Genomic DNA, 230686 nt, shown 5'->3' with positions numbered 1-230686 from the left:
GAGGAAGCGAAGCGAACTGGTGAAAATAGCCGCAGATCTGTTACGAAAAGCGGGGGCAAAAAAAATTATATGGTCAAATTGGCCGGCAGGAATGATGATTCACTTGGAAAGTACGATGCGAATCGGCTTCGTTGTGGATCAACATTGCGAGTCATTTCAAGTAAAACGGTTATATATCGCTGACAACAGCGTCCATTATAATAGTTTAGGCGGAGTCAATCCTACCCTTACGACACAGGCATTAGCTACCCGAACAGCAGAAAAACTATTCAACAAGTATTTTAATTAGTATGATTGGAAATCCTACCATCATACAAATCAAAGTTTGGTGGGATCTTCAAAACATGAAATTATTTGAATTAATTCAAGATGTATTTGAACCATTTATGGACGGCGAGAAAAGACCATTAAATGTAATGGAGGTTTCCAACCTATGGTTTTTTCTTTTAGGCACTGAAACGACAATGCGTAATGAGGAAATCGGTTACAATATTGCCCAAGATCCGGAATTAAAACAAATTTTAAAGGATGTAAGAGAAACCGTACATATTCCAATTAGAGACGAACTGAAAGAGTTTCTCATGAAAGAAGGGGTTCCCTTTCCTCAATCGACACCGGAAAAACCTATGGGAGATTTTAAGAGTATACCCGAGGGTGCTAAATTAGATGATGAAGAAATGGCTAATTTAATGTCCTATAATCTTGCTATGGGGGTTAATTATGCTGCCAAAGGACTTACTGAATCTATTCGGGCAGATGTTGGGTTAATTTTTTCAAAAATTATTTTGAAGAAGACTACTGCTGGCTTAACGGTAAAACAGTATTTGGATCGGCATGAGTGGCTACGAATTCCGCCTTATTATAAAGCATAGTTTACTGCTTACAACAATCAGTTAGTTTTTTAGGAACTAACCAAACGTTTAATTAAAAGATTAAGCATAATAATTTGTTATTTTAAGGGAATCCAGATTTCTGAGTAGTAATCGGTGCCCCAAGGATCACCGGCGAAATAGACTTCTAAATTAGGTGTGCCTGCATGCTTGTAATGACTTGACGGAAACCATTCAGAGTATATTTGTTTCCATACTTTCTGGATTGCCTCGGGCATTGGGCCTTGAACTTCAAATACGCCCCACTTTGAAGGTGGAATCTCGAGATTCAATAAACCTTTCGGAGTGTCACCGTTATGTTCCGATGCAATCCAGTAATCCATTAATTGCTGTTGCGTGTCTCGTTTATCAACACATACCCCAAGCACCCCATTAATTTCCCCATTATTCAATTGGAGTAATAAATCGTTGGTTCCATCTGCATGAACATCCGCCCACATTTTTGGTATCTCCGTTAAGTTCTCCCCATTTGCACATGAGAACTCTCGCTTGATTCCGATAACTTGGAAACTGTCTCTTTCAATAATTTTGTAATTCATATAATTCATCCTCCTTACATCTATTTGTAATTATAAGTCTTTTTAACAACTAATTTGTTACAAGCAAAATTAATTCATTTTTCTATTTCTCTATTTTTTACATACTATCCTGTCAGTCGCGAAAAATAATATAAAAAATAGCAGGGAAGGTAAGAAGATATGTTTTCATTTCGAGGCGATGCGCATAAAGTTTACCTTCGGCTTAACAAAGCCATAAACAACGGTGAATCCACCAAACATATGAGGGAATACATAGAAATTGAAGAGGTTCAAAGACTGTATCAATCACTTGATAGCAGCATGTTGCAATTAATTAATTATCGAATGATCAAGGAAAAGAATGGATCTGGGATTATACCGATTTTTGTTTCTTCTGTCCCATGGCTTTTGTTTCTATTTTCCAAACCATTGATGGACTTCCTTTTCAAGGATGGAAGCAAACTTTGGGCAATATTTGGGGTTACATATTTGATGATTTTAACTTTAAGTGTCATCCTTCATTTTCGAGAAAAGGCATGGGCTGCTTTTCATATGGAAATCATTCAGGATATTTTAAAAGAAAGAAATCAATGAATTCAATAATTTATATTAAGAAATGAGGCCTGTCTTTTTTAGTGAAATAGCTAAATCGATTACGATTTTATTTTTAGTTTGGGGATTCGCAAGTGAATTAATAAAGAAAAAAGAACCATTTTTGGAAAAGTTGAAACAGGGTCATTAAGACCCATCGAAGCTTAAACATCAAAAAACCTTCAAGCTTACACCAGTCTTTGGCGGTTTTTCTCATTTGCAATACCAAGTTAAATGGAAGAAGGAAAGTTCCTCTTCAAAGGCGAAATAAAATGATAGAATTCTATAAAGTTGAGTGGATGGATAAGGAGTCAGGAATAGATTAAATGATAAAAGTTAAGTCCAAATGACAAAGGTGATGGGGATGTTTTTTCTATTATTAACGGCGATGATTATTTGTTTTGTCGTGGGTACCACTTTATTGGTAAAAGGTACAGTAACAGTCGGGGCCATTGCTATTGGTGCCGGAATACTACTGTTGCTGTTTATTTTGATTTATTATGGAAAAAAGAAACATCGAAAAAAGAAATACGATTGGACTCCAGACTGTGATTGTATTCCGGACTTTGATGGGGATTGTGGGCCGGATTGTGATTGTGGACCGGATTGTAATTAATAAAATGAGATTGCTAGATATCATTCCTTGTCATCGGATGAAGTCTCGGAGTATTACGATTAAGGGGTATACTCTCCCCTTATGTGCAAGATGTACGGGTATCTTGCTAGGCTATTTATTTTTCCCGTTTTTGCTGATTGCGGGTATACATTTGTCATTATGGCTCGGACTACTTTTAAATGTCCCGATGGTTCTTGATGGTTGGACACAGAAAAGGAAATATCGGATGAGTAATAATGTCTTGAGGGTTATCACTGGTATAATGAGTGGATTGGGGCAAAGCGTTCTTATCGTAAGCGGCAGTGATTATATAATTTCCATGCTTTTAGGTTGATAGAGTAGGTGCAAAATTTGGCTGTCATGGCAACAGCCAAATTTAACCTAGAACACACTCCAAAACGACTAGTTAAACGGATAGAACTGATAGGTCAGCACACCAACAATGATTCCTGTGATCAATCCAAAAAATACTTCTGCCGGTTGATGCCCTAATAATTCTTTCAGCTTTTCTCTAGACTCTGTTTTCTTTAACTTCGGGTTTTTTAAGGTGTCAATTAAAAGATTAAAATCAGCTAACAATGTATTTAATACCTCTGCATGATAGCCTGCATGTCTTCGAACTCCAGTCGCATCATGCATGACAATTAGTGAAACGATCACAGAAATCGCAAATTCATTAGAATGGAGTCCTGAAGTTAAACCGATAGCAGTAGTTAATGAAATAATTGTAGCTGTATGAGAACTAGGCATTCCGCCAGTGCTAAACATCAAGTTCCATCTTAATTCTCCTGAAGCAAAATAGTGTATCGGAATTTTTACAAATTGGGCAATAAACATACCTAAAAGGGCGGCTAAAATGGGATAGGATAAAAACATGTGAACCTCCTTTTTTTAAATACGGATAGGTAATCATGATGATCCCTTCAAACGTTGTTACATGATTTTACCAAAATGAACGACACGCTGCTACATTTTAATAAAGCAATTCCTTAGAATGGAATTTTTTCAATAATTATGTGATTATTATAACAACAATCAAATTAAAGGAGGAATAAACGATGCCGACAAATTTGAAAGACACGACTACATTAAGCAATGGAGTAAAGATGCCATGGGTGGGATTAGGCGTTTTTAAAGTAACCGAAGGGGAAGAGGTTATTCAGTCTGTAAAAGCTGCTATCAAAAACGGATACATAAGCATTGATACAGCCGCTATTTATGGGAATGAAGAAGGTGTAGGCCAAGCGATTAAGGATTCTGGCGTTCCCCGTGAGGATCTGTTTATTACAACAAAGCTTTGGAATTCCGAACAGGGATATGAATCAACGTTAAAGGCGTTTGAAACAAGTCTTACTAAACTTGGACTTGATTACTTAGATCTTTATTTAATTCACTGGCCAGGAAAAGATAAATATAAAGAAACATGGAAGGCGTTTGAAAAACTTTACAAAGAGGGGCGTGTGCGCGCGATTGGCGTAAGTAACTTCCAAGTTCACCATTTAGAAGATTTAATCAGTTCTGCAGAGATTAAACCGATGGTAAATCAGGTGGAGTTCCATCCGCACTTAACCCAAAAAGAGCTTCTTGCCTATTGTAAAAATGAAGGAATTCAACTGGAAGCATGGTCGCCTTTAAAACAAGGGCAGCTTCTAAGTGAACCGGTTCTAGAAGATCTTGCGCATAAATATAATAAATCTGTTGCTCAAGTGATCTTGCGCTGGGATTTACAGCATGGAGTGGTTACAATTCCAAAATCAATCAAAGAACATCGCATTATTGAAAATGCGGATATTTTTGATTTTGAATTATCCACTGAGGATATGGACAAAATTGATGGATTGAATCAAGATAGCCGTGCTGGGTCCCATCCGGATACGATGAGCGTAGGCTTTTAATATTTCAAGCGTCTGCCATTCAGAAATGAATGGCAGACGCTTTTTTTACTCCTACTATCTTATCATTCCTTCCTATTACTATGTTGAAGTAAATTATAAAAAATAGTACGTATGCTATAATGTTCTATATCTTAATTGGTGCAGAAACTCAGGAAGGAGCAGGACACGTGAACATCCCATTAAATCAAAAACTCATCAAAGAAATGTGTGGCACTGTCTCCTTCAAACGAGGAGATTATTTTTATCAAACGAATAAAGTCACATTTGAACAATATCGACCTGACCGTTGTCAAGCTACGGTAACAGGTGAGGAAGACTTCCATGTGACAATCGAAGCGAGTGGCAACGATGATATTTTAACGGAATGCAGCTGCCCAAAGCTTGCCTCGTTTACAAAGGATTGTCAGCATATTGCAGCCGTTTTATTGGCGGTTTACGAGCATCAACAGAAAGGAACCATCCCGATGGTTTCCAATTCCACTAATCAGGCTCTGACGGAAGGGTTACTGACACTTTTTACGGATCAGCCTGTTCGCTCAAGCGGTCATCAACTCCATTTTGAAAAAAGAAATGTACTTGATATCGAGTTTACCTGTAAACCCATGGAGGTTGGCAAGGGAAGATACCTATTCGCTATCGAATTGGCCGTCGCATCAACTGAGGTGGAAAATATCCGAATGTTTTTGGGGCGGGTAAGTACGGGAAAGACTTACTCACTTTCGAGCTCATTCCAATACGATCCAAATCTCCATTGCTTTCAAAAAGAAACCAATGCCGTTCTGGAGCAGCTCATCCAAGTACTACGGGATGAAAAGGTGTATGTGGATGTGGTGCCTGACACCAATCAACATCAGATGCTGTTCATTCCATCATCCTCTTGGGAACGGCTGCTTCCGTTGCTCATAAAAATTCCCTATGTGAAGGTGAAATCTGAGGGGCATACCTTTCAAGGTCTGCACTTATCAGCCGAATCGCTCCCATTAGAGTTTGATTTTACAAAAGCGGAAGGAAACGGTTATCAACTGAAGGTTAAAAACTTACCTCGGATGATTTTCTTAAGTGCCTATCATTCCGTTTTATACGAAGGGAAAGTAAAACAACTAGAAGATCAGGACTATAAACGCCTATCGGATCTGAAAGAGATGTTGGATGCCTCTGGGACCAATCAAATTCCCATTCCGCAAGAGCAAATCCGTTTTTTTCTGGAAAAAGTGGCGCCAGGGTTAAAAAAACTAGGACAGGTTACGATTGCAGAAACGATCACGAAGCAATTGATGAACACACCACTTATGGCCAAACTCTACTTGGATCGTGTCAAAAACCGCTTGCTGGCGGGACTCGAATTTCATTACGAAAATTGGATCATTAATCCATTGGAAAGTAGAGATCTCCCATCTGGCTCTTTAGTAATCCGTGATGTAGAAAAGGAAGATGAAATCCTCCAGCTCTTTGAGGATAGCTCGTTTGCCAAGACAGATGGTGGATATTTTCTTCATAATGAAGAACTGGAGTATGACTTTCTGACCTATGTCGTTCCAAAGCTCCAAAAGCTCGTCCGAATTTATGCGACGACGGCTGTAAGAAATCGGATTTCCAGAGGGGAATTTCGCCCGCAGGTTAGGGTGAGGGTCAAAAAGGAACGAACCAATTGGCTTGAATTTAAATTTGAAATGGACGGCATTCCTGAAAGACAAATACGTGAGGTTTTGTCGGCTTTAGAGGAAAAACGGAAATATTATCGTATGCCTAATGGGTCGCTGCTCTCGCTTCAGACGAGAGAATTCGATGAAATTCAGCGTTTTCTTTACTCACCACTAGCCAAGAATAAGGATCTCGCCAGTGGTTTGGATTTACCAATTGAGCAGAGTCTTCAACTTCTTGATACGGTTGAGGTTAGTGATGCGTTTAAGTTAGAGGAATCCTTTCGGCAGTTCCTTGATCACCTTCACAATCCAGGCCGGTTGGAGTTTGAGGTGCCAACGAGTTTAGAGCCCCTCCTTAAAGATTATCAAAAGCATGGGTTTAAATGGATGAAGACTCTGGCATACTACGGCTTCGGCGGGATACTGGCTGATGATATGGGACTTGGAAAAACGATTCAAAGCATCGCTTTTATTATGTCCGTTCAGTCCGATATCCGTAAAAGTAACCAGCCAGCCCTCGTTGTTTGTCCGTCATCCTTGACGTATAACTGGCTAAGTGAAATCAGGAAATTTGCTCCCCAGGTAAAGGCCGCTGTCATTGATGGAACAAAAGCAGAGCGAACCAAGCTTCTGAAGGAAGGGAAGGATGTCGATGTAATGATCATCTCCTACCCGTTACTGCGCCGCGAGATCAGTTGGTTTGAGAAGAAATCCTTTCATACGGTGTTTTTTGATGAGGCGCAAGCCTTTAAAAATCCGTTGACGCAAACAGCCCATGCAGCAAAGATGTTACAAGCCCATCATCGCTTTGCACTTACGGGGACACCCGTAGAAAATTCCGAGGAAGAGCTGTGGTCAATTTTTCATGTTGTCTTTCCTGAACTGTTCCTTGGGCTAAAGGAATATAGCAAGCTATCTAGGAAAAACATTGCACGGAGAATCCGTCCTTTTTTACTGCGCAGGTTGAAGGAGGATGTCCTTGCTGAGCTTCCTGAAAAAATGGAGTCGCTGGAGTCTGTGGAACTGTTTCCAGAACAAAAAAAGCTGTATGCAGCCTATTTGGCGAAACTAAGGCATGACACATTAAAGCATCTGGACAAGGACACGATACGAAAAAATAGAATCAAAATCCTAGCGGGTTTGACTCGTTTGCGGCAGATTTGCTGTCATCCAGGTTTGTTTGTCGATGGGTATCAAGGGAATTCAGCGAAATTCGAACAACTCTTGCAGATTGTTGACGAATCAAAGCTTTCTGGAAGAAGAGTATTAATTTTTTCACAGTTTACGAAAATGCTTGATCTTATCGGCAGAGCTTTAACTGCGAAAGGATTGCCTTATTTTTACCTGGATGGACAGACTCCATCTGAAGAACGAGTCGAAATCTGCGAGCGCTTTAATCGCGGTGAACGGGATTTGTTCCTCATTTCTTTAAAAGCAGGAGGAACAGGTCTTAATTTGATGAGTGCGGATACCGTTATTTTATATGACACGTGGTGGAACCCGGCTGTCGAGGAACAAGCAGCCGATCGTGCCCACAGGATGGGTCAGAAAAACATCGTCCAGGTCATCAAACTGGTTGCCCGAGGGACAATCGAGGAAAAAATGAATGAACTGCAAGATAAAAAGCGACATCTCATCGAAGAAATCATCGATTCTGATGAGAAAGTCATGACAACTCTTACTGAAGAGGATATCAGGGAGATATTGATGATATAGAAAAAAGGAGCTGCAGCGCAACTCCTTTTTTTAATAGCTTTTATGCCCCGATGACATTCAATGATTGACGGAGACCTTCTAAAGCAAATTGCCTGATAAATCTAAAGGCAAATAATGCGATGATCGGTGAAAAGTCAATTGGACCAAGAGGGGGGATAAACCTTCTGAACAATCCTAAATATGGTTCGACAAGCTTGGCAATCCAGATACCAATCTTTGTTGCTTGAAACTGAGGAAACCAGGAACTGAAAATAGATATTAAAATTAACCAATAATAAATCTCAAAAGCATACTGTCCAATCAGTAAAATATTCGAGCCCAATATAGATCTTCCATTCTATAATAATTTTTTAATCGTACAAACCTAACTTATGTATACATATACGATTGAGGTCCAATAAAGTTTCAAAATATTAATAAGGAACTTCCAACCTATTTCTGTTGAAGAGGGTTAAGAACTTCTGCGACAAAATCGGCATAGCTGTCGATATGAAAATCAGCTTCAATGTTTCGATTTTGAAAGGCACACGTTTTAATATTTAATTCTCGAGCGGGAATTAAATCTAAGTCACGGTCACCGACGACCAAATCAATATGGTGACTTTTTAGAACATATTCGTAGGAGGAGCTGTGGGGTTTTCTTGTAAAACCTTGTTCCTCAACAGAAACAATCTCTTTAAAGTATTTGTCTAAATGATATTTTTTAAGCAGAAAGATGGTCGATTCCTTATCGCGGTGCGTAACAATAATATTGTGATCAACAGAAGATAAAGCTTCCGCTAAGTATTCAAATGGCCTGCTTTCCGTCTTTGAATAATAGTTATGTAAGGTTTGATACTCAAGTCTCTGCTTTTCATCTATTCCATAATGTTTAAAGGCTGTTTTGGAATCAATTTTTAGCCATTTTAGAACCTCATCGCGATCAAGGTCTTGCTTGCTTAAGTTGATGAAACCTGAGACAAGTGCTGGATAGGTATCAAAAAGAGTGCCGTCGAAATCCCATAATACGTTAATAATAATCCCTCTTTTCAGAAACGTTTGATTTTGTCTTTAATGAGATTACCATAAGATTATATAAAAAAGAAACGATCAGGTCACATTGATGTCTGAAATTTGTTATACTTTTCATGAGTAATGTACATGTTAAAAGATAGAAATGGGGGATAACCATGTCATTTGATAACTCAAAACTGGGGTTACCATACTTTAGCTTAGAAGCAGCAGCAGTGGACAAGAGTCCGAGTGAAATGGTCATTACAGACCAGAATAAAGAAAATTATTACATAGTCTCTCGCGAAGTATACGAGGAAGGCCCGCAACAACATGGTTACCTTGTTGTTGTAGAAGAAGGAGAGTAGCGATACTCTCTTTTTTTATTACTTTTTGAAAAAGTCCAACTGTTTAATTAGTACTTCTCATTAATTGTTACCGTCGACAGCAAAATTCAATGGTGAAGGGCACGATTAATAAATCCTTCAATTCGCGCTTTATGTATATCTATAGGAGTCTGTAATTAGTTCTTTTTACCAATAATGTATTTGATATGAAGAATGGAGTGGAAAAATGAGCTATCAGCAAAAAACAAAAGAAACCGATCATAGTGTGATCGAGTTTATTGAAAATGTCGAAAACCCGAAAAAACGTGAGGATGCGTATAAACTAATAGATATATTTACTGAAACAACAGGTTATGAGGCAAAGATGTGGGGGCCGAGTATTATTGGATTCGGTTCCTATCATTATAAATATGAATCAGGCCATGAAGGAGATGCCCCATTAGTTGGCTTTTCGCCACGAAAGGCAAAAATTAGTTTGTATTTTGCACCGGGAGAAACAAAGCGTGAGGAATTGCTAAAGGACTTTGGGAAACACACAACAGGAAAAGGGTGTGTATACATCAATAAGGTCGCTGATATTGATATCGATGTATTAAAAGAGCTAATTACCCAATCGGTCGGATTTTTGCAGAAAAAATATCCATATTCGAAAAGCAGTGAGTAAGTTTGACTTGAAGATGGTCAAGCGGTATATGAAGAAAGAGGCTTTCTATGCTACCGCGAGCCTTCCAATTTCCATAGTAGGGTAAGAAAGAGCCTCTCTATGTTTCCGCAGAAATTCCGTTTTCCAATTGTTAAGAAGTAAGATTTTACCCAATAAAATTAGCCAATTCCTGTGTAAACTTTTTCTGCTCTTCCCAGAACAAACCATGACCACTGTGTTCAAACCAAACAAGCCTAGAGTTGATAATTCCCTGATGAAGGATGGAAGCCAGCGGTGGCAAACAAATTTGATCATGTTGACCATGAAGAATCAATGTAGGCACCTGAATTCTCTTGATATCTGTAAATAAGGTTTCATCTCTTAAGGAGTTTAGTAAGCCTGCAGTGGAATGCCCTGCTGCTTCAATTCCTAATTGAAAGAACCAGTCTGAGAAAGGTTTAGTGAGCGCCTGATGGAAGAACATGTTCGTGAAATCAGAGAGCATTTTCGGCCGATCGTTATAAATCTGCCCCAGTAGTAAATTGACATCCTTCGCCTCTAATCCAAAAGGAAAGCCTGGCCGCTTAATAAAACTAGGGGCAGCTGCACCAAAAAGGGCTAACTTCGATACCCCAAAGCCCTTATGGCGTTCCATATACCTGATAACAATCGCTCCACCGACAGAATGACCTGCAAGCGTGAAACTCTGTAAGCGAAGTGCTTTAACAATTTCCCGAATATCATCAGCAAGTCTATTGTACGAGTACCCTTCCCAAGGTTTATCTGACTTGCCAAATCCCCTTAGATCGATCCCAATACACCGATATCCCATCGCAGGAAGGACATTAAACTGATATTCAAATAATTTATGATTGGCTGGCCAGCCATGGACAAAGAGGATGGTTTTACTACTTTTACGATTTACATCTTCAACATATATATTCACTTCAGGCGCCACTTTAACATAATATCCCATTTTTTATCCCTCCTTTGAAAAAGGTATGGGAAAAGTCCTTTTATCAATAAGCTATTCATGGATAGCTAGGCTAATACATTCGTGAACATTTTGCTACAAGTTGTAAATTTCTACTTTTTATTTTATTTAATAGTTTAAAATGATAAATGTAGGAGAATGGATCGCACTCTCCTTTATAAAAATATATATATGTGAAAATGTGAGCAAACTAACTTTCATACAACATAGAATTTTTTATAAAAATAATTATCTGGAGCTGGTTTTTGATATGGAGAAAAAGAAGGTCGTCATAATAGGTGGAGGAATCACAGGTTTAGCAACAGCATACTACCTGCAAAAGGAGATCAAGGAGAGAGCACTGCCGCTTGAAGTCAAGCTATATGAAGCTAGTGACCGATTTGGCGGTGTGATTCACACGGTGAAGAGGGATGGCTTTATGATTGAAAAAGGTCCCGATTCCATTCTGGCTCGAAAAGCCAGTGCGCTTAAATTAATTAAAGAAGTCGGCTTAGAAGACAAAGTGGTCGCGAATACAGCCGGGAAATCTTATATATACGCTAGAGGAAGGATCCGTTCGATGCCTGAGGGAGCATTTATGGGGATCCCAACCCAGGTTACACCATTTGCGCTCTCAGGACTCTTTTCACCACTAGGAAAACTACGGGCAGCAGGTGATTTTATTTTACCAAAAGGAAAGGAAAAGGCAGATCAATCCCTCGGTGAGTTTTTCAGAAGAAGGCTTGGGGATGAAATAGTGGATAACTTAATCGCCCCTCTACTGTCAGGAATTTATGCAGGCGATATCGACCGCTTAAGCTTAATGTCATTGTTTCCGATGTTCTATCATATGGAGCAAAAACATCGAAGCCTTGTGCTTGGCTTGAAAAAAACGATGCCGTCTCCACCTGAAACAGAGAAAAAAGAACCTTCAAAAAAAGGAATGTTTATCTCCCTATCAACCGGTCTGGAATCGTTGATTGAAGAAGTGGTCAGGCGGATGGATGAAGGAACTGTTAGGAAAGGAGTCCCTGTTGAAAAAATTGTGAGAGATCAAAACCACTATTCGATTACCTTCGCTAATGGAACGGTTGAACAGGCGGACAGCGTGGTCATTGCGACAGAACATTTCCATGCACAAAAAATGCTTTCTGATTATCCGTTCATGCACACGTTTGATGATATGCCATCCTATTCTGTGGCCAACGTTGCCATGGCATTTCCAAAGTCGGCAATTAAACAGGACATAGAGGGGACAGGCTTTTTAGTGTCGAGAAACAGTGACTTTAGAATAACTGCCTGTACATGGACGCATAAAAAGTGGCCTGGTACGACACCAAAGGATATGGCTTTATTACGCTGTTATGTTGGAAAACCAAATGATCAAGCGGCTGTTGATTTATCAGATGAAGAGATTATAAATGTTGCATTACGGGATTTAAATAAAACCATGAACATAACCGATAAACCATTGTTCCATATCATCACAAGATGGAAAAAAGCGATGCCGCAATACAATGTTGGTCATATTGAACGGATGAAGAGTGTGAAGGAATCACTGACTAAGGAATTACCCGGAGTATTTCTAGCTGGAGGTTCCTATGAAGGTGTTGGTATTCCAGACTGTATTGATCAGGGAGAGGCTGCAGTTAAAAAGGTACTTGAGTTTTTAAGGTAGTCATTAAGACGGAGTAGGGATTTGAAATTCCTGCTCTATTTTTTTTGACTGGAATCAATATCTTTTAATAGGAATTTTCCAATAAAATGCCAAAATCGAGAGGGAGCATACCTCTCTCTTTTTTATTTTTAGAATAACTTCTAATGACTTTTTGTGTAAGCTTTGTTACCAACTTTTTAACTGATTTGAATGTAAAAATGGTATGTATGTCAATTTGATGGCGGGTTTTCTGAAAGCAATAACTAATCAATTAATAGGCGCGAAGCCTTGGTATCTATGGTTTTTACTATATCAATATCATAAATGAGAGTAATTCCCACTTAAATATATGTTGTTTAATAGAAGAATTATTATTAAAATAAATAAAGATAGATTGTTTAGTAGATAGAAATTTTCATTTTATAAAAAAATTTGAAAGATTGTACTTCTTAGTTGATACCTCTATGTAATCAATTTTTTAATATTATAAAAAAGGGGAAATGCATATGAAGAAGATTAGTTTAGCATGGCAGATTTTCATTGGTCTGACACTTGGTATTATTGTCGGTGCGGTTTTTTACGGAAATCCACATGTGGCAAGCTACCTTCAGCCAATTGGAGATATATTTATTCGCTTAATTAAGATGATTGTTGTCCCAATTGTTATCTCCAGCCTTATTGTAGGTGTTGCTGGTGTTGGTGATATGAAGTCTTTAGGAAAACTGGGCGGGAAAACCCTGCTTTATTTTGAAATCATTACCACGATTGCGATCATTGTTGGACTTCTTGCTGCGAACGTGTTTCAGCCAGGAGATGGCGTTGATAAATCGAAACTTACTAAAACGGATATTAACAGCTATGTAAGTACAGCCGAAAAAACTGAGTCCCATTCTATGATTGACACTGTTGTGAATATTGTTCCGACGAACATCATTCAATCATTAGCTAACGGAGAAATGTTACCGATTATTTTCTTCTCTGTTATGTTTGGACTTGGTGTGGCAGCGATTGGAGAGAAAGGGATACCAATTATCAATTTCTTCCGAGGAACGGCCGATGCGATGTTCTATGTCACAAACCAAATCATGAAGCTCGCGCCATTCGGTGTGTTTGCATTAATTGGTGTTACTGTTTCGAAATTTGGAATTACCTCATTAATTCCACTGGGAAAACTAGTCTTAGTTGTATACGGATCCATGTTTTTCTTCATCCTTGTCGTCCTTGGATTAGTAGCAAAAATTGCCGGATTCAATATTATCCACCTCATTAAATATTTAAAAGACGAATTAATTTTAGGTTACACGACAGCAAGTTCAGAAACCGTTCTTCCAAAAATCATGGAAAAAATGGAGAAATTGGGCTGTCCTAAATCGATTACATCTTTCGTAATTCCAACAGGATATTCCTTTAATCTAGATGGCTCTACGCTTTACCAAGCGATTGCCGCACTGTTTATTGCGCAAATGTATGGAATCCATTTGAGTATTGGACATCAAATTACATTAGTTCTTGTATTGATGTTAACATCTAAAGGAATTGCTGGGGTACCAGGTGTATCGTTTGTTGTTCTACTAGCCACTTTGGGCAGCGTAGGTATTCCTGTAGAAGGGCTAGCATTTATTGCCGGAATTGATCGTATTCTTGATATGGCTCGTACTTGTGTAAACATTGTCGGAAACTCTTTGGCTGCAATTGTTATTACCAAATGGGAAGGCCATGAGCTTAAAAATTATCAGGAACGTAAGGTAGCTTAAAATAGGGAAAACAGGACATCTTCTGAAATGGGAGATGTCCTTTTTCATTGGGTTAATGATTCTGAATCTTAAATAAAGTCAGGTAATATTAGTGACTCATAAAAGTTTTACATACTAAAATGGATAAAACCGATAGAAATACTCATAATTTAATTTGTATATAAACGAGAAAATTGATTTTCCAAATCTATGGGGCTATTTACGAGATTTATTTCAAACCCCCGGTTTTGGAGATACGACAGAATTCGATGCAATTAAACGGCATTATCATCTGTCGAACCATATCGCTAGTGATGATCAGAAGGGATATAATATCTTGCCGAAGGGTCCCGACCTCTCTGGGCTTACTTCTCAACATGGTCGACAAGGTTTAAGTAATAAGGTTGAAAAGTTTTTAATACACTGAGAAAAACTGACTAGAAGCAGGTGGTAAAATGATTATTCGCAATGCTGCAGCGGATGAATTATCATTCATTCGAGAACAAAGAGTAAACTCATATGAAGAACATGCCCAAAACATTCTTGAAGATCATTGGAAGGCGCTTAAACACGCAATCTCGTCCGATGCTGATGCGCAGGAGGATGTGGAACGAATTGTTGCTGAAATTGATGGGAAAATAGTAGGCAGTATTGCCTTGTTTCCTGCAAAAACCGATGCCTACGAAGGATTGGTAGATAAGTTGGATTATCCTGAAATACGAATGCTCGCAGTGACACCGCAAGCTCGAGGCAATGGGGTGGCAAAAGCACTGATTTCAGAATGTATTCGACGAGCGAAAGTGCAAGGCTGTCATTCAATCGGCCTGCATACCGCAGATTTTATGAAAAGTGCGATGGGACTATACGGGCGCCTTGGTTTTGAAAGGTTACCGCAATTCGATTTTGAACCTGCGGATGACGGCATCATTGTGAAAGCGTATCGACTTACTTTTGAATAGTACTTTATTGTTTTAGAAAGCTGGTACTAGAAATTATTTTATAAAACCCACTTGACAGGTAGGAAAAGTCAGAATAAAATGTAAATAATTCAAATAGATTCAAAGGAGAATTAATTTAATATTAAGCTGATTGGAAAACCAAAGGCTTATACTCTTATTTAGGGGTATAAGTCTTTTTTTATTCGAAGGGGGACTAATTATGATCTATCCGATTAGTAAGTGGAGTCCACATTGTTGTCAGTCATTTTGTATTTTTTCAGGTTTATGTAGATGAATAGAATCATAGGTTCTTTTTTTAGATCATAAAACCAAGTATTCTTATGTGATATTAGGAGTTTAAGGGAGGATGAAAATATGGCAATTGTGGATCAAGCAAAAGCAAACTATATTTTATCGACACTAAAGGGGATGGAGTATGGTTCTGTGGTCATAACCGTTCATGACGGTACGATCACTCAAATTGATAAGACAGAGAAAACACGATTTGCACAAAATAAGAAAACATCTAAATAACAAAGATGATTTGCAAAAAGTGACCACACTTATTATTGGATTTATTTTTAAAAAATTTAGCCGATCAGTCTACTGAAGGCTACTTATTTTCTAGACTATGCGAGAGATGATTGTTGCTCACCGGACTTATCTTAACTCCGAAAAGCAGACAACCGACCTTTAAGCGATAGTCCTAAGAATAGGTAGCCTTTTTTGTTTAAAAAAGGAGGAAATCACAAATGAAACTAGCTTACAAATTCACAACCGTACTTATTCTTATCGCCCTTATTCTAGCAGGGTGCAGCAGTCAGTCTAGTAATCAAAGCACTGAGAAAAAAGATGGGGGAACCAAACAAGAGGCTGCGAAACCAAAAGAACCTGTCCAATTATTAAATGTTTCATATGACCCAACCCGAGAACTATATGAAGAGTTTAACGGAGAATTCGCTAAGTATTGGGAAAAGGAAAAAGGTCAGAAGGTAACCATTCAACAGTCACATGGTGGTTCAGGAAAACAAGGACGTGCTGTCATCGATGGTCTTGATGCAGATGTTGTTACGCTGGCATTGGCATATGATATCGATGAGATTGCAAACTTAGGCGGCTTACTTTCGAAGGATTGGCAAAAGAAGCTGAAGGATAACTCGACTCCGTATACGTCAACGATTGTGTTTCTAGTTAAAAAGGGGAACCCAAAAGGGATTAAAGATTGGGACGATTTAACGAAAAAGGGAACTTCGGTCATAACTCCAAATCCAAAGACATCCGGTGGTGCCCGTTGGAATTACTTAGCAGCTTGGGCATACGCAAAAGATAAATATAATGGGGATGAAACAAAAATTAAGAAATTTATGAGCCAACTGTACAAAAATGTTGAAGTATTAGATTCTGGTGCCCGCGGAGCAACCACCACTTTCGTTGAACGAGGCATTGGTGATGTCTTGATTGCCTGGGAGAACGAGGCTTTCTTAACACTTAATGAATTAGGAAAAGACAAATTTGAGATTGTTGTCCCATCCATTAGTATTCTTGCTGAACCACCGGTTGCCGTGGTCGATAAGAACGTCGAGAAAAAGGGAACTAAAGAGGTAGCTGAGGCCTATTTGAATTATTTATACAGTGATGTAGGACAGGAAATTATCGCTAAGAATTATTATCGCCCGCGTAATCAAGAGATCCTTGACAAGTATGCAGATGTCTTTCCAAAAATTAATTTAGTCACAATTGACAAAGATTTTGGAGGATGGAAAAAAGCACAAGAGACGCACTTTAATGATGGCGGGACGTTTGATCAGATTTACCAGCCATAGTAAGTAGTTCAGTTAGATGGGTGTCCTAAATCGTTACGATTTGGGATGCCCTACATGTATCTTATCCGGAAGGGGTCAACCTCATGGCTCGTTTAGCAAGTTTAAAAATGAAAAGAAATAGTGTGCTGCCAGGTTTCGGTCTTTCGTTAGGGTTTACGATGTTTTATATTAGCATCCTTGTCATTCTGCCATTATCAATGATATTTATTAATTCTGTGACAGTCGAATGGTCGAAAATCTGGGAGACTATTTCGGATTCGAGGGTGGTGGCCTCCTATAAACTGAGCTTTGGTGCAGCCTTTTTAGCAGCCTTTATAAATGTTATTTTTGGCGTTCTAATTGCATGGGTCCTGGTACGTTATCAGTTTGCTGGTAAACGAATTATCGATGGGCTAGTTGATTTGCCTTTTGCCTTACCAACAGCGATTGCCGGGATTGCCTTAACGACCTTGTATACGGAAAATGGCTGGGTTGGGCAGTTTTTGAGTTTTAAAGTGGCATTTACTCCGCTCGGGATTACATTAGCATTAACATTTATCGGGCTGCCCTTTGTGGTGCGCACCGTTCAGCCCGTCCTGCAAAGCTTGGAAAAAGAAATCGAAGAAGCATCAGCTAGTTTAGGTGCAAATCGTTCGCAAACGTTTGTAAAAGTAATTTTTCCAGAAATTCTGCCAGCTGCTTTAACAGGTTTCGCGCTTGCGTTTGCCCGGGCGCTTGGGGAATATGGCTCGGTGGTCTTTATTGCAGGGAATATGCCGATGAAGACAGAAATTACTCCGCTGCTAATCATGACCAAGTTAGAACAATATGATTACGCCGGTGCTACAGCGATAGCAGCCGTTATGTTGATTTTTTCCTTTACGATTCTACTTATTATTAATGTATTGCAGTGGTGGACGAATCGGAAATTTATTTAGAGATAACTAGTTTTAGAGGAGGTTTTATCTGTTTCGCAAACAAACTTAGTATTTCCGCAAACAAATATCTGTAACAAAGCGAAATATTTGAAAAATTGGCTGTTTCCATCAAGATTGTTTTTTTGCTAGTGTAAAATTACACCTTATCAGGTAACTTATAAAATTTATCAGCGGAATATGACCTTTTATCAGCGAAACTAAGTCATATATCAGCGAAAATGAGATTTTATCAGCGAAACCAAGTCATATATCAGCGAATCAATTTTAGCAAACAAAAAAGGATCGATTTTTTGACCCAGAAGGAGGTAACTATGGCTGGAAATGTACCAATGCAATATTCAAGTACACTGATTCAACCGACAACACGCGACTCTGAACCCCGGTTCGTTCGTTGGGTTCTAATTACACTAGCATTAGGGTTTTTAGGGCTGGTATTGGTGTTGCCGCTGGTGGCAATTTTTATAAAAGCCTTTGATAAGGGTATAGCCGTTTTCCTAGAGGCCGTTAGCAATCCAGATGCATTATCTGCAATCAAGCTAACTTTGATCATTACCTTGATTACCGTGCCACTTAATGCCATCTTTGGTGTGGCTGCCGCCTGGGCCGTAACCAAGTTCAATTTTAAAGGAAAAAGTCTTTTGATTACGATTATTGATCTGCCATTTGCCATCTCCCCAGTCATCGCCGGATTGGTGTTTGTTCTATTATTTAGTGCGCATGGTTTATTTGGACAATGGTTAATCGACCATAATATCAAAATTATTTTCGCAGTGCCCGGAATCGCCCTGGCCACACTTTTAGTGACGCTGCCCTTTGTCGCTCGGGAACTCATTCCATTAATGCAAACGCAGGGGACGGCCGATGAGGAAGCATCCTTGACTTTGGGTGCGAGCGGATGGAAGACATTCCTTTTGGTAACTCTGCCGAATATTAAATGGGGATTATTATATGGGATTATTCTCTGTAGTGCTCGAGCAATTGGGGAGTTTGGAGCTGTTTCGGTCGTTTCAGGACATATTCGCGGAATGACCAATACGATGCCGCTCCATATTGAAATTTTATACAATGAATATCAATTTTCCGCGGCATTTGCGGTTGCTTCCTTAATGTCATTTTTCGCCATCATCACCTTGGTTGTAAAAAATGTCATTGAATGGAAAACAAAAAAATCATTTGAACCTGAAGAAGGAGTTCACTAAGATGAGCATTCAAATTCAAAATATCTCAAAATCATTTGGAAACTTTCAAGCCCTTGATCAAATTAATCTTGATATTCAAACAGGGGAGCTCGTTGCCCTGCTTGGTCCGTCTGGTTCTGGGAAAACATCGCTTCTAAGAATCATCGCAGGCTTAGAAGGTGCGAATCAGGGAGCCATTTTGTTCGGGGAAGAAGATATGACTCATATCAGTACAAAGGAGCGGAAAGTAGGATTTGTCTTCCAGCATTATGCCTTGTTTCGTCATATGACTGTTTTTGAAAATGTGGCCTATGGATTAAAAGTCCGGCCAAGGAAAACGCGTCCTTCCAAAACCGAAATAAAAGAAAAGGTCATGGAATTACTAAAGCTAGTAAAATTAGAAGCATTTGCCGAACGGTATCCTTCCCATTTGTCTGGCGGCCAGCGGCAGCGGGTGGCATTAGCCAGAGCATTAGCGGTTGAGCCTAAGGTACTCTTGTTAGATGAACCATTTGGTGCGTTAGATGCGAAAGTCCGGAAAGATCTTCGCAGATGGCTAAGAAAGCTCCATGATGATTACCAGATTACGAGCATTTTTGTGACGCATGACCAAGAGGAAGCGCTGGATGTTGCCGACCGAGTTGTCGTGATGAATGAAGGGAAGATTGAGCAAATCGGCACACCAGAGGAAGTATATGAAAATCCAAACAGTCCTTTTATTTATCACTTTTTAGGAAATGTTAATTTATTTAAAGGGCGCCTCCATAAAGGGAAATTACGACACGGTAATTTTGAAGTCGATGCACCCGAATTCTCCGCAACAGAGAATACCGAGGCAGTCGGTTACGTTCGACCGCATGATATAAGTATCGAAAGAGAGGCTAGCCTGGATTCAGTTGCTGCAAAAATTAATTATATTCATTTAGTCGGAGCCTCCGTCCAACTTGAACTGATTCGAAAAGATAATGGCGAGTTCCTGGAAGTGGATTTAAGGAAAGAACAATTTCGAAGCCTTAATCTAAAAACAGGTGAAGAAGTGTATGTAAAACCAAAACAATTAAAGGTTTTTATTCCTGCGGATTATTCCATTTAAAAAAGAAAAACAAAGGCCTATACTCATTTTCGAGTATAGACCTTTGTACGTTCAGATCATCTAAAAAATTTTAGTTCCAGTCCGTATGAAAGACTCCTTCCATATCAGTTCGCTCATACGTATGGGCACCGAAATAATCCCGTTGTGCCTGCAGGAGGCTGGCATTTGAACGGCCGTTTCGGTAACTATCGAAATAAGAAAGGGAGGTACTTAAACAGGGAAAGGCGATACCGGAATTTATACCCTCGCATACCATTTTCCTCAGTCCTGATTGATACTCTTTTGTTTTTTCAGCGAAAAATGGTGCGATTAATAAATTCTTCAGATTTACTTGACTCTGATAGGCTTCACTAATCACGTTTAAAAACTCGGCCCGAATAATACAGCCGCCCCGGAAAATAAGTGCAATCTCTTCTAATGGTAAATTCCAGTCATAGAGATCAGAAGCCATTTTATATTGTGTAAAACCTTGGGCGTAGGCGCAAACTTTCCCCATATATAATGCTTGTCTAACGTACTCAATCCATAAATTCTTATCTAAAGCCTGCTGGTCCATTCCGGCGCCTGCTAATATATTTTCTGCGATGACCCGTTCCTCTTTTAATGAAGATACATACCGGGCGAACAATGACTCGGTAATGATTGATAGGGGGATACCGTTATCTATCGCTTGCATGCTTGTCCATTTACCTGTGCCTTTTTGCCCTACTTTATCAAGGATGACATCGATCAGTGGTAAACCTGTTTTTTCATCTTTTTTCTTTAAAATTTCTGCCGTGATTTCGATTAGGTAACTTTTCAGTTCACCCTGATTCCATTTTCCAAAGATATCAGCAATTTCATTCACAGATAACTGTAACCTATCCCTTAAAAAGGTATAGGCTTCTGCGATCAATTGCATATCTGCATACTCAATTCCGTTATGGACCATTTTCACAAAATGCCCTGCACCTTTTGGACCAATATATGTGCAACATGGGGTCCCATCGACTTGCGCAGCTATTTTTGTAAGAATGGGAGCAACTTTTTCATATGCTTCTTTATCTCCGCCAGGCATGATGGACGGGCCATTTAATGCTCCTACTTCACCTCCGGAAATACCAATCCCTAAATAATCGATTCCTTTAATTTTCAAATCATCATATCTTTGGGCAGTATCTTCGTAATGGGAGTTGCCGCCGTCCATGATCATATCACCTTGCTCAAGAAAAGGAACTAACGAAGAAATCACAGAATCTATCGCTGCACCAGCTGTGACCATAAGAAAGATCTTTCTAGGGGTTTCTAAGGACTGAACAAAACTTTGCACGTCATAGTACGGATTGATCGATTGATTTTCAATTCTATGTAAAAGTTTATCTGTTAAATCTCTGGTGTAATTATAGACCGCTACTTTTTCCCCTTTGTTCGCCATATTTAAGGCGATGTTGCTGCCCATTACACCTAAACCAATAACTCCAATTGTATTGTCCATTTAACTTCCTTCTCCTTTATATAAAAATAAAAGGCAGTAAATCCGCCGCTTTAATACTTAGTGGATTCTAAGTATAAGAGGGGGGATCCTGCCCTTGACCTAACGCCAATAGTGAGGGATAAATAATATCTCCCACTACTGGATATTAAACGAATAAACTTAGTAATAGAATAAACACTAATCCAGATACGGAAATAATTGACTCAAGTAATGTCCATGTTGCGAATGTTTCTTTCATACTTAATCCGAAATATTCCTTAAACATCCAGAAACCAGCATCATTTACGTGTGAGGCAATTAAACTACCAGCACCAGTTGCAAGAACGACTAACGCAAGGTTAACATCGGTTTGACCCAGCATCGGGATCACTAAACCAGCAGTAGTTAAAGCTGCAACAGTAGCAGAACCTAATGAAATACGTAAAATTGCTGCAATAATCCAGGCAAGTAAAATCGGTGAGATAGAAGTTCCTTTAAATAATTCAGCTACATAGTCACCTACATGGCCATTAATTAATACTTGTTTGAAGGCACCGCCGCCGCCGATAATTAAGAGCATCATCCCAATATGAGAGATAGCTGTTGAACAAGAATCCATCACCGATTTAATAGGAATATTTCTTGCTAATCCCATTGTATAAATAGCGAATAATAAAGAGATTACCATGGCAGGGGATGCACCGCCAACAAAACGGATAATGGCTAGTAAAGTATTATCTGCAAATCCCATTGTTTTTTGAAGCAAAGTAATAATTGTAGCGATTGACATTAGGATTACAGGAAGCATTGCAGTAAATACACTGATACCAAATCCAGGTGTGTCTTCAATTTTAAACGTTTTTTGTTCACCTAAAGAGGCAATATTACCAGTCTTTGCAAATGAGTTAGGAACCAATTTTTTTGCAAGTTTTGTAAATAAAGGTCCAGCAATAAAAACAGTTGGAATAGCAATAATGAAACCGTAAAGTAATACTTGACCAAGATCTGCACCATATTCACCAGCAATGGTGGTTGGTCCAGGATGTGGCGGTAAAAAGCCGTGTGTTACAGATAATGCTGCTGCCATTGGAATACCAAGATATAAAATAGAAACCTTTATTTGTTTTGAAATCGCAAATACGATTGGAATCAATAAAACTAATCCTACTTCAAAGAATAAAGCGATTCCGATAATGAATGAAGAAGCCACTACAGCCCACTGAATATTCTTTTCGCCAAATTTATTAACGAGAGTCATCGCAATCCGCTGCGCGCCTCCTGAATCTGCAATTAATTTACCCAGCATTGCACCGAGTCCAAAGATTAGTGCTATATGTCCAAGTGTTCCGCCTAATCCAGCTTCAATTGTTGCGATGATTTCATCTAATTTCATTCCAAGTGCTATAGCCACACCGAATGAGACAATGATTAGTGAAACAAAGGTGTTTAATTTAAGGCCCATGATCAATACAAGTAATGCTACAATCCCTATTGCTACAATAACTAATGGCATGTTATTTCCCCCAATAATTTATATATTTTTATTGATTAAACCTCTTTGATAATTAGCAATCCGTGTATAATCTTCTTCTAACACCCTTGATAGATTAATAAAAATTGGCAATAATTCTCTGTATTCTCTTGCTGCCTCTTCTTTAGGTGTATGTTTGTAGGTACTGCCAATCATTTCAGAAACGACTTCAAAGGATTCGATTTTCCCAGTAGCATATAGGCCTAAGATACAAGCACCGAGACAAGAACTTTCGTAGCTTTCTGGAACGACTACATCCAGGTCAAAAATATCAGACATCATTTGACGCCAAACTTCTGACCTTGCGAAGCCACCAGTTGCTTGGATTCGAGTCACTGGTCCCTCCATACATTCAACTAATGCTAAAAATACGGTGTATAAATTGTAAATAACACCTTCTAGCGCAGATCGAATCATATGTTCCTTCTTATGTGCCATCGTTAAGCCGAAAAAGGATCCACGCACGTCTGGATTCCATAAGGGAGCACGTTCACCAGCAAGATATGGATGGAATAGCAATCCATCGGACCCCGGTTTTACACCTTCTGCAATTTTGGTTAATACTTCATATGGATCAATTCCTAGTCTTTTCGCGGTTTCTACCTCTGAAGCTGCAAACTCATCCTTAATCCAGCGAAAGACCATCCCGCCATTGTTTACTGGTCCGCCAATGACCCAATGTTTTTCCGTTAATGCATAGCAAAAGATTCGTCCTTTTTCATCGGTTTGCGGCTGGTCAATTATAGTGCGAATTGCCCCGCTTGTCCCAATGGTTACGGCAATCTCACCTTTTCGAATCGCATTTACACCAAGATTGGAAAGGACGCCATCACTAGCACCAATTACAAAGGGAGTTAGAGGATCAATGCCCATTTGTTTTGCTAATTTTGGATTACAGTTAGTAAAAATCTCGGTGGTTGGTACGAGCCTAGATAATTGCTCAGGTGATATACCGGCGATTTCTAATGCTTCCTTATCCCAATCCAATTTTTGGAGATTCATCATGCACATGGCAGAAGCAAGAGAATAATCGACAACATACTGGTCAAAGAACTTTTTAAATATATATTCCTTTATTCCGATATATTTTTTCGCTTTTTCGGCTATCTCTGGGCGTTCATTCACAATCCAAGTAATTTTGCTTAATGGTGACATCGGGTGAATAGGCGTTCCTGTTCGTCTGTAGACTTCATGCCCATTTAATTCATTTTTTATTTTATGTGCCCAGGCTTCACTGCGGTTATCTGCCCAAGTAATACAAGGTGTCAGCGGTTGGTCATTTTCATCCATGGCAATGAGGCTATGCATCGCACTGCTAAATGAGATGAACGATATCTCTTTTTGAGGATGATGTTTCATGATCCTCGAAATGGCTTGTACCACAGCCATAAAGATCTCCTCAGGGTCTTGTTCGGCTGTCGAAATATCAGGAGTATAGAGTGGGTAACCGATATTTTCTTGTTGGATGACTTCGCCTTTTTCAGTAAATAAAACAGCTTTTGTGCTTGTTGTACCGATGTCTAACCCTAACATATAGCTTGTCATTATTCTTGCACAACTCCTTTATTAAGTATTAGTTGAGACCTCCAAAGGTCTTCTACTTTTCCTTGCACATCATCAAAATTTTGATGCAAAGAGAGAATCATCAGGTCTCTATTTTTCGCATCGATCGCATCAATATAAAGTTGATGATTATCCACAATGCGTGGAAAGTCATTGTATTTTTCCTCGAAGCGGGCCCTCATCGCTAAAAGGATGAAAGATTCCATTACAGGTTTTGCATTATTCCAGATCATCGTGATGTAAGAATGATTAATCGATCGAATAATTGTTTCATGGAATAAGACATCTTGATATGAAAACTCATCGGCATCATGATATTTGATAGCAATTTTCATCATCTCGAGTATTTTACTCAGTTCTTTCACTAACTCTTTGGTGTCTAATTTTACAACCCGTTCAAATACAAACGTTTCAATAAGTAAACGGACATCATAAATTTCTTCTATTTCCTTATTTGATAATCCAAGGACAATTGCACCCATTCTTTCTAAACGAATTAAATTTTCAGATGCTAGTGTTTTTAATGCTTCGCGAATCGGTGACCGACTCACATCAAAATCTGCGGCTAATTTATTTTCTGATAGGGTGGTACCGCTTTCAATTAAACCAGAAATAATCTGCATCCTAAGCTCACATGTTACACGATCACCTGCGGAAGCTTTTGAAAGCCATTTTGCGGGATACAATAATTCCTTTGAGTCTTTCATCGTTTCACCTTCTTGTTTATACGAGTATACTTGTATACAAGTATTATAGAATAGATATTAAAAAATGCAAGCGCTTTTTTTAATATTACATAGCAGCGCAGGAAGGTGTATTAATTATTCTTAGCGAATTTAATAAAAATTATCTCAAATAAGGCCGATTAAATATAGGAATCATGAAGAAGAGGCAACATTACAGATGCATGAATGAAAACCTATGATGAAAATATTGGCAGTTTTTTTAGGAGGAAATTAAGATGAGTATTTTTCTAAAACAAGTTTTTGTAGGTTTACCAAAAACGGTCGGAAATAAAGAGGCAAAGAATCCTATGGATCGAGAATGGACAAGCGCCATTTTTAAAGAGTTGGTTGAAGGACCTGTCTGGGTCGGGAAAATGGGTTTAGCTGGTGATGGACAATGGGATTTGGAACATCATGGCGGGCCGGAAAAAGCTGTATTTGCTTATGGATTTGAAAATTACACCCACTGGCAAAAGGAAATAGGGATATCTAAGATCACATCCGGCGCAATGGGGGAGAACCTCGTCATGGAACAAATAAACGAGGAGGAGATTTCTATTGGTGATACTTTCCAGATTGGCGGGGCTGTTCTACAGGTATCGCAGCCAAGGCAGCCCTGCTGGAAACCAGCCCGCCGTTTTAAAGTTAAAAACTTGGCGCTGTTATTACAAAATACGGGCAGAACCGGCTGGTACTTTCGAGTGTTAACAGAGGGGTTTGTTGAAGAGGGGCAGACGTTTACTTTGGTTGACCGACCATATCCACAATGGACCATTCAAAAGTGCAATCAAATTATCCATGCTAAGAAACAAAATATCGAGGAAATGCGTGAACTTTCCCAATGTGAATTGCTTGCACCAGGGATGAGAACCACGTTAGAGAAACGAATAGAAATGAGGGAATCACCGGATATCAGAAATAGGGTGTTTGGACCAAATGATTAATTGCTAATTGTCCTTCCTTTTCAAAAAAGCTGTAATATATAAATTTACAGCTTTTTTATGCTTGCTCTTTATAGGGGACCCTAAACAATCTTTTATTAACAATCCCCGTAATAAGGGTAAGTAATAAAGATAGACCCACATAGTACGGCTGGTCCCACCATACCAAACTATGAAGGATTCCAAATCGGATCAGAACTTGGTTCACCGCATACATAAGTAATCCTGCTAAGATATATTTGCCCCACTTCATTTTCCAGTTAAGTTTACTCATTAGACAATAAAACAGACTATCACATAAATAGAAAATAGCTGCTAAGGCAATCGAATCCCGTCCAGAATTTTCAAACCACCCAGGAGTGTATATTCGATTCGAGAAAAAGATGATCGGAAGTATATGGGCACTGCAAGATATGGAGCCAATAATTAAATAAAGCATCCAATTATGCTTGAACCCTTTGGAGGGTCGTAAAATCCATTTATAATAAATCTTAGCTGTAGCAAAATAAAAAGGGAGCCCCAGTCCCGTATACGCTAACCTCCACCAATTATGGGAATAGATATGGAGCTTTAAAAATAACCATTCAATCCCGACAAATAATCCAGAAAATAAAACCATCCAAATCCAACCTAAATGAAACGTTGCTATTAAGGTGGCAACTATGGGTAAAGAAAAGGCGTTTGAGACAAATGCCCCCAAATTGTTGTCATAGAAAGTATTATGCTGGATAAAATTAGGGTTGTATTTATAGCATCCTAAGAAATTAAAGATGATGGTCTCAATAATAAATCCCATACCAATCATGGTTAATAATAGGAATAGAGTTTGCGTATTTCTTTTTTTGAATAGTATAAAACAAAATAAAATAGTGCTGAGAACCAGTAAAGCATAATACCAATATGAATTATGCATATTATTCACTCCGATAGTAACTGGATTAATATAGTTTGTTCCTAAGAATGGAAATTATGCACTAAGGCTTACTATTTATAAACAAAACCACTAAGTAGAAACTTTTCTTAGTGGTTTACTTGGTTTTTAATAATGTTCTTATTTTTTATCAATCAGGTCATAGCCAACAATATCCCAATCCTATAGAATCCTGTCTTACTAGGCGTTTTAGATCCACCTTCAAAAGGAATTACCTTGCTGTCTCCTCAAAAGTTACCTTAAGGACCTTTTCGGTCTGCTTGTTAAATTCAATTGTGATGAAAACGCCGAATTCTCTATTGTTTTCTTTTAACCAAAGCTTGAACCTTTCGGTGGAGGTTTGTGGTCCACTCGTTCTTCCAATGTGGAGATAATCAATTATTTTTGCATGCGGATATTTTTCATGAGTTTTCTTTAGTGCTAATGTACCCCACTTGGCATAGGAGGGAATCGGTTTGTGTTGTGCACTTACTTCATAAATGGGGGTCAGTGGATGTACACTTACCGAGATGAAAAGTAAGCTTATATATAAACTAATCAGTATCTTTTTCACGTAATTACCCTCTTTGTTTTTGCTTATATCATTTCATTTCGAGCAATAACTTATGTAGGTTTTTGTAAATCACTGTAGTTATTAACCTTAAACACAAAATAATTCATAACCCTCGCTCATTTGGCAAATAATACAATTGAGGTGGCGAAAATATGGATAAGGGAAATTTAAGACTCACAGCTTCCGAAATAGGTTCACTTTGGGGACAATATATAAATGGAACTATGACTGACGTGGTAAATAGATATATGGTCTCCATTATTGATGATCAATCAATAAAGGCCATTTTTGAGGATGCCATTCAGACCTTCAGAGGACAAAAGAAACAAGCCGCTGCTTTTTTAGAGAGTGAGGGCTTTCCGGTTCCGATTGGTTTTACTGAATATGATATCAATAAAGGTGCAAAGAGATTATTTACTGATATATTTTGCTTAAATTACTTACATATCATGACCCTGCATGGGCATATAGGTCATTCAACATCCTTATGTGTTTCTATCAGAGCAGATTTACGCCATTTTTTCGATTCATGTTTAAATGATGGAAGTAGGATGTACCACCAAACCGTGGAGCTATTGCTCGAGAAAGGGCATTTCCAGCGCGACCCTTATATTTATCCTTCCGTGAACCCTGAGTTTATCTCCAGCAATGATTTCATCGATGGATTTTTTGGAAAAGGGAGAAGTTTAGCATCCATTGAAATCATCAGTATTTTTTTAAACCTAAAGAAAAGTATGATGAGTAAAGCCCTTTGTATTGGATTTAGTCAGGTTGCTCAATCAACAGAAGTAAGGAAGTTTATGACAAAGTCGCAAAACGTGGCTGAGCAGCATATCGCAACCTTTTCAAAAATCCTGCAGGCAGATCATTTACCAGTTCCTCGTTCCATGGAAACGGAAGTGACCACTTCAACAGTGTCTCCTTTTTCCGATAAGTTAATGATGTATCATATAGGTTTCTTGTCACAAGTTGCGCAAGCCTATCATGGGACAGGTTTGGCATCTTCCATGAGATCAGACCTCGTTGCAGCGTATGAAACCACTATTCTGAAAAATTTGTACGTAACCAAAAAATGGTTTAACATAATGGAACAAAATATGTGGTTGGAGCAACCGCCACTTGCCCCTAATAGAACAGAAATTGCCAAAGAAAAATAATTTAGGACCTAAAAGCCAAGATGTAGATGATATCTCGGCTTTTTACGTTTTCCGAGCAATAAACAGGAATGGAATAATATTCATAGAATTTAATAAGAGTAGCAATTTGTTGTGGGTGAATTTTAGGTAGATAGAGAAACACAAAATGGATTAAAGGGGGGATCATTTTGAAAATTATATTATTAGATACATCTGATGCAGAGAGGTATTGGAAGTTAAGACTAGAAGCACTCAAGCAAAATCCAGAGGCATTTTTAACAAGTTATGAGGATGCCATAAAAAGAGAAAATCCCATTGAGCAAGTTGCCCGTAACCTTACCACAGAAGGAAACTTTACGTTTGGTGCATTTGATGATGATGAACTAATCGGAGTAGTCACCTTACTTCAAGAAAGTGCCGAGAAAATACGGCATCGAGCAAATATTTTTGCGATGTATGTCACGCCCAAGAAACAAGGACAAGGCGTAGGTAAGGCATTAATGGTAGAGGCGATCAATAAAGCTAAAACGATGGAAGAGATTGAAAAAATTAATTTATCAGTGATGGCAAGCAATGAAAAGGCGAAAAATCTTTATACCCAATTGGGTTTTAAAGTGTATGGATTTGAAGAAAATGCCCTTAAACTGAACGGAATTCATTATAATGATGAACATATGGTTCTGCATTTGAAATCGGTGAAGGGAGATTCGACCCTTAAAGGTGAAAACATCTATATTCGACCATTTTCTACAGAAGATGCACATGCACTGCTTACATTACAAACCGAAAACCGAAGTTTTTTCGAAAAGTTTTCGATGGAACGAAATGACGATTTTTATTCGGTTGATACTCAGTTGAACCGGATACGTATGTATGAAGAAGATAGTAAAAGTGATCAGACATATACGTTTGGAATTTTTAAAAATGATGGTCTCTTAATTGGTACTATTAATCTATTTCAAGTACTAAGAGGCTCGCTTCAAAGTGCGTTCATCGGTTATTTTTTAGATGAAAAGCACAATGGGAAGGGCTACACAACTGAAGCGGCTAAACTGCTTGTGAAATATGCATTCAATGAATTGAAATTACACCGGATAGAAGCCGGTGTCATGCCTCATAATATTGGTTCCATTCGAGTGTTGGAGAAATCCGGATTTCATAAAGAAGGAATCGCTATGAAAAATGTAAAGATCAACGGAAAATGGGAAGACCATCAAGTTTTGGCGATTATTAATCCGAATGACTAATATTATTTAACGTGAAAAGGAAGGTCCCAAAAATGAATATAGTTGAAAAAGCGCTGCAGATAGCGAGTAAAAGTCATCGAAACCAATGCAGAAAGAATACCGACATCCCTTATATCACGCACCCGGTTACAGTCGGAATGATGTTAATGAAAGCAGGGTACGAGGATGACATCATCGCAGCGGGAATTTTGCATGATACAGTTGAAGATACAGAACTTACTTTGAAAGATATTGAGCGGGAATTTGGACCAAGAATTGCTAGCATTGTGGAAGGATGTTCTGAACCCGATAAATCGCTTCCCTGGAAGGAGCGAAAGGAACATACGATTGAGTTTTTAAAGACAGCATCAGAGGAAATTCGTGTGGTTGCCTGTGCCGATAAATTACATAACATTCGCTCCATCATAAAGGATTATGAGCAGCAGGGAGATGTTGTGTGGAACATATTTAACGCCGGCAAAGAACAGCAAGCGTGGTACTACACAAATATTGTTGACAGTCTCGGTCACAAGTCAACCTTCCCATTACAAAAGGAATTAGTAGTTGAAGTAAATCTGCTTTTTAAAAAATAATGTCGGTAAGACTCGAATCGGAAGGAGAGGGCCTTGGTAAAGGAACTCTTTTTTTCGATTATGTTATAATAAAGATAAAGTCATAACAGTAAATGTTTTTAATATGTGTATATTATGATAGGGGGCAAAAGTGATATGAATAAGAAAGAAATGTTGCCAACCGAAATTTCCATAAAAGATAAAAAACATATGGTAAAAGGAAATGCTATAAGGACAGTCGTATTTGCACGAAGCAAAGTAATCGAGGTTATGACCGCTGACCAGGAAAGATATTATCTTATTTATTATAAAAATGCCCTTATATATGGGGAGAAGCTTGATCAGATTGAAGAAGGAACATTTATAGATAAGGCATTTCATGAAGGTATCATTATTGAATCCCCACATCCGCTCTTAAGCGCATTAATTCCCCACGTAAACAACACCATTCCGAATAAAAATAACCTTTTTTCTCAATTACAAATCCATTATTCTCTTCAGGAAATGGTCTACATTCTGATAACACTTGACTCGTTTTTTCAAAAAGAACAGCTGATCAAGATCATCGACAAAGTTTTCTTCCACTTTAGAAGAAACGGGAAATTTATGAAATCCTTTCAAATCATTCAAATGTTAGCTGATTTTGCACCGACATTAAAATCTGCACAAGATCGTTTATCCTCTCTCGAATTTAGTTCATACAACCAATTTTACCATTCCTCAAGTTTAGATGAAATCCAAACAAAGGATCCTCTTTTTGTTGAATTACATTGCTTCAAAAATCGATACAATTCAAATGAACGAATATTATTAGAAGAAATCGTAAGAAAACAAGACGGTTTAGATGAGTTATTGCTGTGGTTAGAAAATGCAAAGAGGCTAAAAGCTGCTGAATCCATTGAAAAATATACCAGCATAGCTTTACGTTTTATCTCGATGGAAGAATGGATGCTAATTTTAGCTCAAATCAACCTCAATCCGTTTCAAGTGCTGCCTGATTCAAAATCTATAGTCGAAAAAATGCTTAAAGACGGTAATTATGAGAAAGCTGCCTTATGCATATTAGATTTTATCGATGACATTCCCGCCTCCTATGATGCTATACTCCTTTTAATATGGGAAAATTCTGACCCGAGCTTTGTCATAGAACATTTAGACGAATTTATTAAATTGTTGCAGCACCTGCCACATACTGAAAAGACCAAGCAATTTGAACAAAAGGTGTTTCAATTTGCTGAAATCCTTCTTAAGGAGCATGATCTTAAAACTGTTCATGAAAAACTTATCCCTATTCAAAAGGTAATCCCGGATTTAGAGGTGATTAGAAAAATTAGTGAAATGGTAAATTTATTAGAGGATCCCGATCGGATGATGGAATTGGGTGATTATTATGCGGAGTTTAAACAATTCGATCAAGCGATCGATTGCTTCTTCTGGGAAATGGAGCTGCAGCCGCAAAATCCTTCTCCCGTACGAAAAATCAGCAAAATGTATCAATCTAAAGGGATGGTAAAAGAGGCTTCAGCCTATCAAAAAATTTTCGCTCAATTAAAAAGTAATCAAGAAACTGGATGATCTACCATCATCCGCTTAACTAGTCGCATAAGCTAAGGTCATCAGAGTAGACTTCTGATGACCTTTCGTGGTTACTATACCTTAAATCATAAAAACTAAATTCTGTTTTTAACATCCTCTCTTATCAGTTCGATAATATTCTCGGATAAATTCGCAGGCAGGGATGTCCCATTTTTAAAAACCCAAGCATTTACTAGTTCAAGGTCTCCTTTTTTAAAGGTAATACTGTAATCTTGATCTTCGTATGTAAAATCAGCTGTCACTTCTTCCTGGTCATAAGCTTCCTCATCAATAATCATATTAAATATTTCAAAAGGTTTCACAGTTAAGCTCCTTTGTATCTTTATTGTATGTAAATAGGGTTAACTTTAAAAATTTGTTTATTCAATGGTAGCCACAAAAACTACTATATTTCACTTTAATATATTAAATAAGAATATGATAAAATGGGGATGGGAGCGAATGGAGGTTGGCAGCAATTGATTACTTTCTATAAAATCCTTGTATGTATACATATTTTTTCAGCCATCCTGGGGATGGGGCCAGGTTTCATATTAACGACAGTGGTCAAATCTGGGAAGAACATGACCGAATTAAGACATTCATATAGGATTAGGCATAAGTTACATATATTTGTAATGGTCGGCGGCACGCTTTTATTAATCACAGGGTTGAGCATGGGGGTCATCAATCCGAGCCTATTTCGGATGGGATGGTATGTAACCAGTCTCTTTCTCTTTTTGGCTGCACTAGCAATTGGACCACTCGTTTTATCACCTAGGTCAAAACCAGTTAAAGCCCTATTAGCGTCGCACAAAGGAGAAGAAATTCCCGAAGAATATTGGAGCTTATCAAAAGTTCTTTTTCGATTTGAAAACCTTGAAAATGTGATCTTTCTCATCATCATCGCCCTGATGATTTTCAAGCCATTCTAAAAAGGTGTCAGGCACCACTCGTAGACAAATGTCCACGAACGGTGCCTGACACCATTTAAGTTTACCGCTTAACTTTGAATAGGACTGCTTTTAACGTGGAAGATGAGAATAAGCTAATCGGATGGGCTTTCAGTTGAAGTACATTGATAAGCTTTCCGTATACCTTTTGATTGCTTTCACAGGCTAAAATCACTCGTTTTACATACCACTTCAGTAATGGCAGGCCAAACGGTTTTGCACCGTCGGTATGGGTGAAGCGAAAGTCTTCAGTTAAAGCGATTAACCATGGGACATCTATGATTTTACTGAAGCTTCGATGAGTATTTTTCGAAATTTGTGAAAGCTTATTTTTATTTAACGCTTTTTGAAGTTCCTTTTTCAGAGCAACCGCCTCAAGTGCAGCGATGCTCATCCCCTGTCCAAAAACAGGATCAATACGATAAAAGGCATCCCCAATAACAATTAGTCCATTTGGGAAACGTTGTAGCTTCTCATAATGAAAGCGGCGTAAGGCTGGAAACCGATAAACACTGACATCCGTCTCAGGTGTTCCATTTTTAATTGCTTCATATACATCAGGTTGTTCAAGACTTTTGGCATAGTTTATAAATTCCTCTACCGTGCTAGGTGGTGATTCCACGCCATAGCCAAGTAATGTCACCATCCAGCGCTGATTTTCAATTGGGGAAATACTCCCTCCACGATTCTGTCTTGGTGGATTAGGGTAAACCAATAAATTACCCCAGTCTTTATTTTTGGGGGAAAGCGAGCAGTAGATGCGACTGGCATAGAAAAGGTTTACTTTTACTTCGGTTTTTTGGGGACCATCGAAACCTAATTGTCTGAGCCAATTAGTTGAATTTGACCCAGCCCCTGTAGCATCCACAACCAAATCAGCGTTAAGTGGAATGGCTCCTTCTCCTTCCTTTTGAATTTCTACTCCTATGATACTGGTAGAATCACTATTTATCAGCATCCTTTTCGCTTTGGCACCATATAAAAAGCTTATATTTGGAATCATCTCGAGCCTGCGCTGGATATGCCATTCAAGGAAGGGTCTGCTTTGCTGGATAATTGATATCCCGGCATGAAATTTCACCTTCCAGCTCCCATGATGATTCCAGGCTAGCTCACTGGTGAAATCTGATTTTACCGAGCCATCTGCGATCAGTTCATCGACAATCCCTGGAAAAAGTTCAGTGAGAATCTCCTCACCACTTTTTAAAAGGGCATGTCCATGTGACCCTTGTGGCACTCCGGTTCTGGTCAAATGTTTTTCGCGCTTTTGATCCTTTTCTATAATTAACACTTCTTCAAAAAAGACGGACAGGATGCGTGCAGCGAATAAACCAGCAATACTTCCGCCGATAACAAGTGCTTGTTTTCCTAAAAAACTATTTGTTGTTGACATTCCTAGCAAACCCCCGATAATACTATTTGCACCATATAATTAATGGTTAGTATTATATCATTTTTTTATGGTTTCTATGAGTTTAGAATGTAGAGAATTTACCTAAACTAATAGGGAATTAAAGAGAAAGTCGGATTAAAGGGAGGTTGGTGTGTTTGGTAGATTATAAAATTAGTACATATGAGGAAGCAGTCAAGGTCATTAAGGAAGTTGGTTTACTTCCATTATCACCGCTAATACCTGACTACCCATCACTTGATAGCATCACTCCGAAAGAGAATTGGCATTCAGGTTCGGATGATGATCCATGGATGTGGCGTGCAAGGTTCCCAGTTGATGGAGTAGCAGCCTACGGAAAATTCATTAAGAAAAAGTCTATTTTAATTTCCTCTGAACTCCTCCCTTTAGTGAGTGCGATATTGGGGTCACAGTATTCAGTGGCTAAACGTTACAATGACGGTCTTGTTTCTAGAGAAGCCTTAGAATTATTTACTTTGATTAGTGCGGAAGAAGGCATAGACACAAGAGTATTAAGGGCCAAAGCAGGCATGAAAGACAAAGAAAAGAAAAAGGCTTTTGATAACGCATTGTTGGAATTACAGGGGTCTATGGATATTGTTGTTTCAGGGACAAAGGAGAAAACAAACGTTTCGGGCGAGAAAAACGGCTGGAGCAGTACATCCTTCGAAACACTTGCCTTTTGGTCAAAAAATAACCACGTGGATCAAAGAAAAATAGAAATGGACGAAGCAAAACATGAGCTGAAAAACCATTTTGCGCAGTTATGCGGTCCCGAGTCCATGAAAGCATTCGTAAAGAATTTTAAGCTTTAGGTTTAGGTAAATTTCATTGATTTACATTTTATGACAAACTTCGCTCTTGATTCTTAGCGTAGAATAAAGTAGTATGGAAACTACGATATTCGAAAGGGTGACCATAAAGCCAATGATTCACTAAACCTATTAAAAGAAAAAATTCGGATCATCATACGAACATATTTCTGGATAGGGTTAGTGCGGGCTTTTATAGACAAAAGGGAGTAGAAGGTACTTGGTGTACTGTGCCCTTTTGCTGAAGTACCTCCTGTCCAGATAAATGGATAAGGAGGTTTTTTTATGGAAGAAACAAAATCAAACATTACCATGGGGGATTTATTTAGAAATCGAGTGATACGTACCATCTTGCTCTCGACATTATTTTTACAAATCGGTATTTGGGTACGTAACTACTCCATATTGTTATTTGTTATTGAGCAGACAAATGAAGATCCGGTTGCGGTATCGCTTATTTCTGTAGCAGAATTCGCGCCTATTTTTCTATTTTCCTTTATTGGAGGCACCTTTGCAGACAGATGGCGTCCGAAACGGACAATGATATGGTGTGACTTCCTCAGCGCGCTGTCTATCTTTATTGTATTGTTAACACTAGTATTTGGGGGCTGGAAAGTTATTTTCTTCGCCACACTTGTATCATCGATTCTTTCACAGTTTTCACAGCCTTCTGGAATGAAACTGTTCAAGCTTCATGTAAAGGAAGAACTTATTCAAATGGGTATGTCGATGTACCAAACGGTGTTTGCTTTGTTTATGATTTTAGGGCCGATTATCGGTACGTTTGTTTACCAGCATTACGGCATTAGTGCAGCGATTGCCATTATGGGTATTGCCTTTATGCTATCGGCAACGATTCTATTTATGCTTCCTCCTGACCGGGAAAGCGAAGAAAATGCTGTAAAAACCACACTTATGGAAGAAATGAAGGAAGGCTTCCGTTATGTCTGGAACAGCCGGGCACTGACTTTGCTGGGGGGCTGTTTTGCAGCAGCAGGTTTAGGACTGGGGTTAACGCAGCCACTTTCTGTTTTCCTCATTACGGAACAACTTGGTTTACCTAAAGAGATGCTGCAATGGTTGATGGCAGCGTTTGGGGCAGGGATGATTTTAGGTGGTGGTCTCACGATGGGGTTAGCGAAAAAGACTCCTCCGCAAATCTTGCTTGCAATTGGAATGAGCGCCAGTGCTCTCGGATTTTTTGTAATGGGGCTATCAGAGCAGTTATGGCTGACATTGACCGCGCAATTTATTAGCGGCTTGTTTATGCCTTGTATTCACATTGGAATTAATACGATGATTTTGAAAAATACAGATGAAGCTTTTATTGGCCGAGTCAATGGCATTTTAAACCCGATGTTTATGGGGACCATGGTCATTACCATGAGTGCGAGCGGATGGCTGAAGAAAACAACTTCGCTTGTCGCGATGTACGAAGCGTCAGCCCTACTCTTTATTGTGGGTGTAATTATCCTCATTCCACTCTTTAAGCGTTCGGTTAGTATATTGAAAAAGAGTGAGGAAGTATAAGTTTTAAAGCTGCTCTGTTTTTCGAGCAGCTTTTTTACGCAAAAAAACACCAGTGCCATGTGCTTCTTTCTTCCACAAAAAAAAACGTAGTGGAAGCCTACGATTTTTTAGTCACTATTTTCGTCGATTACTAATGGAAGTGTAATTACTACTTGAGTTCCCTCATTTGGATTACTCTTTATGGAAATTTTCCCGCCATAGGAGTCAATAATTCGTTTGCATACGGTTAAACCTAGTCCAGATCCATCTTTCTTTAATGTGTAGAATGGGTTAAATGCTTGGCTAATTTGATCTTTCTGCATCCCAACTCCATTATCAGTCACTGTAATCAAACAATTATCTAATTGTTTATCAAGCGTAATAGAAAATTTTCCTCCATAAGGCATTGCTTGTAGGGAGTTTTTGGTTAAATTAAGAATGACTTGCTTTAAGGGCTAGGAGACTAAGTTTAAGTTACTATATTCAACTATTTTTTCGAAAACCGTCATTTTTTAAATGTCGGTTTTTTTCTTATTTATTTAATCTGCATATGAATTACCTTTTGATACTATGAAGTTATTAATAAAAAAATGAAACTTTTGGACCAACAGGATTTCACCGTTTATTCCTCCAAAAAATAATCGAATAAATTTTCCCAACGCAAAAATGAACTTAGCTTTGGGATTTTTAATAGAATAGATGATATTTTCGCTGGTGCCTGACACCATGTCCCACACTTTTTCCCAATTATCCTAAAAGATTCATCGTGTTATGATTATTTTGAAAATTCTTACAGAATGATCATTAGGGGGCGGTTGGAGATGAAAAAGAGAACTTCACTTGTACTAGCTTTGGGGTTAACAATGGGGTCTGTGCTACCGATTACAGCTGCGGCTGAGACAATTCCTTACAATGTTACGTTTAAGAAAGACGCGTCGCAGTTTGGTAAGGATGCAAAGGTCAACTGGAAGAAAGGACAAACGGTACCATCTTTTGTCCATGGGAAACTATCGACCAAAGTTTATAAAGACATAGATGGGATTAAGCAATTTTTAAAAGAAAATAAAGCACTTTATCAGTTAGATACAGCTAAAGATTTAACATTACTCGATGTTGAGACGGACGGGCTAGGTAGCACTCACTATAATTTTATTCAATCGATTCAGGGGATTCCGGTGGATGGGGCGAAGTTTAAGGTCCATACCGATAAAAATGGAATCGTTACAGCAGTCAATGGTGATGTGTTCCCAGAAGCATCTTCTTATTTCAAAGGTGCCCTGAAAGCACAACTATCCAAGGAAACTGCCCTTGATCAGTCTTGGAAATCTATAAAAGTAACCAAAGAGGAAACCATCACGAATGCTGAAGCAGGTCCTACTGGCAAAAAAATAGAAGATACCGTTGAAAAGGCGGAACTAGTTGTTTATAAAAATGGTAATGAATTTAATCTGGCTTACAAAACAAATCTGCAATTTATTCAGCCATATCCTGCAAACTGGGTGGTCTATGTGGATGCCGTAAATGGTAACATTTTAAATTCCTATAATGCAGTAGCTGATGGCACTGGAGTAGGTGTTCTAGGAGATACGAAAACGCTTAACACCTATTATTCGAGCGGTACTTACTATCTATATGATATTACTAAGCCAATGACGGGTGTCATAGAAACAAGAACGGCGGTAAATAGATCCCGGTTACCTGGAAATTATTCTGTTGACCCTGACAATAATTTTAACTCAACGTCACAGCGGGCCGATGTAGATGCCCACTACTATGCGGGTGTGGTCTATGATTATTATAAAAATACGTTTAATAGAAACAGTTTTGATAATAATGGAGCGACTCTTCGCTCAACCGTCCACTATGGCAGGAATTACAACAATGCGTTCTGGAATGGTTCGCAAATGGTATATGGAGATGGGGATGGAATTACCTTCCGTTCATTGTCAGGTGCGCTTGATGTCGTAGCCCATGAATTAACACATGCAGTAACAGAAAGAACAGCCGGGTTAGAGTATCAGTATCAGTCAGGTGCATTAAATGAGTCCATTTCTGATACGTTCGGAGTATTCCTAGATAAAGGGGATTACTTAATTGGTGAGGATGTGTACACGCCGAATAAAGCTGGCGATGCTCTTCGCAGTCTTTCAAACCCTGGTCTTTATGGACAACCGGAGAATATGAGCGGCTACGTGAATACTACTTCGGATAATGGAGGAGTTCACACGAACAGCGGGATTCCCAATAAAGCAGCCTATTTAACGATTTCAAGTCTGGGTACAGCTGTTGCTGAAAAAATCTACTATCGAGCACTCACCGTTTATTTAGCTCCACAAAGTGATTTTAGCGACGCACGCGCGGCTCTTCTTGCTGCTGCAGCTGATATGTATGGCTCAAGCAGCACACAGTACAATGCCGTTAAATCTGCTTGGACACAAGTGGGAGTAAACTAGGCCATTAACTATTTCCAATGTCAGCCGTCACATAATGTGTTGGTTGACATTTTTATGGGCAAAAAAAATAGATTGGTGTCAGGCACCAATCCAAAATGGGAAGTTTTAAGAAATGAGCTCTTCGAACCATTTCCTAATTAAGTTACTTTTATCATAAATAAAAAATGTGTAGAACTTATGTGGAAGTTGTGAAGATGGAAATATCCAAAAGTCCCGTTTAATTGAATAGTTTTTATTTTAAAGGAAAAAACTAAGTGAAAATAAGTGGTTAAGGGGATTATTTGTTATGGGAGCATTTAAGGAAAAATTAACATCTGCTGAAATGGGAAAACTCTGGGTCACATATATGGGGAATTCCATGTCCAAACGTTATCTTATGTACTATCTTCAACATGTTGAGGATCAAGATGTCAAAAAAATTGTAGAAAACGCACTGAATATATGTGAATCCATATTACAAGAAATAAAAAAGATCTTTATTGAAGAAAGCTTTCCTGTGCCAATTGGATTTACAGATGAGGACGTAAACATAAATGCTCCAAGGTTATTTTCTGATGAGTTTTATCTGCATTACTTAAAGTATGCAGGTAAAGCAGGACTAAGCATTTATTCAATTGCGGTACCAATAATGACAAGAGAAGATATTAGGGACTTCTTTATCAATACCCTTAATACTACAGTTAAACTAATAAATGAGGTCAATAATGCTCTAATGGCTAAGGGTTATTTAATTAAGCCACCACTTATTCCTACCCCAGAAAAAGTCGATTTTATAAAAAAACAAAATTATCTAAATGGTTTTATAGGGAATGTGAGACCGCTCCATGCTCTAGAAATTACACATCTTTACTTAAATAATGAAAATAACGTAACAAGCAAAGCTTTATTAATTGGCTTTAGCCAGGTCGCCAAGAATGAGCAAATTAAGGAATTTTTTATTAGAGGAAAAGAAATGACAAACAAACATATAGTAAATTGTTCACAACATCTAAATAAAGAAAATTTGCCTGCTCTACCTCTTTTAGATCATTTAGTAAGCACTTCTACTATTTCACCATTTTCAGATAAATTAATGTTAGCCCATAAAATCGACATGTTTTCCATGAAAATAAGAGCATATGGGAACGGAATGTCTCTTAACGGTAGACACGATATAGGTGGAATGTATGCACGATTTGTAAAGGATGTCGGGCTTTATGTCGAGGATGCAGCTAATATAATGATTGATCATGGTTGGATGGAACAGCCACCAAAAGCGGCTGACCGTGATCACTTAGCCTCAAACTAGCAGTAGCTGCTGGCTTTCAGGTGATACTGGAGAGAGTTTTGGGCAAAAAAAATAGATTGGTGTCAGCACCAATCAAAATTATGGGAAGTTTTAAGAAATGAGCTCTTTGAACCATTTCCGTATTAACTTGACTTAATCATAAGAAAAACTTGTGTAGAATTTAGGTGGAACTTGTGTGGAAGTTGTGAAGATTTAAAATGTCCCTAATTATATAAGATGGTCTGCGCCCATTTAATACAACTTCCGCCATAAAAGGTGAGTACTTCTTCAATATTTTTGTTGATTCGTCCCTCAACACGCCGCACATATAGTTATGTAGTCGCTTCTGAATATAGGCATTTGATTCAATGAAATGGTGCCATTGTGGACAATAACTGTACCAATGGGTCGTTCTCCGCGCTTTCCAGCCTCCTCTGCTTCTTTTAATGCTTCTTCCATAAAATATTGATGATTGTATTCATGAAAATTTGTTATCAACTTACTCCCCGCTTTTTTTCTATACTTTTAAAATATCAGATATTTTAAAAAATGCTCTGTAAGATTAAGTTATAGCAATTAGTGTTATGATTACAATATTGCTTTCGGAGTTGATTCGTAAGTCAAGATATTGTCTACAATATTTTAATAGGATAAAAAACAGATGGGATGACACGATGAATAAAGAAGTTAGTCTAAAGGTAAAAGCAAAGTTTGTAAATAAATTTAAAAGCGGCTATCCACTTATATCTAAGGAAGCCGTCATTAATGTGGACAACCTCGTAAAAGAGGGGTCCATTGTTAAATTGGTCGACGAAAGAAATATATTTATTGCCAAAGGCTATTATGGTAAGCAAAATAAGGGAATTGGCTGGGTGTTGAGCAGAAAAGAAAATGATTCTTTTGATCAACGTTTTTTTGAGAAAATGCTTAAAGAAGCGATTAAGGAAAGAGAATCATTTTATCAAAGATCAGAAACTACCGCGTTTCGAGTGTTTAATGGTGAAGGTGATGGAATCGGTGGTTTGACGATTGATTACTTTGCTGGTTATTATCTGTTAACTTGGTACAGCAAGGGTATCTATCATTTCCGAGACTATATCATTCAAGCTTTAAAGGAACTGGTTGAATTCCAGGGCATTTACCAGAAAAAGCGTTTTGATGAAAAAGGGCAATACATCGAGGAAGATGACTTTGTCGCAGGTGAAAGAGGACAGTTCCCGCTTATTGTCAAAGAAAATGGCGTCAACTTTGCGATATATTTAAATGAAAGTGCCATGGTCGGGGTGTTTTTAGACCAGCGGGATGTAAGGCGCACAATCCGAGATGTGTATGCAAACGGTAAGACAGTTTTAAATACTTTCTCTTATACGGGGGCTTTTTCCGTGTTTGCAGCTCTAGGGGGAGCAACGAAAACTACAAGTGTAGACCTGGCCAATCGGAGTAAGAGTAAAACGATTGAGCAGTTTAGTGTAAATGGTGTGGACCATGAAACACAAGCAATTATTGTTGAGGATGTATTCAAGTACTTTAAATATGCTGTCAAGAAACAGCTGAAGTTTGATATGGTCATCCTTGATCCGCCGAGCTTTGCCCGGTCAAAGAAATTTGTCTTTAGTGCGGAAAAGGACTACAAGAATCTTCTAATCGAAGCGATTGCCATAACTGCGGACAACGGAACCATTGTTGCATCCACAAACAGCAGCGCTTTTGGGATGGATAAATTCAAGAGTTTTATTGATGCTGCCTTTAAAGAATCTGGCAGCCGGTATAAACAATTGGAAGAATTTTCACTTCCCATCGATTTCAAAACCATCAAAGAATTTCCAGAAGGGGACTACTTGAAGGTAGTATTTATTAAAAAAATAAGATAAGAATGGTGCCTGACACCCACATGGAATTAGATGTGGGGGAGGGCCTTTTTTTATTTTCAGGGTGTTGTAAATCCCATTTTTGCAATATAATAGAGGGAAGATGTTCACAAAATTGTCAAAAATGCTACTTCCTTAACTTACATAAATAAAAAAAATCATTTCTGGGGGAAACGATATGATTAGAGCGGCTATTGCTGGTGTTGTTGGTTTTGTGCTTATTTTTATCGAGTCGATGATTGTGATGAAGCTAAAAGGTCTTGAAACGATTGAATTTGGCGGGTTGGCTCCGTTTATTAATGTCTGGGCTATGAATTTCTTTTTCATGTTTGCCATCCTTACACAGGTAACCAATTGGTATATGAACAAAGAAAGTTTAAAAGAAGATAAAAGCTTTTAGTATTAAAAAAAGCGACGCAATCTGGTAGGATGACCAAGACTGCGTCGCTTTTTTTTGATTGGCTCTGTTTAACTTGCCTGTTGATTTCCGCTCCAGGCGCTTCGCTTTCCGCGGGCGGTCCGGGGAGCCTCCTCGTCGCTGCGCTCCTGCGGGGTCTCCCCTGCCCCGTCCTCCCGCAGGAGTCTTCGCGCCTTCCACTCCAATCAAAAGGGTGCCAAAATTAACAATAAGCTTTAACATAGCCTTTTGATTAAACGTTATGTTTTACAGTTGTATTCCCTTTAAATGCTGTGTTGCGAATGAATGGGATAACCCAACGGTCAAGACCGATGCGGCCCGCATTGTAGCCAGAGAATAGGATAATCGCTCCTAGGAAAAGATCTGTTGGAATATGTGATACGGTTCCTGCTAAGAAAAATGAAAAGTTCATTACAAGTCCAAAGAACATAGCAGCAGTTGTTAAGCATCCAAGAATAAGTCCAAGTCCGATTAAGAATTCACCTAGTGGGACGATGGTGTTAAAAATATCAACGTTTGGTAACGCGAAATGCTTTAAGAAATCAACATACCAGCCATAAACCATCGCACCGTCTGGACCTTTCACTGGATTAGCGATTGCCCCTTTTAGAAAGCCAGAAGCGTCAAAACCGCCTGATAATTTGTGGAACCCAGCTGTTATCCAAGAATACCCCATATATAAGCGAAGAACTGTTAAAATTCCAGCGGCAACTTTGTTTTCTCTTAACCAATTTACTACCATGTGAAACACTCCTTGTTAATTAAATTTTATTTGTTTGTTCGTTAACTACATTTTTACTATACCAAACTTATTTTGAAATTAGGGTAAATTGTTCACTATTTCACATATTCGTAAAAAAGTTGTGAACAAATTTCAAACGAACAAGATCCTTCACCAGACTCTTAGAGAGAGTTTTGTATATAAGGGAGCTTATCAAAGACATTCCCCCTGCTTACTTGCATTAAACGTTATGTTTTACAGTTTTATTCCCTTTAAATGCTGTGTTGCGAATGAATGGGATAACCCAACGGTCAAGACCGATGCGACCAGCGTTATAGCCTGAGAAAAGAATAATTGCTCCTAAGAAAAGATCTGTTGGAATATGTGATACGGTTCCTGCTATGAAAAATGAAAAGTTCATTACAAGTCCAAAGAACATAGCAGCAGTTGTTAAGCATCCAAGAATAAGTCCAAGTCCGATTAAGAATTCTCCTAGAGGGACGATCGTGTTAAAAATATCAACGTTTGGTAAGGCGAAATGCTTTAAGAAATCAACATACCAGCCATAAACCATCGCGCCGTCTGGACCTTTCACTGGATTAGCGATTGCCCCTTTTAGATAGCCAGAAGCATCAAAACCGCCTGATAATTTGTGGAACCCAGCTGTTATCCAAGAATACCCCATATATAAGCGAAGAACTGTTAAAATTCCAGCGGCAACTTTGTTTTCTCTTAACCAATTTACTACCATGTGAAACACTCCTTGTTAATTTATTTTTATTTGTTTGTTCGTTAACTACATTGTAACTATACCAAACTTATTTTTAAATAAGGGTAAATTGTTCACTATTTCACATATTCGTAAAAAAGTTGTGAACATTTTATTAACAGGGCCTTGAACTCCATTACTTACTAATTAATAAGAAAAATGCTTGGAGATGCTCCAAGCATTTTTAACGTCATTCTGGGTGTGAATTAACCTAAATATTTTTCTAAAGGGTTCCAGTAATTCTCTCCCCATCCTGCTGCAAGATGTTCTCCTTCAGCCTCAGGAAAACCAATGTGGTCGAAAACCAAAAGGGTTTTTGAGTCTTGTTCTTTTAGCTCAAACTTAGCAATAGAATAAACACCCTCTGGCCAGTTCGCTACTCGCCAAGCTTGTACTATTCGCACACCTGGAACAAGTTCAATGTTTCTTCCAAGAATCATGCCGCCAAAACAAGAAAAAGTACCACCAGCTTCGGGACTGATTTCTGTGGGTGCACCTCCCGTCATTTCGCTGAATTGTTTCGAATCTGTGAGTGCTTCATATATAAGTCCAGGGCTGGCATTGAAAATTACCTCTTGATGAATTGTTTTAGTCATTTTTTATTCCTCCAATATATTATTCAATAGAAAAGGTTATTTATTTTTTATAAAAATTAATGCATGGCCATTTCGGACCATGGGTCTACACCCGGATCATTGCCTTCTGCAAAATCTTTAATGCGCGGCATGTAATGGGACCATCCTTGTTTGTGCGATGGGACTTCTTCAACTGGCAAGTCATAATGGGTTAAAACTAAATTTGTGCCATTTTCTTTCGGAGTCAGTTTGAATTCAACCTTACTTGAACCAGGTGGCACGAGCTTTGATTTTTCCCAACCCCAAGACATGACGATTTTTTCATAAGGAACAATTTCTACATATTCGCCCATGGCAATATCGCTGCCATTCACATCAATTCGATATTTACCACCGATTTTTGGTTCGAGCAGGATATGTCTCCCCATCCAGCGAACCATTTTGTCCGCATCAGTAAAGAACGAAAATAATGTTTCCGGACGGGCTTCAATAAATATTTCTTTTGTGATGATTTCATTATTGGTCTGATTCATTTTTTCTCCTTTCTTCCTCTTCGGCAGCTTCTTTCAAACGAAGTAAACTATCATCCCAAAAACGGTCAATATACTGCTTTAATTCAGAAAAACCGTCCCTTCTAATACCGTAGTACCGTTTCGTTCCGTCTCTCCGAACTATAACTAGGCCGGATTGTTCGAGAACTTTGAGATGCTGAGAAACTGCTGGAGCTGAAATGTCAAAATGTGAGGCAATCGCGCTGGAGGTCATTTCTCCATCACGAACGAGATAGAGTATATCTCGACGTCTAGGTTCTGCTAATGCATGAAGGACTTTTTCAATCATATCGTTATTTTAGCGTACACTTAATTAAGTGTCAACTTAATTAAATGCTAGTCATGTTAGTATCTTTTGGCAAAAAAGATGAATATATGAATTCAAAAGAGTATTGAAATTTTTTCCAAAAATGGACTTGATTAAACTAATGGTATTAGTTAATATAAAACTAATGATATTAGTTAAAGGGGATGTGTCACTATGAGGATGATCAAAAATGGGTACTTGTATCAAGTTACATTCATGGCGAATGTTTTTCCGGTCAACTGCTATTTGGTGGAGGAAGAGGACGGGTTAACGTTAATTGATGCAGCGCTTGGCTTTTGTGCCAAAGGCATTATGAAGGCGGCTGAATCGATTGGAAAGCCGATTACCAAAATTGTGTTGACGCATGCTCATGAGGATCATGTCGGGGCGTTGGATTCTATAAAAGACTTGCTGCCAGATGTACCGGTTTATATTTCGAAGCGAGACAACAGACTAATGAATGGCGATCGATCGCTGGATCCTCAGGAGGCACAAACCCCGATTAAAGGCGGTGTACCGAAAAAATTAAAAACGAAGGCCAATCTATTATTGAAGGAAGGCGACCTGATTGGTTCGTTAACAGCGATCGAAACGCCAGGACATACACCAGGTTCCATGTCATTTTTAGATTTGCGGACCAAGGCGTTGATAGCAGGTGATTCCTTTCAAACACGAGGTGGAATGGCTGTTGCAGGGGATATTAGAGCTTGGTTTCCATTCCCGGCTTATGGTACGTGGAGTAAGGAAACCGCCTTGTCCAGTGCCCGGAAATTAGTGAGTTATCGGCCTGAATTGCTTGCAGTCGGCCACGGAGACCTCGTGATAAATCCTGTAAACTCAATGGAGCATGCAATCAAAAATCTGGAACGAAAATTAGGATAGGGAGTAATTATTATGTCACCAAGACCAAAAATCGGTCTCGAAATATCTTATATTATCGAAGCAGCAGGAGAGATTGCCGACCAACATGGGGTGCAGGAAGTTACCTTGGCCAACTTAGCAAAGAAGCTGGGGATACGTTCTCCTTCTTTATATAATCATTTTGATGGACTCACTGGATTAAGAAAGAAATTGGCGATTTACGGAATCGATAAGCTTTATGAAGTGATGGCTGATGCAGCAATTGGGGTGTCAGGCACCGAAGCTGTGCTGGCGGTTAGCCAGGCCTATGTGGATTTTTCCCGAAAGCACCCAGGGATTTATGAGGCAACATTACTTGCCCCTGACCCGGAAGATGTGGATGTGCAGCAAGCAGGGGCGAAAATCGTTGACCTTTCCCTCCGCGTTTTGCAGGCATATCATTTAGAAGGGGAGCGTGCTTTACATGCTGTCCGGGGCTTACGTAGTATTTTACATGGATTTTCTGCTCTAGAGCAAAAAGGCGGATTCAAGATGTCGTTGGATTTGAATGAAAGTCTTATGATAATTATTAAGGCATTTCTTGTGGGGATTGGGCTGGAGGACTAATAGATGAGAGGGTCAGTAGTGCCCATGCTGGAGGAAAAAAGCCGAGGACAGTAACTAAGAGTGGACCACAGTGCCCGTACTCATCGAAAAATATCGGTCATGGTCACTCTCTAACGTTCCTCCCCTGTAATATTCTCATTAAGGTACATTTTGGAGATAGAGTCCTATGGCAAGCTTTGGTATAATGGGATAAAGTTTAGTATTAAGGGATGATCATTTAGATGAGGTCAGAAAAATTGGGTTTAGTATTAGATGTGGAGACAACCGGTTTAGGTCCTACCAAGGATGAAGTAATCGAGCTCGCATTAAAGTTATTTTCCTATCGAGCAGATACCGGCGAGGTTATCGATATTATTGATGAAGACTCCTTTTTGCGTGAGCCGCTTTCCCGTTCGGCAAGAAATAATTATGACACAGCCTATCGAGTTCACGGAATCCCTTATGAGTTAGTTCAAGGGAAAAGCTTTTATGATGTAAAAATAAAAACCTATTTCCATCGTGCCGATTCGGTTTTTGCCCATAATGCTTCCTTTGATCGAAGCTTTCTCTATCACATGTATCCGGAAGTCAACGACCTGAAGTGGTATTGCACAATGAGAAACATCCCTTGGAAAAATTACGGCTTTCCAAATGGGAAACTATTAACCCTATTACAAGCGCATAACATCACAAATTACCAAACACATAGAGCTCTAGATGATATTACATACTTGTTAGAGTTGCTCAAGAAAACAAGTCCGAATGGAAACCTCTATCTGCAAGAGGTGCTAGAAAAGGCCCCGATGAGAAAATATCAGCCTGCTGTTTCCCGTACTAAAATGGGTTGAAAAAACTAATCAAGGAAACTAATGTGGAAAAGCCCGGTCGCATATGGACCGGGCTTTTTTGCGTGCATCTCGTATGTAAAAGTCCTATTGTCGACCCTCAGTGAAGATTTGAAAGTTCACACCGAACTTATCTGTTAGACTACCATAAGCTGGGCTGAAAAACGTCTCCTGAAGAGGCATATTCACTTGACCACCTTGCTGTAAGGCTTCGAAAAATTTATGCGCCTGGTCTGCGTCGTTCGTTGAAATACAGATAGTCACTTGATTTCCGCTTTGATGTGGCTGCCCTGGGAACGTATCAGAAAACATTACTTCCGTTTCTCCCACTTTGATCGTCGCGTGACTTACACGATCTTTGGCTTCGGCAGGTAAAGGAAATTCAGGGTTTTCTGGCATTTCACCGAAAGATTGAGAAAAAAGAACCTGTGCATCCAGAGCCTTTTCGTAAAATTGAATCGCTTCCTTCGCATTTCCATCCATCACTAAATAGGGAATCAAACGTAATGTCATAATAAATCTCTCCTCGGTTTAAAAGTATTTTTTTTGCTATCCTCGATAGGAAATAAGCCAGCCAATCTCCTAAGAGATGCTCACTTCTTATTATTACCGATATTTTGATTATAAAACAAAGAACAAATGTTCGCAAGTTAATTTTTACCAAAATCAATAAAAACCCATGAGCTAAAACTAAACTCACGGGCTTTTAATCGTGGTGCCTGACACCATTTTCACTTCTATGCCAAGGCTTATTTCAATTCAATAAAGAAACGTATCTTTCATTAATGATTTGATAATGATGGAGGGCGTGACCTGCGATAATGCAGCCTATGGCACGGGCAGTGACTTCAGTGTTATTGGCAAAGCCAATATTTGCCCAAGCCTCTTCCGGCATGTTTTGAATTAAGGAAAGGGTAGCTTTTCTAATGGCAATAAAGTCTTCGAGAATATTTTTTATTGGTAATTTATTAATTTGCGAACCTTGGACATAATCATTCTCGTTAAAACCAGCTAAAGCAGTCTGGTCTCCCCGTCCAACACGGAGAAGCCGGTAGCTCATAATTCTTTCAGTGTCTGCCATATGGCCAAGTACTTCTTTGATGCTCCATTTATTTTCGGCATAGCGAAAGTGGCCATCTTCTTCCGAAAGCGACTCAAAAAGCTCAATCGTTTTGACCAAATTCTCTTTCAAAAGTGTTAATAGATTACCCTCAGGAACTAGATTCACATAAGGTTTATAGTATTCTGGGTACTCACTTGCTAAAGGACGTTGCAGCATTTCATTATCTCCCTTCTAATCTCATGACATCAGTCTCTCCTCATCCTAATGGTATGAGGGACAGCAAAGATATTATTCGTTTTTTTAAAAGAAAACCCATAAGGTGGACTGGCATAGAATAATCCTATCATAATATTCATAACTACATGACCGGCATTTTAAAAAATAAGCCGAGTAAAGCACATTTCCTATAGTAAAAGGACCATTTGGTGAATAAGACATATTATAAATGGATAAAAAATATTTTTACAGGGGGATATTTAATGGATTTTTTCTTGGTAGGAATCGTCTATTGGCTTTTAATTGGAGCATCCGTGCTGCTATTTGTTAGGGGTCTTTGGAAAAAATCATGGAAAGCCTTTTTGTGGAGTGGGATTGCCCTTGCGATACCAACCATCTCGCTCTATGTTGGCGGTGCGGAGGGATGGTTTAGATTCGCTGGTCTGCTGCCTCTGCTATTGTTTGGACTTGCTTATTATACAAAAAAATAGTCACTCATTTTTAATTATCCATTTTTAAAATTAAAATTTGGTGGGAGAAGCTTAATAAAAATCATATTTTGTGTAAAATTAAACTAAGATATTTGGACATTTATAATTTATTTAAATGCATTCCTCATCCATGGGCGAATTTTTGCTTCCAATTTTCGGCAGCTCTTAATTTAACATGATACAATTAATATATATAATCAACACGGGGTGAAAAGCATGAATCCATCTAATCCAAACAATAACTCACGATCAAGTGAAATCGATTTAAAAACTATCCTTACCAATCAAAATAAAGAAGAATTAATGAGGATTATTCTTGACCTGTCAGATGATTTCCCCGAAATTGAAAAACAACTTCTTTTTAAATACACTCCTCATAAAGACGAAATTTCATCAGCGAAAAAGCTTATTTCTGAATCTATTAATCGTGCAAAAAGGAAAGGTTTCATCGATTGGCGTCACGTGGCCCCAGCATTACAAGGTGCAGATCTGACTCTCCAAAAAGCACAAGAAAAAGTAGATAAAGGTGAATGGGAGAGTGCAGTTTTACTATCACTGGTCGTATTGTCACCTGTTGTAAAAATGCTCAATTTTTCTGATGACTCAAATGGCTCAATCGGTGACATTATGAATTGGGCAATAAGAACGATTGACGATGCAGTTATTTCCGGTCTGACACATTTGAATGAGAAAGAGAAGAAGGGTCTTTTTGACGCGATTATGAAAGAAGCATTAAAAGCACATTATGATGGTTGGAGTGATTGGCGCTATGCTCTTTTAAAAATTTGTGCCTATTATTCTCCTAATAAAGTGTTTAGAAAAAAGTTAGAAAAACAGCTGGAATCCCTCTATTTGAAGACAGAATCATCTTGGAGTGATCGATTTGAAAAAAAGGAAATTAAATTGCTTCAGCACGAAATCATTGAACGATGTGATGGGGCTGAGGCAGCTGAAAGATTTATTTCTGAGAATATCGACCATAGCGAGTTTCGTGAAAAGGCAATTGTCAATGAACTTGGAAAAGGCGACTACAAGAAAGTAATTCAACTTTGTTTGGATGGAGAAAAAGCAGACGCAGAATATCGAGGCCTTGTCCATAAGTGGCGGGAATACCGATATCAAGCCTATGAATTTCTTGGCGATATCGAACAACAAAAGAAGTTAGCAAGAGAACTGTTATTCAAAAATGAATTTACATATTATTTAAAACTAAAAGAATTATATGGAGCAAATGAATGGGATGCTACTTTGAAAAAGCTTGTTGATGATTTTAAAAAGATGGAGTACCAGCCCTCTGTGTACCTCTCAATATTAAAAGAGGAAAATTTGTCTGATGAGCTTTTAAACTATTGTCAAAATCATATTTCATCTATAACGGACCTTTATCCATATGTAATTAAGGAATATTTAGAAGAAGTAAACAACCTTTTTATTAAGTATATTGAATACTCGGCGGAGGAGGCTACGGATCGAAAAAAATATCGTACGGTTTGTTCAATCATAAAAACCTATAAAAATGCATGTGGAACGATTCATTCACATAAGCTGATCGGAGAATTAAGACAAAAGTATATGAGACGGCCTGCATTTTTAGAGGAACTGGGGAAAATCAGGTAAGCCATAAAGGAGATAGAAGCCCAATGTTGCACCATTTAGAAATCTATGTTTCTAGCCTAAGCAAAACTATCGAGTTTTGGGGGTGGTTTTTAACTGAAATAGGATATGAGCCTTTCCAAAAGTGGGAGTCTGGTTTCAGCTGGAAACATGGAGAGACTTATATTGTTTTTGTTCAGGCGGATGACCGTTTTCTAGATATTCCGTATCATCGTTCTAGAGTCGGCCTGAACCATTTAGCTTTTCAGGCAGTATCAAGAGAGCAGGTTAATCAAATGACATTACAATTGAAGGAAAAAGGCGTTAATATTCTATATCCAGATAAACATCCATTTGCTGGCGGGGGATCTCATTACGCTGTTTTTTTCGAAGATCCTGATCGAATCAAAGTGGAATTAGTAGCACCGTAAAAGCAGTGGTCAGTCCCTGATAAGTTACGCGTTAACTTACCTGAGAGCTGACCCTTTTAAGTATTATGATAGTGCCTTTAAGCCGACAACACCTATAATAATTAAAATGACGCTAATGATGCGCCCAAGGTTTTTTGATTCACCAAAAAGAAACATATTAATAAAAACAGCACCGGCTGTCCCAATTCCGACCCAAACGGCATAGGCAATGCTTAGTTGAAGAAACTGAAAGGACACATATAAAAAAGCCAGTGATGCGCCGAACCCGCCAATATATAGAACACCATTTCGGAGCGTTTTTTGCTGGCTGTATAATTTAAGTCCAGCCGCACCGGCGACCTCACTTGCAGCTGCTAAAAAGACAAAAACCCAGCCCATATTAGGCAACTCCCTTTACGGCTGTTTTTTCATCTTCCTTGTCCGAGAGATTTAATCCGATCACGCCAATGACAATGGTCAAGATAAAAAAAGCCTTCCCAGGACTAAAGCTTTCTCCAAAAAGATATATATCCATTAACACCGTACCAATTGTCCCTATTCCGGCAAATATTGCATAAACAGTACCGGTAGGGAGAGTCTCACATGCTTTAGGTAGAATATGATAGTCTAAAAAAATAACTCCAACGACGATTGCCCACTGCCACCACGTTTGTGCCTCATTAAATCCGTATACCCAAATCAATTCAAACAAACAGGTTAAGCCTACGTAAATCCAGGCCTTATTCATTCTTTACACCTCTTGAAAGACCGCTTGTACTATAAACCAAAATGGTCCGATTAAATACTAATATGAAACCAGCATATTATATTAGGATACCACAATTTTTTAGAAAGTTGTTTTAAACACCTTTCCAACGCGTGGAAATTTATGTATTTTTAAATTTACTGTGATATCAATCACAAAAATCTTTCCGCTTTAACTTTATAATAATCAAAAATAGGGAAAAAAATAAAAGTGGATGGTGACGAAATTGGAATACAAACTTAAATCACTTTATGAGGAAATAGGCGGGCAGGAAACAATTGATAAATTGGTCAATGCCTTTTATCCACGAGTATATGCTGACCCAGAGTTAAGACCCTTGTTTGAAGGGGAAATGGAAGAAATTAAGCGCAAACAGAGGATGTTTCTTCCACAGTTTTTAGGGGGCCCAGCCCTTTATTCTCAGGAATTTGGTCCCCCAGCAATGAGAGGGCGGCACCTGCCATTTGAAGTAACACCGAGAAGAGCTGCATGCTGGCTTCGCTGTATGAAGGAAGCATTTGAAGAAATTGGGCTTGATCAGCAACCAGCAGGACAGGCCTTTTATGACCGGTTAACACAAGTGGCTGGAATTATGGTTAATAGCCCGGACCGTGAATAAGAACTAGTTAAATGATAATAGGCTCTTCTCAGATTGAGAAGAGCCTTAGATTTTTAATACTACTTCTTTAGTTTAGCCCAAGTTGCATCTAAAGCTTTTTCTGTTTCTGCTTTAGATTTTTGGCCGCCAACATAGGCTTGAAGGGAAGCACCAAATTCTTGTCCAGCACCATCAGGATATTTCATGAACTGCCAAGAGTAGGTTTTGCCTTCTTGAGAGTATTTCTGAAGTTCTGCACCTAGTGGTCCAATATCTTCTGCTTTTGCTTCAATTGTTTTAAAAGCAGGGATGTATTTGAATTCCTTAACTAATGCTGTTTTACCTTCTTCAGATGAAACCATCCAGTTTAAGAAATCTTTTGCCGCTTTTTTATCTGCTTCAGGAGCTTTGTTATGAACTACCCAGTTTGTTGGTACGTCAACCATTAATTTATCTGCTTGTGCTGCATCATCAGTCAGTGCCAATGGAATGAAACCAACTTCCATGCCAGGACTTAATTTATCCAGCATCGGCTGGATCCAGTTACCTTGCTGAATCATTGCTGTTTCGCCGTTTGCAAATTGTGTTACTTCTGTATTGTAGTCAGTTGTTAATGGATTTTTGTTACCATATTTAATCGTTAGGTCTACAAGCTTAAAGTAGTCATTGAAGTATTTGTTGCCTTCAATTTTTGCTGTACCTTCGTTTAAACCTTTAATGAAGTTTTCGTCATCCGCTTGTTGGTAAGCGAACGGAACGTTAAGACCATGGTTTGCTAAAACCCACCATTCAGCATAGCCAACAGAGAAAGGAGTAATCCCGGCAGCTTTCAGTTTTTTCGACGCAGCTTCTAACTCCGTGAAGGTTTTTGGCAGTTCTGTAATACCAGCTTTTGCAAATAATTTTTTATTGTAAGCAAAACCATAGCCTTCCATATTAACAGGCTGGCCATAAACTTTCCCATCAATTGTCATAGGTAGTAACGCGCTCTCATAGGCATCTTTTACCCAAGGCTGATCGGATAAATCTTCAAATTTATCTTTCCATGTTTGCGCCTCTTGATAACCGCCATTACCAAAGATATCAGGTGCTTTATTAGAAGCAAACTTTGCTTTTAGGGCTGCAGAACCATCCGCGCCGCCGCCAACTGTTTCAATATTAAAAGTAACTTCTGGATGTTCTTTTGTATATTGGTCTGTTAAGGCCTTTAATTGGTCAGCGATTTCAACTTTCCCATTAAAAAGATCAACAACTACTTTCCCGTCTTTGCCACCGCTGCTTTTTTTATCACTCGATGCACTGTCGCTAGAACAAGCTGTTGCTAATAGAAGTGAAGCGGATAGTACACCTGCTAGTAAAGAATACTTTTTGAACCCCATTAAAATTCCCTCCTGTTTGTAAAATCTATTTTTATATTAGTCTCTGCTAACTGTCAATTAGATAGAAGAGGTTGTTCCCCACGTATATTTCACTTTATTGAACCGCTGGTAATCCCTTTAATAATGTGTTTTTGCATCGCAAAGAAGAAGATTAACAACGGAATGATGCCCATGACCAATGCTGCTAGTGCTAAATCCCATTGCTTTGTATATTGTCCAAAGAAGGAGAACGTTGCTAATGGAATCGTTTTTAATTCCGGATCCTGTAGAACAAGTGATGGTAATAAGAAGTCATTCCAAATCCATAAGCTGTTTAAAATGACGATCGTAACCGTTATCGGTTTTAATAGTGGAAAAACGATTCTCCAAAATACGCCAAACCTTGAACAGCCATCGATAATTGCTGCCTCTTCAAGTTCGACCGGAATTCCTTTGATAAAACCGTGATACAAGAAAATAGTCATCCCTGATCCAAAGCCTAAGTACATAATGACAAGACCCCAGACGCTATTTAAAAGTCCAAAGGTACCTGCTGTTTTGATAAGCGGGATCATGATCGATTGAAACGGAATAATCATCGCTGCAACGAAAATCATGAAAATTACGTTACTGATCTTCTTTTTTGTTCGGACCAGCATGTACGCCGCCATTGAACAAAAGATAACCAGAACGACATTACTTACAACTGTAACAATTAAAGAGTTTGAAAATACCTTCAGATAGTTCAGTTTTTCGAAGGCGCTCACATAGTTCTCAAACTGCAGCACGGACGGCAGGGCCGAAGTGTTAGTTAAAATCTCAGCAAACGGCTTTAAGGAGTTTGCTATAACATAATAGAAAGGGACTAAAAAGGCTAGGCCAAGCAGGATGGCAAGGATTTCAACAATAAATGTTTTTCCTGTGTACCTGTTTCCCATTAGGACTCAACCTCCTTTTTCTTCGAATATGTCACTTGAATAACAGAAATAGCTGCGACAACAAGGAAGAAAATAAGTGCTTTTGCTTCACCAATTCCGTAGCGGTTATTAACAAATGCTTCTGTGTAAATATTAAGCGCTAACATTTCCGTTGACTTAAATGGACCGCCATTCGTCAAGGAAAGGTTTGCATCAAAGACCTTAAAGGATGATGCCGTTGTTAAAAATAAACAAATGGTAACAGCTGGTGCGACGAGGGGCATGGTGATGTGACGAAGAATCTGCCACCTATTTGCACCGTCAATTTTCGCTGCTTCAATTAATTCTTGTGGAACATTCTGTAATGCTGCGATATAGATAATCATAATGTAGCCGGCACCTTGCCATACACTGACAATCACAATTCCCCAGAAGGCGGTATTGGCATCGCCTAACCACGCTAACTCGAAAAGAGGGATACCTGTAAGCGCGCCGATGGAGGCAAAGCCTTTGACAAAAATAAACTGCCAGATAAATCCTAATAAAAGGCCGCCAATCAAGTTAGGCATAAAGAACACTGTCCGTAAAATATTTCTCGTTTTCAACATTTGGGTGACAAGTAACGCTAATCCAAACCCAATTGCATTTGTTAAGATAATGGCAACGACCGTATATTTCGTTGTAAGTTTAAAGGAAGCTTGGAATTGCTTGTCCTCGGTGAAGATGTACTTGAAATTGTCCAAGCCAACCCATTTGACCGCTCCTGTGATCCCGTTCCAGTCTGTAAAGGCATAATAAATACCTGTGAAGAAAGGAATCAGAACAATGAGTGTAAAAGCTAACAAAACGGGCCCTACAAATAGAGCAAATAATCCTGCATCTTTCAGTTTCTTATTTTTATTTAAGGAAACTGACTTTGAAACTGCTGCGTTTTTTGGATTTACTAATACTGATGATTCTACTTTTTCCAACTTACTATGACTATTCATTACCTGCACCTCCATAATTTCATTTTAGAGAATAATGAAAATTATGAAACGGCTTACATTGACCAGTAGGGTGGAATATATTGAACAGTCATTCCTATGGACAAGTCAATATATGCCATAGGAATGGATATAGATAGTTGTTACAATGGAGAAAATTCATTAATTGGAGGAAGGTTAGTTCTGTTTTTTTCATATAACTAACCAAGATGATATGCAGTGGGGAATTCGTAAAAAGCTTATTATATTTTTAATACTAGTAACGGTTCTGCCTTTTGGAAGTTCGATTGCGATTACTTATTACCAAACAACAAAGTCTCTTAATAATCGCTTTGTTTCAACCAATCATGACCTGATTGTCAAAGGTGAAGACGAGCTAACTGTATATTTGGAAGATGTGGCCCAGATGTCGTCCGTACTTTACCGTTATACGCCCTTTATGAATGTGATGAGGGATGGGCTATCACAGAATTTAAACACTAATCAGGAAGAAGTTCGCCGAGCTCTTGCCTATTTATTTAATACACGTCCTGAGATTGAACAAATGCACATTTACATTGATAAAGGAAAGGATTCCTATACCAATTATCATTCTAGAATTAGCGGCAGAGCAAAGTATGAGAGTATCTTTTCGCATCCTTATTATGCACGATTAAATCGATATAAAAGCCTTTTTTCCGTTATTGAACCGCCCCATGAAATGTATAGTTATAACAATATATCGGTTATCCCAAACTCGGAAAAGAAAAATGTCCTAAGCTTTCATAACATCCTTCGTGACGTACCGTCAGACAAGCTATTAGGCTTTTTGTCTATTGATATTAATCTTTCCAAAATAGGTGCCATTGCCGGCCGCTTATATACAAAGGACATGGAAGACTTGTACATTATGGATGAAAAAGGAGTTATTATATACTCCTCCAACGAATCAATGATCGGCAAGGAAAATAAAGAAAAGTGGTTTGGGAAAGTAAAAAAGGAGTCCGCCTCCAGTAAAAGTACGGAATGGAAGGATAAACAATTCTCGGGTGTGATTGTTCACGATAAGTTTTCCGCCCCCTACAAGAATTGGTATATTGTGAAACGAATTCCTTACAATGTACTCTATCAAGGTGCAAGAGAAACGGCCTTAATCAACATTTTGATTGGTATCGTGACGCTCGTTATTGTGTTAATTGCGACCATGTTTGTTTCATTTAAGATAACCGCACCGATCAAGGTATTAATTGATAACATGAAAAAAGTAGAAAAAGGTGAATTTGAGGCGGATTTTGATTCATTAGGAAACGATGAAATTGGGATGTTAGGAAGGCATTTCAAAGTAATGATTGCGAAAATCAATGATTTAATTGAGCGAGAATATAAATTAGATATAGAAAATAAAGAATCACAGCTGCGTGTATTGCGGTCACAAATTAACCCGCATTTTTTATATAACGCCCTTCAATCGATTGGTACCTTGGCGTTAAAATCCAAAGCCGTTCCTGTCTATTCCTTGCTCACTTCATTATCGAAAATCATGAGATACAGTATGAATATGAAGGAAGACATTGTCCCTTTTATTTCAGAGTTGATGCATGTTAAATCCTATTTATTGTTACAAAAACAACGCTTTGACGAGCAGTTCGAATTTGAATTAAATGTCTCAAAAGAAGTACAAGAAATCATGATACCGAAAATGATTTTGCAGCCAATTGTGGAAAATTGTTTTAAGCATGGCTTTGATCAGCAGGTAGGAAAAGCATTTATACAAATTGAGGCGAGTGTTCAGGATGACGCGTTGGTTTGTCTTACTGTAAAAGATAATGGAATAGGCGCAAATGAAGAACAGTTGAAAAGTATCAGGCAGGAATTATATCATGGAGTGTCAAAAGAAGAGAAGCATAGAGAAACGATTGGCTTAAAAAATATATATGACCGCTTACAGATTTACTACGCTAATCAAGCACACATGACTATTAACAGTAATGAAGAAACTGGATTTTCTGTGACCGTTCAGTTTCCAAAGGTTATGCAAAAAGAGGTGGAGCATTCATGAGAGCATTAATCGTCGATGATGAAAAGCACGTTCGCGAAGGAATTAAGATACTGGGTGATTGGGAAAAAAACGGAATTGATGAAATTTATGAAGCCGGAAATGGAGAAGAAGCGATACATTTAATTCAAAAGTATAAGCCAGAGATTATTTTTTCAGATATGAAAATGCCAAAAATGGATGGCGTCAACCTGTTAGAATGGATTAAAGAAAATCAGCCAACAAGCAAAACTATTGTTGTAACAGGTTATGATGATTACCACTACATGCGCAAAGCCATTCATTTCGGGAGTTCTGACTATCTCCTAAAGCCGATTGATCCCGAAATCTTAAATCATACGTTGGAAACAGCTGTAGATGAATGGAAAAAAGAAGCTTTAGACAGGGAGAGAAAAGAAAGCAGCTCTCAATTAATCAATGAAATGAAGCCGGTTTATCGAGACCGCAAGCTTACCCAGTTAGTAAATAGCGACAATCTGAAGGAAGATTTGTATGAGAATTTTGGTATTCATCCGTCTCACAATTATCAAGTAGCCCTTGTTCGGATTAACGGAAAGACAATTGAGGCATTTCAAGGAGATCGAGATTTAGCCTACTTTACGATTTTGAACGTCATTAACGAAATTATGATGAAAAATGAATGTGGAATTGGTTTTCGCTACTTATCCAATAAGGGAGAAGTTGTGATTATCTTCTGGAATAGGTTTGAGCAAATAGAAGAACTTTTAAAACAAATATATAAGACGATAAGAAATACAATGGATATTTCTTGTCCCATCGTTTTAGGTAAGTTAGTTACTAAGAGTTCCAATTTATTTGATTCGTATCTTTATGCTAAACAGCTATTATTCACTAGTAACATCTTGGACAAAACAGAAAATCGAGTCTATGTGCAGGAGAAACTGCCAAGCCAAGCCTTAAGGAACCTTTTGGACTACTCTGCTAATATAGAACTGGCTGTACAAGCTGGTGAAATAGGTGCCTTTGAAGAAGTGATAAATCAAATTTCAACAGATTTTACAGAAAACCACTTTCTATCATTAAAACAGCTGTTCCATTTAGAAAATGAATATTTGGTGATCAGCAATAGATGGTTTAAGCATTATAATCTACCTGTTAAAGCAGCTGAGGACATCGAAAAACGAATTGATTTATTTTTTGATATAAACGGTCACTTTATGCTTGAAGAATACAAACAGAGAAAGAAACGAGAGATTGCTATCTTTTTGAAAAAAGTTAAGAAAAGAACCCTTCAGAAACATAGTAACATCATTTATGATATTGAAAAGTATTTGCAAGCGAACTTCGATCGGGATGTAAAACTGCAAGAGATCTCCGAGCATTTTTATATCAGTCGAGAATATATCTCGAGAAAATTCAAACAAGAATTTAACGTCAATATATCAGATTATATTGTGAAGTTTCGGATGAAGAAGGCCAAATCTTTATTGAAAAACAGCCAGTTAAAAATCTATGAAATTGCGACTATGATAGGGTATCAAGACGACAAATATTTTCGCAAAGTATTTAAAAAGATTGAGGGCATTACCCCGAATGAATATCGTGAAGCCTATATGAATCAGAAATGAGCAGAGCCGGAATCCAGCTTCTGCTTATTTATTTGGAATTAAATATCACGTGGTAAGTTGCTAGGGGATATGTTAAATTGAAAAGATAATAATAGTCAAAACTAATAGATTGAGCTATAGAATGTAAGGGTTTTCTTTTTTGTTCGGGGGGATACCATGTTTTTTTCCATACGCAATCGCTTGTTTATTATTTTTACTTGTTTGTTAACAATTCCATTAATTATTTTATCGATTATAATCCCAAGCTGGTTTACATCCATTATTGAAGATCAGACCCAGGAGCTAACAATTGAAGCCATGGATCAGTACTCGCTCTATATTGACTCGATTACAACGCAGGCGGAGGATTTAGGAAAACAGGTCCTTGTCAATCAAACGACTCAGCAGTGGTTAAAGTTAGAAAAAAAGGATGCAAATATACCGAAAGAACAAAGCTTGTTACAGAAGAATCAACTGAAAATGATGCTATCATCAATGATGGTGAACAACTCAAATGGCATGTCTATTTCAGTCGTTCTAAATAATGGCGAAGGGGCATGGGGTAATAACCCCAACTTACACAACCTAGATTGGTTTAAAGACTTTAGGATCAATGAACAACGATTTGTAAAATCACATATTGATCCTTATTTGCCAGCACAAGGAAATAGTAATAGTTATATTTTGCCCCTCGTTGATTTGAATACGGTCGTTTCATACGGTTTTATAAAGGTTAATTTCCCTACAACTTTGCTGGAAACAGCCTTAGAAAAAATAACGATTGGAAAAAATGGACATGCTTATTTGTTGGATGCTCAGGGAGCAAATGTTTTAGAGGGGAAGATCAATACCCCAACAAAGGTATTAAAAAATAGTTTGACTAAAATAAAAAATAGTCAAAAACAAAAAGGTTTATTAGAAGCTGATTATCATGGAGAAAAATACTTTGTTTTTTTTCAAAAGTTATCAGTTGGTGATTGGATTCTTGTCAGTGAAGTGACCAGGTCTGACTTATTCTCAAAAGTTAATATTCTACAGCGAAACTTACTTATTACTAGTGCGATTGTGTTTTTAATAACAATCTTTGTGTCGTTCATGCTCTCTTCCAATATCGTAAGCCCTTTAGGAAAACTAGCAAAAGCGATGAAATTTATCGAGCATGGTGATTTTTTAGGTGCAAAACGCTTTATGCCAACCATTAAATCGTCTAATGATGAAGTTGGTTATGTGATTAAAGTATTCGACCATACCGTCGATCATTTAAAGAATTTAATTGAAACAGAATATGAAGCCAACATCCGTCGAAAAGATGCAGAATACAAGGCCTTATTACTACAAATCAATCCTCACTTTTTGAACAATACCCTTGAAATCATTGGGGGATTAGCTGTTCAGGGCAAGAATAAAGAGGTGATGAATGTAAGCATCTACTTAGGCCGGATGATGAGGTATTCATTGAATACACAAAATGACGTCGTGAGATTAGGTGAAGAAATCAGCTATATTCGCAGCTACACCGACATTTTAAAGGTGAGATATGAGGACGCCCTCACGATTGATATTGTGGAGGATCCGGAGACAAGGGATCTTCCTATTATTAAATTCATTCTCCAGCCACTCGTGGAAAATGCCGTCAAATATAGTTTTATAGAAAAGACCACGGCTGAAATTTTTATTATAACGAAAAAAGCGAATAATCAAATAAAGATAGTTTTAGAAGATAACGGAATTGGCATGTCTGAAGAAGTGATATCAAACTTAGTGAGTGAAGAAACAAAGAATGAAACCATTAGTGTCCTAGCGAGCAAAGGAAACAGCATTGGTCTAAAGAATGTCCTTGGCAGATTAAAGCTTTACTACGGAGAGCGCTTTTCCTATCAGATTGAATCTGAAAAGAATGTAGGCACGAGGATTACATTATGTATAAATTTTGATAGAGGTGATATACATGATGAAGGTCATAATCACGGATGATGAAATTCAAATTCGTAAAGGCTTACGAATGAAAGTGAACTGGGAAGATGAAGGTTTTGAAATTGTTGGCGAAGCTTCTAATGGGAAAGATACACTTGAATTGCTTGGTTGCATGGATATTGATTTGGTCATTACAGATATGAGGATGCCCATTATGGATGGCCTTGAATTAGCTAAACGATGTCAGCAGGAATTTCCAAGAGTAAAAGTGATCGTATTATCGGGTTATTCCGATTTTGAATTGGTACGTGGTTCCATGAAGGAAGGGGTTAGAGACTATCTGTTAAAACCGGTAGCTCCCGATGAATTAGTAGAAGCATTACGAAAAATTCATAAAGAAATTGAGGAAGAGCGGCGAAAACAAGTTGAAACGGCTCAGATGCGGCAGCTTGTTCTTACCCAGCTTCAAGAAGTACAGGAACAATACTTGCTCTATTTAGTTAAAGAGGAATGGTTACAGCTTAATCTGGTTATTGAAAGACTGCGCCAGCTACAACTCGTGGAACTTGTAAATGAGGACGCCATTGTCCAATTTGTCAGCGTGGAAATTAGAGAGGGCTTTGGCAATCCCAATCGATTAAAGGAGCTCTGGCTTCCTTTCCAAATGTTATGCAAAGAGATCTCAAAAGAGAATACAGGAACTTATTCGTTTTACGACCCAAGCTATGCAAATATGGTTCATTTTCTAATACGAATAGATATAAATAGTCCTTCTAGTTTGGTTGAAAGGGTACAACAGAATGTGAAAAGATTGTTGAGTTTAGAAACGGTGATTGGAATCGGAAATGTTGTCAAGGGTCTAGCTAGCTTTAAGACAGGTTATATTTCCAGTTTGCTTGCTTGGAGTCAAAGTCAACTTGGCTCGCAATCGCAGGTAATTGATGCGGAGAAAACGAAAGAAGAAGAATTTGAGTTTTCACCTGATTTTGAAAGAAAGTTAACTAATACGATTGAAAATGTTAATTTCGAGGCGTTTAAAGAAAATATTCAAACCTTATTGCGAGGGAATGGAAACCAATCGATTTTGTCCTTTTCTTTTGCTGCCAATCGAGTGTTATTTTTGTTAGGGTCGCTGGCAAAAAAATATGATATCGAAACGAAAGATATTCAAAAAACGATTTGGAATTGCCAACAAAGTATCTGGGAACTTAATTCGCAAAGTAAAGTGCTTGAAAACCTCCTTCAATTAGCCCAATTAATTATTGGAAAAGTACGTACGGCGCGCTTTTCGAACGGGAAATTAATCGTTGATAGTGTTCGGCACTATTTGGACCAGCATTACGCTAGTGAAATCTCACTTACCTTATTATCGGAACTCTTTCATATCAATAGTGCTCATTTATCTGAAACCTTTAAAAATTATGTGGGGCAGAATTTTAGTGATTATCTGGTGAATTTACGAATGGACAAAGCCCGGGAGTTTTTAAGAGATAAGCAACTAAAAATCATTGATGTAGCAAACTTAGTTGGATTTTCTAACTCTGGATATTTCAGTACGGTTTTTAAAAAATACTTTGGACAAACACCGGTTGAATTCCGAAACTCTTTAGATACTTAAGTTTTCAAGAAAGAAAGGGAATGTTGATGAAAAAATGGTTCACTATTTTTGCAATTATACTTTTGGGTATTTTAGTGTATGCGTTGTCCTTTTTTGAAACATTCTCTGGTAGCCCCCAAAAAGAGAAAGCGGCAAAACCAAAGAGTTCCGAACGAACTGAGTTGACGTTTTGGCGAAATAGTGGAAATACGGCTGAAAATAAGGCATTTGAAGAATTAGTTTCTGTTTTTGAAAAAGAAAACCCCGATATCTCGGTGAATATGAAGTCGATTCCATACAGTGATTATGAAATAAGACTGCGGACAGAACTTGCTGCAGGAAACCCTCCGGATATTTTGACGATTGACAGTCCTACGCTTGCTCTTTATGCAAATACCGGATCGTTATTATCAATTGATCCATTTATGAGAAAGGAGGGGCAGATTGATGATATTCCTGCCTCTACTTTGCGAGGATTAAGTTATAAGGGTCAAATTTACCTTGCACCGATTGTCGAGTCAAGTATTGCTTTATATTACAATAGACATTTATTTAAAGATGCCGGTATCCCTTATCCATCTGAAGATCCCAAAAACCCATTAACATGGGATGAGGTATTAGAGATTGCTAAAAAAGTAAATAATCCTGCTAAAGATGTGATCGGTATTGACCCGGCACAGGGTTTTAATGATGGAGAATCTCCTGCTTATTTTAAAACACCGCTCCTTTGGCAGTTTGGTGCTAATATTTTAAGCCCCGATGGAACTACGGCAAGTGGATATTTAGATTCAAAAGAAGCGTTAGATGCCCTTCAATTTTATCAAGATCTATATCATAAAAATGCTGTTGCGGCATTTGAATTACCCCCAGCTGTGTTTGAGTCAGGTAAACTTGCGATGACTGTGCTTGGTTCTTGGACACTTGCAGATCTGGAAAAAAATCACCCTGAATTTAAGCTCGGAGAAGATTTTGGAATAACTCCACTGCCAAAGGATAAATATCAGTTTGTTCCAAATGGTGGATGGGCGCTCGGAATCACCTCTAAATCAAGACACCCACAGGAAGCATGGAAGTTTATTAAATATGTGACAAGTTATGAAGGAATGAAAAAGTATGTAACTATAACAGGTGATATTCCTGCAAGATTCTCTGTAGCTAAAGCTTTTCCGGAGTTAAATAAGTATCCTAAAAACATATTTTTACAGCAAACTCAAAAATTTTCAAAGAACCGCCCTGTTACTCCTGCTTATCCCGTAGTCAGTGAAGCAATCAGAACATTGTTTGAGGATGTTGGAATCGGCGGGAAGGATGTTAAGACTTCGGCGAGGGAAGCTGTAGAAAAAATCAATATAGGTCTTAAAGAAATTCAATAAAATGGGGACAAGGGGAAGGGATTAGTATGAATACATCTGAAATAACCATGAAAGGTCTCACATCTATCCTTCGTATTTTTGATGAAGCGAAGGCAAAAGAGTTTTATATGGATTATTTGGGATTTGTGATCGATTGGGAGCATCGGTTTGAGGATAATATGCCACTGTATATGCAAATATCCTATAAAAATTGTATTATTCATCTTTCTGAGCATCACGGGGATTGCTGTCCAGGTGCAGCGGTGAGGATTGAAGTGGGGAACATCGAGTCATTTTATTCACGGCTTCTTTTAAAGGATTATAAGTACGCCCGTCCTGGTATCGAAGAAACTCCATGGAAAACCAAAGAACTATGCAATCATGACCCGTTTGGTAATAGAATAATATTTTTTGAGAGCAGCTCCTCTAGTTAAGATACTAGAGGAGTTTTTTTGTTGTAAGATCTCCTTAGTGATCCTGTTGTTGAATATTTAGGTTCTGAAGGACAAAACCGTACAAGGGAACAGGGAAAATGTCTATCGTGAAGGTTCCGAAGGACAAAAACGCACAAGGGAAAAGGAAAAATGGCTATCGTAAGGGCTCCGAAGGACAAAACTCCACAAGGAAAAGGAAAAATGGCTATCATAAGGGCTCCGAAGGACAAAACTCCACAAGGAAAAGGAAAAATGTCTATCGTGAAGGTTCCGAAGGACAAAACCGCACAAGGGAACAGGAAAAATGTCTATCGTAAGGGCTCCGAAGGACAAAACTCCACAAGGAAAAGGAAAAATGTCTATCATAGAGGCTCCGAAGGACAAAACTCCACAAGGAAAAGGAAAAATGTCTATCATAGAGGCTCCGAAGGACAAAACTCCACAAGGGAAAAGGAAAAATGTCTATCGTAAGGGCTCCGAAGGACAAAACTCCACAAGGGAAAAGGAAAAATGTCTATCGTAAGGGCTCCGAAGGACAAACCGCACAAGGGAACAGGGAAAATGTCTATCGTAAGGGCTCCGAAGGACAAAACTCCACAAGGGAAAAGGAAAAATGTCTATCGTAAGGGCTCCGAAGGACAAACCGCACAAGGGAACAGGGAAAATGTCTATCGTAAGGGCTCCGAAGGACAAACCGCACAAGGGAACAGGGAAAATGTCTATCGTAAGGGTTCCGAAGGACAAAACTCCACAAGGGAAAAGGAAAAATGTCTATTATAGAGATTCTAAAGATCACTCATAAAAAGTCCAATTACGAACACCTACTCTTTTAAAGTTTCTCTCTAGAATCCTGCTTATTCTTTTCTTAGATTCAACCACCACACACCATTCGTGCACAAGATTGGTGGTTATCTTTCGATCCGGAAATAGGAGCTTGATTTCATCCACCATGCGCAAAACAGCAGATTCAACTACCTCTTCGTACCCACAATCACCACACACTATTTTCTTTCCTTGGACAAACATCGAAAACGAGCTGCATTCTTTACACGTTATCCCCTTTTTCACCTGATCAAAGTTATAAGCCGGTACTTGAATAAATGAGGAGTCCATTTGATGCAACGAAACTAGTTTTTCAGCAATCTTTTTATGCTGGGTTGTTAGTTTTGACGGTTGCGCATTTAAATTTTCCATAAGTGCGTCTAGCTGCGTTGGATAAATTATGGGTTCGTTTACGGGGGCCTGATATAAAGTAAACCGGGGGTTTATATAAACAACATATCCCTCAATTGGTAAATTATATCCGTATTTTTGGAGTAATTGGCGAAGCAAAGATTTGCTGCGTCTCAACTGATCCAGTGGATTCTTAATTTCCTTTTCAGTCAGCGTTTCGAACCGGCCGTTTCGAAAACCTTCATAATTTTTTACTTCAAAAAGGCTAATTTTCTTTTGAAAAATGATAGTGGTATCAAGTTGGAATGTTGTGTTGTTAACGTTTAACAGCAAATCATTTAAAATATAACATTCACTCTGAATCTTTTCTGTTAATAAATCAAATTGAACTTCACCCTCAAAGCCTTTTTCTTGGTATAAATAGTACTTTTTTTCGTCAACGGTTTGATCCATTCTCTTGTTTAAAATCCTTAGAATAATTAATTTACCTGGGACAGTTCGTGCTTTAAAAGGCATCTCCCACTTCCTCTCCTATGTTTTAACAATCCACCTTAATCATAAATAAAAAAACAAAAGAAATGCGTGAATACTTTGTTAATTTTCCCAAAAAGAAATGGAACCGTTTTCAACTGCCGAAAATTTTAAACGTCCATTTCCGAAGATATTAAACTCTCTCCTTTTCCAAATTTGCTAAAGTTAAAACCAGATAAAGAAAAAAGCTATTTGATAGGAGGTTAAGAGCTTGCAAGAGTTAGTAAATGTTCAAAAAGAACCAGTTGTACAGATCCAAGCGGAAAAGAAAGCAGCTTCGAAACTGACAGGCAAATTGGAATATATCAAGAAAAACTATCATCTTTATTTGCTTATTGCTCCAGCTGTCATTTTAACAATCATTTTTAAATATATCCCCATGTATGGAGCCATTATTGCCTTTAAAGATTTTAGTACCATCAAAGGTATTTTAGGAAGTGATTGGGTCGGATTTGATAATTTCACCAAATTCTTATCTTCACCTAACTTTACTGACATTTTTATGAATACGCTTAAACTCAGTTTTTTTGGCTTAATCGTTGGCTTCCCTGTCCCTATCATCCTTTCATTAATGCTTAATCAGCTACGAAGGGCGGCCATTAAAAAAAATATTCAACTCGTGCTCTATGCACCAAACTTTATTTCTGTGGTTGTAATTGTTGGTATGGTGTTTATTTTCTTATCACCAACAGGCCCTATCAATCAACTGGTTAGCTTCATAACTGGAAAGCCGCTTATGTTCATGTCAAATCCAGATTATTTCCGATCAATCTATATTATCTCTGGTATTTGGCAAGCGGCAGGCTGGTCATCGATTATCTACGTGGCGGCTTTATCGAATGTTGACCCTGAATTACACAATGCAGCAACGATTGATGGAGCAAATATTCTTCAAAGAATGATTCACATCGATTTACCGACATTGAAACCATTAATGGCAGTTACATTTATTCTGGCTGCTGGAGGGATTATGTCGATTGGATTTGAAAAAGCATATTTAATGCAAACCGCAATGAATTTGCCTTCTTCCGAAATTCTGCCAACGTATGTGTATAAAGTAGGTTTGCAGTCCGGCGACTATGCTTATTCAACAGCTGTTGGCCTGTTTAATTCAGTCATTAACGTAATCTTGTTAATCGTAGTTAATAAAATCGTTAAGAAGTTAAACGAAGGTGAAGGTTTATATTAACGAGAAAGGAGTCTTGAGATGAATATAAAGCACACCCGCATAGACCGAATCATATTAGGCTTTAATAATATCTTTCTATGCTTAGCCGTATTAATCGTGTTAGTTCCCTTGGTATATGTCGTTCTTGCGTCATTTATGGATCCAACAGTGTTATTAAATAAAGGGATTTCGTTCAATTTTTCAGATTGGAGTTTTAAAGGATATCAGTTGATTTTATCCAATGATGCGATGGTCCATGGCTTTATCAATTCTATTCTTTATTCAGTAGGATTTGCCGTTATAACCGTTGTGGTTTGTATTTTTGCTGCCTATCCATTATCGGTAAATGGCTTTGTCGGAAAAAATTTCTTTATGACACTATTTATTATCACCATCTTCTTTGGAGGTGGACTTATCCCAACCTACCTGGTTGTAAAAGACCTCGGAATGTTAAACACCCCATGGGCGATTTTAATACCGGGCGCCGTGAATGTTTGGAATATTATCCTAGCAAGGACTTATTTTAAAAGTATTCCTTATGAATTACATGAAGCAGCAAAGGTGGATGGAGCATCCGATCTACTAATCTTCTTCAAAATCGTTATGCCACTTTCCAAACCTATCATTTTCGTCCTAGCAATGTATGCATTTGTTGGTCAATGGAACTCTTATTTTGATGCGATGATTTATCTCGAGGATCCGAAATTGCACCCATTACAGTTAGTTTTGAGGTCAATATTGATTCAAAATCAAACTGGACCAGGAATGATTAGTGATCAGCAGGCTATGGCTGAACTTAAAAAGCTTTCAGAAATGATCAAATACTCATCGATTGTTATTTCTAGTCTTCCGCTTATTATCATGTATCCGTTTTTCCAAAAGTACTTTGAAAAAGGTGTCATGGTGGGTTCATTGAAATAATGAGCCAATTTAATAGATTTTATTGTAAATGCTTACACACAATATTTAGGAGGGTAATGATATGAAAAATGTAAAAAAAGTTATGGCTGCATCACTTGCTACGATATTACTAGTTTCAGGCTGTAGTAACAGTGGCAAAAGTGAAACTGCATCATCAAAAGAGTATAAATTAAAGGATGTTTCTTTCCCTTTAAAGGAAAAAGTGACATTGAACTTTATGACACAAAGCTCGCCATTAGCTCCAGCTGACCCTAATAAAAAATTAATTTATAAGCGGTTAGAAGAGCAGTCGGGCGTTCATATTAAGTGGAAAAACTATACCTCCGATGCTTTTATTGAAAAAAGAAACCTGGCAATGGCAAGCGGTGATCTGCCAGATGCCATCCTCGATGCAGGTTTTAATGACCATGATCTATTAAAACTTGCAAAAGATGGTGCGATTGTTCCTGTGGAAGATTTAATAGAGAAGTACATGCCTAACCTGCAAAAGGTTTTGGAAGCAGCACCTGAATATAAAGCAATGATGACTGCTCCTGATGGACATATTTACTCTTTCCCATGGATTGAGGAGTTAGGTTCAGGAAAAGAAAGTATTCACTCGGTTGATGATTTCCCATGGATCAATGTGGAATGGTTAAATAAATTAGGGTTAAAAATGCCGACAAACACAGAAGAATTAAAGCAAGTATTGATTGCCTTTAAAACAAAAGATCCCAATGGCAACGGAAAAGCGGATGAAATCCCAATGTCGTTTATTGGTAAGCAAGCAGGCGGGGAAGACTTAGCATTCTTATTTGGATCGTTTGGCCTAGGTGAAAACTGGGATCATACGGTTGTAAGCAATGATGGTAAAGTTACGTTTACAGCATCAGATAAAGGATATAAAGAAGGTATTAAATTTCTCAATGAGTTATATAAAGAAGGCCTAATCGATGTTGAAGCGTTTGAACAAGATTGGAACACGTATTTAGCAAAAGGCAAAGATAATCGCTATGGTTTATATTTCACTTGGGATAAAGCCAATATTACTGGAATGAATGACAAATATGACCTAATGAAGCCGCTTGCTGGTCCAGATGGCCAAGTGAATGTAGCCAGAACCAATGGAATGGGATTTGATAGAGGCAGAATGGTTATCACAAGTTCGGATAAGAACATTGAACTGACTGCAAAATGGATTGATCAATTATATGAACCAAAACAATCAGTTCAAGATAACTGGGGTACGTATGGTGATAAAACTCAACAAAATATCTTTGAATTAGATGAAGCAGCAGGAATGCTAAAACATTTACCTTTATCAGGTACAGCACCAGTGGAATTAAGACAAAAAACAAATATCGGCGGACCATTAGCGATTTTAGATGAGTATTATGGAAAAGTTACCACAAAACCAGATGATGCTGCATGGAGATTAGGATTAATGAAGGATGTTATGACTCCTCATATGACTGCAGAAAATATTTATCCAAGAGTATTCTTCTCATTAGAAGATAGCGATAAACTTACAACAATTGAAACGGATATGTTTGCTTTCGTTATGAGAAAACGGGCCGAATGGATTCAAAATGGAAAAGTGGAAAAAGAATGGGATGGATATTTGAAAGAATTAGACCGCTTAGGATTACAAGAGTGGTTAAAGATTAAACAAGCAGGATACGACAGGAACACAAAATAAACGGTTGGCTGAGGCTGTACAGTACAGGCAGTACGTACAGCCTTGTTTCGAAATAATAGGTATATTCCATTATCTAAATACCAAAAGGAGCGACAAATGATGAAACAACTATATAAAGAAAAATATCGTCAGCAGTTTCATTTTTCACCTGAAGAAAAATGGATGAACGACCCGAATGGAATGGTCTTTTTTAATAATGAGTATCACCTTTTTTATCAATACCACCCATTTGGGACCACATGGGGCCCAATGCACTGGGGGCATGCGGTTAGTAAAAATCTAATTCATTGGGAACAGCTGCCGATTGCGCTATTTCCAGATGAGCATGGTGAAATTTTCTCTGGAAGTGCAGTAGTGGATTGGAATAATACATCAGGATTATTCCAGAATGGACCTGGGTTGGTTGCCATTTATACAAGTGCGGATAACTATCCAGATTCCGACAGGCCGCGTCAGCGTCAAAGTCTTGCTTATAGTACCGACAATGGAAGAACATGGACCAAATTCGAAGGAAATCCCGTACTTTCTGATGTAAACATTACCGATTATCGTGATCCAAAGGTTTTTTGGCATGAAGAAACGAATAAATGGGTAATGGTGTTAGCGACTGGACAATCCATCACCATATACACCTCTCCAAACCTAAAAGATTGGGAGTTTGCTAGTGAATTTGGAAATAATTCTGGGTCACATGATGGCGTTTGGGAATGCCCTGACCTGTTTCAATTGCCTGTCGATGGTGATGAAGGCATCCAAAAATGGGTCCTGCTTGTCAGCATTGGTGATAACCATGATTTCAAAGAAGGGTCAAGGACCCAGTATTTTATTGGTCAGTTTGATGGAACTACCTTTGTAAATGACAATTCAGATGAGACGATTCTTTGGATGGATTATGGCCGAGATAATTATGCAGGCGTAAGTTGGTCTGATATCCCGGCTGAAGATGGAAGAAGAATTTATATTGGCTGGATGAGTAACTGGCGTTATGCCAACCAGGTTCCAACGGAGGACTGGCGTAGTGCGATGACATTGCCAAGAGTATTATCGTTAGCTTCCAACGAGGCTGGAGTTCGCTTGATACAAAAAGTGGCAGCGGAAATCGAGACAATTCGAAAAAGTTCAGAGGTTTATCAAGACCTTACGGTTGAAGCAAACCAACCTGCAATCTTTAACATGTTCAGTCCATTAATGGAAGTGAGCATTCAACTTGAAAACCAAACTTCAAATTCTTTTGGTATTGTTTTTCAAAACTCTGAAGATGTAAATACAGTGATTCGTTATGATGCAGAAAAGGAAATGCTACTAGTCGACCGGACGAAAGCTGGAGATAATAGTTTTTCAGAATCTTTCCCGGCTGTACAAGAAGCCTATGTAAAATTGGAAAATCTGCAAATTATTATTGATACTTCATCAATAGAGGTATTTGCAAATGATGGAAAGGTAGCTTTTACTAGCTTAATCTTTCCAAACCAACCATATGAGAAAATTGTTTTATTTTCAAACGAAGGAAATATCCGAGTGTCTTCATTAAAACTAACAGAACTAGACTCCATTTGGGGGAAGTAACTTTATTTTTAGGCAAAGCTCTAATCGAATTAATTGGGTTAGAGCCTTGTTTTTGGAAGAGAGGGCAAAGGATGAAACCAACTTTGATAAAATGGACTTCTGTATTTTTGTCCATCGTACTTATCTCTGCCTCCGTGGGCACGATTCTTGTTGATCCTACAACAGGCTGGGCAACCGAATCGAATGAAACGGGAAGTAAAGAAACGCGGGAGGGTGCGACAATTATTGAAAGTGTATCCAAAGCAATTACTAATCTGACAGACTGGCAAATTAAAGGGAAAGGCACGTTAGAAGACACAGAACAGGGACTTTTGCTTACTTCAGAACCTAAAGAGAATGTAATGGCTATATCAAGTGTTAATTCTGAAGATTTTATTTATGAATCGGATGTAAAAATAATAGACATGAATGCGGACGCCACCCTAGTATTCCGTTCTAATGAAGATGGCTGGGACTCGTACATGCTGCAAATCGTTCCAAATGCGGGAATCATTCGTCTTCGTGATGCTCGTGACGAGAAGAAATTAAAAGAGGAATTCCAAGTTAACCTGCAAGAGGGAGGAATCTATCATCTGAAGGTGAAGGTGGTTGGAGATCATATCAAAGTTTATTGGGGGAATCAGTATGCTCCTATTATTGATGTCCATAATGCTACATATTATAAGGGTTTTCTTGGCCTTAATGTATGGGATGGAGCAGCGTTGTTTCAAAATGTAAAAGTTAGTGATCTCTCTGCAAATCTAGGCCCTTCCCTATATAAGGAAGGAAGCTGGGAACCAGCAATCAAAGGTCTGAAGGGAATTGCTGTTGATGGTGTGAAAGCCAAGCAAATCTACAATAAGAGTGCAAGCGACTTTGTGCTTGAAGGAAATATTTCTTTTGATCAAGATCCATCGGAAGCAGCAATTTCATTTCGTACCAATGAACAAGGAACAACTGGTTACCAGGCCGTGCTTATGAAAAAAGGAAGTACTGTCAAAGCACATTTGGAGAAGGCGGACGGTACTGTGCTCAAAACATCTGACCGCACCTATATAACCGAAAAAGGTGCCAAACACCATCTTGAAATTATAACAAACGGTAATCAAATCGAACTTTATGTTGATGGATATTCTGAGGCAGCTGTAAAAGTGGCGGATATGAGTTACAGTACTGGATTTGCCGGATTTTCTGTAACATCAGGTTCTGCTTACTTCCAGGATATTTATCTTGTTCCATCATCCAGCTATTACAAAGAAAAATATCGACCAGATTATCATTATACTCCAGCTCGAGGCTCTGTAAGTGATCCGAATGGGCTCGTCTACTTTGAAGGCGAGTATCATTTATTTCATCAAGATGGGGGGACTTGGGCTCATGCAGTAAGTAAGGATATGGTGAATTGGAACCGTCTCCCTATTGCTTTGCCATGGAATGATTACGGGCATGTTTGGTCCGGTTCAGCTGTAGCAGATCTAAAAAATGCTTCCGGTTTATTCACCAATTCTGGTGGTAAAGGGCTTATTGCCTACTACACTGCCTTTAATCCGGATGGAACAAATGGTAATCAGCGGATTGGTCTTGCCTACAGTACTGATCAGGGACGTACTTGGGAATATTCAACGGAGCACCCAATTGTCATTGAGAATCCGGGCAAGAATGAAGAAAATCCAGGCGGCTGGGACTTCCGTGATCCTAAAGTTGTCCGAGATGAGGCAAACAATCGATGGGTCATGGTTGTATCTGGAGGAGATCACATTCGCTTCTTTACTTCTACTAACCTAATTGATTGGAAGCTTACTGATAATTTTGGTTATGGAAATTATGTTCGTGGCGGTGTATGGGAATGCCCTGATCTCTTCGAACTTCAGGTAGACGGTACGGAAGAGAAAAAATGGGTTTTGATGATTAGTACAGGTGCAAATCCAAAGACGCAGGGATCCGATGCGGAGTATTTTGTAGGGCATTTGACAGCTGATGGTAAATTTGTCAATGACTATACAGCAGGTAAAGTACTGAAAACGGATTACGGGAAGGAGTTCTACGCATCTATGTCCTTCGCCAATATGCCGGATAACCGTCGTGTGATAATGGCATGGATGACCAACTGGGATTATCCATTCGCTTTTCCAACTATGGGCTGGAAGGGAGAACTGACTATTCCGAGAGAATTAAGATTGGTGAAAACAGATCAAGGGATAAGACTTGCACAAGCTCCTATTAAGGAACTACAGTCGATTCGCAGTACCATTTTCCAGACACAGAACAAGGTAGTCAATCCGACTAATGCCTCCAACTTGTTGAAGGGAATCTCTTCAGGAGCATTTGAAATAGAAGCGGAGATTGAAATTCCTTCTACCAGCAAATTAACCGAATTTGGTTTTCATGTTCGTGAAGAGGCTGACCAAAAAACAGTCGTGGGCTACAAAACAGCAGATAATCAAATATTTGTAGATCGTGCTGAGTCAGGAGAGAAGGATTTCTCCAGCCTTTTTTCCACTTTACATGAAGCTTCTTTAAAACCGGATAATAAACGTATCAAAATGAATATATTTGTAGACGATTCGTCCATTGAAGTATTTGCTAATGATGGAAAAGTTGTTTTTTCTGATGTTATTTTCCCGGATCCTTCAAGTCGCAGTATGAACTTCTTCACCAAGGGGGGAGATGTAAATGTTGTATCATTAAAGGTACATTCGCTAGCAAATACTTGGAATCAAAATGCAGATGAGGATACAAGAATTATAATGGATACAAATCAAAGAGAGATGAATATTGGCGATGCTCTAACGTTGTTTGCTTCCGCGGAGAACCGAAAAGGAAAGCGAACTCAGCCAATTAAATGGACATCTAGTGATTCGAATGTAGTGGGGGTTGACTCCTTCACTAACTCCAATGCAGTACTTAAAGCAGGAAGCAAAGGAGAAGCAATTATTACAGCTTCTGCAGCAAATGGAAAGGCATCAGCAAGTGTAGTTGTTAGAGTGTATGATGGTGAAATCTATACTAATCTCACTGGATGGAAAGCAGATCTTTCTGCCTCCCAATGGACCATCACAGAAAATGGAATCCGTGGTACGTATACAAGTGATGCAAACTATATGGCCAAGGAAACGGCAGGAGACTTTACTTATGAAGCAGATATGAAACTGGGACAATCGGGAGGAGCAGGTTCCATTCTGTTCCGGGCAAGTGAAGACGGTAGAAGCGGCTATTACTTCAATCTTGATCCGACCATGAAGGCTTTTCGCCTTTTTTACAAGATTGACGGTCTCTTCGTGGACCGTATGGTCATTGCGAAAGTGGATGCCTTTATTCAACCAAGTAAGACATATAAGGTGAAAATCGAAGCAAAGGGTCCTCACATTCAGATTTATGTGGATGGTCAAAAAATCATGGATTTACAGGACGGAACCTTTGCTGAAGGCCATTTTGGTTTAAATGTCTTTGGAGGTCAAGCTTACTATCAGAATGTCAATGTCAGCAATATGTCAGAAGCAAACTTAATCGTAACAAGCTTTACGAATATAGCAACAGGTAAAGCGATTTATACTGCTAATTCTCAAAACGGTGAGCCTGTGACCGTAGCTGACGCAGACAAAGCTACAAACTGGACTTTGATTCCGACAGGTGATGATTATGGTTCTTATTCCATACGTACAGAGGCCGGCAAAGCTATAGATCTGGATACAGGGCAAAATAAAATTCAGCTGTACAACTATCTTGGCTATAATAATCAGCGCTGGATAATTACCAAAAATGATAATGGAACTGTAAGAATCACTTCTGTTCATAATGGCAAGGCACTCGAAATATCGGGAGAGGGAATTTTGACACTTAATGATTTGAATCTGAAACTAGAGCGTCAGCAGTGGACACTTTCGTCTGATATAAAATAAAGAAGTAAAAAAAACGCAAATTATCATTAACTTCCAGTGATAAGTAATTTTATTTTTCGGCAGAGCTCTAATTAAAGGTTAGAGCTTTGTTTTTGCAAGGCCATGAACAAGTTACTATATAGAACAATTTGAAAGGACGGTTGAGCTAAAATGAAAAATAATTCATCAGTCATTTGTATTGGAGAAATATTAATCGATTTTTTCTGTACAGATATAGGTATTGATTTAGTAGAAGGTCAAAATTTTGTAAAACAGGCAGGGGGAGCGCCTGCTAATGTTTGTGCAGCGATTGTGAAATTGGGAGGCCAAGCTTCTTTCAGTGGAAAGGTTGGCAATGATCCATTCGGACTTTTTTTAAAGAAAACATTAGATGAAGTGAATGTCGATACCTCCATGCTTGTGCTCGATGATGAGCATCCAACAACATTAGCATTTGTTTCGTTAAAAGCAAATGGGGAAAGGGATTTTGTTTTTAACCGTGGCGCAGATGCTTTCTTAACGGAGAACGATCTGGATAAAGAAAGAATAATGGAATCTAGTATTCTACATTTTGGCTCAGCGACCGCTTTATTGGATGATCCATTTCAAACCACTTATTTAAATTTAATTCAGGATGCCAAAAATAAAGGAAAATTTATCTCATTTGACCCTAACTTTAGACATGACCTTTGGAAGGGAAGAAGAGAACAATTTGTAGAGTTGGTAAGAAAGGGAATTGCGATCGCTGATTTTGTCAAAGTCAGTGGTGATGAATTAAAGATTATCTCGGGAGCAGATAATTTAACAGAAGGAATCGCTGCCCTTCATCAAATAGGGGCAATAGCAGTAGCCGTTACGTTAGGGAAAGAAGGGACATTGATTTCAAATGACCATCACATCGAAACCATCCCTAGTATTGTAGTTGATGCAATCGATTCCACCGGTGCCGGGGATGCTTTCGTAGGAGCAACGCTTTACCAGCTGGCGAAAGCAGAAGAACCGAAAAGTGTTTTAGAAGACTTCGCACACCTAAAACAAATCATTTCCTTTAGTAATAAAGTGGGAGCGATGGTCTGCACGAAAGTAGGAGCCATTTCTGCCTTGCCGACCGAAGTGGAAATAAACAGTTTTAAAGATACGCTGATTAAAAGTCTTTAAGTTAGTCTATTTTATAAGTTTAAGGGAGAGTGTCTAATGAAACTAGGTTTTATTGGTTGTGGTGTTATTGCGATGGCACATGTTGAAGGGTTGAAAGAGTTAAAAAGAAACGGGATTGAAACATTTGAATTGTCAGCGGTTTGTGATATTCAGCAGGAAAGGGCTGAGCAGTTTGCTTCAGAGGTGGAAAAGCGGTTAGGCAACCGTCCTGCAGTCTATACGGAATATCGTTTGATGTTGGAAAAAGAACAATTAGATGCCGTATCCATCCTGATTAATCATGATTTGCATCATACAGTAGCAGAAGATTGCTTTGCAGCAGGGGTTCATGTACAAATGCAAAAGCCGCTTTCCATTTCCCCGTCTTTTGGCCGGAAAATGATCGCTGATGCTAAGAAGTATAATCGAGTATTAACGCTATCTGAACCAAGTGTACTAGGGGCAGAAAATGTTGCAATCGCGAAGGCAGTAAAAGAAGGTCTGATCGGTCGTGTATCTTTCATTATCGATTATGCAACTGTTACATTGCATCGCGGATTTTTCGCCGGTACACCTTGGCGGCATATGAAAGGTCAAGCAGGGGCGGGCTGGATCAATGATCATGGAGTTCATAGAACTCACTTTTTTACTGAGATTAATGGTTCGATTGATGAAGTTTTTGCCTATACGGAAATTTTTGAAAAAGAATTAAGTAATGGGAATGTTACGGTCAAACCTACGGGAGAAGACACGGCCGTTACGGTCTTCAAGTTTACAAATGGAGGACTCGGTCATTGGATGTGTGCTACATCAGCCCATGGTGAAGGGACCGGAGGTGTGTGGATTTATGGAAGTAAGGGATGCCTTCGCCCTGGGCTTCATGCAACACTTGAAGATGGGAAAAAAATTCTGATCCCGGAATTGATTGAGCGGTTTGCCCCGAATATCGTGGAACATCCATTCGCCCATTCCTATGTAGAATTATGGGAAGCCATTGCTGAAAATAAAACACCTATTTCGAGTGCGATGAGAGGCCTGGAAGCATTAGGAGTTGTATTTGCTGCTCTTGAATCTACAACAATCGGCCAGCCCGTTAAAGTTCAAGACATACTTAATGGGAAAAAGCATGCCTATGAAGATACCGTTCTGGAAGAGATGAAATCAATCTTAACACCGGAACTTAAAGGATTGAGATAAAAGAAATAGGTTAGTAAATTAGGTGAAGCCCTTTCATAATTAAAGGAGGGCTTTTCACTATAGTTTTTATGAACTATAGGAAGGAGAAGTAAATACATGCATAGTATACGTTGGGTATGGGGGTATATGCGGTAGAAATGGCCGTTAAAATGTATAAGAGTAAGGACTATACCATTAAGGAAATTACAGCAGCGACTGGAATCAGTAAAATCTCACTGTATAGGTATTTGGACAAAGTACAGTAGGGCTGCCAAGTTGAGCTTGTTATGATAAATTACATTTTATGTAAATAATCTGACGGACTAGAGCAGTAACCCTGTGACTAGGCCTAAAAGGGCAAATTTTACATTTCTCAATATCAAAGTAATAGGTTACACGTGGATTTTTTTTCTCATTTGATCTTTTATTTTTTGCTTTCCGTATTGCCATATGTCCTGCCTTACAAACATACATACCAGCATCTTTATTAAAATCAAATTCGTCTTCCTTTTGTCGAATTCCTTGAGTGATATTTGGATTTAATTTGGCTACCAATTTAATATTATTCCCTGTCGTGTAAATGATATTATCCTTCTCAGAATAAGCGGCATCACCAATAACTGTCTCAACTTTTACGCCTGCATTCTCACTTTTTTCAATGAGCGTTTGAAGTTGTTTGCCATCATTTTTTTCTCCAGAAGTAATGACAGCTGCAGTAATAATTCTTTCCTCACTCATTGCCAAATGTGTCTAATATCCAAAAAAAGCAGAGTCGGCAGTTTTATGTCCTACCTTGGCATCTGGGTCTTTCAAACTCTGAAGGCGCGCTAAATCGTCTTCAATAGTTTCTCGTAAAAGATTCAGGTGTTCCTTTACCTTCGGGTACTGAAGGAGGATCTCTTCCTTCTCTATAACTTGGATTAACTCTTGAGAATAGGCAATTTCGTCCTCAAGCACATCTGTATTAGTTTTAGTCGGAAACCTTTTTTTAATGGCTTCATTAACCTGATATACAGCCTTCTTCAACTTTTTAGATCGTTCCATCAGCACTTCTTTCGGTGTCATCTGGTTATAGCGGGCTCTTGAATGGGTTGCATCGACAATAATGGATTTACTCTTAATAATCTCTTTTTCAATTGCAATTTCCACTGTCTTATTGATAAGGAGGTCAAGAAGATTAACATCTTTGAGCCTAAGTTTTCGGAATTTGGTTAGGGAGCTGGGATCAATTACTGGCTCTTCAGGTGCCATGTCCCCCGGAACGAAATTTTAGACCTTCTTGTAACAAAGAAGGTCATTTTATCGTTTTGGGGGTGCCCTGTTTTCTTGGCTTGATAGGCATGGGGTGTTTTCTTTTTTTAGGTTGATGGATATGGGGTCTTGACGGCGCTACCCCAATATGTGCAAATGGTTAAGTAGAAAAAAAGTAAGATATGAAATTTTGTAAACAAAACCTTTTAATTATGCAGTATACTTAAAAATGCGTTCATTGAAAACGCCCTCATGCGATGTGGTAGAAAGAAAAAGTATATTATACAGAGGTGTAATGTTTCATGTTATATGCCGAAGAGCGGAAAAGGGAAATCAAGGATTACATTCAAGGAAATTCAAGAGCGTCTGTTCAAGAGCTGAGTCAATTTTTTGAAGTATCAGAATCCACAGTGCGCAGAGATTTAAAGGAGCTAGAGGAAGAAAAGCTATTGAGAAGAACGCATGGGGGAGCTATTGCTCTCCAAAATGTCAACTTTGAACCAACATTTAATGAAAAGGAAGATAAGTTTCAAGAGGAGAAGAAAGCGATTGCCAGAAAAGCACTGGAATTTATTGAAGAAGGCGATACAATTTTGCTTGATGCAGGGACAACAACCTTCCAGCTTGTTAAGGAACTGCGGGCTTTTTCAAAGCTGACAGTAGTGACCAATTCACTTGTTTTTGCTCAAGAGTTGCAGGATGTTCAAGGAATTGATGTTGTGATAGTAGGGGGGGATTTACGAAAAGAGATGTGTGCCCTAGTAGGTCCGCTTACCGAAGCGGGATTATCAATGATGAGAGTAGATAAGGCTTTTATTGCGACGAACGGGATTGAGGCGGAAGAGGGGCTAACAACTCCTAATCTTACTGAGGCGGCAACGAAGAGGAAAATGATTCAAATTGCAAAACAAGTGATCTTGTTGGCAGATCACAGCAAAGCTGGGAAAGCGGCTTTTGCAAAATTTGCTGACATTCATGAGGTGGATAAATGTATTATCGATGCTGGTGTTCCTGATTCCTTTGTGGAGAAACTTAGAGAAATTGGGATTGATGTGTATGTCGTTTGTCCATAGTGTATGATGACTATTTTTAAACCATATAAAGCTGAAATAGCTTTATATGGTTTTTTATTTGTTAAATAAACCATTAATGGTATTATGTGTACTTGATGGAAAAAATTAATAAAAAAGCATTGTAATTTACAAATTCATCAATTATAATCATAAATAATCACATTTGATCATCAAATACCAAGGTATATGATGATCAAATGATTAAAAGTAAGCAAAGAATTGGAAACGTTTCCGCTGAGTGTCCAAAAATGAGCAAGAAGAGGCAAGGGGAACTATTAAAAGAAAAAAAGGGAGAAAGGAAAATGAAAAAAGCTATGTACAAAAAGTAAGCAAAGAATTGGAAACGTTTCCGCTGAGTGTCCAAAAATGAGCAAGAAGAGGCAAGGGGAACTATAAAAGAAAAAAAGGGAGAAAGGAAAATGAAAAAAGCTATGTACAAAAAGTAAGCAAAGAATTGGAAACGTTTCAACTGAGTGTCCAAAAATGAGCAAGAAGAGGCAAGGGGAACTATAAAAGAAAAAAGGGAGAAAGGAAAATGAAAAAAGCTATGTACAAAAAGTAAGCAAAGAATTGGAAACGTTTCAACTGAGTGTCCAAAAATGAGCAAGAAGAGGCAAGGGGAACTATTAAAAGAAAAAAGGGGAGAAAGGAAAATGAAAAAAGCTATGTACAAAAAGTAAGCAAAGAATTGGAAACGTTTCCGCTGAGTGTCCAAAAATGAGCAAGAAGAGGCAAGGGGAACTATTAAAAGAAAAAAGGGGAGAAAGAAAAATGAAAAAAGCTATGTACAAAGTGTTGGCACCTTTCATGGTTTTATTGTTGCTTATGATGGCAGCCTGCAGTAACGGAAGCAGTGACAAAACTAGCTCGTCCGCTTCAGACTCAAAGGACAAAAAGATTAAAATTGGTTTAACGGTAGGTACGTTAAGTAATCCTTTCTTTGTTGCCATGTCAAAAGGAGTTGAAGAAGCAGGGAAAGAATTAGGTGCAGATGTTTTTGTTGAAAGTGCTGAATATGATCTCGCAAAACAAACTTCTCAAATTGAAAACTTCATTACAAAAAAAGTAGATGTTATTTTATTAAATGCTGTTGATACAAAAGGAATTGCAGCAGCTGTTCAACAGGCAAAAGACGCTGGTATTCCTGTAATCGCTGTAGATACGAATGCTGATGGTGGTGTCGATGCTACTGTTACATCGGATAACTATCAAGCTGGTAAACTAGCTGGAGAATATGTCATTGAACAATTAGGTGGAAAAGGAAACATTGCTATTATTGATGGACCTCCTGTTTCAGCAGTAACAGACCGTATTAAAGGGTTTGAGGATGCTATTAAAGATTCTAAAATTAAAATAGTAGCGAAGCAAAACGGCGAAGGAAATCGTGAAAAGGCATTAACCGTTATGGAAAGTATTTTACAAGCGAATCCATCAGGCTCTATTGACGCCGTATTTGCCATCAATGACCCTGAAGCAATCGGTGTTGAAATTGCTCAAGAGCAAGCTGATCGTAAAGATGAATTTTTCATTGTGGGTGTAGATGGTGCTCCTGAAGTGACAGAAGCGATGGCAAAAAAGGGAAGTACTATTAGGGCAACTTCCGCGCAATCACCAAGCGATATGGTGAAAAAGGCTGTTGAAATTGGAATGAAAGTAAAAAATGGTGAAGATGTAGAAGATCTTATTAAAGTTCCGGTTAAACTTGTTACTCAAGATAAATTAGATTCTTACCAAGGGTGGTAAGCCTCCTCTAATCAAAAGGGCTGATAAGGAAAGACCCCTTATTCAGCCTTTTTATAAAATTAAAAAAAGGGGTGAGATAAAAGTATGGCTGTTACAGAAAGGTTATTGAAGGTTCAACATGGTCATAAAAATCCAGTGTTAAATATGGAGGGAATTGGTAAAACGTTCTCAGGTGTAACCGTATTAAACAATGTGAAAATTGAACTTTATCCAGGTGAAGTACATGCCTTAATGGGTGAGAATGGAGCCGGAAAGTCAACTTTTATGAAAATTTTAGCAGGGATCTATACACCTGATAATAATGGTGGAAAGATCTATTTTAAAGGTCAGCCAACTTTGTGGAAGGATCCTGTTGATGCAAGGAACAAAGGTATAAATGTTATTCATCAGGAGTTAAGCCTTTCTCCCAATTTGACGATTAGTGAAAATATCTTAATGGGTTCAACCTTTCCGAGAAATCGGTTAGGGATGGTTAAGTGGGGAGAGGTGCATAAAAGTGCACAAAAGGTGTTGGATTCAATGGGTTCTAATCTTGACCCCCGCCAATTAGTTTCAACCCTAAGCGTGGCTCAACAACAAATGGTGGAGATCGCCCGAGCATTATCCTTTAAGGCAGAGGTTCTTATCATGGATGAACCAACAGCCTCTTTAACAGATAAAGAAATTATGAAACTATTTGATATTATTGAGGATTTAAAAAAACAGGGTGTTGCCATCGTTTATATTTCTCATAGAATGGAAGAAATCTTTACGATTGCTAATAGATTTACTGTCTTACGTGACGGTGAGTGGATTGCAAGTGGCCCCATTGAAGAGACAAACCCCGATCACCTTGTGAAGCTTATGGTAGGTCGTGATTTAAAAGATTTGTTTAATCGAGATAAGTCTTTTGATCCTAAAAAACTTTCAAAAAACAGTTCCCCTGTACTAGAACTGAAAAATGTTTCTGATAACACCATTGTTAAAAACGTTTCGTTAAAAATCTACCCAGGTGAAATTATTGGTTTAGCAGGGCTTGTAGGTGCGGGGAGAACAGAGTTAGTTAGGGCTCTATTTGGTGCATCTGAGTTAGTAAGTGGCGAAATATTTGTAGACGGAAAATCTGTTAAAATACAATCCCCTATAGATGCAATGGCTAATGGGATTGCACATGTACCTGAAAGCAGGAAAGAGCAAGGATTATTTTTATCTATGTCTGTAAAAGAGAATATTTTAATGGCAGAGTTGAAAAAGCATACGAAGGCTGGAATTGTTAGTTGGAAAGAAGTGAATGCTACCGCTGATCGTTATATAAAAGAACTAAACATAAAAATTGCCTCACCGGAACAGCAGGTATCGAACTTAAGTGGTGGTAATCAACAAAAAGTTGTGATCGCTAGATGGCTGTCCATCGGACCTAAAGTATTACTGCTTGATGAACCCACGAGAGGTGTGGATATTGGGGCAAAGACTGAAATACATAAAATTGTTTCGAAGCTTGCCGAAAATGGCTTGGCAGTTTTAATGATTTCATCTGAGCTTCCGGAAGTATTAGGTGTTAGTGATCGAATCCTCGTCATGTGCGAAGGTAGGTTAACAGGAGAACTATCGAGAGAAGAAGCCACACAGGAAAAAATTATGTACTTAGCTACTAGGGGGGAGTAAAGAAAATGAGGGGAAATACTCAAACAATATCACAAAGAGAAAGCCTTCATGTTGGGAAGATCCTTCACGGATTATGGAATCGATTGGGTATGATCATGATTTTAATCTTATTATGCGTTGTCCTTTCTTTTACCGCGCCTAATTTCTTAGAAACGGCCAATATGTTAAATGTATTAAAGCAAGTTTCCATCATTGCTGTGCTAGCTGCTGGAATGACAATTGTGATATTAACTGGTGGAATTGATTTGTCGGTCGGGTCAACAGTTGCTTTATCCGGGGTTATTTCAGTTATGGTCTCTTCAGCAGGAGTTAACCCCGTTATTGCCATGGTATCAGGTGTGGCTGTAGGGTATGCAGTAGGACTAATAAATGGATTTTTCACTGCTAAAACAAAATTACCAGCATTTATTGTTACATTAGGTAGTTTCACCTATGTTCGAGGTCTTGCTTATGTCATTAGTGGTGGTTATCCGATTGTTTTACAAAATGAAACGTTCAAATTCATTGGCGGCGGAGCTATTTTCGGAATACCAACTCCTATCTATATCATGGTTTTTGTTTATATCGTTATGTTTTATGTTTTAAAGTATACCATGTTTGGCCGCCATATTTATGCCATTGGTGGAAATGAAGAAGCAGCACGATTAACAGGGATTAAGGTTGAGAAGTCATTAATTAATGTGTATTCCATCAGTGGATTATTAGCAGGTTTAGGTGGGGTCGTTTTAGCTGGCAGGTTGTATTCTGGTCAACCAACTGCAGGACAAATGTATGAGTTAGATGCAATTGCCGCGGTTATTTTGGGTGGAACTAGTCTAACAGGTGGTAAAGGAAAGATACAAGCAACGATCATTGGGGTATTAATTATGGGCGTTATTAGTAATGGCTTAACACTAATGGACGTTAACTATTATTGGCAGCTTGTAGTCAAAGGTGGAGTAATTGTTGCCGCAGTTTTATTAGATCGATTACGTGGAAATAGTGCAGCTTAATTCTCATCAAAGAACATCACATAAGAATTTCAAATCTATTAATTGGGATGTGTTTAAACTGAAGAGAAGGTTTAGTATTCTATTAATTTGTTTCACGGTCTTATGTTTGCCATTAACAACTAACGCATTTGCAGAAGATCCAGGTTATTATAATGAGCCGTATCGTAACCAATTTCATTTTTCTCCCGAAGCGAACTGGATGAATGATCCAAATGGGATGGTTTATTATAAGGGTGAATATCATTTGTTTTATCAGTATCATCCATATGGAACAACATGGGGACCGATGCATTGGGGGCATGCTGTCAGTACGGATTTAGTACACTGGGAACATCTTCCTATTGCCTTATCTCCTGATGAAAATGGGGATATCTTCTCGGGAAGTGCGGTTATTGATTGGAACAATACGGCGGGATTTGGTAAAGAAGCAATGGTTGCAATCTTTACTCATTCTGGGGAAAAGGGACAAGTTCAAAGTATTGCGTACAGCAATGATAAAGGAAGGACATGGAAAAAGTATGAGGGTAATCCTGTTATGCCGGATGCCCCGATTCCTGACTGGCGCGATCCAAAAGTTTTTTGGTACGATGAGACAAATCAATGGGTGATGTCTCTAGCTGCGAAGGATAGAGTGATGTTCTATACTTCTCCAGATTTGAAAAATTGGAAATATGCAAGCGAGTTTGGTCCTGATGGCGGTATTCAAGCAAATGGACAGCCTGGTGCTTACTCGTATACCTTGTCACCTCAAAAGGGCGGATCTTTTACGCTAGAAGGGGATATCACTCTTGTTGAAAAAAATGGTCGAGAAGGAGCAGGAGGGGTTGTTTTTCGCTCAAATAAAGACGCAACCAGCGCATATATGGCAAAAGTGGATGCTGAAAAAGATCTCGTAACGCTAAGTAAAATCGATCAGGGAAAGGTAACTGATATTGCTTCAAAGTCAATGACTCTCGAAACTTCCCAAACTTATCATGTAAAGGTGGAGGCAGAGGCAAGCCATTTAAAAGTCTCCCTCAATGGTAAACAAGCTGTTGAAGGAACAGACTCATCCTTTGAAAATGGGCAGTTTGGATTAACGGCATGGAATTCTACCGCTGCGTTTCGTAATGTGGAATTTATGAACAAAACCAACTTTGTGACGAACTTGTCTGGATGGAAAACAGTAAATGGTACATGGAATGATACAAATGATGGTAAAAGTGGAAGCGCTGACAGTGATGGATTTATTATGAGTGAAGATCAGGGAGATCAATTTAGTTACGAGACAGAAATCACCATTGTAGGTGATAAGGGTGGTTCAGGTGCTCTTGTATTCCGCGCTGATGCAGATGCTAAGAATGGATATGTTGCTAGCATGGATGCCTCAACTGATACAATCAAGCTAATGAAGCTTGAAAATGGAACTGCCACTGTGATTGCGGAAAAAAATACTAAGATCGATACGGATCAAAAATATCGACTGAAGGTAAAAGCAGCTGGTGATCAAATCAAAGTATATGTAGACGATAATCTTATTCATGATGTAAATGATGCAACCTTTTCAAGCGGTTTGTTCGGTTTACATGTTGGGAACTCTTCTGCATTGTTCCAAAATGTTAATACAGGCAAATATATTGTGACAGACGCAAAGGAAATTGAAAATCACGATTTTGAAACAGGAGATTTGACTGGCTGGAAAGTGGTAAGAGGAGATGCGTTTACAAACGATCATGTGAGCGACACGACAACATATTGGGGCGGTCCCTTTGGACAAAATGGAAAATACCATTTATGGGGGTTTTCCGACAAACATAATGGAGACGATGCGACAGGAGAATTGAATTCTTCTTACTTTAAGCTGAGCGGTTCCGGTGAAATCAATTTATTAATCGGTGGCGGAAATGACATTGCAAACCGCTATGTTGCCTTAGTAAGAGCCTCTGATGACAAAGAATTGATTCGCCAGGCAAATACGAAATTTGCTGATGAAAAGTATCAACGTTATGTGTGGGACGCGTCAAAGTATTTAGGGGAAGTATTATATATCAAAGTGGTCGATAATGCTACAGGGGGCTGGGGCCATATTAATATTGATGATGTTAACGTATATAATACGGGTAACATGCCTGCACAAGTTGACAATGTAGCACAAGAACAAGAATCTCAGGTTGCAGAACAAAGAGATAACGGAAAGTTAACTGACTGGAATACAGTGACAGGTGACTGGATAGCGTCTACTTACGGAAGTAACAATGGTATATGGGAGTGCCCTGCATTATTTCAACTACCGGTGGACGGAAATCCGAACAACAAAAAATGGGTGTTGCAAGTAAGTATTAATGATGGTGCGCCAGCTGGCGGCTCAGGTATGCAATACTTTGTCGGTGATTTCGACGGAAAAACATTTAAAAGTGAAAACCCGCCTCAGCAGACATTGTGGTCTGACTACGGTGCAGATTTTTATGCAGGGGTAGAATGGAGCGGGATTGAAGGTAAAAACGGGGAGAAGTATTGGCTTGGCTGGATGAGCAACTGGCAGTATGCAAACAATACACCAACTACGACATGGAGAAGTTCTACATCGCTGCCTAGGGAATTAGAGTTAACGAAAACGACAGAAGGGCTTCGTTTAAAACAAACACCAATTTCTTTGCAAGGAATTCGCAAGCATCAAGAGAAAACATCGTTTGAGAATAAGACAATTTCCGGAAATAGTAATCTTCTTTCAGGAATTACCGGAGATACTTTTGAAATCATTGCGGAATTTGATGTTTCCAGTACAAAAGCAACGGAGTTTGGACTCCAGGTTCGTAAAGGAAGTACGGAACAAGCTACAATCGGTTATGATGTAAGCAGCCAGAAACTATTTGTTGACCGAACGAATTCCGGAGGCTTTAACTTTGGACAGAATGTAAAAGGAAAGCACACTGCTCCAATGAGTTCAACAGACGGAACGGTAAAAATGCATATTTTCTTAGATCGCTCATCTGCTGAAGTCTTTGGAAACGAAGGGGCAAGCGTTATTACCGATCAACTGTTTCCGCTTCCGTCAAGCAATGGGTTAGAGCTTTATAGTAAGGGCGGAGAAGTCAAATTAAAATCACTTGATGTTTACCCATTAAAGTCCATTTGGGGAAAGAGCCCTGTTCATACAAAAATGTCAGGATGGACAACAGTGAATGGTCTTTGGACCGATACGATTGCCGGAAAGCAAGGTCAAAGTCAAGGAGATGCGTTTATTCTTTCAAACGAAAAAGGCAGTGATTTTACGTATGAAGCGAAAATTAAAGTACTTGATACTGATTCCCACCCAAGCGATCCATCCAAAGATACAGTTGGAAATCCAATCGGTGCCGGTGCGTTAGTATTCCGCTCTGATGCAGATGCGAAAAATGCCTATGTTGCAAATGTTGATGTTCTCAATAACACGGTAAAACTAGTTAAGTTTGCCGATGGAAGAGGCACGGATCTCGCTGTTTACAATGACAATGGAAAACTACAATTAAAAGCAAACACAGATTATCACCTGAGAGTTGTTACAAAAGGTGACAGTATTAAAGTTTATCTGGATGACAAGCTTGTTATTGATACAGTAGACAATGCATTTAAAGACGGCTATGCCGGATTAAATGTATGGCACTCTACAAGTGTATTCAATCAGATTAAATACACTCCTAAAAAACAATAATAGCAATGAGGCACCTGTACAGGCTATCGATTCATTTGATAGCCTGTAAGATGAAAAGGATATTGAGGTCCTATGTTTCTAACAAATCCTATTTGCACCAGAACCAAAATATGGAGCAACTAATGGCATAAAAATAAGTTTTGAAAATTTATAAGCCCCAACGGGAAAATTATTGATTTTTAGCCAATTAATGGGAGGGCAATATGGAAACAAATAAATCTATTAAAAAGTCATATTCAAAAGAACGAAGGAACTTTGTAGTAGGATCATCTGTTTGGTTATTAGTATTTTTAAGCGGTTTTCCTTTTAAGGCAAAAGAAGTAAGCGCTCTCACTCCTCAAACTATGACACTTAACCCAGTAGATTATGGAGCAAAGTTAAATGACCCCACTTTTCGTCGCAACGCAGACATTATTAATGATCTTATTAATACTATGCCTCCATCTGGAGGAGTCATTGAATTACCAGCAGGAGAAATGTGGATTTATGCACCAATTAAAATTAATCGCTCTTATGTGACAATCAGAGGCGTTAATGCAGGTACACGTTCGAATGTCGATGCCGAAGAACCACCAGGTCCAGATCAACCAGCTCTAAATCATCCAGGTGGAGGAAGTAAACTTGTATTAGGTGATGCTACTGTTGATTTTAAAATAGGTATCCTTTCTGAAAAACGCGCTGGAGCACCACGAGTATCTTCGATTCAACTGGAAAACTTTTTGATTCAAGGTCGTGGAACAAACCAAGGTCAAACTGCTATTAGTATCGACCAAGATAATGATGCAGTTCATATTATTGGTGTTTCAACTATCAACGTAGATACAGGTTTAAAATTAAGTGGAGCTGACGCAGGCATGGTAAGAGGCTGTTGGATTTCAGAAGTTCGTAATGGACTTCTTGCGGTCGGTTCTTCTCAGCAATTATTAGTAGCCAATAACCACTTTGGAGCACAACCGTCAGGAAAAAGTGTATTTTTAGAAAATCCTAAATGGGCAAATATTGTAGGTAACAACATCTATCCTGATGGATATGTATGTTTAGAAGCTATAGGAGCCAATGACTGTACGTTTACAGGAAATAATATCCAAAGCTACTACACTGGTGCTGTTATTATTAAAGGAAATGGAAATTTGTTTTCTGGAAAAGTGCAAGCGCTCAGAGATGGTGCAGGTAACTGGAATATTGATGGTGACCCTATTGGGCGTGATGGTCTTTATGGACTGATTCATGTTAATGGAAATGATAATCATATCACTGCGTCAACTATCAATTCTGCTCAACCAGAAAATGACACTCGTATCTTAATTATGGGTGGTAATGGAAACTGGGTGACTAATACCAAGATTTATGGTATTTCTTCGAATCGAAAAGTTGTAGTCAATGGTTCCTGCGTGGATACACGTATTGTTCATTCTGCGTCATCGCTTGATGTAGATAAATCTAGTTCAAATACAATAATCGTTTGGTAATTTATTACTCTGCTATTACTCTATTTCACAATAGCAGAGCATACCTATAAAATACGTCTTTCGTGGAATCACAACCTGGCTCGTGTTTGGATGAGGTTTTTTTAATTCGAATGCATTCATCTTACCAATATCATAAACTATCCAAATAGTACAAAAGATCTATAAATCTTCTCTCCAATTTTGGGCGCTTTATTCTTAGGAATTGGAGCAGAATTAAACCATTCTGAAAATAACAATAAATGTCTAAAAAAGAATTACAAGATTTAACTACTAGGAGGAAAATATGATGCAAAATATCGGAATTCCAGGGTTAATACTTATCTTAACACTCGCGCTTATCATTTTCGGTCCTTCTAAATTACCGGAAATCGGAAGAGCATTTGGCTCAACTTTAAGGGAATTTAAAAAGTCTACTAGAGAGATTGTGACAGATGATCTTAATGAAGAGACATCTAGTAAAAAAGAAAAATGAGATAAATAAATTAAGAGGAGATGTAGATCCGTCTTACATCTCTTTTTTTATGGAGTGATTATGTTGGAAGATCGAGACATGCACATAGTTCAACACTTGGAAGAGCTGCGCAAACGTATTATCATTACTTTCCTCGTCTTTCTGCTGTTTTTAGTGATGGTATTTGTATATGTTCAAGATATTTACCATGTGTTAGTCAAAGATTTGCCATTTAAGCTAGCATTGCTAGGGCCAAGTGATATCTTAATCGTTTATTTTATGATTGCCAGCGTCGTTGCCATTGCAGCTACTATACCAGTTGGTGCGCACCAAGCATGGCTGTTTGTACGTCCGGCATTAACACCAAAAGAACGTAAAGTTACAATCACTTATATTCCAGCACTATTTATCTTATTTGTATTAGGAATTAGTTTTGGTTACTATATTCTATTACCTCTTGTACTAAATTTTTTAATGTCGCTATCAAACGACATGTTTAATACGTTCTTTACAACGGAGAAATATTTTCAATTTTTGCTTCACATGACATTGCCTTTTGGATTTCTGTTTGAACTACCCGTTGTCATGCTGTTTTTAACAAGCTTAGGAATTATCAATCCGTACCGTCTGCAAAAAATCCGAAAATATGCCTACTTCATATTAATCGTCGTTTCAATTTTGATTACGCCACCAGATTTTCTATCAGATATCCTTGTAAGTATACCTTTATTACTCTTATATGAAGGCAGTGTCAGTTTATCAAAATTCGTATATAAACGACAGCATAGGGCTAAAGAAGGTAATAAAGATGTATACGAATCTATTTAAAAACAAGAAAAAGGGTTCTGGTGCAAATATAACGACAGTTTGAAAAAACGAATAGATTCCTTCGGAATCCTATCCTATGCAGTAAGTCCAAACAATAGATGTATAAACTCTGTCTGATTTTGGACAGATCTCTCCCGTAAGAAAATTTGCTATTTTCGAAGCATATGCATTGTTTCTATACCACTTAATATCTTTTTGGCAGTTTGGAACGATTTTAATCCTAGCATAGAACGAACTCGCTTCTTTATAAAGCGATGGTCTTGCTCAATGATATTATTTAGTTACTTCTGTTGTCTTATTTGGGGTAGTACCAGCGAAGCTGTCACCACCCGCAAAAAGGAATTGTCAAGATAACAATAAGTTATTTAAGTTTAATACTTCTAACATGCATACCTTCATCCTGTTTTAGATGGGGGTAAAATAAAGTTGTTAAATTTTTTTATAATGGATGTTTTAGCAATAAAGTCGTTTAAAAATCTAAGTTTTATTCCACAATCGGGCCATTTAATTGAATAAGATTCTCAAAAACACTGGATATATATATTATAAAAGGAATTTTATATAAATTCAGAGAATATAACTATATCTTTTGGAAAATGGGAGATGGAACAGTGAATTATTTTATTTTAACGGGTGCTTCAAAAGGTATAGGAGAATCTCAGAAAAGCTGCAGGAAAAGCACGAATTCGTAAGGCTTACTTCCAGCTATATCAAGGAAAAAGTAGTTTATGAACAAACACACTAAATTGATAGGAGAATTTATTTATGGCTAGTAAAAATTATTACGACGTAACAGAGTGGCCTGTCGGTAATCCGTATGAGGATATTGGTGAGGTAATCAATAGCATTATAGCAGATATTAAAAGTAGGCAAACGGACACTGATGTGAATAAAGGCGGAAAGCCGGGTGCGGTTATCTATATTCCACCGGGAGATTATCATCTTGGCAGTCAAGTAGTTATAGACATCAGTTATCTTAAAATTATGGGTTCTGGACACGGGTTTACATCTTCGAGTATTCGTTTTAATACTTCTGAGAATAAATGGGCGGATTTGCATGAATTGTGGCCGGGAGGAAGTCGCATACTCGTAGATATTCCCCTAGAAGTAAATGACGAGGAATATAAAGGAGCTGCATTTTATGTTGAACGAAGTGGAAATCCCCGAATAAGTTCGGTAGAGTTTTCTGACTTTTGTATTGATGGTTTGCATTTTATTGAAGATGGTTCAGGAGAAACAAATCCGGAAAACACATACACTAACGGGAAAACGGGTATTTATGTTGCAAGTGCTTGTGACTCATTTCGGATTACAGGCATGGGGTTTGTGTATTTAGAGCATGGAATTACTATTTATCATGCAGATGCACTGACTATACATGATAATTTCATAGCTGAATGTGGTAACTGTATAGAACTACGAGGTTGGGGACAGGCTTCAAAAATAACCGATAACTTGATAGGAGCTGGTTTTAAAGGATATTCAATTTACGCTCAAAATTTTGGTGGACTTTTGATTACAGCGAATAATGTTTTTCCACGAGGTGCGAGCAGTATCTATTTTGATGGTGTGACACGTTCCAGTATCACAAATAATAGACTTCATTCATTTTATCCAGGAATGGTGGTATTCAGGGAAAATTGCTCGGAAAACTTGGTTTCTACAAATCACTTTTTACGTGACCATGAACCTTGGACTCCTTTTGTGGGAATAGACAATGGTTTAGATGATTTGTATGGTCTCCTCTATATCAGTGGCAATAATAATTCTGTAATTGCTAATCACTTTTCTGAAGTAATTAATACTCAGAACATCAAGCCGGTAGGTGCAACACCTGTAATCATACGTATTGTTTCGGGTAATGGAAATTATATTTCTAATAATCATGTTGTTGCCACGGAGGTTCATGCCAAGATAAGTGATTCATGTTTCTCTGCGCAAGTAGACGCTTTGTTGACTACCGAAGCATCAGAGCCGCTTACCGTAACAACAGTATTGGTAGAAAAAGAATCGCTTCAAAATACGATTCTTGATTCGGGAAGTGATGCACAGGTTGTTATGGACAAGACTGTAAATGCATTCAGAGCCACTCCAACGCCAGGAGCATAAATAATATATTCAACTATGTTTTTGTGGTAGTTTTTGTTCCAAAGTTTCAATTGCAAGTCGGACACTTGAATTATTTCGTTTGTCATTTAATTTTTGGGGTGCTTCCTAGCGATGGAAGTGCCTCTTTTTATAGTGTTTCCCATATTTGGAAATGCCAATAAAGTAGACAGAAAAAAGGAATGTTTCTTTAGGAAGACTGCCAGAAAATGTCTTCTTTTAAGTTTGGAGAAAGCATGACAATGGTAGAATGAGGTCTTCTAGGATTATAAAACCGGGCATCGCCGATTTCCAATGAATTATTTACGGAACAGGTCCAGCTCCATTGTCTCGATTACTATACAAAGAAGCTCCACATGGCTTCTTTCACGAAGTTACTCTTGTACGCACAACTTCACGAAACAGAAAGTCTGCGCGCCGTCAGCGACAGCGTCTTTTCTGAGGAACTGCAGGAAGCCAAAGGGTTGGATTCCATCAGCTTTTCCCAGCTCGGCAGACGGTTGCGCAAAGTGCCGACGGAGTTCTTCCAGGTCATCTTTCTCGAGCTGGTCGCACAGATCCACGAAGCGACGGATTTCCAGATGCGTCGCAAACGGACCGTTCCGCTGAAGATCATCGATTCCAGCACATTGCCTTTGAACTTGAATAACCACCGATGGGCGGCGTTCCGGCAAACCAAGTCCGGCATAAAGCTTCATCTGCGGCTCGTGTTCATGGAAAATGGCTGTTCCTACCCCGATCAGGCGGTCTTGACGAACGCCAAGGAACACGATCGCGGCCAACTGGAAGTGCTGGTTGATGACAAGGAATGCATGTATGTGTTCGACCGCGGCTACTTTCATTGAAAAAGGTAGAATCATAGAGGAGGGATCCCATGACGAATTAATTAGGCGTAAGGAGTATTACTGGAAGCTATACCATTCAAAGTGCGGTAATGAGATGTGTCAGTTCATAAAGGTAAAAGGACAAAATTAGTTAACTTAAAGAAGAAAACCAATTTTTATTGACAATATATTCATGATCTTCAAATCGACGATATAATTGATATATTAACTTACTAAAAATTTAGACACTTGTTATAAATTCCGACTAAAAACATTTTATTAAGGACTAGGGGGATTCATATGGGTAATTTCAAAATGGTATGTTTGGATATTGATGGAACATTGCTGAATTCCAGGCATGAAATTTCTGACAAAACGAAACAAGTCATTCAGAATGTTGCAAATCAAAAATATATTCCAGTCATCTTAGTTTCTGCAAGAATGCCAAAAGGTATGTTGTCCTTACAGAAAGAGCTAAATATTGTTCAGCCGATTATTTGTTACAGCGGTGCTCTTATTTGGAATCATGGTGATCTGCAATTGAACATTACGATACCAGTTTCAGATGTAAAGAAGGTGTATACTATTGTCAAAAACTTAAGCATCCATATCAGTTTATACAAGGATGATGAATGGTATATAGAAGAAATGGATGAATGGGCAAAACAAGAGAGTGAAATAACCAGTATTACTCCTGCTATTTCCGATTTTAGTAACCTATTTACTATTTGGGAGCAAGAAAGTACTGGACCTAATAAAATTTTATGTATGGCCGAATCCCATAAGATACATCAATTGGATGTAAAAATAAATGATTATCTCTCTAGCTATTTAAATATATACCCTTCAAAACCTACCTACTTAGAAATAATGCCGAAACATACAACCAAAACTTCTGCCATTGAATTTTTATGCAAAGAGTTTGATATCCTAAAAAACGAGATTATCGCAATAGGCGACAACTATAACGATATGAATATGATCGAATTTGCGGGACTTGGAATTGCCATGGGAAATGCACCGGAACAAGTGAAACAAATTGCTAATGATATCACACTTTCCAATGATGAGGACGGTGTAGCAGAGGCATTAAAAAAATACATTCTATCTTAAAAAATCAGAAAAATTAATTTATTTAAAAAAAACGTTGAAACGTTTCCAAGATGGTGATATCATAGGTTCATGGAAACGTTGAAACGTTTCCAAAGTAAAGATATCATAAGTTTATGAAATCGCTTTAATATTGGAGGTAGTTGTAGTGCCAAGTTTAAAAGATGTTGCAGACCTGGCAGGAGTTGGAGTTGGCACTGTTTCACGAGTCATTAACAATCATCCGAATGTAAGGAACGAAACACGGGAGAAAGTGAATGCTGCGATCAAACAATTAAATTATATTCCAAACGAAGTAGCAAGAAATTTTAAAATGCAAAAATCAACAATGGTTGCGCTGTTGATTCCGAGTGTATGGCATCCATTTTTCTCAGAACTCGCCTATTATATCGAAGATGAGCTTGACCGAGAAGGGTATAAATTGATGCTTTGCAATAGTGGGGGCAGACCCGACAAAGAGCTTTATTATTTAGATATGCTCAATCAGAATAAAGTAGCAGGCATTATTGGAATCACTTACAATGACATCGAAGATAGTGTGAGTACTGATATTCCGATTATCAGCATTGACCGCCATTTTGGAAAAAAAATCACATGCGTAACCTCGGATAACTACACTGGCGGCCGCATTGCCGTAAGAGAGCTTGTGAAAGCGGGAACTAAAAAAGCCGCATATCTTGCAACCTATAGTGATGTTTATAGTGAGGTTGAACTTCGGAAAAAAGGATTCATCGATGAAGCAGAGGCTCAAGGTATCGAATATATCATCTACGAGGAGCTTGATGCTGTTTTTAATGATGAAAAATACTTCGAAAATTTCTTTAAAATAAAAGAACATCAGGATGTGGACGGGATATTTGCCAATACCGATCTGCTTGCCGCCAAATATATCGATAAAGCTAAACAATATGGCTTGCGGACTCCAGAGGATGTAAAAGTAATTGGTTATGATGGAATTCAGGATAATAAGCTGTTTCATCCAATTCTATCAACGATCCGGCAGCCGGTTGAAGAAATGGCAAGAATGTCTGTTCAACTTCTATTAAGAAAAATTGAAGGTGAAACATTGGAGCAACAGATTTACAGACTGCCTGTTATGTACAGAGAAGGGGAAACGACTTAGCTGTGTCAAATTTTTTAGCTCATCATTGGAAACGTTTTATTGAATCTCAATGATGTAAGATTGAGAGAAACGGCTCAGTTAAGTACCGTTTTTTAGTCTTTATTGGAAACGTTTCAATAAAAACAATTGAGTAAAAGATTTTACCAAATCCTTTATCAAGTAAAAACTACTTAGCAAAATAATTTTTTTAACTTCAATTGGAAACGTTTCAATTAATATAACTAAATTGAAAGTGAGGCAAGAATATGGAAGTGGCAAGGAAAGCAAATCCGATCATCGATTCACCCATCCAAGTAAGAAAAGCATCAAAACTAAAAAAAGTCTTGAGTAATTATCAGCTCTATTTGTTTCTTTTACCCGCTTTAGTTTATTTTATTGTTTTCCATTATGTCCCGATGTATGGAATATTAATTGCTTTTAAAGATTTTGTGGCAACAAAAGGAATTATGGGAAGTCCGTGGGTTGGATTTAAACACTTTGAGCGATTTTTTGAATCTTATCAATTTTGGACCCTTATCAAAAACACGCTTGGTCTTAGCGTTATACAACTAATCGTTGGTTTTCCGCTTCCAATTTTTCTAGCTCTCATGATGAACCAAATTAGAAGTGATAAGTACAAACGTTTTATTCAAACAGTTGTTTATGCGCCGCATTTTATATCAGTAGTTGTTTTAGCGGGTATGATTTATGTCTTCTTTTCAAACAATGGGCTTATTAATAACTTAATCCTGATTTTTGGCGGCGATCCGATTTCGTTTATGGCAAAACCTGATTGGTTTAAACCATTATATATTGCCTCAGGCGTTTGGCAAGAAACCGGATGGGCTGCGATTATATATCTAGCAGCGCTTGCAGGAGTCAGCCCTGAACTGCATGAGGCTGCGGTAATGGATGGAGCAAATAAGTGGCAGCGGATTTTTCATGTGGATATTCCGGCGATTATGCCAACGGCTGTTATTCTATTAATCCTAAACGTTGGTAACATTATGAATATTGGTTTTGAAAAGGCCTACCTGTTACAAACACCAATGAACCAGCCGGCAGCAGAGATTATCCCAACCTATGTTTATAAGATGGGGTTACAGCAGGCGCAATATAGTTTTGCTGCTGCAGTAGGATTATTTAATTCTGTAATTAACTTAGCTTTACTAATCGCAGTAAATAAGTCCGCTAAAAAATTATCCGGAACAGGACTATGGTAACTAGGAGGTGCATCAATAATGAGTTTATTAGCCTTAAAAAATAAGAAGATTACCAGAAGATCGAAAGAAGATATAGTCTTTGATATTATTAACTTTTTTCTGGTCGCGATCATCTTACTATTGGTAGTCTATCCATTGTACTTTATTGTAATTGCCTCTATCAGTGACCCAAACATGATTTACGAAGGAAAGGTATGGCTATTGCCGAAAGAGCTGACCCTTGAAGGGTATCAGCGAATCTTTGGAGACAGCAAGATTTGGCTGGGCTATAAGAACTCCATCATGTATACGGTGGTTGGTACGATTGTAAACGTTTCTTTTACCTTAATGGCTGCCTATGCATTATCAAGAAAAGATTTATATGGAAGAAATGTGATTATGTTTTTATTCCTCATGACGATGTTTTTCTCAGGCGGACTCATTCCTACATACCTGGTTGTTAAGAATCTGGGTTTGCTAAATACAATGTGGGCGTTGATCCTGCCGAAAGCTGTAGCTGTCTGGAACGTGATAGTAGCTAAAACGTTTTTTGAGTCTTCTATTCCTGGTGAGTTATTAGAAGCGGCCAAAATAGATGGATGTTCCGATGCGAAATTTTTCTGGAAGATTGTTCTGCCGTTATCAAAACCGATTGTCGCTGTCATGGTGTTATTCTATGCCGTTGGACACTGGAACTCCTATTTTGATGCTTTAATCTATTTAAATAATGAAAATTTATATCCGTTGCAATTGATTTTACGAAACATTTTAATTCAAAATCAGGCATCCACAATGATGATCAGTGATTTGGACTCCTTGGCCGCAAAACAAAGAGTGTCTGAGCTAATTAAATACGGTGTGATTATTGTTGCTTCCATCCCGCTTTTAATCGTCTATCCATTTGTTCAAAAATACTTTGTCAAGGGTGTTATGATCGGTGGAATTAAAGGTTAATCGAAATGATTTGTAATAAGGGGTGGTGGTCGACGTCATTTATAGTTTGCCATCCATTTAATCGATCTAATAGGGGGAAAAACAAATGTTGAAATCAATCAAGAAAAATGTTCAGAAAAACAAGAAAAAGAGCATAGCAATGGCATTGGTTTTAGGATTAAGTGCTTCATTCGTATTAACTGGCTGTTCAAACAGTGATTCTGCCAGTTCCGAGAAAAAAGCAGATGCTGCCTTTCATAAAACAGGTTTACCGATTGTCGACAAACAGGTTACGTTGAACATTGTTTCACCAAAAGCAGCTCTGGCACCTGACTATTCGAAAATGGTGATTTTTGACCGACTTCAAAAAGCAACGAACGTTCAAATTAAATGGAATAATATCCCTGGAGATGGATATCAAGAAAAGAAAAATTTAATGCTGGCAAGCGGTGACCTGCCAGATGCGTTCTATTCATCAGGCTTTTCTGATCATGATCTCGCCCAATATGGTCAGAACGGCACCATTATCCCATTAGAGGATTTAATCGACAAATATGCACCAAATTTAAAGAAACTATTTGAAGAGAGACCAGAGTTGAAAAAGGTTGTAACCGCACCAGATGGGCATATTTATTCCCTTCCGCGTGCTGAGGAAATGGATCTAATCGGTATGCCAAATATTATGTTCATCAACAAAGCATGGTTAGATAAGCTTGGCCTAAAAATGCCGACAACATTAGAGGAATACCATGATGTGTTAAAAGCATTTAAAGAGAAGGATCCGAACGGAAACGGTAAGAAAGATGAAATTGGGTTGACTTTCTGGTATAACGGCTGGTGCGGTAATGAAGGAGATTTAATTGGTTTATTCGGAATGCCGGATGCTCCATTTGAAGCTGACCACCGTATTGTAAGAGATGGAAAAGTCCTTTATGCAGCGGTTCAGCCAGAGTTTAAAGAAGCCATTAAGTATTATAACGGCTGGGTAAAAGAAGGTTTAATTGACCCTGAGGTCGTAACCCAAAAGACGGAGCAGCTGTTTGCCAAAGGGAAAACACAGAATCCAACACTAGGCTCGTTCATTTGGTGGGAAAATACGGAAGTAGTTGGACCGGATCGAGTTAAAGATTATGTCGTATTACCGCCATTAAAAGGGAAAGATGGCAAAATTGTGATTGGACGTTCCAACTATTCCGAATATGGAAGAGATGCCTTTGTGATTACCTCAGCTAACAAAAACCCTGAGATTACGATGCGCTGGGTTGACCAATTATATGAGCCAAAAATGTCAGCACAAATTAACTGGGGCCCAATTGGTGAAATTTACGAGGAAGATGCGAATGGCATGTTAGTGAATAAAGAGCTTCCAGCAGGCGTAGCAATGGGTGAATTACGTCAAAAGGTTGCTCCGGGCGGTCCGTTTGTAGTCTTAAAGGAGCACTTTGGCAAAGTTGTAGACATGGAGCCAAGAGCAAAGGAAAGATTACAAATTCTTGACCAGTATTATAAACCACATATGGAACAAGAAAGCTATCCATCCATCTTCTTTAGCCCTGAAGAGCTTGAAGTGATTAATACGATTGAGCCGGAAATTAAAGCCTTTGTGAAGCAAAAAGAAGCTCAATGGTTGATCGAGGGAGGAATTGAGAAGGAATGGGATGCGTATGTGAAGCAATTAAATGATATGGGTCTTGATAAATTAATGAAAGTTTACCAAAAAGGATTAGACCGCTATAACAAACAATAATCCCAATATAAAGCCAGATATTCTTTCTCGTCTGGCTTTTCTTTTCAAAAAATAAGAAATAGGATGATGTACATGTTTGATGTCACGGCTTTAGGAGAAGATTTAATTGATTTCACACCCTCCGGTCATTCGGAAAAGGTGGAATTCCCAGTATTCCAACCATCGATCAGGTTGAAAGGTTTTTAAAAAAAGGCTTTGTTAAAGGCTAGTGTTGATTTTGGGTGAAGGGTAAAAGTCTGTGCTGGTTTTATATAGAAAGATTAGTTTTTATATATTAACAATATTCGATGAACTGTGTGAAAGGAAATAAAATCAATGGTTTTGGGGACTGTATCAGCTTTACGGGAGACTATAGATGAATTTCGCCAGAGTATGTACGAATTAGCAAAGAAGAAGGGCATTTCTGATCCACGTGTAATAAAAATTAGTCAGCAATTAGATGGAAAAATCATGATGTTGCAAAAAATCATATACCATTCTCAATCTATATCAACAGCAAAGACTCTTTATTATGATGAAAACAAGATTGAACCTGTTAATATTACTCATAGTAAATAGTTTAACTGAAATAATCAACAGCAAACCTTAACAAAGCCTAAAAAAAAGAGTTCCTGAGAAAGGAAGAGTGTAAGAAATGAATAACAACGTACTGGAAAAACAACAGTATTTTACAGAAAAATACCGTCCGCAGTACCACTTCTCGCCAGAGAGAAACTGGATGAATGACCCGAATGGTATGGTGTTTTATAACGGGGAATATCACTTATTTTATCAATATCATCCCAATGGAACAACATGGGGTCCGATGCATTGGGGACATGCGGTAAGTAAAGATCTTGTTCACTGGGAACACCTCCCGATTGGTTTGGCACCAGATGAGCATGGAACGATTTTTTCCGGAAGTGCAGTCGTAGATTGGAACGACACTAGCGGTTTCTTTGAAGGGAAATCAGGGTTAGTGGCAATTTTCACCCATGCCGATACATACCCTGATTCTGATCGTCCACGACAAAGGCAGAGTCTAGCCTATAGCAAAGACAATGGGCGTACATGGATAAAATATAAGGGGAACCCTGTTCTGCAAGATGAAAGTATAACAGATTTTCGTGATCCAAAAGTGTTCTGGCATCGTGAAACTAACCAATGGGTCATGGTATTAGCCGCAGGTCAAACGGTTAGAATTTATACTTCCCAAAATTTAACTTCATGGGAGTTTGCCAGTGAATTTGGAGAAGGACATGGCTCACATCAGGGTGTCTGGGAGTGTCCCGACCTTTTTGAATTACCTGTTGATGGGGATTCCAATCAGAAAAAATGGGCGCTATTTGTCAGCATTGGCAATGATCCAAAATATGAAGAAGGATCCAGAACGCAATATTTTATTGGCGATTTTGATGGTAAAACATTTTTCAACGATTACAAACCAGAAACGTCCCTTTGGATTGATCATGGACGCGATAATTATGCGGGCGTTAGCTGGTCCGATGTTCCAGCTGAAGACGGAAGAAGGATTTATATTGGCTGGATGAGCAACTGGCAATATGCAAATGTTACTCCTACAAAAGAATGGCGAAGTGCGATGACGATTCCTAGAGTACTTGAGCTAAAGAAAACCGAAGAAGGGATTCGGCTTGTACAAAAACCGGTTCGTGAGTTACAAGGTATTCGTGATGAAAAAATATTAATTCAAAACGAAGTGGTTGTACCAGGTAAAAATCTTTTGGAAAATGTGAATAGTAACACATTCGAAATCATTGCCGAGTTTGAAATTGGAACCGCAACGGAATTTGGGTTCAAGGTTTGTAAGGGAGCCAATGAAGAAACAATTATTGGATTTGATGTAGAAAACCAAACATTATTTATAGATCGAACTAATTCGGGAGAGGCTGCTTTCCATGAGGCCTTCGCAGGAAAACATGAGTGCTATCTACTTCCAGAAAATAATAAGATCACTCTACATGTTTTTGTTGACCAGTCGTCTGTAGAATTGTTTGGAAATAATGGAAAGTCCGTCATAACGGACTTGATCTTCCCAAATCAAGAAAATAAGCAATTGGAGCTCTATGTAAAACATGGAGAAATTAAGTTACACTCGTTAGAGCTTTATTCGTTAAAATCTACTTGGCGATAATGTAGTGAAAAGGTAATAGGGGGAATGAAATTAATGAACGGTTTAAACAACAGATTATTTAATACCTTGAATACAATGGTAGATTTATTTCTTTTAAATTTACTATGGGTCATTACTTCGCTCCCCTTAATAACCTTTTTTCCTGCAACAGCAGCCATGTTTGGCGTTATCCGCAAACGAATTTTACAAAAAGAAACAGAAAGTATTTTAAAAAGCTTTTTAAAAATTTTTAAAGGAAATTTCAAACAAAGCTTTATTATCTCGATTATTTGGTCGGTACTTGCCTGTTTCTTATATTTTGATTATAGGCTTATAGATCCAAGCAGTTCTGTTGGTCACCTCATTCTGTATATCATCTTAGTCATTGGCATTTTGTTGTTTAGTTCGATCTCCATTTATCTATTTCCGATTATGGTACATTTTGAACTAAGCTTTAAGCACGTTATTCGAAATGCCTTTCTCTTTTCCCTTATGAACCCGGTCTTAACGATTCTTTTATTGATAATTGTTGGGGCGGGTACTTCTCTTTTCTATTTTTATCCAGCTACGATTTTCATCATCGGCAGTCTCGCAGCCTATGCGGTTTACTATTTATGCCAACTATGGTTTAACCAGTTGCTATACATGAAGGGAACGAACTGAAGGGGAATATGTATCACAAATGGGTGCTTTTTACTGCAAACATGCTAGCATCCATTCTTTTAAGTTGTTATGTGAGCGCCTTCTTATTGTTTGAATATAAAAGACAAATAAATGTTGGAGGGGAACAGGGTTGAAGTGAAAATTGGAAAATAAAGGAATATCGATTGTGGTCATTTTTTCTTTAATGATTTCGATGTTTATGCCAACAATCTCCAGTAAAGCCGAAACTGGTGAAACAACGGTTCATCTGTTGGCGGAGAAAATGAACCTTTTCGATCCAAATTCCACTTTTCTCCGGAAAAAAACTGGATGAATGACCCAAACGGTATGGTGTATTACGATGGGGAGTATCATCTGTTTTATCAGCATAATCCTACTGAATCAAAGTGGGGACCGATGTATTGGGGACATGCGGTAAGTAAAGACTTGGTCAATTGGGAATACCTGCCGATCGGTCTTTATCCAGATGAAACAGGTTTTATCTGGTCAGGGAGTGCAGTTGTGGGGTTGGAACAATACGACTGGATTCGGAAAAGACTCTAAACCGCCGATGGTTGCTGTATTTACTCAGGAAAAAGGCGGCCATCAAGTTCAAAGTTTAGCTTACAGTAACGATAAGGGCCGTACTTGGACGAAGTATGATGGCAATCCGATTATCCCGATGCCAGAGGGGATTGACGTATTCCGGGACCCAAAGGTATTCTGGCATGAGGAAACAAACAAGTGGATTATGGCCATTTCAGCCGGTGACCGCGTCTATTTTTATAACTCGCCAGATTTAAAAAGTTGGACGAAAGTAAGTGAATTTGGCAACCATGACGGCTCCCATACGGGAACATGGGAATGCCCGGATTTATTTGCCCTTCCGGTTGATGGGGATCCAACTAAGATAAAGTGGGTATTAGCTGTCAGTATCAGTGAAGGTGCTCCTTCCGGCGGTTCGGGGATGCAATATTTTATCGGTGATTTTGATGGGAAAAATTTTACCAATGCCAATGACCCGAGTAAAGTTCTCTGGGCCGATTATGGTGCTGATTTTTATGCAGCTGTTACATGGAGTGATGTTTCTGATGGACGCCGCTTATTGCTCGGGTGGATGAATAATTGGAAATATGGTCAGGACATTCCTACATCATCATTCAGGGGATCGATGTCGATTCCGCGTGAACTTGGCTTATCAACGGTTGATGGGGAAGGAATTCGTCTTACACAGAAACCTGTAAAAGAGTTAGAAAGTCTGAGGGGAACGCCACAAGTATTTGAAAATAAAGTGCTAACTCCGGGAGAAAATCTGCTTTCGAACGTATCAGGAGATACCTTTGAGATTATGGCTGACTTTGATTTGAATTCGGCGACAGCAACGGAGTTTGGTTTTAAAGTTCGAAAGGGAGATAGCGGGGAAACAAAATTGGTTACGATATTGGCAATAAAAAATTGTTTGTTGACCGTTCCAATGCTGGTGAATCAAGTTTCAATGGCAATTTTGCTGCAAAACATGAAGCACCGTTAAATGCCAGTAATCAAACCGTTAAACTCCATCTGATTGTTGACAAGGCATCTGTTGAAGTATTTGGTCAAGACGGCCGTGTTGTGATGACGGATCAATTCTTCCCTGATCCTAAAAATCAATCTCTCGCACTTTACACAACCGGTGGAGAAGTATCCCTAAAATCATTAAAGGTATATGATTTGGACAGCGCAACCTTTGTTTCAAAAATAGATCAAGTGGCCGTTGATGGAGTCAGTCTGCCAAATGAGATTGAAAATCCAGATTTTGAGACTGGCAATCTATCAGGATGGACAGAGGCAGGCTCAGCATTTGATCGTCCAGTATCAAATGTTACTAGTTTTTGGGGCGGTCCTTTTCAGCAGCAAGGAACGTACCATGTTTGGGGATTTGCCGGGGCAGCGAATGATGCAAACTCTGATTTCCGTACAGGTGTAATGAAATCATCGGTCTTCAAACTTGGCGGGAATGGAAAGATTGATTTCCTTGTTGGCGGGGGCCAGGATATTACGAAACTATATGTTGCCTTGGTTCGTGCTTCGGATGGAAAAGAGCTTTTTAAAGCAACGGGATCCAACACAGAAGCCTACCGAAGAGTCAGTTGGGATGCATCGGAATATATCGGGGAAGCAATGTATATCAAAGTAGTTGACTATCATTCTGGCGGATTCGGGCACATCAATGTCGATGATTTTCATGTTTTTAATAATGACCCGGTGAATACCGATGTTATCCAAAATCCAGATTTTGAGACTGGTGATTTAACAGGATGGACAATTGTGGAAGGCGATGCCTTCAGCAATCAGGATGTTACAGCTGATAAGGATTGGGGTTGGGGCGGACCGTTTAATCACCATAACCAATACCATCTATGGGGAGCTAAAGATGGTGGAGACGGACAAACTGGAATTTTAAAATCATCAAACTTTACCCTGGCAGGTACTGGTGAAATTAATTTCCTAATCGGCGGCGGTAATGACATAGACAAATTATATGTGGCCTTAGTTAGAGCCTCCGATGATAAAGAACTTCTCAAAGCGACGAATACCAATTGGAAGGACAGCGAAGCTTATACTCGGGTCAAGTGGGATGCAGCCAATTACCTGGGGGAAAAAGTCTACATCAAAGTGGTGGACCAGTCAAAAGAAGGATGGGGCCATATTAATGTAGATGACTTTCATGTGAAAAATACTGGCATTATAGCCAACTGGCCGTTGGATGAAGGCAGTGGGACCAAAACAAAAGACATCGTAAGAGGAACGGAAGATCCTATTTCCTATGTGTTTACCAAGGCTTTATACAAGCCATCGACAGATCCTTTATGGAGGGATGGAATCCGCAACAAGGCTTTATTGTTCGACGGATATTCCACTTGGATTACGAGGCCTTCTGACCAGGTGATTAAGCCGACGGATGCTCTCTCGATAGAAGCTTGGGTTGCTCCAAGATCTTACGAATGGGGCGATCTCGGTCAATTATCAGCGATCGTCAACCAACACAATAAAACGGCAAGCGAAGGTTATATCCTTGGCTTGGGACGGCACGGGAAATGGTCGTATATTGTTGCCACCTTTGATAAGGCTGAACAAAAAATGAAGCTTTATTTAAATGGTGAATTGGTCGGGGAAACGGTTACACCAAAAGGTACAATCACCCCATCATCGAATGATTTGTTAATCGGAAAACATAATAGCGCTGCCTTGGTTAATGGAGCTTTCACTGCCAATATGTTTAATGGAATGATAGACGAATTAAAAATGCATAACCGTTCTCTGTCAGGAGAAAAAATTAAAGAGAATTATGATTCTTATTTAAATAGTTTTGAGAATCATAAACTTCCAATACCTGATCTGGCACCTGACCGCAGCAGATATGATGGCGACCGGTACCGGCCGCAATATCATTTTATTGCACCGGAGCATTGGATGAACGAGCCTCATGCACCGTTCTACTATAATGGGAAATATCATCTATTCTATCAAAATAATCCCCAAGGTCCATATTGGCATCAAATTCATTGGGGGCATTCTGTAAGTGAGGATATGGTTCATTGGAAAGATGCACCGATAGCACTTGCACCTGATGGGAATTCCGTTGCTCCGGATGGTGTTTGGTCAGGCGGATCAACTGTGGATGGTAATGGTAATCCGGTATTATTTTTTACAGCCGGGGATGATAAGAAGGTTCCAAATCAAATGACTGGTCTAGCAACGAGTAAGGATCCTGAAGACCCGGATTTGAAGGAATGGTCCATGTATGAGAAGCCAGTTACGATTCAAGAGCCCAACCTCCCGGCAAAAGAAGGGGAGGTATGGTACGGGCAATTCCGTGATCCATATGTTTGGAAAGATGGAGATACATGGTACCAGCTCGTTGGTTCAGGTATTAAAGGTGCAGGGGGAACGGCACTTCTTTATACCTCCAAGAACCTGAAAGATTGGGAATACAAAAAGCCACTGATTGTCGGCAATTATAAGCAGAACCCGAAAACAGGCCAGGTTTGGGAGTTGCCAGTGTTCTTGCCATTAGGTAAAGATGCAAAAGGTGTTGAAAAATATGTCTTCTTTTTCAACCCTTGGTTTGATGGGTACAGTCCACACAATGTCAAATATGTTTGGTATTGGATTGGAACATGGGATAAAGAAAAATTAGAGTTTGTTCCTGACCACGAGGAACCGAAACAATTTGATTATGGTGAACACTATACAGGACCAAGCGGAATGGTTGATGGAAAGGGACGTTCGATTCTCTTTAGTATTACACAGGACCGCCGGACGGAGCAGCAGCATTATGATGCTGGCTGGGCTCATAATGCAGGATTGCCGCTAGAGCTTTCCTTAAACTCAGAAGGCGGGTTGGGAATTAAACCTATTACTGAATTGAGTTCTCTAAGGAAAAAGGAACTTGTTTCAATCAAGAATGAAAATACAGATAAAGCCAATGAATTATTAACAAATGTTAAGGGTGATCAGTTGGAAATTCAACTGGAAATCAATCCAGCCTCTGCAAAACAAGTGGGTCTAAAAGCTAGAAAGTCAACAAATGGCGAGGAAGAAACATTACTATTCTTTGATGTTGAAAAACAATTACTGAACATTGATCGAAACAAATCGAGTCTCGATCCAGATATCCAAAAAGGGATACAGGGCGGAGAACTTAAGATTGGTAAAGAGAATCTCAAGCTTCATATTTATCTGGACCGGTCCATGATAGAAGCCTATGCGAATGGCAAAAAAAGTATCACCTCACGTGTATATCCAACCCTTTCCGATGCTCTGGGCCTTGAGTTATGGAGTAGTGGCGGAAAGGCGAAAGTGGTGTCGATGAAGGTATGGGAAATGGGTTCCGCATACGGGGAAACGGTTCCTGCCAATTGGCCTGAATTGAATGGCGGAGGAGATCCTATTCCAGAAAGTGCAGAATTGCCAAACCATGATTTCCAAACCGGCGATTTAACAGGATGGACTGTTGTAGAAGGGAAAGCTTTTAGTAATGAACACGTTTCCAAGGCAAACGATTGGGGATGGGGCAGACCATTTAACCAAGCCTCAGACCGAATCGACCCGGAACGATACCATTTATGGGGTTTTAATGGAGAAAAAGGCGGGGATTCATTGACAGGAGTGTTAAAATCGGAGAACTTTGTGTTAGGTGGAAACGGAAAAATCGATTTCCTAATTGACGGCGGAGCTAATATCGACAGACTTTATCTAGCACTGGTAAGAGCTTCAGACGGCAAAGAGTTAATGAAGGAAACGGGTGGTAACTGGGAAGCCTATCGAAGAGTTAACTGGGATGCTTCGGAATATATAGGAGAAGAGTTATACATCAAAGTTGTAGACTATGAAACTGGCGGATGGGGACATATTAATATTGATGATGTAAATGTTCCTGTGCTTTGGCAGTTTGCTTCCTGACGATTACAGGAGTTTTAATCAAAAAACAGGTGAACACCAGATTAGAAACAACCAATACCAATCAAAAGAAGGATCAACCTTTAGACCTGGTGCTTAGTAATCGTGCTCTCCATCAGTGGGGATTTGATGAAGGCGATGGTAACGTCACTCGTGATCATGCTCAAGCTGTGTCGTCTGTTATTCATTATGCATTAACATCAGATCCGGAATGGAAAACCGGCATTAGCGGTAAAGCATTATTATTTGATGGATATTCCAATTGGCTGGAAATTCCTTCAGAAAAGGTTCATAACCCAGCTGGGTCTTTTTCGATTGAAGCATGGGTTGCCCCGAGGGCCTATGAATGGGGAGACAATGGACAGCCCTCCGTGATTATCAATCAACAGGATAAAGGAAATAAACAAGGTTTTATGCTCGGAATGGGACGGCATGGATATATCACGTTTCAACTGGCCTTAAACGGGGAATGGCAGGAAATTTGGTCGCCAGAAGGGAAAATTTTAAAGAAGCATTTTCCTGTGCAAAAGAAGTTGGCCAATTTGTTGAAGGGAAATACCGTGTAAAATACCCTGATGCAGAGTTAATGTATATTTCCATGCATATTCAAAGATTCTATAATCGAGCTGTTATGCGGAAACAACCGTTGTGAAAGCTGATGTCAATACCAAGTCGCTTTTCTTAACTTTCAGCAAAAAAGGTCTGCCATGATTCCGGCAGACCTTTTCGATGACCACTTACTTGGTTTCGCTTATCGTTTTTGTTAGGACGTCGATGACATAGTTCTTTGTATTCTTGCTAATAGAACCGCCGTCCTCTTTAAAGATGGCGGACTTTGTGGAGTCAGTTGGTTCGATATGAACAGGTACTTGTGTCTGTCCTGCTTGAAGGGTAAAGGATTGAGTGAAATTCATATCATTTCCGACTGTCACTTTTTCCCCATTGATAGTGAGGTCAGCTCGCTTAATTGCATTCCCCTTTATAGTCATAGTTGATCCATTGACATCAATTTGACTGACTGCCAGCGGCATATCAATCCAGCGCAGAATGGTATCCTGTACAACCATTTTGTTGTTCCCTTGGTTGGTGACCACAATTTTCATATCGGTTCCTGTGGCACCATAGCCGTAGTTACTGATATCGTCATCCGAATGATCAGATGGCGTATGATCTGCTAACCCTTCATGATCCCAAGTATTGTCCCTCGTATATTTATACGTAAGCTCAGTTCCTTCTTCAAGCTCCACTGTGTATTCCCAATCAGGCGTCACAGCGCCATTACGGCTCATAGTCCAGGCACTAGTATTCCAACCATTCAAGCTGCCTGGTATATTGACCTGCGCTGCTAAAGGTGTATAATCCGGTGCATGAACCTTAAAGGTCACTTGTACCATAACAATTTCAGGGGTTACACTTACCTTGTTGGATTCTACATGGTTTCCAGCCTGGTCATAGACACGCACTTGATACTGGTAGGCAGTTCCATTTGCCACCTGATAATCACGGAAGGTGGCGGCACTGCCGTCCAATGTTGAAAGAATTTGGCCGTCACGGTAAATGACCGTTTTAAATGGCTGATCCGGCTGCGTGAGTTTCCAGTTCAAGTTGACCTGACCGGATTCCTTGATCGGAGTGTCCAAAGTAACATCATTAGCAGGCGGGGTAGTATCAGACGTGCTGTGTGAAAAGGTCACTTCACCAGTAATTGAGTAAACCCATGTATTTCCTAAATCCGGCGTAAAGGCCATTCGGTATTCATATGTGCCCGCCTCATACGCTGTAAAGCTTCCCTGAAACTCATTTGCCTGGTCTCCCTGAGCCTGGCCATTATACAAGGCTTGGTAAGATGTCCAAGCGGTTTGGCCTTTCATTCTTACTTGGAGATCGGCCGTGATTCCTTCTGCTGCACCAGATTCTGTCGCACCTGGCAGGTAAATAGCTGCTTTAACATTGGAGGCCTGTGCCAGATTCAATTCCCCGTTGTCTAAAGTAGTCAGGTCCTTAATACTAGCCTTTGCAGCATCGTAATGAGGCACAAGGCCGGATGAGGCAGCTGGTATAGATTCATTCCCACTTTCATTCACGGCCGTCACAGTAAAATAGTAGGTACGACCATTATTTAAATCGGAAATGTTCACAGATGTACCTGTAGTTTCTTTCACTTTTGTCCATAATCCACCTGAAACAGTAGATTGATAGACATTGTATTTTGTACCTGATCCTGTCCAGCTTAAAGTAACTTCTTTAGAACCAGCTGTGCCGGTAACTTCTTTAACAGGCTGTGGTTGTTTAACATCATTAACCGTTATTAACATTCTTCCGGACTCTGCTGGAACTGTTAATGACAGCTTGCCATCCTTCGTTGTAGTCAGATATTTAGGGTCCAATTGGTCCACAAAACGAAGACCATTCGCGAGCAGCACTTTTGTATCGATATCAACCGTTTGTGTGGTTTTCCCTCTGTTAATAATGACAAGGCCAGATTTTGTATCTTTTGTCCGGACATAGGCTAACACATCACCCTTTGCGTATAAATGGTGCAGATCGCCATGAGCGAATAGGTCAGCATTTTCCTTGCGGATTTGACCAATCTTTTGATAGTGTGCAATGAGGTCTTTGTTTTCGTTCCCCCACGGATATGTGCGTCGGTCATCTGGGTCTTTGGATCCTGTTTGACCCGCTTCATCTCCGTAATAAATGGTTGGTGCTCCAGGGTAACCCATTTGCAGGATAGAAGCCAGCTTCAATCGCTTCACACCTTCATCGTATTTGTAGTTCGGATCTTGTTCCGCTCTGAAATACGTATCCGTTCCATTGCCTAACAGGAAGATTGCCCGAGCTGTATCATGGGATCCCATCAGGTTCATGAGGGCATAAAAAGCTTCCTTTGGATAGTCCTCCTGTATAGCGAGAAGGGTGTTTTGAGCATTAGCGGCATTACCGTTCTTTAAGTAATCCAAAATGGCTCCGCGGAAACGATAGTTCATGACTGAGTCATATTGATCCCCTAAGAAGTACTTGGATGCATCATCCCAAATTTCACCTAGAATAAGTGGCTCTTCTTCTTTTTGAAGTGTTTTTCCGGCTCCTATCATAGTCTTGGACTTCATTTGCTTGCGGAATTCCTGCCAGAAGGAACTGTCCACTTCATTAGCTACATCCAGGCGCCAGCCAGATGAACCTCGATTAATCCAAGTTTTTCCTACAGAGTCCTTGTCATAAAAAATATAATTTGCCAATGCTGTGTTGTTAAGTTCACTTGGATGGTCAACCTTTGTGCCGTTAACGGATTCGAATACAGGAAGACTGTCGTATCCCCACCAGCCTTCATACTTATAATGCTCACCCGTCGAAACACCGTTGACTTTTTCATTTGGAACTTTAACATTTTCAATATGGAACCAGTTTTCAAAGCCATATGGGCTAAAGGTTTGTCCTTCAGCCATGAGTTTCTGTTTGGCCTTATCCTTAGCTGCAGTTTCAGACAATTTTTCGTTATTCATTAAATCGTATATACGAGACCAGTATTCATAGGCACCCACTGTTTTATATTTGTGGTAGCGGTCAAAATAGATGGAATCATCAGCCACATGATTAAATACCCCATCCAAAATCAGGTGCATGTTCCGTTTAGACAATTCCTTGGCGAAATCCTCGAATTCTTTTTCCGAGCCAAACATCGGATCCACCTGTTTATAGTCTGTTGCATCATATTTATGGTTGGACGGTGCAAGTGCAATTGGGTTTAAATATAGGGTATTGACGCCAAGCGATTGAAGGTAATCAAGCTTCGCCTTAATACCAGCAATGTCGCCGCCAAAGAAGTCGTTTGTAAATTCTCCGTCCCCTGTGTAGGAGCCAGTGCCTTGTTCATATGGATTATCCGGCAAGGATGACCAGGAGTCGGGATGTTCTATTGGCTGGCTGCCTCGGGCTCCAATCTGATCCTTTACATGGTCATTTGCTTTGTTGCCGTTATAAAAACGGTCCGGATATATTTGATAAACAACAGCTTCTTTCATCCAATCCGGTGTTTGATAGCCCGGGTCGAAAACGGTCAATTGGAAGAGTCCTGCATTTTTATCCTCCGCTTTACCGGTATGCCCTTCCTGTGTGTCTTCTCCGTATTCCACTGTTGTATCCTGATCCCAGGCAATGAATTTATAGCCGTGAACTCCTTTGTCAGACGGTGTAAAGGTGGCTTCCCAGAACTCAATGGCACCTTTGTCTTTTGTGTCTGACCAGCCTGTATTCTTCATTGAAAGAACCTTTGTTGTGCCAGTATTATAGTTTTTCACATACAGGCTGGCTCTGGTCAGGTCACCCTTTTTAGCCGATAATCGGAAGGTGACAGGTTTCCCTGCTGGAACTGCCCCAAACGGCGTCCGGTATACTTGGTCCCATGAATCATGATAAAGAGCATTCTTATCTATCATGCCATCAGATCCAATAGGTTTATAATCTGAATAAACTTCTTTTGTTTGGTTGTTATAGAAAAATGTGATTGTCGTATCAGAGAGTACATTCAGCTTCTTATTTGAACCAGGATAGGATTCCGTCCAGTCCTTGCCCAATACAATCTTGTATTCGTAGCTGCCTCTAGGTACCTTTGCAGTAAAGGAATAGACGTTATCAAAATGGGTGTCCTCCATTAATGCTGTTGAGTCTGTCGGACTCCATGCAGTCCCTGCGTGAATGGCAGGTTGAATGGTTCCTACTAAGCGGGGCTTTTTGTCCTCATTTAAAAGTGTGTAATGGGTACTATCAGCAATGGCATGGGTATTGTCATTGTAGTAGAAGGTGACTTTTTTTTGTTCGGTCAGAGTTAGTTTAATGTTGTTTCCACCAGGCGCGCCGCCGTCTCCGTAATTTTCGGACCAGCCTCCTCCAATGGCGATTTTGTATTCATATGTCCCAGACGGCAGTGTGCCAGTAAGGCTATACAAACCATTTCCTTGGTAATCCATTTGCGTTTTAACAGAAGATGGATCCCAATCTCCTGAATTTCCTAAAACTTCCTGCAGACTGCCAACAAGTACAACCTGCTTTGGTGTTGTTTCTGCCGCTTTGGCTGTTTGACTTGTCACAAGCCCAGAAAATAACTGAAGAATTAGTCCAACTACGGTAACAAGCGACAGCAGTGTTCTCTGATTTCTCTTCATGAAAAATCTCCTTTCCCTAACTCTATTAATCTAGAAAAGCGTTTGCATGTAGTTGCACAAAAAAGCCGTATGTAAGATCCTTAGAGGACTGTATTAGTGTGCAAACGTTTGCGCAATCACTTTCAAAATTTATTATATCTTTTTCTCAGCACAATTCAATAGAAAGCCAGAAAAAATCTAAATTTTCTGATACATCATTACCAAAATCGGGAAGTCATTATTTTTTAGCTGTATAACTGGTTGTAAACACTTTATAATAAAGGGTGGATTGTGCAACCGATTTCGTAAATGTAAGTGCTGTAAAGACGATGGAATATGCAAAAGTGACCGTTTCTATTATATTAAAATTAGTAGTAGAATCAATTAACTTTGAATGAGAGGGGAGAAGAAATGGCTGTTACCATCAAGGATGTGGCAAAGCTTGCAGATGTCGCACCATCAACTGTTTCAAGAGTAATTGCCAATAATTCACGAATTAGTGAAGCGACGAAACGAAAAGTTAAAAAAGCAATGGAACAGCTAGGGTATCATCCTAACCAAAATGCCAGAAGTCTTGCCAGTCAATCAACCCAAACAATAGGGCTTGTCATGCCGAGTTCTGGAGATGTCGTTTTTCAGAATCCGTTTTTCCCTTCTATTTTACAGGGAATAAGTGAGGGGGCCCGTGAAAAAAAATATGCTTTGCAGATGACAACAGGGAAATTAGAAAACGAAACACTTGAAGCAGTTATTAATATGGTACAAGGGAAAAGAGTAGATGGCATGATTCTTCTTAACTCCAAGGTGGAGGATAAAGTCATTTCGTACTTAAGAGAAAGGGATTTTCCTTTTGTTGTTATTGGAAAACCTTCTAAAGATGCAGAAGAAATCACACATGTTGATAATGATAATGTTCGTGCCATGAGAGAAGCTACTGAATACTTAATAGACCATGGCCATCGGAAAATTGCTTTTATTGGAGGGAACCCAGAACTAATGGTTACGGTTGACCGTTTGAATGGGTATAAGCAGGCTTTAAAAAAGGCAAACATTCCTATAAAAAATGAATATATCCTTCATGAGGAATTCCTAAGGGAAGGCGGTCAAGAGGCGGTGAGTGAGTTAATGGCACTTGAGCAACGCCCAACTTCACTCGTAGTGGTTGATGACTTAATGGCACTAGGTGTACTTAGTACATTAGATGAGCTGGGAATCAGGGTTCCGGAAGAAATCTCAGTCGTTAGTTTTAATAACGTCCTCTTAGCAGAAATGTCCAAACCACCGTTAACTTCAGTGGATATTCATATTTTTGAGCTTGGATATCAAGCATCGAGGAGTTTGATTCAACTAATCGAAGATCGGACAGAACCAACCAAACGGATTATCATTCCTCATCAATTGGTTGAACGTCAATCATGCAGTCACCCCCTGGAGAAACAAAAAGCAGATAGTAATGAGAATCTATAAAAGATTCCCTCTATACCGTCTGCTTTTTCATTGTTTTAGTTCTTCAATTGGATTATTGCGAATCCATAAGGTGAAAGTTCAACTTTTGACGTCTCTCTAAGAGGTTTGTTGTTCCATAAATCAACAGGGCTTTTGCCTGTAAAATCATATGGAATCGTCACGCCAAGCTTATCAGCAGAGTTATTAATCGTAATGATAATCGTTTCTCCAGCCGACTGCTTGGAATAAATGATATGGTTTGTATCGGCATTCGTTTCTAAAAACGTAAACTTGCCTTCATTTCTAAATGCAGCATACTCTTTTCGAAGCGAAATTAATTTTTGGACAGTGTGAAAGAGTTCCAGATTTTGTTCCTCTTCATCCCAATTCATGCATTTCCGGCAGCCGGGGTCGTTTTCTCCGGTTAAGCCGATTTCGTCTCCATAATATATACAAGGTGTGCCGATAAATGAGAGTTGGAATAGGAAAAGAAGCTTCAGCTTGTCGATATTTTCGTCACAAACCGTTAAAACTCTTGGGGTATCATGACTCCCTAATAAATTAAACGCCACTTCATTCACATTCTTAGGATAAGACATTAACACGTTTGTGAGCTGATGTGCTAACTCTTCCGCATTAATTTTATCTTTTGCAAAAAAGTCCAAGGACGCATTTGTAAACGGATAGTTCATCACTGCATCAAATTGATCGCCTTGAAGCCAAGGCATAGAATCATGCCAAATTTCTCCCAGAATGTAGGCATCAGGTTTGATCGCTTTTACCGTTTTTCTAAAACCTCTCCAAAACTCGTGATCAACTTCATTGGCAACATCGAGGCGCCATCCATCAATATCAAATTCTTCAATCCAGTATTTTGCGACATTAAGAAGATATTCTTTCACTTCAGGATGTTCCGTATTTAACTTTGGCATCATATGTGTAAAGGCAAATGTATCATAATTTGGTTCCGGAAAAGCTTGCACTGGAAATTCCTTTAAATGAAACCAATCTTTATAGTTGGATTTCTCTTGTTTTTCAAGGACATCCTGAAAAGCATCGAAATAAAAACCACTGTGATTGAAAACGGCATCAAGCATGACACGAATCCCATTTTTGTGGCATACTTCCACAAGCTGTTTAAAGGTTTCTTTGTCTCCAAATTGCGGATCAATTTCCATATAATCAATGGTGTCATATTTATGATTCGTAGCCGCTTTAAATATTGGCGTAAAGTAAATGCCTGTAATCCCAAGTTTTACTAAATGATCAATATTTTCAATAATTCCTTCAAAGTCGCCGCCGAAGAATGTATCAGGTTCAGGATCTTGGCTTCCCCACGGAAGTGTGCCTTCAGGGTTTAACTCTGGATTGCCATTCGCAAACCGTTCCGGGAAGATTTGATACCACACCGTAGTCTTAACCCATTCCGGCGCTTTGAACACATCAATCGGATTTAAAAATGGAAAACAGAAATAAAAGCTGGAATCACGAGGATCTCTGTCCACAAAACCCCTTTCGCCAAATACAGCGGATTCAGTATTTGAATAGAGTTCAAATCCGTAGCGTAATCGACGGAATTCCGGTTTCACCTCCGCAAACCAGTAATCGAATAATTCATCCGATCCTTCCAATGTCATTGGTTTAGTAAAGTTTGTCCACCCATCTTTTGTCCACTGATAAGGATCCCCATATATTAAAAACACCTTTTTTAAATCACCTTTTTTAGCGCGAAGGCGAATATGCAATGTTTTATTATCATAGGCATAGGCAAAATTGTTTTTCGGTCTGTGATAAACGGCTTCTTTTAACATCATAACTCCTCATTTCAGCTAAATTTGACAAATCATTAGAAAGATTTCAATTATTTCTAAGTCTCGTTTTCAAAAAAAATCAAAAATTATAATGATTAAACAAAAAATAAATAATATATTGACTATTCAGAATTAGAGTGATGTAATAGATTACAAGATAAGTTAAACGTTTACGTAATCATTATATATTTTTTTAATAGTAAAGTAAACGTTTACGTAAAACCGATTTTTAGAATTTTTTTGTTACTGGGAACCGCTTATCCAAAATCAAGATTTTGAAAAACTTTCTGCCGAAGCCGAGCTTAAAGATGAAAATTCTCTATTAAATCATTATAAAAAGATGATTCATGTAAGCAGACTCCAATAAGGTGCTGATTGAAGGTGAAATGGAAGCCTCTTTTACCGAAGTAGAAGGAATTCTTTCATATAAACGAGTGAACCCTAGCGAACAAATGCTGGTTATCCACAATTTAACAGGTAAAGCAAAAGAGTTCACTTTATCAGAAAAAGAAAGTGACTTTACCGATCTATACTATAAGACAAATCAAGATTCAGAAGTAGACAATGAGGGAGAAAAGGTGCAAATTAAAATGCCTTCCTATTCTTCCATTATTTTAAAAAAGAATTCGAGGTAAAGTTACACTTTAGCCAATTGTGCAAACGGTTGCAGTAACTTAAATTTTCAACTGTTTATTTTGGTAGAAACTTTACCAAATAAGCATTGAGATAAATATTAATAAATCAAAAGGTGGGAATTAATTTGAAAAAGCTATTAAATCTATCTTTAATCGCACTGTTACTATTTGCATTAGCAGCATGCAGTAAGCCAGGGGCCCAAACAGGAGGAGAAGCTTCTAAAGAAACCGCTAAAAGCAGTTCAGTAAAAGAAACAGCAAAAGAAGAAATCACCCCGGAAGAAGGAGCAAAGCTGGTTTTATGGGATAACAAGGATGAAGAAGGTGAATGGGCAAAATATGTCGCGAAAGAATTCACTAAAAAATATGGAATCCCGGTTAAATATGCAAATGTCAATCATACTGATGCACCTGTAAAGCTTGAAACAGATGGTCCAGCGGGATTAGGAGCGGACGTATTTAATGCGGCCCACGATCATTTAGGAAAGATGAGCAAGGCTGGATTAGTTTATGATAACTATTATGCCGATGAATATAAAGAGCGCTTTATGGACGGTGCCAATACAGCCGTATCTGCAAAAGATGAAGAGGGCAAGCTTAAAACATTTGGTTATCCGTTAAACATTGAAGGAGTTGCCCTTTTCTATAACAAAACTTTATTGGATGAAATGGGCTTTAAACCAGCCGAAACAATGGAAGAATTAATCAAGCAATCGAAAGAGTTTCAGAAAAAACATCCCGGTTCATATGGTTTCATGATCGAACCAGGTAATTTCTACTTAATACATGGATTTGTTGGAGGATATGGCGGTTATATTTTCGGGGACAAAAATACAGATCCAAATGAAATTGGTTTAAACAATGAAGGTTCACTAAAAGCAGCGAAATTAATGCAGCGTATCCGTGATGAAATCTTGCCGCTGAAAAAAGAAGACCTTACTGGAGATGTCATCAATTCATACTTTACTGAAGGTAAACTTTTATATAATATCACTGGTCCTTGGATGGTGAAAAGCTATACAGAGGCTAAAGTGAACTTTGGTATTACAACGCTGCCGAAACTTGACAATGGGGAAGTTCCAACCACTTTTTCAGGATCTAAGGCCTATTATGTAAATGCTTATAGTAAATATCCACAAGCAGCGACATTGTTGGCTAAATTTGCAACAAGTGATGAAATGCTGTTAAAACGTTATGAAATGACAGGTCAGCTGCCGCCTTCTAAAGCATTATTAGAAAATGAAACCATTAAGCAAGACAAAATCAAATATACATTCTTAGAACAAGCACAATATTCTATTTCAATGCCTAATATCCCTGAAATGCAAAATGTATGGGGTGCGGAGGAAGTGGCTTATACAGCGATTTGGAATAAGGCTGCTGAACCTCAAACAGCACTGGATAAAGGGGTTCAACAAATTAAAGATGCCATCAAGTCCCAGACTAAATAATTACATTAAAAATGAGTCTGACTCGTGGGTAAGTCTCCCCGATAACAAAATATATAGAATGCTCTTCCTGAGAGAAAACTATCTATTTTGTTGGTTTAAGGGGGTGACGTCTTACGAGTCCGGCCTCTCATTTCAAAAGGAGGATGAAATATGAGTTCGACAGCTCGAAAATATGTAGAAGATCAACTGCCTAACCCGCAAAAACATGGATCAAAGATTAGAAAATCACCGCAACCAGCTAAAAAACCATTCCTGACAAAGTCTAGAATGTCTGCTATACTTTCCGGATTATTTATGGGACTTGGACAGCTGTATAATCGACAAATAGTAAAAGGATTGAGCTTTTTAGCACTGGAATTGTATCTGCTAATTTTTTGGACGGTCCCTTTCCAATGGGCTATGTGGGGGCTTACAACATTAGGGGAAACACCTCAGCATCGGGACGGGTTTAAAATCGTTCCGGGAGACCATTCCATTTTCTTATTAATTGACGGAATCATATTTTTAATTTCATTCCTGCTTTTCCTATGGTTCTATTATTTAAATATTCGGGATGCCTATAAGGTTGCCGTTAAAAATGAAAAAGGAATTAAACCTAATAACGCAAAAGAGATGTTTAAAAATATATGGGAAAATGGATTTCCTTATATTTTGTTAACACCCTCCGTTCTATTTACAGCTTTTCTAACCATTCTTCCATTGTTATTTGGTATTTTAATAGCTTTTACCAATTATTCTGCACCCAATCACTTGCCGCCAAAGCACTTAGTGGATTGGGTAGGATTTGATACCTTTATTCAGCTGTTTCAAATGAAAACATGGAGTGCTACTTTTTATGGTGTGTTTTCATGGACCGTTGTTTGGGCCATTCTTTCAACTGCTACCACTTTATTCTTAGGACTTATTTTCGCTGTATTACTTAACCAGCAAGGAATTAAATTGAAAAAGTTTTGGCGAAGCATTTTTATCCTGCCATGGGCGATTCCGCAGTTTGTTTCGATTTTAATCATGAGAAACATTTTTAATGGTGAATTTGGTCCTTTAAATCGTTATTTAATGGACTTGGGTGTGATTCAGCATGCAATCCCTTGGTTATCAGATCCATTATGGGCGAAAATGACACTTGTTGTTGTTAATATGTGGTTTGGCTTTCCATTCTGGATGGTATTAATGAGCGGGGTCCTAACAAGTATTGATAAAGAAATATATGAAGCGGCTGATGTGGATGGTGCATCACCCGTACAAAAATTTTGGAAAATTACCATGCCATTGATGATGTTTGCTACTGCACCACTTGCGATCATGTCTTTTGCGGGAAATTTTAATAACTTTAACATTATTTATTTAATGACAGAAGGCGGACCTGTCAATGTGGATTATAGCTATGCAGGATCGACAGACATTTTGATAAGCTGGATTTATAAACTGACACTGGACAATAATCAATTTGCAATGGCTTCTGTCATCTCCATATTGATTTTCGTTGTGATTGCTACATTCTCCATTTGGAACTTTAAAAGAACAAAAGCCTTTAAAGAGGAGGATATGATGTCATGATGGGTTTAAGCTTTAAAAAGAAAATTAGTCATACCATTATTTATACCATTTTAATCATAACAACGGTATTTATTTTATACCCTGTAATTTGGATTCTAACTGGTTCTATGAACCCAGGAAACTCTTTATTCTCTACTCGTTTAATTCCTGAGTCTTTGTCATTTGTACATTATCAATATCTATTTAAAGAAACGGATTATCTATTATGGTATAAAAATACGTTGAAAATTGCATTCGCGAATATGATATTGTCTACGCTTCTAGTCGTAACAGCAGCCTATGCTTTTTCCAGATTTCGTTTTCCCGGAAGAAAACAAGGCTTAATGACCATGCTTGTTTTGCAAATGTTTCCTGGCTTTATGGGCATGATTGCTATCTATATCCTATTACTGCAAATGAATTTACTCGACAACCATTGGGGACTCATTCTCCTTTATTCCGGAGGATCGATTCCATTTGGTGCGTGGCTTGTGAAGGGATACTTTGACGGCTTCCCAAAAAGTCTTGAAGAAGCAGCGAAAATTGACGGTGCCAGCCATATGACGATTTTCTATAAAATTATGATGCCACTCTCAAAACCTATTCTAGTGTTTGTGGCTGTTACAAACTTTATCGGGCCGTGGATGGACTTTATTTTTGCAAAGCTTGTTTTACGTTCTGATGAAAAGAAAACATTGGCTGTTGGGCTATTCGAGATGGTAACAGGCCGGGGTAATACAGAGTTTACTAACTTTGCTGCCGGTGCGGTGTTAGTCGCTGTACCAATTACGATTTTATTCCTTATATTCCAGGGTCATCTTACAGAAGGACTGAAAGCAGGGGCCAATAAAGGTTAATGATGAAGGGACTTCCGTAAAAGTTTTCGATTTTAGTAAAGGAGAAGAAATGAAAAATGGATTGCTTCATTCACTAGCAGGAATGGCGGTAGAGTCTCATTGCTTCTCTTTTCGAATTTTTAGGCAATGCTTTAGAATTTCATCCTACAAAAACATAGAAATGAAAAGGAGTGAAAGGATGTTGAAGTAGTTTTATACATATGGTAATGTTTATTAGTAAAACGTTTACGTGGAAAGTTGGTGATAGATAATGGTTACTATTAAAGATGTAGCAAAACAAGCAGGGGTATCTGTCGCGACTGTTTCTCGTATTTTAAATAACCTGCCAGGCTACTCTGAAGAAACGAAACAGCGGGTAGAACAAGTGATTGAATCGATTGGCTATCAGCCTAACGCTGTTGCCCGGGGTTTGATTAATCGTGAAACAAAAACAATTGGCGTCCTTGTCCCCGATGTATCACATCTATTTGCAAATGAGGTTCTTGCAGGGATTGAGGAACGTGCTCATGAGCTTGGTTATACTGTGATGATCTGTAAAACAAACTATCGTACAAGGGATTATTTACAAACTTTGTATGAAAAACGTGTAGATGGAATTATTATGGTGAGTGGCACGATTACGCCTGATGAATATAAACAGATAGAAATGATGAAGGTACCGGTAGTATTAGTCGCAACCCAAACAAACTATCCTATACGTTTTTTAAAAGTGGATGATTATCAAGCTTCATATGATGCTGCAGCCTATCTAATTAAAAAGGGTCATTCTCGTATTGGGATGATTGCAGGAACAAAAGAAGATGCCGTAGCGACCATTCCACGTGTAAAAGGATTTACAGATGCGTTAAATGACGCTGGTATAAAAGTAACCAATGAAAAGATTACGCACGGCGATTATCATTTTAAAAGTGGAATAGAATGTATGGATCAATTATTAAACAACGATCCCTCCATTACAGGGGTATTTTGTGCAAGTGATGAAATGGCTGCAGGTGCATTATCTTTTTTATATAAACAAGGAATCAGAGTTCCAGAAAAACTATCGCTTATTGGGTTTGATAACACTCCAACGGCTGAAAAGGCGATTCCGCCACTTACGACGGTAGCGCAGCCATTATACGAAATGGGAAGGTCCTCCGTTCAGTTATTATTGGATCCCTCTGTTACCGTGAATCAGATTTTTCCCCATCAAATTGTTGAACGTGACACTGTCCGTTCCTTATAGTAAGATTCAATTTTTTGTAACGTTGAGTGAAAATGATGGATTTATTACTTTCACTCAACGTTGTAAAATCGCTAAAATGTAAACGTTTACGTTTAAAAATGAATATAAGATAATGAAATTAAATTGCGCAAAGAATATGAAATTATTGTGTACGGCAATTATGAAGTAAATGAAAATGAAGATCTTTCTTCCATATCTTTAAAACCTTATGAGGCGAGAGTGTATCTCCTAAAATAAAGAAAAAGGTCCTGTTCTTGAACAGGGCCTTTTTACTCTTATCATATTCATGAATTTATTGACTAGAATTTGAATCTGCTAAGAGTCTGTCTATTTCAGCAGCTGCTTGGTCTAAACCTTCCTTAACGGGTATTGGTAGCACTTATTAAGGAAACTTAACCTATTGCCAGTTTGGAGATAATTCTCCAGCAGTTGTAGATTGGGTTCAACATATTTGTTGTCGCTTTTTTGTAAGTTTGTAAACAAAAGATTTTGTTCCTAAGCATTCGATGTGATTTGCACCGAGTGCTTTTCTTTATTCTTGCGAAAAATGGGCGAAAGGTCATTTAACACGTTAATTGAACTTTGAAGGAAGAATGAAAAATAGCAAAATAATAGATATTTCAATTATATTATCTATGTTTATTTGCATAGCAAAGATATAAGATGTAATCAAATAAGTAATGTTTTGAAAAAGCAGAAGTGAGAATTAAAGAAAACCTATAGAGAAAATGATGGCAAAAAAAGGAGATATAAAAATGACGAATAGAAACTATCATTTAGTTATAGTTGGTTACGGTGGTATGGGAAGCTATCATGGAAAGCTGCTCAAAGAAAACCAAAACATAAATGTCGTTGGAACCTATGATATTCTGGAGGAAAGAAGAGCCGCTTCCTTGGCTGATGGATACAAGGTATATGAAAGTTTAGCTGCTGTTTTAGCCGACGATTCTGTTGATTTTGTTCTTATCGCCACTCCTAACGATGTGCATAAAGAAATCGCAGTAGCAGCCTTAAACGCCAAAAAGCATGTAATTTGTGAAAAGCCTGTCACTATTTACAGTGAAGAGTTAATCGAAATTATGCAGGCTGCAAAAATGAATGACAGAGCGTTTATTGTGCACCAAAACCGCAGATGGGATGAAGACTTTCTAACGATAAAAAAAGTATACGATGAACTGATTATCGGAGATGTCTTTCATATTGAATCACGGGTACAAGGAGCAAACGGGATTCCGGGAGACTGGCGCCATCAGAAGGCTTATGGCGGGGGGATGCTGCTGGACTGGGGTGTCCATTTACTAGATCAACTGCTATTTATGATCGACAGTAAGATTACGAGTGTCTATGCCAATTTAAGTTATATTTTAGGGAACGAAGTAGACGATGGTTTTCAAGTGTTTATCACGTTTGAAAACGGCATCAACTCTTTAGTGGAAGTGGGAACAACAAACTTCATTCAACTGCCGCGGTGGTATGCAAAAGGAACAACAGGAACGGCAGTCATCCATGATTGGGATATTAACGGTAAAATCGTGACGCAAAATCGGGGAGTGGAGGTAGAAGCTCCGAAACCGATTAAAGCCGGGCAAGGGTTGACGAAAACGATGGCACCTCCGTCTGAAAAAGCTGTCAGTACATCGGATTTACCGAAAGTAGATAAGACGATGGAAAGCTTTTATGACAATGTGATTTCTGTAGTTGAAGGAAAAGCAGAACCAATCATCAAAAATGAGGAAGTTTTGCGTGTCTTACAATTGATGGAAACGATTTTTAAATCAGCAGAGACAAACGAAGTCGTCAAAGACTTTGATAGGGTAATGGACGGGAAAATCCTATTTTAGATATATAAATGTGGATTGTATCAAATAAAAGAAAAGCTAGAAATACTGATGTGAAGTGGGAAACTCAGTGATTTCTAGCTTTTCTAATTTTAATAAAACATTACATGTATAGGAAAACATTTAAACTAGTATTCTATCCGCCTGTACACACCAGGAGCAACACCGTATTTCTTTTTAAATACCTTATGAAAGTAAGGATAGGTTCCGAAGCCGCAGTCTTCGGCAATCTGTTCAAGTGTCAGTGTAGTGTATTTCATCCGCTCAATGGCCGAAGATAACCGGATTGCCTGCGCATATTCCATCATCGTTTTCCCAACGCTGCTTTTGAATAGATGAACGGACCTTGAGACGCTGAGCCCAGCATGCTGCGCCACATCCTCCACTTTAAAGGCGATCGTGGCATGCTCCTCAATGTAACGCATCATCCGTGTCACCGTATACGGGTGACTGAAGGATCGGCCGGCTTCGCTGATAGCCCGTTCCAGAGATAAACAGAGCGCTCGCAGCAAATAGCCGGAGAGCTCTTCGTTTTGGCTGGATGATGGACGGCGTTTTTCAATCATGATCTGGCGCCATAAGGTCAACAGCTTTTCATCCAAATCGATTCGGGAAACATCCGGCTTTTCAGAACGGCTCCACCATTCGTCCATCCACGCGCCTTCACAAACTAAGTGATAATCTCCGCTGTTTTGCCCCTCTTTGACAAGCAGTTCATAGTGATCCCCAGGTTTAATGAGCAGTAGGTCTCCTTTCGCGAGTTCCATTTTTCTCCCCTTCACGACTACTTCGCAGAGACCTTCTGTTTGCAGTCTGAAAAGATACGAAGGGTATCCGGATTTATGTTGAGAATGATATCCATTTGTGTGAAAGGAATAGCCGCAAAAAAATATGTTCGTCGTCATAAGCTCCCTCTATTCTAACAAAATAGAAAAATAGCAAAATAGTAGATGTTTTAATTATATCATCTATGTTTATTTGTAGATATACAATATAAGATGTAATCAAATAAGTAATGTTCCAAGAAAGTGGGGGATAAGGATGATCAAAATTCCAGTAGCTGTACAAATGTATACATTGCGGGAAGAAAGCGCGCAAGATTTTGCTGGCACTTTAAAAAAGGTGGCAGAGCTTGGCTTCGATGGTGTTGAATTTGCCGGGTATGGTGGATTGCCTGCAAAAGAAGTAAAAGTGTTATTGGATGAGCTTGGCCTTCAGGCAGCAGCGAGCCATGTGCCACTTGAACAATTGGAAAATAATTTAGCCGGGGTTATAGAAGATCAGAAAATACTAGGAAGTAAGTATGTTGTCTGCCCTTACATAATGCCAGATAGTCGCAGCGAGGATGACTACAAAGCCCTTATCTCTTTATTAGATAAAGTTGGTGAAACATGCCGTCAGGAGGGCATCACCCTTTGTTATCACAATCACGATTTTGAACTTAATCGTATGTCTGATGGCAGAACGGCGCTCGAAGCTATTTTTGATGATACTAAGGCAGACAATGTGCATACAGAGCTGGATGTGTATTGGCTGACAAAAGCAGGCGAAAAGCCGGTGGAGTGGATCAATCGTTATCAAAAGAGAACCCCGCTCATTCATTTAAAAGACATGACGACAGATGGAGAACAATTTTTTGCGGAGCTTGGTACAGGCGGCGTTGACCTTGATGCAATATTGCATATGGGAGAAGAAGCAGGTGTTCAGTGGTGGGTCGTCGAACAGGATTTAAGCCGCCATACACCATTTGAAAGCATTGAAATCAGCATAAATTATTTGAAAGAAAAACACCGAAATCTGTAGAAACAATAGGAATATGGAAAACTCCTAGTGGAGTTAGTGTATTTTTGGGGGACGCTGCAGGAAACAATTTGGAATTTTTTTTATTTATGATAGAAGAATTAAGTCAAATGCTAATTATGTGAAAAAATCAGAAATTTAAAGATGAAAAAGAGTGAATGGATATGGATGCGAAATGGTTAGTTGGTGTGGATTTAGGTGGAACCACGATTAAAATGGCATTTATCAGTCTGAATGGCGATATCATTTATAGCTGGGAAATAGATACTGACAAAAGGGAAAGCGGCCGATATATTCCTACAAGGATTGCAAGCACGATTGACCAAAAGTTAAACGAATTAAATCAAACAAAAAATAGGCTAATCGGTATCGGAATCGGAGCGCCAGGTCCTGTTAATGTGGATGGTTCCATTGAGGTGGCTGTAAACTTGGGATGGAGGAAATTCCCTTTACAAGCTATTCTCGAGCGGGAAACTTCCTTGCCAGTTGCTGTAGAAAATGATGCTAATATTGCGGCAATCGGTGAAATGTGGAAGGGTGCTGGCAAAGGAGCTAAAAACTTAATCTGTGTAACATTAGGAACTGGTGTCGGAGGCGGGATTATCGTCAATGGTGAGATTGTGCATGGTGTAAATGGAGCCGGTGGTGAAATTGGTCATATTACATCTGTTCCTAGAAACGGCTCACCTTGTAATTGTGGGAAATCAGGATGTTTAGAAACTGTAGCATCCGCAACAGGAATTTCCCGATTAGCACTAGAGAAATTAGCTTCTACCAATGATATTAGTAAAATAAGAGACTATTACGAGAAACATCAAACTATATCGGCCAAGCTGGTTTTTGATGCTGCAAACGAAGGGGATGAACTCGCCAAGCGAGTCATTCAACAGGTTGTATACCATTTAGGATTGGCTCTGGCGAATTTAGCTAATGGATTAAATCCCGAAAAAATTGTTATTGGAGGCGGCGTTTCAAAAGCGGGCGACACTTTGTTAGGACCTTTGAAAGAGGAATTTGTTTTATATACTTTTCCAAGAGTGGCACAAGGTGCAGAGATTGTTATTGCTACATTAGGTAATAATGCAGGCGTAATTGGAGGAGCATGGCTGGCAAAAGAGAGACTAATAAATAAATCCGAAGTTAAATGATATGGTCACCTAAATTGTTTTTAATTTAACGTCAAAGGATTATTAGGTTCAATATTTTCCACCCTTTGTGTCAATGTAAGCCGTTTCATAAATTTTTTCTTTCTCTAAAATAATAGTTAAAGTGAACGATAAAGAAGGAGTAGGTAGATTATGGTAAAGGTAACTGTATGGAATGAGAATCGTCATGAACAAAAAAATCCAGTCGTACGAGATATTTATCCAACCGGGATCCATGGTGCGATTGCCCAATTCCTTCAGGCCGAAGGAATCGTAACAAGAACGGCTACTCTTGATGAGCCGGAACATGGCTTAACCGATGAAGTACTAGTTGCTACCGATGTATTAGTTTGGTGGGGACATCTAGCACATGGAGAAGTGAAAGATGAAGTCGTTCAAAAAGTTCAACAGCGTGTTCTCGATGGAATGGGACTGATTGTTCTCCACTCCGGCCATTTTTCAAAAATCTTTAAAACATTAATGGGAACCAGCTGTGATTTAAAATGGCGGGAAGCTGATGAAAAAGAACGACTTTGGGTTGTGAGTCCAAGCCATCCGATAACAGAAGGAATCACTGAATATATTGAATTAGAAAAAGAAGAAATGTATGGGGAGCATTTTGATATCCCACAGCCGGATGAGCTTATTTTTACGAGCTGGTTTGAAGGCGGCGAAGTATTCCGCAGCGGCTGTACATACAAACGTGGAAATGGGAAAGTATTTTATTTCAGACCGGGCCACGAAACCTATCCAACCTACCATAACGAGCAAATTCAACGCGTGATTATCAATGCAGTAAAATGGGCCGCGCCTGTTAAACGTGAACGGCCAATTTATGGAAATGCGAAACCACTAGAACAAATTAAAGGGGGACAAAAATAATGAAAAAGTTAAAAGTTGGAGTAATCGGATGCGGCAGTATTGCCCAGCATCGCCATTTACCTGAATATAAAGCGAACCAAAATGTAGAGCTAGTGGCAGTTTGTGATATCAATGAAAGCCGAGTTAAAGAAATAGCAGAGAAATATGAAGTCACTGCTTACACAAACTATGAAGAGTTATTAAGAAGCGGAACGGTTGATGCAGTCAGCGTTTGTACACCAAACTATCTTCATGCCCCAATTTCGATTGCTGCCTTAAATGCAGGTCTTCATGTTCTTTGTGAAAAACCAATGGCTACTTCTAAAAAAGAAGCCGAAGCAATGATCGCCGCGGCCAAAGAAAGTGGCAAAAAGTTAATGATTGGTCATAATCAGCGTTTTGTACCTTCCCATCAAAGAGCACGTCAGCTGATTGCAAGCGGGGAAATTGGCAAAATTTATAGTTTCCGCACAGCCTTCGGGCATGGCGGTCCAGAGAGATGGAGTGTAGATGGGAAAGAAAGCTGGTTTTTTGAAAAAGAAAAAGCATTCGTAGGTGCAATGGGCGATTTGGGTGTCCATAAGACCGATTTACTACGGTATGTACTAGGTGAAGAAATTACTGAGGTTGGTTCTTTTGTTGAAACAAGCGCCAAAGATTTTGCTGATGTCGATGACAATGCGGTTTGTGTATTAAAAACAGAAAGCGGGATTATCGGAACACTTGCAGCAAGCTGGGCTTATGTCAGTAAGGAAGATAATTCAACCATTATATATGGTGAAAAAGCCATTCTGCGGTTAGAGGATGATCCAACTAATTCACTTGTCGTTCAATATGCCAACGGTGAAGTCGTAAATTATCAGCTTGGAAAAATTCAGTCGAATGATTCGGGCGGCCAACGTACAACACATGTGATCAATCATTTTGTGGATGCTGTTATTCATAATCAAGATACACCTGTTCCTGGTGAGGAAGGAAAAAAATCTCTCGAAGTGATTTTAGCAGCACTTCAATCAAGTGAAACAAAACAAATTGTTAAAGTGAGCGAGCTATCATAATTTTCCGTTAGATATAAAGGGTGGTGGACCATATTGGGCCGCCATCTCTCTATTGATGTCTACAAGTTACCTATCACGGATCAATCGTATAAAGAGCGAGCAGTTATAGAGAGGGGAATTCATTATGAGACTTGGAGTTTTTACCGTATTATTCGCTGAAAAATCATTCGAGGAAATGCTTGATACAGTTAAAGAAGCCGGACTACATGCAGTTGAAATAGGAACGGGATGCTATCCTGGAAACAACCACTGTGATTTAGATGGGTTATTGGAAAGTGAAGAGGCTAGACGTGAGTATATCCAAAAGGTAGAGGAACGCGGACTGGTAATCAGTGCATTCAGCTGTCATGGAAACCCGATTTCTCCTGAAAAGGAATTTGCTAACAACTCGCATGAAACACTCTTAAAAACGATTAAACTTGCTTCGCTTCTCAATGTGCCGGTTGTTAACTGTTTTTCAGGAACAGCAGGAGATCATGAAGGGGCGAAATATCCAAATTGGCCTGTAACACCTTGGCCTAATGAATATGGAGACGTATTAAAGTGGCAATGGGAAGAAAAACTGATTCCTTATTGGAAGGAAGTTGGCCAATTTGCTAAGGAGCACAACGTGAAAATAGGACTTGAACTACACGGAGGTTTTTTAGTCCACACACCATATACACTCTTAAAGCTGCGTGAGGAAACCTGTGATGCCATTGGCGCTAACTTAGACCCAAGTCACCTATGGTGGCAGGGAATTGATCCAGTTGTAGCGATTAAAATTTTAGCAAAAGAAAATGCGATTCATCATTTTCATGCGAAAGACACATACATTGATCAGGAAAACGTGAATATGTATGGATTAACGGATATGCAGCCCTATGGAGAAGTGAAAACGAGGGCTTGGTCATTCCGTTCGGTTGGCTGTGGACATAGCCTCAAAGAATGGTCTGACATGATGAGTGCACTAAGAACCTATGGCTATGATTATGTGGTCAGCATTGAACATGAAGACCCAATTATGTCTATTAACGAAGGGTTCAATCGGGCAGTAACCAATTTAAAATCGATCTTAATTGAGGAGCCAGTTTCCCAAATGTGGTGGGTGTAATGATGAAGAATATACCAGTTGCCGTTAATCTTGAAGCAGTACTTAATACAGGAGAAGAAGCCGGTGTAGAGTGGTGGGTGGTCGTTGATCGAACTGAGGTGCACAAGTGAACAAAAAGTGGTGGAAAGAAAGTGTCGCCTATCAAGTCTATCCTAGAAGTTTCATGGACAGCAATGGGGACGGGATTGGTGATTTAAAAGGTGTAACCGCCAAATTAGATTACCTAAAAGAGCTAGGAATTGATGTAATTTGGCTGTCGCCGATGTATAAATCACCGAATGACGACAATGGTTATGATATTTCAGATTACCAGGATATTATGGATGAATTTGGAACGATGGCAGACTTTGATGAGTTGCTTGACGGAGTTCATCAGCGTGGAATGAAAATAATCCTGGATTTAGTCATCAATCATACGAGCGATGAACACCCTTGGTTTATTGAGTCACGATCCTCTAAGGACAACCCGAAGCGTGACTGGTACATTTGGAGAGATGGCCAAGATGGAAAAGCGCCGAACAATTGGGAGTCGATTTTCAGTGGGCCGGCTTGGAGATATGATAAAGAAACAGAACAGTATTTCATGCACATCTTCTCCGCACGTCAGCCTGATTTGAATTGGGAAAACCCTGAGGTAAGGGATGCATTATACGATATGGTCAACTGGTGGCTTGAAAAAGGAATCGACGGTTTCCGAGTAGATGCAATCTCTCATATAAAAAAAGAACCAGGATTCCCTGATATGCCTAACCCAGATCGTTTAGATTTCGTCCCTTGCTTTCCTAAAATGATGAATGTCGATGGAATTGATGAGTTTCTCACAGAATTCACTCAAAAAACCATTAAAAACTATGACATCATGACCGTTGGGGAGGCAAATGGCGTCGGGCTTAATGAAGCTGATCAATGGGTGGGTGAAGATAACGGCTATTTCAATATGATTTTCCAATTCGAGTTTTTAGACTTATGGGATAAGGATGCAGAAGGATCCATTGACGTTCGTAAATTAAAAAAGGTTTTAACCAAATGGCAGACAGGTTTGGAAGGCAGAGGATGGAATGCCTTATTTATTGAAAACCATGATCAACCGCGACGGGTTTCTAGCTGGGGAAATGACCGGGAGTTTTGGAAAGAGAGTGCTAAAATGCTAGGGGCGCTATATTTCCTAATGAAAGGGACTCCATTTATTTACCAGGGTCAGGAAATTGGGATGACGAACGTCCAATTCCCGTCTATTCATGATTACAACGATGTTGGCATGATTAACTATTATCATGTTGAAACTGCAAAAGGGCGTTCCCATGATGAAATTATGAAGGTCATTTGGGAAAAGGGGCGAGACAATGCTCGGACGCCGATGCAATGGGACTCATCTAACATGGGAGGATTCACTACCAGCGATCAAACATGGCTCGGTGTGAATCCAAACTTCATAGAAATAAATGTAGAATCACAATTAAACGATCCTGACTCGATTTTATCTTTTTATAAAAAATTGATTCGCTTAAGAAAAGAGAATCCCGTGTTTGTTTATGGTACTTACAACTTAATAGCTGCGAATCATCCGAAACTGTTTGTGTATATTCGCAGCTTAGGTAAGCAAAAGGTACTTGTTATTAACAATTTTAGTGAAAAAACAACCAGGTTTCGTGTCCCAGGTAGTTTATCTTATTCCACTTCTGACCTTATCCTTAACAATTATGAAGTTGTGGGTAAGAAATTACGGAGAAATTTCACATTAAAACCTTATGAAACAAGGGTATATATACTGAAGTAAAACTTGGGGGCATTTGCCCCTTTTTTCATTTTTGAGAGACCTATAAATATTGGGATTTAATGAATGATGAATAAATAATTAAACAAAGAACAAATTAATATTATGTATTTTTTAAAGGTAAAATGAACTAGTCATTTTACCTTTTTTTATTTTAGTAAACATGAGGCTATTATTAAGTTACGTTAACTTAAGAAAAAATGATTATTTTTAGAAAAAATTGATTTTTTTAAAATTTAAATTGATTGAAAGCGCATAACATGGTATATTATTAATATAAATTTAGTTAACTTAACTAAACAAAATAAAGTTGTAGGTGAGTATATGGCAACGATTAGAGATATAGCCGAGCATGCCAGTGTTTCAACGGCAACCGTATCTAGAATACTAAACAATGACCCTACTCTTTCTGTATCCGAGGATACGAGGAAAAGGGTCATCGAAATCGTCAATGAGCTAAATTATAAACCATTGAGAAAAAAAAGTGGAAAAGCGGATAAACCAATAGAAACATTTAATATTGGCCTGATCATGTTGAACGATGAAACTATTGACCCGTACTTTCAGTCAATACGGCTGGGAGTGGAAAACACCTGTAATCAATATTCCTTTAATATCGCCTCGACATTTATGGTTGGTAAAAGCAACATAACAGCAGAGAGCTTAAGTGGTTTGGATGGTCTTATTGTTATGGGGGACGTTGATATTAAAGATTTAAAAGAAATTTACTATGAAAATAATAATATCGTTGCAGTAGACTATCTTCCGCAAGATTTGAATGTGGATGTTGTAATTTCAGATTTTGAAGGCGCTACCCATCAAGTTTTGGAGCATTTAATTGGTCTTGGTCATATTGATATTGCCTATTTAGGCGGAAGAGGAATGGTCTATGGTGTGAATAGTAATATAACACTTGAAAAAGAGGATACAAGGAAAAGTGCATTCGAAAAAATAATGAAAGAGAAGGGCTACTATAACCCGGCTAAAGTATTTGAAGCAGATTGGGGCCCATCCAGTGGTCACTTATTAACGAAGCAATTAGTAGAAAGTGGGCAGATGCCAAGTGCAATTGTTGTTGGAAGTGATCCAATGGCATTGGGTGTCCTTCGTGCTTTGCATGAAGCAGGGATCAAAGTTCCCGAAGAAGTTTCGGTTTTTAGCTTTGATGATATCGAAGCTGCTGCCTATATGAATCCGCGCCTTTCTACTGTGAAAGTACATGGCAATGAAATGGGGAAAACCGCTGTGAAGCTTCTATATGATCGTTTAAAAGGGAGAACCCTACCACTGAAGGTTACTCTACCAACAGAATTAGTTTTACGTGATAGTGTCAGCGCAAAAAAACAATAAAACGGGTTCAAGGAGGGAGATGGGAGTGATTATCAGCAAATTCTGTAATCGCTGCCAATCCTTTCATTAAATAAAGTTTTCATAAAATGAAAATCTATCAAAATATGGGGGATTCTCGATGAAAAAATCAATCTCGTTAGTTGCAACTGGTATGATCGCGCTTTCTGTTCTTGCAGGGTGTGGCAGTAAGGAAGCTACAGGTGGTTCAAATGGAAAGGTGAAAATTGAATTTTTAGAGTACAAATCTGAAGCAAAAGGTACATTTAGTGAATTAGCCAAAAAATTTGAAAAAGAAAACCCCAATATTGATATTGTTGTTACTAATCCACCGGATTCTGTAACCGTGTTAAAAACGCGGGTAGCCAAACGTGATCTTCCTGATGTTATTGGGATGGGCGGGGATGTATCCTATGCAGAGATTTCAAAGGCAGGAGCTTTGAAAGATGTTTCGAAAGACAGCGCATTAAATGACATTCAGCCAGCGTATATTGACATGTTAAAGGATATTTCAAAACAGGACAAAGTATATGGAATTCCCTATGCAGCAAATGCCAATGCAGTAATATATAACAAAACTATTTTCAAAGAATTAGGCATTGAAGTACCAACAACATGGGAAGAATTTATCGCGGCAGCGGAAAAAGTTAAAGCTGCAGGAAAAATTCCATTTTACTTTACCTTTAAAGATGCTTGGACAGCCTTACCTGCTTACAATGTTCTCGCAGCAAACACACAGGGAGATGACTTCTTTAAAAAGTTAGATAAGGGAGATACGAAATTTGCAGAAGGGCACAAGGAAGCAGCTGAAAAGCTATTAACCCTGCTCGAATTTGGCCATAAAGATCAGAATGGTAAAGCGTATAATGATGGAAACGTAGCCTTTGCAAAAGGTGAGTCTGCTATGTATCTTCAAGGTATTTGGGCGATTCCAGAAATTAAAAAAGCAAATCCAAACATTGAGGTAGGCGTATTCCCTTACCCAATTGGTGACTCAAAAGTTGTATCAGGTGTAGATTTATTACTTGCTCAATCTGCGACTACTGAGCATCCGAAAGAAGCTAAAAAGTTTATTGAATTTCTTTTGAGTGATGAAAATATGAAAGAATATCTTACACAGCAAAACGCCTTTTCAGCTAAAACAGGTATCGTACAGGAAGCACCTGAGTTAGAAGGACTAAAAGCAAGCTTTGAAAAAGGTGCTGTTGTTGACTTCCCTGACCACTATGTACCTACTGCTGTAGCCCTTGAAAAACAATTGCAAGTACTAACACAGAAAAAAGATGTTAATCAATACTTGAAAACTCTAGATACTGAATGGGAAAAGGTAGCTAACCGTAAATAATAATTTAATCATGGAGAAATTGGGGGAATCCTAATTTCTCCATCTTTATAAAGGAGTGAAAGAAGTGAGTAAGGAAGATTTGGCGTTAAAAAATGGGAGTATTCCTTCTGCTAGGATAAAAGAAAAGAAGAAAACTATGAAACTCAAAAACGTACCGTTTTATTTAATGACAGTGCCTGCGCTTCTTCTTTTCGCTATTTTTCATACATATCCAGCTCTTCAAGGTATTTATTATTCATTTACAAACTGGGACGGCTTAGGTTTCACTTACGACTTTGTCGGAATAAAAAATTACGTAAACTTATTTAAAGACCTAAATATTCTAAACTCTTACTTATTTACCTTTAAATTTGCAATTATTTCAACGATTCTCGTAAATATTTTAAGTCTATTAATCGCGATAGGGTTAAACGCAAAAATTAAAGGAAAGAACTTTTTTCGAGCAACATACTTCTTACCAAATGTACTCGGAGTACTAATTGTAGGATTTATTTTCAATTTTATTTTTTCAAATGTTATCCCAAATTTAGGCGATAAGCTAGATATTGGGTTCCTTTCTATCAATATATTAGGCAGTGACAAGTTTGCCTGGTTAGGAATCGTCATTGTAGCTGTATGGCAGGCATGTGCGTTCAATGTGATTTTATATTTATCAGGTTTACAAACCGTTCCATCTGAACTATATGAAGCATCGAGCCTTGATGGGGCCAATAAATGGCAGGAATTCTGGAAGATTACCTTCCCGATGATCGCGCCATTCTTTACTATCAATATGGTACTTTCAATGAAAAACTTCCTTATGGTCTTTGACCAGATTGTAGCTTTAACAGGCGGCGGACCAGGACGAGCGACGGAATCGATTTCGCTATTAATTTATAAAGGCGGATTTCAGGGGGGAGAGTTCGCCTACCAATCAGCCAACTCCGTTATCTACTTTATTGTGATTGTTGTCATCTCTGTAATTCAAATTAAGGTACTCCAAAAAAGGGAGATGGATATGTAATGTTGAAACAAAAAACGAACTGGCCCGTTACCATTTTAATTGCATTAGGGTCCTTATTCATACTTTTCCCGTTGTATATTGCCGTTTCTATTGCTTTAAAAACACCGGACGAGATGGCGCAATCGGTACTTACTCTTCCAACAGGGCTTCATTTTGAGAATTTTGCCAAGGCTATCGAAGCGACAAACTTTTTTGCCGCTTTCAAAAATAGTGCCTTGATTACGGTAGTTACGGTGGTTTTTACAATCTTAACAAATTCAATGGTCGCTTTTGCGATCGCGAGAAATATGGATAAGAAATTTTTTAAAGGACTGTACTACTATTTTGTCAGCGCCATGTTTATCCCATTTCCGATTATTATGCTTCCGCTGGTAAAACAGACGGCCGCCTTTGGCATGGATAACCAAGGCGGACTAATCTTTTTATATATAGTTTAGGGAGCCGCATTAAATATCTTTATTTACGCTGGTTACATCCGCTCAATACCAAAGGAACTAGAGGAAGTGGCTATCGTAGACGGATGCGGTACATGGGGAGTATTTTGGAAAGTGATTTTCCCGCTGTTAACTCCGATTAATGCAACAGTTGGAATTCTGACATGCTTATGGGCTTGGAACGACTTTATGCTGCCATTGATCATCTTAAATGATCCAGCAGATGCGACTCTTCCTTTGGTTCAATATATTTTCCAGTCTGAGTTTGGTACGGACTTTAATTTAGCATTTGCATCATACCTATTAGCTTTATCACCAATGGTCATTGTCTACATCTTAGCACAGAAATGGATTATCGGCGGTGTGGTAAAGGGAGCTATTAAATAGCAGTTAAGGAGTTGAAGTTTTTCATGGGAATCCAATTTGATTCAAAAAATAAAACGTTTCATTTGCAGGCCAAGGATACAAGTTATGTCATGGAAATTCTCCATGAAGGATATTTGGTGCACCTTTATTGGGGCCGAAAAATCAACACCTATCGTCATTCTAATTTTCTGCAGTTTTTAGATCGCGGTTTCTCAGGAAACCCTTATCAGCATAAAGATGACAGGACTTTCTCCTTGGATACACTTCCGCAAGAGTATCCACAGTATGGGAATACAGATTTTAGGAAGCCTGCTTATCAAATCCAGCTCGAAAACGGTTCAACCATTACTGATCTAAGATACCAAACCCATTCGATTTTTAAGGGGAAAGCTCCTTTGGAGGGGCTGCCTGCAACGTATACAGAGTGTGACAACGAGGCGGAAACGCTCGAAATTACAATGGAAGATTCCTTAATCGGCCTGAAAGTGATCCTAAGTTATACCGTCTTCGAGCAGTTTAATGTCATTACACGTTCCGTACGATTTATAAATGAGGGGAGTCAGTCACTAAAGTTGGTAAGTGCGCACAGTCTCTGTGTTGATTTCAGGGATGCAGATTTTGAGTTTTTACATCTTCATGGTGCCCATGTAAAGGAACGACATATTGAACGATTGCCGCTCATGAATGGAATTCAGTCAGTTGAAAGCACAAGAGGTGCCAGCAGTCATCAGCATAATCCTTTTATTGCATTGTTAAGGAAAGGCACAACAGAAGATTCAGGAGAAGTATATGCCTTTAACTTTGTATACAGTGGTAATTTCCTGGCGCAGGCGGAAGTGGACCAATTTAGGAACACGAGAGTCACTATGGGAATCAATCCCTTTGATTTTAACTGGAAGCTTGAACCTAATGAAGCCTTCCAAACACCAGAAGTTGTTATGGTATACTCATCAGAAGGTGTAGGCAGTATGTCAAGGACGTTTCATGAGTTGTATCGTACGCGCTTAGTGAGAGGCAATTACCGGGATAGAGAACGCCCAATTTTAGTGAACAACTGGGAAGCAACTTATTTTGATTTTAATGCGGACAAGATTTTGGATATTGCCGAAACAGGACGTGAGTTAGGAATCGAATTGTTTGTCTTAGATGATGGGTGGTTTGGTAAGAGAAATGATGATAAATCTTCATTGGGAGATTGGTTTGTTGATCGCCAGAAACTTCCCGAAGGTTTGAATCATCTCGCTCTTCGTGTTAAGGAGTTGGGATTGGATTTTGGACTATGGTTTGAACCGGAAATGGTTTCTGTTGACAGTGATCTATACCGTGAACATCCAGATTGGTGCCTACATGTTCCAGGGCGCAATCGTTCGGAGAGTCGTAATCAATTAATACTCGATTTCTCAAGGGAGGATGTCTGCTATGAAATTACAAAGAGAGTTTGTAATATTTTAGCAAGTGTCCCAATCTCATATGTGAAATGGGATATGAACCGCCATATGACCGAAATAGGTTCGGCTGCTCTTCCTCCTGAAAGACAAAGAGAGACAGCGCACCGTTATATGCTTGGATTATATAAGGTGATGGAATCTATCACATCTTCCTTCCCACATGTTCTATTTGAAAGCTGCTCGGGAGGAGGAGGAAGATTTGATCCGGGAATGCTCTATTACATGCCTCAGACATGGACAAGTGACAATACAGATGCTGTCTCAAGGTTAAAAATTCAATATGGCACAAGTCTTGTTTACCCGATTGTTACCATGGGTTCACACGTATCTGCTGTTCCGAATCATCAGGTTCATCGCAGTCCTTCTATACAGATGCGTGGCGATGTAGCGATGTCTGGGAATTTAGGCTATGAGCTTGATTTATCGAATCTATCAGTGGATGAAAAGGAAATTGTCAAAGAGCAAGTTTCTCACTATAAGGAAATTCGTCAATTAATCCAGTTTGGTGATTTTTATCGATTGCAAAGTCCATTTGAAGGAAATGAGACATCTTGGCTTTTCACTACTAAGGACAAGACAGAAGCAATCGTCTATTATTTCCGGGTTTTGGCAGAACCAGCTGCACCAACTGCAGTTTTAAGGCTAAAGGGAATTGATCATTCAAAACAATATCGAGTTGACGGTACTGATCAAGTATTTGGCGGGGATGAACTCTCTTATGTTGGACTAGCTATTCCGGTGGAAATAAAGGGAGACTTTCAAAGTTTTGTTTGGCATTTGAAAGAACTATAGTTTTTGATAGTTAAAGTCCATAAATAGGTATAAGGGAACGATGAAAACCAATGTGTTAAATGGCTTCATCGTTTTTCTTTTTGGTAGTAAAAAAAGTGAGGGAGGAGTAGCCAATTTAATAAAATTAGATTCAAGGACTTTAAACGATATATGGAGATAAGGAGACAAAAGAATGCAGGAGCTCGTTCCACTTTTTGGCTATGTTGCAGCTATTTTAACCACCCTTTCATTCCTGCCACAGGCAATTAAAACCATCAAAGAGAAAAATACAGAAGGAATATCATTAGTCATGTACAGCTTGTTCACTAGCGGAGTTTTAATGTGGCTGTTGTATGGACTATTTGTAAACGATATTCCAATAATTGTTGCAAACGCTGTAACGTTAATTTTAGCTGTAACAATATTAACTTTAAAAATTAAATATAGTGCAAATGCTAATTAATACAAAAAAGACGATTCGGAGCCGAAGCGTCTTTATTCATGTTTGTTACTCTAAATATAAATCCGTTTAGTCGTTTTCAACTATTAAATTCCCCATTTCATGGACACCTTTAAAGTGCAGCAGCTGGCAGGATTATTTTGGTTTGGTTGTGTGGTAAGTTCGAAGATGACGCCACTTGGCGTAAATGTAGTTATCACAGGGACTTTTAATCCGACGGTACTGATTAAATGATCAACATCCGCTTTTTTTCCTTGCTGGGCAGCACTCATCATTTTTCGAGCGAAACCTAAATCCCCTAAGCGATCTAGCAAAATACTTCCTTGAGCCATTAATAGTCGAAATGACTTGACTGAGTTTTCAAATATTTTAACATCTACTGGCGGATAACTCCTTGGAATTGGTTGGAATTGATACCCCATTTGAGGTGGGTAAACGGGCAATGGAGGATAGATTTGATATTGATATGGGTAATAATACATTGTTACTCTCCTTCCATAGTTAAAACACAAGCCAGAATAGGATATGATATTTTCACGGTTTTTGTTACCTAGAAATGAAAACGCGTTTGAATTAGAAATCCTTGCGCTTTTCGGTATTAATGGATATAAAAACAAAAAAATGTGACCCAGATTTGAGTCACATTAATTGAAGTCTTTTGTCTTATTTAAAAAAATTAATTTCTTTTTAAGTTTTGATTGATAAAGGAATTCCTCTAGAGCACCTGAGCCAAATAAAACACCAAAGAGTATGAAGATAAAACCAAAGATTTGTAATGAAGTAATTTGTTCGTCGAGAAAAATAACGGCACCGATTAGCGAGAAGAAGGGATTTAGGTTGATGAAAATGGCTGATTCTGCTACGCCAACTTTACCTAGTGCAGGGTTATAAATCATATGTCCAAGTGCCGTAGCGATAACTGCTGAGGCAAGGAAAATCATCCAAACTTCAAAAGTCCCGTGAACAAGTCCTTTTAATCCGTTAGGTTCTTTAAATAGACTAATGATAAATAAAATGACGGAACCGATTACTAGCATATAGCCAGTCATCAAGCGTGGGTCCAGCGTCTTGGAAACTTTTTTTATTATTATAAAACGGAATGCTTGCGTGAAAATTGCGAGGAAAACATAAAAATCCCCTATGGAGACGCCACTTACCCCGCCACTTCCTAAAACAACAATTAAGGTAACACCTGTAAAACCCATAATAATTCCTAACAAACGTATGAAAGTAATCTTAATTCCTAATAAGATAAAGGCGACAATAGTTGTTAGTAATGGACCAAGGCCTAAAATAAGACCCCCGTTAGATGCAGATGTTTTTGACAATCCTAGCGATAGAAAGAAATGGTGACAAACCACGTTAAAAAAGCCTGCCAAAAAAATATAACGAATCTCTTTTCTGGTTGGAAGCCTGACTTTCTTTAAAAAACCAAGGATGATAAATACGCTTATACCCGCTGTGAAAACTCTTAGTGCTGTAATCGTCACAGGCAGGAAGGTCGTAACGATAATTTTAGTCGCAATGACATTAAGTCCCCATGCTGCCATTACAAACACTAATAGCATGTATATCTGATATTTTTGAGCTTTAGCCAACAGCTTCACTTCTTTCTGTTTCATATACAAAGTAAATAGATTGCAATTATTATACAACTTCATTGATCTTTTGACATGTATATTTTTCGGTTTTCGAAGGGATTTTTGGGAACATGGATTAAAATGAAAAGAAAGTGTGGTATTCTTTGTAATGGGGGTGCATTCAATGACAATTAATAAAATAACGCCAAAAGAGCTCCATGAAAGGCTTCAAGGTGAAGAAAAATTAGTTCTTCTTGATGTTCGGGATAAAGAAAAATACAATCAATTTCATATAGAAGAAAGTTGTAACGTACCGAAATCAGTAATTTTTGGCCTTGAAGAGTCTGGTGAAATCACACTGCAGTCCTTACCCAAGGGCCAAGAAATGATCGTGACTTGCACTACGGGGAATTCGGCAACGAAATGTGCACAGATTCTGGACGCTCATAATTATCAAGTGACGATTCTAGACGGAGGAATTACTGCTTGGAAGGCATATTTAAGTTCGCTTAGAAACGAATAGGGAGAGACTATATGCTGCAAAAGTTGAATAAACAACTAGAAAGAATCATGCCATTAATTACCCCGGTGGGTGTATTGACTGGAGTATTGTTCAGTGGCCATCTTAAGGACTTTTCATATTTAATTCCTTGGATTTTTGCTTTTATGACCTTCGCTGGGAGTTTAAGTTCCAATTTCCATTCATTAAAAGAGGTAATCGTTCATCCGTTTCCAATTTTTATTGCAATGGCAATCCTTCATGTCCTCATGCCAATTTGGGCCTGGGGTGTAGGTCATGTCGCCTTTTCTGGTGATGTTTACACGATTACCGGACTTGTCTTGGGAATGGTCATTCCAACAGGAGTGACAAGCTTTATGTGGGTAGCCATTTACAAAGGAAACATTCCATTAGTCTTATCGATCATTTTAATTGATACCTTGCTTTCACCAATCATTGTTCCATATTCGCTATCGTTATTTATAGGTGAAAAAATTGAAATGGACTTTATCAGTATAGTGAAAGGTCTATTGGGAATGGTGGTCATTCCTTCCTTGATTGGGATGTACTTAAACCAAGTTACAAAGGGGAAAATTAAAGACCAATTAGGGACACGGCTTGCTCCTTTTTCAAAAATTAGCCTTGGATTTGTGGTCATGCTTAATGGGGCAGTAGTCGCACCCTATTTAAGAGAGCTTAACCTTAAACTAGTGAGTATAACCTTAACGGTCTTCTTGATTGCGCTGACTGGTTACTTGTTTTCATTTTTAATTGGTCGATTTTTTAATGGTGGACGAGACAACGTCATTTCGCTGACATTCACTGGCGGGATGAGAAATATCAGTGCTGGGGCAGTTATAGCTATTACTTACTTCCCAGCTGCAGTTGCGGTACCAGTAGTGGTTGGGATGTTATTTCAGCAAATACTTGCCTCGTTAAATGGGCATTTTCTCAATCGTTACTATAATAAAAATGTGGAAAAGCAAGAATCGGTTGCAATGTAAAACGATGTTTAAAAAAGAAATCCCCTCGGAATTATTTGCGAGGGGATGTTTTTATGAGGGAATTCCCTCAAAAGAGCCGATTACTTTGTTGCATACTTGATAATTCCGGATAAATAAACGGAGCAGTCTCGTTGGACAACTTCTCTCATTTTTATTTTTCCGTCATGTACTAATTCTCTAACCAAGCCTTCAATAAGTTTTTCATCTTCTTTAACAGCCTTTGGAATCTCAATTGAAAATAAATTACTCCGACTGGCGTAGTGTAGATTTTTTAATAATTCAGCTTTATTCATTGGACAACCCCTTTACCTTATCTTCGACATGAAGGGGGCGTTCTCCTTTGAATTAATACAATTATCTCCATTCACAAGGATTTCAGCAGTAAAAATCTTCTTTTTCAATGGAATGGAAATTATTCTTTCGTTAGTTCTTCTTCAAAGAAAAAGGTATTCGGATGTTCATTGACAATATAAGAGTACCTTTTCATGTTTTTCACATATTGAGATTTATTGATTGTTACTGATTCACCCGAAGAACGAATATTTACTTCATCACCCTCATTAAATATACTTTTCTTCATTTTCCCATCCTTTCAAACCAGGGTGTTTTCTTCTTTCCAGCACCTTTGCTGGATATTTTATTATTTCCTAAGCATCGAGATCTATATGCTCAAACTTACTAATCTGGAACAAACCCTTATCAGTTAACTTAAGTTCCGGTATGACAGGAAGTGTTAAAAACGAAATCGTTAAAAATGGGTTGAAGTGGTCGTGTGCACCTAGTTTTTTGAGGGCAAGATTTATCTCATTTAAACTGGAATAAACCTCTTGATACGGGCGATCTGACATTAACCCTGCGATGGAAAGTCTTAATGAGGCAATCACTTCGCCTTGATTGACAACAACTAGACCCCCTTGGATATCTTTGATCGCTTTGGAAGCAACTACCATATCCAAATCGGTTGTTCCGGCAATAATAAGATTATGGGAATCGTGAGCAATGGTGGTTGCAATCGCACCGGATTTTAAACCTAAACCTTTGACAATACCTAATCCAATTTCATTTTTCATATGATGGCGCTCAATCACGGCCAGCTTTAATTGGTCTTTTATGATAGAGGGTTGAAATATCCCTGAATCACTAGCATTAACTTTTTCAATAATATGACGCGTTACAAGACTATTGGGGATAATTTCAATAATATTTGCTTTGTTCGTTTTTAATGGAATTTGGAAATGATTTTCCGTTAATTCATGAAAACGAACTGAATTTTTTAACCGGTCTGTTTCAACCAAGGAATGGTCCTGTGATTCAATAATAAGCCGTCCATTCTCAACAACGGCAATCCCATCTTTATAAACGGTTGTAATAGTAATGTTCTCAAGGTCATCAAACAGGAAGAAATCCGCTTTGTATCCAGGTGCAATCGCACCCTTAGCCTCCAGCCCAAAGCATTCTGCTGCATTAATGGTTGCCATTTGTATCGCTGTTATGGAAGATATACCTGAGGCGATAGCCAGCCTTACGTTGTGATCGATGCTGCCATCGTGGATAAGGTCGTCTAAATGCTTATCATCCGTTACAAATAAACATCTTCTTGCATTTCGCTCATTGACGATGGGAATTAATTGTTGTAAGTCTTTTGCCACCGTACCTTCGCGAATCATTAGGTACATTCCTCTTCTGAGACGTTCTTTTGCTTCTATTGCTGTTGTACTTTCATGATCTGTTCGAATGCCTGCTGCCAGATACACATTCAAATCATTGGCCGATAACCCCGCCGCATGGCCGTCAATTTTTTTGCAAGATTGTTTTGCTGTTAGGATTTTTTCAAGCATGTCGTCCTCAGCCTTTAGAACTGCTGGGAAATTCATGACTTCAGCTAATCCTAAGACTCGTGGCTGCTGATAAAAGGGTTTTAGATCTTTTGCATTAAGAGTAGCGCCGGAATTTTCAAATTCGGTCGCAGGAACACATGAAGGAAGCATGAAGAAAAAGTCAAACGGTAAGTTTTCAGAGGAATCAAGCATGTATTGTATCCCCTCAGCGCCTAATACGTTGGCAATTTCATGTGGGTCTGCAATGATGGTAGTTACCCCGTGCGGAAGAAGAACCTTTGCAAATTCATTTGGAGTGACCATTGAGGACTCAATATGAACATGACCATCGATAAAAGCAGGGGATATATAGCGGCCATTTGCATCAATCACCCTATTCCCCTCATAATCACCTATACCGGCAAAGTATCCATCAACAATCGCAATGTCTCCATCAATAATTTCTCCATTAAAGACATCGATAATTTTTCCATTTTTAATGACCGTATCCGCTGGCTCTCTTTTAGATGCTACAGAGATTCGTCTCTTTAACTGATTTGCCTCCATAGGACAACATCCTTTTCTGTCATATTAATACTCTACTTTATCTTGTGAATTCTCCCATGTTCTAAACGGAATATCTCCATCTGGTGGAAAAATCTTTTTCATAGGTATTTTTCGATATTCGATGGGGAGGGAGAGTTGATCATAAATAAATTGATCATCAAACCCTATTTTCGCTGCATCTTGTTTGGTGCAAGCATAATAAACAGCCTTGGGGCGTGCCCAATAAATGGCGCCGATGCACATTGGACAAGGTTCACAGCTGGTATAGATTTCACAATCGTTAAGCTGAAAGTCGTTTAAATTCCGGCAGGCATCGCGAATGGCTTGGACTTCGGCATGTGCAGTGGGATCGTTTGTCCCGGTTACTTCATTTCGGCCGATTCCAATGACCTTTCCGTCCTTGACGACGACCGCTCCAAATGGTCCCCCTTGCTTCGTCAAAACATTATTTAGCGCTAGTTCAATTGCCTTTTCCATAAAGTGAGAATCTGTCATACAACCTCTCCATTCCAGTTAATTAATTTAAAATACATTATTCTACATGATGATTACAATTGCTCAATTGTTGTAGGTATATCTAACATATTTTTTTATAAAATAGCTCTGGTTACTTTCCTGTTGATTTCGGTTCCAAGCAACAATTTTTCCATGTTAGATAATATGACATTAGTGTAGATACTATTTCCTCTTTTGGATATTATGGTGAAAAAAGATAACATATGCTTTGTTAGTAATGTTCGTCTATCTACTGTAAATCTACCCAGTATCAGAAAATTGAAAAAGAACCTGGGTGTATTTTGGGAGGTCTATCAATATATATAGTGTTAGGTAACTCGGAATGAATAGGGGGTCAAGATGGAAGGGATTCAAAAAAGGCATCAAAAGGTGGTTTCTCTTGAAGGATAACGACGGAGTCATCGCAGTCTATCTTGCGGCGGGTAAGAGCCGCCGGATGGGAGTTAATAAGCTGGTACTCCCTTGGGGGCAGAAAACTGTTGGTAATTCAGCCTTAGAAAAGGCAGTGAATTCCAAACTGGACTATACGATTGTGGTGACAAGGGAAGAGGATACGCTCAACTGGATAGATGGAACCCTTTTCAGAACCCCCCTCCGAGAACGCTGGAAAGCTTTGAGATGCCGTGATGCTGATAAAGGGCAGGCACATTCCTTGCAATGTGGATTGTTTGCAGCCATGGAAATGGAACCGAAAGGAATCATGATCCTTCTCGCTGATCAACCTCTCTTACCCGTAGGAATTATCAATGATTTGGTTATACGATACCTGAAGGTACATCAGGAAAATAAAAATGTTCCGTTTATAGCGGCTAGCTTTCAGGGGATTCCGAGACCGCCCATTATTTTTTCGCCAAAGGTGGTTCCTGATTTACTGAAACTAGAGGGGGATGAAGGGGCACGACAGCTTTTTAAAAAGGAAAAATTAACTGGCATACTAGTTAACTATGAGAACGGTTGGGACTTTTTTGACGTCGATACCAAAGATGAATATGAATGGCTGAAAGGGTGTGGGCGCGAGTGATGGAAGTGAATCAAATGAACAGAGAGGAGTTTGTGAGTAAAGTAGGCTGGGTGTTTGAGCACTCCCCGTGGGTGGCTGAGAAGGCATGGGAGAGTATGCCCTTTCAATCTCGTGAGGAACTCTTACAAACAATGGTGAAGGTTGTGAAAAATGCAGAAGCAGCCTTGCAATTGGCTCTGCTTCGTGCCCATCCGGATCTGGGTACTAGATTAAAAATATCAGAGGTTTCGCAAAAGGAGCAAGCTGGAGTAGGTCTTGATCGGCTCTCGAAGAATGAACATAGTGAGTTTGTTTCACTCAATCAGAGGTATGTCGAGCAATTTGATTTTCCTTTTATTATGGCAGTGAAGGGCCAAAGCAAGGAAACAATTCTTACAGCGATGAAAGAACGTGTAGGCAATACCTATGATCAAGAATTCCTGACAGCTTTGGATGAGGTCTATAAAATTGCAGGGTTCCGCTTAAATGATGTTATTCAATAAAGGGGGATGATGATATGCAAAGAACGATGCGCTACGGAAAAGCAGATGTTTGGGTTTATCGTACCTACGCAGCCCCATTAACAGGAGTCCGTCCGATTCCTGAATCAGCCTTTACGGGCCGAAGCAATATACTGTTTGGAATGAATGTTAAGGTGGCAGGAGAAGGCGAAGCCTTCTTATCGTCGTTTAAAGAGGGGGATAATACATTAGTTGTGGCAACCGATTCGATGAAAAATTTCATTCTAAAACATGCTGGCGATTATGAAGGTTCAACACAAGAAGGATTCCTAGAATTTGTCGCCCGCCGTTTCCTTGAAACGTATCCTCAAATGAGTGCTGTCGATATCTCTAGCGAACAAATCCCATTTGACGAGCTCCCAGTGCCAACGAAAGATAGTTTTGAACCGAGTCCATTCGTATTCCGCTATTCATTAAATGAACAATCGGTGGCTCAAGTTGAAGTGAAACGCTCTGGAGAAAAGATCATCACAGCCGATCATCTCAGCAGTTTGAAGGGACTAAAGCTTTTAAAGGTACGTGGCAGCTCCTTTTATGGATTTGTGAAGGATGAATATACGACACTGCCAGAATCCTATGACCGGCCACTATTTATCTTTTTGAATATTGGGTGGCGCTATAACGATTTCGATGCTGCAAAGGGCAGTACCACAGATGGGTATGTCGCAGCAGAGCAAGTTAGAGATATTGCTTATACGGTTTTTCATGAAGAGAATTCTCCCTCCATTCAAAATCTTATCTACCGCATTGGTCTTCGTATATTAGAGCGTTTTCCACAGTTAGTGGAGGTTCACTTTGAATCCAATAACCGGACCTGGGAAACCGTTTTAGACGAAATTCCTGCCTCACAAGAAGGGAAAGTTTTTACCGAACCGCGTCCTCCGTATGGGTTTCAATGTTTTTCCATGACACGTAAAGATTTAGAAAATCCAGGGGAATCACCGAAATGACTGGAAAGGTAACTACCCATGTCCTTGATTTAAGTTTGGGAAAGCCGGCAAGTGGCGTCCTGGTGGAATTATGGCAAGTTATTCCAGACAACAAATTCGAATTCATTCAAATCAGCTATACGAATGAAGATGGCCGGGTCAATCAACCTCTCCTCGAAGGGGCATCCATGAAAAAGGGAGTTTATGAAATTCGTTTTCATGTTGGAGATTATTTCAGCAATCGCAGCATATTACTCGGAGATCCTTCGTTCCTAGATTGTGTCCCCATTCGCTTTGGCATTTCTGAACCCGCCTCCCATTATCATGTACCATTGTTGATTTCACCGGGTGGGTACAGTACGTATCGCGGGAGTTAAGGAGGGTCATAAGATGAAAGAACTTTGGGTGAAGAATGGGCTTGTTTTTACTGAGGAAGGCTTTCGAGAGGTAAATATTCGAGTCCTTGATGAGAGGATTGACTCCCTTGTAAAAAGTGAAGGAGAACCATTGAAAGAGGAAACGGATACGATTATTGATGCAAGCGGCTGTCTAGTGGTTCCAGGCTTTATTGATGCCCATGTCCATTTCAATGATCCAGGAAGAACGGATTGGGAAGGAATTGAGACAGGCAGCCGAGCTGCAGCTATCGGTGGAACGACTACCATTTTTGATATGCCACTGAATTGTGCACCTTCTGTTACTAATTTTAAGAATTTACTTGATAAAAAAGATTATTTAACCTCTATGTCACATGTTGATTATGCTCTTTGGGGCGGAATGACAGACACGAACCTCGCTAACCGGGAAGAACTCACTCAAATGAGTAAGGGGATTATTGCCTGGAAAGCATTTATGAGTGAGAGCGGGATTGAAGATTTCCGCTTTGTCTCACCTGATGGATTGAAACAAGCCATGCAGGCTGCAAAGGAGCATAAGAAGATTCTCGCTCTCCATGCGGAATGGGAAGAGGAGATTAATAAATTTACAGCTTTCTATAAGCATAGGGCCGGGATCAATGAACGAAAAGCCTTTCTCGCGAGCAGGCCCGTATCAGCGGAAGAGAGAGCGGTTAGTTATGCCTTAGAGCTTGCTTCCAAATACGGAACGGCCCTTCATTTTGTTCATATTAGTTCGGCGAAGGTAATCGGGCTCATAGAGCAAGCCAAAAAAAGCGGTGTAGATGTCACGGTGGAAACCTGTCCACATTATTTAATTTTTGATGAAGAGGATTTTATTAAAAGTGGTGCCATCCTCAAATGTGCACCGCCGCTAAGACCGCGCGAAGAGGTAGAGGGACTGTGGGACTGCATTCAGAGAGGCTGGATTGACACAATTGGCTCCGATCATTCCCCGTGTCTTTATTCGATGAAAGCAACGGATTCCATCTGGGATGCATGGGGAGGGATTCAAGGGGTTCAATTTACCTGGCTGGCCTTGCTTGATGAGGCCCTTAAACGGAGAATCAATCTTAAACAAATTTTACCATTAGGGACGTCGAATGTGGCTGAACGGTTTGGAATAGGAGACCGAAAAGGGCGAATTCGTCCCGGCTTAGATGCTGACCTTGTTTTGGTACGTTTAGATGAATCAACGATTGCTGATAAACAATCATTGGCTTTTCGAAATGCCTATTCACCATATGAAAATAGAGAGTTTTTACTTAAGGTGAAGAAAACGATTTTACGAGGAAAGTTCATTTATGATGATCAATCCGGGGTGATCCAGGAGAAAGTTGGTGTTTGCCTGTAAGTGGACACGCAGCAAAAAGGAGGAGTTTTATGAATCAGGATAAGGAAAGTTTGGTCCAATGGATTGAGGAGCACCAAGCAGAATTGATTGATTTTTTAAAAAAAATAGTGCAAGTTCCTTCAGATAACCCCGCTGGTGATTGTTACCCTATTGCTGCTTTCTTACACCACCAGCTTCAAGAACTTGGCTTTGTGGATGTATCTCTATTAGAGGTAGATGAAGAGGAAGTCAAAGCTGCTGGAATGATTAGTTTGGCAAATGTCCTCAGCAGCACCGAGTTTGGGAACGGGGAAGGAACAAATATTGTCTTAAATGCACATGGTGATGTGGTGCCCCCTGGGTTAGGCTGGAGTGTTGACCCATACGGAGGGGAGATCATTAATGGAAAGATGTATGGACGGGGCGTGGCAGTTTCTAAATCTGATATTGCTGCCTATTCATACGCTGTTTTAGCCTTAAAAAAAGTCAAAATCAGTCACCCTCTGCAAGGGAAAGTCGACCTTGCTTTTACTTTTGATGAAGAAACAGGCGGAGAATTAGGACCAAAAAGGCTGCTTGATCAAGGCCATATCAGTCCTGACCAGGCGATTGCAGCTGGCTTTACATATTCGGCAGTTAATGCCCATAACGGCTGTTTACATTTTGAAGTGAAAACAACAGGGAAGTCTGCCCATGCCGCCCTGCCACATACAGGAATTGATGCGCTTGAGGCGACGACAAAGATCTTAAATGGTTTATACGAATATAGGCAGACTCTCGCGTCCAATAAATCTACTGTGCCTGGGATTGACCACCCAACCTTGGTTGTCGGTCTCATTTCGGGAGGAATTAACACAAATGTTGTACCTGACGAATGTACAATAAGGGTTGACCGAAGATTGATTCCAGGTGAAGACGGGGTTCAAGCGGAAGTGGAATTTAGAAAAGTTGTGGAAGAAGCGGTCAAGACGACCCAAGGAATAAAACTAGAAATTCGAAAAATACTTCATGCAGAAAGCTTCGGGCCTGTTCCGGAAGATTCACCACTGATTTCAGCATTATCCACGAACTGGCAGTCCATTATGAAAGGGAAAGGTGATTTAGCGATAAACGGAGTACCAATCTATGCAGATGCCCGTCATTTTTATGAAAAAGGCATCCCAACAATCATGTTTGGTGTTGGGCCCAAATTGCTGGAAGAGGCTAATGGGCACCGGGCTGATGAAAATATCCGTGTAGATGATCTGGTTGATGCCACAAAGATTATTGCCTGTACACTTTATGATTTACTAGGGGGAGGTAAGGGATGAAATTAACCCAGCGGGAGCAGGAAAAATTAATGATTGTCATAGCAGCAGACTTGGCCAGGCGCCGAAAGGACCGGGGACTAAAATTAAATTATCCCGAAGCGATTGCCATCATCACCTACGAAATTATGGAGGGGGCAAGAGATGGGAAATCGGTGGCTGAATTAATGAGTGAGGGAACAAAGATATTATCAAGCGAAGATGTGATGGAAGGGATACCGGAAATGATTCACGATATCCAAGTAGAGGCAACATTTCCAGATGGAACCAAGCTTGTTACCGTACATGAGCCGATTCGCTAGATTTAGAGCGGTTTGGTGTGACTTTTATCTAATTTTACAAGAAAGATAGGGGGATTTTACAAAATAGAGGGTTAATTTTACAAAAAACAAATTTATTTTACGAATGAGAAGTTCGATTTTACAAAAAATGAAGTTATTTTACGAAATAGATAGTTAATTTTACGGTAAATGTAAAATAACTTCCAATTGGGGAGGGGGAGTAAAAGAAATGATACCAGGAGAATATCGATTAAGGCAAGAGCCGATTAATTGCAACCAGGGTAGGAAGGCTTCTAAAGTTATGGTGCTCAATCAAGGTGACCGGCCAATTCAAATCGGGTCCCATTTTCATTTTTACGAAGTGAATTCCGCACTAAAATTTGAACGAGACCAAGCATTTGGCAGGCACCTAAATATCCCTGCCGGTACCGCTGTCCGGTTTGAACCAGGGGATGCGAAAGAGGTAGAACTCGTTCCCTTCTCCGGTCAGCGTGAAGTCTATGGGTTAAATAATAAAACAGATGGCCCATTGGACCAAGGAGAGGGGAATCCGTAATGAGCTTTCGAATGTCGAGAAAGCAATATGCAGACATGTTTGGTCCTACAACGGGTGATGCCATCCGGCTAGCGGACACCGATTTATTTATCGAAATAGAAAAGGATCTTACCGTTTATGGTGATGAGGTCAAATTTGGCGGCGGAAAAGTAATCCGTGACGGGATGGGACAGCATCCGCTTGCTACACGAGCAGATGGGGCACTTGATGCTGTCATAACCAATGCGATTATTCTAGATTATAGCGGGATTTATAAGGCGGACATTGGAATTCGTGATGGCCGAATCGATGGGATTGGAAAAAGTGGAAATCCTCTTTTAATGGAAGGGGTAGACATGATCATTGGGGCTTCAACGGAAGTCATTGCTGGAGAAGGCATGATTGTAACAGCTGGCGGCATTGATGCCCATATCCATTTTATAAGCCCGCAGCAAATCGAAACCGCCCTTTCATCTGGGATTACAACCATGATTGGCGGCGGCACTGGTCCGGCAACCGGAACAAATGCAACCACTTGTACACCGGGAGAATGGAATATTCACCGAATGTTAGAGGCTGCCGAGGAATTCCCAATGAATCTTGGGTTCTTAGGAAAGGGGAATTCGTCCGCTGAAGAACCGTTAATTGAACAAATCAATGCCGGTGTGATTGGACTTAAACTGCATGAAGACTGGGGGACGACCGCCTCAGCCATTGACCACTGCCTCAGGGTAGCGGACAAGTATGATGTCCAAGTTGCCATTCACACCGATACATTAAATGAAGGCGGTTTTGTCGAAGATACTTTGGCAGCAATTAATGGCCGAGTTATCCATACTTACCATACAGAAGGGGCCGGCGGCGGTCATGCTCCCGATATTATTAAGGTCGCAAGCTTCCCGTATATCCTGCCGTCATCCACCAATCCAACACGACCTTATACAAAAAATACCTTAGATGAACACTTAGATATGCTAATGGTTTGTCATCACTTAGACCCGGACGTACCTGAGGACATTGCCTTTGCTGATTCACGCATCAGAAAAGAAACGATTGCAGCGGAAGATATTCTCCACGACATGGGCGTATTCAGCATGATAAGTTCAGATTCACAAGCAATGGGAAGAGTCGGCGAAGTGATTACTCGAACCTGGCAAACCGCTGATAAGATGCGAAAGCAACGAGGCAAGTTGCCTGAAGACACAGGAGTAGGAGATAACTCCCGTGTAAAGCGATACATTGCCAAATATACGATTAATCCGGCAATTACGCACGGTATTGCTGAGGAGGTTGGTTCGGTGGAAGTGGGGAAATTGGCGGATCTCGTCATTTGGGAACCTGCATTCTTTGGTGTTAAACCAGAGATCGTCATTAAAGGTGGAATGATTGCCCACAGTTTAATGGGAGATCCGAATGCCTCCATTCCTACTCCGCAGCCAGTTCTGTACCGTCCAATGTTTGCTTCCTTCGGAAAAGCCAAGTACAGCACCTCGATTACTTTCATGTCAAAAGCAGCCATTGAACTTGGTGTACCTGAAAAGCTTGGACTAAAAAAACAAATCAAACCAGTACAGGGAATTCGCCAACTATCAAAAACAGATATGAAGCTCAATGCGGAAATGCCAACAATTGTAGTCGATCCACAAACCTATGAAGTTATTGTGGATGGTGAGCTAGTGACCTGTGAACCAGCAGAAGTATTACCGATGGCACAGCGTTATTTCTTATTTTAGGAGGAAAATCATGATTATTGAACAAATCGTGGGAAATGTAGATGAAATCGCAGCCTCTGGCCGACACATCGAAAGAGTATATTTAGCCAGTGATGACTTAGTGAAGCGAATTCAGCGGGTGACAACGGACCACGGTAAAGAGATTGGCATCCGGCTGAAAGAACCAAAAGACCTGATTGATGGCGATGTATTATTCATGGATGACCGAAATATGATTGTTGTCAGTGTCACGAGTGACGACTTGCTGGTAATTCATCCGACAAGCTTTAAGCAAATGGGGGAAATTGCGCATCAGTTGGGTAACCGACACCTGCCTGCACAATTTGAAGGCCAGGTGATGCTCGTCCCATATGATTATCTTGTTGAAGAACTGCTGAAACAATTAGAGATTCCATACGCAAGGGAAGATAGAAAAGTGAAAAAGGCATTCCGGCATATCGGTCACTCCCATGGATAATCAACTCTTGTCCTTATTGCAAATAGGGGATTCCAATTTTCCGTCGGGAGCTTTTTCACATTCATTTGGATTGGAAACCTACATACAGGAAGAAATCGTCTATAGTAAGGAAACCTTTTTTGAATGGATTCGAATTTACTTGGAAAAACAAATCGCCTATACCGATGGACTTGCCTGCCGCCTAACCTTTGACGCCTTATTTAAAGATGATATCGAAGGGCTATGGGTGCTCGATCAAAAATTGTTTGTCCAGAATATCCCTAAAGAAGCACGAGAGGCAAACCGGAGGATTGGGGAAAGATTGATTCGGATGGGAATTGATTTATATTCGATCCCATTATTAGACGAATACCTAAAAAAGATACGTGCCAAGGTGGCGTATGGTCATCCTGGAATTGCTTTTTCGATTATCTGCCAGTACTTAGGAATCGAGAAAAGACAAGGAATACTGACTTTCCTGTATTCAAGTATGGTGACCCTTATTCAGAATGGTGTAAGAGGGATACCACTAGGGCAAACAGCCGGTCAACGTATTCTTTTAGAATTACACCCTTATTTACAAAAGACTACAGAGATAATTGAAGGAATGGATGCTGATGACTTTGGAGCTGTGGCTCCTGGAATTGAAATTTCACAAATGCGCCACGAGAGATTACATACCCGTTTGTTTATGTCCTAAAAAATGATGAAAGAAGGGGTAACGATGGAACCGATACGTATAGGAGTTGGCGGACCAGTTGGAGCAGGGAAGACGTTGCTTGTGGAGCGATTAACGAGACACCTCAAAAATGAATATAACATGGCGGTCGTAACCAATGACATTTACACCAAGGAAGATGCACAATTTTTAATAAAAAATAGTGTACTTTCAGAGGATCGAATTATTGGTGTGGAAACAGGAGGATGCCCGCATACGGCGATCCGGGAAGACGCATCCATGAATTTCGCCGCCATTGATGAGCTAAAGGAGAAACATCCGAATCTATCACTTATTTTTGTCGAGAGCGGCGGCGATAACCTAGCTGCCACCTTTAGTCCCGAACTCGTGGATTTTTCTATTTATATTATTGATGTAGCCCAAGGGGAAAAAATTCCGCGTAAAGGCGGCCAAGGGATGATTAAATCTGATCTGTTTATCATCAACAAAATTGATTTAGCCCCATATGTAGGAGCAAGCTTAGAAGTTATGGAGGCAGATACAAAGCTGGCAAGAGGCAAGAAGCCATATATCTTTACAAACTTAAAAGAGGATGTTGGTGTAAACGAGGTTATTGAGTGGCTCAAGTTAAATGCGCTATTGGAAGGATTAGGGTAAGTGGAACAGCGGACCGGATATTTGCGAATAACAGGTGCAAAGAAAGGTAAGAAAACGATTCTAAAAGAATCCTACTCAGAGGGTGCATTAAAAATTACTAGACCTGTTTACCTAACAGGAGGCGGCGAAGCCTATTTTTATGTGATGAATCCGGGCGGGGGATACATTGATGGTGATTCCTATCAAACGGTCATCTTATTGGAGGAGGATGCTGAGGTAGTTGTTACCACCCAATCCTCTACTAAAATATATAAAACACGAACCTCTCCGGCTTTTCAGGAAATGGACATTCATTTGAAAAGCGGAAGTGTTTTAGAATATCTTCCAGATCCAGTCATTGCTTACCAGCATGCTTGTTTCAAACAGCGTACTGTCATTCGCATGGAACAAAACTCTTCTCTTATTTGCACAGATATTTTTACTCCAGGCTGGGCTCCTGATGGGACACTTTTTAAATATGACTTACTCCAAGCAAAAATGGAAATTTATATGGAAGACAAACTTATTTTATTTGATCATGTTAAACTTCAACCTGACAATGATCTTAAAGGGATTGGCATGATGGAAGGATTTTCTCATTTTGGGACGATGATTGTTATTGATCATCGTATCAATCCTTCTTTAGTAGAAGAGTTGCAAGAAATTCTCGATACTTTCCTTGATGTTAGAATTGGTATTTCGATACTAGCCGTATCAGGGTTTGCGCTAAGGGTATTGGCTAATACCACACAGGTTATAGAAAAAGTCTTACATGTCTGTCATGAAATCATTAGGATCAAAGTATTGGAAAAAGAACCTGTATTTCTAAGAAAATATTAATCGGCTGGTGTATCATCCATCGCCGATTTTTTCTTGTCTTTACTGGAATAATTGTAGTTCGGTTTTTCATTGCAGTATAATGAGAGTATCTAGAATGCCTATATTTGAGGAGGGAAGAAATGAGTAAGCTTTTTGTTGACCAAACGATTGAAATCAATGCTCCAGCGTCAAAGGTATGGGATATTCTTACGGTCAGTCAGTATAATAACCGTTGGGCGACTGAATTTTCAAGCGGCGGACCACAGTTTCATCTCGATTCCACCTGGGAGCTCGGAAGTCCTGTACTATGGAAAGGCGAGGATGGGACCGTCATTGTTGAAGGAAATGTGACGGCTCTGGAGCCAAATAAACTACTCCGCTTTACCGTATTGGATGTCCGAAGTGAGGAAAAGGCACTTGTCACGGAAGAAGACGGGATCACCTTCCGTTTGTCTGAGGACAATGGAAAGACGACTCTACATATTTTACAAGGGGATTTCTCAGTGATGCCGGAAGGGAAGAAATACCGCGATTTAAGTGCTGAAATTTGGGACAAGGTGCTCCCAATGGTCAAAGAAATGGCGGAATCAAACTAACTAGTTTTTTTTGAAAAACTTAAATTTATGTTGGGCTAGGTAAATGATTCTCCTAGCCTTATTTTGTTGTGTTAAAATTTTTATAAAAAGGAGACTTGCTAAATGAATATCATTGACTTACATTGTGATGCCCTAATGAAACTCCAAGAAGCGCATGGTACGTTACGATTTGCTGATTCGCCGGAGTTACAAACTTGTAAAACACGCCTCCAGCAGGGCCAAATCAAAGTCCAGTGTTTTGCGATATTTATTGAACCCGAAATAAAGGGGGACCAGAAATTTCAGGTTGTCCTTGAGCAAATCGATTATTTTTACAAGGAAGTGCTTGGGAAAAATCCAGACATGTTCCATATCAAAGAATGGTCGGATTTTGATCGCTTAAAGATCGGTCAGATTGGCGCAATGTTAACGCTTGAAGGCGTGGACCCAATTGGCAACGATTTATCGAAGCTCCATATTCTCTATCAACTAGGTGTCCGTTCCGTTGGTTTGACATGGAACCAAGCCAATCTTGCCGCTGATGGCGCTGGTGAACCGCGCGGCGCGGGGCTGACGCTGTTCGGAAAAGAAATTGTCGAGTTTAATAACGAGCATCAAATCCTGACCGATGTTTCTCACTTAAGCGACAAAGGGATTTGGGAAGTCATTGAATTAGCCAAGTATCCGATTGCGAGCCACTCGAATGCTCGATCACTATGCAACCATCTGCGAAACCTCACAGATGAACAGGCGGCGGCGATGTTTGCTAAGGGTGGACTCATTCATGTTGTCTACAATCCACCTTTTGTAAAAGAATCGGGAGAAGTGACGATTTCAGATCTTGTTAAACATATTGATCACTTTTGCTCATTAGGAGGGGTAAAACAAATTGGTTTCGGCTCGGATTTTGATGGGATTTCGACATTTATTACTAATTTGGAAGACGCCTCTAAGAGCCAAAATCTTATTAATGAACTATTAAAATATTACAGTGAAGAAGTGGTCCGCGGATTTGCCTATCAAAACTTTCTTGACCATCGTCCAGGGATGATCCGATGAAGAATCAACTTTTTACAGCGGCGACGGAAGCAGCTGAGGAAGCGATACTCAATTCATTGTCACAAGCGGTCAATGCAATGGGAAAAGCAGGCCGGGTTGTCCAACAAATCAATTTATTAAAAGAGGAGTAATCATATTGTACATTACTATAAAAGAGACAGCAGAATATTTATCGGTTCCTGAGGCAACTGTCAAAAGCCTCATCCAACAAAAGAAAATCCGCGCCCTATTTGACGGGGAAGAGTACCTAATCTACAAAGAACAATTCAGCACCCACCTAAAACAAATGGAAAAATACAAACAACTAATCGAAGAAATCCTGAACGAACCCATCCCAGAAAGTATCGACGTAAAAGACGAAGATTAACTAAGTCGTATTTGATACCATTTCAATTTTGGTGCCTGACACCATTCGTGGACAAATCTATGGATTTGTCCATACCGGGTGGACACAAAACCTAATATAAGAATGAGGTGAATTATTATGTCTAATCTTTTTATGAAAAGGATCTATGAGCCCTATGAGGAAATGGATGGCTGCCGAATCTTAATTGACCGCTTATGGCCGAGGGGGATTTCGAAAGAAGCCGCGAAGCTTTCGTTTTGGTTTAAAGATCTAGCTCCAAGCAATGAGCTGAGGAAGTGGTTTTGTCATAAGCCTGAGTTGTATGAGGAATTTAGTAGAAGATACCTTAATGAACTTCGAACCGACGAACAAAAGCGGGAATACATCCGGCAAATCATTGAAATGGAAGCTAAGGGCCCAGTAACACTCCTCTATGGAGCTAAGGACCCGGTCCATAATCACGCACTGGTATTGATGGAGGAACTTGGTAGATTAATTGGGATAGAACGATGAAGTAGGAGGGATTTCAATCGTATGATGCCCGTGGAGAGGGGGAAATTGGTCCAGCGGTAATCATAGGAAGCGTGTGATGCCCCATCCAAAAATCAGCCCGGAAATCCCCACCACTAAAAAATTCATACAAATATTTAAAAAGCCAACCTGTAAGTTCCTTTTTTTTTGCAAGAGTGAGACTAACTATATCCGATCCGCCAGTCGAGCCTCCAATCCGAATGATAATTTCAACCGCAATTCCATAAAGAGCCCCTCCAATGATGGAAGAAAGAAGAATATCATTGCTAATCGGATGAATCGGAATAAATTTCATACTGAATGATAAAACAAAAACGCCATCAACGAGGGCGTTTTAATATCTCAAAATTAAATGACATAAAGGAACACGGTTAAAAAATGCGCAAGACTTCCTAGCAAAATGAAAATATGGAAAATCTCATGGAAGCCCATGTATTTTGACTGCAAGAACTTAGGTTTGGCACCGTAGATCACCCCGCCAATCGTATAAAAAATTCCCCCGAGGATGAGCAAAAATAAACCAATCGGGTTTAAGCTTCCAGTTAGCGGCGAGAATACAAACACAATCATCCAACCCATCGCTAAATACAAGGAGGTAGAAATCCAGCGAGGGCAATTAAACCAGACCATTTTAAAAACAACCCCGCTAATTGCAATTCCTGCAATAATTGAAAATAGAATAGCACCTATTTTTCCGTTCAAACTGATAAAGCAAAAAGGAGTATACGTACCTGCGATTAAAATGAAAATCATCGAATGATCCAGCCGTCGTAAAAAGGCAATGACTTGATCTCGAGCAATTACCATATGATAGGTGGCCGATGCCGAGTAAAGCAGAATCATACTAACGCCGAAAATAATGACCGCAGTAATTGCAGCCGGTGAACTTGTCGTCGCAGCCGCCTTGATAACCATCGCAAGCAACCCGACAAAAGCTAAAACTGCTCCAGCTAAATGGGTTAGTCCGTTGATAGGTTCGCGAATGTAATTATTCATTTTATATGCCTCCCAGCACATCATGTAGTTTTAATAACTACTTATTATAATAACGATATATCGACATCTAGTCAATGCATATATCTTTAGGTATAATAAAAAAATAAAGAACATGATTGGAGATAAATGAATGGAAAATATCAATCAAATTATTGAGCAACTCGGCTTAGAAGCCTGCTTAGCTTTAGATGAGATCCCACAGATCGATTTATATATGGACCAGGTGATTCAATTATTTGAAAATAAATTCACGGAAACAAAACGGAATGAAGACGACAAAGTCCTCACCAAAACCATGATTAATAACTATGCAAAAGGAAAGCTCATTTTTCCAATCCATAATAAAAAATATTCAAAAGAACACCTAATCCTCATGAGCTTAATTTACCAGCTAAAAGGGGCCTTATCCATCAATGATATTAAAGTTACCCTTCAAGGGATCAATCAAAAAATTATCAAAGAGGAGATGGAATTAGATTCTTTTTATACGAGTTATCTGAATTTAACACGCCAAAATGTTGAGGATTTCAAAGTAGACATTGAGGAAAGAGTAAAGGATGTTAGAGAAGAAATCACCGAGGATGAAAAAGGAAACTCGCCGTATCTTGAGCAGGTATTAATGATTTCTTCTCTCGTTCATATGAGTAATTTATATCGGAAAGTGGCCGAAAAACTAGTCGATGACATAACAGTAGGAAAAGAAGCAAAGCGTCACAAATAATTGTCGACGCTTTTTGCATTTTCAATGGTAATATCTTTGACCCCTAATCCGACTTCGATCACTTTTGGTGAGGAATTTCGGCTGATCAAATCATAAATTTGAATAGAATCCGCTCGATTTTCGCCACCGAATACTTTAATATCGATCCCCGCTTTTTTAAAATCTTTAACAGATATATGTTTTACTATCACATTTCTGGCCCGATACTGAAGGGCAATTACCGGTTGGCCTTTGTAGTCATAATCAGGATCACCAACCAAAGTAAAATGGTTAATGACTACATTTTTATAAGCTGAGACAACCATTCCGCGTGGCGTTGAGCCTTTATATAACTCAGTAAAAATCGGTGCGATGGATACAAGATTGGCAGCACTAATATTGTAGGCAGTTTGAGATTCAGCCTCCGTGCTTTTGTGATGTCCAATATGCCGGAAATTAAATGAGCGGTTATCGTTGACAGAAATATGCCCGATAATTTGTACATTTGAAGCGGCTGAAGAATTTTCGTGCGCTTTAATTTCCACCCCGCCAAAGCAACGAGCAGAAGAATTATTGAAAAGGACCACATTCCTCGAACCATCATCGACCTCAATCCCGTTGGAGTTAGAAAAGCCCATCTTGTGGGCACGACCACTTGGATCGCACATATGGCAGCGTGAGATAAAAATATAATCGCTGTGGTGGGTGGTGATACCATCATCGCCGAAGCCATATCCATTTAGGTTATCAAGCCAGACATACTTGCTGCCGCCGCGGGCGCGAAACCCGTCACCGGCATAATTATACAGAGTTGATGAAACATCAAAGCAATGCAGTCCTGGATTAATCGCTTCAACATCCTTAACCCAGCCATAGGTAACATTTGCATACGTTAAGCAGCTTGAGTGATTCCCCCAGGTACTTGTTTTAACGACATTGCCTAGTCTTTCTACATTCCAGTCCAAACTTAGCGACCCCACGAAAAGATGGTGATTTCCGTTCCAATGATTAGAGTTTGTGATGAGTCGGGTGCCTTTTTTAGCTGAATCATGAAGTTTAATGGTTGTCACACCTTTTCCTACGCCAACAAACATGGTCCAAGAGGGCAGTTGGATTCCCTTTGTTATAAATACTCCAGCTGGTACAACCACTTTCACCTTGCCATTGCCAATCGCTTTTTTAAATGCAAGGGTGTTATCCGTCTTCCCATCGCCAATTGCTCCAAAATCTTCAACATGGACCTCTTTCATCATATTCTTATGTAAATTCAAGTTTTCTTCATCCAACATACCTTTCCAATCCGGAATCACATTTCCTTCAGAATCTACCTTAACCTTTACTAGATCATCAGAATTGGCGGTCGTCGATAAGAGACGAAAAAAAGCTGCTGTCATTTTTTGAAGAAGTGATCCTGTTAAATGAGGATTTTCCTTCTGACGAGGAGAGGCTTCATTCCCACGTGTTCGATTGAAAAGCTGCTCAGTTTCTTGAATGGCCCTTTTTAGGTCCAATTGGTTTGTATATTTGGCAAGGATTGCGGCATTCTTTCTTGGATCATGGTTTTTCTCTAAATAAAGCAATCATTTCTCACTCCAAAGGAAATTCTTATTAAAATTATTATGACATTTTTCGGCGATAAATAAAATTTTCATTTTTGGGGAAAAATCCTTTTGAATTAAATTTAATAGAAGGAGATTAACATTTGAAAAAATTTACTAAGAAATTTACCGTATTGCTATTGTCTATCGCCTTAATTTTACCTGCCATTAGCGTGAAAGCAGCTCCACCAACACCTCAGAAACAGGTGATGAGCGAGTCTGCTCACCAGCTAAAGTTTAACTTTAGAAGACTTTGGATGGAGCATGGCATTTGGACGAGAAGTTATATTGTTAGTGCGGCAGCAAATCTTGAGGACCAAGAAATTGTCCTGGCAAGACTTTTGAAAAATCAAGATGAACTCGGAAATGCAATCAAACCATTTTACGGCGAAGCAGCAGGAACCAAGCTTGCACAATTTTTACGAGAGGATATCCTGCTTGCCGGAAAGGTACTCGAAGCTGCCAAAGCCAATAACCAAGCTGATTTGCAAAAATATAATACTGCATGGTACAAAAATGCGGATGATATTGCCGCATTTCTCAGCAGTACAAATCCAAACTGGAATAAAAATGTATTGAGGCAGTTACTTCATGCGCACTTAAAAATGATTACACAGAGTGTACTAGCAAGACTTAAAAAGGATTGGAACGGAGACATTCGTGCTTTTGATGAAGGCGAAATCCACCTGATTAAAATTGCTGACGTCATATCAGATGGAATCATCAAACAGTTCCCTCAGAAGTTTTAACAAAAGGAGAGCTTAGCTTGTTGACAGAATTTGACCAGTCTACAAGCTTTTTTTGCTCGTAGTTATTTATCTCATGTTTTTAATTTTGAAAAACGTAAATGAGGTGTCTAGCGGGGATAATTAACAAAAAAAGAAAAATACTAACAAATGTTCGGAGGTGGAATCAATGGATCAAAAAGATTTTGAACAAATTTATGAAGAATACAAGCAGGAGAGTCAGCATCAAGCCCAAATTGAAGCAGGTGATAGTAATCCAGATGGCAAAGAAGAGTTCGTTTCCGTCAGGAAGAACGATGATGGAGATATTATCGCTTTTAAAACAAGCACTGGACGCGAGTTGGATTATATCACGGCTTTGAATGAGGCGAAAGCTGGCAAGATCGCTCATGTGGATGTCTTTCACAAATATGGTCGTGACATTATCCGTAGTGAGCCAGACGGAATTAAAGAAAATAATCTGGATCAATTACCTGGTTTTTAAGGAGTGTTTCCATGCATTGGTATGAAAAGTTGAATCAGTATTTTCCTGTTGAAGAAATGAAATCAAGAGCTCACATGGAAACCTTACTGAAAGAACGTTCAAACATCTATCATAAAGATGAGGGGCCAAACCATGTTTTGATGTATGCGGAATTAGACAATTTTGTATTTATTGATTATCTATTTGTTTCAAAAAATGCCCGTGGACAGGGACTTGGCCATAAACTCTTGGAAAAGTTAAAACGAAAAGGTAAGCCCATTATCCTTGAAGTAGAACCAGTCAACTATGAAGACAGCCATTCCGAAAAACGTCTCCATTTTTACAAAAGAGAAAAATTCGAGCACGCCGTGTCTATTGGTTATGAGAGAAGATCATTGGCGACAAATGAAGTTAATAGGATGGAAATCCTCTACTGGGCGCCTAATGAAGAATCAGAAGAAATGATTTTTGAAGCCATGAGAAAAACATATGATATGATTCACACCTATAAAGATCATCAGTTTTATGGTGAATCATATGAGCCAGTTGAGGAGGTCCTGACCTTTAACGAAGAAACTGAGAATAAAAATATTTTAAACGGGTTGTGACACCGGTGCTGTGCTTTCTCCAATTAAAAAGTAAAAAAATGAGCCTGGGTATCCAAGCTCATTTTTTATTATTTACTTAGTTCGTATTGTGAAATTTTATCCTCATATGTCAAGGTAACACCAATTTCATCCCAGCCATTCAACAGCATTACTTTAGGATATGGGGCAATTTCGAATGTAACCTTAAAGCCTTCGTTATCATAAACCACTTGATTCTCAAGGTCTACGGTTAATTGGTATTCTTCGGATTCAGCCTTTTTAATAATGTACTGAACTTGTTCGTCACTAACCTGGATTGGGAGAATCCCATTTTTTACACAATTGTTTTTAAAAATATCTGCATAACTCGGGGCAATGACAATTTTAAAGCCAAAATCTTGAACTGCCCATGGAGCGTGCTCACGAGAAGAGCCGCAGCCAAAGTTTTCACCGGCAACCAAAATTGATGCGCCATTATATTTTGGTTCATTCAGAGAAAAATCAGGTCGAAGATTTCCATTGTCATCAAAGCGCCAATGATAAAACAGGAATTGTCCAAAGCCGCTGCGTTCAATCCGCTTTAAAAACTGCTTAGGGATAATTTGGTCAGTATCAACGTTTGACCGGTTTAATGGATAAACAAGGCCTTGATGGGTTTTTAACGGTTCCATATATTATCTAACCTCCTGTGCTGCAGAGAATTGACGGACATCAACGAAGTGGCCTGCAACTGCGGCCGCGGCTGCCATTTCAGGACTGACAAGGTGGGTTCTGGCCCCGTTACCTTGGCGCCCTTCAAAATTTCGGTTAGAAGTAGAGGCGCAGCGTTCCCCCGGTGGAACGATATCATCATTCATCGCAAGGCACATGCTGCATCCTGCTTCGCGCCATTCAAAGCCTGCATCTGTAAAGACTTTATCAAGTCCTTCTTTTTCTGCCGCAAGCTTAACGCTAAATGAACCAGGAACAACGATGGCGGTAACAGATGGGCTGACCTTTAAGCCCCGTATAACCTCAGCTGCACTTCGTAAGTCGCTTATGCGCGAATTTGTACAAGAACCGATGAAAACATGGTCAATTTTTACACTTGAAATAGGCTGACCTGCTTCAAGACCCATGTATTCAAGCGCGCGGTTAATCTCGTCCTTTTCGCTTGTCTTCTCAGTTTCATCAGGGTTTGGTACATTGGAAGTAATTGGAATACACATTCCTGGATTTGTTCCCCACGTTACCTGTGGTTCAACTTCGGCTGCTTCAATTTCAACAACCCGATCATAGGCAGCATCTTCATCCGTAGCAAGAGCCTTCCATTGTGCAACTGCTTCTTCAAACGCTGCCCCTTGAGGGACATGCCGTCTTCCTCTTAAGTATTCAAAAGTGGTTTCATCCGGAGTAATAAGCCCGGCTCTAGCACCAGCCTCAATAGACATGTTACAAACCGTCATGCGTTCTTCCATGGAGAGGGCGCGGATGGCTTCACCTGTATATTCCATCACATAGCCCGTTCCAAATTGGACACCGAATTTACCGATGATGGCAAGAATTAAGTCTTTAGCAGTTACGCCAGTACCTAGCTTTCCGTTCACTTTGACATTTAATGTTTTGGGCGGTGCTTGCCAAAGTGTTTGTGTTGCAAGAACATGCTCGACCTCACTTGTACCAATTCCAAAAGCAAGTGCACCAAATGCACCATGTGTAGAGGTATGACTATCACCGCAAACAATCGTTTTACCAGGCTGGGTAAGACCAAGTTCAGGTCCAATTACATGGACAATCCCGTTATCAGGATGATGAATATCAGCGAGTGTAATCCCGAATTCCTGACAATTCTCTTGCAGTGTATCGATTTGTTTTTTTGAAATAGGGTCATTGATTACAAGACGCTGGCGAGTTGGAACATTATGATCCATCGTTGCGAAAGTAAGGTCCGGTCGTCGCACCTTGCGCCCGTTCATTCGCAAGCCCTCAAATGCCTGTGGAGAGGTTACTTCGTGAACAAGGTGTAAATCAATATATAATAAATCCGGCTTTCCCTCTTCTTGATGTACAACATGCTTTTCCCAAATTTTTTGGATAATATTTTTTGGTGTTTGCATAGCGTCCTTCCTCACATTTATGAATTTTATTGTATGACTAACTAACAAATATTTTGGATAAATTTAGGGGTAAATCGCAACAAAGACGATTTACCCACCCAATCAATCATTAAAAATAACAGCTGGCGATACATTTCGAAGCGTTTTGCGATTTAATATAATCTGCAATAAGCTTCGTCATTTCCGCTGTCCCAACAAGGCGTCCATTTGCAACTTGAAGATCGCCTGTGTGGAAGCCAGCATCTAAAACAGATTGGACTGCATCTTCAATCACTTTTGCTTCGTCATTCAATTGGAATGAATAGCGGAGCATCAGTGCTGCAGACAAAATCATTGCAACTGGATTGGCTATACCCTTACCAGCGATATCTGGGGCAGAGCCATGAACAGGCTCATAAAGACCAACCCCATTTTCATTTAAACTAGCAGAAGGAAGCATACCAAGTGATCCTGTGATAACAGAGGCTTCATCGCTTAAAATATCACCAAATAGATTCTCCGTTACAATTACGTCGAACTGAGTTGGGTTAGTGATTAATTTCATAGCAGCAGCATCTACTAAAACATGTTCAACGGCTACATCTGGATACTGAGCTTTTTTCTCTTCGACAATTTCGCGCCATAGCTTACTGGATTCAAGTACATTTGCTTTATCAACCGAAGTAAGATGACCGCTGCGCTGCTGGGCTGCTTGAAAGCCCTTATCAACAATTCTTTCAATCTCTTGGCGAGAATAAACAAGCGTGTCTACAACGGTGTTTCCGTTGTCGCGGCGTTCACTTGGTGTTCCGAAATAAAGGCCGCCAGTTAATTCACGAACGATAAGGAGGTCGCTCCCAGAGACTACTTCTTCCTTTAAGGGTGATGCATGAAGAAGGTTTTTAAATCCTTTGATCGGCCTTAAATTCGCATATAAATCAAGTGCCTTTCGGATTCCAAGCAAGCCTCGTTCAGGACGTAAATGGGAGGGATTGGTATCCCATTTTGGCCCCCCAACAGCACCCAGCAAGACCGCATCTGCCTGTTTACAAGCATTAACGGTTGTTTCAGGAAGCGGTGTGCCGTAAAGGTCAATGGCTGCTCCTCCGATTTCATGGCTTTCAAAGCTAAAAGTATGATTGTATTCTTCAGCAATTGCATTTAACACGTCTTTTGCAGAGTTAATAACTTCCTTACCAATGCCATCACCGGGAAGTAAGACAATTCGTTTTTTCATTAGAAGCAACCTCCTCATTTTTGTTTGGTTTTTTATAGATTAGCCATCTCTTTCACAGTTGAACTTTGATTGAAAAATACACGATTCACTGCGTTCAAGAATGATTTTGCTGAAGCTTCCAGTACATCCTGTGCTGAACCGCGCCCGGTTACAGGTGATCCGTTCACCGTCATTTTGACATGAACCTCAGCCAGTGCATCACGTCCTTGACCGATCGAGCTTAATCTAAAATCAGTAAGATGGATTTCTTCTTTAATCAATGCTTCCAAGGTATTCATTAAAGCTTCGACACTGCCTGAGCCTGTGCGCGCCGTTTCCACGCGAATACCTTCGGGAGTGGTTAGAGCCACAGTTGCGGTTGGCAAGTTTGCTGAACCGTAATGGACTTGGAAGGCAACCAGTTCATATTTTTTAATATCAACAGCCGTTGTTTGGATATCGGTTAAAATTGCAAATAAATCTTCGTCTGTTACTTCTTTCTTACGATCGGTTAAAAGTTTAAAAGCAGTAAACGCTTCGACTAGTTTTTCGTCCGAAAGTTCAAAGCCCATTTGCTCAATTTTATCTTTGAATGCATGGCGGCCGGAATGTTTGCCAAGAACTAAATCATTAGATTTAACCCCTACTAATTCAGGCGTAATAATCTCATAGGTTAACGTATTTTTTAAAACGCCATCCTGGTGGATCCCTGATTCATGTGCGAAGGCATTTTTTCCAACAACTGCTTTATTCGGAGGAACAATCATACCTGTAAAGCGGCTGACAAGGTCACTCGTGCGTTTTATTTCTTTTAACACGAGATTCGTAGTATAAGGATACTTATCTTTACGAATATTTAAGGCAACTCCAATTTCCTCTAAAGCTGCATTACCTGCGCGTTCTCCAATTCCATTAATCGTACCCTCGACTTGCGTAACCCCGTTTTCAATGGCAGCTAGGGAATTGGCAACGGCCATCCCTAAGTCATCATGGCAATGGCAAGATAAAGCTGCTTTATGAATATTTGGAACGTTGTCGCGGATGTAGCGGAACATGCGTCCATATTCTTCAGGTGTGGTATACCCGACTGTATCCGGAAGGTTGATGACTGTTGCACCGGCATCGATGACCTTGGTAATAATTTGAACGAGAAAATCAAGGTCAGAGCGAGAAGCATCTTCAGCAGACCACTCAATATGCGGGAAGTTCCGTTTAGCATATGAAACCATGTCTACCGCTATTTGGGTGACTTCCTCAGGTGTTTTCATCAGTTTATATTGCATATGGATAGGAGAGGTGGCAAGGAAAACATGCAACCTTGGTTCTGCAGCATCTTTTAACGCATCCCACGCAATGTCAATGTCCGATTTCGTCGCTCTTGCCAGGCCTGTGACAGATACATTTTTAATATTCCGGGCGATTGCTCTTACTGCTTCAAAATCGCCTTGGGAGGAAGCCGGGAAGCCGGCCTCCATAATGTCAACACCAAACCGTTCAAGTTGTCTTGCGATTTCCAATTTTTCAAGCTGGTTTAAATTTACACCAGGGGACTGTTCGCCATCGCGTAATGTCGTATCGAAGATGTTAACGTGAACCATTTACCACCACTTCTTTCTTTGCATTTACTGGTTTGTTTTTAATAAACGGCATTAATGCACGAAGCTCACGGCCTACTTGTTCAATTTGGTGATTGTTTTCAGCGCGATTAATAGCGTTGAATTGTGGGCGGTTTGCTTGGTTTTCAAGGATCCAGCCTTTAGCAAACACTCCAGTTTGGATATCTGTTAATACGTCTTTCATCCGTGCTTTTGTATCTGCATTTACGACACGTGGTCCAGAAACGAAATCTCCCCATTGTGCAGTATCGGAGATTGAATAACGCATATTTTCAAAGCCACCTTCATATAAAAGGTCAACGATTAATTTTAATTCATGTAAACACTCAAAGTAGGCAACTTCAGGCTGATAACCAGCTTCAACAAGAGTTTCAAATCCAGCTTTGATAAGGGCAGTAGTTCCGCCGCAAAGAACAGCTTGTTCTCCGAAAAGATCTGTTTCTGTTTCTTCTTGGAAGGTAGTTTCCAAAACACCTGCACGGGCTGAGCCAATACCTTTTGCATAGGCAAGGGCAAGATCACGTGCTTGACCAGTGTAGTCTTGATAAACTGCGTAAAGTGCTGGTACACCAGCGCCTTCAGTGTAAGTACGACGTACTAAATGTCCTGGGCCTTTTGGTGCTACTAAGAATACGTCTACATCTGCAGGAGGAACGATTTGGCTAAAGTGAACATTGAAACCATGGGCAAAAACAAGGGCTTTACCTGCTTTAAGGTGTTGTTCGATGCTTTCTTTGTAAACCTTTGGCTGCATTTCATCAGGAAGAAGAACCATAATAACGTCAGCTGCTGCAGCTGCCTCTGCAACTGAAGTAACTTCAACGCCATCTTCAACTGCTTTATCCCATGATTTTCCGCCTCTTAATCCAACTACTACATCAAAACCGCTCTCTTTTAAATTAAGTGCATGTGCATGACCTTGTGAACCATATCCAATTACTGCGATTTTCTTTCCTTGTAAAACCTCTTCTTGAATATCTCCGTTATATAGTACTTTTGCCATGATCTATCATCCTTTCAAGGTAAATTATTATTTTTGTAGGGTGTGGTGAGTTAGTTCGTTTACGTGCGGTTGATGCCCGCGTAAAAGGGCGGTCAACCCTGTTCTGGCAATCTCTTTAATTCCATAAGGGCGAAGCAATTCTAGTAATGCATCGATTTTTTCAGGTTTGCCGGTGATTTGAACGGCTAAGCTATCCTTACTTACGTCAATAACAATCGCACGAAATGGATCAATAATTCCGTTAATCTCACTGCGGAGCTGGCTGCTGCTGGCTACTTTAATCAAGGCCAATTCGCGGACAACGACTGCTTTATCAGTAATATCAGAAACCTTTAAAACATCAATCTGTTTATTGAGTTGCTTTGTCACTTGTTCGAGACGCTGTTCATCTTCAATCTCGACAACCAGGGTCATTCTTGAAACACCTTCCGTTTCTGTTGGACCAACGGAAATACTTTCAATATTGAATTGCCGTCTTTGCAAAAGTCCAGTAACGCGGTTGAGTACACCGGCTCGATCCTGAACGGTTGCGGTTATGATTCGTTTCATGGTTTCACCCCAATCATTTCATGGATTCCTTTGCCAGGAGCAATCATTGGGAATACTTTCTCTTGTTGAAGTACACGGCAATCAACTAATACCGGACCATTATGAGCAAATACTTCCGGTAAAACAGTGATCAGTTCTTCTTGATTATTAACCCGATAACCCTTAATCGAATAGCTGTCTGCAAGTTTGACAAAATCAGGCTGTGTATGAAGGATCGATTCTGAAATACGGTTTCCGTGTAATAGTTCCTGCCATTGGCGAACCATTCCAAGTGCGCCGTTGTTGACAATAATGATTTTTACAGGAAGGTTTCTTTCATAAATTATCGATAATTCCTGAAGTGTCATTTGAAAACCGCCATCTCCAACAATTGCAACAACGGTACTATCCGGTGCGGCAATTTGTGCGCCAATCGCAGCAGGGAAGCCAAAGCCCATTGTTCCAAGTCCGCCAGAGGTAATCCAGCGGTGCGGCTCTTTAAAAGTGTAATACTGTGCTGCCCACATTTGGTGCTGCCCTACATCGGTTGCGACGATGGCGTCACCGTTCGTTACTTTATGGACTGCTTCAATGACCCATTGCGGACACATTCCGTTTGGATCATGCTTATACCAAAGCGGATATTCCTGCTTGTTTTGGCTCAGTTTTTCCAGCCACTCAGCAGAATTTGGTGATTCAATCGCTTGATCAAGCAGTTCAGTAAGTGCCTCTTTCGTATCAGAAACGATTGGGAGATTTGTTGGAACATTTTTACCAATTTCGGCTGGATCGATGTCAATATGGGCAACCTTCGCAAAAGGTGCGAAGTGTTTAAGATTACCTGTTAGTCTGTCATCGAAGCGGGCTCCAAAATTGATAAGCAGATCACATTCGTAAACGGCCATGTTAGCTGCATATGTTCCGTGCATTCCACCCATTCCTAACGAGAGGGGATGATCTGCCGGAAAAGTACCAAGTCCAAGTAAAGTTGTGACCACCGGGATCTGGTGTTTTTCCGCCAAAGCTGTTAGTTCAGCAGAGGCTTTCCCATGGAGAACACCTGCGCCTGAAAGAATTACAGGCTTGATCGCCTTTGAAATCGAATCGGCAAGCTTTTTAATTTGTAATGGATTTGGCTTTGTTGTTGGCTGGTATCCAGGTAAATTAATGCTCGCTTCTTCTGGTTCCTCAGTTAAAAATCCTGCGGAAATATCTTTAGGGACATCGACTAAGACGGGCCCTGGTCGTCCGGTAGAAGCGATATGAAAAGCTTCCTTGACGATGCGTGGTAAGTCCTCGATAGATTGTACCTGATAGTTATGTTTAGTGATTGGTGTTGTAATCGCCATAACATCAGCCTCTTGGAAGGCGTCAGTTCCAATGACACTTCGTGCAACCTGACCTGTGAATATAACAAGCGGCAGGGAATCCATCATCGCATCAGTTATTCCTGTCACAAGGTTGGTTGCCCCAGGTCCTGATGTGGCAAGAACGACTCCAGGTTTCCCTGTAACTCGGGCATACCCCTCAGCTGCATGGATCATTCCTTGTTCATGTCGGAAGAGAACATGCTTGATTGTACCCTGGGCGCGGTAAATGGCATCATAGATTGGAAGGACGGCACCCCCGGGATATCCAAACAGCGTTTCCACACCTTCTTTTTTCAGTAAGTCGATGAGAAGGTCTGCACCGGTTCTCGGCTCTGTTGTAGTTTGGACCTCAAGCTTTTTTGCTTCTACTTTCACGTCATAATCCCTCCTTAAGGGTAAAAATTGAATGTAGATGTCGAAAAATAGTGATTTGTCATTTTTGTATTATAATATAGAAATTTGTAAATAAACAGAAAATTTTGTTGGGAAAACGTCGGAATTTGACAATAAATCTTTATGCATAGTCAAAAAGGCCCATTCTCCACGAATTAACTGCAAAAACGAAAACATAAGCAGAATAATCGGGGAGAAAAGGCCTTTCATTTTCTCGGTACCACCCGGTTTTACAGTATCCTTACGAATACTGCCTTATGAAGCGACCCACTAATCCATAGAACGCTTCTTTTTGTAACAGGTGCTCAAAGATATGCACCCGATTGAGCCTACTAAAGTCAGGACCGTTCGGCTCAACACTCAGGGATGATGTCGGAATAAGTTGTATTACTGGGCTTCCAGCAACCCCAGCTCTCTGAAAATACTAAATCTTATTCCTTTATTCCCGTCATCGATTTATTCGCTATTTTTTTGTCAAAAGATCTTCATTTAACGCCAATAGTACCTTAACTTCCTTAGGAAGGGGAGGGGTACTACGAATTCCCATTGGTATTTCTAAAATTTCATAATGCCGCCAGTATTGGCAGATGTAACGAGTTTTGCATATTTTGCAAGGTAACCTGTTTTGATTTTTGGTTCAGGTTTCACCCATGCCTTACGTCTTTCTTCTAAAACTTCGTCATCAACTAGTAGTTGGATGGAGCGTGCTTCTAGCTCGATTAAGATTTTGTCACCATTTTCAACAAGGGCGATTGGTCCGCCTTCTGCTGCTTCAGGAGAGATATGACCGATAGAAATACCACGGCTGGCTCCCGAGAAGCGTCCATCTGTAATTAGGGCAACTTCTTTACCTAATCCACGACCCATAATCGCGGAAGTAGGTGCAAGCATTTCAGGCATTCCTGGACCGCCTTTTGGACCTTCATAGCGGATAACGACAACGTGTCCCGCTTGGACAGTGCCATTATTTATATTTTCTTGTGCTTCATCTTGGGATTCAAAAACAATTGCTTCACCCAAGAATGTTTTAATGGATGGATCAACAGCACCAACCTTGATAACACCACCATCTGGAGCAATGTTTCCATAAAGGATGGAGAGTCCACCAACAGGGCTATATGGATAGTCTTTACTCCGGATGACCTGTTCATTCGTGATTATTGCATCCTTGACATTCTCCTCAAGTGTCTTTCCAGTAATAGTTAAGCAGTCCTTATGCAGCGCGCCTTCAACTTTGTAAAGCTCATTAATAATTGCGCTAATCCCGCCAGCGCGATGTACATCGTCCATCGAGTAATCGGATGCTGGCATTATTTTTGCTAAATAAGGTACTTTTTCTGCAATTTTGTTAACATTACGCAAATCATATTCAATCCCAGCCTCATGAGCGATAGCCAGTGTATGAAGAACCGTGTTGGTTGATCCGCCCATGGCCATGTCTAGAGCAAATGCGTTATCAATTGCATCTTTTGTAATGATGTCACGTGGACGAATATTTTGTTTCACTAATTCAATTAAATGCCTTGCAGCTTGGCGAATTAATTCATGCCTTTGTTCTGAAGTTGCGACAATTGTTCCGTTTCCAGGAACAGTCATCCCTAAAACTTCCATTAGACAGTTCATGGAGTTGGCTGTAAACATCCCTGAACATGACCCGCAAGTAGGGCAGGCATTGTTTTCGATGTCAAGCAGTTCCTGTTGGCTGATTGTACCGTTATGGTAAGCCCCAACACCTTCAAATACTGAAGTAAGGGAAAGGTTCTTACCAGTCGAAGGTGAAACACCTGCTTCCATTGGGCCACCTGACACAAATACAGATGGGACGTTGGTTCTGGCTGCTGCCATTAACATTCCGGGTGTGATTTTATCACAGTTTGGAATGTAGAAAACACCATCGAACCAATGAGCGTTAATGACTGTTTCGGCACTATCGGCGATTATCTCGCGACTTGGCAAGGAGTAACGCATGCCAATATGGCCCATTGCAATGCCGTCATCCACACCAATCGTATTAAATTCGAAAGGAATACCGCCAGCTTCACGGATGGCCTCTTTTACAATCTCACCGAAATGATTAAGGTGTTTATGTCCTGGAATAATTTCAATAAACGAGTTACAGACACCGATAAATGGCTTTTCGAGATCACTCGTTTTTACCCCTGTTGCATATAAAAGGCTGCGGTGGGGTGCCCGATCAATTCCCTTTTTAATCATATCGCTACGCATATTAATTTAGCTCCTAACTGACGATTGCATGGTTTGAACCTGTTGGGTTACAAGCCACTCCGTCTGTTGTTACAATTTTCCTAAATTCTTCTAATAGAACTTTAGTAACTTCACCAGGTTTTCCATCACTAATTTTACGGCCATCCACATCAATAACTGCAATTACTTCTACAGCTGTTCCGGTTAAGAACACTTCATCAGCCACATAGACATCATGTCTTGTGAATGGTGATTCACGGACATCCAAACCCTTGGCTCTTGCAATATCTAGGATAGCGTTGCGGGTAATTCCTTCTAACGCCCCCAAATAAACAGGCGGGGTATAGATGGTACCATTTTTTACAATAAAGATATTGTCAGCTGAGCCTTCAGTAACATAACCTTGATCATTAAGCATTAATGCTTCCTCAACACCAGCTTGATTGGCCTCTAATTTTACTAGAATATTATTTAAATAATTAAGTGATTTAATCTGTGGGCTTAGTACATCTGGGCGATTCCTTCGACTCGCAACAGATGCAATTTTAATTCCACGTTCGTAATACTCTTTAGGGTACATGCTAAGTTCTTCAGCAATAATAATGACGCTTGGTTTCGAGCAGGAAGAAGGGTCTAGGCCGAGATTCCCTTTTCCACGGGAAACAACGACACGAATATAGGCGCTTTCTAGCTGATTTTTTCTAATTGTCTCGATGATTAATTGAGTCATTTCCTCCTGTGTGTATGGAATATTCAGCATAATGGATTGTGCTGATTCATACAGTCTTTTCAGGTGAGCATCAAGTCTAAAGACGTTTCCGCTATAAACGCGTATGCCTTCAAACACACCATCACCATATAAAAAACCATGATCGAAAACTGAAACTACAGCATCTTCTTTCTTGACGAACTCGCCGCCAAGGAAAATCCATTGACTCCCCAACCTAACCACTCCTCTTTTATGATAGAACGCTTTAAATGATTAAACAAATTTTTTAAAAAGAATTGCCATACCCATCTCCAAATGGTGAGGAGCTATGGCAGTTATTGAATAGATGATTATTTTCGATAATCATACAACCAATCGAAAACATGGTCAATATAAAAATCTGACAATTCAAATAAATCAAAAAAGTTGATAGCGTTTACATTATTGTCCTGATAAGGAAAACAGCGAAAAAAATTTTTTTGAAATTTTTTTATTTTAAGGTTATTTTGTCCGAGAAATGGATTAAAACTGGGGGGATATTCAGAGGTAAGTAAGATGGAGGTGTTGTAAAGTCGATTGTATTTCAAACTTTAAATTTTTAATTCTTAACAAAAGAACACTAGTTTAAAATAGTGTTCTTAAGCTCAAAGCTTTGCAAGATGTTCATACACTTCTCGTAAATTACTATATCCGTTTTTTTGAGCTATTTTTAAATAGCTAGCCCAAATTTGCGCTGTCATGATGGCATCGCCAAGTGCATGGTGGCGATCTTTTATGGTAATCCCACATTTATGGCAGACTTCTTCAAGTGGTAATGATTTCATAGAGGAGTCGGATAGGCGAATTAAGAAAGACGTATCGATGATTCGATATTCAAATCGAGTCTTTAACAGATCCCATGTCATTTTTTGCATAAAGGACTTTTCGTGTTTAGAGTGGTGTGCAACAAGGATATGGCTTTGTGCATACTTAAAAAATTGAATTAAGACATCTCTGGCATCAGGAGCCTCACGCAATTGATCCTCATGAATATTTGTTAAAGTTGAAATTTCTACGGAAAGAGGAAGGTTTGATTTTACAAGGGAATAAAAAGTATGATTGTCCTCGATATGCTGACCGATCATTTTTACTGCTCCAATTGATAGGACACGATCTCCCTTTTCTGGATAAAACCCAGTGGTTTCCAAATCAAATACAACGACTTCTAATTCGTTAAGCGGGGTATCTAAGTTGTTTTTTACTTTCATTTCTTTCTGGAGCTGCCGGATGAACGAGAGCTGTTGTGGATTACTTTGTCCCTGAATTCCAGCATAAATATTAGAACTAAGCTTGCCGGAAATTAGCCTAAAGTATTGTGCTAAATCATTCATTTTCATGTTATCCCTCCTTTTCTATTAATTTTCTTACGGATTGATGAAGTGTTACACCATTTTTAATGATGTCTTTTATTTCATTTTTTTGCTCTTTTGTTAGGATATCGACCGGTAAATAGTGACCAGAATCATAGTCTGTATGACTGGCAAATAGAAGACGATAGTTTAACAGTTTTAAAAACATAGCTGTATATAAATCCTTGTCATGTAACTGTAGTTTGTCGAGCCTAGATAGGGTAGAGGTCTCCTGTAGATTTTCTTTCACTGCCAATAGACGAGCCGCATTCACATATGGAAAGAGGGCAGTCTCCTTTATATTTAGAGATCCAGTATGAACCCCATGTGTCTCTACTAATAGCTGACCTAATACGCCAATTCCTTTTTTGAAATGAAGAGTATTGTTTGACATTCTTGACAGAAGATGTTCTTTTTGAACGGTTTGATAAACAAAGGTCTTTAGTTGTTCCAAGAGTTGATGCTTTCCATAAAAAGAACGTCCATCAATAAAAATGAGTAGATACCGTAACGATTCCCAAGATGCATCTAGTGCCAAGTTTTTTATTTGTTTCTCCCATTCGGAATGTGATTTACACCAGAACGGATTGCCTGACATGACACCGCCATCGCAATAAGGATACCCAACTTGATAAAGACCTTTTGAAATTTCCTTACCTAATGACAAAAAATAAGCTTTTGCTTCCGCAGTAGGATCGAGATAAACAATTCCATGGTCTTGGTCACTCCATACAGATTGTTCGAAACGTCCGGCACTCCCCATCACAAAGAAAGAAAAGGGAGACGGTGGTGGGCCATATCGAGCAAGAACCTCTTTTAGTGATGTCTCCAATACCTGTTTAATCATGTTGTCATGAAGTTCGTTTAATTTAAAGTGATCTCTTGTAGCAGCCTTCATGTGAAGTTTTCTATATTCTGCAATTGCTGAGTAGGTATTATCATTCATATTTTTCACCTCCTCTTAAAAAATCTAGAAAGTGTGCAACCCCTAAATAGGAGTTGCACACTTTCTAGATTAATATTTATAGAGCCTTTGTTTGTTCTGTCTTAAGCAATTCTGGATAACCATAGCTTCCGTGCTCGCTAATATCTAAGCCCATAATCTCTTCTTCTTCTGTGACACGCAAGCCATTCATTGCTTTTTTAATAATGGCAAGCAAGATAAAGGATGCGACCAAGGCGAAGGCACCAGAGGCGATAACGCCTAATGCTTGAACCCCGAGCTGATGGAAGCCGCCACCATAAAATAATCCAGGTTTTCCGACCGTGGCTAATTCTTTTGTTGCAAAGAAACCAGTCGATAACGTTCCCCAGACACCAGCCGTACCATGTACAGATAGTGCTGCGATTGGATCATCAATTCCTTTTTTCTCAAAGAAGCTAATACTATAAAATACAAGAATACCAGAGATAAAACCAATCAGGACAGCGGCCCAAGTATCAACAAATGCACAAGAAGCAGTAATCGCTACGAGGCCTGCTAATGCACCATTTAACATCATTGGAACATCTGCCTTACCCAACACGATCCAGGAGATAATCATTGCGGCAACAGTACCAGCAGCAGCACCAAGGTTTGTGTTTAATGCGACAAAGCCAAAGAAACCTTTGTCCACGGATAATGTACTGCCCGCGTTAAATCCGAACCATCCAACCCATAAGAGTAAAACACTTAGTGCTGTAAATACTTGGTTATGACCAGCTAGATTATTGGCGGAACCATCTTTATTAAATTTTCCGATACGTGGTTTTAATAGAATCGTAGCTGCCAATGCCGCCATAGCACCAGTTAAGTGAACAACGGTTGAACCGGCGAAGTCTTGTTGACCAATCTCTGCTAACCAGCCGCCGCCCCAAATCCAGTGAGCGATTGGAGGATAAACAATAACAGAAAATAATACAGCGAATACGAGATAGACACCTAATTTTGCTCGTTCAGCAAACCCGCCAAATGCAATCGTTAAGGAAATACCTGCAAAAGCTAATTGGAATAAAAAGAAAACAGAACCAGAAAGTGATAAACTATCGATATCATAGCCTGAATATAAGAAGTCAGAAAGGCCTATAAGTGCATTTCCTTTTCCGAAAATTAATCCAAATCCAACTGCCCAAAATACAATTGAGCTAATACTAAATGTGAGAATGGTTTTACCAGCAATATGTCCTGCATTTTTCATTCGGGTGGAACCTGTTTCTAACAGGATGAACCCGCCGATCATTAAAATGACAAGTATCGCTCCTAGCATTACCCAAAGACTGTTCATTAAGAATAAAGTATCCATTTTTTCTCCCCCTTTTAAATGATGTTAGTTTTCTTAACATTCGGTATGTTAGTATTCTTACATGATTCCGAATTATTTTCTATAAATTTGGAAGATAATCTAACATGGTTTTTAATAATGAGGCATAACCCCAGCTTTTTGTCTGAACGGAGGGAGAAGAGTGCGATAAAAAATCCCATTCTCTATAGAAGGAATGGGATTGAAGGTTAGCTCCTTACTTTTTCCGTATACCAAATTGGGCGTTTAATTGCCCTTGAATCATCTTTCTGCGTACATCTTCTTGGTTGTGTTTCTTTTGTTCACGAAGCATTTCTTTCCTAATATCATGTGTTTGAATTCCGTCTTCAATTTTATTGGCAATATCCATCAATAGTTCAACATCTGAAAATGAAAATTTGCGGCTTCCTCCAGCAGACCTTTCAGGGAAAATAAGCTTTCGTTCTTCGTAATATCGTATTTGTCGTTCGGAGAGACCGGTGAGGTCCCGAACAATTCCAATTGTAATCACTTTTTTATCTTTATATGATATGTCTTTTCCCATTTTTGCCTCTCACCACACCCTATTGTTTCAATATTTAATCAATTTGTTAATTTAATATATTATATGTTAGATTTTCTTACATTGGACTGGGTATTCAAACCATTTTACTTGTTTTTCAGAAGAAATTTCTATGGAGTGCATTCGTCATGATTTTGTTGGGGAAAATATTTTTTTGTATAGGCTTTCCAGTTCATTGAAGGTAAGAGAGTAAAGCTCATGGTCAGAAGAATAAGACATGCCTGAGTCTAACAACTTCTTAATATAAAACTGCCTAAGGCGTTCGAGTCCTTTACGCAAATGAGTGGCCAACTTTCATCACCCCTTCAAACTGAAATTAATAATTTTGAAGTCTTCTTAAAAGTTCATTCGCCTGAGATCCCATTGTTTTCATGAGTTCTTCATACAACTCATCTCTTAATTTATCTAATTGAAGGATTCTTTCAGCTAGTTTAATATCAATTTTTCGATACATTGAAATCTTCCTTTCTTTCTTGTTTATAATGAAAAGTTAACTGAATTTTTGGTTCTTGTCAGTGGTTTTGTTAGATAAACTGACAGGAATTTTAAATCGTCATCTAAGATTGGGTAAAAGAATCTGACGATGTATATTTGGAAGCAAAAAGAACCGGGCGCATGCCCGGTCCTTAAAGTTTCTCTTAGTATTCGCCATCAAATGGTGTGAATGGGAAATTAAATCTTCTTTCAACTGCACGAAGGCGTTGATTCACGCGTTGGAGTCTACGGTCGATTTGGGCTACTTGGCGTTGTAGTTGATTGATCTCCCTTTCTTGACGCTCATTCGCCCTCTCCAGTTGATTCAGTCTGCGCTCAACCTGCTGTGGCTGCCTTGCTGGGTCATATTGTTCAGGTTGAAGATAGGGATTAAATGGCTCTGCTGGAGCATAGGGATTCATTTGTTCTTGTTGATCATAGGGAATAAATTGTTCTGGTTGACCATAGTAATTCATTTGTTCTGGTTGTACATAGGCATTATAATCAACCGGCATTTGTGGCATTTGATAATAACCATACGGATTCATTGGGCATCTCTCCTTATGTGGTAAGTACCCTATAGATTATGTAGGTGTATAGGAGGTGTATCGGCGAATGCCCATGAAAAAGTCATCTCAAGAAAAAGAATATGCAATGTAAAAAGGAGGATATCCAGGAGTAATAGATGGAAATAAAAGAAGTTATTATTCTACGATGCTAAACACTTCAGGTTATTACAGTATTAATATAGTAAAATATTTAAAATATTGAATATAAAGTCAAAACAGGGTATAATCATGTATATTCGGAATATTATCAATTCTTACAATAATTACTTTTATAAAAAAACATTGGAGGTCTGAACAAATGAAGAAATTTAAACTATTTTCAACTGTATTAATGGCAGCACTACTCTTGGTTCTTTCAGCTTGTGGAACGAGTAAGAGTACAAGCACAACAACTGGGGGAGACGGGGAAAAGAAGACATTGCGTGTGGTAACAGATGCCGCCTATGCACCGTTTGAATACCAGGATAAAGGGGAAGTTGTCGGTTTTGATATCGATTTTATCAATGCAGTGGCAAAAGAAGCTGGTTATAAAATTAAGGTGGAGCATGTTGGCTGGGATCCAATTTTTGTTGAATTAGATAAGAAAATCGCTGACATTGGACTTTCCGCCATCACCATCAACGATGAAAGAAAACAAACCTATGATTTTTCAGTACCTTACTTTTTATCAACCAATAAAATCTTAGTTCCAAAAGATAGTGATATTAAGAGTGCAGCAGATTTAAAGAATAATAAAACGGTAGCCGTTCAAAATGCAACAACTGGACAAGAAGCAGTTGAAGGTCTTTTAGGCAAAAATAGCGATAAAATCAAAAAGTTTGAAAATAATAACCTAGCAATCTTAGAACTAAAAAGCGGCGGAGCAGATGCTGTAGTTGCTGATAACACAGTTATCGAGCAATATGCAAAAAACAACCCGAAAGATAATTTTGTTGTCATTGAAGATTCAGGTGCTTTTGCTAAGGAATTTTACGGATTAATGTTTCCAAAGGGAAGCAAGATTAAAGCAGACTTTGATAAAGCTGTAAAAGCGGTTATTGATAACGGAACGTATGCAGATGTATACAAGAAGTGGTTTAAAGTAGAACCAGATACCCAGATCTTAAAGGATCAGCAGTAATATTGCTTATTAAATTGCGTAACTCTTACTTAGCAGTTACGCAATTTTTGCTAGTTAGATTCGATAATTAGCTTGTTGTTTAATAGGGGGATTTAAAGTATGGATTTTCGTTGGGATATTTTAGTTGAATATGCTCCTTTTTTTCTTAAAGGAACAATATTAACCATTGGGCTTTCAATCGCAAGCATTTTGATTGGTACCATTCTTGGCTTATTCATCGGATTAGGGAAAATAATGAAAAATAAGCTCCTCGCCTGGCCTTTTACCATTTACATTACCTTTTTTCGAGGTACACCATTACTTGTTCAAATATTATTAATCCATTTTGCAGTCGTACCCCTTTTTCTTGGAAAAACAAGTCCTATTTTAGCTGCAATTCTTACACTATCATTAAACGCTGCGGCATATATCGCTGAAATCTTCCGCGCGGGAATTCAATCGATTGATCGGGGCCAGATGGAGGCAGCTCGTTCTTTAGGGATGAATCATGTACAAGCTATGCGGTATATCATCCTCCCGCAATCCTTTAAACGAATGATTCCACCGCTTGGAAATGAATTTATCGTCTTAATAAAAGAGTCATCGCTGGCGGCTCTAATTGCAGCCCCTGAACTTATGTATTGGGGACGAGCCATGCAGGGACAGTATTTCCGAGTCTGGGAACCGTATCTTGCGGCCGCAGTTATTTATCTTGTGTTAACACTTTCCTTAAGCTTCCTGTTAAATCTTCTTGAAAGGAGGTTGGCAACCGAATGATTCAGGTAAAGAATTTAAAAAAATCCTTTGGCAAAAACGAAGTCCTCAAGGACATCAATGTTACAGTCAAGAATCAAGAAGTAGTCGTGGTAATTGGACCTTCGGGTTCCGGAAAATCAACATTTCTTCGCTGCATAAATATGCTTGAAACGATTACCGGTGGTCATGTCTTAATTGAAGGAATCGATTTGACGGACAAAAAAACAGATATCAATAAAGTACGTACAGAAGTGGGAATGGTTTTTCAGCAATTCAATCTTTTTCCGCATAAAAAAGTGATTGAAAATATTATGCTTGCACCAATGAAAGTAAGAAATATTCCAAAGGAAAAAGCGAGAGCTAAGGGTTTGGAACTTTTACGGAAAGTTGGATTAGAGGATAAGGCAGATGCCTATCCCGATTCTTTATCAGGTGGGCAAAAGCAGCGGGTTGCGATTGCAAGGGCGCTAGCAATGGAGCCGAAAATCATGCTTTTTGATGAACCAACGTCTGCACTCGACCCTGAAATGGTTGGCGAGGTACTTGAGGTTATGAAGGACCTAGCTAAAGAAGGAATGACGATGGTGGTTGTGACACATGAAATGGGCTTTGCCAAAGAAGTTGGCGATCGGGTTATATTTATGGATGGCGGATTGATTGTCGAAGAAAATGTTCCGAAAGAATTATTTGATCATCCTAAGGAAGAACGGACACAGGCGTTTTTAAGTAAGGTTTTATAACGAAAAGGGAGGCTCAAAGCCTCCTTTTTGTTATTTCCTCGAATGCCATCTTTCCAGCTTCGAAATGTTTCTTGTAAACATCCCCGCAATAAACTTCGGCATCCCGAATTCTACAATCTTTTGTTTTACTCTTTCTTTCATTTCGTCAACTGTAATATGAGGTAATGTGAATTCTCCGTTCAAATAGCAGTGGCTGCAGTACTTGGTGCTCTTCTTTCCGTCCTTTTCCGTTCCGCCCCCAAGCTCATCTTTTGCTAACGGCATTCCACAGCTTTGACAGTTTTTATAGGTGGTCATTTCTATTACTCCATTCTTTATTCAAAGTCAAAAACATCCACAATCCGGTCCGCTTTTAGCCGGTTTTGACACAGTTTAAATAATTGTCCCAAAAATACATCAACCTCAAGTAATGTAGAAGGCAGTTTGATTTGAACGGTTGTTGAACCAAACATTTGTTTAAAATAGGCTTTTCTTTGGTCATTTTTTCCATCCCGTTTAAATGGTTTGTATCCCCAGACAATATGAGGCACCCCATCAATTTCTTGGATTTGTCGTATCTCTGCGCAGGTTGTGGAGCGATCATGTGCATAAATGACTAAATAATAGTTGTCATTACGATGCCAATCAATGAATAAAAAATAATAACCCGTATCGCTATCTGGCCTGGTTACCTCATATGCTGCTATCGTTGGTTTTCCATTAGTCCATTGATGAAACTTTTGGAGGCTTCCACCCGTAATTTCAAGTTTTTTAATCTCATAGGTCGATGAATTAGAGGATTCGATACTGTTAGCTAAAAATATAGCTTGTTCCTTTTCCAACTTAGATTTCCCCTTTATGTATTTGAACCAATTATCAAAAAGCAGCGTAAAACCCCCTAGCTTTAGATATGGGGATATAAGCTGTATTTTTGTTCGTTTTTTTAGGATAATGCAAGTAATTTTACTATACATTTTTTGAAATTCTTTGGTATAATGAGAATATAAATATAGAACACTTGTTCCTTTTGGAGAGGGGTGAATGATTTGTATCGATCTTATAAAATACAAATTCAGCCGGAACATGAATTGTTCGACTACTGTGACTCACTCTGTTTTAAAGCGAAAAACTTGTACAATATCACCAACTACTATATTAGACAGGTTTACACAGCTTTAAACAAAGAAACAAGAAATGAAAATCAACTTCAAGTTCTAACAGATATTCAAGACCATTTACCTCAAATGAATAAAATTCGTCTAAAAAGTTTTGAGAGAGCCAAATCTAGGCCTAAAAAAGTCGATAAAAATGGCCATGTTTTGGAGCCAATACCAAATCTATTTAAAATGCCCCATCCAAAGAAAGCATTCCTTCCCTATACCTTTGTAGAAGCACTGTTTAAAGTGATGAAACAAACCGATTACCTTTCTATGCCCTCACAGTCCAATCAACAAACCATGAAAAAGGTATATGATGATTGGAAAAGTTTCTTCGAAGCCTCTAAGAAATATAAAACCATGCCTACTAGCTTTTCAGGAAAGCCAAGGATTCCTAAGTATAAACCGAAGAATGGACGTACGACTTCTTATTTAACCAATCAAATTACCAAAATTAAAAATGGAAATGTGCTTTCATTACCAGGTACTCCTCTTACATTAAAACTGGGAAAAATCGCACATATAGATGGTAAACTACAACAAGTGCGGATTGTCCCGACTTATGGCCGGTATGTAATGGAAGTCGTTTTTAAAAGTGAAGATGAAAAAGAGATCAAACAATCAGAAAAACAATTAAATGAATGGATATTTGAGCCGAAACGAGTAATGGGTATTGATTTGGGCGTAGATAACCTGGCAACTATCATCGATAACACGGGGCTAAAGCCTCTGCTTATCAAGGGCAAATGGTTAAAATCGATCAATCAATATTATAACAAATTAAGAGCGAAATACATGAGTATCCTTCGAAATGGAAAAGGACCAAAGGAAGGGAAGTTTAACAGCACAAGATTAACTTCATTAGACCGAAAAAGAAACAATCGAGTCATGGATTTTTTACATAAGGCCAGCGCAAAAGTGGTGGAGATTGCGAAAGAAAGAACCATAGATACGATCATCATTGGAAAAAATAAGGGTTGGAAGATGGAGGTTGATATGCAAAAGACTACAAAACAAACCTTCATACAAATCCCATATGCCACTTTCATAGGAATGATTCGATACAAAGCAGAGCGACATGGAATTCAAGTCATTGTTCGAGAAGAAAGCTATACCTCCAAGTCTAGTTTCTTGAATCATGACCCGATTCCAACTTACGGGGAAGAGCACCAAACTATTTTTAGCGGGTATAGAAGCAGTCGAGCTTTTTACAAAATCAAAGGTTCTAAGATTTTGATCCATGCCGATGTGAATGGAGCTTTTAATATTGTCCGGAAACATACCAATGATGTCTTCGAAGGACTGGAGAGAAAACAGTTCCTCCAATCCCCACGAAAAATAATCATCATTAAGAAAAGAAAGGCAAAGCTGAAGGCTTCGGTCTGATGTAGTAGCGGGACTTGTGGTAGCCCTCGCAAAGACAATGCGGCTTTAAAGCCTATTCTTTCGAAACCCCTAGCTTCAGCTATGGGGATACTCATACTTTGAAAGTGGATGAAAAAGAAAGAATGTCCAAATTTAACTTAAACTTATATTTAACTGAATTAGAAAGTGGTATAATTTATTTATTGACTATTCTGAAAAATAAACCAGGAGGTTATTTGATGAATTTTTACAAAGATGATTTGCAGTTTCAATCCTTGCTTAAAGAGTTACTCGATCAACCCTTTTTTGAATATGCAGACAAGGAGTTAACTGTCTTTGGTGAGAAATGTGCAACTGCTATCGATGATCGGGCAAGGTTTACGGACCGGGAAGGACAGCCGCGCTTAAACAAATATGATGCCTATGGTGAAGATATTTCTGAAGTATGGGTGAACGAGGGCTACAGAAGAACCGTTGAAGAAACTTACAATACTGGAATAGTTGGTTATGTTCATAAAGAAATTCCAGGACTCGGGGAAAAAGGAAATTACATATATTCTTATGCACAAGGGTATCTTCTCTCGCAAACAGAGCCTGGATTTTACTGTCCAGTCACATTGTCGATGGCTACTGCTTATTTACTTAACCAATATGCTTCGAAAGAAATGAAGGAGCAATTTTTGCCGCATGTCCTCTCAACAGGTGAAGTTCCACACTATGAGGGTGCGACATTTTTAACAGAGCGTCAAGGAGGCTCCGATGTCGGTGCGAATGAGATGAAGGCTGTTGAAGAAGGAGATCATTTCAAACTTTATGGAGAAAAGTATTTTGCCTCCAATGCCGGTATGTGCGGGGTCGCTATGGTTTTAGCGCGGAAAGAAGGTGCACCATCAGGAACGAAGGGACTGACTTTATTTGCGGTTCCCTGGCGAAACCAGGACGGAACACTTAATGGAATTCGTATTCGCCGTTTAAAAGATAAACTCGGTGTCAGGGCAGTCCCTTCTGCTGAGGTTGAATTTGATGGCGCAGATGCCTTTGTTGTGGGCGATCCAGCTAAAGGTTTTTACTATATGATGGAAGCTCTAAATCTATCAAGAGTCTGCAATGCCGTTGCCTCATTAGGAATTATGAGAAGAGCTTATTATGAAGCAAAGGAATATGCTTTAAAAAGGGATGCGTTCGGAAGTAAGCTCGCAAACTATCCAATGGTCAAGGACACGCTGACAAGGCTAGCTGTAAAGCTGGAAATTGAAACACGCACCGTTTTTACCTATCTTCCTTTATTTGAGCGCGTTATGAATAATCAAGCAAGTCAAAAGGAGGCCATTCTCAATCGTCTCTACATCGCCCTTTTGAAAAAAGAAACGGCAGAACAAGCGATTCGTTATGCACATGAAGCGATTGAAATGCACGGCGGGAATGGTTATATCGAAGACTTCGTTACTCCAAGACTATTGCGGGACGCCCAAGTCCTGACTGTCTGGGAAGGAACGGCCAATATTCTCGGATTAGAGGTTCTGCGTTTAATCGAGAAGTATAAAGCAGAGGAACTGTTTTTAGAAGAGATGAGTCAACGCTTACGGGGAGTTGCCCATTTGCCATCCGAATGGACTTATTTGGTTGAAAATAAATTAATTCAATTGCAGAACCTATCAAAATCATTACGTAGGGCATCCGCAGATCATAAAACCTTTCACTCGAAAAAGGCGGCTGAACTTATGGTGAAAATTCTTGAGAGTATTGTCGCGCTTGAACAGGCAGCAAGCGGTGACCGCCGTGCCCTCATGGTAATGGAGGTATTTTTAGAGGAGACGTGGAAGTCTTCTTACTTGTTCAATGAAGAAATGAGGACAGTCGAATACTTTTCGGAAATTGTTTTGAATTCGAAGAGTGAGAAACCTTTATCAGTCAGATAAGTGAACTCTATGAAGCTTGCCATTTCATGGTGGGCTTATTTTTTAGTTTGATTTGAAAATAAGAGTTCATTTTACGTCTAATAATCAACCTATTTCCAATAATATCCAGTGAATGTCGTAAGCTTCGTAAAATATGTAATAAGAGTCTGAAAAAATGTAGTAAGTTTCGAAAAATTTGTAATAAGTTCTGTAAAATATGTAGTAAGTGTCATTAATTATTTTTCTTTGTCTCCAAAATGAAATACAAATGACATCCTTTTAAAAAATTGCTCTGGTAGAATCGTATAATTAGGACTTATAATCAGAAAATCCGTCGAATAGTATATAGAATAATTAGGCCTCTTTTCCATATGAATGACAGAGAGTGGTGTAATTGGAGGGAAAGATATGACATTAGAGACGCAATTAAAACAGAAAACGTATTATGAAATGTTCATTAATGAACATGAAAATATTCATCCGATCCAGGTGCTTGGTGAACTGTTTCAGGAGGAAGCGCTAAAGGACCTGCCTGATTTATCGTCTATTCGCTTTGCGCAGGGGGAAGTGTACTTCCATCATAAAGATTATGAGGCTGCCATTTTTAAATGGGAGAATATAATCAATGAACTTGAACCCTGGGCAAAGAAAAATACTGCGGATGCATATTATGAGTTAGGTTTATTATCGACTGCTGAAGACCTTTATTGTGCAATTCAAACCAATAATCTCACCCTAAATACGGAAGTGGCCTTACAGTTATTTTCGTTGTATATAGAGCGAGATAAGCTCGACTTGGCCTTGTCGGTGATTAAAAAAACAATTGCTGCAAACCCAGATTATCCGAACGTAACGGAAATCGCTCGTTCTTTTTTTGAAGAGCAGCAGGATTGGAATCATGCGATTGAACTAGCAGTAAACGAGGCAAAACGGACGGAATCATTAGACTGGTACGATATGATTATTACCTATGTGGAAAATGGTGTGGCTAGAAGTCATGCGCCGAGTTATTTTTCACAGGCTTTACTTGAAGTGTTTAGTCTGAATAAACAAAAATTTGAGAAGCTTATTTCCGCCCTTTGGGACAGCTATAAGAATGAAGAATCGTATTTTACTTGGATAAGAGAAATGAACCATTTGTTATTAAACCTTGAAATCAGTCGGGATAGAAACTTATCTGTACTTTCAGGCCTCCATAAGGAAGCATTTTTCAACTTAATTGATGGAAGGTATTTCATTAAAAGTCTGCAGGATTTTATTCCAGACTTCCTGACAAATTGGTTACGACTTGCCGATCGTAAAGATACCGTGCTTGCAGCAGCTGCCGTGCTCTCATGGAATGAGCTTTTTCCAGCAAGCATAAGTATGTCTATCGTTAGTGAGGCTGAAAAACTGATCAGCATTACGGAAACTGATATGGATGAATTAGAGGAGTGCCTGACACTATTTGATGCTATTACGAATTGGGCCCAATCAAATGAGATGGGCGAGAATAATCGAGTAAAATGGATTGTCGAGCAATTAGTCGATTTTGACAAACAACATCTATTAATTACCGGGTTAAGCGGAAGTGGAAAATCGACTTTTGTTAATTTGGTTCTTGGAGAGGATTTACAGGACAGCCCAACCTCTTCTGTGGTCATGTTTAAAGATTCAGCTGAAGAAGAAATCATAGAAATTACTGATCGAGAGAAGACTCGTTTATCTGGTTTTTCTGATTTTCAAGAACGAATGGACCGACGCCGTAATGCGTTGGAATCTATGATTGAATTTAGGCGGCCGAACGCCTTTTTACAGGAAAATAAGGTCGCTTTAATTGATACCCCTGGCCTAAAAGGAAACTATAATGATTCCTATGAAGTATTGAAGAATCTGCAATTGGCAGATACCGTCCTCTTTGTGCTCGATGCAAATGCACCGTTTACGGAAAAAGAAAGATCAGTGCTTGCAAAGATTCAAGAGTTAGCTCCTGATATTCCAGTTCATTTTCTACTGAGTAAGACCGATACGCTTGTAAATGAGCAGGAAGCGATAAGAGTTTTCGATGAAACTAGGGCGAGGATTCAATCCTATTTACCGGATGCTTTCGTGTTTGCTTTTTCATCGCAATATGAAAGCAGTCAGCAGCTTAAGGACTTAAAAGAGTTTATCCAATCCATTAAAAATATGAGAAACATTGAAGATAAGCGGTTGGCAAAGCTGTTGTTCTATATTCGGACCACGATTGCCAGCCTTATGCAAAAACGGATCGATGTTGAAAATCAATTGGTAGAATCCGTGCGTTGGAATGAAGAAATGCTCCAGAAGTTAACGGGGGCCGTAAATCAACTGAAGGATACGGAGACCCAAAAAACAAAAGCAGTGGTGCAGTCCTACCGTGCCATCAAAGCTTTAATTGAAAAGGATATATCAGAGTCTGTTCCAAAGATGCTTCAAGAGTGTTCCTCTTTCATTAAAGAAGACAGTAATTTTAGCAAGATTCACGTAGAACTTAATGATGAGATGAACAAGAGACTGGAAGTGTACCTAGATCAGACGGTCATGCCAAAATATTACCGCTTGCTCCAAGAATGGATCGAGGGAAGCAAAGAGGAGTTCGTGCAAGGTCAGGAGTTCTTGAATGAAATAGGTGAAGGCTTTAATCACATGTATGGGGAAGAACGCCTCAGCCTTGATTGCGATTTTAAAGTGCTCGATGATTGGCACCGTGATACTGACCGGATGACAAGTCGCTTCCAGTTGGAAACTGTCAATATTCTGCTGCGCAGAACCCCGTCTCAATTTTTATTAAAAAGCGCTGGTAAGCTGTTTGGTGCCATGACACAAAATAAAGCACTGCTTTTTAACAAATACAAATCATTTGTAGAAAATGAGGAGTATATCGAAGCAATTTCTGCCGTCAAGCAACAGTTTTTCCAGCAATTTGAGCTGTTTGAAAAATCACTGGAGCGAGATGTTATCCTATTTTTCAAGAGTCCATTGAATCTGTTAAATCGTTCAGTGGAGGAAGCAAGATTAGGAATCCAGACAAACCAAGAAATGCTTACGAATATGAATACCAATCCAGAAATGTTCCGCGATCCGTTGACATTGTTTGAAGTTAGATTGCGTCAGTTTGAGTGGATGACGGTGGCAGGAAAAGGTATGCAAACCGTCTATTAATATTTGGAAAAGGAAGGTGTCCGAGGCATCTTCCTTTTTTATGAAATTGCGTTGCTCAAATGTCAAAAAAATGGTAGCATATGGGTAATCTGTTTTGAAGGAGGGGAAACGAATGATTAAAGTAACGGGTGCACAAACAGAGGCTTGTGTTTTTTCGAACTATCCTCAGGAAACAGCCCTAGAGCAAATCCAAGAGCTATGTAATCAAGCTTTTTTAAAGGATGCAAAGATTAGTATTATGCCAGACTATCACGCCGGTAAAGGTTGTGTGATTGGAACAACCATTCAGCTAAAGGATAAGGTCGTCCCCAATCTAGTGGGTGTAGATGTCGGCTGCGGCGTGTTAACCGTCAAACTTCAGGATCAAAAAATTGATTTTAATAAACTTGATCAAGTGATCCGTACGTATGTCCCAAGTGGGCAGGAGCTTCATACAGAGGAGACAGTCAGGTTTATTAATACTAGTTTTCCCGCCATTCAAGAATTTGAAGCAGATCACATATTGAGTGAAAATAGAAGCCTGTATAGCTTAGGTACACTAGGCGGAGGGAACCATTTTATTGAGGTCTCAGTTGATACCAATGGCTATCACTATTTAACCATACACACTGGCAGCCGCTATGTTGGGGCGAAGATTGCCACCTACTACCAAAAGGTAGCTATCTCAAAACTTCGTCAGCAGGATTTAACTGATATCATTGACCAGTTAAAGGCGGAAGGACGTCAAAAAGAAATCGAAGCAATGATTAAAAGCTATAAAGAAAAGAATCCCGTTATTCCGAATGATTTAGCGTATTTGGAAGGCGAGGATTTTCATAACTATATGCATGATATGAAGTTAGCTCAAGCATTTGCAAAAGCTAACCGCGAAGAAATTGCAAGAGCGATCACGGAAAATATGGGACTTGAGGAGCAGGACCGCTTCGATACGGTACACAATTATATTGACACGGAGAACCTGATTTTACGAAAAGGGGCCGTGTCCGCGCAAAAAGGCGAACGTCTTATTATTCCGATTAATATGAGAGACGGGTCGATTCTAGCAGTCGGTAAAGGGAACGATGAATGGAATTATTCTGCTCCGCATGGTGCGGGTCGCGTATTGAGCCGCACGAAAGCAATGAAAACTCTCAATATGGACGATTTTCATAAAACAATGGAGGGCGTGTGGACGACGTCTGTTTCGGAAGAAACATTAGATGAAGCGCCAATGGCCTATAAGTCAATGAATGAAATTTTAGAAAAGGTAGAAGAAACTGTTGAGATTGCAGGTTTCATTAAACCGGTTTATAACTTTAAAGCCAGTGAAAAGTTCACACCTGGAAGATTTAAAAAATGATAGATTTGGGAGAGAGAGACTGTAATAATAGTCTCTCTCAGGCTGTCGAGAAACTTTCGGCAGCCTCTTATTTTCTACAATAACTTTAACGATTCACCGCGTTAATTCATTATAATATTATTATTATATAGGCTTTGCAACATGTCTGTTGATTTGCGCTCCAGGCACTTCGCTTTCCGCGGGCGTGCCGGGGAGCCTCCTCGGCGCTGAAGCGCCTGCGGGGTCTCCCCTGCCCCGTACTCCCGCAGGAGTCTGCGTGCCTTCCGCGGAAATCAACAGGCCCATTAGCAGGTACAATGAATAATTAAATGCTGAGAATAAAAAATTGCCGAGAAAAATACCCTTTCTCGACAATCTGAGAGAGACTGTAATAATAGGCTCTCTATTTTCTTTTTTCAATAATTTCTGTACTCCTGTATTAATAACCTTTTGAAAAATTAACAAGATTAATCGATGGGATATTACTAGAAAGATATTCTTTTAAATTAGGGATCAAGATGTTTTCAATGACCCGCTGATTATAGTGATCGGTTGACCCAGATGTGTGGGGGGTGATGATTACATTTTCCATCTCCCATAACGGACTTTCCGGACTCAACGGTTCTGTTTCAAACACATCGAGTCCTGCTCCCGCGATTATTCCTTCCTTTAATGCCTGGATAAGGTCAGCTTCCACGACAATCTCCCCACGGCCGATATTCATAAAGAATGCGGACGTCTTCATTTGCTTAAATTGTTCTGCGCCAAACATTTGATTCGTTTCCTTTGTGAGCGGTAATGTTACCACAACATAATCACATTTTGGGAGCAGCTGATCTAATTGGTCTGGAGTATACATTTCATCCACATAGTCCTCTGGCTTTCCAGAGTGCCTGACACCAAGGACGTGCATGCCAAATGCTTTAGCGATTTTCGCTGTTTCTTTCCCAATGGTACCGACGCCGATAATTCCAATCGTTTTTTCATGTATTTCTAGTCCCATATGGGCATGATGCCAGGTTTTCTTCTGTTGGTTTTTAACGTAGGTATGGATTTTCCGCGTTAAGCCAAGCATTAATGCGAAGATAGTTTCAGAAATCGGATAAGCATGGACGCCATTGGCGCTAGTCAGGTAAATGTTTCTAGAATTTAGTTCTTCAAGCGGCAGGTAATCAACACCGGCACTCCAAGATTGGAGCCACTTCAGCTTGGAATATGGAGCGAGGCAGTATTCTTCTATCCCATTGTGCCAGCCAGCGATGATTTCCGCGTCCTTTAGATGCTCTTGCCAAATATTTTTATCCTTGCCTACAATCAATTCCCAATCAGGAATCATCGCATTGATTTGTGTTATGTAATCTTGATCAATATTACGGGTGATAACCATTTTTTTCATAAGTGGGGATTCCTCCAATTTAACAATGTTTTCTTTATTTAATGATAACGGAAATCAAAAAAATTGATAAGGTTTTTGTTTACTAGTCGGACACTAATCCGAAGAAACCAACAAATTTTATAAAACTATCTGATATCCAAATATTCTTTTTCCATCTTCTGTGCTATTATTTAGAAATACGAAGTAAATATAAGTAAGCGGATCTTCAGTGTGAAGATTCTTTTTTATTGGAGTGAAGGGGAGGGGATTGTTTGAAAGATCGTTTGTGGACGAAGTCGTTTATTATGCTCATGGTGGGAAATCTATTTGTGTTTATGTCATTTCAAATGCTTATTCCCACACTGCCGCCATATATAAAATCCATTGGGGCTTCGGGGCTGGAGATTGGCCTAGTGACGGCATTGTTTTCGATTGGCGCTGTCATTAGCCGGCCGTTTATCGGCTTTATGCTTGAGTATAAGCCTAGAAAAGCACTAGTTTTAATAGGAGCAATTATGCTTTTAATGGTCACGATTCTTTATCCAGTTTCACAGGTTGTGGTGATTTTTCTATTATTCCGTTTTGTCCATGGTCTTGCCTGGGGATGGTCAACAACTGTAAATGGCACAGCGGCGGTTGATGTGATTCCAAATTCACGGCTCGGTGAAGGGATGGGCTATTTCGGACTTTCGATGACAATTGCATACATTATTGCCCCTAGTGTAGGAATATTTGTTTACAATATCACTTCTTTCACGAATCTAATTTATTTTTCAGCGATATTAGGGGTTATCTCGATCATTTTACTTACTGCTGTAAAGTATCAAACTCCTAAAGCAGTGATAAATACTAGAAAAGAAGAATTGAAATTTTCCTATCTAGGTTCACTGGTTGAAAAATCAAGTTGGTTTCCAGCATTTATCACGATTATCATCAATTTAGGTTACGGATCGGTGGTAACATTTATTGTCATTTTTGGTGAAGAGCGTGGCATTGAGCAGATCTTTTTATTTTATATTTTTAATGCGGTGATAGCCACATTGGGCAGACCATTTGCAGGGAGATGGTTTGATGAGAAGGGCCCTATAGGACTTGTTTTGTTCTGTACATTTGCTACATTTGTTGGCATATGGGTACTCTCTTTTGCACATTCCAGCTTATTTATTGCCATTTCAGGTGCATTATTCGGTATCGGATTCGGCTGCTTGATACCAACGCTGCAATCTTGGGCCTTACTCATGACACCTGCACATCGACGAGGTGTGGCCAACGGGATGATCTTTTCGTCGATTGATTTGGGGATTGGGCTAAGCGGTCTTATTTTTGGGGTGCTCGCCCAGTTTGTTGGGACGGCATCTATCTTTCGTATCGCTAGTCTTTTTCTCATAGCAGCTATTGTTTTAGTTGTAATAATGGAAAGAAGAAAACGAGCGTCGTTAAAAGACGAAGTAGCAAAGGAAAAGGTCAGGACATCATATTAAATGAGGTCCTGACCTTTTTTATGTCTTAATCCAGTCTTTTAAATTTCCGGAATTTCATAGCAACAAACCCTGCTAAAATCAAGGCTAGACCAATAACTAAATAGTTATAGATTGGTGTAGCGGTTTGAGGTAATTCGTTTCCAGTACTTGATGTGCTAGTTGTTGGATTTGTATTGTTCGTTGGTGTTGGATTTGGATGATCTGTGGTACTTGGCTCAGGTGCTGGATTAGGATTATCTGTGTTCCCTGGCACAGGTGTTGGATTTGGATTATCTGTATTCCCTGGTTCAGGTGCTGGATTTGGATGATCTGTGTCGCCTGGCTCAGTTGTTGGATTTGGATTATCCCCTGGGTTTGGCACCGGGTTATCTTTAACAATATTTTTAATTTCAATCGTTGCAATGATTTCATTACCGCATTGATCTAGTACATAAACAGTATAGATTCCATTTTCGCTAACTTGGAAGGTAGAATCGTTAAATACTGTACCTTCTGATTTAAAGTCCTGGGCTATTTTTGTACCTGGGAGCCATTTCATGGCTTGTACATTGTCAGCGTTGGTTTCAACCTTTATCGTTACTGGCTCTTTCGTCGAATCTAAAGGTGATTGAGTTAAATTAATGGTAAGTTCTTTTTCAGGAAAAAGTGGTGCCAGAATATCGTCTGCTAATTGGGCTAATGCTTGTTGACCTGCTAATGTTGGATGAATGCCTAGTGAAAGTCCAAAAGCAGAAAATTCTCCGTCTAAAATAAATTGAGATTGATTTCCGTCAAATGCTGTATAAGCATTTGCTAAATGAACACCGTTTTGTCCTGCTTGAGGATTAATCACCTGTTCGTTTACCAACTTAACCATACTATCTCCAAGTGTATGAAAAGATTGCAGTTCTTTGGTATCTGCAACAGGATTATAAAGATTGTATAAAATAATTGTTACGTCATTATTTTGATCTTTTATTTTTTCAATAATCTTTTCTAAATTTGATTTCAAATCAGTAACAACAGTACCTGCTTGAGCTGCCATGGCTTGCAATTTATCTTCTGTTAATGATTCAGGATCTGGATTATTCAATAATTCAGTTAAGCCTGTCGCCTCAATAAGATCATTGCCACCTATGTATAATGTAACAATATCCGCATTTTTTATTGCATCTGAAGTTTGTGAATCACTTAGACTATTTAACAATTCTGTAGATGTCTGGCCAACTTTACTAAGGTTTGTAACCGTGTTTTTTCCTTCCTTCCCTATTAAATTAGGAAAAGCATTTGGCGATGGGCTGGTTTGATTCGGCTCAAGATGATACCCATATGTAATCGAATCCCCAAGTGCTACTAAACTACAATGACACGGATCACCTTTTGCAAAAACAAAAGATGAAAAGAAGGTGTTTAGTGCTAGCATGAGGATGAAAAGAATAGAAAGACGTCTTAATTTCACCATAATTCCTCCAATTATTGTATTTATTTCAACAATTCTATTATAGTCGTCAATTTTTGGAAGATTCAATATATAAAGTTCTACTTTTTACGACAAAAGTCCCGTTATTATTTTACTAGATGAACTATCTAGATATATTTCGATGTATGCTGAAGCAAAACACACGATATGCTGAGACCTAATTTTCTTACGTTTCTACAACTTTATTAAACTGTTCAGTAAATGATCACTTTTCTGGCAAAGATGTCCATACCTAAAACACATTCATTAAAGGTCAACAGTAAAAATGACCATTATTCTAGAGTATTTCTTTTTGGCATAATACTTGCAAAAGAGAATTATAGGAAATCCTATTAGGAGGTATGAACTATGCAAATTCAAACTTGTCGTGCGATCGTTACCGGCGGTGCCTCAGGGCTTGGAGAGGCAACCATCCGTAACATTGTTCAAAACGGAGGAAAAGCGGTTATTTTTGACCAATCGGAAGAAAATGGTTTACGTCTCCAAAACGAACTTGGTGAAGCTGTTTTATTTTTAAAAGCAGATGTCACTATAGAGGAAGACATTCAGGAAGCAGTTAGTAAAGCTGCTGCGTTTATGGGTGGAGTGAATACCGTAGTGAACTGTGCAGGGATTGGGATTGCGGAGAAAGTGCTTGGCAGGAATGGTGTGCATAATCTTTCACTTTTTTCAAAAGTCATTCATGTGAATTTAATCGGTACTTTCAATGTGATTCGGATCGCTGCAGAGACGATGATCAGTAATAAAGTGAATGAACAGGGTGAAAGAGGTGTGATTATTAATACTGCTTCTGTTGCTGCTTATGACGGACAAATTGGCCAGGCTGCTTATAGTGCCTCGAAAGGTGGAATTGTCGGAATGACTCTGCCGATTGCAAGAGAGCTTGCTCGCCACGGAATTCGTGTGATGACCATTGCTCCTGGACTTTTCCATACACCGATGTTTGATACCCTTTCACAAGAGGCGAAAGATTCGCTTGGAAAAATGGTCCCGTTCCCGTCAAGACTGGGATTCCCGAGTGAATACGCACAACTCGTTCAAAACATCATTGAAAATCCAATGTTAAATGGAGAAACAATTAGGCTTGATGGGGCAATAAGAATGCAGCCGAAATAAAGGTGAAGTTGGGGAAGGCACAAGCCTTCTCTTTTTGTTCGTATGGAATGATCAGAAGTATTGTTAAAATATTCAAAAATATCCCTCTTTTTTGTTACAATAAAGATATGAATAAAAGGGGGTAACGAAATGCTCCAAATTAAAGAGCTTATTACGCCAGTCGATTGTATAGTTACCGAAAATACGACACTAGTTGAAGCCATCAGTCTAATGAACAAAAAGAAGTGGAACCTGCTTCCTGTATCGGATGTTGCTAGAAAACTAGTTGGCGTTTTTACCCGAAGCAGTTTGTTTCAAATGGTTTTGGACGAGAAACCCCTAACCACTCCCATCAAAAAATACATAAAAGCTCAGGTTGAAACACTGCCCATTAATACCCCATATGAAAAAATCGAATTGATTGTCAAAAACAGTCAGGTTGGCACCGGTGTGATCATCAATGAACAGGACCAGGTCGTAGGAATCCTCACGAAAACAGATATGGTCATGTCACTGCTGCAAACCTCACAAGAGTTAAAAACAGTAAAAACCTTAAAAAGGACATTAGAAACAGCTTTAGACCATGCCTATGACGGGATTGTCATGACGGATGAAAAGAAAAACATCCAGATGGTCAGTCCTCCTCTACTCGAATTATTTAATCTTCAACTAGAAGCAGTTCTATACCATCCCGTTGCGAAAGCTTTACCGGAACTACAATTAGACAATGTTTATCAATCAGAAACCGCTGAGGTTAGCGAATTTTTAGAAATCAATGGTATTAAATATATCGTCCACCGAATTCCCATTCAAGAGAATGGAAGAATCATTGGAGCCATTGGCAAGGTCGTGTTTAGACAATTAAATGAGGTCAGCGAGTTATTCAAAAAGCTGCAGAAAGCGGAAAATAAGGCGAGTTTTTATCATCAGCAATTTCAGAAGTCAGAGTCAGCCAGGTTTACCTGGGATCACCTATTTACCGTTGATCCATATATGGAAAAATTGAAAAAAAGTGCGGCCAAAGCGGCAAAAGGAAGGTCAACTATTCTTATCCGTGGTGAAAGTGGTACGGGTAAAGAATTGTTTGCTCAAGCAATTCATAATAGCAGTGCAAGAAATACAGGAAAGTTTATTGTGGTGAATTGTGCAGCGATACCAGAGGATTTGCTAGAATCAGAGTTTTTTGGCTATGACGAAGGGGCCTTTACGGGTGCGAGACAAAAAGGCAAACTTGGAAAGTTTGATTTGGCTAATGGCGGAACGCTCTTCCTTGATGAGGTAGGGGACATGTCACTCTCATTGCAGGCCAAGCTGCTGCGCGTGCTTCAGGAAAGAGAGTTCTACCGGGTTGGCGGTACGGTAAGAATTCAGGTTGATGTCAGAATCATTGCCGCCACCAATCGAAACCTAGAAGAAATGGTTCAAGAGGGTCTTTTTAGAGAGGATTTATATTATCGTCTCAATGTTATTTCATTAAATGTCCCGCCACTCCGCGATCGACTGTATGATACGGAACATTTGATTGGTCGGTTCATGATTGAATTGAATCAAATTTTAGGAACTAGCATTACTGGTATCGAAGAAAGGGCAAGAGGAGCGATGTTAGATTATGCCTGGCCTGGAAATGTCCGTGAACTGCGAAATGTTATGGAACGGGCCATGACATTTGCGGAAAATGGGAAAATTAGATTGGAGGATCTTCCCGATTATTTAGTAAAGCAGGTTTCCGTTATAGAGCCTTCTTTAAATGTATCTCTTGTCGAAAACGCAGAACTCGAAGCGATTAAAAAGGCATTAGTACAAGAACAAGGGAATAAAGTAAAAGCGGCTAGATTACTAGGAATCAGCCGATCCGGTTTATATGAAAAAATCAAAAAATACAAACTGCCGACCTAGGGTGAAAAGTGTCCAAAAAATGGACACCTTTTTGTATTTTGTGTTTGCTTGAAAAACAGATCGTCATTTAAGGCTGCTGCTTTTCAGGCTGATGGCCTACGTATTGTTTTTTTGAATACTGGCACAAAAATTGCATGAATATTGAGGGAAGTCTTTTTGAAGGAGGATTCTTATATGAATATCGGAAACCTTTTAGCGCAAAATGCCCGCAAATTTCCTGAAATACTAGCCATCGAATGTGAAGGACGAAGTTATACGTATCGCCAATTTAATGAAGAAGTAAATAGACTGGCAAACGGCTTATTGGTCCAGGGGGTAAATAAGGGTGACAAGTTGGCAATGATAATGAAGAATTCCGATCACTTTGTCTTTACGTTTTTTGCCGCTGCCAAAATTGGGGCCGTTGCCGTACCTGTTAACTTTCGTCTAACTGCATCAGAGATTCACTACATTTTAGACCAATCCGATACGTCTTTAATTGTGTGTGACAAGGAGTTTGAACAAATAATCACAACTGCAAAACAAGGCACGGAAACTCGGCTGGTCATTACCGTTGGTGACCCAGAAACAACTGGATCCCATTCGTATGAAAGGATTTTATCCAATAATCTAAATGAGCCGGCTGTTGAGGTTTCCGAGCAGGATGATTTAGAAATTCTCTACACATCGGGTACAACCGGTCGACCGAAGGGAGCTCTTTTTGATCATAGTCAAATTTTTAAAGTAGGGATTGCTGTAGTTATTAATATGGGGATTAGACAGCATGAACGAATTCTCCACCTCCCACCGCTGTTTCACTCTGCGCAGTTAAACTTGTTCCTTATTTCTGGGGTGGCACTTGGTGCTACACATATTATTCATCGCGACTTTCATCCAGTTAAAACGCTCCAGGCGATTCAAGAACATAAAATTACCCATCTTTTTGCGGTTCCAGCTATGTATAACTTTCTACTCCAAGTTCCCAATGCAGCAGATTATAATTTATCTTCTATTAAAAGAGTCGGATACGGGGCTGCGCCAATGGCACCGGAACTTATCAAAAAAACCATTCAACTCTTTAAAACCGATCAATTCTATAACCTTTACGGCCTAACTGAAGCAGGCCCTGGCGGAATTCTCCTCGATCCAGAAGGACATAAACATCACCTTGGCAAGGGTGGGAAACCTATCTTCTTGACGGAAACAAGGGTGGTCAATGAAGAAGATAATGATGTATTACCTGGAGTGATTGGTGAATTTATTGTTCGCAGTGACATGGTGATGAAGGAATATTATAAAAAGCCGGAAGAAACGAAGAGCACCTTGAAAAATGGCTGGCTCTATACCGGTGACTTAGCGACGATTGATAAAGAAGGTTATATCACGATAGTTGATCGTAAAAAAGACATGATTATATCAGGCGGAGAAAATGTTTACTCCGTTGAGGTTGAAGGTATTCTTTTTGAACATCCTGACGTCCTCGATGCGGCTATTATTGGTTTGCCCGAAGAGGTTTGGGGAGAGGCTGTCTGTGCGATTATTGTGCCAAAGGAAGGTGCAGTGATAGATGAGAGGGAATTGAAGAACTTCTGTCGTCAAAAACTAGCAGGCTATAAAGTTCCAAGGAGAATTTTTATAGAAGAGCAGCTGCCGAGGAACGCTTCTGGGAAAGTTCTAAAATATCAACTCCGTGAGAAGATGAGAAATGTAACCATATAGAGTGGAGTTAGTGTTTTATTCCAACTATTGTATAAAAGCGGCTGTGATTTGTTAAATAAATCCAAGTTTACGTCTAAAAAAGCGTAATTTTGTAAAAAAAGTCCAAGTTTACGTCTAAAAAAGCGTAATTTTGTAAAAAAAGTCCAAGTTTTCGTCTAAAAAAACGTAATTTCGTAAAAAAACTCCGTGTACTTTTAAAAATGTAACCGTACCCACATCGAAAGAGAGGTATCTTTGAATGAAACATCCATACTTAAATGAAGATCATGAAATTTTTCGCAAGTCATTGAGAAAGTTTTTGGACAAAGAAGCATATCCCTTTTATGAGCAGTGGGAGGAGGACCGAATGATTCCACGTTCCTTCTGGAAAAAGATGGGGGAGCAGGGGTTTCTTTGTCCTGATATTGATGAAAAATATGGCGGCAGTGAGGTCGATTGGGGATTTGCGGTCGTCATTAATGAAGAGTTGGAACGAGTGGGCTCAGGCTTAATTGGGATAGGCCTCCACAATGACATTGTCATCCCTTACATCACCGCCTATGGGACAGGAGAGCAAAAGCAGTGCTGGCTGCCGAAATGTGTTACGGGTGAAATTATCACAGCGATTGCAATGACAGAACCGGGCACAGGTTCTGACCTGGCCAACATCAAAACAACAGCAAAATTGGACGGAGACCACTATATTGTTAATGGACAAAAGACATTCATTACCAATGGGATTCAATCCGACCTCATCGTTGTTGCTGTTAAAACGGACCTAAATGCGGTACCAAAGCATAAAGGTGTCAGCCTCATCGTCATCGAGAGAGATGCCCCTGGTTTTTCACGTGGAAGAAAGTTAAACAAAGTCGGTCTCCATTGCCAGGATACAGCGGAATTAATCTTTGAAGATTGCCGTGTACCGAAAGAAAACCTACTGGGGGAGGAAGGTAATGGTTTCCTTTATTTAATGGAAAAACTCCAACAAGAACGGCTTCTTGTCGCAATTGGGGCGCAAACTGCCTCGGAAGTCATGCTCAAAATGACGATTGACTATGTAAAAAGCAGAGAAGCGTTCGGAAAACCAGTAAGCCAGTTTCAAAACACCCAGTTTAAAATTGTGGAAATGGCAACAGAAATTGAAATGGGCAGAGCTTTTTTGGATCAGTTAATTGCCGAGCATATTGAAGGGAAAAACGTAGTAACGAAGGTCTCGATGGCGAAATTTAAGCTAACCGATATCGCCAAGAAGATTGCCGCAGAGTGTATGCAGCTCCATGGTGGCTACGGATATATGGAAGAATACGAGATTGCGAGACGATTCCGTGATATTCCTGTTTCTAGCATTTACGCTGGAACCAACGAAATTATGAAAACGATTATTGCGAAAAATCTAGGATTATAGAGAGGAAGATGACTATGCGTGAAGTAGTAATTGTTGAAGGAGTACGTACACCAGTAGGAAGAAGAAATGGCGTGTTAAAGGATATCCGTCCGGATGACTTATCAGCCCTAACGTTAAAGGAACTAGTCAATCGAGCAGGGATCGACCCAGCGCTTGTGGAGGACGTTATTTGGGGTTGTGTTACCCAAGCCAGCGAGCAAGCAGGCGATATTGCAAGAGTTGCTGCGTTAATTGCCGGCTTCCCAATCGAAGTCCCGGGGACAACAATTGACCGCCAATGCGGCTCAAGTCAACAAGCTGTGCATTTCGCTGCTCAAGCGATCCTTGCCGGTGATATGGACATTGTGATCGCCGGCGGTGTTGAAAGCATGTCCCGTGTTCCGATGGGCTCAAACTACAAAGGGGCTGAGGAACCTTTTAGTCCAAATTTAAGGTCAAAGTACGAAATGGTTCATCAAGGATTGTCGGCCGAGCGGATTGCTGAAAACTATGGTTTTACCCGTGAAGTGCTGGATCAATTTTCTCTTGAAAGTCATCAAAAAGCACTCAAGGCACAGGAGGAAGGTTATTTTTCAAGAGAAATTTACCCAATCGAGGTAAAGCTTCCTGACGGTACAACAACTGTCATCAAGGATGATTCTGGTCCGAGGAAAGGAACATCTATAGAAGCATTGGCAGGTCTCCGCACTTCCTTTAAAGAAGATGGAGTGATTCATGCCGGAAACTCCAGCCAAATAAGCGACGGGGCAGCTGCCTTATTACTCATGTCGCGCGAAAAAGCAGAAGAGCTTGGTCTAAAACCGCGCTTCCGTGTTCACACACGCGTGGTGGTTGGCTCGGATCCAACTTTGATGCTGACAGGACCAATTCCGGCCACACAAAAGGCACTAGAAAAGTCTGGCTTATCCATCGACGATATTGATGTGTTTGAAGTCAATGAAGCCTTCGCCTCTGTTCCGCTGGCTTGGCTTAAGGAGATTGGTGCAGACCCAGCAAAACTAAATCCAAATGGCGGAGCGATTGCGCTTGGTCATCCGCTTGGCGGCAGCGGGGCACGTTTAATGGTGACAATGATGCACGAACTTGAGCGGACCGGCGGGCGCTACGGATTGCAAACCATGTGCGAAGGCCACGGTATGGCAAACGCAACGATTATTGAGCGAATAAACTAAGAGTTATTTAGATTCGCTGATAGACCATCAATATTCCTGATTGGCCACAGGAATTCGCTAATGAACTATCAAGATATGCTGATTGGCCACAGGAATTCGCTGATGAACTATCAAGATACGTTGATAAACCAGCAAAACATACGAAAGACCATAAAAAGTCCAGTAATGGGGGCGATTCAATGAGCACGACAATCGGGAAAATCTTTGATTTGACGGTGAAAAAGTATCCGAACAAACAAGCCATTTACGATGTCAGAAAAAATGTCCGGTTTACTTATAAGGAATGGAGCGAACAAGTGAACCGGCTCGCTAATGCCCTCATAAAAGAAGGTGTCCAAAAGGGTGATCGTGTTTCCACCTTCATGTTTAATACCGAAGAATTAGGAACAGCTTTTTTCGCCTGTGCGAAAATCGGTGCCATCTTCAATCCGATTAATTTTCGCTTAACCCCTGAGGAGGTTGCCTTTATTCTTTCTGATGCCACGCCAAAGATTGTTCTTTTTGAAAAGGCTTTAGAGCCTGTTATTTCAGCGATCGCCAATCGCTTTGACAAGACCTCCTTCTGGTTTATTGATGACGAGGCCCCCGCGTTTGCTGCTAGTTATCAGGAAAAACTGGCCACTTCGTCCACGGAGGATATTCAGGGGGACGTGAAGGAAACGGATCTTTATGCGTTTATCTATACCAGTGGGACAACGGGAAGGCCGAAAGGAGTTATGCACACCCACCGCAATATGGTAGACCAAAGTGTATTCTGTATTGCCTCATGTAAACTTAGAGCGGAAGACGTTGGTCTCGTAACTGCACCAATGTTTCATTGCGCTGAACTCCATTGTGCGTTCCTGCCAAGGATTCATGCAGGAGCAAGTAATGTCATTTTGCATCAATTCAATCCAAAGGCGATCCTCCAATTGATTGAATTAGAAAAAATCACGAAATTCTTTGCGGCGCCAACCATGTGGAACATGCTCCTTCAAGAGGACCTTAGCAAGTATGATCTATCCAGTCTGAAGCTTGGTTTATATGGTGGGGCGCCAATGGCCCCATCACTCGTTCATGCACTCCATAACAGCCTAGGAATCTCATTAATTCAAGCCTATGGAATGACCGAAATGGGTCCCGCCATTACTTTTCTATCAGAGACTGACCAATTGAGGAAAGCAGGATCGGCAGGGCAAGCAGCCTTGAGTCATGATATTCGGGTGGTTCGCACTCGAGAAGACGGTCCCTCAGATCCAGATGATGTGGTACCAGTCGGTGAAACCGGTGAGATTATAGTTCAAGGACCATGTATGATGGCCGGCTATTTCAACCAAGTAGAAGCGACAGAAAAAGCATTGTATAAAGGTTGGTACCATTCCGGAGATATCGGTTATCTCGATGATGAGGGGTACCTTTATGTCAATGACCGTGTCGATGACATGATTATCAGCGGCGGCGAAAATATCTATCCAAGGGAAGTCGAAGACCTTTTGCATGCCCACCCTGGTGTCCTTGATGTGGCAGTAGTTGGCCAGCCAAATGACCGGTGGGGCGAGACTGTAACTGCCTTCGTGGTAAAAAAGGATCCGAAGGTAACTGACGAAGAATTGGATATACACTGCAAAAACAGCAATCAGCTTGCCAATTACAAACGCCCGAGGAAATACATTTTCTGTGAAGCGCTGCCTCGAAATGCCAGTGGGAAAATCATGAAATTTGTCTTGAGAAAACAACTGGAGGAGCTTTTTACTCCAGGTACTACAAATTCCTAAAAGAGGGTCCTTACTATGTTAAAAGGTGTTAAAGTTATTGATTTCACGAACTACTTGCCAGGTCCTTTCGCAACCTTACGATTGGCCGAATTGGGTGCGGAGATTATTAAGGTGGAGCCTCCTGAAGGAGATCCTGCCAGGCATACGGGGATTTCAAAGCAGGGGAGTGGGCTTGTTTTTCTAGCTAACAACCGTCAGAAAAAAAGCATCACTCTTAACTTGAAGGAGCAAGAGGGAATTGACACTGCCCGGAAATTAATTGCAAACGCGGATGTGGTTCTCGAAAGTTTTAGACCAGGTGTAATGGAGAAACTTGGGTTGGGATATGAGGCAGTTCAAAAGGTAAAGCCTGATATCGTCTACTGCTCTATATCAGGCTATGGACAGAAAGGTCTGTTAAGTAAGCTAGGGAACCATGATATCAATTATATGGCTTTGAGCGGGGTTTTGGCCCAGTTCAAGGATAAGGCAGGCAAACCTGTCCATCCGTCGATTACACTTGCCGATTATATAGGCGGTTTTGCGGCTAATGAACGGATATTGGCCGGGCTCGTTTCGAAAGTGTTAACAGGAAAAGGAAGCTATCATTCTATTTCAATTACTGACCAACTGGTTTCAATATTGGGGAACCATGTCATGGTTGAGAAAGAAACCGGGGCGGGAACTGGCATTAATGTTCTTAATGGAAGCATTGTTTCATACGCCTTATATGAAACGATGGATGGACGTTACATGAGCATTGGCGCTCTCGAACCAAAGTTTTGGGATAATTTTTGCAGGGCTAATGGGCGTGAAGAATGGATTCAGTCGCATTTTTCCCTATCGTTGGAGTCCAATCCAATTTTTCAAGAAATCTCAGCACTTTTTAAAAGCAAAACCTTCTTTGAGTGGATTGAATTCGCCCAAAAGGTAGACTGCTGTATGGCACCTGTCCTTGAGATAGGGGAATTAACCGATAGCCCATACTTTCAAGAGAAGGAACTCATCTTTTCATCACCTTGGGGAGACTATCAAGTTAAAATGCACAGTGACTTAGAGCAGGAATCTATTGTCCCTCCTCCTCAAAAAAACGAGCATAAAGACGAGATATTGACTAATATTTTGATATAAAAGGCGAGTCTAGACTGCCCTAGGATCATTTGGCAGTCTATTCTTTGTATTGATTTGCACCATACAATATGAAAACATTAATGTATAATAATGGTATAATTACATATTTAAGGGGGAGGTTTTGGGTGATGGGCAGAACTGATATATTTGGTCTCTTTGCTATGATTCCAATTTTATTGTATTTAGTCATTCTTGTGTTTAGTATTTATTTCATTGTAAGAACAATAAGGTTCATGAATGAAAAAACCAAATTAGACCAACAAAGGAATGAGAAGTTGGATGAACTGATTCAAGCGATTAAAGAAAATAATAGGACAGAAGAGTAAATGAAATCATTTGAGAAAACGCTTAGAAGACCTACGCGTTTTCTTGTTAAATGATTTGTTTTAAGCTAAAGTCAACAAAGGACTCTGAACGAATGGTTTTTTCGTGAAAGGTTAAAAATGATGTAACCTGATTTGGGATCACGATACATCTCATCCCTGCTTCGATTGCTGCTAAGGCTCCATTAAGTGAATCTTCAATTGCTAGTGCCTCTTGCGGCTCAACCTGCAACTCCTCTAGGGCCTTTAGATAAAGGGCAGGATCAGGTTTAACTTTAACTACATCTTCTCTTGTTTTAATTACCGAGAAATAATCCCAAAGCTGAAACTGTCTAAGGAACCCCTCGACCCATTCTCTCGATGAACTAGAGGCAAGCCCAATCATAAGTCTGAGCTCCCTAGCTTCCTCTAATTTTTCCACAACTCCCTCACGTACTTCTAAAATTCCCTTTTTTTCTAAGAAGCGCTCATGTGCTAATTTATTTATTTTTTTCGAATCCACCTTCATTCCCGTTTGTGCCTCTAAGTATTGAAAAAATCCCTCATCTGTAGTGCCAATACATTTAGCAAATTCCTCTAGTGGCAATTCAATATTAAACTTCTCTTTTAACAATTCCTCAAATACTTGATACCAAATCGTCTCAGTATCAATAATCGTTCCATCAAAATCAAAAATAACAGCTTTAATTGCCATGGTCTCCTCCCATTCTAGTGCACCAATTTACTTCTAGGTAGTTTCATTATAAATTGAATCCCTGCTTCTGTCGCAAATTTAACTAATAGAATAGAAACAATTTACCAAAGGTTTACTTATTATTATTGATAAATGCTTTTTGAAAATCGAGTGACAAGCAGTATAATAGAGTAAGAATATCATTAACTTAATAGGATCATCTATGTATTGAAAGGAGGAAAAATGTTGTTTGAAAAAGCATTGCCATTACTAGAATCCCACTTCGGTTATAGCTCCTTCAGGACGGGCCAAGAGCAGGCAATCCGTTCAGTTTTATCTGGTGAAAACACAATTACTGTTATGCCAACGGGTGGCGGGAAATCCATCTGTTATCAAATTCCTGCACTTGTCCTTCCCGGTACCACGATTGTCATTTCCCCACTGATTTCTTTAATGAAGGACCAGGTTGATGCCCTCATTCAAGTCGGTATTCCGGCAACATTTATCAATAGTTCGTTAAGTTTTGGCGAAGCAAATAGGCGAATGATGGAAGCGGCCGAAGGAAAATATAAGCTTCTGTACATAGCGCCTGAGCGTTTGGAATCACGTGAATTTCTTGAAGATCTTTACAGCATGGACATTCCATTAGTAGCCGTGGATGAGGCCCACTGTATATCACAATGGGGACATGATTTTCGGCCAAGCTATCGCCATATTCAACAACTAATTAATAGCCTGCCGCAAAGGCCAATTGTATTAGCACTTACTGCTACAGCCACACCAAAGGTACGTGAGGATATTTGCGATTTATTGAACATTGATGAAGAGAATACGATTATTACCGGATTCGAGCGGGAAAATCTGTCCTTTACGGTTATCAAGGGCCAGGATCGGGACAAGTTTATTAAAGACTATTTGAAAAAGAATGATAAAGAAGCAGGCATTATCTATGCAGCAACAAGGAAGAATGTCGACCAAATTTATGAGAAATTACTGAAAGCAAATATTAAGGCAGCCCGCTATCATGCGGGGATGGGGGATGTAGAGCGAAATCGTGAGCAGGAACGATTCTTAGAAGATAAAGCGACTGTGATGGTCGCCACCTCTGCTTTCGGAATGGGAATAGATAAATCCAATATCCGTTATGTGGTACATTATCAGCAGCCCAAAAATATGGAGAGTTATTATCAGGAAGCGGGCCGTGCGGGCAGGGATGGTCTGAAGAGTGAATGTATCATGCTTCATTCCTCACAGGATGTTCAAATTCAGCGTTTTTTAATTGATCAATCTAGTGATCGGAGCCGCATCACACAAGAATTAGCTAAACTCCAGCAAATGGTCGATTATTGCCATACCGAAAACTGTCTGCAGGAATTTATCTTAAAATATTTTGGTGAAACCGAAACAGAGCCTTGCGGCAGATGCGGCAACTGTTTGGACACGAGGACAAGCATCGATGTAACGAAGGAAGCCCAAATGGTGATGTCCTGCGTCATTCGGATGGGACAGCGCTTTGGTAAAACGATCACGGCTCAAGTGTTAACAGGTTCAAAAAATAAAAAAGTAACGGAAATGGGTTTTGACAGGCTTCCAACCTATGGAATCATGAAGGATAGAAGTTCAAAGGATGTCAGTGACTTTATTGAATTCTTGATATCACAGGAATTAATCGCGATCGAGCAAGGGCAATTTCCAACCTTATTTGTTTCACCAAAAGGAAAAGATATTCTCTTAGGTAAAGAACAGGTCCATCGCCGTGAAACTGTACAGGTGAAACAAGTAGCTAAGGATGACCCATTGTTTGAAGTGTTAAGAGAAGTGCGGAAGCAGATTGCCGAATCAGAAAAAGTACCGCCATTTGTGATTTTTTCTGATGCTGCCTTAAAGGATATGTGTGCAAAACTTCCAAAATCGACGGAAGATTTTTTACAGGTTAGTGGAGTGGGGGAACTGAAGTTGAAAAAATATGGCCTTGAATTTATTCAAGCCATCCGTACCTTCTGCGAAGCCAATTTAGACTATCAAAGTGAGTTGGTACCTGTAGAGAAATCGCCAAAGAAGCCTGCCAAAAAAGCTGGGGTAACAGATACGCATTTGGAAACATTAAAACTACACCAAAGTAATTTTTCTATAGAGGAAATTGCTGAACAACGGGAATTGGCGGTTAGCACGGTGGAAACCCACTTGCTTCAATGTGCGCAACAAGGTTTAGAAGTTGAATTTTCAAAACATATTCCCGCTGAATACATGCCGCTTCTAGAAAAAGCCTTGGCAGAGGCTGGCCGTGAGCGACTGAAGCCGATCAAGGAATTGCTTCCTGAGGAAGTAAGCTATTTTATGATCAAAGCCTATGTTTATTTTATTAGCAAAAAGAAATAGATTGGCAAAAAGATAGCACACATCAAAGAAATGTTAAAATTATCAATATTTTTAGAATATTCTTAATTATTGTCGATTGCCCTCTTATATTGTTGATATTTCCCCGGGAATTTGTCGATATGACACCTAATAAAAGAACAGGGCAGCATGTAAACTTAGCTGCCCTGTTCTTTATCATATTCATCTAAAAATGGCTTATTAGCATAATAGTACATCATCGCCATGAAAACAGCGCCGCCAATCAGGTTGCCAATCGTTACAGGCACTAGATTGTGAATCACTCCACCCCATGAAATCGTCCCTGGATGGTTTAAAACTAAGGCAATGGCAAACGTACACATGTTAGCGATACTATGTTCATATCCGGAAATAAAGAAACAAAAGACAAACAGCATCATCGCAAACATCTTCGGTCCATCGCCTTTTAACCCCATCGGAAGAAAAAAGGCCATACAGACGAGCCAATTACATAGGATTGCTCGGAAAAATAGCTCGGTTATTGGGACCTGCATTTTAATCTCGACTACATGAAGTAAAAAGCCGTTAACCTCGGAACTTTCATACAGTCCCGTTGTAAAAATAATAAAGGCAAAAACCGCCGCCCCAAGTATGTTACCCGCGTAACTGCAAATCCATAGTTTTACGACGTCTATCCAGGTCATTTTCTTGCGAAGTGCGGCATAGGTGTAATAAAACGTATTTCCAGTAAACAAATCACCACCGCCATAGGCAATTAAAATGATGGCAGCCCCGAAGGTAAGTGCCGCTATCGGATAGGCAAAAGGGTTATCCTTAACATAAAAGAAATTCCCCGTTTTAAATGCTACAATGACCCCGAAGCCAATAAACATACTGGCAAGCGCCGCCCGTAAAATATAACGAAGGATGCTTTGCCGAAAGATTTTCAGCTTTTTAAGGGCGAGTTTCTCGGCTTCTCCTAAAGGCTGCATTTCCATGTTAGTCATAACCACCATTCGCAATTAAATATTATCCTTTTATTTTTTATCCAAAGTGCTGTGGTTATGTATTAGTGGGTAAATTTTTCATAAAACAAGCATAGAATAATAGTATTTTTTAAAACATAAACTTTTGTAATGGTTAAAAATAGCAATAACATCCGTAATTCAGTTATAATAGAGAAGTTTTTTGAAGACTGATTTTAAGGAGTCATTATGTCAAAATTGAAAAAAATTACCCCTTCATATGATCCATGGGAAGCCTATTTAGATATTGAGCAATATGGAAAGCCTCAATTAACCAATATTGAATTCACCACGACGACCCTTTGTAATATGCGTTGTGAGCATTGCGCAGTAGGATATACACTCCAAACAAAGGATCCGCAGGCGCTTCCTCTGGATTTGCTCATACAAAGATTAGAAGAAATCCCGACACTTCGATCACTTAGCATTACCGGTGGAGAACCGATGTTATCCTTATCCTCGGTAAAAAATTATGTTGTACCGATTTTAAAATATGCCCATGAGCGCGGTGTACGGACGCAGATTAATTCCAATTTAACCCTTGAATTAGATCGTTATGAATTAATCGTCCCTTTTTTAGATGTCTTACATATCTCGCATAACTGGGGGACCGTCGATGATTTTGTCGAGGGTGGTTTTGCCAGAATGGAACGGAAGCCGGAATATGAACAACGGGAACAATATTTTAAAAGAATGATAGATAATAGCCGTGAACTGGTAAAAGCAGGAGTGATGGTATCTGCTGAAACGATGTTAAACAAGCGGACACTACCGTATTTAGAAAAAATTCACCGTCAAATTGTTGATGAAATGCTTTGTCAGCGACATGAAATACACCCAATGTACCCAAGTGATTTTGCTAGCAATCTCGAAACCTTATCACTTAATGAAATAAGAGAAGCGATCCATCACTTACTAGATGTCAGAGATGAAAATGTGTGGATGCTGTTTGGCACGCTCCCATTTTATGCGTGCAGCAGTGAACAGGAGGATTTAACTCTCCTTCAAAGCTTGTATAAAAGTAAAAATGTCACCGTCAGAAATGACCCTGATGGACGTTCGCGACTGAATGTAAATATTTTTAACGGAGATATTATTGTTACTGATTTCGGTGATACACCATCCCTAGGAAATATCAAGACTACAAATCTGTTACATGCATATGAAACCTGGCAGTCGTCAGCCTTGGCAAAAGAATTAAGCTGTCATTGCCCGGCGGTTAAATGCCTTGGACCCAATATATTAGTTAAGAACAGTTATTATCAAGAAATGGACTTTACTAAGCGAAAAAACAGAATAAAGTAATAAAGCAAAAGCACTTTAAATCATTTAATTTAAAGTGCTTTTCTACTTATTCCTTGCCCAATCTTAAAGTTATTAAATCGAGTGTTTTACAAGCTTTGGATGACGGTGCATTGAAACAAATAAAATAAATCCGCTAATAATTAATAATGAACTTGTGCTGATAAAAACGGCAGAAAAGCCATAGTAACCAGATATAAATCCACCCAGCATCGGGCCGACAATATTCCCAAGGAAACGCAAGCTGGTATTATAGCCTAATACTTCACCTTGCATCGCAATCGGTGCTTCTTGGCGGATATAGGCAATCCGTACAGGAATAATTCCGCCAATCGTGACACCCAGGGCAAAGCGGATGATAACGAGTTGCCAAAAGCTAGAAACTGCGGCTCCAGGCAAGTAGACAATCCCCGCTAGAAAAAGAAGAATAACTAATATTTTAATATACCCATACTTATCAGCTATTTTTCCCCAATTCCTCGACATCAATAAATTCCCCAGTCCCGCAGCGGAAAAAGCAATCCCAGAATAAAAGGCAACATTAGTTGTGCCATGCAGATCGCTAACAAATAAGGACAAAATTGGTTGAATGCTAAAGTGAGCAATCTGAACAAGGGCTGAAATTAGCAGGACTGTTAATAACACAGGGTTACGAATAATGTGTTTAAAAACTTCCTTGCTCGAGTAATGTGTTTTTGCCCCTTTAGACACGGGTATCAAGAATTCCTTTGTGGTAATCACTAACAATGCAGAGATAAAAATCGAAATGGACGTCCATTTAAAGGTAGTAGAATAGCCAAGAGAATCAGCTAAAACACCGCCCAGCATCGGTCCTAACAAAGAACCTGTAATACTACCTGTTTGCAATGTACCAAGAACGCGCCCCGCAATCCCCTTTGGTGTTTGCGTAGAGATAAAAGCTTGTGACATCGGGATGAAGCCAGAAAAGAAACCCATGAAAAAGCGCAGCAACAGTAACTGCCAGACAGAATGGACATAGCCCATTAGAAAAATAGATAAGCCCATCCCTAATCCGGAAATGATAAGGATTTTTTTTCTCCCATAACGGTCGCCAATTCTCCCCCCAAATCGGTGAGAAGAGGAAGGCAGAAACAAATGTAATCCCAAATGTGATTCCTGACCAATGCTGGACATATTTTTCCGAAAAGTCACCAAACGTCTCAATGTACAACGAAATAAACGGCATAACCATTGTCATACTTCCGGCTACAAAGAAGTTCGCAAACCACATGATCATTAAATTACGCTTTGCACTTCTTTCCTGATCCATTATTAATAACACTTCTTTCTAAATGTATTTCGATTAACTAAATATTATCATACAGAAATTTCTGATAATTTTAAAGGGATATCCCTTTTATATAAAATAGGAAATTACGTTTACTACTATTCAAAGGTTTTGGCGGATTGGGAATAATACCTTTATTAGAAATATTCAAAACACTATTGACAACTTGTTAATAGGAGACTAAAATCTAATTTATTACTTTAAATGAATAATACGTTCTCTTATCAAGAGTGGCAGAGGGACTGGCCCGATGACGCCCAGCAACCGTTCCGTTTGGAATTGGTGCTAAATCCTGCAAAACAATTTATTGTTTTGAAAGATAAGAGAGGAGTAGTCCCTTAATTTGTGATGAAACCTCTCTTTTCTGGAGAGGTTTTTTATTTTTATATAAAAACAAACCTTTCCAATCGGAGTAATGGAGTATTGATAAGAATCTAAAAGGGGGAGCTTTAATCATGAAAAGAAATATCTTTAAAAGTACACTCGTATCAGCGTTAGCAGCAACACTCTTACTCACAGGCTGTGCTTCTGAGGGAGAAAAAAAACAAGCAAGCGCTCATAAAAAGGTTTCACTTGAAGGTGTATCTGAAAAGTTTACAAGTGGTGATCCGTTAAAAATCAAGGTTATCCGTAAAATTGGCGGTGATGATCATACTGCCCAATTCTTAGCAGGTGCAAAAGAAGAGGGAGAAGCCTTAGGTTTTCAAGTGGACGTGTTTACCGCAAATGGTGATACAGCTAAGTTCCATGATGCTATTAATCAGGCATTAGACCAGGATTATGATGGATTTATCATTTCTCATGGTGACGATGATGCGACTGTTAATGATGTAAAAAAGATAGTTGAAAAAGGAAAAAGTGTAGTTACATTTGACTCCAATCCAAATATTGCGAAGGTTGATGGAGTAACGCTTACTTCACAGGATGATGAAGCCTTAGCAACTTTAGCCCTTGATCAACTCGTAAAGAATACAAAGGGTAAAGCAAATATTGCCTACCTATGGGTCGACGGTTTCCCTGCAATGGTTAGACGTAATAAGGTTTATCAAGAAGTCCTTTCAAAAAATCCTCAAATTAAAGAAGTGGAACGCTTTGGTGTGGCTGCGGCAGATACAAGTGTACAAACACAAAACGCAGTTGCAGCCATGTTAAATAAATATCCAAAAGGCAAACTGGATGCCATATTTGCTACTTGGGATGCTTTTGCAATCGGTGCAGCACGAGCTTTGAAAGAAGCGGGACGTGAAGAAGTGAAGATTTATGGAATCGATGTTTCCAATGCGGATCTGCAAGAAATTCAAAGAAAAGGCAGCGCTTGGAAATACACAGCAGCTGTCGATCCGAAACTTATCGGTGCTGTTGATATGAGAATACTTGCGAAAAAGCTTGCAGGTGAAGAAACACCACAGACCTTTGATTTAGATGCTTCACTTGTTTCACAAGAAAATCTTCTCAAAGCAAAAGAGCCTGTAAACATGGTTAATCTGGCAAAAATTATCCCAGGCTGGGGTCAATCGACTGCATTTGAGGAAGAGTGGATAAAGACGTTAAAGAAGCATTATAAAGAATAGTCGGTATACAACTAGACACTCTCTTTTTCAATAGATGAAGAGAGTGTTTGCTTACGGGGGATGATTTTGATGAGATCAACATTGGAGATGAAAAACATCTCAATAGAGTTTCCTGGTGTGAAGGCATTGAATCAGGTCGACTTTTCGATGGAAACGGGAGAAATCCAAGCTTTGATTGGGGCAAATGGGGCAGGGAAATCAACGTTAATGAAGGTTCTCGCGGGTGCTTATGACCACTATACCGGTGAAATAAGGTTAGATGGGAAAAACCTGAAGATTCGTTCTCCGAAAAATGCACAGGACGCAGGAATACAAATCGTTTATCAAGAAGTAGATACGGCTCTCATTCCGTATTTAACCGTCGCCGAAAATATTATGCTCCTCGATACAGTCCATAACATGGGGAAAAAGCAATGGATGAAATGGAAAAACCTTCATCAAAGAGCGGATGAAATACTATCAAGTATGAACATTATGCTTCCGACGAAGAAGCTTGTAAGTGAGTTAACGTTAGCGGAAAAACAAATGATTTTAATCGCTAGGGCTGTATCAAATCAATGTAAGTTTCTTATTTTAGACGAGCCGACAGCGCCATTGAGTCACACTGAAACAACGGAACTATTCCGGATTGTCCGTGATTTAAAAAAGCAAAATGTAGGAGTTATCTTTATTTCCCATCGCTTACCAGAAATTTTTGAAGTCTGCGATGAAGTGACCGTAATGAGAAACGGTGAACTTGTTGCAAAAGAGCGAGTTACTAATACGACCATCAACAAAGTGGTGGAGCATATGCTGGGTCAAAGATTAGAGGAACAGTTCCCAGAGAAGAATACGTCTATTGGAAACACGGTCCTTGAGGTAAAAGGACTTTCAGATAGAGGGAAGATTAAAGATTTACATATTCATGTTAAATCAGGAGAAATCATTGGAATTGCCGGGCTTGTCGGTGCTGGAAAAACAGAATTGTGTAAGGCGTTATTTGGCTCTAAGAAATTAACGGGGGGAGACATCTTTCTTCATGGCAATAAACTAAAATTAAAGAGTCCCTATCATGCGGTTAAAAAGGGAATTGCTTTAGTTCCAGAAGAACGGAGGAAGGAAGGAATCCTAGTTCTTGAATCAGTAGAAACCAATTTAACAGCTGCTAATTTAGGTGAATTTTCAAAGAGATTAAGCTTTTTAGATCGAAAAAAAGAAAAAGAAACGGCAAAGCAGTTGATCCATCGCCTCGGAATTAAAACACCTTCAGAAGATACCAAGGTACAGAATCTTTCCGGAGGGAATCAGCAAAAGGTCGCAATCGGAAAGTGGCTCGTAGCTGAAGCAGATGTATATATTTTTGACGAACCAACCAAAGGCGTCGATGTTGGCGCAAAGAAGGATATCTTTGAGTTAATCGCTGAACTAGCGAACCGGGGTAAAGCAATTATTTATGCTTCTTCAGAACTTTCGGAGATTATTGGGATTACTGATCGGGTCTATGTTTTATACGACGGCAGGTCCGTAAAGGAAATTGAAACGAGAGAAACGAACGAAGAAGAACTATTATTTTATTCAACAGGGGGCAGGTAAAATGGAGGCAAATATTGCAGCAAAGAATCAGGTAGCCCCGGCAAAAAAAGTCTTTGAGTTATTTCGCTTTTTATATAAATATGGGACGATTATTACGATTCTTGCACTTATTATTATTTTTTCATTGGCTAATCCTACTTTTATTCAGGGCAGTAATATCATCAATATCTTACGTTCGATCTCCATTGTAACGATTATCGCTATCGGTATTACGATTTCATTGTCTGTCGATGGTTTTGATTTATCGGTGGGATCGGTCGCTTCCTTATCAAACGCCATTGTCATTTCGATGTTTGTTTGGTTTTCACAAAACACATTGGTGGCGGTCATTTCTGCGATTTGTGCTTCCTTAGCAGTAGGAGCAATAAACTCATTCATGATTGTGAAATTAAGAATTCCAGATATGCTGATGACACTCGCTACGATGTTTATTATTCAAGGGACAGCATTGACGTATACAAAAGGGGCCACTGTTTCACAAAACATGGTTATGCCTGATGGCTCGATGGCATCGGGTCTGATCAGTCCTTTTTTTGCAAAAATCGGAGAAGTGCCATGGATTATTATCATTATGGCTGTGACTGTGATCCTCGTGCATATCTTTTTGAACTATACAAAGCATGGTCGATATATGTATGTGATCGGTGGTAACAAAGAAGCGGCGAGACTATCAGGTATCGCAGTTAATAAATATAAAGTGGCAGCGTATTTGCTTTCGGCTCTGTTTGCCTCCATTGGCGGGATTGTGCTCGCTTCAAGGGTTTTGACATCAGAAATTAACTCTGGTGCTCCCTATTTAATGGATTCAGTTGCCGCCGCCTATATTGGATTTTCAGTACTTGGGGCTGGAAAGGCCAACGCGTTTGGAACATTTGTTGGAGCCGTCCTGATCGGGATTCTCCAAAACGGACTCGTGATGATGTCCGTCCCATATTATGCGATGGATATTGTTAAAGGCACCGTCTTAGCCTTTGCATTAGCGATTACGTATTATAAACAAAAATAATTGAACTATGATCAACCTATCCATTTTGCGGATAGGTTTATTTTTTTTGAAAAACCAGAGTAAAATCTACAAATATAAGTAAGTTTTGAGGAACAATATTTAGAGATAGGAGGGATCTTAATGGAACATTATGAAGCATTTCTGAGAAGTAAGAATTGGGTAGATACCGATTTAGATTCAAGGTATATAAATGTTAATCATCCCTATGCTATCTTAATTTCTAAGGATGAAGGGCAAATTACCTTAAGAGGTAACACTGGGTTTGATAATGGGCAAAATGGCGAGGAGATTTTTACGTTTAACTCATTGAAAGAGCTTCAAGAGTGGTTTGAAAACAATATAGGGGAGTAACAAGAAAAAGCAGCCAGGGAAGACCCCTGGCTATTTTGCTTTTTGTCGAGAAATGTCGTTTCATTTTTCTGAAAATTCAATTGACAAGAGTTTAAAAGTATAGTAATTTATATATAACAACATATAACGTTATATAAAGTTGTATATTGTTTAAAGAGTTTACTAGTGTTCATTCACTAAAATATTTAATCAGGGAGGCAACAAAATGACGACTGAATTAGTAATTGACGTGAAAAATCAAGTGCAACAAGCATTAGCAGAGGTAGGAAAAAGAAATATTTCCAATGTTTTCTTTGTAGCATGCGGCGGCTCTTCTGCCATTATGTATCCAAGCAAGTATGTAATTGACCGCGAAGCAAAAGTTCTTGATGCCCATCTTTTTAGTGCAAATGAATTTATCTATCGCAATCATGCAAAACTTGGAAGTAATTCCCTGGTTATATTGTGCTCGCACTCAGGAACAACACCTGAAACAGTAGAAGCAGCAAAATTTGCTAGAGCAAAAGGGGCATTGGCGGTTTCTTTAACCAATGAGGAAGGATCACCATTGGCACAAGCTTCTGATGTTGTATTGAAGTATCAATGGGGCGAAAAAGCAAGCGCTTTCACAACCAATTATTCAGTACTATATCAACTAGTGTTTGGTGTACTAAAAGTTGTTGAAAATAACGAAAAAGCTAGTTTAGTAGAAGAAAGTCTTGAGAATTTACAAAATGTTTACGAAAAAGCTGCTGCACTCTACCAAACAAAGGCAGAGGCTTTTGGTCAACAGTATAAAGATGAAAAAATTATTTATACAATGGCAAGCGGAGCAAATTATGGTGTTGCCTACTCTTATGCAATTTGTATCCTCATGGAAATGCAATGGGTTCACTCACACGCCATTCACGCCGGAGAATACTTCCACGGACCATTTGAAATTATTGATGAAGAAACACCTTTTATTATCCTGCTAGGCTTGGACGAAACAAGACATTTAGAAGAAAGAGCATTAGAATTCTCTAAGCGTTATGGCAAGAAGTTGGTTGTCCTTGATGCAAAAGACTTCGATTTCACTGGGGTTGCAGAGGAAGTACAAGGATACATTGCCCCATTAGTTTTAAATTACGTATTAAGAAAATATGCGGATCAGTTAGCGGAAGCACGAAATCATCCGCTATCAAAAAGAAGATATATGTGGACAGTTGAATACTAAACCAAGATGAAATAACAAATATACTGCAATAATCATAGATATGTATTCCTTTCTGGAGGGGAAGCTTAATGAAGAAGTTATTAATTTTAAGTATTATTTCTATCCTTTTCCTATCGTTTTTTGCTGGCTGTTCTAAGAGTTCTAGTTCAACAAATGGAAAAGATGTGGTTGAACTTAAATTCTTCCACCGCTGGCCGAATCAACCTAAAAAGCAATATTTTGAAAAGGCAGTAAAAGAGTTTGAGAAGGCCCATCCCAATATTAAAATTAAAACGGAAGCCGTCTTGAACGATTCTTATAAAGAAAAAATTCGTGTTGTCTTAGGATCAAGCACCCCTCCAGATGTTTACTTTTCTTGGAGCGGAGAGTTTGCCTATAACTTCGCACGTCAGGGACAATCACTTGATTTAACTAATTATGTAAATGAAGATAAAGCGTGGTCAGATCAAATCATTGCCTCCCAGTTCAATTCCTTCACTTTAGATGGTAAGATTTATGGGATTCCGTGGTCAACTGACGGCAAGGCCTTCTTTTACAATAAGAAAATTTTCAAGGATTTAAATCTTGAAGTTCCAACCACTTGGTCCGAACTAATTGATGTCTCTAAAAAGGTAAAGGCCGCAGGACTTACGCCAATTACATTTGGAAGTAAAGCACCGTGGACGATTTCCCACTATATAGGAACATTGAATCAATTGATGGTGCCACAGGATGTTCTTGATAAAGATTATGATCCCAAAAATCCTGAAGGTGATTATTCGCATCCAGGTTATGTTAAAGCATTAGAGAAATTCATGGAACTGAAGCCGTACTTCAATAAAGGAGTTAATTCTGTAGACCATGAATATTCACGGGAGTTATTTAACAGTGGAAAAGCAGCGATCGGCTTCTTCCAGCTTGCAGAAATCGGGCTTATTGAACCATCTTTAAAAGAGGATTTAGGTGTGTTTAATGTACCAGGTGTGGAAGGTGGAGAAGGAAATGCCAACTCCATCACAGCAGCACCTGAAGGAATCATGATTTCTTCGAAAACAAAACATCCGAAGGAAGCAATGGAATTTGTCAAATTCTTAACTTCGAAGAAAAAAGGTACAGAGCAGTTAAAAGAAGTAAGTGAATATAGTGCGGTTAAAGGAACAACAACCGATGAGAATGCTTCCAAGCTTCAACAGGATGCTATCAATTTAATTGTTAATGCAGAACAAACGTACTTATGGTTTGATACAGCTGTTGATATTAAAATAGTTGATGCTTATTTAAATGGAACACAGCTAATGTTGGACGGCAAGAAAAGTCCAGAAGATGTAATGAAGGATGTAAGAGCAGCAGCAAAAGAAGTTAAGGCGTCTGCAAAAAAATAGGAAGCCAGAAAAGGTGGTTGCAAGTTGACCACCTTTTTTCCAAAGATACGCCTGTTAAAAAAAGGGGAGTTATTATGCAAAATACAAACAAGTGGTTACCATACCTATATATTGCACCTTGCTTAATCTTTATGGCCCTTTTTGTTTACTATCCAATTGTTGAAAACTTTTTTTATAGTTTCTATGATTTCTCTGCTTTTTCAGTAGAAAAAACATTTGTTGGCTTTGAAAATTTTCTTAATCTTTTTAAAGATGAAGTTTTTTATATAGCTTTAAAAAATAATCTCTGGTATGCAGTGATCTCGATTATTTTTCAGGTATTTGGCGGACTTATTCTAGCGGCTATACTTGAAGATCCGCTAACACGATTCATTAGTGGATTGTTCCGTACCGTATTTTTCCTTCCAGTTGTCATCTCGATGACTGTCATCGCTTTACTGTTTACATTTGTTTATAACCCGGATATCGGAATTTTAAATGGGCTATTAAATATGTTAGGACTTGAGAATTTAACTAGGGCTTGGCTGGGAGAATCTGAAACCGCTATCTTCGCTGTTATTGCTGTGTCACAGTGGCAAAGTATTGGTTATATTATGATGTTATTTATTATCGCGATTCAAAATATCCCCCAAGAATTGTATGAGGCAGCAGAGATTGATGGGGCAGGGAAAATTCGTAAATTCTTTTCAATCACCGTTCCACAAGTAAAAGAGATGTTCTTCGTTACGACACTTATTACCTTAACCGGTGCATTTACCGTCTTTAATGAGCCGTATATTTTGACAGGCGGCGGACCTGGTAATTCTAGTGAGGTTTTAGGAACATTACTCTACCATTCAGCTTTCGGTAAAGACCAAATGGGTTATGCTTCGGCAGTTGCCACTGTGATTTTAATCATTACCTTAATTGTTTCCTTGGTTCAGCTGAAACTATTTAAAACAGGAAAGGATGTTTAGAGTGGAGACAAGCAAAGTAATGGACTACCATCATTCGATCCCAATCACAAAGAAAAATAGGAAGCAAAAGAATGTTGTTAAAAGTCTGCCAATTTTTACAATCCTGATCTTGTATTTTGTAGTGATTGCTTATCCGCTTTTTTGGATGGTAATTAACTCATTTAAGTCCACTCCAGAGATTTTCTCCAGCAGCTGGGCTTTACCAAAAGAATGGCTGTTTTCCAATTATACAGAGGCATGGAACACAGGGATTTCTGGATATTTTGTTAATAGTTTAATTGTTACAGCGACTACCTGCTTCCTAACAGTATTAATAAGTGCACTCGGAGCCTACAGTTTATCTAGGTTTGAATTTAAAGGGAAGAACATCCTATTAGTTTTCTGTATGGGAGGAATGATGCTCTCCCCACAAGTTAGTTTAGTCCCGCTATACAAGCTCATCCAATTATTAGGAATTCATGATACGTATTTTGCAATGATCTTTCCCTATGTTGCTTACCGAATTCCAATCACCATCCTACTGATCAGAGCTGCTTTTCTAGAGGTACCGAAAGAATTAGAGGAGTCTGCCTTTTTGGACGGATGTAATACATGGACCATTTTTACAAAAATCTTTGTACCTTTAAATAAACCGATATTACTAACTGCGGTTGTGTTAACAGCATATTATACTTGGAACGAGTTTATGTTTGCGTTAATCTTTGTTGATTCTGATGCACTAAAAACCATTCCTGCCGGATTGATGCAATTTCGGGATGCCCTTCAAACCAATTGGGGAGTTCTGATGGCTGGCTTAATGATTTCAGCCCTGCCGATCATTCTCTTATTTATGTTTATGCAGAAGTATTTTATTAGAGGTTTATCATCAGGTAGTGTTAAAGGATAAGAAGGAGTGGGGAAATATGAAAATTATTGGAATAGGCGATAATGTTGTTGATATTTACCAGGATCGTAATGAAATGTTTCCAGGTGGAAATGCTTTAAATGTTGCTGTTTTAGCTAAACAAAGTGGAGCGGAGTCAGCGGCATTTATAGGTATTGTTGGAACGGATGTAGAAGGGGATCATATTCTAGATTCTTTAAACAAGAACTTAATAGATACTAGTCATGTTCGAAGAGCGGTTGGGGAAAGTGGAAAGGCTTATGTTGATCTAAATGTGGAAGGGGACCGAATCTTTATTAAATCAAATAAAGGCGGTGTTCAGGCTAAACTAAAGCTTAATTTATCAGTCGATGACTATGAATACATCAAAGCGTTTGATGTGGTACATACCAGTATATATAGTCATTTAGAGGAAGAATTGCCATTGCTTAAACAACATTTACCCGTTTCCTATGATTTCTCTAATCATTTTACAACAGAATTATTAGAAAAGGTTTGCCCTCATATCCAGTTTGCGTTTATTTCAGGAAGTGATTTTACAGAAGTTGAACTAGAAGAGCTCTTCCTTAAAATACATGGACTTGGAACGCCGTTTATCATTATCACTAGAGGTTCTAAGGGCGTAATTATGTCTCATCATAACAAACGATACAAACAGGGAATTGAAGAAGCAAATGTGATTGATACCTTAGGTGCAGGGGATTCCTTCATTGCTGGTTTTTTAACCAACCACTTTAATGGGTTTACCATTGAGGAATCTTTGAAAGCAGCGGCACAGATTGCTGCAAGAACATGTGAAGTGAACGGTGCATTTGGGTTTGGTAGACAATTAACTTTCTAAAAACAAAAGGAATGAAATGGATACCCATTCATTCCTTTTATTTTTAAGTTGTTATTGTAAGGGCAATCAATTGGGTTTGTGTTTTGAAATTTGAAATATGAATTGGAACTCCTGTTTCATCGTAAACGGTTTTATCAATATTAAAAAGTGTTTCACCAATTTCGCAGTCCAAATGTTCCGCTTCAAATTTTGAAGCAGGAGTAACTGTAATTATTTTTTTGCTTTTACCCGAATTGATATTGATGTGGTAAATGTTTTTCAAAACTTCATAGGTTGATGCATGTTCTGTGAATCGTGCAGTCAAATCGGGAAAGCGTTCTAACGAGTAATGGGCGATATCTAGTGTAAAAGGCTGTTGATCGATTGACATGATCCGGACCAACTTTAAGACAGGTGAATCAATGGCGATTTGAAGTGCTTCGGCAATTTCCGGAGTAGCTTTCATTTCTTCACAGGCAAGAATACGCTTAGAAGGATTCTTGCCTATTTGTTTACTAAAATCTGAGAATCCATCAATAGAAACCAATTCTCGGGCAATTTTGGTTCGCGTTACAAAAGTTCCTTTCCCTTGCTTTCGCTCTAAAAAACCCTCATCTGCTAAATCCTGAATGGCTCTTCTTACAGTTATGCGGCTAACACCATATAACTCACATAATTCCGTTTCATTCGGAAGTCTTTCCCCCGATTTATAAACTCCTTGATCAATGGCCTCCTTCAGTATTTGTTTTAATTGGTCATATAAAGGTGTTGAAATTGAATTGTTTAATTTCATCGACAAAATTCCTTTCGAAACAATAGGTCATTATATAATATTTTATAATAAGTTTACATATGTTGTATAGAAATGATTGATAACATTTATCATATTTATAAAATATTGGTTTTTTTCCTATTCCGTTAACAGGAAATCTTGCAAACTGCAAGTCAACTTTGATTAAACGTTTGTTTTAATTTAAACTAAGTAAAAATGGAGAATTGTGTGTGGTGAGATAAATGGAAAAACCAGTAGAACAAACATATGAAGTTATGGAGGTCTGCTTATTAGCGGGGAAAATCATGCTTCAAAGCGGCGGGGAGACCTATCGGGTAGAAGATACGATGATGCGTATTGCCGCAGCCTTTGGTATAGAAAGTACTCATAGCTACGTAACTCCAACCGGAATTATTTTTTCAGCAGAAGGAACAGAGCCAACGAAGACCAAGCTTATTAGAATATCGGAGCGGTCAACAGACTTGAAAAAAGTCTCTATGGTGAATAGCATTTCAAGGAAAATTACAGGTGGAGAAGTCAACCTAAAAGAAGCTTTGGAAGATCTAAAGGAAATTGACTCCCTTAATTTAACGTTTCCCTTTAGGGTCCAAGTGGCCGCAGCGTCACTCGCCAGCGGTTGTTTTATGATTATGTTTGAGGGAGGCTGGAATGATTTTATTCCAGCGATGATTTCAGGCGGGATGGGTTATCTAAGCTTTGTATATTTTCATCGCTTTGTCCCAATCAAGTTTTTCTCGGAGTTTTTAGCATCGTTCGTAATTGGATTGCTTTCATTTTTATTTGTGAAAATTGGAGTCGGTCAGCAATTAGATAAAATTATTATTGGCTCGGTGATGACATTAGTTCCTGGACTCTTAGTGACCAATGCGATTAGAGATTTAATGGCGGGACACTTAGTATCGGGGTTATCAAAGGGTGCGGAAGCTTTTCTAACTGCCTTTGCGATTGGGACAGGGATTGCGGTCGTATTATCTTTTATGTGAAGTGAGGTGTATTTATTGTGGCTGTTCTTGCTCAGGCACTAACAAGCTTAATTGCAACAGGTGCCTTTGGAATTCTATTTAATGCACCGAAAGAATCCTTAGTGAAGTGCGGACTGATAGGAATGGGTGGCTGGTTAATTTATTTCCTGCTAGAAGACTACTCAAATAACCCCATTTTAGCTACATTAGCTGCGACCATTTTTATTGCTGTCATCAGTCAACAATTAGCAAAGTTCTATAAAACGCCAGTGATTATTTTTAGTGTAGCTGGAATTATTCCGCTTGTGCCTGGAGGTCTGGCCTATGATGCGATGCGGAATTTTGTTGAGAACGATTATAATTCAGCGATAGCATTGGCGGCAAAAGTCCTCATGCTGGCAGGATCCATCGCCTTTGGCTTAGTTTTTTCAGAAGTAATCAATCAAGTAATTCGAAAAATTAACCATAATAAGGTACGAATTTAACCTATTCCCTTTAGTGCAAACTACTAAAGGGAATTTTTTAAGGAAAACTTAAGCTTTAAAGATTATCATTAATTGGAAAATTCTTTCCTTTATTGTTTTTTAGTAAGGTAATATAGTAGTATATTACTATTACCAATTGTCATTCAGCAAAGTCTATTACAAGGAATGGTACATTCATATATGAAAAAAATACTAATTGCAATTCTAGTTGTCTTACTATTATTTATTAGTGCTAAAACGATTTTAGCTGTAAAGTTTGATCGTCAAGAAGCGATACAAGGCACCGAAGCCGCTCCATTAAAAACCCGGATAGTGGCACTTCTCGCAAAAGAGGCACCGAGTATTCCAGATAGTATCAACCTAGATGTACCATTAATAAATCAAATGGACCAACCCATACTTTACAACGGCTGTGAGGTTACAAGCCTTGCGATGATTCTTAATTATCACGGTGTAAAAGTGACTAAAAATGAGTTAGCAGAAAAGATTAAAACAGTTCCGTTAAACTATAGTAACGGTAAAAAGGGTAATCCGAATGCCGGATTTGTCGGCGATATGGCACATGGACCAGGACTAGGAGTTTATAATGGTCCCGTATTTGAACTCGCCCAAAAATATGTCGGTGATAAAGCAGTTAATTTAACAAATCATTCGTTTGATGATGTATTAGAAAAAGTAGGTCAAGGACTTCCAGTTTGGGTCATTACCACGTCCAGCTTTGCTCCCGTTTCTGTTTTTCAAACGTGGAATACCCCGCAAGGACAAATCAAAATTACCTTTAGTGAACATAGTGTAGCGATTACAGGTTACGATGAAAATTATATTTATATTAACAATCCATACGGTGAAAAGAATCAGAAATTAAATCGCTCCAGTTTTATTAAAGCTTGGGAGCAGATGGGTAAACAAGCGATTGTTATCGAAAAATAAAATGAAAAAGGCCTGATACCGATTCAGGCCTTTTGTTTTGGACTTTTTGGAAGTAAAATTAGTAAATATGTTCTAAAATGGGCGAAGGCAGAGGAATGAAATATCCCTCTGCCTTCTTAGTTTTATTCATTTAATGAATACGTATCGTAACTTGTGATTGGTTGTACTTCTTGTTAGCAATCGCAAGGTAAAAACTTATATAATAATCATTGTTTATAAAAACAAGTTTGCCGCGGTTATTTTTCCACCTGAAGGTTTTATACCTAAACGACGTAAGCCCTACCTCTCTTACATCCTAACGGCTCCGAAGCCGATCCAGTGTGAATAAGTTTTAATTTTAAAACATAAGCAGAATGCCAGAAAAATTCTTACTTTGCGTTATCTTATCTATTACAAGTTACAATTAAATGTGAAGCACAAATACTAATATTACAGGACTGGATTCTATTTGTCAATAATAATAATAATAAAACTATTTTCTTTAAAGGAATAACCAAAGAGATAACAGAAATATAATTCTATAAACTCTTATAACGGGAGTGAGAGAATGGAGGTTTATCCATGATACTTTTTCGAAGGTTGTTTCTAACGGCAGCTAAGTATCGGTATCGTACGGTACTGTTATTTACGACATTTTATATTTTTATAAACGCTGAGGTCATGAGAATATTAGAGCCTAAAACATTTGAAAATACTTTCCATGCTATTTGGTGGATTCTTACCACGATGACCACGGTTGGCTACGGGGACGTGTATCCGACGACACTGTTGGGGAGAGTTTGGGCGATGGTAATCGTCTATACAGCAGGTATCGGGCTTTTTGGTACGGTTATAGGAATGATCGTCGATGCTGTCTCACGATACAAACGGATGAAGGAGGAAGGAAGAATGACTTTTAAAGGAGAAGATCATTACGTTATTATCGGCTGGACTGCCAAAAGCAAAAACACGATAAAAGAGCTGTTTATTGGAGATGAAAAAACAGAAATCGTACTAATTGATGAATTAGAGAAGACACCATATGAACATGAGCGGTTTTTATATATCCAGGGGAGCCCCACAGATGAAGAAACATTGAAAAGAGCAAAAATTGAAAGATCAAAAGCAGTTTTGCTCTTTGCCCCAGATGGGATCGACAACCCAGATTTAGCAGATGGTAAAACGCTTATAACCGCATCCTCCATCGAGCGCTATGATGAAGGTACGGAAAAAAATATTTATACGATCGCAGAAATTCTAAATGAAAAGCATGTCGGCAATTTTAAACATGTCAAAATTGATGAATTTATCCTTTCGCATGAATCGGTGTCCAACCTGATGGCAAAATCGGCGCAGACAAAAGGGGCAAGTCATCTTTTTACTCAGTTATTAAGCCGAAAGGATGGAGACGGGGGCAGTGATTTATGGGAAGTTGAAGTTAAATCCGACTGGAAAACATATGGAGATGCGTACGAGCACCTAAAGCAAAAAGGGGCCCAGCTCATTGCGGATCGGAGTGATCTAAATATATTGAAAAAGTGGAATGAACCTCTATCGAAAGAGGCTCGATTGTTTGTGATATGCGATAAAAATACATATAAATCACTATAAAAAAACGCATCTCGAGATGCGTTTTTTTCAATCTAGCTCCAGCCCCTGTGTAAGGCGCCTGCGCTTTTTTTTAATAAGTTAAACACCCAGCAATGACGATACCGATGGAAACCGACAGCAGCATTAGAAAAAGGCCAACTGCCTGGTTATCTTCCTCGATGCTTTGACTGACGTTAAAACGAGGTGTAAGCCATTCAGCCAGGTAAAAAACCACAATTTGGGCCACAATTCCGATGGCACCCCATATGGCCATATCCGTAAGAGAAATAGAATTGGCAGCAGTAGAATACAAAACAATGGCAAGACCTAGAAGCCTTCCCCCAAGGACATAGCTTGCTGCCTTATTTCCTTTTGCCATTAAGGAAAACTCTTTGACCTTTGTTGTTACTTCCATAAGAAACAGTCCTACGAATAAAAGACCAAGTGAAACTGCTAAATATAATAAGAAATTCGTCATTTCCATTCCCCCTTGTTTTTTATACCCACTGGTAAGAAATAAGATTCGTTGCCAGTGATTTTTCCACCTGCCCGAATGCCGATACCTCCGGCCTTTCCGGCAATGAGAAAAGATCCGAATACTAATGAAAGTACCTCGATTCCCTTTTCTGTTTCCAATGAAACAGTAGGGAGAGGGACGTACTGTTGAAAGACCGAAACTTCCTCTTTATAGGTTTGAAAGGAATTTTGAGCGGTAATATTGGAGTGTTGATCCCAAATTGTCACCGTATCTCCTTCTCTGCCGAAGGATGGTTTTTGAACATAGTCAAGCTGTCCCTTAAATGCATCTGCTTCAAGATAGGTAGGCAGCATATATTCCATAATCCATCCTTGCTCTTCTTTTGTATAAAAAGCTCCCTGTTCTGCTAATCCCCAAATTAAACATTGAATGGATTTCGGCTGCAACAAAAAGGCTGAGACAGGATTTAAAATAGAGAGTTGGCCTTCTTTGACTAGTTGCAATAATTCGATTCCAACCGGGTCACCTGTTATAGGATCCTGATCGTCAACCAAATGTTCAAGAGGATAGGTTTGGCGGTACAACACATCAATAGGTATACCCTCATCGTCGACAAGAGTACCGTCTATAATCCGGAGAGTGGACAATGGAACGATCCGATTTTGAACCTGACATAACTTGCTTAAATATTTAATGGTATTCCAGTCTTCGATATGATCAGAGTGGGCTGTGAACACAATGTTAGCCTTCCTTTTTCCTTTTGATGCTTCGATTACTGCGCGTGTAATACCGGAAGATAGCAGGCGTTCCCCTCCTTCATTTGGATCCAAGTAACCAAACTCAGAACAAACCATTCCGTTCATATGAAAACATTCCACAATAAAAGTCGGTGTATCACTATTGAATTCAATTAATTTGAATCCATCCGCGGTCAACACAAAATCGAACCGAGCGATAATGGTTTCAGGGGAGAAGTTTTTCAACCTTAAAAATGGAAGACTTACAGGTGGATACCCAAGTTCAAGGAGTTGTTCATCAGTAAGACTCCGTAACAGGCGGGCGGTCTTGAAAAAAATGTGACCCATGCGTTCTGTTGCTTCTTTTAAAAGGCAGGATGTATGTTCCGTTATCGAATAAACTTGGTAAAGACTATATTCGCTCTCGTATAAATCTGACCAAAAGGTTGGGAATTGCGAATAAAACACCTTTCGATTCGTTGAATAATTCGACATTTCTAACCTCCAAATCCACCCTTTGAACCACTGCCGAATCCTCCTTTAAAGCTTGAAGAGGATTTGTATGACTTGTAAGAGGAGGATTTCAAGAGTGATGATTTATTTCGATAATAGCTTCCCCCGTAAAAAAAATGACCATAATGAGACGAGTGGGTATCATCACATTGCCATACCCCTTGGTCATCATCCCAGTCCCAGTCCCGGCACCTGCTGTCATCGGGCTTTGGGGGGCGGTCGTCTGAACAGGCAGAAAGTGTTCCGGCTATGAGGGAGGTGATAACACCAGTCACTAACCATTGGGTTTTCTTCACCGTTTCACGCTCCTTATTGAATTTATATTTTAATTATAAAAGTAAACCTAAGGAAAACAATGGTAAAATGGAAGAAAAAATGAATGAGGGATGAAATTTGAGGTTGGAATATCGATTGGATGATGAATATCAAAGGTTTCCTGCCCTTTGGAGCTATTTAGATTTAACAGTTAGTGAGGCAGTAGCAAGAATGACATGTGAATACTTCGTCAAAGAATCCGAAACGTATGTGGTAACGGCCACAGCCAAAGATCCAGACGGGACGGCTGTCCTTTACGTGAAAAAAGAAAAGTCATCCTATGACGACATATCTGAAGAACAGTATTCCCATATTGGTTTTGAAGTTAGAGAGCTTCAGAGAAACAGGTCCGTCCTGATCGAGAAAAAAGATGTTTGGAATCATGAAGAAGTTTTGGTTGTCCTTCACTCCGATATTATTTACATTCAGAGAGACGGAAGGTTCCTAGAATTCGCCCTTGATTCAAGGGAAATTGACGAAGACCGAAAATGTTATGTTTATTATGGGAGTTTCACGGGGAAAACTCGATAGATGTGAATAGCACACAATAACGTGTGCTATTTTTTCTGCGGTAGGCTTATTTTTTTGGTATAGTAGTAGGGAAAAGTAAAGACGAAAGGTGAGATACCATGCTCGAATTATTGCCTCTCATGCTTGAACGTGTCGGTATTCTTATCATTGTAGCGTTTCTTCTCTCGAGGATGAAATCATTCCGTCAAATCATTCATAACGAACACGGTATTACCGCAAAAATATTTATGATCGTTATTTTCGGAGCTTTTGGAG

The 230686-nt window shown here is 39.3% G+C and carries 213 protein-coding genes, 10 pseudogenes and 1 riboswitch (2 of these 224 running past the window's edge); of the genes and pseudogenes, 154 read left to right on the top strand and 69 right to left on the bottom strand.

Features of this window, described 5'->3' with window-relative positions; translation table 11 throughout:
- Both QF028_RS23365 and QF028_RS23360 read left to right on the top strand, forming a co-directional pair.
- A protein-coding gene (locus QF028_RS23365; protein WP_429469350.1) for a GMC family oxidoreductase N-terminal domain-containing protein crosses the window boundary here: on the top strand, nucleotides 1–289 show its final stretch. Its footprint begins 1415 nt before the window's first position; only the last 289 of its 1704 coding nucleotides appear in the window; the start codon falls outside the window, past its left edge; the stop codon is at nucleotides 287–289.
- Nucleotides 290–344: 55 nt separating this feature from the next.
- The gene (locus QF028_RS23360; protein WP_429469348.1) at nucleotides 345–872 is read left to right on the top strand and encodes a DUF3231 family protein; all 528 of its coding nucleotides are present in this window, start codon (nucleotides 345–347) and stop codon (nucleotides 870–872) included.
- Nucleotides 873–949: 77 nt separating this feature from the next.
- Here QF028_RS23360 and QF028_RS23355 read toward each other — a convergent pair whose 3' ends face one another.
- Nucleotides 950–1429 carry a GyrI-like domain-containing protein gene (locus QF028_RS23355; RefSeq protein WP_429469345.1) on the bottom strand — a complete coding sequence of 160 codons (480 nt, stop codon included), beginning with the start codon at nucleotides 1427–1429 and terminating at the stop codon, nucleotides 950–952.
- 159 nt (nucleotides 1430–1588) lie between these two features.
- Between QF028_RS23355 and QF028_RS23350 the strand changes: the two genes are divergently transcribed.
- From QF028_RS23350 to QF028_RS23340, 3 genes are all read left to right on the top strand, one after another.
- A complete protein-coding gene (locus QF028_RS23350) occupies nucleotides 1589–2002 on the top strand; it encodes a hypothetical protein (RefSeq protein ID WP_168242006.1) in 414 nt (137 codons plus the stop codon).
- A 361-nt stretch (nucleotides 2003–2363) separates the two neighbouring features.
- Nucleotides 2364–2615, top strand: coding sequence for a hypothetical protein (locus tag QF028_RS23345; protein ID WP_214715776.1), 252 nt, complete (start codon nucleotides 2364–2366; stop codon nucleotides 2613–2615).
- A complete protein-coding gene (locus tag QF028_RS23340; RefSeq protein ID WP_429469343.1) occupies nucleotides 2500–2949 on the top strand; it encodes a DUF2085 domain-containing protein in 450 nt (149 codons plus the stop codon). The genes QF028_RS23345 and QF028_RS23340 overlap by 116 nt, the downstream gene beginning before the upstream one ends.
- 68 nt (nucleotides 2950–3017) lie before the next feature.
- Here QF028_RS23340 and QF028_RS23335 read toward each other — a convergent pair whose 3' ends face one another.
- Complete coding sequence (locus QF028_RS23335; RefSeq protein ID WP_215016966.1) at nucleotides 3018–3491, bottom strand: divergent PAP2 family protein; 474 nt, start codon at nucleotides 3489–3491, stop codon at nucleotides 3018–3020.
- 182 nt (nucleotides 3492–3673) lie between these two features.
- Here QF028_RS23335 and QF028_RS23330 point away from each other — a divergent pair, with 182 nt between their 5' ends.
- A complete protein-coding gene (locus QF028_RS23330) occupies nucleotides 3674–4510 on the top strand; it encodes an aldo/keto reductase (RefSeq protein WP_429469339.1) in 837 nt (278 codons plus the stop codon).
- A 167-nt stretch (nucleotides 4511–4677) separates the two neighbouring features.
- On the top strand, nucleotides 4678–7869 hold the full coding sequence (locus QF028_RS23325; RefSeq protein WP_429469336.1) for an SNF2 helicase associated domain-containing protein: 3192 nt from the start codon (nucleotides 4678–4680) through the stop codon (nucleotides 7867–7869).
- 40 nt (nucleotides 7870–7909) lie between these two features.
- Here the strand turns inward: QF028_RS23325 and QF028_RS23320 are convergent, their stop codons facing one another.
- Together QF028_RS23320 and QF028_RS23315 are read right to left on the bottom strand one after the other, a co-directional pair.
- Nucleotides 7910–8191: a YggT family protein gene (locus tag QF028_RS23320; RefSeq protein WP_088085596.1), complete on the bottom strand. Its 282-nt coding sequence runs from the start codon at nucleotides 8189–8191 to the stop codon at nucleotides 7910–7912.
- Between the two features lie 110 nt (nucleotides 8192–8301).
- Complete coding sequence (locus QF028_RS23315; protein WP_429472480.1) at nucleotides 8302–8883, bottom strand: HAD hydrolase-like protein; 582 nt, start codon at nucleotides 8881–8883, stop codon at nucleotides 8302–8304.
- 155 nt (nucleotides 8884–9038) lie between these two features.
- Between QF028_RS23315 and QF028_RS23310 the strand changes: the two genes are divergently transcribed.
- Nucleotides 9039–9227: a hypothetical protein gene (locus QF028_RS23310; RefSeq protein ID WP_429469333.1), complete on the top strand. Its 189-nt coding sequence runs from the start codon at nucleotides 9039–9041 to the stop codon at nucleotides 9225–9227.
- 205 nt (nucleotides 9228–9432) lie between these two features.
- Entirely contained in the window at nucleotides 9433–9870 is a 438-nt protein-coding gene (locus QF028_RS23305) for a DUF1801 domain-containing protein (protein ID WP_429469330.1), read from the top strand.
- Nucleotides 9871–10015: 145 nt separating this feature from the next.
- Here the strand turns inward: QF028_RS23305 and QF028_RS23300 are convergent, their stop codons facing one another.
- Entirely contained in the window at nucleotides 10016–10825 is an 810-nt protein-coding gene (locus QF028_RS23300; RefSeq protein WP_429469327.1) for an alpha/beta fold hydrolase, read from the bottom strand.
- Nucleotides 10826–11093: 268 nt separating this feature from the next.
- Here QF028_RS23300 and hemY point away from each other — a divergent pair, with 268 nt between their 5' ends.
- From hemY to QF028_RS23260, 8 genes are all read left to right on the top strand, one after another.
- Nucleotides 11094–12500: a protoporphyrinogen oxidase gene (gene hemY, locus QF028_RS23295; protein ID WP_429469324.1), complete on the top strand. Its 1407-nt coding sequence runs from the start codon at nucleotides 11094–11096 to the stop codon at nucleotides 12498–12500.
- A 485-nt stretch (nucleotides 12501–12985) separates the two neighbouring features.
- Entirely contained in the window at nucleotides 12986–14233 is a 1248-nt protein-coding gene (locus tag QF028_RS23290) for a cation:dicarboxylate symporter family transporter (protein ID WP_429469321.1), read from the top strand.
- A gap of 434 nt (nucleotides 14234–14667) precedes the next feature.
- Nucleotides 14668–15171, top strand: a complete 504-nt coding sequence (locus QF028_RS23285; RefSeq protein WP_429469319.1) for a GNAT family N-acetyltransferase — start codon at nucleotides 14668–14670, stop codon at nucleotides 15169–15171.
- 354 nt (nucleotides 15172–15525) lie between these two features.
- Nucleotides 15526–15684 carry a YezD family protein gene (locus QF028_RS23280; RefSeq protein WP_088085603.1) on the top strand — a complete coding sequence of 53 codons (159 nt, stop codon included), beginning with the start codon at nucleotides 15526–15528 and terminating at the stop codon, nucleotides 15682–15684.
- A 218-nt stretch (nucleotides 15685–15902) separates the two neighbouring features.
- The gene (locus tag QF028_RS23275; RefSeq protein WP_429469317.1) at nucleotides 15903–16973 is read left to right on the top strand and encodes a sulfate ABC transporter substrate-binding protein; all 1071 of its coding nucleotides are present in this window, start codon (nucleotides 15903–15905) and stop codon (nucleotides 16971–16973) included.
- Nucleotides 16974–17056: 83 nt separating this feature from the next.
- A complete protein-coding gene (cysT, locus tag QF028_RS23270) occupies nucleotides 17057–17890 on the top strand; it encodes a sulfate ABC transporter permease subunit CysT (protein WP_429469314.1) in 834 nt (277 codons plus the stop codon).
- A 311-nt stretch (nucleotides 17891–18201) separates the two neighbouring features.
- Entirely contained in the window at nucleotides 18202–19089 is an 888-nt protein-coding gene (gene cysW / locus QF028_RS23265; RefSeq protein WP_429469312.1) for a sulfate ABC transporter permease subunit CysW, read from the top strand.
- A 1-nt stretch (nucleotide 19090) separates the two neighbouring features.
- Nucleotides 19091–20161 carry a sulfate/molybdate ABC transporter ATP-binding protein gene (locus QF028_RS23260; protein ID WP_429469310.1) on the top strand — a complete coding sequence of 357 codons (1071 nt, stop codon included), beginning with the start codon at nucleotides 19091–19093 and terminating at the stop codon, nucleotides 20159–20161.
- A gap of 70 nt (nucleotides 20162–20231) precedes the next feature.
- Here QF028_RS23260 and gnd read toward each other — a convergent pair whose 3' ends face one another.
- From gnd to QF028_RS23240, 4 genes are all read right to left on the bottom strand, one after another.
- Nucleotides 20232–21635 carry a decarboxylating NADP(+)-dependent phosphogluconate dehydrogenase gene (gene gnd, locus QF028_RS23255; RefSeq protein ID WP_429469307.1) on the bottom strand — a complete coding sequence of 468 codons (1404 nt, stop codon included), beginning with the start codon at nucleotides 21633–21635 and terminating at the stop codon, nucleotides 20232–20234.
- 145 nt (nucleotides 21636–21780) lie between these two features.
- Complete coding sequence (locus tag QF028_RS23250) at nucleotides 21781–23127, bottom strand: GntP family permease (protein ID WP_429469304.1); 1347 nt, start codon at nucleotides 23125–23127, stop codon at nucleotides 21781–21783.
- Nucleotides 23128–23145: 18 nt separating this feature from the next.
- Nucleotides 23146–24690 (bottom strand): gluconokinase, encoded by a 1545-nt coding sequence (gene gntK / locus QF028_RS23245; protein WP_429469302.1) that lies wholly within the window; start codon nucleotides 24688–24690, stop codon nucleotides 23146–23148.
- Complete coding sequence (locus tag QF028_RS23240; RefSeq protein ID WP_429469301.1) at nucleotides 24690–25415, bottom strand: GntR family transcriptional regulator; 726 nt, start codon at nucleotides 25413–25415, stop codon at nucleotides 24690–24692. The genes gntK and QF028_RS23240 overlap by 1 nt, the downstream gene beginning before the upstream one ends.
- Before the next feature lie 254 nt (nucleotides 25416–25669).
- Between QF028_RS23240 and QF028_RS23235 the strand changes: the two genes are divergently transcribed.
- Complete coding sequence (locus QF028_RS23235; protein WP_429469298.1) at nucleotides 25670–26377, top strand: MOSC domain-containing protein; 708 nt, start codon at nucleotides 25670–25672, stop codon at nucleotides 26375–26377.
- 55 nt (nucleotides 26378–26432) lie between these two features.
- Here QF028_RS23235 and QF028_RS23230 read toward each other — a convergent pair whose 3' ends face one another.
- Nucleotides 26433–27287, bottom strand: a complete 855-nt coding sequence (locus QF028_RS23230) for a hypothetical protein (protein WP_429469295.1) — start codon at nucleotides 27285–27287, stop codon at nucleotides 26433–26435.
- Nucleotides 27288–27516: 229 nt separating this feature from the next.
- Nucleotides 27517–27858 (bottom strand): DUF3889 domain-containing protein, encoded by a 342-nt coding sequence (locus QF028_RS23225; RefSeq protein WP_429469292.1) that lies wholly within the window; start codon nucleotides 27856–27858, stop codon nucleotides 27517–27519.
- 152 nt (nucleotides 27859–28010) lie between these two features.
- Between QF028_RS23225 and QF028_RS23220 the strand changes: the two genes are divergently transcribed.
- From QF028_RS23220 to QF028_RS23200, 5 genes and pseudogenes are all read left to right on the top strand, one after another.
- Nucleotides 28011–29015, top strand: coding sequence for a DUF3231 family protein (locus QF028_RS23220; protein WP_429469290.1), 1005 nt, complete (start codon nucleotides 28011–28013; stop codon nucleotides 29013–29015).
- A gap of 167 nt (nucleotides 29016–29182) precedes the next feature.
- Nucleotides 29183–29659: pseudogene (locus QF028_RS23215) on the top strand (N-acetyltransferase family protein); the annotation flags it as partial.
- 9 nt (nucleotides 29660–29668) lie between these two features.
- Nucleotides 29669–30241 (top strand): GNAT family N-acetyltransferase, encoded by a 573-nt coding sequence (locus tag QF028_RS23210; protein ID WP_429472478.1) that lies wholly within the window; start codon nucleotides 29669–29671, stop codon nucleotides 30239–30241.
- A gap of 32 nt (nucleotides 30242–30273) precedes the next feature.
- The gene (locus QF028_RS23205; RefSeq protein ID WP_429469287.1) at nucleotides 30274–30813 is read left to right on the top strand and encodes an HD domain-containing protein; all 540 of its coding nucleotides are present in this window, start codon (nucleotides 30274–30276) and stop codon (nucleotides 30811–30813) included.
- A 135-nt stretch (nucleotides 30814–30948) separates the two neighbouring features.
- Complete coding sequence (locus tag QF028_RS23200) at nucleotides 30949–32367, top strand: tetratricopeptide repeat protein (protein WP_429469284.1); 1419 nt, start codon at nucleotides 30949–30951, stop codon at nucleotides 32365–32367.
- A gap of 95 nt (nucleotides 32368–32462) precedes the next feature.
- Here QF028_RS23200 and QF028_RS23195 read toward each other — a convergent pair whose 3' ends face one another.
- The gene (locus QF028_RS23195; RefSeq protein WP_429469282.1) at nucleotides 32463–32690 is read right to left on the bottom strand and encodes a hypothetical protein; all 228 of its coding nucleotides are present in this window, start codon (nucleotides 32688–32690) and stop codon (nucleotides 32463–32465) included.
- 156 nt (nucleotides 32691–32846) lie between these two features.
- On the opposite strand from QF028_RS23195, the gene QF028_RS23190 reads away from it, so the two are divergent.
- A complete protein-coding gene (locus tag QF028_RS23190) occupies nucleotides 32847–33302 on the top strand; it encodes a DUF2269 family protein (protein ID WP_429469279.1) in 456 nt (151 codons plus the stop codon).
- Between the two features lie 61 nt (nucleotides 33303–33363).
- Here QF028_RS23190 and QF028_RS23185 read toward each other — a convergent pair whose 3' ends face one another.
- Nucleotides 33364–34713 carry an FAD-dependent oxidoreductase gene (locus tag QF028_RS23185; RefSeq protein ID WP_429469276.1) on the bottom strand — a complete coding sequence of 450 codons (1350 nt, stop codon included), beginning with the start codon at nucleotides 34711–34713 and terminating at the stop codon, nucleotides 33364–33366.
- Nucleotides 34714–34868: 155 nt separating this feature from the next.
- On the opposite strand from QF028_RS23185, the gene QF028_RS23180 reads away from it, so the two are divergent.
- Together QF028_RS23180 and QF028_RS23175 are read left to right on the top strand one after the other, a co-directional pair.
- Entirely contained in the window at nucleotides 34869–35546 is a 678-nt protein-coding gene (locus QF028_RS23180) for an AlkZ-related protein (protein ID WP_429469274.1), read from the top strand.
- A gap of 282 nt (nucleotides 35547–35828) precedes the next feature.
- Entirely contained in the window at nucleotides 35829–37073 is a 1245-nt protein-coding gene (locus QF028_RS23175; protein WP_429469272.1) for an MFS transporter, read from the top strand.
- Between the two features lie 107 nt (nucleotides 37074–37180).
- On the opposite strand, the gene QF028_RS23170 is transcribed toward QF028_RS23175, so the two are convergent.
- The gene (locus QF028_RS23170; RefSeq protein WP_429472476.1) at nucleotides 37181–37492 is read right to left on the bottom strand and encodes an ATP-binding protein; all 312 of its coding nucleotides are present in this window, start codon (nucleotides 37490–37492) and stop codon (nucleotides 37181–37183) included.
- Between the two features lie 381 nt (nucleotides 37493–37873).
- Between QF028_RS23170 and QF028_RS23165 the strand changes: the two genes are divergently transcribed.
- Nucleotides 37874–39505: a M4 family metallopeptidase gene (locus QF028_RS23165; RefSeq protein WP_429469269.1), complete on the top strand. Its 1632-nt coding sequence runs from the start codon at nucleotides 37874–37876 to the stop codon at nucleotides 39503–39505.
- 286 nt (nucleotides 39506–39791) lie between these two features.
- Nucleotides 39792–40793 carry a DUF3231 family protein gene (locus tag QF028_RS23160; protein WP_429469266.1) on the top strand — a complete coding sequence of 334 codons (1002 nt, stop codon included), beginning with the start codon at nucleotides 39792–39794 and terminating at the stop codon, nucleotides 40791–40793.
- 291 nt (nucleotides 40794–41084) lie between these two features.
- On the opposite strand, the gene QF028_RS23155 is transcribed toward QF028_RS23160, so the two are convergent.
- Entirely contained in the window at nucleotides 41085–41270 is a 186-nt protein-coding gene (locus tag QF028_RS23155; protein ID WP_429469263.1) for a hypothetical protein, read from the bottom strand.
- Between the two features lie 176 nt (nucleotides 41271–41446).
- On the opposite strand from QF028_RS23155, the gene QF028_RS23150 reads away from it, so the two are divergent.
- Both QF028_RS23150 and QF028_RS23145 read left to right on the top strand, forming a co-directional pair.
- The gene (locus QF028_RS23150) at nucleotides 41447–42643 is read left to right on the top strand and encodes a class I SAM-dependent rRNA methyltransferase (RefSeq protein ID WP_429469260.1); all 1197 of its coding nucleotides are present in this window, start codon (nucleotides 41447–41449) and stop codon (nucleotides 42641–42643) included.
- Between the two features lie 175 nt (nucleotides 42644–42818).
- Complete coding sequence (locus tag QF028_RS23145; protein ID WP_098930381.1) at nucleotides 42819–43040, top strand: hypothetical protein; 222 nt, start codon at nucleotides 42819–42821, stop codon at nucleotides 43038–43040.
- A 250-nt stretch (nucleotides 43041–43290) separates the two neighbouring features.
- Here the strand turns inward: QF028_RS23145 and QF028_RS23140 are convergent, their stop codons facing one another.
- The 5 genes from QF028_RS23140 to QF028_RS23120 form a co-directional block, all read right to left on the bottom strand.
- Nucleotides 43291–43800, bottom strand: coding sequence for a DoxX family membrane protein (locus tag QF028_RS23140; protein WP_429469257.1), 510 nt, complete (start codon nucleotides 43798–43800; stop codon nucleotides 43291–43293).
- Nucleotides 43801–44020: 220 nt separating this feature from the next.
- Entirely contained in the window at nucleotides 44021–44530 is a 510-nt protein-coding gene (locus QF028_RS23135; protein ID WP_429469254.1) for a DoxX family protein, read from the bottom strand.
- Between the two features lie 224 nt (nucleotides 44531–44754).
- On the bottom strand, nucleotides 44755–45144 hold the full coding sequence (locus QF028_RS23130) for an SRPBCC domain-containing protein (RefSeq protein WP_429469252.1): 390 nt from the start codon (nucleotides 45142–45144) through the stop codon (nucleotides 44755–44757).
- Between the two features lie 56 nt (nucleotides 45145–45200).
- On the bottom strand, nucleotides 45201–45656 hold the full coding sequence (locus tag QF028_RS23125; RefSeq protein WP_429469249.1) for an SRPBCC family protein: 456 nt from the start codon (nucleotides 45654–45656) through the stop codon (nucleotides 45201–45203).
- Nucleotides 45640–45963: an ArsR/SmtB family transcription factor gene (locus QF028_RS23120; RefSeq protein WP_210427106.1), complete on the bottom strand. Its 324-nt coding sequence runs from the start codon at nucleotides 45961–45963 to the stop codon at nucleotides 45640–45642. The genes QF028_RS23125 and QF028_RS23120 overlap by 17 nt, the downstream gene beginning before the upstream one ends.
- Before the next feature lie 192 nt (nucleotides 45964–46155).
- On the opposite strand from QF028_RS23120, the gene QF028_RS23115 reads away from it, so the two are divergent.
- The 3 genes from QF028_RS23115 (at nucleotide 46156) to QF028_RS23105 (ending at nucleotide 48275) form a co-directional block, all read left to right on the top strand.
- Nucleotides 46156–46863, top strand: a complete 708-nt coding sequence (locus QF028_RS23115) for an MBL fold metallo-hydrolase (RefSeq protein ID WP_429469246.1) — start codon at nucleotides 46156–46158, stop codon at nucleotides 46861–46863.
- Between the two features lie 12 nt (nucleotides 46864–46875).
- A complete protein-coding gene (locus tag QF028_RS23110; RefSeq protein ID WP_429469244.1) occupies nucleotides 46876–47448 on the top strand; it encodes a WHG domain-containing protein in 573 nt (190 codons plus the stop codon).
- 221 nt (nucleotides 47449–47669) lie between these two features.
- Nucleotides 47670–48275 carry an exonuclease domain-containing protein gene (locus QF028_RS23105; RefSeq protein WP_088085635.1) on the top strand — a complete coding sequence of 202 codons (606 nt, stop codon included), beginning with the start codon at nucleotides 47670–47672 and terminating at the stop codon, nucleotides 48273–48275.
- 84 nt (nucleotides 48276–48359) lie between these two features.
- On the opposite strand, the gene QF028_RS23100 is transcribed toward QF028_RS23105, so the two are convergent.
- Nucleotides 48360–48785, bottom strand: coding sequence for a VOC family protein (locus tag QF028_RS23100; protein WP_429469241.1), 426 nt, complete (start codon nucleotides 48783–48785; stop codon nucleotides 48360–48362).
- A 241-nt stretch (nucleotides 48786–49026) separates the two neighbouring features.
- Nucleotides 49027–49551: a DinB family protein gene (locus QF028_RS23095; protein WP_429469239.1), complete on the bottom strand. Its 525-nt coding sequence runs from the start codon at nucleotides 49549–49551 to the stop codon at nucleotides 49027–49029.
- Nucleotides 49552–49814: 263 nt separating this feature from the next.
- Between QF028_RS23095 and QF028_RS23090 the strand changes: the two genes are divergently transcribed.
- From QF028_RS23090 to QF028_RS23080, 3 genes are all read left to right on the top strand, one after another.
- Entirely contained in the window at nucleotides 49815–50042 is a 228-nt protein-coding gene (locus QF028_RS23090; protein WP_088085639.1) for a hypothetical protein, read from the top strand.
- Between the two features lie 216 nt (nucleotides 50043–50258).
- Nucleotides 50259–51659, top strand: a complete 1401-nt coding sequence (locus QF028_RS23085; protein ID WP_429469236.1) for a hypothetical protein — start codon at nucleotides 50259–50261, stop codon at nucleotides 51657–51659.
- Between the two features lie 23 nt (nucleotides 51660–51682).
- Entirely contained in the window at nucleotides 51683–52066 is a 384-nt protein-coding gene (locus QF028_RS23080; protein WP_429469233.1) for a VOC family protein, read from the top strand.
- A 63-nt stretch (nucleotides 52067–52129) separates the two neighbouring features.
- On the opposite strand, the gene QF028_RS23075 is transcribed toward QF028_RS23080, so the two are convergent.
- Both QF028_RS23075 and QF028_RS23070 read right to left on the bottom strand, forming a co-directional pair.
- Nucleotides 52130–52444, bottom strand: coding sequence for a DMT family transporter (locus QF028_RS23075; RefSeq protein WP_088085642.1), 315 nt, complete (start codon nucleotides 52442–52444; stop codon nucleotides 52130–52132).
- Between the two features lies 1 nt (nucleotide 52445).
- The gene (locus QF028_RS23070) at nucleotides 52446–52793 is read right to left on the bottom strand and encodes a DMT family transporter (RefSeq protein WP_168242060.1); all 348 of its coding nucleotides are present in this window, start codon (nucleotides 52791–52793) and stop codon (nucleotides 52446–52448) included.
- A gap of 232 nt (nucleotides 52794–53025) precedes the next feature.
- Here QF028_RS23070 and QF028_RS23065 point away from each other — a divergent pair, with 232 nt between their 5' ends.
- Nucleotides 53026–53430, top strand: coding sequence for a globin (locus QF028_RS23065; protein ID WP_429469228.1), 405 nt, complete (start codon nucleotides 53026–53028; stop codon nucleotides 53428–53430).
- Nucleotides 53431–53489: 59 nt separating this feature from the next.
- Here the strand turns inward: QF028_RS23065 and QF028_RS23060 are convergent, their stop codons facing one another.
- The 3 genes from QF028_RS23060 to QF028_RS23050 form a co-directional block, all read right to left on the bottom strand.
- Nucleotides 53490–54788, bottom strand: a complete 1299-nt coding sequence (locus tag QF028_RS23060; RefSeq protein WP_410884194.1) for an ABC transporter substrate-binding protein — start codon at nucleotides 54786–54788, stop codon at nucleotides 53490–53492.
- A gap of 89 nt (nucleotides 54789–54877) precedes the next feature.
- Nucleotides 54878–55705 (bottom strand): carbohydrate ABC transporter permease, encoded by an 828-nt coding sequence (locus QF028_RS23055; RefSeq protein WP_335397927.1) that lies wholly within the window; start codon nucleotides 55703–55705, stop codon nucleotides 54878–54880.
- Nucleotides 55705–56673, bottom strand: a complete 969-nt coding sequence (locus tag QF028_RS23050; RefSeq protein WP_429469223.1) for a carbohydrate ABC transporter permease — start codon at nucleotides 56671–56673, stop codon at nucleotides 55705–55707. The genes QF028_RS23055 and QF028_RS23050 overlap by 1 nt, the downstream gene beginning before the upstream one ends.
- 211 nt (nucleotides 56674–56884) lie before the next feature.
- Here QF028_RS23050 and QF028_RS23045 point away from each other — a divergent pair, with 211 nt between their 5' ends.
- The 9 genes from QF028_RS23045 (at nucleotide 56885) to QF028_RS23005 (ending at nucleotide 66350) form a co-directional block, all read left to right on the top strand.
- Nucleotides 56885–58708 carry a sensor histidine kinase gene (locus tag QF028_RS23045; RefSeq protein WP_429469220.1) on the top strand — a complete coding sequence of 608 codons (1824 nt, stop codon included), beginning with the start codon at nucleotides 56885–56887 and terminating at the stop codon, nucleotides 58706–58708.
- Entirely contained in the window at nucleotides 58705–60294 is a 1590-nt protein-coding gene (locus QF028_RS23040; protein ID WP_429469217.1) for a response regulator transcription factor, read from the top strand. Before QF028_RS23045 ends, QF028_RS23040 begins: the two co-directional genes overlap by 4 nt.
- Nucleotides 60295–60450: 156 nt before the next feature.
- The gene (locus QF028_RS23035; protein WP_429469214.1) at nucleotides 60451–62247 is read left to right on the top strand and encodes a cache domain-containing sensor histidine kinase; all 1797 of its coding nucleotides are present in this window, start codon (nucleotides 60451–60453) and stop codon (nucleotides 62245–62247) included.
- Nucleotides 62222–63805: a response regulator transcription factor gene (locus QF028_RS23030; RefSeq protein WP_429469212.1), complete on the top strand. Its 1584-nt coding sequence runs from the start codon at nucleotides 62222–62224 to the stop codon at nucleotides 63803–63805. Before QF028_RS23035 ends, QF028_RS23030 begins: the two co-directional genes overlap by 26 nt.
- A gap of 26 nt (nucleotides 63806–63831) precedes the next feature.
- Nucleotides 63832–65157: an ABC transporter substrate-binding protein gene (locus tag QF028_RS23025; protein WP_429469209.1), complete on the top strand. Its 1326-nt coding sequence runs from the start codon at nucleotides 63832–63834 to the stop codon at nucleotides 65155–65157.
- Between the two features lie 26 nt (nucleotides 65158–65183).
- A complete protein-coding gene (locus tag QF028_RS23020) occupies nucleotides 65184–65570 on the top strand; it encodes a glyoxalase superfamily protein (RefSeq protein WP_429469206.1) in 387 nt (128 codons plus the stop codon).
- Nucleotides 65571–65668: 98 nt separating this feature from the next.
- Nucleotides 65669–65887, top strand: a complete 219-nt coding sequence (locus QF028_RS23015; protein WP_429469204.1) for a hypothetical protein — start codon at nucleotides 65669–65671, stop codon at nucleotides 65885–65887.
- Nucleotides 65875–66093, top strand: a complete 219-nt coding sequence (locus QF028_RS23010) for a hypothetical protein (RefSeq protein WP_429469201.1) — start codon at nucleotides 65875–65877, stop codon at nucleotides 66091–66093. The genes QF028_RS23015 and QF028_RS23010 overlap by 13 nt, the downstream gene beginning before the upstream one ends.
- Nucleotides 66081–66350, top strand: a complete 270-nt coding sequence (locus QF028_RS23005) for a hypothetical protein (RefSeq protein ID WP_429469198.1) — start codon at nucleotides 66081–66083, stop codon at nucleotides 66348–66350. Before QF028_RS23010 ends, QF028_RS23005 begins: the two co-directional genes overlap by 13 nt.
- Before the next feature lie 12 nt (nucleotides 66351–66362).
- On the opposite strand, the gene QF028_RS23000 is transcribed toward QF028_RS23005, so the two are convergent.
- The gene (locus QF028_RS23000) at nucleotides 66363–67259 is read right to left on the bottom strand and encodes a nuclease-related domain-containing protein (RefSeq protein WP_429469195.1); all 897 of its coding nucleotides are present in this window, start codon (nucleotides 67257–67259) and stop codon (nucleotides 66363–66365) included.
- A gap of 268 nt (nucleotides 67260–67527) precedes the next feature.
- Between QF028_RS23000 and QF028_RS22995 the strand changes: the two genes are divergently transcribed.
- From QF028_RS22995 to QF028_RS22960, 8 genes and pseudogenes are all read left to right on the top strand, one after another.
- The gene (locus tag QF028_RS22995; protein WP_246869768.1) at nucleotides 67528–68463 is read left to right on the top strand and encodes an ABC transporter permease; all 936 of its coding nucleotides are present in this window, start codon (nucleotides 67528–67530) and stop codon (nucleotides 68461–68463) included.
- A gap of 18 nt (nucleotides 68464–68481) precedes the next feature.
- Nucleotides 68482–69363 carry a carbohydrate ABC transporter permease gene (locus QF028_RS22990; RefSeq protein ID WP_088085655.1) on the top strand — a complete coding sequence of 294 codons (882 nt, stop codon included), beginning with the start codon at nucleotides 68482–68484 and terminating at the stop codon, nucleotides 69361–69363.
- Between the two features lie 61 nt (nucleotides 69364–69424).
- Nucleotides 69425–71041 (top strand): ABC transporter substrate-binding protein, encoded by a 1617-nt coding sequence (locus tag QF028_RS22985; RefSeq protein ID WP_215017073.1) that lies wholly within the window; start codon nucleotides 69425–69427, stop codon nucleotides 71039–71041.
- Nucleotides 71042–71137: 96 nt separating this feature from the next.
- Nucleotides 71138–72607: a glycoside hydrolase family 32 protein gene (locus tag QF028_RS22980; RefSeq protein WP_429469190.1), complete on the top strand. Its 1470-nt coding sequence runs from the start codon at nucleotides 71138–71140 to the stop codon at nucleotides 72605–72607.
- 71 nt (nucleotides 72608–72678) lie between these two features.
- Nucleotides 72679–76485, top strand: coding sequence for a GH32 C-terminal domain-containing protein (locus QF028_RS22975; RefSeq protein ID WP_429469187.1), 3807 nt, complete (start codon nucleotides 72679–72681; stop codon nucleotides 76483–76485).
- A gap of 150 nt (nucleotides 76486–76635) precedes the next feature.
- Nucleotides 76636–77622 carry a carbohydrate kinase family protein gene (locus QF028_RS22970; RefSeq protein ID WP_429469184.1) on the top strand — a complete coding sequence of 329 codons (987 nt, stop codon included), beginning with the start codon at nucleotides 76636–76638 and terminating at the stop codon, nucleotides 77620–77622.
- A 36-nt stretch (nucleotides 77623–77658) separates the two neighbouring features.
- Nucleotides 77659–78798 carry a Gfo/Idh/MocA family protein gene (locus tag QF028_RS22965; RefSeq protein WP_429469181.1) on the top strand — a complete coding sequence of 380 codons (1140 nt, stop codon included), beginning with the start codon at nucleotides 77659–77661 and terminating at the stop codon, nucleotides 78796–78798.
- Between the two features lie 131 nt (nucleotides 78799–78929).
- Nucleotides 78930–79043, top strand: a pseudogene (locus QF028_RS22960) (helix-turn-helix domain-containing protein); the annotation flags it as partial.
- 82 nt (nucleotides 79044–79125) lie between these two features.
- Here QF028_RS22960 and QF028_RS22955 read toward each other — a convergent pair.
- A pseudogene (locus tag QF028_RS22955) lies at nucleotides 79126–80031 on the bottom strand (transposase); the annotation flags it as partial.
- A 299-nt stretch (nucleotides 80032–80330) separates the two neighbouring features.
- Between QF028_RS22955 and QF028_RS22950 the strand changes: the two are divergent.
- The 8 genes from QF028_RS22950 (at nucleotide 80331) to tatC (ending at nucleotide 91898) form a co-directional block, all read left to right on the top strand.
- Entirely contained in the window at nucleotides 80331–81101 is a 771-nt protein-coding gene (locus tag QF028_RS22950) for a DeoR/GlpR family DNA-binding transcription regulator (protein ID WP_215017083.1), read from the top strand.
- A gap of 771 nt (nucleotides 81102–81872) precedes the next feature.
- Entirely contained in the window at nucleotides 81873–82844 is a 972-nt protein-coding gene (locus tag QF028_RS22945) for an ABC transporter substrate-binding protein (RefSeq protein ID WP_429469178.1), read from the top strand.
- An 84-nt stretch (nucleotides 82845–82928) separates the two neighbouring features.
- A complete protein-coding gene (locus QF028_RS22940) occupies nucleotides 82929–84488 on the top strand; it encodes a sugar ABC transporter ATP-binding protein (protein WP_429469175.1) in 1560 nt (519 codons plus the stop codon).
- A gap of 89 nt (nucleotides 84489–84577) precedes the next feature.
- Entirely contained in the window at nucleotides 84578–85480 is a 903-nt protein-coding gene (locus QF028_RS22935; RefSeq protein ID WP_429472474.1) for an ABC transporter permease, read from the top strand.
- A 58-nt stretch (nucleotides 85481–85538) separates the two neighbouring features.
- Nucleotides 85539–89150 carry a GH32 C-terminal domain-containing protein gene (locus tag QF028_RS22930; protein ID WP_429472472.1) on the top strand — a complete coding sequence of 1204 codons (3612 nt, stop codon included), beginning with the start codon at nucleotides 85539–85541 and terminating at the stop codon, nucleotides 89148–89150.
- A gap of 203 nt (nucleotides 89151–89353) precedes the next feature.
- Complete coding sequence (locus tag QF028_RS22925) at nucleotides 89354–90619, top strand: NosD domain-containing protein (protein ID WP_429469172.1); 1266 nt, start codon at nucleotides 89354–89356, stop codon at nucleotides 90617–90619.
- Between the two features lie 283 nt (nucleotides 90620–90902).
- Nucleotides 90903–91091, top strand: a complete 189-nt coding sequence (locus QF028_RS22920; protein WP_214998928.1) for a twin-arginine translocase TatA/TatE family subunit — start codon at nucleotides 90903–90905, stop codon at nucleotides 91089–91091.
- A 78-nt stretch (nucleotides 91092–91169) separates the two neighbouring features.
- Nucleotides 91170–91898, top strand: a complete 729-nt coding sequence (gene tatC, locus QF028_RS22915) for a twin-arginine translocase subunit TatC (protein ID WP_429469168.1) — start codon at nucleotides 91170–91172, stop codon at nucleotides 91896–91898.
- A gap of 74 nt (nucleotides 91899–91972) precedes the next feature.
- Here the strand turns inward: tatC and QF028_RS22910 are convergent.
- Nucleotides 91973–92179 (bottom strand): annotated as a pseudogene (locus QF028_RS22910) (DDE-type integrase/transposase/recombinase); the annotation flags it as partial.
- A 484-nt stretch (nucleotides 92180–92663) separates the two neighbouring features.
- Between QF028_RS22910 and QF028_RS22905 the strand changes: the two are divergent.
- The 15 genes and pseudogenes from QF028_RS22905 to QF028_RS22835 all read left to right on the top strand — a co-directional run bounded on the left by QF028_RS22905 (nucleotide 92664) and on the right by QF028_RS22835 (nucleotide 109768).
- Nucleotides 92664–94007 carry a NosD domain-containing protein gene (locus tag QF028_RS22905; RefSeq protein ID WP_214998926.1) on the top strand — a complete coding sequence of 448 codons (1344 nt, stop codon included), beginning with the start codon at nucleotides 92664–92666 and terminating at the stop codon, nucleotides 94005–94007.
- A gap of 284 nt (nucleotides 94008–94291) precedes the next feature.
- Nucleotides 94292–94840: pseudogene (locus QF028_RS22900) on the top strand (DUF4372 domain-containing protein); the annotation flags it as partial.
- Between the two features lie 288 nt (nucleotides 94841–95128).
- On the top strand, nucleotides 95129–95941 hold the full coding sequence (locus QF028_RS22895; RefSeq protein WP_429469165.1) for a Cof-type HAD-IIB family hydrolase: 813 nt from the start codon (nucleotides 95129–95131) through the stop codon (nucleotides 95939–95941).
- 145 nt (nucleotides 95942–96086) lie between these two features.
- The gene (locus QF028_RS22890) at nucleotides 96087–97061 is read left to right on the top strand and encodes a LacI family DNA-binding transcriptional regulator (protein WP_215014969.1); all 975 of its coding nucleotides are present in this window, start codon (nucleotides 96087–96089) and stop codon (nucleotides 97059–97061) included.
- A gap of 245 nt (nucleotides 97062–97306) precedes the next feature.
- The gene (locus QF028_RS22885) at nucleotides 97307–98263 is read left to right on the top strand and encodes an ABC transporter permease (RefSeq protein ID WP_429469162.1); all 957 of its coding nucleotides are present in this window, start codon (nucleotides 97307–97309) and stop codon (nucleotides 98261–98263) included.
- A gap of 18 nt (nucleotides 98264–98281) precedes the next feature.
- Complete coding sequence (locus QF028_RS22880) at nucleotides 98282–99196, top strand: carbohydrate ABC transporter permease (protein WP_214998918.1); 915 nt, start codon at nucleotides 98282–98284, stop codon at nucleotides 99194–99196.
- An 85-nt stretch (nucleotides 99197–99281) separates the two neighbouring features.
- Nucleotides 99282–100922: an ABC transporter substrate-binding protein gene (locus QF028_RS22875; RefSeq protein ID WP_429469159.1), complete on the top strand. Its 1641-nt coding sequence runs from the start codon at nucleotides 99282–99284 to the stop codon at nucleotides 100920–100922.
- A gap of 315 nt (nucleotides 100923–101237) precedes the next feature.
- On the top strand, nucleotides 101238–101480 hold the full coding sequence (locus QF028_RS22870; protein WP_215014963.1) for an aspartyl-phosphate phosphatase Spo0E family protein: 243 nt from the start codon (nucleotides 101238–101240) through the stop codon (nucleotides 101478–101480).
- Between the two features lie 76 nt (nucleotides 101481–101556).
- Nucleotides 101557–103053 carry a glycoside hydrolase family 32 protein gene (locus QF028_RS22865; protein WP_429469155.1) on the top strand — a complete coding sequence of 499 codons (1497 nt, stop codon included), beginning with the start codon at nucleotides 101557–101559 and terminating at the stop codon, nucleotides 103051–103053.
- 33 nt (nucleotides 103054–103086) lie between these two features.
- Nucleotides 103087–103695: a YesL family protein gene (locus QF028_RS22860; protein WP_429469152.1), complete on the top strand. Its 609-nt coding sequence runs from the start codon at nucleotides 103087–103089 to the stop codon at nucleotides 103693–103695.
- Nucleotides 103696–103837: 142 nt separating this feature from the next.
- Nucleotides 103838–104008 carry a hypothetical protein gene (locus QF028_RS22855; protein WP_429469149.1) on the top strand — a complete coding sequence of 57 codons (171 nt, stop codon included), beginning with the start codon at nucleotides 103838–103840 and terminating at the stop codon, nucleotides 104006–104008.
- The gene (locus QF028_RS22850) at nucleotides 104005–104238 is read left to right on the top strand and encodes a hypothetical protein (protein WP_429469146.1); all 234 of its coding nucleotides are present in this window, start codon (nucleotides 104005–104007) and stop codon (nucleotides 104236–104238) included. Before QF028_RS22855 ends, QF028_RS22850 begins: the two co-directional genes overlap by 4 nt.
- A pseudogene (locus tag QF028_RS22845) lies at nucleotides 104162–105324 on the top strand (glycoside hydrolase family 32 protein); the annotation flags it as partial. The gene QF028_RS22850 and the pseudogene QF028_RS22845, both read left to right, overlap by 77 nt.
- A 609-nt stretch (nucleotides 105325–105933) precedes the next feature.
- A pseudogene (locus tag QF028_RS22840) lies at nucleotides 105934–109119 on the top strand (GH32 C-terminal domain-containing protein); the annotation flags it as partial.
- Nucleotides 109120–109585: 466 nt separating this feature from the next.
- Nucleotides 109586–109768 (top strand): PRD domain-containing protein, encoded by a 183-nt coding sequence (locus QF028_RS22835; RefSeq protein ID WP_429469143.1) that lies wholly within the window; start codon nucleotides 109586–109588, stop codon nucleotides 109766–109768.
- 85 nt (nucleotides 109769–109853) lie between these two features.
- On the opposite strand, the gene QF028_RS22830 is transcribed toward QF028_RS22835, so the two are convergent.
- Nucleotides 109854–114278: an alpha-amylase family glycosyl hydrolase gene (locus QF028_RS22830; protein WP_429469141.1), complete on the bottom strand. Its 4425-nt coding sequence runs from the start codon at nucleotides 114276–114278 to the stop codon at nucleotides 109854–109856.
- 390 nt (nucleotides 114279–114668) lie between these two features.
- Here QF028_RS22830 and QF028_RS22825 point away from each other — a divergent pair, with 390 nt between their 5' ends.
- Nucleotides 114669–115724 (top strand): LacI family DNA-binding transcriptional regulator, encoded by a 1056-nt coding sequence (locus tag QF028_RS22825; protein ID WP_429469138.1) that lies wholly within the window; start codon nucleotides 114669–114671, stop codon nucleotides 115722–115724.
- Nucleotides 115725–115759: 35 nt separating this feature from the next.
- On the opposite strand, the gene QF028_RS22820 is transcribed toward QF028_RS22825, so the two are convergent.
- Nucleotides 115760–117514 carry an alpha-glycosidase gene (locus QF028_RS22820; RefSeq protein ID WP_429472470.1) on the bottom strand — a complete coding sequence of 585 codons (1755 nt, stop codon included), beginning with the start codon at nucleotides 117512–117514 and terminating at the stop codon, nucleotides 115760–115762.
- 368 nt (nucleotides 117515–117882) lie between these two features.
- Between QF028_RS22820 and QF028_RS22815 the strand changes: the two genes are divergently transcribed.
- The 6 genes from QF028_RS22815 (at nucleotide 117883) to QF028_RS22790 (ending at nucleotide 125059) form a co-directional block, all read left to right on the top strand.
- Nucleotides 117883–118149 (top strand): hypothetical protein, encoded by a 267-nt coding sequence (locus QF028_RS22815; protein WP_429469136.1) that lies wholly within the window; start codon nucleotides 117883–117885, stop codon nucleotides 118147–118149.
- 125 nt (nucleotides 118150–118274) lie between these two features.
- Entirely contained in the window at nucleotides 118275–119600 is a 1326-nt protein-coding gene (locus QF028_RS22810) for a sugar ABC transporter substrate-binding protein (protein WP_429469133.1), read from the top strand.
- Between the two features lie 150 nt (nucleotides 119601–119750).
- Nucleotides 119751–121157 (top strand): carbohydrate ABC transporter permease, encoded by a 1407-nt coding sequence (locus QF028_RS22805; RefSeq protein WP_429469130.1) that lies wholly within the window; start codon nucleotides 119751–119753, stop codon nucleotides 121155–121157.
- Nucleotides 121157–121993, top strand: a complete 837-nt coding sequence (locus QF028_RS22800; protein ID WP_410884373.1) for a sugar ABC transporter permease — start codon at nucleotides 121157–121159, stop codon at nucleotides 121991–121993. Before QF028_RS22805 ends, QF028_RS22800 begins: the two co-directional genes overlap by 1 nt.
- A 250-nt stretch (nucleotides 121994–122243) precedes the next feature.
- Nucleotides 122244–123218 (top strand): LacI family DNA-binding transcriptional regulator, encoded by a 975-nt coding sequence (locus QF028_RS22795; RefSeq protein ID WP_429469127.1) that lies wholly within the window; start codon nucleotides 122244–122246, stop codon nucleotides 123216–123218.
- A 755-nt stretch (nucleotides 123219–123973) separates the two neighbouring features.
- Nucleotides 123974–125059: a Gfo/Idh/MocA family protein gene (locus QF028_RS22790; RefSeq protein ID WP_429469124.1), complete on the top strand. Its 1086-nt coding sequence runs from the start codon at nucleotides 123974–123976 to the stop codon at nucleotides 125057–125059.
- Nucleotides 125060–125184: 125 nt separating this feature from the next.
- Here the strand turns inward: QF028_RS22790 and QF028_RS22785 are convergent, their stop codons facing one another.
- Entirely contained in the window at nucleotides 125185–125961 is a 777-nt protein-coding gene (locus QF028_RS22785; RefSeq protein WP_429469121.1) for an AraC family transcriptional regulator, read from the bottom strand.
- Between the two features lie 136 nt (nucleotides 125962–126097).
- Here QF028_RS22785 and QF028_RS22780 point away from each other — a divergent pair, with 136 nt between their 5' ends.
- The 12 genes and pseudogenes from QF028_RS22780 to QF028_RS22725 all read left to right on the top strand — a co-directional run bounded on the left by QF028_RS22780 (nucleotide 126098) and on the right by QF028_RS22725 (nucleotide 139964).
- A complete protein-coding gene (locus QF028_RS22780; protein WP_429469118.1) occupies nucleotides 126098–126859 on the top strand; it encodes a sugar phosphate isomerase/epimerase family protein in 762 nt (253 codons plus the stop codon).
- A 161-nt stretch (nucleotides 126860–127020) separates the two neighbouring features.
- Nucleotides 127021–128004 carry an ROK family glucokinase gene (locus tag QF028_RS22775; RefSeq protein WP_429469115.1) on the top strand — a complete coding sequence of 328 codons (984 nt, stop codon included), beginning with the start codon at nucleotides 127021–127023 and terminating at the stop codon, nucleotides 128002–128004.
- 150 nt (nucleotides 128005–128154) lie between these two features.
- Nucleotides 128155–128883, top strand: a complete 729-nt coding sequence (locus QF028_RS22770) for a ThuA domain-containing protein (protein WP_429469112.1) — start codon at nucleotides 128155–128157, stop codon at nucleotides 128881–128883.
- Nucleotides 128883–129920, top strand: a complete 1038-nt coding sequence (locus tag QF028_RS22765; RefSeq protein ID WP_429469109.1) for a Gfo/Idh/MocA family protein — start codon at nucleotides 128883–128885, stop codon at nucleotides 129918–129920. Before QF028_RS22770 ends, QF028_RS22765 begins: the two co-directional genes overlap by 1 nt.
- A 124-nt stretch (nucleotides 129921–130044) precedes the next feature.
- Nucleotides 130045–131013, top strand: coding sequence for a sugar phosphate isomerase/epimerase family protein (locus tag QF028_RS22760; RefSeq protein ID WP_429469106.1), 969 nt, complete (start codon nucleotides 130045–130047; stop codon nucleotides 131011–131013).
- A 106-nt stretch (nucleotides 131014–131119) separates the two neighbouring features.
- Nucleotides 131120–132790 (top strand): glycoside hydrolase family 13 protein, encoded by a 1671-nt coding sequence (locus tag QF028_RS22755; protein WP_429469103.1) that lies wholly within the window; start codon nucleotides 131120–131122, stop codon nucleotides 132788–132790.
- A gap of 321 nt (nucleotides 132791–133111) precedes the next feature.
- Nucleotides 133112–134137 (top strand): LacI family DNA-binding transcriptional regulator, encoded by a 1026-nt coding sequence (locus QF028_RS22750; RefSeq protein WP_429469100.1) that lies wholly within the window; start codon nucleotides 133112–133114, stop codon nucleotides 134135–134137.
- 118 nt (nucleotides 134138–134255) lie between these two features.
- Nucleotides 134256–135479 (top strand): ABC transporter substrate-binding protein, encoded by a 1224-nt coding sequence (locus QF028_RS22745; RefSeq protein ID WP_429469097.1) that lies wholly within the window; start codon nucleotides 134256–134258, stop codon nucleotides 135477–135479.
- Nucleotides 135480–135615: 136 nt separating this feature from the next.
- Nucleotides 135616–136482, top strand: coding sequence for a carbohydrate ABC transporter permease (locus QF028_RS22740; RefSeq protein WP_429472467.1), 867 nt, complete (start codon nucleotides 135616–135618; stop codon nucleotides 136480–136482).
- A pseudogene (locus QF028_RS22735) lies at nucleotides 136482–137303 on the top strand (carbohydrate ABC transporter permease). The gene QF028_RS22740 and the pseudogene QF028_RS22735 overlap by 1 nt, the downstream one beginning before the upstream one ends.
- A 23-nt stretch (nucleotides 137304–137326) precedes the next feature.
- Nucleotides 137327–139522: an alpha-galactosidase gene (locus QF028_RS22730; RefSeq protein ID WP_429469094.1), complete on the top strand. Its 2196-nt coding sequence runs from the start codon at nucleotides 137327–137329 to the stop codon at nucleotides 139520–139522.
- Between the two features lie 172 nt (nucleotides 139523–139694).
- Complete coding sequence (locus tag QF028_RS22725) at nucleotides 139695–139964, top strand: SemiSWEET transporter (RefSeq protein WP_429469091.1); 270 nt, start codon at nucleotides 139695–139697, stop codon at nucleotides 139962–139964.
- An 83-nt stretch (nucleotides 139965–140047) separates the two neighbouring features.
- Here QF028_RS22725 and QF028_RS22720 read toward each other — a convergent pair whose 3' ends face one another.
- Both QF028_RS22720 and QF028_RS22715 read right to left on the bottom strand, forming a co-directional pair.
- Nucleotides 140048–140443, bottom strand: a complete 396-nt coding sequence (locus QF028_RS22720) for a hypothetical protein (protein WP_429469088.1) — start codon at nucleotides 140441–140443, stop codon at nucleotides 140048–140050.
- Between the two features lie 162 nt (nucleotides 140444–140605).
- On the bottom strand, nucleotides 140606–141568 hold the full coding sequence (locus QF028_RS22715; protein ID WP_429472465.1) for a DMT family transporter: 963 nt from the start codon (nucleotides 141566–141568) through the stop codon (nucleotides 140606–140608).
- Between the two features lie 157 nt (nucleotides 141569–141725).
- Between QF028_RS22715 and QF028_RS22710 the strand changes: the two genes are divergently transcribed.
- Both QF028_RS22710 and QF028_RS22705 read left to right on the top strand, forming a co-directional pair.
- Complete coding sequence (locus tag QF028_RS22710) at nucleotides 141726–142064, top strand: rhodanese-like domain-containing protein (protein ID WP_429469085.1); 339 nt, start codon at nucleotides 141726–141728, stop codon at nucleotides 142062–142064.
- An 11-nt stretch (nucleotides 142065–142075) separates the two neighbouring features.
- A complete protein-coding gene (locus QF028_RS22705) occupies nucleotides 142076–143044 on the top strand; it encodes a bile acid:sodium symporter family protein (RefSeq protein WP_429469082.1) in 969 nt (322 codons plus the stop codon).
- Nucleotides 143045–143124: 80 nt separating this feature from the next.
- On the opposite strand, the gene QF028_RS22700 is transcribed toward QF028_RS22705, so the two are convergent.
- The 4 genes from QF028_RS22700 to QF028_RS22685 form a co-directional block, all read right to left on the bottom strand.
- The gene (locus QF028_RS22700; RefSeq protein WP_429469080.1) at nucleotides 143125–143337 is read right to left on the bottom strand and encodes a hypothetical protein; all 213 of its coding nucleotides are present in this window, start codon (nucleotides 143335–143337) and stop codon (nucleotides 143125–143127) included.
- Between the two features lie 119 nt (nucleotides 143338–143456).
- The gene (locus QF028_RS22695; protein WP_179195723.1) at nucleotides 143457–143624 is read right to left on the bottom strand and encodes a hypothetical protein; all 168 of its coding nucleotides are present in this window, start codon (nucleotides 143622–143624) and stop codon (nucleotides 143457–143459) included.
- Between the two features lie 67 nt (nucleotides 143625–143691).
- Nucleotides 143692–145428: an adenine deaminase gene (ade, locus tag QF028_RS22690; RefSeq protein WP_429469077.1), complete on the bottom strand. Its 1737-nt coding sequence runs from the start codon at nucleotides 145426–145428 to the stop codon at nucleotides 143692–143694.
- A gap of 24 nt (nucleotides 145429–145452) precedes the next feature.
- Complete coding sequence (locus QF028_RS22685; RefSeq protein WP_088085680.1) at nucleotides 145453–145923, bottom strand: nucleoside deaminase; 471 nt, start codon at nucleotides 145921–145923, stop codon at nucleotides 145453–145455.
- Nucleotides 145924–146323: 400 nt separating this feature from the next.
- On the opposite strand from QF028_RS22685, the gene QF028_RS22680 reads away from it, so the two are divergent.
- From QF028_RS22680 to QF028_RS22595, 18 genes are all read left to right on the top strand, one after another.
- On the top strand, nucleotides 146324–146965 hold the full coding sequence (locus QF028_RS22680) for an NTP transferase domain-containing protein (protein ID WP_429469074.1): 642 nt from the start codon (nucleotides 146324–146326) through the stop codon (nucleotides 146963–146965).
- Complete coding sequence (gene uraD / locus QF028_RS22675; RefSeq protein WP_429469072.1) at nucleotides 146938–147447, top strand: 2-oxo-4-hydroxy-4-carboxy-5-ureidoimidazoline decarboxylase; 510 nt, start codon at nucleotides 146938–146940, stop codon at nucleotides 147445–147447. The genes QF028_RS22680 and uraD overlap by 28 nt, the downstream gene beginning before the upstream one ends.
- Before the next feature lie 14 nt (nucleotides 147448–147461).
- Nucleotides 147462–148415, top strand: a complete 954-nt coding sequence (gene pucL / locus QF028_RS22670; RefSeq protein WP_429469070.1) for a factor-independent urate hydroxylase — start codon at nucleotides 147462–147464, stop codon at nucleotides 148413–148415.
- Complete coding sequence (gene uraH / locus QF028_RS22665; RefSeq protein ID WP_429469067.1) at nucleotides 148412–148771, top strand: hydroxyisourate hydrolase; 360 nt, start codon at nucleotides 148412–148414, stop codon at nucleotides 148769–148771. The genes pucL and uraH overlap by 4 nt, the downstream gene beginning before the upstream one ends.
- Nucleotides 148772–148784: 13 nt before the next feature.
- Nucleotides 148785–150143, top strand: coding sequence for an allantoinase AllB (allB, locus tag QF028_RS22660; RefSeq protein WP_429469064.1), 1359 nt, complete (start codon nucleotides 148785–148787; stop codon nucleotides 150141–150143).
- 29 nt (nucleotides 150144–150172) lie between these two features.
- Nucleotides 150173–151432 carry an ArgE/DapE family deacylase gene (locus QF028_RS22655; RefSeq protein WP_429469061.1) on the top strand — a complete coding sequence of 420 codons (1260 nt, stop codon included), beginning with the start codon at nucleotides 150173–150175 and terminating at the stop codon, nucleotides 151430–151432.
- Nucleotides 151429–151731: an urease subunit gamma gene (locus QF028_RS22650; protein ID WP_214715196.1), complete on the top strand. Its 303-nt coding sequence runs from the start codon at nucleotides 151429–151431 to the stop codon at nucleotides 151729–151731. The genes QF028_RS22655 and QF028_RS22650 overlap by 4 nt, the downstream gene beginning before the upstream one ends.
- A gap of 208 nt (nucleotides 151732–151939) precedes the next feature.
- Nucleotides 151940–152266 (top strand): urease subunit beta, encoded by a 327-nt coding sequence (locus QF028_RS22645; protein WP_429469058.1) that lies wholly within the window; start codon nucleotides 151940–151942, stop codon nucleotides 152264–152266.
- Nucleotides 152266–153978, top strand: coding sequence for an urease subunit alpha (gene ureC / locus QF028_RS22640; RefSeq protein WP_429469055.1), 1713 nt, complete (start codon nucleotides 152266–152268; stop codon nucleotides 153976–153978). The genes QF028_RS22645 and ureC overlap by 1 nt, the downstream gene beginning before the upstream one ends.
- Before the next feature lie 10 nt (nucleotides 153979–153988).
- Entirely contained in the window at nucleotides 153989–154435 is a 447-nt protein-coding gene (gene ureE, locus QF028_RS22635; RefSeq protein ID WP_429469052.1) for an urease accessory protein UreE, read from the top strand.
- Nucleotides 154436–154442: 7 nt separating this feature from the next.
- Nucleotides 154443–155114 carry an urease accessory protein UreF gene (locus tag QF028_RS22630; RefSeq protein WP_429469049.1) on the top strand — a complete coding sequence of 224 codons (672 nt, stop codon included), beginning with the start codon at nucleotides 154443–154445 and terminating at the stop codon, nucleotides 155112–155114.
- A 24-nt stretch (nucleotides 155115–155138) separates the two neighbouring features.
- Nucleotides 155139–155750, top strand: a complete 612-nt coding sequence (gene ureG / locus QF028_RS22625) for an urease accessory protein UreG (protein WP_215002782.1) — start codon at nucleotides 155139–155141, stop codon at nucleotides 155748–155750.
- The gene (locus tag QF028_RS22620) at nucleotides 155751–156569 is read left to right on the top strand and encodes an urease accessory protein UreD (protein WP_429469045.1); all 819 of its coding nucleotides are present in this window, start codon (nucleotides 155751–155753) and stop codon (nucleotides 156567–156569) included. It begins immediately after the preceding gene.
- A gap of 119 nt (nucleotides 156570–156688) precedes the next feature.
- Nucleotides 156689–157144, top strand: coding sequence for an SRPBCC family protein (locus QF028_RS22615; protein WP_410884312.1), 456 nt, complete (start codon nucleotides 156689–156691; stop codon nucleotides 157142–157144).
- A gap of 102 nt (nucleotides 157145–157246) precedes the next feature.
- Nucleotides 157247–158182 (top strand): dipeptidase, encoded by a 936-nt coding sequence (locus tag QF028_RS22610; RefSeq protein WP_429469042.1) that lies wholly within the window; start codon nucleotides 157247–157249, stop codon nucleotides 158180–158182.
- Nucleotides 158179–158313, top strand: a complete 135-nt coding sequence (locus QF028_RS22605) for a hypothetical protein (RefSeq protein ID WP_429469039.1) — start codon at nucleotides 158179–158181, stop codon at nucleotides 158311–158313. Before QF028_RS22610 ends, QF028_RS22605 begins: the two co-directional genes overlap by 4 nt.
- Nucleotides 158314–158318: 5 nt before the next feature.
- Nucleotides 158319–158549 carry an excisionase family DNA-binding protein gene (locus QF028_RS22600; RefSeq protein WP_088085696.1) on the top strand — a complete coding sequence of 77 codons (231 nt, stop codon included), beginning with the start codon at nucleotides 158319–158321 and terminating at the stop codon, nucleotides 158547–158549.
- A 117-nt stretch (nucleotides 158550–158666) separates the two neighbouring features.
- Complete coding sequence (locus QF028_RS22595) at nucleotides 158667–159041, top strand: DUF488 domain-containing protein (RefSeq protein WP_429469036.1); 375 nt, start codon at nucleotides 158667–158669, stop codon at nucleotides 159039–159041.
- A gap of 13 nt (nucleotides 159042–159054) precedes the next feature.
- On the opposite strand, the pseudogene QF028_RS22590 reads toward QF028_RS22595, so the two are convergent.
- Together QF028_RS22590 and trhA are read right to left on the bottom strand one after the other, a co-directional pair.
- Nucleotides 159055–159366: pseudogene (locus tag QF028_RS22590) on the bottom strand (YitT family protein); the annotation flags it as partial.
- 41 nt (nucleotides 159367–159407) lie between these two features.
- On the bottom strand, nucleotides 159408–160055 hold the full coding sequence (gene trhA / locus QF028_RS22585; protein ID WP_429469034.1) for a PAQR family membrane homeostasis protein TrhA: 648 nt from the start codon (nucleotides 160053–160055) through the stop codon (nucleotides 159408–159410).
- A 130-nt stretch (nucleotides 160056–160185) separates the two neighbouring features.
- On the opposite strand from trhA, the gene QF028_RS22580 reads away from it, so the two are divergent.
- Nucleotides 160186–160776 (top strand): DUF1836 domain-containing protein, encoded by a 591-nt coding sequence (locus tag QF028_RS22580; RefSeq protein WP_429469032.1) that lies wholly within the window; start codon nucleotides 160186–160188, stop codon nucleotides 160774–160776.
- On the opposite strand, the gene QF028_RS22575 is transcribed toward QF028_RS22580, so the two are convergent.
- The gene (locus QF028_RS22575) at nucleotides 160767–162335 is read right to left on the bottom strand and encodes a glycosyl hydrolase family 28-related protein (protein ID WP_429469029.1); all 1569 of its coding nucleotides are present in this window, start codon (nucleotides 162333–162335) and stop codon (nucleotides 160767–160769) included. The two genes, QF028_RS22580 and QF028_RS22575, sit on opposite strands and share 10 nt — an antisense overlap.
- Before the next feature lie 122 nt (nucleotides 162336–162457).
- Between QF028_RS22575 and QF028_RS22570 the strand changes: the two genes are divergently transcribed.
- The 3 genes from QF028_RS22570 (at nucleotide 162458) to QF028_RS22560 (ending at nucleotide 164170) form a co-directional block, all read left to right on the top strand.
- On the top strand, nucleotides 162458–163102 hold the full coding sequence (locus QF028_RS22570; RefSeq protein WP_429469026.1) for a glycosyltransferase: 645 nt from the start codon (nucleotides 162458–162460) through the stop codon (nucleotides 163100–163102).
- 166 nt (nucleotides 163103–163268) lie between these two features.
- Nucleotides 163269–163583, top strand: coding sequence for a DUF3892 domain-containing protein (locus QF028_RS22565; RefSeq protein ID WP_429469024.1), 315 nt, complete (start codon nucleotides 163269–163271; stop codon nucleotides 163581–163583).
- Nucleotides 163584–163594: 11 nt separating this feature from the next.
- Nucleotides 163595–164170, top strand: a complete 576-nt coding sequence (locus QF028_RS22560; RefSeq protein ID WP_429469022.1) for a GNAT family N-acetyltransferase — start codon at nucleotides 163595–163597, stop codon at nucleotides 164168–164170.
- A gap of 68 nt (nucleotides 164171–164238) precedes the next feature.
- Here QF028_RS22560 and leuD read toward each other — a convergent pair whose 3' ends face one another.
- The 16 genes from leuD to QF028_RS22480 all read right to left on the bottom strand — a co-directional run bounded on the left by leuD (nucleotide 164239) and on the right by QF028_RS22480 (nucleotide 180515).
- Complete coding sequence (gene leuD / locus QF028_RS22555) at nucleotides 164239–164820, bottom strand: 3-isopropylmalate dehydratase small subunit (protein ID WP_429469020.1); 582 nt, start codon at nucleotides 164818–164820, stop codon at nucleotides 164239–164241.
- Nucleotides 164821–164823: 3 nt separating this feature from the next.
- The gene (leuC, locus tag QF028_RS22550) at nucleotides 164824–166245 is read right to left on the bottom strand and encodes a 3-isopropylmalate dehydratase large subunit (RefSeq protein WP_429469017.1); all 1422 of its coding nucleotides are present in this window, start codon (nucleotides 166243–166245) and stop codon (nucleotides 164824–164826) included.
- 109 nt (nucleotides 166246–166354) lie between these two features.
- On the bottom strand, nucleotides 166355–167461 hold the full coding sequence (leuB, locus tag QF028_RS22545; RefSeq protein ID WP_215002811.1) for a 3-isopropylmalate dehydrogenase: 1107 nt from the start codon (nucleotides 167459–167461) through the stop codon (nucleotides 166355–166357).
- A gap of 32 nt (nucleotides 167462–167493) precedes the next feature.
- Complete coding sequence (locus QF028_RS22540) at nucleotides 167494–169038, bottom strand: 2-isopropylmalate synthase (RefSeq protein WP_429469014.1); 1545 nt, start codon at nucleotides 169036–169038, stop codon at nucleotides 167494–167496.
- Nucleotides 169025–170059: a ketol-acid reductoisomerase gene (ilvC, locus tag QF028_RS22535; RefSeq protein ID WP_214715225.1), complete on the bottom strand. Its 1035-nt coding sequence runs from the start codon at nucleotides 170057–170059 to the stop codon at nucleotides 169025–169027. Before ilvC ends, QF028_RS22540 begins: the two co-directional genes overlap by 14 nt.
- 27 nt (nucleotides 170060–170086) lie before the next feature.
- Complete coding sequence (gene ilvN / locus QF028_RS22530; protein WP_214715227.1) at nucleotides 170087–170608, bottom strand: acetolactate synthase small subunit; 522 nt, start codon at nucleotides 170606–170608, stop codon at nucleotides 170087–170089.
- Nucleotides 170605–172332 carry a biosynthetic-type acetolactate synthase large subunit gene (gene ilvB, locus QF028_RS22525; protein WP_429469009.1) on the bottom strand — a complete coding sequence of 576 codons (1728 nt, stop codon included), beginning with the start codon at nucleotides 172330–172332 and terminating at the stop codon, nucleotides 170605–170607. Before ilvB ends, ilvN begins: the two co-directional genes overlap by 4 nt.
- A gap of 573 nt (nucleotides 172333–172905) precedes the next feature.
- A complete protein-coding gene (gene ilvD, locus QF028_RS22520; RefSeq protein ID WP_429469006.1) occupies nucleotides 172906–174576 on the bottom strand; it encodes a dihydroxy-acid dehydratase in 1671 nt (556 codons plus the stop codon).
- A gap of 13 nt (nucleotides 174577–174589) precedes the next feature.
- A complete protein-coding gene (ilvE, locus tag QF028_RS22515; protein WP_429469003.1) occupies nucleotides 174590–175498 on the bottom strand; it encodes a branched-chain-amino-acid transaminase in 909 nt (302 codons plus the stop codon).
- Between the two features lie 410 nt (nucleotides 175499–175908).
- Complete coding sequence (locus QF028_RS22510; protein ID WP_429469000.1) at nucleotides 175909–176640, bottom strand: exonuclease domain-containing protein; 732 nt, start codon at nucleotides 176638–176640, stop codon at nucleotides 175909–175911.
- Between the two features lies 1 nt (nucleotide 176641).
- Nucleotides 176642–177598, bottom strand: coding sequence for a DUF294 nucleotidyltransferase-like domain-containing protein (locus QF028_RS22505; RefSeq protein ID WP_429468997.1), 957 nt, complete (start codon nucleotides 177596–177598; stop codon nucleotides 176642–176644).
- 76 nt (nucleotides 177599–177674) lie between these two features.
- Nucleotides 177675–178934: an ammonium transporter gene (locus QF028_RS22500; protein WP_429468994.1), complete on the bottom strand. Its 1260-nt coding sequence runs from the start codon at nucleotides 178932–178934 to the stop codon at nucleotides 177675–177677.
- 214 nt (nucleotides 178935–179148) lie between these two features.
- Nucleotides 179149–179475, bottom strand: a complete 327-nt coding sequence (locus QF028_RS22495) for a MerR family transcriptional regulator (RefSeq protein ID WP_098930184.1) — start codon at nucleotides 179473–179475, stop codon at nucleotides 179149–179151.
- A gap of 144 nt (nucleotides 179476–179619) precedes the next feature.
- The gene (locus tag QF028_RS22490) at nucleotides 179620–179772 is read right to left on the bottom strand and encodes a Fur-regulated basic protein FbpA (RefSeq protein ID WP_429472463.1); all 153 of its coding nucleotides are present in this window, start codon (nucleotides 179770–179772) and stop codon (nucleotides 179620–179622) included.
- Nucleotides 179773–179809: 37 nt separating this feature from the next.
- Nucleotides 179810–179947, bottom strand: coding sequence for a hypothetical protein (locus QF028_RS22485; RefSeq protein WP_215002829.1), 138 nt, complete (start codon nucleotides 179945–179947; stop codon nucleotides 179810–179812).
- A gap of 184 nt (nucleotides 179948–180131) precedes the next feature.
- Entirely contained in the window at nucleotides 180132–180515 is a 384-nt protein-coding gene (locus QF028_RS22480; RefSeq protein ID WP_429468990.1) for a hypothetical protein, read from the bottom strand.
- 319 nt (nucleotides 180516–180834) lie between these two features.
- On the opposite strand from QF028_RS22480, the gene QF028_RS22475 reads away from it, so the two are divergent.
- The 3 genes from QF028_RS22475 to QF028_RS22465 all read left to right on the top strand — a co-directional run bounded on the left by QF028_RS22475 (nucleotide 180835) and on the right by QF028_RS22465 (nucleotide 183131).
- On the top strand, nucleotides 180835–181656 hold the full coding sequence (locus QF028_RS22475; RefSeq protein ID WP_429468987.1) for a basic amino acid ABC transporter substrate-binding protein: 822 nt from the start codon (nucleotides 180835–180837) through the stop codon (nucleotides 181654–181656).
- Nucleotides 181657–181755: 99 nt separating this feature from the next.
- Nucleotides 181756–182412: an amino acid ABC transporter permease gene (locus QF028_RS22470; protein ID WP_215002834.1), complete on the top strand. Its 657-nt coding sequence runs from the start codon at nucleotides 181756–181758 to the stop codon at nucleotides 182410–182412.
- The gene (locus QF028_RS22465; RefSeq protein ID WP_429468984.1) at nucleotides 182409–183131 is read left to right on the top strand and encodes an amino acid ABC transporter ATP-binding protein; all 723 of its coding nucleotides are present in this window, start codon (nucleotides 182409–182411) and stop codon (nucleotides 183129–183131) included. The genes QF028_RS22470 and QF028_RS22465 overlap by 4 nt, the downstream gene beginning before the upstream one ends.
- Nucleotides 183132–183161: 30 nt before the next feature.
- Here the strand turns inward: QF028_RS22465 and QF028_RS22460 are convergent, their stop codons facing one another.
- Together QF028_RS22460 and QF028_RS22455 are read right to left on the bottom strand one after the other, a co-directional pair.
- Nucleotides 183162–183428: a zinc ribbon domain-containing protein gene (locus tag QF028_RS22460; RefSeq protein WP_429468981.1), complete on the bottom strand. Its 267-nt coding sequence runs from the start codon at nucleotides 183426–183428 to the stop codon at nucleotides 183162–183164.
- A 17-nt stretch (nucleotides 183429–183445) separates the two neighbouring features.
- Complete coding sequence (locus QF028_RS22455; RefSeq protein WP_429468979.1) at nucleotides 183446–183952, bottom strand: hypothetical protein; 507 nt, start codon at nucleotides 183950–183952, stop codon at nucleotides 183446–183448.
- A 204-nt stretch (nucleotides 183953–184156) separates the two neighbouring features.
- On the opposite strand from QF028_RS22455, the gene QF028_RS22450 reads away from it, so the two are divergent.
- The 4 genes from QF028_RS22450 (at nucleotide 184157) to QF028_RS22435 (ending at nucleotide 192031) form a co-directional block, all read left to right on the top strand.
- The gene (locus tag QF028_RS22450) at nucleotides 184157–185653 is read left to right on the top strand and encodes an RNA-guided endonuclease InsQ/TnpB family protein (protein ID WP_429468977.1); all 1497 of its coding nucleotides are present in this window, start codon (nucleotides 184157–184159) and stop codon (nucleotides 185651–185653) included.
- 218 nt (nucleotides 185654–185871) lie between these two features.
- Nucleotides 185872–187551: an acyl-CoA dehydrogenase family protein gene (locus QF028_RS22445; protein ID WP_429468974.1), complete on the top strand. Its 1680-nt coding sequence runs from the start codon at nucleotides 185872–185874 to the stop codon at nucleotides 187549–187551.
- A 387-nt stretch (nucleotides 187552–187938) separates the two neighbouring features.
- Entirely contained in the window at nucleotides 187939–190692 is a 2754-nt protein-coding gene (locus QF028_RS22440; RefSeq protein WP_429468971.1) for a dynamin family protein, read from the top strand.
- Between the two features lie 112 nt (nucleotides 190693–190804).
- Complete coding sequence (locus QF028_RS22435) at nucleotides 190805–192031, top strand: RtcB family protein (protein WP_429468968.1); 1227 nt, start codon at nucleotides 190805–190807, stop codon at nucleotides 192029–192031.
- A 418-nt stretch (nucleotides 192032–192449) separates the two neighbouring features.
- Here the strand turns inward: QF028_RS22435 and QF028_RS22430 are convergent, their stop codons facing one another.
- Nucleotides 192450–193406: a D-2-hydroxyacid dehydrogenase gene (locus tag QF028_RS22430; RefSeq protein WP_429468965.1), complete on the bottom strand. Its 957-nt coding sequence runs from the start codon at nucleotides 193404–193406 to the stop codon at nucleotides 192450–192452.
- Nucleotides 193407–193657: 251 nt separating this feature from the next.
- Between QF028_RS22430 and QF028_RS22425 the strand changes: the two genes are divergently transcribed.
- A complete protein-coding gene (locus QF028_RS22425; protein WP_429468963.1) occupies nucleotides 193658–194866 on the top strand; it encodes an MFS transporter in 1209 nt (402 codons plus the stop codon).
- Between the two features lie 25 nt (nucleotides 194867–194891).
- On the opposite strand, the gene QF028_RS22420 is transcribed toward QF028_RS22425, so the two are convergent.
- Nucleotides 194892–196307, bottom strand: a complete 1416-nt coding sequence (locus tag QF028_RS22420; protein WP_429468960.1) for a GDSL-type esterase/lipase family protein — start codon at nucleotides 196305–196307, stop codon at nucleotides 194892–194894.
- A gap of 366 nt (nucleotides 196308–196673) precedes the next feature.
- Between QF028_RS22420 and QF028_RS22415 the strand changes: the two genes are divergently transcribed.
- The 9 genes from QF028_RS22415 (at nucleotide 196674) to QF028_RS22375 (ending at nucleotide 206760) form a co-directional block, all read left to right on the top strand.
- Complete coding sequence (locus QF028_RS22415; protein ID WP_429468957.1) at nucleotides 196674–197441, top strand: 3-hydroxyacyl-CoA dehydrogenase; 768 nt, start codon at nucleotides 196674–196676, stop codon at nucleotides 197439–197441.
- 129 nt (nucleotides 197442–197570) lie between these two features.
- A complete protein-coding gene (locus tag QF028_RS22410) occupies nucleotides 197571–199316 on the top strand; it encodes a sigma 54-interacting transcriptional regulator (protein ID WP_429468954.1) in 1746 nt (581 codons plus the stop codon).
- 174 nt (nucleotides 199317–199490) lie between these two features.
- Nucleotides 199491–201014, top strand: coding sequence for a long-chain-fatty-acid--CoA ligase (locus QF028_RS22405; protein ID WP_429468951.1), 1524 nt, complete (start codon nucleotides 199491–199493; stop codon nucleotides 201012–201014).
- A 238-nt stretch (nucleotides 201015–201252) separates the two neighbouring features.
- Nucleotides 201253–202398, top strand: coding sequence for an acyl-CoA dehydrogenase family protein (locus QF028_RS22400; protein ID WP_429468948.1), 1146 nt, complete (start codon nucleotides 201253–201255; stop codon nucleotides 202396–202398).
- Between the two features lie 14 nt (nucleotides 202399–202412).
- Nucleotides 202413–203570, top strand: a complete 1158-nt coding sequence (locus QF028_RS22395; RefSeq protein ID WP_429468945.1) for a thiolase family protein — start codon at nucleotides 202413–202415, stop codon at nucleotides 203568–203570.
- 60 nt (nucleotides 203571–203630) lie between these two features.
- A complete protein-coding gene (locus tag QF028_RS22390; RefSeq protein ID WP_429468942.1) occupies nucleotides 203631–203753 on the top strand; it encodes a hypothetical protein in 123 nt (40 codons plus the stop codon).
- A complete protein-coding gene (locus QF028_RS22385) occupies nucleotides 203750–205324 on the top strand; it encodes a fatty acid--CoA ligase (RefSeq protein WP_429468939.1) in 1575 nt (524 codons plus the stop codon). Before QF028_RS22390 ends, QF028_RS22385 begins: the two co-directional genes overlap by 4 nt.
- A gap of 15 nt (nucleotides 205325–205339) precedes the next feature.
- The gene (locus QF028_RS22380) at nucleotides 205340–206434 is read left to right on the top strand and encodes a CaiB/BaiF CoA transferase family protein (protein ID WP_429468937.1); all 1095 of its coding nucleotides are present in this window, start codon (nucleotides 205340–205342) and stop codon (nucleotides 206432–206434) included.
- A gap of 128 nt (nucleotides 206435–206562) precedes the next feature.
- A complete protein-coding gene (locus QF028_RS22375) occupies nucleotides 206563–206760 on the top strand; it encodes a DUF4083 family protein (RefSeq protein WP_215002858.1) in 198 nt (65 codons plus the stop codon).
- Between the two features lie 46 nt (nucleotides 206761–206806).
- Here the strand turns inward: QF028_RS22375 and QF028_RS22370 are convergent, their stop codons facing one another.
- Entirely contained in the window at nucleotides 206807–207451 is a 645-nt protein-coding gene (locus tag QF028_RS22370; RefSeq protein ID WP_429468933.1) for an HAD family hydrolase, read from the bottom strand.
- Between the two features lie 225 nt (nucleotides 207452–207676).
- On the opposite strand from QF028_RS22370, the gene recQ reads away from it, so the two are divergent.
- Nucleotides 207677–209809, top strand: a complete 2133-nt coding sequence (recQ, locus tag QF028_RS22365; protein WP_429472461.1) for a DNA helicase RecQ — start codon at nucleotides 207677–207679, stop codon at nucleotides 209807–209809.
- 155 nt (nucleotides 209810–209964) lie between these two features.
- Here recQ and QF028_RS22360 read toward each other — a convergent pair whose 3' ends face one another.
- Nucleotides 209965–210765 carry a formate/nitrite transporter family protein gene (locus tag QF028_RS22360; protein WP_429472459.1) on the bottom strand — a complete coding sequence of 267 codons (801 nt, stop codon included), beginning with the start codon at nucleotides 210763–210765 and terminating at the stop codon, nucleotides 209965–209967.
- Nucleotides 210766–210981: 216 nt separating this feature from the next.
- Between QF028_RS22360 and yfkAB the strand changes: the two genes are divergently transcribed.
- On the top strand, nucleotides 210982–212097 hold the full coding sequence (gene yfkAB, locus QF028_RS22355) for a radical SAM/CxCxxxxC motif protein YfkAB (RefSeq protein ID WP_429468930.1): 1116 nt from the start codon (nucleotides 210982–210984) through the stop codon (nucleotides 212095–212097).
- A 72-nt stretch (nucleotides 212098–212169) separates the two neighbouring features.
- Here the strand turns inward: yfkAB and QF028_RS22350 are convergent.
- Nucleotides 212170–213385: pseudogene (locus tag QF028_RS22350) on the bottom strand (MFS transporter).
- A 236-nt stretch (nucleotides 213386–213621) separates the two neighbouring features.
- Nucleotides 213622–213729: riboswitch (SAM riboswitch) on the top strand.
- Nucleotides 213730–213858: 129 nt separating this feature from the next.
- Between QF028_RS22350 and QF028_RS22345 the strand changes: the two are divergent.
- From QF028_RS22345 to QF028_RS22305, 9 genes are all read left to right on the top strand, one after another.
- Nucleotides 213859–214974 carry a sugar ABC transporter substrate-binding protein gene (locus tag QF028_RS22345; protein WP_429468927.1) on the top strand — a complete coding sequence of 372 codons (1116 nt, stop codon included), beginning with the start codon at nucleotides 213859–213861 and terminating at the stop codon, nucleotides 214972–214974.
- A 69-nt stretch (nucleotides 214975–215043) separates the two neighbouring features.
- Nucleotides 215044–216546, top strand: coding sequence for a sugar ABC transporter ATP-binding protein (locus tag QF028_RS22340; protein WP_429468924.1), 1503 nt, complete (start codon nucleotides 215044–215046; stop codon nucleotides 216544–216546).
- Between the two features lies 1 nt (nucleotide 216547).
- Nucleotides 216548–217552 carry an ABC transporter permease gene (locus tag QF028_RS22335; protein ID WP_429468921.1) on the top strand — a complete coding sequence of 335 codons (1005 nt, stop codon included), beginning with the start codon at nucleotides 216548–216550 and terminating at the stop codon, nucleotides 217550–217552.
- A gap of 120 nt (nucleotides 217553–217672) precedes the next feature.
- A complete protein-coding gene (locus QF028_RS22330) occupies nucleotides 217673–217903 on the top strand; it encodes a hypothetical protein (RefSeq protein ID WP_429468918.1) in 231 nt (76 codons plus the stop codon).
- Between the two features lie 205 nt (nucleotides 217904–218108).
- A complete protein-coding gene (locus QF028_RS22325) occupies nucleotides 218109–219098 on the top strand; it encodes an SIS domain-containing protein (protein ID WP_429468915.1) in 990 nt (329 codons plus the stop codon).
- 68 nt (nucleotides 219099–219166) lie between these two features.
- The gene (locus QF028_RS22320) at nucleotides 219167–220459 is read left to right on the top strand and encodes an ABC transporter substrate-binding protein (protein ID WP_429468912.1); all 1293 of its coding nucleotides are present in this window, start codon (nucleotides 219167–219169) and stop codon (nucleotides 220457–220459) included.
- Between the two features lie 74 nt (nucleotides 220460–220533).
- Nucleotides 220534–221415, top strand: a complete 882-nt coding sequence (locus QF028_RS22315; protein ID WP_215002875.1) for a carbohydrate ABC transporter permease — start codon at nucleotides 220534–220536, stop codon at nucleotides 221413–221415.
- On the top strand, nucleotides 221408–222301 hold the full coding sequence (locus QF028_RS22310; protein WP_429468909.1) for a carbohydrate ABC transporter permease: 894 nt from the start codon (nucleotides 221408–221410) through the stop codon (nucleotides 222299–222301). The genes QF028_RS22315 and QF028_RS22310 overlap by 8 nt, the downstream gene beginning before the upstream one ends.
- A 16-nt stretch (nucleotides 222302–222317) precedes the next feature.
- Nucleotides 222318–223139 carry a PfkB family carbohydrate kinase gene (locus QF028_RS22305; RefSeq protein WP_429468905.1) on the top strand — a complete coding sequence of 274 codons (822 nt, stop codon included), beginning with the start codon at nucleotides 222318–222320 and terminating at the stop codon, nucleotides 223137–223139.
- Between the two features lie 43 nt (nucleotides 223140–223182).
- Here QF028_RS22305 and QF028_RS22300 read toward each other — a convergent pair whose 3' ends face one another.
- Complete coding sequence (locus tag QF028_RS22300; protein ID WP_168242169.1) at nucleotides 223183–223911, bottom strand: UTRA domain-containing protein; 729 nt, start codon at nucleotides 223909–223911, stop codon at nucleotides 223183–223185.
- A 221-nt stretch (nucleotides 223912–224132) separates the two neighbouring features.
- On the opposite strand from QF028_RS22300, the gene QF028_RS22295 reads away from it, so the two are divergent.
- The 4 genes from QF028_RS22295 to QF028_RS22280 all read left to right on the top strand — a co-directional run bounded on the left by QF028_RS22295 (nucleotide 224133) and on the right by QF028_RS22280 (nucleotide 227878).
- The gene (locus tag QF028_RS22295) at nucleotides 224133–224894 is read left to right on the top strand and encodes a threonine/serine exporter family protein (protein WP_215002881.1); all 762 of its coding nucleotides are present in this window, start codon (nucleotides 224133–224135) and stop codon (nucleotides 224892–224894) included.
- Between the two features lie 17 nt (nucleotides 224895–224911).
- Complete coding sequence (locus tag QF028_RS22290) at nucleotides 224912–225358, top strand: threonine/serine exporter family protein (RefSeq protein ID WP_429468901.1); 447 nt, start codon at nucleotides 224912–224914, stop codon at nucleotides 225356–225358.
- A 180-nt stretch (nucleotides 225359–225538) separates the two neighbouring features.
- Nucleotides 225539–226288, top strand: coding sequence for a C39 family peptidase (locus tag QF028_RS22285; protein WP_429468898.1), 750 nt, complete (start codon nucleotides 225539–225541; stop codon nucleotides 226286–226288).
- 561 nt (nucleotides 226289–226849) lie between these two features.
- Nucleotides 226850–227878: a potassium channel family protein gene (locus QF028_RS22280; RefSeq protein ID WP_429468895.1), complete on the top strand. Its 1029-nt coding sequence runs from the start codon at nucleotides 226850–226852 to the stop codon at nucleotides 227876–227878.
- Between the two features lie 70 nt (nucleotides 227879–227948).
- Here the strand turns inward: QF028_RS22280 and QF028_RS22275 are convergent, their stop codons facing one another.
- From QF028_RS22275 to QF028_RS22265, 3 genes are read right to left on the bottom strand one after another with little or no spacing between them, the layout of a single operon-like run.
- Complete coding sequence (locus QF028_RS22275; RefSeq protein WP_088085752.1) at nucleotides 227949–228335, bottom strand: DUF350 domain-containing protein; 387 nt, start codon at nucleotides 228333–228335, stop codon at nucleotides 227949–227951.
- Nucleotides 228332–229567 carry a glutathionylspermidine synthase family protein gene (locus QF028_RS22270; protein ID WP_429468892.1) on the bottom strand — a complete coding sequence of 412 codons (1236 nt, stop codon included), beginning with the start codon at nucleotides 229565–229567 and terminating at the stop codon, nucleotides 228332–228334. Before QF028_RS22270 ends, QF028_RS22275 begins: the two co-directional genes overlap by 4 nt.
- 2 nt (nucleotides 229568–229569) lie before the next feature.
- Nucleotides 229570–229881, bottom strand: coding sequence for a hypothetical protein (locus QF028_RS22265; protein WP_088085754.1), 312 nt, complete (start codon nucleotides 229879–229881; stop codon nucleotides 229570–229572).
- Nucleotides 229882–229978: 97 nt separating this feature from the next.
- Between QF028_RS22265 and QF028_RS22260 the strand changes: the two genes are divergently transcribed.
- Both QF028_RS22260 and QF028_RS22255 read left to right on the top strand, forming a co-directional pair.
- Nucleotides 229979–230431: a hypothetical protein gene (locus QF028_RS22260; protein ID WP_429468889.1), complete on the top strand. Its 453-nt coding sequence runs from the start codon at nucleotides 229979–229981 to the stop codon at nucleotides 230429–230431.
- Nucleotides 230432–230529: 98 nt separating this feature from the next.
- A protein-coding gene (locus tag QF028_RS22255; RefSeq protein ID WP_429468886.1) for a LytS/YhcK type 5TM receptor domain-containing protein crosses the window boundary here: on the top strand, nucleotides 230530–230686 show its start. It continues 1622 nt past the right edge of the window; the window shows 157 of its 1779 coding nt (coding positions 1–157); its start codon is at nucleotides 230530–230532; the stop codon falls past the right edge of the window.

The sequence above is a fragment of the Neobacillus sp. B4I6 genome, from assembly GCF_050434045.1.
GTDB lineage: Bacteria > Bacillota > Bacilli > Bacillales > Cytobacillaceae > Neobacillus.
Note: the sequence above shows the minus strand (reverse complement) of the source record. Positions and strands in the feature narration are given on the sequence as shown.

Excerpts from the sequence above, each read along its gene's own strand:
- QF028_RS22645 (WP_429469058.1), top strand. The coding sequence starts at position 151,940 with ATGATACCAGGAGAATATCGATTAAGGCAAGAGCCGATTAATTGCAAC.
- QF028_RS22835 (WP_429469143.1), top strand. The coding sequence starts at position 109,586 with ATGGCAGGAAATTTGGTCGCCAGAAGGGAAAATTTTAAAGAAGCATTT.
- QF028_RS22295 (WP_215002881.1), top strand. The coding sequence starts at position 224,133 with ATGGAAAAACCAGTAGAACAAACATATGAAGTTATGGAGGTCTGCTTA.
- QF028_RS23260 (WP_429469310.1), top strand. The coding sequence starts at position 19,091 with ATGAGCATTCAAATTCAAAATATCTCAAAATCATTTGGAAACTTTCAA.
- QF028_RS22270 (WP_429468892.1), bottom strand. The coding sequence starts at position 229,567 with ATGTCGAATTATTCAACGAATCGAAAGGTGTTTTATTCGCAATTCCCA.
- QF028_RS22820 (WP_429472470.1), bottom strand. The coding sequence starts at position 117,514 with ATGTTAAAAGAAGCCGTTTATCACAGACCGAAAAACAATTTTGCCTAT.
- QF028_RS22325 (WP_429468915.1), top strand. The coding sequence starts at position 218,109 with ATGACGACTGAATTAGTAATTGACGTGAAAAATCAAGTGCAACAAGCA.
- QF028_RS22610 (WP_429469042.1), top strand. The coding sequence starts at position 157,247 with ATGAATATCATTGACTTACATTGTGATGCCCTAATGAAACTCCAAGAA.
- ilvC (WP_214715225.1), bottom strand. The coding sequence starts at position 170,059 with ATGGCAAAAGTACTATATAACGGAGATATTCAAGAAGAGGTTTTACAA.
- QF028_RS23185 (WP_429469276.1), bottom strand. The coding sequence starts at position 34,713 with ATGTCAACAACAAATAGTTTTTTAGGAAAACAAGCACTTGTTATCGGC.
- QF028_RS23115 (WP_429469246.1), top strand. The coding sequence starts at position 46,156 with ATGAGGATGATCAAAAATGGGTACTTGTATCAAGTTACATTCATGGCG.
- QF028_RS22495 (WP_098930184.1), bottom strand. The coding sequence starts at position 179,475 with ATGGGAAAAGACATATCATATAAAGATAAAAAAGTGATTACAATTGGA.
- QF028_RS22920 (WP_214998928.1), top strand. The coding sequence starts at position 90,903 with ATGATGCAAAATATCGGAATTCCAGGGTTAATACTTATCTTAACACTC.
- QF028_RS23030 (WP_429469212.1), top strand. The coding sequence starts at position 62,222 with ATGATGAAGGTCATAATCACGGATGATGAAATTCAAATTCGTAAAGGC.
- QF028_RS22460 (WP_429468981.1), bottom strand. The coding sequence starts at position 183,428 with ATGACCACCTATAAAAACTGTCAAAGCTGTGGAATGCCGTTAGCAAAA.
- QF028_RS22795 (WP_429469127.1), top strand. The coding sequence starts at position 122,244 with ATGGTTACTATTAAAGATGTAGCAAAACAAGCAGGGGTATCTGTCGCG.
- hemY (WP_429469324.1), top strand. The coding sequence starts at position 11,094 with ATGGAGAAAAAGAAGGTCGTCATAATAGGTGGAGGAATCACAGGTTTA.
- ureE (WP_429469052.1), top strand. The coding sequence starts at position 153,989 with ATGATTATTGAACAAATCGTGGGAAATGTAGATGAAATCGCAGCCTCT.
- QF028_RS22780 (WP_429469118.1), top strand. The coding sequence starts at position 126,098 with ATGATCAAAATTCCAGTAGCTGTACAAATGTATACATTGCGGGAAGAA.
- QF028_RS23110 (WP_429469244.1), top strand. The coding sequence starts at position 46,876 with ATGTCACCAAGACCAAAAATCGGTCTCGAAATATCTTATATTATCGAA.
- QF028_RS22870 (WP_215014963.1), top strand. The coding sequence starts at position 101,238 with ATGGTTTTGGGGACTGTATCAGCTTTACGGGAGACTATAGATGAATTT.
- QF028_RS22950 (WP_215017083.1), top strand. The coding sequence starts at position 80,331 with ATGTTATATGCCGAAGAGCGGAAAAGGGAAATCAAGGATTACATTCAA.
- QF028_RS23065 (WP_429469228.1), top strand. The coding sequence starts at position 53,026 with ATGGTGACGAAATTGGAATACAAACTTAAATCACTTTATGAGGAAATA.
- QF028_RS23285 (WP_429469319.1), top strand. The coding sequence starts at position 14,668 with ATGATTATTCGCAATGCTGCAGCGGATGAATTATCATTCATTCGAGAA.
- QF028_RS22330 (WP_429468918.1), top strand. The coding sequence starts at position 217,673 with ATGGAACATTATGAAGCATTTCTGAGAAGTAAGAATTGGGTAGATACC.
- QF028_RS22285 (WP_429468898.1), top strand. The coding sequence starts at position 225,539 with ATGAAAAAAATACTAATTGCAATTCTAGTTGTCTTACTATTATTTATT.
- QF028_RS22945 (WP_429469178.1), top strand. The coding sequence starts at position 81,873 with ATGAAAAAAGCTATGTACAAAGTGTTGGCACCTTTCATGGTTTTATTG.
- QF028_RS23025 (WP_429469209.1), top strand. The coding sequence starts at position 63,832 with ATGAAAAAATGGTTCACTATTTTTGCAATTATACTTTTGGGTATTTTA.
- QF028_RS23165 (WP_429469269.1), top strand. The coding sequence starts at position 37,874 with ATGAAAAAGAGAACTTCACTTGTACTAGCTTTGGGGTTAACAATGGGG.
- QF028_RS22850 (WP_429469146.1), top strand. The coding sequence starts at position 104,005 with ATGAATGACCCAAACGGTATGGTGTATTACGATGGGGAGTATCATCTG.
- QF028_RS22880 (WP_214998918.1), top strand. The coding sequence starts at position 98,282 with ATGAGTTTATTAGCCTTAAAAAATAAGAAGATTACCAGAAGATCGAAA.
- QF028_RS22420 (WP_429468960.1), bottom strand. The coding sequence starts at position 196,307 with ATGGTGAAATTAAGACGTCTTTCTATTCTTTTCATCCTCATGCTAGCA.
- QF028_RS22760 (WP_429469106.1), top strand. The coding sequence starts at position 130,045 with ATGAGACTTGGAGTTTTTACCGTATTATTCGCTGAAAAATCATTCGAG.
- QF028_RS22775 (WP_429469115.1), top strand. The coding sequence starts at position 127,021 with ATGGATGCGAAATGGTTAGTTGGTGTGGATTTAGGTGGAACCACGATT.
- QF028_RS23080 (WP_429469233.1), top strand. The coding sequence starts at position 51,683 with ATGTTGCACCATTTAGAAATCTATGTTTCTAGCCTAAGCAAAACTATC.
- QF028_RS23015 (WP_429469204.1), top strand. The coding sequence starts at position 65,669 with ATGTCTATCGTGAAGGTTCCGAAGGACAAAAACGCACAAGGGAAAAGG.
- QF028_RS22320 (WP_429468912.1), top strand. The coding sequence starts at position 219,167 with ATGAAGAAGTTATTAATTTTAAGTATTATTTCTATCCTTTTCCTATCG.
- QF028_RS22475 (WP_429468987.1), top strand. The coding sequence starts at position 180,835 with ATGAAGAAATTTAAACTATTTTCAACTGTATTAATGGCAGCACTACTC.
- QF028_RS22615 (WP_410884312.1), top strand. The coding sequence starts at position 156,689 with ATGAGTAAGCTTTTTGTTGACCAAACGATTGAAATCAATGCTCCAGCG.
- leuC (WP_429469017.1), bottom strand. The coding sequence starts at position 166,245 with ATGCAAACACCAAAAAATATTATCCAAAAAATTTGGGAAAAGCATGTT.
- QF028_RS23175 (WP_429469272.1), top strand. The coding sequence starts at position 35,829 with ATGGAAGAAACAAAATCAAACATTACCATGGGGGATTTATTTAGAAAT.
- uraH (WP_429469067.1), top strand. The coding sequence starts at position 148,412 with ATGACTGGAAAGGTAACTACCCATGTCCTTGATTTAAGTTTGGGAAAG.
- QF028_RS22510 (WP_429469000.1), bottom strand. The coding sequence starts at position 176,640 with ATGAAAATGAATGATTTAGCACAATACTTTAGGCTAATTTCCGGCAAG.
- QF028_RS23235 (WP_429469298.1), top strand. The coding sequence starts at position 25,670 with ATGAGTATTTTTCTAAAACAAGTTTTTGTAGGTTTACCAAAAACGGTC.
- QF028_RS22705 (WP_429469082.1), top strand. The coding sequence starts at position 142,076 with ATGCTGCAAAAGTTGAATAAACAACTAGAAAGAATCATGCCATTAATT.
- QF028_RS22725 (WP_429469091.1), top strand. The coding sequence starts at position 139,695 with ATGCAGGAGCTCGTTCCACTTTTTGGCTATGTTGCAGCTATTTTAACC.
- QF028_RS22380 (WP_429468937.1), top strand. The coding sequence starts at position 205,340 with ATGTTAAAAGGTGTTAAAGTTATTGATTTCACGAACTACTTGCCAGGT.
- QF028_RS22765 (WP_429469109.1), top strand. The coding sequence starts at position 128,883 with ATGAAAAAGTTAAAAGTTGGAGTAATCGGATGCGGCAGTATTGCCCAG.
- QF028_RS22655 (WP_429469061.1), top strand. The coding sequence starts at position 150,173 with ATGAATCAGGATAAGGAAAGTTTGGTCCAATGGATTGAGGAGCACCAA.
- QF028_RS22990 (WP_088085655.1), top strand. The coding sequence starts at position 68,482 with ATGAATATAAAGCACACCCGCATAGACCGAATCATATTAGGCTTTAAT.
- QF028_RS23060 (WP_410884194.1), bottom strand. The coding sequence starts at position 54,788 with ATGGGGTTCAAAAAGTATTCTTTACTAGCAGGTGTACTATCCGCTTCA.
- QF028_RS22970 (WP_429469184.1), top strand. The coding sequence starts at position 76,636 with ATGAAAAATAATTCATCAGTCATTTGTATTGGAGAAATATTAATCGAT.
- QF028_RS22800 (WP_410884373.1), top strand. The coding sequence starts at position 121,157 with ATGGGTTTAAGCTTTAAAAAGAAAATTAGTCATACCATTATTTATACC.
- QF028_RS22370 (WP_429468933.1), bottom strand. The coding sequence starts at position 207,451 with ATGGCAATTAAAGCTGTTATTTTTGATTTTGATGGAACGATTATTGAT.
- QF028_RS22710 (WP_429469085.1), top strand. The coding sequence starts at position 141,726 with ATGACAATTAATAAAATAACGCCAAAAGAGCTCCATGAAAGGCTTCAA.
- QF028_RS23355 (WP_429469345.1), bottom strand. The coding sequence starts at position 1,429 with ATGAATTACAAAATTATTGAAAGAGACAGTTTCCAAGTTATCGGAATC.
- QF028_RS23085 (WP_429469236.1), top strand. The coding sequence starts at position 50,259 with ATGAATCCATCTAATCCAAACAATAACTCACGATCAAGTGAAATCGAT.
- QF028_RS23090 (WP_088085639.1), top strand. The coding sequence starts at position 49,815 with ATGGATTTTTTCTTGGTAGGAATCGTCTATTGGCTTTTAATTGGAGCA.
- QF028_RS23105 (WP_088085635.1), top strand. The coding sequence starts at position 47,670 with ATGAGGTCAGAAAAATTGGGTTTAGTATTAGATGTGGAGACAACCGGT.
- QF028_RS23350 (WP_168242006.1), top strand. The coding sequence starts at position 1,589 with ATGTTTTCATTTCGAGGCGATGCGCATAAAGTTTACCTTCGGCTTAAC.
- QF028_RS22480 (WP_429468990.1), bottom strand. The coding sequence starts at position 180,515 with ATGAATCCGTATGGTTATTATCAAATGCCACAAATGCCGGTTGATTAT.
- QF028_RS23330 (WP_429469339.1), top strand. The coding sequence starts at position 3,674 with ATGCCGACAAATTTGAAAGACACGACTACATTAAGCAATGGAGTAAAG.
- QF028_RS23305 (WP_429469330.1), top strand. The coding sequence starts at position 9,433 with ATGAGCTATCAGCAAAAAACAAAAGAAACCGATCATAGTGTGATCGAG.
- QF028_RS22335 (WP_429468921.1), top strand. The coding sequence starts at position 216,548 with ATGGAGGCAAATATTGCAGCAAAGAATCAGGTAGCCCCGGCAAAAAAA.
- QF028_RS22875 (WP_429469159.1), top strand. The coding sequence starts at position 99,282 with ATGTTGAAATCAATCAAGAAAAATGTTCAGAAAAACAAGAAAAAGAGC.
- QF028_RS23275 (WP_429469317.1), top strand. The coding sequence starts at position 15,903 with ATGAAACTAGCTTACAAATTCACAACCGTACTTATTCTTATCGCCCTT.
- QF028_RS23035 (WP_429469214.1), top strand. The coding sequence starts at position 60,451 with ATGTTTTTTTCCATACGCAATCGCTTGTTTATTATTTTTACTTGTTTG.
- QF028_RS23250 (WP_429469304.1), bottom strand. The coding sequence starts at position 23,127 with ATGCCATTAGTTATTGTAGCAATAGGGATTGTAGCATTACTTGTATTG.
- QF028_RS22435 (WP_429468968.1), top strand. The coding sequence starts at position 190,805 with ATGATTAAAGTAACGGGTGCACAAACAGAGGCTTGTGTTTTTTCGAAC.
- QF028_RS22695 (WP_179195723.1), bottom strand. The coding sequence starts at position 143,624 with ATGAAGAAAAGTATATTTAATGAGGGTGATGAAGTAAATATTCGTTCT.
- QF028_RS22740 (WP_429472467.1), top strand. The coding sequence starts at position 135,616 with ATGAAACTCAAAAACGTACCGTTTTATTTAATGACAGTGCCTGCGCTT.
- QF028_RS23345 (WP_214715776.1), top strand. The coding sequence starts at position 2,364 with ATGTTTTTTCTATTATTAACGGCGATGATTATTTGTTTTGTCGTGGGT.
- QF028_RS22595 (WP_429469036.1), top strand. The coding sequence starts at position 158,667 with ATGTCTAATCTTTTTATGAAAAGGATCTATGAGCCCTATGAGGAAATG.
- leuB (WP_215002811.1), bottom strand. The coding sequence starts at position 167,461 with ATGAAAAAACGAATTGTCTTACTTCCCGGTGATGGCATTGGTAAGGAA.
- QF028_RS22565 (WP_429469024.1), top strand. The coding sequence starts at position 163,269 with ATGGATCAAAAAGATTTTGAACAAATTTATGAAGAATACAAGCAGGAG.
- uraD (WP_429469072.1), top strand. The coding sequence starts at position 146,938 with ATGGCTGAAAGGGTGTGGGCGCGAGTGATGGAAGTGAATCAAATGAAC.
- QF028_RS22415 (WP_429468957.1), top strand. The coding sequence starts at position 196,674 with ATGCAAATTCAAACTTGTCGTGCGATCGTTACCGGCGGTGCCTCAGGG.
- QF028_RS23335 (WP_215016966.1), bottom strand. The coding sequence starts at position 3,491 with ATGTTTTTATCCTATCCCATTTTAGCCGCCCTTTTAGGTATGTTTATT.
- QF028_RS22830 (WP_429469141.1), bottom strand. The coding sequence starts at position 114,278 with ATGAAGAGAAATCAGAGAACACTGCTGTCGCTTGTTACCGTAGTTGGA.
- QF028_RS22485 (WP_215002829.1), bottom strand. The coding sequence starts at position 179,947 with ATGTATCGAAAAATTGATATTAAACTAGCTGAAAGAATCCTTCAATTA.
- QF028_RS22580 (WP_429469032.1), top strand. The coding sequence starts at position 160,186 with ATGGAAAATATCAATCAAATTATTGAGCAACTCGGCTTAGAAGCCTGC.
- QF028_RS22400 (WP_429468948.1), top strand. The coding sequence starts at position 201,253 with ATGAAACATCCATACTTAAATGAAGATCATGAAATTTTTCGCAAGTCA.
- QF028_RS23240 (WP_429469301.1), bottom strand. The coding sequence starts at position 25,415 with ATGAAAGACTCAAAGGAATTATTGTATCCCGCAAAATGGCTTTCAAAA.
- QF028_RS22445 (WP_429468974.1), top strand. The coding sequence starts at position 185,872 with ATGAATTTTTACAAAGATGATTTGCAGTTTCAATCCTTGCTTAAAGAG.
- QF028_RS23050 (WP_429469223.1), bottom strand. The coding sequence starts at position 56,673 with ATGAATAGTCATAGTAAGTTGGAAAAAGTAGAATCATCAGTATTAGTA.
- QF028_RS23290 (WP_429469321.1), top strand. The coding sequence starts at position 12,986 with ATGAAGAAGATTAGTTTAGCATGGCAGATTTTCATTGGTCTGACACTT.
- QF028_RS23145 (WP_098930381.1), top strand. The coding sequence starts at position 42,819 with ATGATTAGAGCGGCTATTGCTGGTGTTGTTGGTTTTGTGCTTATTTTT.
- QF028_RS22360 (WP_429472459.1), bottom strand. The coding sequence starts at position 210,765 with ATGGAAATGCAGCCTTTAGGAGAAGCCGAGAAACTCGCCCTTAAAAAG.
- yfkAB (WP_429468930.1), top strand. The coding sequence starts at position 210,982 with ATGTCAAAATTGAAAAAAATTACCCCTTCATATGATCCATGGGAAGCC.
- QF028_RS22805 (WP_429469130.1), top strand. The coding sequence starts at position 119,751 with ATGAGTTCGACAGCTCGAAAATATGTAGAAGATCAACTGCCTAACCCG.
- QF028_RS23100 (WP_429469241.1), bottom strand. The coding sequence starts at position 48,785 with ATGACATTACGTTTGATTCCCTATTTAGTGATGGATGGAAATGCGAAG.
- QF028_RS23010 (WP_429469201.1), top strand. The coding sequence starts at position 65,875 with ATGTCTATCGTAAGGGCTCCGAAGGACAAAACTCCACAAGGAAAAGGA.
- tatC (WP_429469168.1), top strand. The coding sequence starts at position 91,170 with ATGCACATAGTTCAACACTTGGAAGAGCTGCGCAAACGTATTATCATT.
- QF028_RS22310 (WP_429468909.1), top strand. The coding sequence starts at position 221,408 with ATGTTTAGAGTGGAGACAAGCAAAGTAATGGACTACCATCATTCGATC.
- QF028_RS23210 (WP_429472478.1), top strand. The coding sequence starts at position 29,669 with ATGGTTCTGCATTTGAAATCGGTGAAGGGAGATTCGACCCTTAAAGGT.
- QF028_RS22980 (WP_429469190.1), top strand. The coding sequence starts at position 71,138 with ATGATGAAACAACTATATAAAGAAAAATATCGTCAGCAGTTTCATTTT.
- QF028_RS23360 (WP_429469348.1), top strand. The coding sequence starts at position 345 with ATGAAATTATTTGAATTAATTCAAGATGTATTTGAACCATTTATGGAC.
- QF028_RS22790 (WP_429469124.1), top strand. The coding sequence starts at position 123,974 with ATGACGAATAGAAACTATCATTTAGTTATAGTTGGTTACGGTGGTATG.
- QF028_RS23230 (WP_429469295.1), bottom strand. The coding sequence starts at position 27,287 with ATGCATAATTCATATTGGTATTATGCTTTACTGGTTCTCAGCACTATT.
- QF028_RS22440 (WP_429468971.1), top strand. The coding sequence starts at position 187,939 with ATGACATTAGAGACGCAATTAAAACAGAAAACGTATTATGAAATGTTC.
- QF028_RS22940 (WP_429469175.1), top strand. The coding sequence starts at position 82,929 with ATGGCTGTTACAGAAAGGTTATTGAAGGTTCAACATGGTCATAAAAAT.
- QF028_RS22785 (WP_429469121.1), bottom strand. The coding sequence starts at position 125,961 with ATGACGACGAACATATTTTTTTGCGGCTATTCCTTTCACACAAATGGA.
- QF028_RS23205 (WP_429469287.1), top strand. The coding sequence starts at position 30,274 with ATGAATATAGTTGAAAAAGCGCTGCAGATAGCGAGTAAAAGTCATCGA.
- QF028_RS22405 (WP_429468951.1), top strand. The coding sequence starts at position 199,491 with ATGAATATCGGAAACCTTTTAGCGCAAAATGCCCGCAAATTTCCTGAA.
- gnd (WP_429469307.1), bottom strand. The coding sequence starts at position 21,635 with ATGGACAATACAATTGGAGTTATTGGTTTAGGTGTAATGGGCAGCAAC.
- QF028_RS22315 (WP_215002875.1), top strand. The coding sequence starts at position 220,534 with ATGCAAAATACAAACAAGTGGTTACCATACCTATATATTGCACCTTGC.
- QF028_RS23340 (WP_429469343.1), top strand. The coding sequence starts at position 2,500 with ATGGAAAAAAGAAACATCGAAAAAAGAAATACGATTGGACTCCAGACT.
- QF028_RS22885 (WP_429469162.1), top strand. The coding sequence starts at position 97,307 with ATGGAAGTGGCAAGGAAAGCAAATCCGATCATCGATTCACCCATCCAA.
- cysT (WP_429469314.1), top strand. The coding sequence starts at position 17,057 with ATGGCTCGTTTAGCAAGTTTAAAAATGAAAAGAAATAGTGTGCTGCCA.
- trhA (WP_429469034.1), bottom strand. The coding sequence starts at position 160,055 with ATGAATAATTACATTCGCGAACCTATCAACGGACTAACCCATTTAGCT.
- QF028_RS23310 (WP_429469333.1), top strand. The coding sequence starts at position 9,039 with ATGTCATTTGATAACTCAAAACTGGGGTTACCATACTTTAGCTTAGAA.
- ilvN (WP_214715227.1), bottom strand. The coding sequence starts at position 170,608 with ATGAAACGAATCATAACCGCAACCGTTCAGGATCGAGCCGGTGTACTC.
- leuD (WP_429469020.1), bottom strand. The coding sequence starts at position 164,820 with ATGGAACCGTTAAAAACCCATCAAGGCCTTGTTTATCCATTAAACCGG.
- QF028_RS22720 (WP_429469088.1), bottom strand. The coding sequence starts at position 140,443 with ATGTATTATTACCCATATCAATATCAAATCTATCCTCCATTGCCCGTT.
- ureG (WP_215002782.1), top strand. The coding sequence starts at position 155,139 with ATGGAACCGATACGTATAGGAGTTGGCGGACCAGTTGGAGCAGGGAAG.
- QF028_RS22825 (WP_429469138.1), top strand. The coding sequence starts at position 114,669 with ATGGCTGTTACCATCAAGGATGTGGCAAAGCTTGCAGATGTCGCACCA.
- QF028_RS22560 (WP_429469022.1), top strand. The coding sequence starts at position 163,595 with ATGCATTGGTATGAAAAGTTGAATCAGTATTTTCCTGTTGAAGAAATG.
- QF028_RS22965 (WP_429469181.1), top strand. The coding sequence starts at position 77,659 with ATGAAACTAGGTTTTATTGGTTGTGGTGTTATTGCGATGGCACATGTT.
- QF028_RS23125 (WP_429469249.1), bottom strand. The coding sequence starts at position 45,656 with ATGAATCAGACCAATAATGAAATCATCACAAAAGAAATATTTATTGAA.
- QF028_RS22505 (WP_429468997.1), bottom strand. The coding sequence starts at position 177,598 with ATGAATGATAATACCTACTCAGCAATTGCAGAATATAGAAAACTTCAC.
- QF028_RS23220 (WP_429469290.1), top strand. The coding sequence starts at position 28,011 with ATGGATAAGGGAAATTTAAGACTCACAGCTTCCGAAATAGGTTCACTT.
- QF028_RS22465 (WP_429468984.1), top strand. The coding sequence starts at position 182,409 with ATGATTCAGGTAAAGAATTTAAAAAAATCCTTTGGCAAAAACGAAGTC.
- QF028_RS23150 (WP_429469260.1), top strand. The coding sequence starts at position 41,447 with ATGAATAAAGAAGTTAGTCTAAAGGTAAAAGCAAAGTTTGTAAATAAA.
- QF028_RS22730 (WP_429469094.1), top strand. The coding sequence starts at position 137,327 with ATGGGAATCCAATTTGATTCAAAAAATAAAACGTTTCATTTGCAGGCC.
- QF028_RS22905 (WP_214998926.1), top strand. The coding sequence starts at position 92,664 with ATGGCTAGTAAAAATTATTACGACGTAACAGAGTGGCCTGTCGGTAAT.
- QF028_RS22410 (WP_429468954.1), top strand. The coding sequence starts at position 197,571 with ATGCTCCAAATTAAAGAGCTTATTACGCCAGTCGATTGTATAGTTACC.
- QF028_RS23040 (WP_429469217.1), top strand. The coding sequence starts at position 58,705 with ATGAGAGCATTAATCGTCGATGATGAAAAGCACGTTCGCGAAGGAATT.
- QF028_RS22345 (WP_429468927.1), top strand. The coding sequence starts at position 213,859 with ATGAAAAGAAATATCTTTAAAAGTACACTCGTATCAGCGTTAGCAGCA.
- QF028_RS23280 (WP_088085603.1), top strand. The coding sequence starts at position 15,526 with ATGGCAATTGTGGATCAAGCAAAAGCAAACTATATTTTATCGACACTA.
- QF028_RS22395 (WP_429468945.1), top strand. The coding sequence starts at position 202,413 with ATGCGTGAAGTAGTAATTGTTGAAGGAGTACGTACACCAGTAGGAAGA.
- QF028_RS22860 (WP_429469152.1), top strand. The coding sequence starts at position 103,087 with ATGAACGGTTTAAACAACAGATTATTTAATACCTTGAATACAATGGTA.
- ilvD (WP_429469006.1), bottom strand. The coding sequence starts at position 174,576 with ATGCGTAGCGATATGATTAAAAAGGGAATTGATCGGGCACCCCACCGC.
- allB (WP_429469064.1), top strand. The coding sequence starts at position 148,785 with ATGAAAGAACTTTGGGTGAAGAATGGGCTTGTTTTTACTGAGGAAGGC.
- QF028_RS22770 (WP_429469112.1), top strand. The coding sequence starts at position 128,155 with ATGGTAAAGGTAACTGTATGGAATGAGAATCGTCATGAACAAAAAAAT.
- QF028_RS23000 (WP_429469195.1), bottom strand. The coding sequence starts at position 67,259 with ATGCCTTTTAAAGCACGAACTGTCCCAGGTAAATTAATTATTCTAAGG.
- gntK (WP_429469302.1), bottom strand. The coding sequence starts at position 24,690 with ATGACAAGCTATATGTTAGGGTTAGACATCGGTACAACAAGCACAAAA.
- QF028_RS22745 (WP_429469097.1), top strand. The coding sequence starts at position 134,256 with ATGAAAAAATCAATCTCGTTAGTTGCAACTGGTATGATCGCGCTTTCT.
- ade (WP_429469077.1), bottom strand. The coding sequence starts at position 145,428 with ATGGAGGCAAATCAGTTAAAGAGACGAATCTCTGTAGCATCTAAAAGA.
- QF028_RS22865 (WP_429469155.1), top strand. The coding sequence starts at position 101,557 with ATGAATAACAACGTACTGGAAAAACAACAGTATTTTACAGAAAAATAC.
- QF028_RS23075 (WP_088085642.1), bottom strand. The coding sequence starts at position 52,444 with ATGGGCTGGGTTTTTGTCTTTTTAGCAGCTGCAAGTGAGGTCGCCGGT.
- QF028_RS22305 (WP_429468905.1), top strand. The coding sequence starts at position 222,318 with ATGAAAATTATTGGAATAGGCGATAATGTTGTTGATATTTACCAGGAT.
- QF028_RS23160 (WP_429469266.1), top strand. The coding sequence starts at position 39,792 with ATGGGAGCATTTAAGGAAAAATTAACATCTGCTGAAATGGGAAAACTC.
- QF028_RS22390 (WP_429468942.1), top strand. The coding sequence starts at position 203,631 with ATGAACTATCAAGATATGCTGATTGGCCACAGGAATTCGCTGATGAAC.
- QF028_RS23140 (WP_429469257.1), bottom strand. The coding sequence starts at position 43,800 with ATGGTAGTAAATTGGTTAAGAGAAAACAAAGTTGCCGCTGGAATTTTA.
- QF028_RS22340 (WP_429468924.1), top strand. The coding sequence starts at position 215,044 with ATGAGATCAACATTGGAGATGAAAAACATCTCAATAGAGTTTCCTGGT.
- QF028_RS23020 (WP_429469206.1), top strand. The coding sequence starts at position 65,184 with ATGAATACATCTGAAATAACCATGAAAGGTCTCACATCTATCCTTCGT.
- QF028_RS22935 (WP_429472474.1), top strand. The coding sequence starts at position 84,578 with ATGATCATGATTTTAATCTTATTATGCGTTGTCCTTTCTTTTACCGCG.
- QF028_RS22975 (WP_429469187.1), top strand. The coding sequence starts at position 72,679 with ATGAAACCAACTTTGATAAAATGGACTTCTGTATTTTTGTCCATCGTA.
- QF028_RS22375 (WP_215002858.1), top strand. The coding sequence starts at position 206,563 with ATGGGCAGAACTGATATATTTGGTCTCTTTGCTATGATTCCAATTTTA.
- QF028_RS23120 (WP_210427106.1), bottom strand. The coding sequence starts at position 45,963 with ATGATTGAAAAAGTCCTTCATGCATTAGCAGAACCTAGACGTCGAGAT.
- QF028_RS22685 (WP_088085680.1), bottom strand. The coding sequence starts at position 145,923 with ATGACAGATTCTCACTTTATGGAAAAGGCAATTGAACTAGCGCTAAAT.
- QF028_RS22275 (WP_088085752.1), bottom strand. The coding sequence starts at position 228,335 with ATGACGAATTTCTTATTATATTTAGCAGTTTCACTTGGTCTTTTATTC.
- QF028_RS23135 (WP_429469254.1), bottom strand. The coding sequence starts at position 44,530 with ATGGTAGTAAATTGGTTAAGAGAAAACAAAGTTGCCGCTGGAATTTTA.
- QF028_RS22500 (WP_429468994.1), bottom strand. The coding sequence starts at position 178,934 with ATGGATACTTTATTCTTAATGAACAGTCTTTGGGTAATGCTAGGAGCG.
- QF028_RS23300 (WP_429469327.1), bottom strand. The coding sequence starts at position 10,825 with ATGGGATATTATGTTAAAGTGGCGCCTGAAGTGAATATATATGTTGAA.
- QF028_RS23045 (WP_429469220.1), top strand. The coding sequence starts at position 56,885 with ATGCAGTGGGGAATTCGTAAAAAGCTTATTATATTTTTAATACTAGTA.
- QF028_RS22895 (WP_429469165.1), top strand. The coding sequence starts at position 95,129 with ATGGGTAATTTCAAAATGGTATGTTTGGATATTGATGGAACATTGCTG.
- QF028_RS23095 (WP_429469239.1), bottom strand. The coding sequence starts at position 49,551 with ATGCTGCAACGTCCTTTAGCAAGTGAGTACCCAGAATACTATAAACCT.
- QF028_RS22470 (WP_215002834.1), top strand. The coding sequence starts at position 181,756 with ATGGATTTTCGTTGGGATATTTTAGTTGAATATGCTCCTTTTTTTCTT.
- pucL (WP_429469070.1), top strand. The coding sequence starts at position 147,462 with ATGCAAAGAACGATGCGCTACGGAAAAGCAGATGTTTGGGTTTATCGT.
- QF028_RS22750 (WP_429469100.1), top strand. The coding sequence starts at position 133,112 with ATGGCAACGATTAGAGATATAGCCGAGCATGCCAGTGTTTCAACGGCA.
- QF028_RS22700 (WP_429469080.1), bottom strand. The coding sequence starts at position 143,337 with ATGAATAAAGCTGAATTATTAAAAAATCTACACTACGCCAGTCGGAGT.
- QF028_RS23055 (WP_335397927.1), bottom strand. The coding sequence starts at position 55,705 with ATGGGAAACAGGTACACAGGAAAAACATTTATTGTTGAAATCCTTGCC.
- QF028_RS22925 (WP_429469172.1), top strand. The coding sequence starts at position 89,354 with ATGGAAACAAATAAATCTATTAAAAAGTCATATTCAAAAGAACGAAGG.
- ureC (WP_429469055.1), top strand. The coding sequence starts at position 152,266 with ATGAGCTTTCGAATGTCGAGAAAGCAATATGCAGACATGTTTGGTCCT.
- QF028_RS22430 (WP_429468965.1), bottom strand. The coding sequence starts at position 193,406 with ATGAAAAAAATGGTTATCACCCGTAATATTGATCAAGATTACATAACA.
- QF028_RS23200 (WP_429469284.1), top strand. The coding sequence starts at position 30,949 with ATGAATAAGAAAGAAATGTTGCCAACCGAAATTTCCATAAAAGATAAA.
- QF028_RS23005 (WP_429469198.1), top strand. The coding sequence starts at position 66,081 with ATGTCTATCGTAAGGGCTCCGAAGGACAAACCGCACAAGGGAACAGGG.
- QF028_RS23070 (WP_168242060.1), bottom strand. The coding sequence starts at position 52,793 with ATGAATAAGGCCTGGATTTACGTAGGCTTAACCTGTTTGTTTGAATTG.
- QF028_RS22280 (WP_429468895.1), top strand. The coding sequence starts at position 226,850 with ATGATACTTTTTCGAAGGTTGTTTCTAACGGCAGCTAAGTATCGGTAT.
- QF028_RS22605 (WP_429469039.1), top strand. The coding sequence starts at position 158,179 with ATGAAGAATCAACTTTTTACAGCGGCGACGGAAGCAGCTGAGGAAGCG.
- QF028_RS22540 (WP_429469014.1), bottom strand. The coding sequence starts at position 169,038 with ATGGTTCACGTTAACATCTTCGATACGACATTACGCGATGGCGAACAG.
- cysW (WP_429469312.1), top strand. The coding sequence starts at position 18,202 with ATGGCTGGAAATGTACCAATGCAATATTCAAGTACACTGATTCAACCG.
- QF028_RS22985 (WP_215017073.1), top strand. The coding sequence starts at position 69,425 with ATGAAAAATGTAAAAAAAGTTATGGCTGCATCACTTGCTACGATATTA.
- QF028_RS23130 (WP_429469252.1), bottom strand. The coding sequence starts at position 45,144 with ATGACTAAAACAATTCATCAAGAGGTAATTTTCAATGCCAGCCCTGGA.
- QF028_RS22650 (WP_214715196.1), top strand. The coding sequence starts at position 151,429 with ATGAAATTAACCCAGCGGGAGCAGGAAAAATTAATGATTGTCATAGCA.
- QF028_RS22385 (WP_429468939.1), top strand. The coding sequence starts at position 203,750 with ATGAGCACGACAATCGGGAAAATCTTTGATTTGACGGTGAAAAAGTAT.
- QF028_RS22300 (WP_168242169.1), bottom strand. The coding sequence starts at position 223,911 with ATGAAATTAAACAATTCAATTTCAACACCTTTATATGACCAATTAAAA.